At 69.7% G+C, this 222,838-nt stretch carries 215 protein-coding genes, 5 tRNA genes and 2 riboswitches (2 of these 222 cut by a window edge); of the genes, 102 read left to right on the plus strand and 118 right to left on the minus strand.

All coding sequences use genetic code 11. From position 1 onward, the window contains the following. The 5 genes from eda to ABVN73_RS24800 all read right to left on the minus strand — a co-directional run. Positions 1–300 carry the beginning of a bifunctional 4-hydroxy-2-oxoglutarate aldolase/2-dehydro-3-deoxy-phosphogluconate aldolase gene (eda, locus tag ABVN73_RS24780; RefSeq protein ID WP_353861747.1) on the minus strand. 336 nt of this gene lie to the left of the window's left edge, so the window shows 300 of its 636 coding nt (coding positions 1–300); the start codon lies at positions 298–300; its stop codon lies beyond the left edge, outside the window. Continuing rightward, positions 297–1,058: a GntR family transcriptional regulator gene (locus tag ABVN73_RS24785; protein WP_353861748.1), complete on the minus strand. Its 762-nt coding sequence runs from the start codon at positions 1,056–1,058 to the stop codon at positions 297–299. Before ABVN73_RS24785 ends, eda begins: the two co-directional genes overlap by 4 nt. 22 nt (positions 1,059–1,080) lie before the next feature. After that, complete coding sequence (locus ABVN73_RS24790; protein WP_353861749.1) at positions 1,081–2,013, minus strand: sugar kinase; 933 nt, start codon at positions 2,011–2,013, stop codon at positions 1,081–1,083. 148 nt (positions 2,014–2,161) lie between these two features. Next, the gene (locus tag ABVN73_RS24795; RefSeq protein WP_353861750.1) at positions 2,162–3,106 is read right to left on the minus strand and encodes a DMT family transporter; all 945 of its coding nucleotides are present in this window, start codon (positions 3,104–3,106) and stop codon (positions 2,162–2,164) included. Between the two features lie 166 nt (positions 3,107–3,272). Beyond that, complete coding sequence (locus tag ABVN73_RS24800; protein ID WP_353861751.1) at positions 3,273–3,749, minus strand: hypothetical protein; 477 nt, start codon at positions 3,747–3,749, stop codon at positions 3,273–3,275. Between the two features lie 379 nt (positions 3,750–4,128). On the opposite strand from ABVN73_RS24800, the gene ABVN73_RS24805 reads away from it, so the two are divergent. The 7 genes from ABVN73_RS24805 to ABVN73_RS24835 all read left to right on the plus strand — a co-directional run bounded on the left by ABVN73_RS24805 (position 4,129) and on the right by ABVN73_RS24835 (position 9,775). Next, entirely contained in the window at positions 4,129–4,929 is an 801-nt protein-coding gene (locus ABVN73_RS24805) for a response regulator transcription factor (protein WP_353861752.1), read from the plus strand. Positions 4,930–5,272: 343 nt separating this feature from the next. Continuing rightward, positions 5,273–6,517, plus strand: coding sequence for a flagellin (locus ABVN73_RS24810; RefSeq protein WP_353861753.1), 1,245 nt, complete (start codon positions 5,273–5,275; stop codon positions 6,515–6,517). A gap of 126 nt (positions 6,518–6,643) precedes the next feature. Continuing rightward, positions 6,644–7,036 (plus strand): flagellar biosynthesis regulator FlaF, encoded by a 393-nt coding sequence (gene flaF / locus ABVN73_RS24815; RefSeq protein WP_353861754.1) that lies wholly within the window; start codon positions 6,644–6,646, stop codon positions 7,034–7,036. Then, positions 7,026–7,478, plus strand: a complete 453-nt coding sequence (locus tag ABVN73_RS24820; RefSeq protein WP_353861755.1) for a flagellar biosynthesis repressor FlbT — start codon at positions 7,026–7,028, stop codon at positions 7,476–7,478. Before flaF ends, ABVN73_RS24820 begins: the two co-directional genes overlap by 11 nt. A 5-nt stretch (positions 7,479–7,483) precedes the next feature. Continuing rightward, positions 7,484–7,861: a hypothetical protein gene (locus tag ABVN73_RS24825; RefSeq protein ID WP_353861756.1), complete on the plus strand. Its 378-nt coding sequence runs from the start codon at positions 7,484–7,486 to the stop codon at positions 7,859–7,861. Then, a complete protein-coding gene (locus tag ABVN73_RS24830; protein ID WP_353861757.1) occupies positions 7,858–8,652 on the plus strand; it encodes a DUF1217 domain-containing protein in 795 nt (264 codons plus the stop codon). The genes ABVN73_RS24825 and ABVN73_RS24830 overlap by 4 nt, the downstream gene beginning before the upstream one ends. Before the next feature lie 40 nt (positions 8,653–8,692). After that, positions 8,693–9,775, plus strand: a complete 1,083-nt coding sequence (locus tag ABVN73_RS24835) for a hypothetical protein (protein ID WP_353861758.1) — start codon at positions 8,693–8,695, stop codon at positions 9,773–9,775. 76 nt (positions 9,776–9,851) lie between these two features. On the opposite strand, the gene ABVN73_RS24840 is transcribed toward ABVN73_RS24835, so the two are convergent. From ABVN73_RS24840 to ABVN73_RS24885, 10 genes are all read right to left on the minus strand, one after another. Continuing rightward, positions 9,852–10,301 (minus strand): hypothetical protein, encoded by a 450-nt coding sequence (locus tag ABVN73_RS24840; RefSeq protein WP_353861759.1) that lies wholly within the window; start codon positions 10,299–10,301, stop codon positions 9,852–9,854. A 317-nt stretch (positions 10,302–10,618) separates the two neighbouring features. Next, complete coding sequence (locus tag ABVN73_RS24845; protein WP_353861760.1) at positions 10,619–11,704, minus strand: hypothetical protein; 1,086 nt, start codon at positions 11,702–11,704, stop codon at positions 10,619–10,621. 22 nt (positions 11,705–11,726) lie between these two features. Beyond that, entirely contained in the window at positions 11,727–12,077 is a 351-nt protein-coding gene (locus tag ABVN73_RS24850) for a hypothetical protein (protein ID WP_014200165.1), read from the minus strand. Between the two features lie 61 nt (positions 12,078–12,138). Further along, positions 12,139–12,630 carry a RebB family R body protein gene (locus ABVN73_RS24855; RefSeq protein ID WP_353861761.1) on the minus strand — a complete coding sequence of 164 codons (492 nt, stop codon included), beginning with the start codon at positions 12,628–12,630 and terminating at the stop codon, positions 12,139–12,141. Continuing rightward, positions 12,627–12,860: a RebB family R body protein gene (locus ABVN73_RS24860; protein ID WP_353861762.1), complete on the minus strand. Its 234-nt coding sequence runs from the start codon at positions 12,858–12,860 to the stop codon at positions 12,627–12,629. Before ABVN73_RS24860 ends, ABVN73_RS24855 begins: the two co-directional genes overlap by 4 nt. Before the next feature lie 125 nt (positions 12,861–12,985). Then, a complete protein-coding gene (locus ABVN73_RS24865) occupies positions 12,986–13,258 on the minus strand; it encodes a RebB family R body protein (protein ID WP_353861763.1) in 273 nt (90 codons plus the stop codon). Positions 13,259–13,354: 96 nt separating this feature from the next. Next, positions 13,355–13,621 carry a RebB family R body protein gene (locus ABVN73_RS24870; RefSeq protein ID WP_014200161.1) on the minus strand — a complete coding sequence of 89 codons (267 nt, stop codon included), beginning with the start codon at positions 13,619–13,621 and terminating at the stop codon, positions 13,355–13,357. 91 nt (positions 13,622–13,712) lie between these two features. Next, on the minus strand, positions 13,713–13,982 hold the full coding sequence (locus ABVN73_RS24875; RefSeq protein ID WP_014200160.1) for a RebB family R body protein: 270 nt from the start codon (positions 13,980–13,982) through the stop codon (positions 13,713–13,715). A gap of 100 nt (positions 13,983–14,082) precedes the next feature. Next, positions 14,083–14,373 carry a RebB family R body protein gene (locus ABVN73_RS24880; protein WP_014200159.1) on the minus strand — a complete coding sequence of 97 codons (291 nt, stop codon included), beginning with the start codon at positions 14,371–14,373 and terminating at the stop codon, positions 14,083–14,085. Between the two features lie 409 nt (positions 14,374–14,782). Further along, positions 14,783–14,974: a hypothetical protein gene (locus tag ABVN73_RS24885; protein WP_353861764.1), complete on the minus strand. Its 192-nt coding sequence runs from the start codon at positions 14,972–14,974 to the stop codon at positions 14,783–14,785. Here ABVN73_RS24885 and ABVN73_RS24890 point away from each other — a divergent pair. The 3 genes from ABVN73_RS24890 to ABVN73_RS24900 all read left to right on the plus strand — a co-directional run bounded on the left by ABVN73_RS24890 (position 14,973) and on the right by ABVN73_RS24900 (position 16,882). Continuing rightward, the gene (locus tag ABVN73_RS24890) at positions 14,973–15,512 is read left to right on the plus strand and encodes a YitT family protein (protein WP_353861765.1); all 540 of its coding nucleotides are present in this window, start codon (positions 14,973–14,975) and stop codon (positions 15,510–15,512) included. The genes ABVN73_RS24885 and ABVN73_RS24890 overlap by 2 nt on opposite strands. A gap of 117 nt (positions 15,513–15,629) precedes the next feature. Continuing rightward, a complete protein-coding gene (locus ABVN73_RS24895; protein ID WP_353861766.1) occupies positions 15,630–16,004 on the plus strand; it encodes a hypothetical protein in 375 nt (124 codons plus the stop codon). Positions 16,005–16,132: 128 nt separating this feature from the next. Continuing rightward, positions 16,133–16,882 (plus strand): superoxide dismutase, encoded by a 750-nt coding sequence (locus ABVN73_RS24900; RefSeq protein ID WP_353861767.1) that lies wholly within the window; start codon positions 16,133–16,135, stop codon positions 16,880–16,882. Between the two features lie 82 nt (positions 16,883–16,964). On the opposite strand, the gene ABVN73_RS24905 is transcribed toward ABVN73_RS24900, so the two are convergent. Next, on the minus strand, positions 16,965–17,645 hold the full coding sequence (locus tag ABVN73_RS24905; protein WP_353861768.1) for an energy-coupling factor ABC transporter permease: 681 nt from the start codon (positions 17,643–17,645) through the stop codon (positions 16,965–16,967). Positions 17,646–17,817: 172 nt separating this feature from the next. Then, positions 17,818–18,057: riboswitch (cobalamin riboswitch) on the minus strand. Positions 18,058–18,202: 145 nt separating this feature from the next. On the opposite strand from ABVN73_RS24905, the gene ABVN73_RS24910 reads away from it, so the two are divergent. After that, a complete protein-coding gene (locus ABVN73_RS24910) occupies positions 18,203–20,128 on the plus strand; it encodes a hypothetical protein (RefSeq protein WP_353861769.1) in 1,926 nt (641 codons plus the stop codon). Between the two features lie 206 nt (positions 20,129–20,334). Beyond that, entirely contained in the window at positions 20,335–21,486 is a 1,152-nt protein-coding gene (locus ABVN73_RS24915) for a glutathionylspermidine synthase family protein (RefSeq protein ID WP_353861770.1), read from the plus strand. 84 nt (positions 21,487–21,570) lie between these two features. Here the strand turns inward: ABVN73_RS24915 and ABVN73_RS24920 are convergent, their stop codons facing one another. Together ABVN73_RS24920 and phaR are read right to left on the minus strand one after the other, a co-directional pair. Then, positions 21,571–21,795, minus strand: coding sequence for a hypothetical protein (locus tag ABVN73_RS24920; RefSeq protein WP_353861771.1), 225 nt, complete (start codon positions 21,793–21,795; stop codon positions 21,571–21,573). Positions 21,796–21,941: 146 nt separating this feature from the next. Further along, positions 21,942–22,604 (minus strand): polyhydroxyalkanoate synthesis repressor PhaR, encoded by a 663-nt coding sequence (gene phaR, locus ABVN73_RS24925; RefSeq protein ID WP_353861772.1) that lies wholly within the window; start codon positions 22,602–22,604, stop codon positions 21,942–21,944. A gap of 470 nt (positions 22,605–23,074) precedes the next feature. Between phaR and ABVN73_RS24930 the strand changes: the two genes are divergently transcribed. The 6 genes from ABVN73_RS24930 to ABVN73_RS24955 all read left to right on the plus strand — a co-directional run bounded on the left by ABVN73_RS24930 (position 23,075) and on the right by ABVN73_RS24955 (position 28,175). Further along, positions 23,075–24,328, plus strand: coding sequence for an alpha/beta fold hydrolase (locus ABVN73_RS24930; protein ID WP_353861773.1), 1,254 nt, complete (start codon positions 23,075–23,077; stop codon positions 24,326–24,328). 112 nt (positions 24,329–24,440) lie between these two features. Beyond that, the gene (locus ABVN73_RS24935) at positions 24,441–25,616 is read left to right on the plus strand and encodes an acetyl-CoA C-acetyltransferase (RefSeq protein ID WP_353861774.1); all 1,176 of its coding nucleotides are present in this window, start codon (positions 24,441–24,443) and stop codon (positions 25,614–25,616) included. Between the two features lie 98 nt (positions 25,617–25,714). After that, a complete protein-coding gene (gene phbB, locus ABVN73_RS24940; RefSeq protein WP_119510469.1) occupies positions 25,715–26,437 on the plus strand; it encodes an acetoacetyl-CoA reductase in 723 nt (240 codons plus the stop codon). 294 nt (positions 26,438–26,731) lie between these two features. Continuing rightward, entirely contained in the window at positions 26,732–27,202 is a 471-nt protein-coding gene (locus tag ABVN73_RS24945; protein ID WP_353861775.1) for a hypothetical protein, read from the plus strand. A 14-nt stretch (positions 27,203–27,216) separates the two neighbouring features. Beyond that, positions 27,217–27,744 carry a hypothetical protein gene (locus tag ABVN73_RS24950; protein ID WP_353861776.1) on the plus strand — a complete coding sequence of 176 codons (528 nt, stop codon included), beginning with the start codon at positions 27,217–27,219 and terminating at the stop codon, positions 27,742–27,744. A 5-nt stretch (positions 27,745–27,749) separates the two neighbouring features. After that, positions 27,750–28,175: a hypothetical protein gene (locus ABVN73_RS24955; RefSeq protein WP_353861777.1), complete on the plus strand. Its 426-nt coding sequence runs from the start codon at positions 27,750–27,752 to the stop codon at positions 28,173–28,175. A gap of 387 nt (positions 28,176–28,562) precedes the next feature. Here ABVN73_RS24955 and ABVN73_RS24960 read toward each other — a convergent pair whose 3' ends face one another. The 3 genes from ABVN73_RS24960 to ABVN73_RS24970 all read right to left on the minus strand — a co-directional run bounded on the left by ABVN73_RS24960 (position 28,563) and on the right by ABVN73_RS24970 (position 31,274). After that, on the minus strand, positions 28,563–28,964 hold the full coding sequence (locus tag ABVN73_RS24960; protein ID WP_353861778.1) for a hypothetical protein: 402 nt from the start codon (positions 28,962–28,964) through the stop codon (positions 28,563–28,565). Between the two features lie 5 nt (positions 28,965–28,969). Continuing rightward, positions 28,970–30,223 carry an MFS transporter gene (locus ABVN73_RS24965; RefSeq protein WP_353861779.1) on the minus strand — a complete coding sequence of 418 codons (1,254 nt, stop codon included), beginning with the start codon at positions 30,221–30,223 and terminating at the stop codon, positions 28,970–28,972. 115 nt (positions 30,224–30,338) lie between these two features. Continuing rightward, positions 30,339–31,274: a LysR family transcriptional regulator gene (locus ABVN73_RS24970; protein WP_353861780.1), complete on the minus strand. Its 936-nt coding sequence runs from the start codon at positions 31,272–31,274 to the stop codon at positions 30,339–30,341. Positions 31,275–31,384: 110 nt separating this feature from the next. On the opposite strand from ABVN73_RS24970, the gene ABVN73_RS24975 reads away from it, so the two are divergent. Continuing rightward, the gene (locus tag ABVN73_RS24975) at positions 31,385–31,846 is read left to right on the plus strand and encodes an NUDIX hydrolase (RefSeq protein WP_353861781.1); all 462 of its coding nucleotides are present in this window, start codon (positions 31,385–31,387) and stop codon (positions 31,844–31,846) included. Here ABVN73_RS24975 and ABVN73_RS24980 read toward each other — a convergent pair. The 3 genes from ABVN73_RS24980 to ABVN73_RS24990 form a co-directional block, all read right to left on the minus strand. Beyond that, positions 31,809–32,630: an EAL domain-containing protein gene (locus ABVN73_RS24980; RefSeq protein WP_353861782.1), complete on the minus strand. Its 822-nt coding sequence runs from the start codon at positions 32,628–32,630 to the stop codon at positions 31,809–31,811. The two genes, ABVN73_RS24975 and ABVN73_RS24980, sit on opposite strands and share 38 nt — an antisense overlap. A gap of 201 nt (positions 32,631–32,831) precedes the next feature. After that, positions 32,832–33,932 carry a redox-regulated ATPase YchF gene (gene ychF, locus ABVN73_RS24985; protein ID WP_353861783.1) on the minus strand — a complete coding sequence of 367 codons (1,101 nt, stop codon included), beginning with the start codon at positions 33,930–33,932 and terminating at the stop codon, positions 32,832–32,834. Between the two features lie 157 nt (positions 33,933–34,089). Beyond that, positions 34,090–35,967, minus strand: a complete 1,878-nt coding sequence (locus ABVN73_RS24990) for an ATP-binding protein (protein ID WP_353861915.1) — start codon at positions 35,965–35,967, stop codon at positions 34,090–34,092. Positions 35,968–36,164: 197 nt separating this feature from the next. Here ABVN73_RS24990 and ABVN73_RS24995 point away from each other — a divergent pair, with 197 nt between their 5' ends. Further along, entirely contained in the window at positions 36,165–37,184 is a 1,020-nt protein-coding gene (locus tag ABVN73_RS24995) for a chemotaxis protein CheB (RefSeq protein WP_353861784.1), read from the plus strand. Between the two features lie 46 nt (positions 37,185–37,230). Beyond that, entirely contained in the window at positions 37,231–38,229 is a 999-nt protein-coding gene (locus ABVN73_RS25000; RefSeq protein ID WP_353861785.1) for a chemotaxis protein CheB, read from the plus strand. Positions 38,230–38,246: 17 nt separating this feature from the next. On the opposite strand, the gene ABVN73_RS25005 is transcribed toward ABVN73_RS25000, so the two are convergent. The 3 genes from ABVN73_RS25005 to ABVN73_RS25015 all read right to left on the minus strand — a co-directional run bounded on the left by ABVN73_RS25005 (position 38,247) and on the right by ABVN73_RS25015 (position 44,194). Next, positions 38,247–40,523, minus strand: a complete 2,277-nt coding sequence (locus ABVN73_RS25005) for a CheR family methyltransferase (protein ID WP_353861786.1) — start codon at positions 40,521–40,523, stop codon at positions 38,247–38,249. Position 40,524: 1 nt separating this feature from the next. Then, positions 40,525–43,431, minus strand: coding sequence for a DNA polymerase I (gene polA, locus ABVN73_RS25010; RefSeq protein WP_353861787.1), 2,907 nt, complete (start codon positions 43,429–43,431; stop codon positions 40,525–40,527). Positions 43,432–43,531: 100 nt separating this feature from the next. Further along, positions 43,532–44,194, minus strand: a complete 663-nt coding sequence (locus tag ABVN73_RS25015) for a DUF6766 family protein (protein ID WP_353861788.1) — start codon at positions 44,192–44,194, stop codon at positions 43,532–43,534. A 153-nt stretch (positions 44,195–44,347) separates the two neighbouring features. Between ABVN73_RS25015 and ABVN73_RS25020 the strand changes: the two genes are divergently transcribed. Next, entirely contained in the window at positions 44,348–44,881 is a 534-nt protein-coding gene (locus ABVN73_RS25020) for a hypothetical protein (protein ID WP_353861789.1), read from the plus strand. Between the two features lie 84 nt (positions 44,882–44,965). Here ABVN73_RS25020 and ABVN73_RS25025 read toward each other — a convergent pair. The 3 genes from ABVN73_RS25025 to ABVN73_RS25035 all read right to left on the minus strand — a co-directional run bounded on the left by ABVN73_RS25025 (position 44,966) and on the right by ABVN73_RS25035 (position 47,143). Continuing rightward, positions 44,966–45,042, minus strand: a tRNA-Arg gene (locus ABVN73_RS25025). Positions 45,043–45,138: 96 nt separating this feature from the next. After that, on the minus strand, positions 45,139–46,116 hold the full coding sequence (locus ABVN73_RS25030; protein ID WP_353861790.1) for a lysophospholipase: 978 nt from the start codon (positions 46,114–46,116) through the stop codon (positions 45,139–45,141). Between the two features lie 13 nt (positions 46,117–46,129). Next, entirely contained in the window at positions 46,130–47,143 is a 1,014-nt protein-coding gene (locus tag ABVN73_RS25035) for an ABC transporter ATP-binding protein (RefSeq protein WP_353861791.1), read from the minus strand. A gap of 181 nt (positions 47,144–47,324) precedes the next feature. Between ABVN73_RS25035 and ABVN73_RS25040 the strand changes: the two genes are divergently transcribed. The 7 genes from ABVN73_RS25040 (at position 47,325) to ABVN73_RS25070 (ending at position 58,363) form a co-directional block, all read left to right on the plus strand. Continuing rightward, positions 47,325–47,507 carry a zinc-finger domain-containing protein gene (locus ABVN73_RS25040; RefSeq protein ID WP_035682430.1) on the plus strand — a complete coding sequence of 61 codons (183 nt, stop codon included), beginning with the start codon at positions 47,325–47,327 and terminating at the stop codon, positions 47,505–47,507. Between the two features lie 362 nt (positions 47,508–47,869). Beyond that, entirely contained in the window at positions 47,870–49,933 is a 2,064-nt protein-coding gene (locus ABVN73_RS25045) for an EAL domain-containing protein (RefSeq protein ID WP_353861792.1), read from the plus strand. A gap of 380 nt (positions 49,934–50,313) precedes the next feature. After that, entirely contained in the window at positions 50,314–51,003 is a 690-nt protein-coding gene (locus ABVN73_RS25050; protein WP_014200112.1) for a GntR family transcriptional regulator, read from the plus strand. A gap of 41 nt (positions 51,004–51,044) precedes the next feature. Next, positions 51,045–52,802, plus strand: coding sequence for an oxalyl-CoA decarboxylase (oxc, locus tag ABVN73_RS25055; protein ID WP_353861793.1), 1,758 nt, complete (start codon positions 51,045–51,047; stop codon positions 52,800–52,802). A 120-nt stretch (positions 52,803–52,922) separates the two neighbouring features. Then, positions 52,923–54,653, plus strand: coding sequence for an NADH-ubiquinone oxidoreductase-F iron-sulfur binding region domain-containing protein (locus ABVN73_RS25060; protein ID WP_353861794.1), 1,731 nt, complete (start codon positions 52,923–52,925; stop codon positions 54,651–54,653). A gap of 1 nt (position 54,654) precedes the next feature. Continuing rightward, complete coding sequence (gene fdhF, locus ABVN73_RS25065) at positions 54,655–57,408, plus strand: formate dehydrogenase subunit alpha (protein ID WP_353861795.1); 2,754 nt, start codon at positions 54,655–54,657, stop codon at positions 57,406–57,408. Between the two features lie 109 nt (positions 57,409–57,517). Continuing rightward, entirely contained in the window at positions 57,518–58,363 is an 846-nt protein-coding gene (locus ABVN73_RS25070) for an IclR family transcriptional regulator (protein WP_353861796.1), read from the plus strand. 443 nt (positions 58,364–58,806) lie between these two features. Here ABVN73_RS25070 and soxR read toward each other — a convergent pair whose 3' ends face one another. Further along, positions 58,807–59,268: a redox-sensitive transcriptional activator SoxR gene (soxR, locus tag ABVN73_RS25075; protein ID WP_353861797.1), complete on the minus strand. Its 462-nt coding sequence runs from the start codon at positions 59,266–59,268 to the stop codon at positions 58,807–58,809. A 97-nt stretch (positions 59,269–59,365) separates the two neighbouring features. On the opposite strand from soxR, the gene ABVN73_RS25080 reads away from it, so the two are divergent. Continuing rightward, a complete protein-coding gene (locus ABVN73_RS25080; RefSeq protein ID WP_145629578.1) occupies positions 59,366–59,626 on the plus strand; it encodes a hypothetical protein in 261 nt (86 codons plus the stop codon). 277 nt (positions 59,627–59,903) lie between these two features. On the opposite strand, the gene frc is transcribed toward ABVN73_RS25080, so the two are convergent. Together frc and ABVN73_RS25090 are read right to left on the minus strand one after the other, a co-directional pair. Beyond that, on the minus strand, positions 59,904–61,154 hold the full coding sequence (gene frc, locus ABVN73_RS25085; protein WP_353861798.1) for a formyl-CoA transferase: 1,251 nt from the start codon (positions 61,152–61,154) through the stop codon (positions 59,904–59,906). An 83-nt stretch (positions 61,155–61,237) separates the two neighbouring features. Further along, entirely contained in the window at positions 61,238–61,666 is a 429-nt protein-coding gene (locus ABVN73_RS25090) for a PAS domain S-box protein (RefSeq protein WP_353861799.1), read from the minus strand. A gap of 445 nt (positions 61,667–62,111) precedes the next feature. Between ABVN73_RS25090 and ABVN73_RS25095 the strand changes: the two genes are divergently transcribed. Then, a tRNA-Ser gene (locus ABVN73_RS25095) sits at positions 62,112–62,201 on the plus strand. A gap of 288 nt (positions 62,202–62,489) precedes the next feature. Next, positions 62,490–63,698, plus strand: a complete 1,209-nt coding sequence (locus ABVN73_RS25100; RefSeq protein ID WP_353861800.1) for an MFS transporter — start codon at positions 62,490–62,492, stop codon at positions 63,696–63,698. 1 nt (position 63,699) lies between these two features. Here ABVN73_RS25100 and ABVN73_RS25105 read toward each other — a convergent pair whose 3' ends face one another. From ABVN73_RS25105 to ABVN73_RS25115, 3 genes are all read right to left on the minus strand, one after another. Then, on the minus strand, positions 63,700–64,650 hold the full coding sequence (locus ABVN73_RS25105) for a flagellar motor protein MotB (protein ID WP_353861801.1): 951 nt from the start codon (positions 64,648–64,650) through the stop codon (positions 63,700–63,702). A gap of 9 nt (positions 64,651–64,659) precedes the next feature. Continuing rightward, positions 64,660–65,547, minus strand: coding sequence for a flagellar motor stator protein MotA (gene motA / locus ABVN73_RS25110; protein ID WP_353861802.1), 888 nt, complete (start codon positions 65,545–65,547; stop codon positions 64,660–64,662). Between the two features lie 70 nt (positions 65,548–65,617). Continuing rightward, a complete protein-coding gene (locus ABVN73_RS25115; protein WP_353861803.1) occupies positions 65,618–68,041 on the minus strand; it encodes a hypothetical protein in 2,424 nt (807 codons plus the stop codon). Positions 68,042–68,184: 143 nt separating this feature from the next. Here ABVN73_RS25115 and flgF point away from each other — a divergent pair, with 143 nt between their 5' ends. The 10 genes from flgF (at position 68,185) to ABVN73_RS25165 (ending at position 76,139) form a co-directional block, all read left to right on the plus strand. Continuing rightward, a complete protein-coding gene (flgF, locus tag ABVN73_RS25120; RefSeq protein ID WP_040138288.1) occupies positions 68,185–68,913 on the plus strand; it encodes a flagellar basal-body rod protein FlgF in 729 nt (242 codons plus the stop codon). Between the two features lie 18 nt (positions 68,914–68,931). Beyond that, positions 68,932–69,717, plus strand: coding sequence for a flagellar basal-body rod protein FlgG (gene flgG / locus ABVN73_RS25125; protein ID WP_014200150.1), 786 nt, complete (start codon positions 68,932–68,934; stop codon positions 69,715–69,717). A gap of 5 nt (positions 69,718–69,722) precedes the next feature. Next, complete coding sequence (gene flgA, locus ABVN73_RS25130; protein WP_353861804.1) at positions 69,723–70,454, plus strand: flagellar basal body P-ring formation chaperone FlgA; 732 nt, start codon at positions 69,723–69,725, stop codon at positions 70,452–70,454. A 67-nt stretch (positions 70,455–70,521) separates the two neighbouring features. Then, a complete protein-coding gene (gene flgH / locus ABVN73_RS25135) occupies positions 70,522–71,268 on the plus strand; it encodes a flagellar basal body L-ring protein FlgH (RefSeq protein ID WP_353861805.1) in 747 nt (248 codons plus the stop codon). A gap of 19 nt (positions 71,269–71,287) precedes the next feature. Beyond that, positions 71,288–71,782: a hypothetical protein gene (locus ABVN73_RS25140; protein WP_353861806.1), complete on the plus strand. Its 495-nt coding sequence runs from the start codon at positions 71,288–71,290 to the stop codon at positions 71,780–71,782. A gap of 213 nt (positions 71,783–71,995) precedes the next feature. Then, the gene (locus ABVN73_RS25145) at positions 71,996–72,172 is read left to right on the plus strand and encodes a periplasmic nitrate reductase, NapE protein (protein WP_094305783.1); all 177 of its coding nucleotides are present in this window, start codon (positions 71,996–71,998) and stop codon (positions 72,170–72,172) included. 7 nt (positions 72,173–72,179) lie between these two features. Then, positions 72,180–72,473, plus strand: a complete 294-nt coding sequence (locus ABVN73_RS25150; protein WP_188262092.1) for a chaperone NapD — start codon at positions 72,180–72,182, stop codon at positions 72,471–72,473. Between the two features lie 44 nt (positions 72,474–72,517). Further along, the gene (napA, locus tag ABVN73_RS25155) at positions 72,518–75,028 is read left to right on the plus strand and encodes a nitrate reductase catalytic subunit NapA (protein ID WP_353861807.1); all 2,511 of its coding nucleotides are present in this window, start codon (positions 72,518–72,520) and stop codon (positions 75,026–75,028) included. Positions 75,029–75,039: 11 nt separating this feature from the next. Next, on the plus strand, positions 75,040–75,522 hold the full coding sequence (locus ABVN73_RS25160; protein ID WP_035682930.1) for a nitrate reductase cytochrome c-type subunit: 483 nt from the start codon (positions 75,040–75,042) through the stop codon (positions 75,520–75,522). Further along, a complete protein-coding gene (locus ABVN73_RS25165; RefSeq protein WP_137107353.1) occupies positions 75,519–76,139 on the plus strand; it encodes a NapC/NirT family cytochrome c in 621 nt (206 codons plus the stop codon). The genes ABVN73_RS25160 and ABVN73_RS25165 overlap by 4 nt, the downstream gene beginning before the upstream one ends. A gap of 75 nt (positions 76,140–76,214) precedes the next feature. On the opposite strand, the gene ABVN73_RS25170 is transcribed toward ABVN73_RS25165, so the two are convergent. Genes ABVN73_RS25170 through ABVN73_RS25195 form a run of 6 tightly spaced genes read right to left on the minus strand, consistent with a single transcriptional unit; the run spans position 76,215 to position 81,247 of the window. After that, a complete protein-coding gene (locus ABVN73_RS25170; protein ID WP_353861808.1) occupies positions 76,215–76,865 on the minus strand; it encodes a flagellar hook assembly protein FlgD in 651 nt (216 codons plus the stop codon). A gap of 15 nt (positions 76,866–76,880) precedes the next feature. Then, entirely contained in the window at positions 76,881–78,179 is a 1,299-nt protein-coding gene (locus ABVN73_RS25175; RefSeq protein WP_353861809.1) for a flagellar hook-length control protein FliK, read from the minus strand. A gap of 47 nt (positions 78,180–78,226) precedes the next feature. Beyond that, a complete protein-coding gene (locus tag ABVN73_RS25180; RefSeq protein ID WP_353861810.1) occupies positions 78,227–78,961 on the minus strand; it encodes a flagellar motor switch protein in 735 nt (244 codons plus the stop codon). 3 nt (positions 78,962–78,964) lie between these two features. Further along, positions 78,965–79,621 (minus strand): DUF6468 domain-containing protein, encoded by a 657-nt coding sequence (locus ABVN73_RS25185; protein ID WP_353861811.1) that lies wholly within the window; start codon positions 79,619–79,621, stop codon positions 78,965–78,967. Next, positions 79,602–80,729 carry a flagellar motor switch protein FliM gene (gene fliM / locus ABVN73_RS25190; protein ID WP_353861812.1) on the minus strand — a complete coding sequence of 376 codons (1,128 nt, stop codon included), beginning with the start codon at positions 80,727–80,729 and terminating at the stop codon, positions 79,602–79,604. The genes ABVN73_RS25185 and fliM overlap by 20 nt, the downstream gene beginning before the upstream one ends. Before the next feature lie 17 nt (positions 80,730–80,746). Continuing rightward, the gene (locus ABVN73_RS25195; RefSeq protein ID WP_353861813.1) at positions 80,747–81,247 is read right to left on the minus strand and encodes a flagellar basal body-associated FliL family protein; all 501 of its coding nucleotides are present in this window, start codon (positions 81,245–81,247) and stop codon (positions 80,747–80,749) included. 187 nt (positions 81,248–81,434) lie between these two features. Here ABVN73_RS25195 and fliF point away from each other — a divergent pair, with 187 nt between their 5' ends. The 7 genes from fliF to ABVN73_RS25230 are packed head-to-tail and all read left to right on the plus strand — an operon-like array spanning position 81,435 to position 87,048. Beyond that, a complete protein-coding gene (fliF, locus tag ABVN73_RS25200; protein WP_353861814.1) occupies positions 81,435–83,138 on the plus strand; it encodes a flagellar basal-body MS-ring/collar protein FliF in 1,704 nt (567 codons plus the stop codon). Beyond that, positions 83,138–83,881, plus strand: a complete 744-nt coding sequence (locus ABVN73_RS25205; protein ID WP_353861815.1) for a FliH/SctL family protein — start codon at positions 83,138–83,140, stop codon at positions 83,879–83,881. Before fliF ends, ABVN73_RS25205 begins: the two co-directional genes overlap by 1 nt. Further along, entirely contained in the window at positions 83,869–84,210 is a 342-nt protein-coding gene (gene fliN / locus ABVN73_RS25210) for a flagellar motor switch protein FliN (protein ID WP_353861816.1), read from the plus strand. Before ABVN73_RS25205 ends, fliN begins: the two co-directional genes overlap by 13 nt. A 32-nt stretch (positions 84,211–84,242) precedes the next feature. Further along, positions 84,243–85,025, plus strand: a complete 783-nt coding sequence (gene fliP, locus ABVN73_RS25215; protein WP_353861817.1) for a flagellar type III secretion system pore protein FliP — start codon at positions 84,243–84,245, stop codon at positions 85,023–85,025. 4 nt (positions 85,026–85,029) lie between these two features. After that, complete coding sequence (locus tag ABVN73_RS25220; protein ID WP_353861818.1) at positions 85,030–85,353, plus strand: hypothetical protein; 324 nt, start codon at positions 85,030–85,032, stop codon at positions 85,351–85,353. A gap of 9 nt (positions 85,354–85,362) precedes the next feature. After that, positions 85,363–86,391: a flagellar motor switch protein FliG gene (locus ABVN73_RS25225; protein WP_353861819.1), complete on the plus strand. Its 1,029-nt coding sequence runs from the start codon at positions 85,363–85,365 to the stop codon at positions 86,389–86,391. A gap of 27 nt (positions 86,392–86,418) precedes the next feature. Continuing rightward, positions 86,419–87,048, plus strand: coding sequence for a hypothetical protein (locus ABVN73_RS25230; protein ID WP_353861820.1), 630 nt, complete (start codon positions 86,419–86,421; stop codon positions 87,046–87,048). A gap of 146 nt (positions 87,049–87,194) precedes the next feature. Here ABVN73_RS25230 and ABVN73_RS25235 read toward each other — a convergent pair whose 3' ends face one another. Further along, positions 87,195–87,974, minus strand: a complete 780-nt coding sequence (locus tag ABVN73_RS25235; protein ID WP_353861821.1) for a response regulator transcription factor — start codon at positions 87,972–87,974, stop codon at positions 87,195–87,197. Between the two features lie 352 nt (positions 87,975–88,326). Between ABVN73_RS25235 and ABVN73_RS25240 the strand changes: the two genes are divergently transcribed. Continuing rightward, the gene (locus tag ABVN73_RS25240; RefSeq protein WP_353861822.1) at positions 88,327–89,145 is read left to right on the plus strand and encodes a hypothetical protein; all 819 of its coding nucleotides are present in this window, start codon (positions 88,327–88,329) and stop codon (positions 89,143–89,145) included. A 3-nt stretch (positions 89,146–89,148) separates the two neighbouring features. Here ABVN73_RS25240 and ABVN73_RS25245 read toward each other — a convergent pair whose 3' ends face one another. The 3 genes from ABVN73_RS25245 to ABVN73_RS25255 all read right to left on the minus strand — a co-directional run bounded on the left by ABVN73_RS25245 (position 89,149) and on the right by ABVN73_RS25255 (position 91,323). Next, positions 89,149–89,382 carry a hypothetical protein gene (locus ABVN73_RS25245; RefSeq protein ID WP_353861823.1) on the minus strand — a complete coding sequence of 78 codons (234 nt, stop codon included), beginning with the start codon at positions 89,380–89,382 and terminating at the stop codon, positions 89,149–89,151. Between the two features lie 138 nt (positions 89,383–89,520). Then, on the minus strand, positions 89,521–90,204 hold the full coding sequence (locus ABVN73_RS25250) for a class I SAM-dependent methyltransferase (RefSeq protein ID WP_353861824.1): 684 nt from the start codon (positions 90,202–90,204) through the stop codon (positions 89,521–89,523). A 63-nt stretch (positions 90,205–90,267) separates the two neighbouring features. Further along, positions 90,268–91,323, minus strand: coding sequence for a hypothetical protein (locus ABVN73_RS25255; protein ID WP_353861825.1), 1,056 nt, complete (start codon positions 91,321–91,323; stop codon positions 90,268–90,270). A 196-nt stretch (positions 91,324–91,519) separates the two neighbouring features. Between ABVN73_RS25255 and ABVN73_RS25260 the strand changes: the two genes are divergently transcribed. Next, positions 91,520–92,185, plus strand: coding sequence for a MarC family protein (locus ABVN73_RS25260; protein WP_353861826.1), 666 nt, complete (start codon positions 91,520–91,522; stop codon positions 92,183–92,185). A gap of 9 nt (positions 92,186–92,194) precedes the next feature. Here the strand turns inward: ABVN73_RS25260 and ABVN73_RS25265 are convergent, their stop codons facing one another. From ABVN73_RS25265 to ABVN73_RS25275, 3 genes are all read right to left on the minus strand, one after another. Further along, entirely contained in the window at positions 92,195–93,253 is a 1,059-nt protein-coding gene (locus ABVN73_RS25265; RefSeq protein ID WP_353861827.1) for a Glu/Leu/Phe/Val dehydrogenase dimerization domain-containing protein, read from the minus strand. 387 nt (positions 93,254–93,640) lie between these two features. Further along, complete coding sequence (locus tag ABVN73_RS25270; RefSeq protein ID WP_353861828.1) at positions 93,641–94,264, minus strand: DUF2076 domain-containing protein; 624 nt, start codon at positions 94,262–94,264, stop codon at positions 93,641–93,643. Between the two features lie 314 nt (positions 94,265–94,578). After that, complete coding sequence (locus ABVN73_RS25275) at positions 94,579–95,673, minus strand: AI-2E family transporter (protein WP_353861829.1); 1,095 nt, start codon at positions 95,671–95,673, stop codon at positions 94,579–94,581. A gap of 227 nt (positions 95,674–95,900) precedes the next feature. Here ABVN73_RS25275 and ABVN73_RS25280 point away from each other — a divergent pair, with 227 nt between their 5' ends. Together ABVN73_RS25280 and ABVN73_RS25285 are read left to right on the plus strand one after the other, a co-directional pair. After that, the gene (locus ABVN73_RS25280) at positions 95,901–96,578 is read left to right on the plus strand and encodes an HAD family hydrolase (protein WP_353861830.1); all 678 of its coding nucleotides are present in this window, start codon (positions 95,901–95,903) and stop codon (positions 96,576–96,578) included. A gap of 26 nt (positions 96,579–96,604) precedes the next feature. Next, positions 96,605–97,459, plus strand: coding sequence for a lipid kinase (locus tag ABVN73_RS25285; protein ID WP_353861916.1), 855 nt, complete (start codon positions 96,605–96,607; stop codon positions 97,457–97,459). Positions 97,460–97,549: 90 nt separating this feature from the next. Here the strand turns inward: ABVN73_RS25285 and kduD (ABVN73_RS25290) are convergent, their stop codons facing one another. The 6 genes from kduD (ABVN73_RS25290) to gap all read right to left on the minus strand — a co-directional run bounded on the left by kduD (ABVN73_RS25290) (position 97,550) and on the right by gap (position 102,956). Beyond that, complete coding sequence (gene kduD / locus ABVN73_RS25290) at positions 97,550–98,314, minus strand: 2-dehydro-3-deoxy-D-gluconate 5-dehydrogenase KduD (protein ID WP_353861831.1); 765 nt, start codon at positions 98,312–98,314, stop codon at positions 97,550–97,552. Between the two features lie 45 nt (positions 98,315–98,359). Further along, positions 98,360–99,196 carry a 5-dehydro-4-deoxy-D-glucuronate isomerase gene (gene kduI / locus ABVN73_RS25295; RefSeq protein ID WP_137117881.1) on the minus strand — a complete coding sequence of 279 codons (837 nt, stop codon included), beginning with the start codon at positions 99,194–99,196 and terminating at the stop codon, positions 98,360–98,362. Positions 99,197–99,252: 56 nt separating this feature from the next. Further along, the gene (locus ABVN73_RS25300; RefSeq protein WP_353861832.1) at positions 99,253–100,005 is read right to left on the minus strand and encodes a GntR family transcriptional regulator; all 753 of its coding nucleotides are present in this window, start codon (positions 100,003–100,005) and stop codon (positions 99,253–99,255) included. A gap of 137 nt (positions 100,006–100,142) precedes the next feature. Next, positions 100,143–101,165, minus strand: coding sequence for a 2-keto-3-deoxygluconate transporter (gene kdgT, locus ABVN73_RS25305; RefSeq protein ID WP_353861833.1), 1,023 nt, complete (start codon positions 101,163–101,165; stop codon positions 100,143–100,145). 195 nt (positions 101,166–101,360) lie between these two features. Beyond that, entirely contained in the window at positions 101,361–101,732 is a 372-nt protein-coding gene (locus ABVN73_RS25310; protein ID WP_353861834.1) for a hypothetical protein, read from the minus strand. 201 nt (positions 101,733–101,933) lie between these two features. Beyond that, positions 101,934–102,956 (minus strand): type I glyceraldehyde-3-phosphate dehydrogenase, encoded by a 1,023-nt coding sequence (gap, locus tag ABVN73_RS25315; protein WP_353861835.1) that lies wholly within the window; start codon positions 102,954–102,956, stop codon positions 101,934–101,936. A gap of 313 nt (positions 102,957–103,269) precedes the next feature. Here gap and ABVN73_RS25320 point away from each other — a divergent pair, with 313 nt between their 5' ends. From ABVN73_RS25320 to ABVN73_RS25335, 4 genes are all read left to right on the plus strand, one after another. Next, complete coding sequence (locus tag ABVN73_RS25320; RefSeq protein WP_353861836.1) at positions 103,270–105,603, plus strand: mechanosensitive ion channel domain-containing protein; 2,334 nt, start codon at positions 103,270–103,272, stop codon at positions 105,601–105,603. Positions 105,604–105,740: 137 nt separating this feature from the next. Further along, positions 105,741–105,827: transfer RNA gene (locus ABVN73_RS25325), tRNA-Leu, on the plus strand. Positions 105,828–105,857: 30 nt separating this feature from the next. Further along, a tRNA-Ala gene (locus tag ABVN73_RS25330) sits at positions 105,858–105,933 on the plus strand. A 300-nt stretch (positions 105,934–106,233) separates the two neighbouring features. After that, the gene (locus ABVN73_RS25335; RefSeq protein WP_353861837.1) at positions 106,234–107,400 is read left to right on the plus strand and encodes a PQQ-dependent sugar dehydrogenase; all 1,167 of its coding nucleotides are present in this window, start codon (positions 106,234–106,236) and stop codon (positions 107,398–107,400) included. 8 nt (positions 107,401–107,408) lie between these two features. On the opposite strand, the gene ABVN73_RS25340 is transcribed toward ABVN73_RS25335, so the two are convergent. After that, positions 107,409–107,639 carry a hypothetical protein gene (locus ABVN73_RS25340; protein ID WP_353861838.1) on the minus strand — a complete coding sequence of 77 codons (231 nt, stop codon included), beginning with the start codon at positions 107,637–107,639 and terminating at the stop codon, positions 107,409–107,411. Between the two features lie 161 nt (positions 107,640–107,800). On the opposite strand from ABVN73_RS25340, the gene ABVN73_RS25345 reads away from it, so the two are divergent. Then, on the plus strand, positions 107,801–108,628 hold the full coding sequence (locus ABVN73_RS25345; protein WP_353861839.1) for an RNA methyltransferase: 828 nt from the start codon (positions 107,801–107,803) through the stop codon (positions 108,626–108,628). On the opposite strand, the gene ABVN73_RS25350 is transcribed toward ABVN73_RS25345, so the two are convergent. After that, on the minus strand, positions 108,614–109,549 hold the full coding sequence (locus tag ABVN73_RS25350; protein WP_353861840.1) for a LysR substrate-binding domain-containing protein: 936 nt from the start codon (positions 109,547–109,549) through the stop codon (positions 108,614–108,616). The genes ABVN73_RS25345 and ABVN73_RS25350 overlap by 15 nt on opposite strands. A gap of 130 nt (positions 109,550–109,679) precedes the next feature. Here ABVN73_RS25350 and ABVN73_RS25355 point away from each other — a divergent pair, with 130 nt between their 5' ends. After that, positions 109,680–111,149, plus strand: a complete 1,470-nt coding sequence (locus ABVN73_RS25355; protein ID WP_353861841.1) for a catalase — start codon at positions 109,680–109,682, stop codon at positions 111,147–111,149. 70 nt (positions 111,150–111,219) lie between these two features. Here ABVN73_RS25355 and ABVN73_RS25360 read toward each other — a convergent pair whose 3' ends face one another. After that, complete coding sequence (locus ABVN73_RS25360; protein WP_353861842.1) at positions 111,220–111,633, minus strand: helix-turn-helix domain-containing protein; 414 nt, start codon at positions 111,631–111,633, stop codon at positions 111,220–111,222. A 117-nt stretch (positions 111,634–111,750) separates the two neighbouring features. On the opposite strand from ABVN73_RS25360, the gene ABVN73_RS25365 reads away from it, so the two are divergent. Then, positions 111,751–112,599: an SDR family oxidoreductase gene (locus ABVN73_RS25365; RefSeq protein WP_353861843.1), complete on the plus strand. Its 849-nt coding sequence runs from the start codon at positions 111,751–111,753 to the stop codon at positions 112,597–112,599. Positions 112,600–112,680: 81 nt separating this feature from the next. Here ABVN73_RS25365 and ABVN73_RS25370 read toward each other — a convergent pair whose 3' ends face one another. The 3 genes from ABVN73_RS25370 to ABVN73_RS25380 are packed head-to-tail and all read right to left on the minus strand — an operon-like array spanning position 112,681 to position 117,671. Further along, positions 112,681–115,758 carry a MexW/MexI family multidrug efflux RND transporter permease subunit gene (locus ABVN73_RS25370; protein WP_353861844.1) on the minus strand — a complete coding sequence of 1,026 codons (3,078 nt, stop codon included), beginning with the start codon at positions 115,756–115,758 and terminating at the stop codon, positions 112,681–112,683. A gap of 10 nt (positions 115,759–115,768) precedes the next feature. Beyond that, positions 115,769–116,965, minus strand: a complete 1,197-nt coding sequence (locus tag ABVN73_RS25375; RefSeq protein ID WP_353861845.1) for an efflux RND transporter periplasmic adaptor subunit — start codon at positions 116,963–116,965, stop codon at positions 115,769–115,771. Further along, a complete protein-coding gene (locus tag ABVN73_RS25380; protein WP_353861846.1) occupies positions 116,955–117,671 on the minus strand; it encodes a helix-turn-helix domain-containing protein in 717 nt (238 codons plus the stop codon). The genes ABVN73_RS25375 and ABVN73_RS25380 overlap by 11 nt, the downstream gene beginning before the upstream one ends. A gap of 235 nt (positions 117,672–117,906) precedes the next feature. Between ABVN73_RS25380 and ABVN73_RS25385 the strand changes: the two genes are divergently transcribed. The 4 genes from ABVN73_RS25385 (at position 117,907) to ABVN73_RS25400 (ending at position 122,453) form a co-directional block, all read left to right on the plus strand. Further along, on the plus strand, positions 117,907–118,260 hold the full coding sequence (locus ABVN73_RS25385) for a hypothetical protein (protein WP_353861847.1): 354 nt from the start codon (positions 117,907–117,909) through the stop codon (positions 118,258–118,260). Between the two features lie 74 nt (positions 118,261–118,334). Then, entirely contained in the window at positions 118,335–119,843 is a 1,509-nt protein-coding gene (locus tag ABVN73_RS25390; RefSeq protein ID WP_353861848.1) for a multicopper oxidase domain-containing protein, read from the plus strand. 224 nt (positions 119,844–120,067) lie between these two features. Next, a complete protein-coding gene (locus ABVN73_RS25395; RefSeq protein WP_353861849.1) occupies positions 120,068–121,105 on the plus strand; it encodes a polysaccharide pyruvyl transferase family protein in 1,038 nt (345 codons plus the stop codon). Between the two features lie 73 nt (positions 121,106–121,178). Next, entirely contained in the window at positions 121,179–122,453 is a 1,275-nt protein-coding gene (locus ABVN73_RS25400; protein WP_353861850.1) for a hypothetical protein, read from the plus strand. Here the strand turns inward: ABVN73_RS25400 and ABVN73_RS25405 are convergent. The 12 genes from ABVN73_RS25405 to ABVN73_RS25460 all read right to left on the minus strand — a co-directional run bounded on the left by ABVN73_RS25405 (position 122,416) and on the right by ABVN73_RS25460 (position 132,978). After that, positions 122,416–123,084 (minus strand): ABC transporter permease, encoded by a 669-nt coding sequence (locus ABVN73_RS25405; RefSeq protein WP_353861851.1) that lies wholly within the window; start codon positions 123,082–123,084, stop codon positions 122,416–122,418. The genes ABVN73_RS25400 and ABVN73_RS25405 overlap by 38 nt on opposite strands. Before the next feature lie 155 nt (positions 123,085–123,239). Next, positions 123,240–123,995, minus strand: coding sequence for a molybdate ABC transporter substrate-binding protein (modA, locus tag ABVN73_RS25410; RefSeq protein ID WP_353861852.1), 756 nt, complete (start codon positions 123,993–123,995; stop codon positions 123,240–123,242). 164 nt (positions 123,996–124,159) lie between these two features. Further along, on the minus strand, positions 124,160–124,291 hold the full coding sequence (locus ABVN73_RS25415) for a hypothetical protein (RefSeq protein WP_353861853.1): 132 nt from the start codon (positions 124,289–124,291) through the stop codon (positions 124,160–124,162). 173 nt (positions 124,292–124,464) lie between these two features. Continuing rightward, positions 124,465–124,623 (minus strand): hypothetical protein, encoded by a 159-nt coding sequence (locus tag ABVN73_RS25420; RefSeq protein WP_353861854.1) that lies wholly within the window; start codon positions 124,621–124,623, stop codon positions 124,465–124,467. A gap of 73 nt (positions 124,624–124,696) precedes the next feature. Then, entirely contained in the window at positions 124,697–125,770 is a 1,074-nt protein-coding gene (locus tag ABVN73_RS25425; RefSeq protein ID WP_353861855.1) for an aldose epimerase family protein, read from the minus strand. A 226-nt stretch (positions 125,771–125,996) separates the two neighbouring features. Next, the gene (locus ABVN73_RS25430; RefSeq protein ID WP_353861856.1) at positions 125,997–126,797 is read right to left on the minus strand and encodes a MetQ/NlpA family ABC transporter substrate-binding protein; all 801 of its coding nucleotides are present in this window, start codon (positions 126,795–126,797) and stop codon (positions 125,997–125,999) included. 10 nt (positions 126,798–126,807) lie between these two features. Continuing rightward, positions 126,808–127,476, minus strand: a complete 669-nt coding sequence (locus tag ABVN73_RS25435; protein ID WP_353861857.1) for a methionine ABC transporter permease — start codon at positions 127,474–127,476, stop codon at positions 126,808–126,810. Continuing rightward, a complete protein-coding gene (locus ABVN73_RS25440; protein WP_353861858.1) occupies positions 127,442–128,506 on the minus strand; it encodes a methionine ABC transporter ATP-binding protein in 1,065 nt (354 codons plus the stop codon). Before ABVN73_RS25440 ends, ABVN73_RS25435 begins: the two co-directional genes overlap by 35 nt. Next, complete coding sequence (locus ABVN73_RS25445; RefSeq protein ID WP_353861859.1) at positions 128,503–130,173, minus strand: acyl-CoA synthetase; 1,671 nt, start codon at positions 130,171–130,173, stop codon at positions 128,503–128,505. Before ABVN73_RS25445 ends, ABVN73_RS25440 begins: the two co-directional genes overlap by 4 nt. 197 nt (positions 130,174–130,370) lie before the next feature. Continuing rightward, complete coding sequence (locus ABVN73_RS25450) at positions 130,371–131,150, minus strand: MetQ/NlpA family ABC transporter substrate-binding protein (protein WP_353861860.1); 780 nt, start codon at positions 131,148–131,150, stop codon at positions 130,371–130,373. Positions 131,151–131,224: 74 nt separating this feature from the next. Beyond that, a complete protein-coding gene (locus tag ABVN73_RS25455) occupies positions 131,225–131,425 on the minus strand; it encodes a hypothetical protein (protein ID WP_353861861.1) in 201 nt (66 codons plus the stop codon). Between the two features lie 413 nt (positions 131,426–131,838). Continuing rightward, a complete protein-coding gene (locus ABVN73_RS25460) occupies positions 131,839–132,978 on the minus strand; it encodes a c-type cytochrome (RefSeq protein WP_353861862.1) in 1,140 nt (379 codons plus the stop codon). 219 nt (positions 132,979–133,197) lie between these two features. Here ABVN73_RS25460 and coxB point away from each other — a divergent pair, with 219 nt between their 5' ends. From coxB to ABVN73_RS25475, 3 genes are read left to right on the plus strand one after another with little or no spacing between them, the layout of a single operon-like run. Next, positions 133,198–134,166 carry a cytochrome c oxidase subunit II gene (gene coxB / locus ABVN73_RS25465; RefSeq protein ID WP_353861863.1) on the plus strand — a complete coding sequence of 323 codons (969 nt, stop codon included), beginning with the start codon at positions 133,198–133,200 and terminating at the stop codon, positions 134,164–134,166. Next, a complete protein-coding gene (gene ctaD / locus ABVN73_RS25470) occupies positions 134,163–136,694 on the plus strand; it encodes a cytochrome c oxidase subunit I (RefSeq protein WP_353861864.1) in 2,532 nt (843 codons plus the stop codon). The genes coxB and ctaD overlap by 4 nt, the downstream gene beginning before the upstream one ends. A 23-nt stretch (positions 136,695–136,717) precedes the next feature. After that, positions 136,718–137,077 carry a hypothetical protein gene (locus tag ABVN73_RS25475; RefSeq protein WP_353861865.1) on the plus strand — a complete coding sequence of 120 codons (360 nt, stop codon included), beginning with the start codon at positions 136,718–136,720 and terminating at the stop codon, positions 137,075–137,077. 10 nt (positions 137,078–137,087) lie between these two features. Here the strand turns inward: ABVN73_RS25475 and ABVN73_RS25480 are convergent, their stop codons facing one another. Continuing rightward, entirely contained in the window at positions 137,088–137,951 is an 864-nt protein-coding gene (locus tag ABVN73_RS25480; protein ID WP_353861866.1) for a DUF2189 domain-containing protein, read from the minus strand. A 236-nt stretch (positions 137,952–138,187) separates the two neighbouring features. Between ABVN73_RS25480 and ABVN73_RS25485 the strand changes: the two genes are divergently transcribed. Both ABVN73_RS25485 and ABVN73_RS25490 read left to right on the plus strand, forming a co-directional pair. Further along, entirely contained in the window at positions 138,188–138,481 is a 294-nt protein-coding gene (locus ABVN73_RS25485) for an acylphosphatase (RefSeq protein ID WP_353861867.1), read from the plus strand. A 250-nt stretch (positions 138,482–138,731) separates the two neighbouring features. Beyond that, complete coding sequence (locus tag ABVN73_RS25490) at positions 138,732–139,178, plus strand: hypothetical protein (protein ID WP_353861868.1); 447 nt, start codon at positions 138,732–138,734, stop codon at positions 139,176–139,178. Positions 139,179–139,181: 3 nt separating this feature from the next. Here ABVN73_RS25490 and lipB read toward each other — a convergent pair whose 3' ends face one another. Further along, the gene (lipB, locus tag ABVN73_RS25495) at positions 139,182–139,922 is read right to left on the minus strand and encodes a lipoyl(octanoyl) transferase LipB (protein WP_353861869.1); all 741 of its coding nucleotides are present in this window, start codon (positions 139,920–139,922) and stop codon (positions 139,182–139,184) included. Positions 139,923–140,047: 125 nt separating this feature from the next. Between lipB and ABVN73_RS25500 the strand changes: the two genes are divergently transcribed. After that, positions 140,048–140,134, plus strand: a tRNA-Leu gene (locus ABVN73_RS25500). A gap of 107 nt (positions 140,135–140,241) precedes the next feature. Here ABVN73_RS25500 and ABVN73_RS25505 read toward each other — a convergent pair. Next, complete coding sequence (locus tag ABVN73_RS25505; RefSeq protein ID WP_353861870.1) at positions 140,242–140,544, minus strand: STAS domain-containing protein; 303 nt, start codon at positions 140,542–140,544, stop codon at positions 140,242–140,244. Positions 140,545–140,841: 297 nt separating this feature from the next. Here ABVN73_RS25505 and mgtE point away from each other — a divergent pair, with 297 nt between their 5' ends. The 7 genes from mgtE (at position 140,842) to ABVN73_RS25540 (ending at position 146,539) form a co-directional block, all read left to right on the plus strand. Further along, on the plus strand, positions 140,842–142,281 hold the full coding sequence (mgtE, locus tag ABVN73_RS25510) for a magnesium transporter (RefSeq protein ID WP_353861871.1): 1,440 nt from the start codon (positions 140,842–140,844) through the stop codon (positions 142,279–142,281). A gap of 46 nt (positions 142,282–142,327) precedes the next feature. Beyond that, positions 142,328–142,431: riboswitch (TPP riboswitch) on the plus strand. Then, a complete protein-coding gene (thiO, locus tag ABVN73_RS25515; protein WP_353861872.1) occupies positions 142,423–143,607 on the plus strand; it encodes a glycine oxidase ThiO in 1,185 nt (394 codons plus the stop codon). It overlaps the preceding riboswitch by 9 nt. After that, a complete protein-coding gene (thiS, locus tag ABVN73_RS25520; protein WP_353861873.1) occupies positions 143,604–143,813 on the plus strand; it encodes a sulfur carrier protein ThiS in 210 nt (69 codons plus the stop codon). Before thiO ends, thiS begins: the two co-directional genes overlap by 4 nt. A 217-nt stretch (positions 143,814–144,030) precedes the next feature. Beyond that, entirely contained in the window at positions 144,031–144,801 is a 771-nt protein-coding gene (locus ABVN73_RS25525; RefSeq protein WP_109072310.1) for a thiazole synthase, read from the plus strand. Between the two features lie 50 nt (positions 144,802–144,851). Further along, positions 144,852–145,295: a PaaI family thioesterase gene (locus ABVN73_RS25530; RefSeq protein ID WP_353861874.1), complete on the plus strand. Its 444-nt coding sequence runs from the start codon at positions 144,852–144,854 to the stop codon at positions 145,293–145,295. 38 nt (positions 145,296–145,333) lie between these two features. Beyond that, positions 145,334–145,807 (plus strand): hypothetical protein, encoded by a 474-nt coding sequence (locus tag ABVN73_RS25535; RefSeq protein WP_353861875.1) that lies wholly within the window; start codon positions 145,334–145,336, stop codon positions 145,805–145,807. 33 nt (positions 145,808–145,840) lie between these two features. Beyond that, positions 145,841–146,539, plus strand: coding sequence for an NnrU family protein (locus ABVN73_RS25540; RefSeq protein WP_353861876.1), 699 nt, complete (start codon positions 145,841–145,843; stop codon positions 146,537–146,539). Positions 146,540–146,576: 37 nt separating this feature from the next. Here the strand turns inward: ABVN73_RS25540 and ABVN73_RS25545 are convergent, their stop codons facing one another. Then, complete coding sequence (locus tag ABVN73_RS25545) at positions 146,577–148,682, minus strand: hypothetical protein (protein WP_353861877.1); 2,106 nt, start codon at positions 148,680–148,682, stop codon at positions 146,577–146,579. Between the two features lie 257 nt (positions 148,683–148,939). Here ABVN73_RS25545 and ABVN73_RS25550 point away from each other — a divergent pair, with 257 nt between their 5' ends. After that, positions 148,940–149,353 (plus strand): Rid family hydrolase, encoded by a 414-nt coding sequence (locus tag ABVN73_RS25550; protein WP_353861878.1) that lies wholly within the window; start codon positions 148,940–148,942, stop codon positions 149,351–149,353. An 18-nt stretch (positions 149,354–149,371) separates the two neighbouring features. On the opposite strand, the gene ABVN73_RS25555 is transcribed toward ABVN73_RS25550, so the two are convergent. Then, complete coding sequence (locus tag ABVN73_RS25555; RefSeq protein ID WP_353861879.1) at positions 149,372–149,557, minus strand: hypothetical protein; 186 nt, start codon at positions 149,555–149,557, stop codon at positions 149,372–149,374. A gap of 230 nt (positions 149,558–149,787) precedes the next feature. Between ABVN73_RS25555 and ABVN73_RS25560 the strand changes: the two genes are divergently transcribed. The 3 genes from ABVN73_RS25560 (at position 149,788) to ABVN73_RS25570 (ending at position 152,301) form a co-directional block, all read left to right on the plus strand. Next, positions 149,788–150,501, plus strand: coding sequence for a response regulator transcription factor (locus ABVN73_RS25560; RefSeq protein ID WP_094304167.1), 714 nt, complete (start codon positions 149,788–149,790; stop codon positions 150,499–150,501). 100 nt (positions 150,502–150,601) lie between these two features. Continuing rightward, the gene (locus ABVN73_RS25565) at positions 150,602–151,204 is read left to right on the plus strand and encodes a 2-hydroxychromene-2-carboxylate isomerase (RefSeq protein WP_353861880.1); all 603 of its coding nucleotides are present in this window, start codon (positions 150,602–150,604) and stop codon (positions 151,202–151,204) included. Positions 151,205–151,308: 104 nt separating this feature from the next. After that, a complete protein-coding gene (locus tag ABVN73_RS25570) occupies positions 151,309–152,301 on the plus strand; it encodes an ion channel (protein WP_353861881.1) in 993 nt (330 codons plus the stop codon). A gap of 6 nt (positions 152,302–152,307) precedes the next feature. Here ABVN73_RS25570 and ccoG (ABVN73_RS25575) read toward each other — a convergent pair whose 3' ends face one another. From ccoG (ABVN73_RS25575) to ABVN73_RS25595, 5 genes are all read right to left on the minus strand, one after another. Next, positions 152,308–153,804: a cytochrome c oxidase accessory protein CcoG gene (gene ccoG / locus ABVN73_RS25575; RefSeq protein WP_353861882.1), complete on the minus strand. Its 1,497-nt coding sequence runs from the start codon at positions 153,802–153,804 to the stop codon at positions 152,308–152,310. 188 nt (positions 153,805–153,992) lie between these two features. After that, on the minus strand, positions 153,993–155,441 hold the full coding sequence (locus tag ABVN73_RS25580) for a PLP-dependent aminotransferase family protein (protein WP_353861883.1): 1,449 nt from the start codon (positions 155,439–155,441) through the stop codon (positions 153,993–153,995). A 64-nt stretch (positions 155,442–155,505) separates the two neighbouring features. Continuing rightward, complete coding sequence (locus ABVN73_RS25585; RefSeq protein ID WP_353861884.1) at positions 155,506–156,819, minus strand: cytochrome P450; 1,314 nt, start codon at positions 156,817–156,819, stop codon at positions 155,506–155,508. Positions 156,820–157,123: 304 nt separating this feature from the next. Further along, entirely contained in the window at positions 157,124–159,931 is a 2,808-nt protein-coding gene (gene ppc / locus ABVN73_RS25590) for a phosphoenolpyruvate carboxylase (protein WP_353861885.1), read from the minus strand. A gap of 310 nt (positions 159,932–160,241) precedes the next feature. Continuing rightward, the gene (locus ABVN73_RS25595) at positions 160,242–161,114 is read right to left on the minus strand and encodes an SMP-30/gluconolactonase/LRE family protein (protein ID WP_353861886.1); all 873 of its coding nucleotides are present in this window, start codon (positions 161,112–161,114) and stop codon (positions 160,242–160,244) included. Positions 161,115–161,370: 256 nt separating this feature from the next. On the opposite strand from ABVN73_RS25595, the gene fbaA reads away from it, so the two are divergent. Continuing rightward, positions 161,371–162,450, plus strand: a complete 1,080-nt coding sequence (fbaA, locus tag ABVN73_RS25600) for a class II fructose-bisphosphate aldolase (protein ID WP_353861887.1) — start codon at positions 161,371–161,373, stop codon at positions 162,448–162,450. 44 nt (positions 162,451–162,494) lie between these two features. Here fbaA and ABVN73_RS25605 read toward each other — a convergent pair whose 3' ends face one another. From ABVN73_RS25605 to ABVN73_RS25660, 12 genes are all read right to left on the minus strand, one after another. Next, positions 162,495–163,343, minus strand: a complete 849-nt coding sequence (locus tag ABVN73_RS25605; protein ID WP_353861888.1) for a hypothetical protein — start codon at positions 163,341–163,343, stop codon at positions 162,495–162,497. A gap of 77 nt (positions 163,344–163,420) precedes the next feature. Further along, a complete protein-coding gene (locus tag ABVN73_RS25610) occupies positions 163,421–164,275 on the minus strand; it encodes a glycosyltransferase (RefSeq protein ID WP_353861889.1) in 855 nt (284 codons plus the stop codon). A gap of 280 nt (positions 164,276–164,555) precedes the next feature. Further along, the gene (gene ccoG / locus ABVN73_RS25615; protein ID WP_353861890.1) at positions 164,556–166,037 is read right to left on the minus strand and encodes a cytochrome c oxidase accessory protein CcoG; all 1,482 of its coding nucleotides are present in this window, start codon (positions 166,035–166,037) and stop codon (positions 164,556–164,558) included. Positions 166,038–166,210: 173 nt separating this feature from the next. Further along, complete coding sequence (locus ABVN73_RS25620; protein WP_353861891.1) at positions 166,211–168,727, minus strand: extracellular solute-binding protein; 2,517 nt, start codon at positions 168,725–168,727, stop codon at positions 166,211–166,213. Further along, entirely contained in the window at positions 168,714–169,388 is a 675-nt protein-coding gene (locus ABVN73_RS25625; RefSeq protein ID WP_014200002.1) for a response regulator transcription factor, read from the minus strand. Before ABVN73_RS25625 ends, ABVN73_RS25620 begins: the two co-directional genes overlap by 14 nt. Before the next feature lie 38 nt (positions 169,389–169,426). Further along, entirely contained in the window at positions 169,427–170,305 is an 879-nt protein-coding gene (locus ABVN73_RS25630) for a universal stress protein (RefSeq protein ID WP_353861892.1), read from the minus strand. 13 nt (positions 170,306–170,318) lie between these two features. Further along, positions 170,319–170,990, minus strand: a complete 672-nt coding sequence (locus ABVN73_RS25635) for a TerC family protein (protein WP_353861893.1) — start codon at positions 170,988–170,990, stop codon at positions 170,319–170,321. A 27-nt stretch (positions 170,991–171,017) separates the two neighbouring features. Further along, positions 171,018–172,550 (minus strand): tripartite tricarboxylate transporter permease, encoded by a 1,533-nt coding sequence (locus ABVN73_RS25640; RefSeq protein ID WP_353861894.1) that lies wholly within the window; start codon positions 172,548–172,550, stop codon positions 171,018–171,020. 67 nt (positions 172,551–172,617) lie between these two features. After that, on the minus strand, positions 172,618–173,106 hold the full coding sequence (locus tag ABVN73_RS25645; protein WP_353861895.1) for a tripartite tricarboxylate transporter TctB family protein: 489 nt from the start codon (positions 173,104–173,106) through the stop codon (positions 172,618–172,620). A 69-nt stretch (positions 173,107–173,175) separates the two neighbouring features. Continuing rightward, positions 173,176–174,153 (minus strand): tripartite tricarboxylate transporter substrate-binding protein, encoded by a 978-nt coding sequence (locus ABVN73_RS25650; protein ID WP_353861896.1) that lies wholly within the window; start codon positions 174,151–174,153, stop codon positions 173,176–173,178. A gap of 73 nt (positions 174,154–174,226) precedes the next feature. Next, positions 174,227–175,198, minus strand: a complete 972-nt coding sequence (locus tag ABVN73_RS25655; protein WP_353861897.1) for a tripartite tricarboxylate transporter substrate binding protein — start codon at positions 175,196–175,198, stop codon at positions 174,227–174,229. Between the two features lie 496 nt (positions 175,199–175,694). Then, on the minus strand, positions 175,695–176,447 hold the full coding sequence (locus ABVN73_RS25660; RefSeq protein WP_353861898.1) for a TSUP family transporter: 753 nt from the start codon (positions 176,445–176,447) through the stop codon (positions 175,695–175,697). Between the two features lie 124 nt (positions 176,448–176,571). Between ABVN73_RS25660 and gcvA the strand changes: the two genes are divergently transcribed. Next, positions 176,572–177,486 carry a transcriptional regulator GcvA gene (gene gcvA / locus ABVN73_RS25665; RefSeq protein ID WP_353861899.1) on the plus strand — a complete coding sequence of 305 codons (915 nt, stop codon included), beginning with the start codon at positions 176,572–176,574 and terminating at the stop codon, positions 177,484–177,486. 128 nt (positions 177,487–177,614) lie between these two features. Here gcvA and ABVN73_RS25670 read toward each other — a convergent pair whose 3' ends face one another. From ABVN73_RS25670 to ABVN73_RS25680, 3 genes are all read right to left on the minus strand, one after another. After that, positions 177,615–179,138: an altronate dehydratase family protein gene (locus ABVN73_RS25670; RefSeq protein ID WP_353861900.1), complete on the minus strand. Its 1,524-nt coding sequence runs from the start codon at positions 179,136–179,138 to the stop codon at positions 177,615–177,617. A 152-nt stretch (positions 179,139–179,290) separates the two neighbouring features. Then, positions 179,291–180,694 carry a glucuronate isomerase gene (gene uxaC / locus ABVN73_RS25675; RefSeq protein ID WP_353861901.1) on the minus strand — a complete coding sequence of 468 codons (1,404 nt, stop codon included), beginning with the start codon at positions 180,692–180,694 and terminating at the stop codon, positions 179,291–179,293. A gap of 197 nt (positions 180,695–180,891) precedes the next feature. Next, positions 180,892–181,326 carry a methylglyoxal synthase gene (locus ABVN73_RS25680; protein ID WP_014199988.1) on the minus strand — a complete coding sequence of 145 codons (435 nt, stop codon included), beginning with the start codon at positions 181,324–181,326 and terminating at the stop codon, positions 180,892–180,894. A 287-nt stretch (positions 181,327–181,613) separates the two neighbouring features. Here ABVN73_RS25680 and ABVN73_RS25685 point away from each other — a divergent pair, with 287 nt between their 5' ends. Both ABVN73_RS25685 and mgrA read left to right on the plus strand, forming a co-directional pair. After that, on the plus strand, positions 181,614–182,393 hold the full coding sequence (locus ABVN73_RS25685; RefSeq protein ID WP_353861902.1) for a GntR family transcriptional regulator: 780 nt from the start codon (positions 181,614–181,616) through the stop codon (positions 182,391–182,393). A 95-nt stretch (positions 182,394–182,488) separates the two neighbouring features. Next, complete coding sequence (gene mgrA / locus ABVN73_RS25690) at positions 182,489–183,529, plus strand: L-glyceraldehyde 3-phosphate reductase (RefSeq protein WP_353861903.1); 1,041 nt, start codon at positions 182,489–182,491, stop codon at positions 183,527–183,529. Between the two features lie 73 nt (positions 183,530–183,602). On the opposite strand, the gene ABVN73_RS25695 is transcribed toward mgrA, so the two are convergent. The 6 genes from ABVN73_RS25695 to ABVN73_RS25720 form a co-directional block, all read right to left on the minus strand. Then, positions 183,603–184,886, minus strand: a complete 1,284-nt coding sequence (locus ABVN73_RS25695) for a TRAP transporter large permease (RefSeq protein WP_040138200.1) — start codon at positions 184,884–184,886, stop codon at positions 183,603–183,605. Next, a complete protein-coding gene (locus ABVN73_RS25700; protein ID WP_353861904.1) occupies positions 184,877–185,416 on the minus strand; it encodes a TRAP transporter small permease in 540 nt (179 codons plus the stop codon). Before ABVN73_RS25700 ends, ABVN73_RS25695 begins: the two co-directional genes overlap by 10 nt. 73 nt (positions 185,417–185,489) lie before the next feature. Beyond that, positions 185,490–186,401 carry a TRAP transporter substrate-binding protein gene (locus ABVN73_RS25705; RefSeq protein ID WP_353861917.1) on the minus strand — a complete coding sequence of 304 codons (912 nt, stop codon included), beginning with the start codon at positions 186,399–186,401 and terminating at the stop codon, positions 185,490–185,492. A 189-nt stretch (positions 186,402–186,590) separates the two neighbouring features. Further along, positions 186,591–186,929, minus strand: coding sequence for a cupin domain-containing protein (locus tag ABVN73_RS25710; RefSeq protein ID WP_353861905.1), 339 nt, complete (start codon positions 186,927–186,929; stop codon positions 186,591–186,593). Positions 186,930–186,962: 33 nt separating this feature from the next. Next, positions 186,963–187,721, minus strand: coding sequence for a 2-dehydro-3-deoxy-D-gluconate 5-dehydrogenase KduD (gene kduD / locus ABVN73_RS25715; RefSeq protein WP_353861906.1), 759 nt, complete (start codon positions 187,719–187,721; stop codon positions 186,963–186,965). Further along, positions 187,718–188,542: a GntR family transcriptional regulator gene (locus ABVN73_RS25720; RefSeq protein ID WP_353861907.1), complete on the minus strand. Its 825-nt coding sequence runs from the start codon at positions 188,540–188,542 to the stop codon at positions 187,718–187,720. The genes kduD (ABVN73_RS25715) and ABVN73_RS25720 overlap by 4 nt, the downstream gene beginning before the upstream one ends. 252 nt (positions 188,543–188,794) lie before the next feature. On the opposite strand from ABVN73_RS25720, the gene ABVN73_RS25725 reads away from it, so the two are divergent. After that, the gene (locus ABVN73_RS25725) at positions 188,795–189,640 is read left to right on the plus strand and encodes a class I SAM-dependent methyltransferase (RefSeq protein ID WP_353861908.1); all 846 of its coding nucleotides are present in this window, start codon (positions 188,795–188,797) and stop codon (positions 189,638–189,640) included. 127 nt (positions 189,641–189,767) lie between these two features. Next, entirely contained in the window at positions 189,768–190,982 is a 1,215-nt protein-coding gene (locus ABVN73_RS25730) for an alpha/beta hydrolase (RefSeq protein ID WP_353861909.1), read from the plus strand. A 30-nt stretch (positions 190,983–191,012) separates the two neighbouring features. On the opposite strand, the gene ABVN73_RS25735 is transcribed toward ABVN73_RS25730, so the two are convergent. From ABVN73_RS25735 to ABVN73_RS25760, 6 genes are all read right to left on the minus strand, one after another. Next, positions 191,013–192,839 carry an IlvD/Edd family dehydratase gene (locus ABVN73_RS25735; protein WP_353861910.1) on the minus strand — a complete coding sequence of 609 codons (1,827 nt, stop codon included), beginning with the start codon at positions 192,837–192,839 and terminating at the stop codon, positions 191,013–191,015. 122 nt (positions 192,840–192,961) lie between these two features. Further along, positions 192,962–193,930 (minus strand): Gfo/Idh/MocA family oxidoreductase, encoded by a 969-nt coding sequence (locus tag ABVN73_RS25740; protein ID WP_353861911.1) that lies wholly within the window; start codon positions 193,928–193,930, stop codon positions 192,962–192,964. Positions 193,931–193,938: 8 nt separating this feature from the next. Next, positions 193,939–195,150 (minus strand): multiple monosaccharide ABC transporter permease, encoded by a 1,212-nt coding sequence (mmsB, locus tag ABVN73_RS25745; RefSeq protein WP_353861912.1) that lies wholly within the window; start codon positions 195,148–195,150, stop codon positions 193,939–193,941. Continuing rightward, complete coding sequence (mmsA, locus tag ABVN73_RS25750; RefSeq protein WP_353861913.1) at positions 195,147–196,730, minus strand: multiple monosaccharide ABC transporter ATP-binding protein; 1,584 nt, start codon at positions 196,728–196,730, stop codon at positions 195,147–195,149. Before mmsA ends, mmsB begins: the two co-directional genes overlap by 4 nt. 77 nt (positions 196,731–196,807) lie before the next feature. Further along, complete coding sequence (gene chvE, locus ABVN73_RS25755; protein ID WP_353861914.1) at positions 196,808–197,884, minus strand: multiple monosaccharide ABC transporter substrate-binding protein; 1,077 nt, start codon at positions 197,882–197,884, stop codon at positions 196,808–196,810. A gap of 115 nt (positions 197,885–197,999) precedes the next feature. Beyond that, positions 198,000–199,028, minus strand: a complete 1,029-nt coding sequence (locus ABVN73_RS25760) for a LysR family transcriptional regulator (protein ID WP_353861444.1) — start codon at positions 199,026–199,028, stop codon at positions 198,000–198,002. A 151-nt stretch (positions 199,029–199,179) separates the two neighbouring features. Here ABVN73_RS25760 and ABVN73_RS25765 point away from each other — a divergent pair, with 151 nt between their 5' ends. The 15 genes from ABVN73_RS25765 (at position 199,180) to ABVN73_RS25835 (ending at position 213,547) form a co-directional block, all read left to right on the plus strand. Continuing rightward, positions 199,180–200,079, plus strand: a complete 900-nt coding sequence (locus ABVN73_RS25765) for an SMP-30/gluconolactonase/LRE family protein (RefSeq protein WP_353861445.1) — start codon at positions 199,180–199,182, stop codon at positions 200,077–200,079. Between the two features lie 61 nt (positions 200,080–200,140). After that, the gene (locus ABVN73_RS25770) at positions 200,141–201,067 is read left to right on the plus strand and encodes a dihydrodipicolinate synthase family protein (protein WP_353861446.1); all 927 of its coding nucleotides are present in this window, start codon (positions 200,141–200,143) and stop codon (positions 201,065–201,067) included. A gap of 38 nt (positions 201,068–201,105) precedes the next feature. After that, positions 201,106–202,686, plus strand: coding sequence for an aldehyde dehydrogenase (NADP(+)) (locus ABVN73_RS25775; RefSeq protein WP_353861918.1), 1,581 nt, complete (start codon positions 201,106–201,108; stop codon positions 202,684–202,686). Positions 202,687–202,895: 209 nt separating this feature from the next. Continuing rightward, on the plus strand, positions 202,896–203,861 hold the full coding sequence (gene ytfQ / locus ABVN73_RS25780) for a galactofuranose ABC transporter, galactofuranose-binding protein YtfQ (RefSeq protein ID WP_353861447.1): 966 nt from the start codon (positions 202,896–202,898) through the stop codon (positions 203,859–203,861). A gap of 38 nt (positions 203,862–203,899) precedes the next feature. Then, positions 203,900–205,453 carry a galactofuranose ABC transporter, ATP-binding protein YtfR gene (gene ytfR / locus ABVN73_RS25785; protein WP_353861448.1) on the plus strand — a complete coding sequence of 518 codons (1,554 nt, stop codon included), beginning with the start codon at positions 203,900–203,902 and terminating at the stop codon, positions 205,451–205,453. Beyond that, on the plus strand, positions 205,450–206,502 hold the full coding sequence (locus ABVN73_RS25790) for an ABC transporter permease (RefSeq protein ID WP_353861449.1): 1,053 nt from the start codon (positions 205,450–205,452) through the stop codon (positions 206,500–206,502). The genes ytfR and ABVN73_RS25790 overlap by 4 nt, the downstream gene beginning before the upstream one ends. A 4-nt stretch (positions 206,503–206,506) precedes the next feature. Then, complete coding sequence (gene yjfF, locus ABVN73_RS25795; protein ID WP_353861450.1) at positions 206,507–207,484, plus strand: galactofuranose ABC transporter, permease protein YjfF; 978 nt, start codon at positions 206,507–206,509, stop codon at positions 207,482–207,484. 189 nt (positions 207,485–207,673) lie between these two features. Next, positions 207,674–208,810 (plus strand): PepSY-associated TM helix domain-containing protein, encoded by a 1,137-nt coding sequence (locus ABVN73_RS25800; RefSeq protein WP_353861451.1) that lies wholly within the window; start codon positions 207,674–207,676, stop codon positions 208,808–208,810. Then, positions 208,803–209,261 carry a hypothetical protein gene (locus ABVN73_RS25805; RefSeq protein ID WP_353861452.1) on the plus strand — a complete coding sequence of 153 codons (459 nt, stop codon included), beginning with the start codon at positions 208,803–208,805 and terminating at the stop codon, positions 209,259–209,261. Before ABVN73_RS25800 ends, ABVN73_RS25805 begins: the two co-directional genes overlap by 8 nt. Further along, entirely contained in the window at positions 209,258–209,575 is a 318-nt protein-coding gene (locus tag ABVN73_RS25810) for a hypothetical protein (RefSeq protein ID WP_040137686.1), read from the plus strand. The genes ABVN73_RS25805 and ABVN73_RS25810 overlap by 4 nt, the downstream gene beginning before the upstream one ends. A gap of 22 nt (positions 209,576–209,597) precedes the next feature. Beyond that, positions 209,598–210,149, plus strand: coding sequence for a DUF6162 family protein (locus ABVN73_RS25815; protein WP_353861453.1), 552 nt, complete (start codon positions 209,598–209,600; stop codon positions 210,147–210,149). Next, positions 210,146–211,075, plus strand: a complete 930-nt coding sequence (locus ABVN73_RS25820) for a zinc ABC transporter substrate-binding protein (RefSeq protein WP_353861454.1) — start codon at positions 210,146–210,148, stop codon at positions 211,073–211,075. The genes ABVN73_RS25815 and ABVN73_RS25820 overlap by 4 nt, the downstream gene beginning before the upstream one ends. Next, positions 211,072–211,800 carry a metal ABC transporter ATP-binding protein gene (locus ABVN73_RS25825; protein ID WP_353861455.1) on the plus strand — a complete coding sequence of 243 codons (729 nt, stop codon included), beginning with the start codon at positions 211,072–211,074 and terminating at the stop codon, positions 211,798–211,800. The genes ABVN73_RS25820 and ABVN73_RS25825 overlap by 4 nt, the downstream gene beginning before the upstream one ends. Then, positions 211,797–212,687, plus strand: a complete 891-nt coding sequence (locus ABVN73_RS25830; protein ID WP_353861456.1) for a metal ABC transporter permease — start codon at positions 211,797–211,799, stop codon at positions 212,685–212,687. Before ABVN73_RS25825 ends, ABVN73_RS25830 begins: the two co-directional genes overlap by 4 nt. Further along, the gene (locus tag ABVN73_RS25835; protein ID WP_353861457.1) at positions 212,684–213,547 is read left to right on the plus strand and encodes a zinc ABC transporter substrate-binding protein; all 864 of its coding nucleotides are present in this window, start codon (positions 212,684–212,686) and stop codon (positions 213,545–213,547) included. Before ABVN73_RS25830 ends, ABVN73_RS25835 begins: the two co-directional genes overlap by 4 nt. Before the next feature lie 133 nt (positions 213,548–213,680). On the opposite strand, the gene ABVN73_RS25840 is transcribed toward ABVN73_RS25835, so the two are convergent. The 8 genes from ABVN73_RS25840 to ABVN73_RS25875 form a co-directional block, all read right to left on the minus strand. Then, positions 213,681–215,633, minus strand: coding sequence for a MacB family efflux pump subunit (locus ABVN73_RS25840; protein ID WP_353861458.1), 1,953 nt, complete (start codon positions 215,631–215,633; stop codon positions 213,681–213,683). Beyond that, complete coding sequence (locus tag ABVN73_RS25845; RefSeq protein ID WP_353861459.1) at positions 215,630–216,760, minus strand: efflux RND transporter periplasmic adaptor subunit; 1,131 nt, start codon at positions 216,758–216,760, stop codon at positions 215,630–215,632. Before ABVN73_RS25845 ends, ABVN73_RS25840 begins: the two co-directional genes overlap by 4 nt. A gap of 39 nt (positions 216,761–216,799) precedes the next feature. Further along, positions 216,800–219,208, minus strand: a complete 2,409-nt coding sequence (locus tag ABVN73_RS25850; RefSeq protein ID WP_353861460.1) for a TonB-dependent siderophore receptor — start codon at positions 219,206–219,208, stop codon at positions 216,800–216,802. Positions 219,209–219,422: 214 nt separating this feature from the next. Then, positions 219,423–220,394 carry a FecR domain-containing protein gene (locus ABVN73_RS25855; RefSeq protein ID WP_353861461.1) on the minus strand — a complete coding sequence of 324 codons (972 nt, stop codon included), beginning with the start codon at positions 220,392–220,394 and terminating at the stop codon, positions 219,423–219,425. Continuing rightward, entirely contained in the window at positions 220,370–220,876 is a 507-nt protein-coding gene (locus ABVN73_RS25860; RefSeq protein WP_353861462.1) for a sigma-70 family RNA polymerase sigma factor, read from the minus strand. Before ABVN73_RS25860 ends, ABVN73_RS25855 begins: the two co-directional genes overlap by 25 nt. A gap of 228 nt (positions 220,877–221,104) precedes the next feature. After that, the gene (pth, locus tag ABVN73_RS25865) at positions 221,105–221,674 is read right to left on the minus strand and encodes an aminoacyl-tRNA hydrolase (protein ID WP_145677923.1); all 570 of its coding nucleotides are present in this window, start codon (positions 221,672–221,674) and stop codon (positions 221,105–221,107) included. Between the two features lie 90 nt (positions 221,675–221,764). Beyond that, positions 221,765–222,376: a 50S ribosomal protein L25/general stress protein Ctc gene (locus ABVN73_RS25870; RefSeq protein WP_353861463.1), complete on the minus strand. Its 612-nt coding sequence runs from the start codon at positions 222,374–222,376 to the stop codon at positions 221,765–221,767. Positions 222,377–222,557: 181 nt separating this feature from the next. After that, positions 222,558–222,838, minus strand: the final stretch of a protein-coding gene (locus ABVN73_RS25875; RefSeq protein WP_014199935.1) for a ribose-phosphate pyrophosphokinase. The gene runs 655 nt beyond the window's last position; the window shows 281 of its 936 coding nt (coding positions 656–936); its start codon lies off the right edge, out of view; its stop codon occupies positions 222,558–222,560.

Here is a 222,838-nt window from a genome sequence, read left to right on the forward strand (position 1 = left end):
CTCGGCCAGGCGGTCGGTCAGGCCGGGGCTGACGACGAAGCGGGCGCCGGCGTCGCGGGCCTGGGTGAACTGCTCCGGCCGGATCAGCGTGCCGAGGCCGACCAGGGCGCCCGGAACGCGGGCGGCGATGGCCTCCGCGCAAGCGAGCGCCGCAGGGGTGCGCAGCGTCACCTCCAGCGTGGTCAGGCCGCCGGCGACCAGCGCCTCGGCCAGAGCGACCGCGGTGTCCGGCTCGTCGAGGACGAGGACCGGGACGATGCGCGGGCCGGACAGGGAGGGTTCAAGACGCGGGTGGGTCATGTCAGGGCCTCGGCAGGAGAGAAATAGAGTGGGGTGGCGAGTCGCATGTCGTCGATGGTCAGCAGCAGGCCGTCGATGTGGTCGCCGAGCGCCTTCACCGCGCGGTCGGGGTCATGGTCCGCGATGGCGGCGACGATGGCCTCGTGCTCGGCGATGACGGCCGCCAGGCGGCCGGGATAGGGAAGGGTCATGTGGCGGCAGCGGTCGATCTGCACCTTCACCTGCTGGGTGATCGGCCAGAAACCGGGATAGCCGGCGATATCGGCGATCAGCGCGTGGAACGCCTCGTCCGCCTGATGGAAGCCGTCGGCGCAGCCCGAGGCGTCCACCTCGCGCTGGCGCTCCAGATTGGCCTGGAGGGCGGCGACCTGGCTGCGGGTGGCGCGCTCCGCCGCGAAGCGGACGGTCGCCTGCTCCAGCGTCTTGCGGATCAGGTTGGCTTCCGGCAGGGCGGCGATGGGGATGCGCGCCACGAAGGTGCCCGATTGCGGAAAGACCTCCACCAGCCCCTCGTCGGCCAGCCGCAGGACGGCCTCGCGCACCGGGGTGCGGCTGACGCCGAAGGCCTCGGCCACCAGCTTCTCCACGATCGGGTCGCCCGGCTTGCGGGCCAGCGACACGATGTCGGCCCGCAGGTCGCGGTAGATGGCCGCCGCCGCCGTGGTCCCGCGCTGCGACGCGCGGGGCGGCTTGACGGTGGCGGCAACGGTCGCGGCTGGGCCCGGGGGTTGGCCTACGGATGGTTGGCCTGGGGGCATGGAGGGTCCCTCCGTCAGCGGATCAGCCGTCCAGCACGGACGCCATGGCGTCGCGCGGGATGACGGCGCCGCGGTGCTGGATGACCACGGCGGCGATGCGGTGGGCGGAGCGTGCCGCCTCCACCGGGCCGAGGCCCTTCAGGCGGGCGCTGAGGTAACCGGCGCTGAAGCTGTCGCCCGCCGCGGTGGTGTCCACGACCTTGGCGACCTTCTCCGACGGCACGGTCTCCTCGAGGCCGGGGGCGGAGACGATGCAGCCCGGCTTCTCCAGCTTCAGCACGATCTCCGTCACCCCGGCATCGCGCACGCGGGCCATGGCGCTGCCGGCGTCGGCGTCGCCGTAGAGGCCGCGCAGGTCCTCGACGCCCGGCAGGGCGATGTCGGTGCGCCGGAGCATCGCGTCGTAGGCGCGCTGCGCCGTCTCGCGGTCGGGCCACAGGCGGGGGCGCCAGTTGGTGTCGAAGGCGACGCGGCCGCCGCGCTCGCGCAGGCGGTCGAGCATGGGGAACAGCACCTCGCGCCCGCGCTCGCCCCAGATGGCCAGGCTGATGCCGGACATGTAGAGCAGGTCGTAGCCTTCCAGGTCGGCGACCAGCGCCGGGCTGTCGGGCAGGACGAACAGGTCGCGGGCCGGCGCGGAATCGCGCCAGTAGAGGAAGCGCCGCTCGCCGCTGTCGTCCGTCTCGATCATGTAGAGGCCGGGGACGCGGTTGGGCACGCGCAGCACATGGCCGGTGCCGACGCCCTCGGCCTCCCAGGTGGCGACCATGGCGTCGCTGTTGCCGTCGTCGCCCAGCGCCGTCACGTAATCGGTTGCCACGCCCAGCCGCGCCATGTAGACGGCGGTGTTCAGGGTGTCGCCGCCGAAGCCCATGGTGAAGGTCCCGTCGGGACGGCGCACCAGTTCGATCATGCATTCGCCAAGGGCCGCAACCCGGCGCGCGGACTCACCCATCGCCATCCCCCGTCCGGCGGTCCGATCCGCCGGTTCCTGCTAAAGAGTTCGAACAACACGGGATTTCAGTCCCGCGCCTCCTTGGGTGTAAGTATACTAATATATCAATGTCGGAGGCAAGGCTTTTCGGGCCCTGGCCTTGGCCTGGTCATGCGACGTTTTGCTGCTGCTTCTTGCGCAGCCGCTCGCGGTGGGCGGTGTAGAGGCCGCTGGCGATGATGATGCCGGCGCCCAGGAAGGTCCAGTGGTCGGGCAGGGCGCCGAAGATCAGGAAGCCCAGCAGGGTGGACCAGACGATCTGCACGTAGGAGCAGGGGGCCAGCACCGACGCCTCGCCGAAGCGGTAGGCCTGCACCATCAGCCATTGCCCCATGGTCGAGACCAGGCCGATCAGGGCGCCCAACGCCATCTCCGTGCCGGTCGGCATGGCGAAGTTGAAGGGCAGCAGAACGGTCAGCACGGCAAGGCCCGTCAGGGCGGTCCAGATCAGGGTGGTGGTTGGGTGCTCCTGCCCGGTCATCTTGCGGGTGATGACCACGCCGGTCGCCCAGCTCATCGCGGACAGGATGGGGAAGATGGCCGCCGGCTGGAAGGCCGCCCCGCCCGGCCGGATGACGATCAGCACGCCGAGCAGGCCGACCAGCACCGCCGCCCAGCGGCGCGGCCCGATTTTCTCGCCCAGCACCAGGATCGACAGCACCGTGACGAAGACCGGCGAGACGTAGCTGGTCGCCGCCGCCTCCGCCAGGGGCAGATAACGCATGCCCATGATGAAGAACAGCGCCGACCCGAGCATGCCCAGAGCGCGCAGGATCTGGAGGCCGGGGCTGGCCGTCCTCATCACCGGCGGGCCGCCGCGGATCATCAGCGGCAGCAGCAGCGTCGTGAAGCCGACGTAGCGCATCCACCCGATCTCGATGGAGGGCAGCGTCTGGGACAGATACTTCGCCGTCGCGTCGGAGCAGGAGAAGAAGAAGACCGCGGCGACAACCATCAGGATCCCGCGCACGGGATCGTCGCGGCGCTCGCTCCCGCGGGACGGCACGGTCTGGGCGGCGGACACCCCTTCCGGGGGGCGGGAGCAGTCGGGCATGGCCGGAGGGCGTTTCCAGGCAGGAGGGCGGCAAGCGGACGGATGGTCCGGGTTTCGGCCCGGTTAACCGTCAGGTTACTGATATATCATGCCTGGGAACAACGGTGCGGGGCGTCATGGCAGCCATACGGCCCGGCCCCGCGAATCCACAAGACGGCCCGGCGAATCAGCCGTCGCGGCGATCCGTCGGGGCGGGGGCGCGCAGAGCCGAGGTGACGGCGGGCGCCGGGCGCAGCAGGGGCGTCGGCGGGTTGATCGGCAGATCCATCAGGCCGCGGCGGGCAGCGTTGCGTTCAAGTTCGTAATCGGGGTCGGGGAAGCGTTGCAGGAGCGTCTCGTAGGTGTCGCGCGCCGCGGCGGGACAGCCGAGGATGCGGAACGCCTCCCCCTGCCGCAGCAGGGCGCCGGCCTCCGTCCCGCGGTGATAGGAGGCGAGGCTGGCGGCCACGGCGAACCAGCGGTCGTAGGCGGTCCACAGCGCCTCCACCGTCGGCCCCTCGCATTGCCCGGCAACCACCGTCGCCTCCAACGCCTGCCGGTAGGCGGTGTCGGGCGCCGGGCTGGTCATCGCGCAGCCGCCCGCCAGCAGGAGAGCGCCCGCAAGCGCGGTTCCGGCAATCGCCTGTCGGTTGCGGGTCGGCATCGGTTCCTCTCCCCCGTTCGCATCTTCTCGCCACCAGTGAAATACAGCCGGGTTAAAGCCCGGTTCAAGACTGAGGGATGGCCTGGGTGAAGGCCTGGGGGATGGCCTGCGCGGAGGTTCGGCGTTGCGGGCAACTCGGGAGGAAAATGCTTCGAATTTCGAGGCAAAGAGCAGCCAAGAATCTACGCCTTAACGGATATTAAAAGTCATATAAAAGCAGGCCGTAACATTATCCCTTGAGGTAAGCCGGATGGTTGACTCGCGGTACAGGAAGGCTATTACCTGAGGGTGTGAGAAAATAAAGCACTCGGAATTAAGGAAAATTTTAAGTGCCTTGTCGTCCCGCCGTTTAGTTGAAACCCCTGTTGCGGAGAATCCCATGCGCGCTGTCCTGGTTGAACCGAATCCCCTGATCGCCGACGCGCTCGGCCGTCAGCTCGGCATGGGGAAGATCCGCTACGACCGCCAAAACTGGGGCGGGCTGGAGGAGCTTCTGCGCGACCAGGGGGCGGAGGGGCTGGGCTACGACGCCATCGTGCTCGGCAGCGTCGACGACCCGGCGCGCTGCGTGGCGGCCTTGCGGGCGCATCAGGTCGGGGCGGCGATCCTGTGCCTGCTCGACCGGCGCTGCGTGGCCACCACGGTGGAGCTGCTGCACGCCGGGGCCGACGACGTGCTGGTCAAGCCGGTGGTCAGCGCCGAGGTGCGGGCGCGCATCGAGGTGGCGCGGCGGCGCTCGCGCGGGTTGCTGAGCAACGCGGTGCGGGTCGGCCGGCTGACGGTCTTCCTCGACGGGCGCGACCCCGAGGTCGGCGGCGAGCGGCTGCGGCTGAGCCAGCGCGAGCACGCCATCCTCGGCGTCCTGGCCGCCCATCACCGCCGCGTCGTCTCCAAGGAGCACATCTACGACGAGGTCTACGGCCTGTCCGGCGCCGACCCGCTCGACAAGGTCATCGACGTCTACATCTGCAAGCTCCGCAAGAAGATCGCCGAGGCCACCGGCGGCGCCCGCTACATCGAGACCGTCTACGGACGAGGCTACAAGTTCGAAGCCCCGCCCGAGCATGAGGAGGCCGCTCCCGCCGCCCCGGCCGCCGGGTCCGCCGCCGCCCGCCGCTTCCCGGCCATCCCCTTCGCCGCGTCCGGCCTGCACCCCGGCTGTCTCGTCGCCGCCGAGTGACGGCGCGGTTTCAAAGTCCCCGTTCGGTTCGACATCCCCGCCCGACGCTCCGCTTCCCAGAAGATTTTGAAAGACGCCATGGCCGCGGCCCTTCGGGGCACGGGGGCTGAGCCGCCCTGTGCGGTCGCCGCATTTTTATAAAATGCGCGATTACTTTTAAAAGACGCTATCTTTGAAAGACGAATGCGCCGCCCTGAAAAGGCCGTGGTTTTTTACTCCGGTTTAAACGGCGTCGGTCACAGTCGAATGGTCGGTTGCGCGCCCATAAAACCAAGTGGGAAGGCCCGCGCAGCCCGGCCCCAGCGTCAGAAAGGCGCTCTGCATCTCGCGAATGGAGATACACATGGCCTCGATCATGACCAACACCTCGGCGATGACCGCGCTGCAGACGCTGCGCCGCGTGACCGACGATCTGGCGACCACCCAGGATCGCATCTCGACCGGTCTCAAGGTCAACAACGCCAAGGACAACGCCGCCTACTGGTCCATCGCCACGACCATGCGCGCCGACGTCGCCGGCTTCAAGGCGGTGAAGGAATCGCTGGAACTGGGTTCGGGCACGACCAACACCGCGTCGGTGGCGTCCAAGAACATCGTCGAGAACCTGCAGACGCTGAAGGCCCGCGTCATCGCCGGCCAGACCAACGGCGTCGACAAGTCGCTGATCCAGAACGACATCGACCAGCTCGTCAAGCTGGTGAAGGGCGCCGCCGCCGACGCCTCCTTCAACGGCGACAACCTGCTGCGCATCACCTACTCCAACGACGGCACGGCCAAGGACCAGAACGTCGACATCCTGGCGTCGCTGAGCCGCAGCGCCGGCACGGTCGATCCGAGCTACATCAGCTTCCAGCGCCAGGACATGCAGGTCACCTCGATCGTCGGCAAGGCCACGATCGAGCAGCAGGTGGACTCCACCAACGACCTGAAGGCCAGCGTCGGCATCGCGCTCGGCGATCCGGACGAGACCTTCATCGACGGCCAGAACCTGGGCCTGGGCAACCTGACCCTGAACGTCACCAACGAGGCGGGCACCAAGACCGCCGTGACGGTGGACCTGTCGGCCATCGACTACACCACCGACAAGGCGACGACCCAGGGCCTGATCGAGACCGCGGTCAACGCGGCCCTGACCACGGCCGGCGCCGACTTCCAGGTGGCCTTCAACGGCGACAAGCTGGAGTTCACCGATCAGGACGTGAACGCCGACGGCAACTTCACCGCCAAGGTGGACAGCCTGTGGGTCGGTTCGAAGGAAAGCGACGCCTTCGGCGGCCTGGCCGACCTGACGCAGATCGACGTGACCTCGAACGCCACCAAGTCGCTCGAGGTCATCAACGGCCTGCTCGACAAGGCCATCGGCAAGGCCGCGGTGATCGGTTCCATCGAGAACCGCGTGTCGGTGCAGAACGACTTCGTGTCGAAGCTGACCGACTCGATGAACAAGGGCATCGGCTCGCTGGTGGACGCCGACATGAACGAGGAATCGAGCCGCCTGCAGGCCCTCCAGGTCCAGCAGCAGCTCGCCACCCAGGCGCTCTCGATCGCCAACCAGGGTCCGCAGAACATTCTCTCGCTGTTCCGCTAACCCGGTTCGGCCGGCGCTCCCCTCCCGAGGGGGCGCCGGCCTCTTTCTCCTTTCCGCCCTAGCGTCCTTTTCTTCCTGCCCCAGCCCCCTTCCGGCGCCCCCGTGCGCGTTGCATAAGGTGCGACCATGAGCATCGCCGCCTACCAGCAGACGATGGCCGAGTGCGAAGACCCGCGCCGCATCGAATATCTGGTCTTCCTCCGCATCACCCTGGATCTGGAGGCCAACCGCGACGCCGGCTGGCGGTCGGCGGCGCTGAAGGACGCGCTGTGGCGCAACCTGGAACTCTGGAACACGCTGCGCGCCGACCTGCTGGAGGACGGCAACGCGCTGCCCGAGGCGCTGCGCGCCGGGCTGGTCTCGCTGTCCTTCTCGGTGGCGCGCCAGACCACCCAGGTGCTGCGCGGCGAGGCCGACGCGGGCACGCTGATCGACATCAACCGGTCGGTCATGCGCGGCCTGCAGGGCGTGGCCCGCGCGGAGGCCCCCGCTCCGATGGAGGCGTCCTATGGCGCTTAAGCTCCGCCTCAAGCCCTGCGAGCGCGTGGTCATCAACGGCTGCGTCGTGCAGAACGAGAACCGCCGCTACACCCTGACCGTCAGCAATTTCGCCCAGATCATCCGCGGCAGCGACATCATGCAGGAGGACGAGGCCGACACCCCCGTCCGCCGCGCCTATTTCGTGATCCAGAGCATGCTGCTGGACCCCCAGGCCGCGGAGCAGTACGGCAGCGTCGTCGCGGGCATGATGGCGAAGCTCTACACCGCCTTCATGCATCCCGAGATGCAGGACCGCATCATGCAGGCGATGCGCAACGTCAGCGACCGCGACTACTACAAGGCGCTGGCCTGCCTGCGGCCGGTGATGGCCTACGAGGACGGGCTGCTGAACGCGCAGCGCTCCCGGCGGGACGAGCGTGCGCCCGAAAACCGCGCGCCCGAAGCCCGTATGGAGGCGTGACCGCCATGCCCGCACCCATCCAGGGACTGACCGGCGGCGTGTCCGGCGTCAACGGCGAGCGCGGCTCCGCCAGCGCCGACCTGATCGCCGAAGCCCGCCAGCGCCAGGCCGACCGGCTGCGCGCCGCCCAGGCCGAGGCCGTCAAGGCGACGGAGGTGGTCGAGGAAGCCCGCGAACCGGCGGAATCCGACAACCGCAGCCGGCCCGATCCCATCCCGCCCTTCCGCGTCAACCTCGACCCCGGCACCGGCCGCCTGTCCACCGAGGTGCTGGACACCCACACCGGCGAGGTGATTCTGCGCATCCCGCCGTCCTACGCCGACCCGGCGGAGGACGCGGCGGAGGAGAGCGGCCGGCCGGCGGCCCCGGAGGTGAAGGCATGAGCACGCTCCAGGACTATCGCCAGATCGTCCGCAACCAGGACCGCTACGACGCGATGATCCGCTCGCGCCCCGACGTGAAGCGCAACATCGCCTATTTCGAAGCCAACATCGGCAAGATCTCCAGCGCCGAGGAGCTGCTGAAGGACGACAAGCTCTACCGCTTCGTCATGGTGGCCTTCGACCTGGAAAGCCAGACCTACGCGCGCGCCCTCATCCGCAAGGTGCTGGACCAGGGAGTGAAGGACCCGGAGGCGCTGGCCAACCGCATGAACGACGCCAAGTTCAAGGAGATGGCCACCGTCCTGTCCTTCAAGGAGACGGGCGGCGCCACGCTGAAGGAGCCGGCGATCGTCAAGGCCATCGTCGACCGCTACGTCGACGTGTCGCTGGAGGTGAAGGCGGAGGAGAGCAACCCCGCCGTCCGGCTGGCGCTCTATTTCGACCGCAAGGCGCCGCGCATCACCAACTGGTATCAGGTGATGGCCGACCGCGCGCTGCAGAAGGTGGTCTTCACCGCCCTCGACATTCCGGAGCAATCGGCGCTGGGCGACCTCGACCGGCTGGTCGACAAGCTGAAGAAGCGCTTCGACATCGCCGACTTCAAGGACCCGGCCAAGCTCGGGAAGTTCCTGGACCGGTTCTCGGCCATGTACGACCTGAAGAACGGCGGGCCCGCCGGAGCCACCGCCACTCTGCCCTACATCGGGCCGATCAACAGCCGCGGGCGCTCCTCGGTCATCGCCATCGACCCGTCCATCACCATGTCGCTGCTGAACTTCCCGCGCTTCTGAGCGGCGGCTTTCCGGCAGGGCGAATTCCGGGAGATTGGCTGTGCAGCCGAGCCGACAGGCCAGGCCGCCGGGCACCTGGCCGCACGTCGTGGCCCTGCTGCCCGGCCCGGACGACCGGGACGAGGACACGGCCCGCGACTCCCTCCACATCCTGCCGATGACCATCCTGCCGCTGGAGACTCCGGGTCTGCGCCGGGCGCGGCTGATCAAGAACGTCCGGCTCCAGACGGTGGTGGAGCTGTTCAACGACGTCCATGCCGGCAGCGGGCAGGTGATGCCCAGCCAATTGCCGCTGCATTTCGGCAACCGCTCGCCCGAGCTGGACCGCGACCTGCTGATGATCGGCCAGATCGCCCAGGCCGCCAGCTTCGACGTCTATTCCCTGCGCATCGAGCTGCGCCGCCTGAAGATCGCGGTGGACGAGCACGCCGCGCTCCGCCTGTCGCAGCGCCGGAAGGACCAGCTCACCCGCTACATGCGCGTCTTCACCCGGCCGCTGATCGAAAGCGTCTACGGCAGCGACGACGTGCAGGTGCAGAATGTCGAGGACCTGATCCGCCTGTTCGCCGAGCCCGATCTGGCGGAGGTGCGCCGCCGGCTGACCATGATGGCCGACCGGCTGGACATCGCCATGGCCGACATCCCGGCCTTCCTGGAGGAATACGGCGACATCTTCCTGTCGCTGGCCTATTTCAAGCAGTGCCTGGACGAGATCGTCCCCGACGTGCAGGCCTTCCTGGCCTGGATGGACGCGGTGCGCGGCTTCAGCGAGGTCCGCCGCGACGCCCGGCACGCCCGGATGCTCGACGAGGTGGGGCGCGACCTGACGGAGATCGCCGCCTCCATCACCGGGCGGTTCGAGAGCTTCGACAACCGATCCAAGGACTTCTGGCGCAACATCAACGCCCAGAGCTTCCGCAGCATCCGCGACCTGATCACCAACCACCACGTCACCATCGGCGGAGTGCTGTGCGGATTGGCGGTGAAGATGGCCCTGTGGAAGGCCCGTTTCTCCAGCGGCGGCGGTCCGCTCCGCCGGCTGGAGTTCATCCGCTCCGAAATCCTGCCGGGCCTGTCGCACATCCGCTCCCTGGAACGCTCGGCGCGGAGCGGGGGGCGGTAAGTGTGCCGCCGCCCCGCGCGCGCCGGGAGACCGCGCGGCGTCGCGGTCGTTCCGGGGCGGCAGGCCGGTGGCGGCCTCAGAGAGCCGGGTCGCCCTTGCTGTTCATCGCCCGGGCGATCTGGGCGCTGGCGGCGGCCATGGCCTGCTGCGCCGCCTCGCTGGCGGCGGTGACAGCCTTCTGCTGCTGCTCGCTGGCCTGCTGCATTGCCTGACCGCCGGCGCCGGCTCCGCTGGCGGCTTGGAGCGCCTGCGACATGGCCTCGTTCGCCTGGGACATCGCGCTCTGTTCGTCGGCGTGGCCGCCGGGGTGCGCGGTCAGGCCGGGAATCGCCTCCACGGCGTGGCCGGCGAGCTGGATCGCCTGCTCGACGGCGGCCAGAGCCTGCTCGGCGGCGGCGTTCACGCTTTTCACCGCTTGGTCGAGCAGCGCGCTGGCGATCTCGGCGGGCGTCTTGGTGCCCGCTTCGAACGGCGCCGTGTCGGGTGCCGCTGCGGGCGCCGTGTCGGCCGGCGGCGGTGCGCTCACCGCAGGCGGCGCAGGCGACGCCGGAGCGGCCGACGGTTCAGGGTTCGGGCTGCTGGGGGGCTGGGAAACGCCCATCCTTCGATCTCCTTCGTCCGGTTCGGTTTTGCGATGCGGGCGCCGCCGGGATCATCCGAGCCCCCGCCGCCGTCGGGATGTCCGCCGCCGCTGCGGTTGGCCTGGAGGGTGGCGAGGGCGGTCCGGAGGGCGGCGTGGAAGGCGGTGCACAGAGGGGTGCCGATGGGGACGCCCCGGTCACCGCCGGTCGCGGCGGGTCCTGTGGAGGCCAGTCCTGTGGAGGCGAGTCCTGTCGCGGCGAGTCAGGCGGCGGTGACGGTGGTGGTGACGGTGGTGGTGGCGGGGGCGGGGGGATCGGGGCGAAAGCAGCGCAGCGAGATCACCCCCACGGCCCCCATCTGGATTTCCGCCTGGTTGCCCTTACCGAAGATGGGAAACAGGCAGGACGCGCCGTCCTGGCCCATGATGCCGCGTTGCGGCGGCGTCGCCGACAGCAGGGCCTGCGCCCTGGCGAGATAGCCGGCCACCAGCACGCGCACCGCGTCGCCGGTCTCGTCCCGGAAGGCCGTGTCGCGGACGATCTGCAGGGCGCCGTCCGACAAGCGGGCGAAGCCGATCGGCCGGCCGCGCTTCTGCCAGTTGGAAACCGCCCGCGCCACCTCCGCCGGGGCGGCCAGCGGGGGGACCTGCGGGCATTCCAGGAAGCCGAACAGCTGCGGCAGGATGGTTTCCAGTGCGCCGCCGGCCCGCTTCTTCCGGTCGTCCGGCGTCGCGGTCAGGGAACCCAGCCGGTTCACGTAGATCAGGTAGAACTGGTAATAGTCCGCGAATTCCTGAACGGTGCGCGCCTGGTCCACCGCGAAGGCGGCCGCCTCCTTCTGAAGCTCGGGGTTCGCGGTTCCCTGGCTTTCCTTGCGGTAGAGCAGCTCCTGCACCGCCAGCTGCTCGTCGAAGCCCATGAACTGGAAGACCGGAGCCCCGGAGACCCCCAGCCCGGCGAGGAAGGACGCGCCGGCGGCGAAGTCGTCCTGCGTCAGGAGATTGTGGTCGGCGAGGATGCGCTTGACCTGGGCCGACACCGTGGCGCTGGTGTCTCCGGATTCGGCGTCGGCCAGCGTGCGCAGGCTGTCCACCCCCAGCGTCATCAGCTTCACCGGGCTGACCATCAGCTTCAGATTGGGCAGCAGGGCCAGCCGCGTCACGTGGAGCCCCTGCTGGACCTGCTCCACGAGCGTGCTCTCGTCCGGGAAGTCGTAGCGCGGACCGGCGTTGCTGATGGCCCAGTCGAGCCACTCCGACCCGCCATCGATGAAGGCGAGCGCAAGCCGCCCCAGGTCGGTGAGCCCGGCGCGGTTCTGGATCATCTTGTTGGCGACAGAGACGGTCATGGTGGGGACACCTGCGTAAGGGTCAGCTCGACGGGAAGCTATTCAGGACCGTGGAGGCCGCGGTACCGATGCTGGTGAAGTCGTTGGCGGCGCTGGTCATCATTCCCTGCGCCTGGGTCAGGGCGGTGACGTATTTCGGATCGCCGGTCGCCAGAAGCTGCGCCATCGCGACACCGATCGCCGTGGTGGCGATGGTCGAGACGTTGCGCAGCGTGTCCGTCGCGTCCTGCACGGCCATGGCCGTGGACTGGGCGACCGCCTGATAGGCTTTCCCCGCGCCGCTGGTGGTGACGACCTGCTGGCTCATGGTCGCCGTCTGCGTCTGGTTTATGACGTCAATGATCTGGGCATTGACCTTCGTGGGCTCCGACATGAAGGCTCCTCGCTCGTTGTGGCCTGGACGGCCGGCCGCTGGGAAATGGGCGCGGGGTCAATCACGACCCGCCACTGACGGTGCTGTTTCCGGCTCCGCCGGCAACGGTGCTGTTCCCTGTGCCACTGCTGACGGTGCTGTTCCCGGTTCCACCGGCGACGGTGCTGTTCCCGGCGCCGCTGACGGTGGCGTTCCCACCGCCGCCGCTGACCGTGGAGGGCAGGGTGGTGAGCGAGGTCGTCAGCAGCGGGGTCAGCGGCTGCAGCGGCGACGCGCTGCCTCCGGAGGTGGACGAGCCCGAGGGCGGCGGCGGGGGCGTGGTGGGGAAGGGCACGGACAGCATCTTGGCGCAGGCGGCGGTGACCGCGGCCGAATTGACCATGCCGGCGTTCTGCTGGCGGTGCACGGCGTTGTGCATCGCCATGCCGAGCGTCTCGACCATCACGGCGTCGAGCATGGCGAACGACTGCGCGGGGGACTGTCCCGTCAGAAGCGTGACGATGTCCGACGTCGAGTCGATCACCTGGGTGTTCACGGTGCCTTCGTCGCTCATGATTTTGCGGTTCCCTTGGTGATGATCAGCGTGAGGACCTGGGCGAGCGCGGCTTCGGTGATGACCTGGGCGCGCTGCTGGTTGGCGACGGCGTTCTGCATGGCCAGGCCGAGGCTGTCGGCCATGGCGACGTAGGTCATGTCCATCGCCAGGGATGGGGTCAGGCCAAGCGGCATCGCCGTGTTCGCCGCGACCGATCCGGCAAGACTGGAGGAGCCTCCGTCCGGCATTCGCACACTCCTGCCTTCAGGCTCCCGCCACTGGCTTCTGCGGACACGGGCTTATGCGCGACCGGGCGCTTCAACCTGCGGCGGAGGCCGCCCCCGGTGTCCCGAGGGCGGCCCGCCGGCTCTCCTTAGGAGAGGCCCAGGATTTGGGTGGTGGCGACGCCGGCCGTGGCCGTGTCGACCGAGTACAGGGTCGACAGGCCCTGCGTGGTGGCCGCCTGCATCACCACGTAGGACTGCTGCTGGTTGTTCGTGGCGTTGTGGGCCGCGTTCGACAACGCCTGGCTGGTGGCGACGAACAGGTTGCCCATCGCGACGGCCGGGGCGTCGCCCAGGACCTTGGTGTTGACCTGGGAGACCGAGTCCGTGATCTGGTTGTTCAGGGCGGTCGGGAAAGCCATCGTGTTTGCTCCTTACATCCGATGTTGCGTTGGTTCGAGGCCAAAGCGCCGGCGGCGGTGCGGCGGACGGCGGCGGGGGCCGCGTCCGCCGGCCGGTCAGCCGAGGAGCTTCGACGTGGCGGCGCCGGTGGTCGCGGTGTCGATGGAGTAGAGCATCGCGACGCCCGTCGTCGTGGCGGCCTGCGCCGTGACGTACATCTGCTGCTGCGCCAGGGTCGCGTTGTGGGCCGCGTTGGCCAGCGCCTGGGCGGTGGCCTGGTACAGGTTGCCCATGGCGATCGCCGGCGAGCTGCCAACGACCTGGACGTTGCTCTGGGCTACGGAATCGGTGATCTGGCTGTTGACTGCCGTCGGGAAAGCCATCTGACGTTATTCCTTGGCGAAGGGTTCGGGATGGATGGCCAGCGGCCCGTTCCGGAGGCCCGCGGGCGCCCGGTCCTGGCCGGTCGGCTCATCAGCTCCCCAGGATCGACTTGGTGGCGACGCCGGTGGAGGCGGTGTCGATCGAGTAGAGCGTGGCGACGCCCATGGTCGTGGCGGCCTGCATGGTCACGTAGGACTGCTGCTGGTTGTTGGTGGCGTTGTGGGCCGCGTTGGCCAGCGCCTGGGCCGTGGCCTGGAACAGGTTGCCCATGGCGATCGCCGGGGCGTCGCCCAGGACCTTGGTGTTGGCCTGGGTGACGGAATCGGTGATCTGGTCGTTCACGGCGGTCGGGAAAGCCATTGGTTCGTCCTTTTCGGTTGCCTGCCGCCCGCCCGCCGCCCGTCATGGACGGCGGGGTGGCGCAGGTGGTCTGGAACATCGACGGCGGCGTGGGGCCGGCTTACGAGCCGAGGCCCTTGACGCCGGTGCTGAGGATGCTCTTCGTCGCCACGCCGGTGGAGGCGGTGTCGATCGAGTAGAGCGTGGCCACGCCCTGGGTGGTGGCGGCCTGCGCGGTCACGTAGGACTGCTGCTGGGCGTTGGTGGCGTTGTGGGCCGCGTTGGCCAGCGCCTGGGCCGTGGCCTGGAACAGGTTGCCCATGGCGATCGCCGGGGCGTCGCCCAGGACCTTGGTGTTGGCCTGGGTGACGGAATCGGTGATCTGGTCGTTCACGGCGGTCGGAAATGCCATTGTCTTTCCTCACTGGTGGGGCCGGTTTCAAAGGCGGCCGCTGGTGGCGTCGATCATTCGCGCAGCCCCATGCGACCATGGGATGCGCGAGCGGCGGACGGTGCGACTGTAGCGATGCGGGGTGTCGTCCGATTGGTCTATCCGGCGAAAGACTCCGCCGCATCGCGCGAACTTTGTGCGCCTGGGTTGCGGTTTGGCGGGCGATGCGGGGAAAGCGTGTGACGCCGGCCGGACCGATTCTTGCGCGGCGGGAGCAAGGACGGTGTCGAGGCCGCGCAACGCCGCGTCCCGGCGCCGCCGACCTCGTCGCCGGGGGCCGGCTCATCCGGCGGAATCGATGGCCGGGGCCCGGGACGGCGGCACCGGCGGCGCAGCGACGCCCCGCGGATTGAGGGGGGCGTCAACAAAATCACGCCGCTCTATTCTTGATCTGGTCTTTGATGCTACTGTCAAAAGAGATCGAAGTCTGCAAGGTGCCCAGCGTGCTCAAGAAAAGTGCAGTATCCGCGACCGCCAGCACTGCCGTTGCAACAAATGAAACCAAACGGGCGTCGCACAGCGCGTTTGATAATGCGCAGGGGCAGCTGTTCGGCATCATCATGACCGCGTTCGGGATTTCCATCCTCCATGCCGCCGGATTGATCACCGGGCAGGCGGCGGGGCTGTCCTTCGTCATCGCCTACGCCACGGGGCTGGATTTCGGGCCGGTGTTCTTCGTGGTGAACCTGCCCTTCTACGCGCTGGCCCTGGCGCGCATCGGCTGGCGCTTCACCGCGAAGTCGCTTCTGGCGGTCACCAGCATTTCGGTGCTGACCACGCTGGCGCCCCACGCGATCCGCTACGACGCGCTGCACCCCTATGTGGCGGCGGTCCTGGCGGGCTTCTGCATCGGCATCGGGGTCATCGGCCTGTTCCGCCATGGCTCCAGCGGCGGCGGGGTGGGCATTCTCGCCTTCTACATCCAAGAGAAGACGGGCTTCCGCGCCGGGTGGCTCCAGGCCATGTTCGACGTCGTGATCTTCGCGATGGCGGTCTTCGTCATCGACGCGAAGGCGGTGCTGGCCTCGATGCTGGGGGCGGCGGTGCTGAACGCCTTCGTCGCCTTCAACCACCGGACGGACTGGTACGTGGCCCGCTGAGGGCCGCTTCCTTCGGCGGCGACCGGCGGGGCTAATCCGTAGGGGCCTTTGCCGCGGCGGCGTTATCGGTTGGATGATGACCTATCCGATCGAACGAACCCCCGGAGCCCTTCCGCCATGCCGACACCGCCGCAGGGAACGCCCGACCGTGGGCTAAAGCCGTTCATCCTCGCTATTCATCGCGAAGCGCTGGTCACCGCCGCGGCCAAGGGACTGACCGGCACCCTGGCGCAGGTCGCCGCCCTCCAGGACACCGCCAGCCTCGCCTCGGCCAGGGCCGGACGCCCCGTCACGGAGGAGGAGGTGATGCGCCTTCTGCTGCGCGAGCGCCGCGCCCGCGGGATCCTCGAGGCGGCGGAGACGGTCCCGGCCGCGCCGGTCCGCAAGCCGTCGGCCGCACCGTCGCGGTTCCGTCTGGGGCGTTGGCGGACCGTGGCGCTGGGCATGGCCCGCGTGTCGTCCGCCCGGGTGGCGGGAAAGGCCCGCCTGTAGAAATCGGTCGGCGTGCGGTGCGCCGGTACCGAGTGACTACGCCCATTGCCCTGTTGAGTGAGTTGGGAGGCGCACTGAGGCTGTGGCTTCCCCGCCGTTCGGCACGAAACACAACATTGGGAGGTCTCATGTCCGTTCGCCTGGATCGCCGCCAACTGCTGCTGTCCGCCGGCGCCGCCGCGCTGGTGCTGGCCGCGGCGCCGCGCTTCGTTTGGGCTCAAGCAGCAGGCCAGGCACCGGGCGGCAAGGGCTTCACGCTGCCGCCGCTGCCCTACGCGCCCGCCGCGCTGGAACCGCACATCGACGCGACGACGATGAGCGTGCACCACGACAAGCACCATCAGGCCTATGTCGACAACCTCAACAAGGCCCTCGCCAACCATGGCGATCTCCAGGCGATGCCGCTGGCCGACCTGCTGAAGCGCGTGCCGGAGCTTCCGGAGAGTATCCGCACCGCGGTGCGCAACAACGGCGGCGGGCACGCCAACCACAGCATGTTCTGGAGCATCATGGGACCGAACGCCGGCGGCGCGCCGGACGGCGAGGTCGGGGCGGCCATCGCGCGCGACTTCGGCAGCTTCGACGATTTCAAGACCCGCTTCAACACGGCGGGCGCCGGGCAGTTCGGCAGCGGCTGGGTCTTCGTCACCGCCGACCCGTCGTCGGGCAAGCTCGCCATCGCCGCCCGCCCGAACCAGGATTCGCCGGCCATGGAGGGCGTGCCCGTGCTGATGGGCAACGACGTGTGGGAGCACGCCTATTACCTGAAGTACCAGAACCGCCGCGCCGACTATCTGGCGGCCTGGTGGAACGTGGTCGACTGGGGGGCGGTGAACCGCCGCTACGCGGCGATCCGCAAGGGCGAGCTGGTGATCTGACCGGCCAGCTGACCTGAACGAAAAAGGGCGGCGGGGATGTCCCCGCCGCCCTTCACGCGAACCATACGGTCCAGGGAGCCGGTCAGACGCCCTGGTGCAGGCGGACGTTGAACAGCGGCCCCTGGCTCTGGCGGCGCAGCGCCTTGGCGACGGCCAGAACGGCGAGGTCGGCCAGCGGCTCGACGATGATGACAGTCATGTAGGCGGCGCCGAAGGAGGCGACTTCCGTCATGGTCTCGGCGGTGAAGCCGTGGCCGTAGAAGGCCCAGAAGGCCACCCAGGCGACGATGCCGCCCTGATAGGCGGTGGAGAGGGCCAGCGCCTGGGAGTACTTCAGGTCGACATAGGGGGTGGCGTCGGGGACGATCCGCTTCGCCAGCAGGCTGATGCCCCACAGCGGGACCAGCAGCGTGGTGACGTTCATGCCGTACTGCGGCAGGTCGAAGGGAGCGAAGAACAGGCCCTGGATCAGCAGGCCGGCGGCGAGGCCGATCGAGGCCGCGCCGGCGCCGAACAGCAGGAGCAGGGTCGAACCGAGGATCAGGTGAACCTCCGACACGCCCACGGGGTGGTGCGGGAACACCTCGAAGAAGGAGAAGACCAGCGCGGTGGCGATCAGGCTGCGCAGCACCAGCGGCGCGACCCCGCCGTTGTTGCGGACGTCGTCGCGCGCCAGCTTTCCGGCCATCGCGAAGCCGCCGGCGGCCGTCGCGTAGCTGAGAGCGATCTTGGCGCCGTCCACGACGCCGGGTTCGATGTGCATGCTCTATGCCCTTTCCGAGTCTGCCATGCGTTGGGAGGGGCGTCGTTGCTGGCAGGCACCGGCATCGCAACCCCCTTGGCCCCTGGATGGGCGCACCGGGGGGACGGCTTGCGGAAGACGGGCGGCCATAGGGCCGGACATCGGCAAGCGACCACCGGGGCACCCCGCCCGAGGACGAACGTTCGGTTACGGCAGGTCTCCTGGCTTGCGGGTCAAGGCGGCATCGTCCGGCCTTCCCGGCGCCCGTTCCCGCAGGCGGCGCCAGTGACACGGAAAGGACGAGGCCGCTCACCGCTCACAGTTGCGGGGGCAGCGCCGGATTTGCCGTGTCTCCCCCTGCGGGGCGGCGCACCGGCTTCCCTCTTAGCCCCGCGACCGGAGGACGCGGGGAACCATAACCGGCGCCAGGGTAGGGGCGGGGTCCCCCGCCGTCAAGAGGGGGATGGCGGCCCGTCGCGGGGAGTCGCACGGCTTCCTTGACACCGCTCCCGCGGAGGCGACAAGGTCCGGCGGACTGCGCGGCGCCGGATCAACGGGCGAAGGACGGGATTGCGGGCATGCTACCGGTTCATTTCCTGACCATCGTCCTGAACGGCGACCCCTTCATCCGCTACCACCTGGAGGTGTTCCGCCAGTTGCCCTTCCCCTGGCATTGGCACGTCGTGGAGGGGGTGGCGGAGCAGGTCCGCGATTCCTCCTGGTGCGCGCAGCGGGGCGGGCGCGTCCCGCAGGATCTCCACCGCGACGGGCGCAGCAGCGACGGCACCTCGGAGTATCTCGACCGCATCGCCGCGGAGGAGCCCGGGCGCGTGTCGGTGTACCGCAAGCCGCCGGGCGTCTTCTGGCAGGGCAAGGTGGAGATGGTGACGGCGCCGCTCGCCGCCATGACCGAGGAATGCCTGCTCTGGCAGGTCGATGCAGACGAGCTGTGGACGGCGGAGCAGATCGCCCGCGCGCGCCGGATGTTCCTCGACTCGCCGTCGCGCACGGCGGCTCTGTACCTCTGCCACTTCTTCGTCGGCCCGTCCCTGGTCCTCGACCGGCTGGACCAGTACGGCAATTACCGCGCCTACGAATGGCTGCGCAGCTGGCGGTACCGGCCGGGCGATTATTGGCACTCGCACGTCCCGCCCCGGCTGGTGCGCCCGCAGCCCGACGGGTCCGAAAACGACCTTGGCGCGGCCAACCCCTTCCTTCACGAGGAGACGGCGGCGGGCGGGCTGGTCTTCCAGCATTTCGCCTACGCGACGCGGGAGCAGGTCGCGTTCAAGGAGGTCTATTACGGCTACGATGGCGCGGTCGAGCGGTGGGAGGCCCTGCAGGCGGCGGGACGGTCGGTGGGCAACGGCGGCCTGCCGCTGCGCGATTTCTTCCCCTGGGTGACCGACGCGGCGACCGTCGCCCGCGCCGAGCACGCCCAGGTGGAGCCGCTGGCGCGCACGGATGCCGAGGGAACCTGGGGCTTCGTGCCGCCGGCGCGGGGCGCCTCCACCGCCCCGGCGGTGGCGCTGCTGCGGAACTCCGGCCCCGCCGTCCGCCGCCGCACGCTCGCCCCCGGCGAACCGCCTTTCCCGACCGATCTGATCCGCAGCGTCGGCCTGTTCCTGCTCGACGGGGTCGGCGCCGTGCTGCGGGCGTCCGGCGTCCTGCGGGAGCTGCGGCGGGCCTTGCCGCTGGCCCGGATCACCGTCTTCGCGACGCCGGACGCGGAAGCGGCGCTCGCCCTCTGCCCCTACGTCAACCAGCGGGTCACCCTGCCGCCGCTGAAGGGGCGGGCACCCGACGACGCGCTGGTGGCCGCGGTGCGCCAGGAGATCGGCGAGCGGTTCAACGGCGCCTTCGATCTGACGATCAATCCGGTCCGGGGCGAGGATGCCGGATTCGCCAACCGTCTCATGCAGGACACGGGGGCGCCGCTCCGCCTCGGTTGCAGGGTCGGCCGGCCGGTGCGCGGCTATTACGCCGACGCCTTCCTCACCCACGTCGCGACGACTCCCGCCGGTCTGCTGGGCGCGCTCGCCGCCGGGGAGCCGGACCCCACCGCGGAGGTCTGGACCTCCCCCGCCGGCGAGCGGGCCGCCGCCGCTCTTCTGGCCGAGGGCGTTCCGGCGCGCTGGCGCTGCGCGGTCGGGCTGGCCGCCGCCGCGGGCGCCGGAAACTTGCCGGAGCTGTGCCGCCGCCTCGCCGCGCGGGGCGACACCGCGCTGATCCTGGTCGGCGAGGAGGCCGCGAAGGGGGCCGCGGCGCGCATCGCCGGGGAGGCCGGAGCCGCCTGCGTCAGCGCGGTCGGGCGGCTGGGCTTCGACGGGCTGTGCGCCCTGTTGAGGCGCTGCGACCTCTTCGTCGGTTCCGGCGCCCCGGCGGAGGACATCGCCGGAGCGGCTCGGCTTCCCATGGTGGGAACCGGCCCGGCGCACGGCGATCCGACCGCCGAGGCGATGGAAAGCGCCATCGCGGGCTGGCTGGCCGACCGCGCCTATTGACGGGCGTTCCACCCGGCCTGTGAGATCCACGGGGGGAAGCGTGGAAAAACGGAGGGACGGGCGCGCAAGGCGCTTGTGTTGGCGCGTTTGCGCCGCAATGATCCGCCCCCACTAAATCCCGGACGGCCGCAAGCGGCGCGCCGCAGCGGGACAAAACCATGGATTGAATCCGGCGGCCCGGTAAGCACACGATGCGCAGAGCAGTCATGAAACCCCGTGCGGATTGGCGTCCGGGGCTCCGCAAATACCCCTACGGCGTCCGTGCCATGAGCGCCGGCGCCTTCTGGCGCGAGGATGTGCGGTACGAGTTCTCCGCCCATCAGATCGACCTGATCGAGAGCGTCGCCGACGAGCTGCACACCATGCTGCGCGAGGCGCTGCGCGCGACGGTGGACGGGCGGGCGCTGGCCCGGTTGGGGGTGCGCGGCGGCGTGGCGCGACTTCTGGAGGCGTCCTGGAACGACTATTGGGCGTCCGGCCGGCTGAACGAGCGGGCCGGGGCGCTGATCGGGCGGCTGACGCTGGCCTATGACGGGCGCGATTCGGTCAAGCTGCTGGCCTGCAACTACGACACGCCGGAGGGTCTGTTCGCCGCCTCGATCATCCAGCGCAATTGGCGCGAGGCCCTGATGGGCGACGCCAACCAGTTCAACGGCCTGCACGAGGGGCTGGTGGAGCGCTGGGAGGAGCTGGCGGCGGGCATGCCGGGCCGCGCCCTCGTCCATCTCGCCTGCGCCACCCCCGACCCCATGCGCGAGAGCGAGCTGGTCTATCTGGCGGCCACCGCGGCGGAGGCGGGGATCGCCACGCATCTTTTGCCGCTGCAAAGCCTGGGCTGGGACGGCCGGCGCTTCGTCGACGACGAGGGGCGGGCGGCCTCCTGGCTGGCCAAGATCTACCCCTGGCAGGGGCTGGCCGAGGACGCATTCCTGCAGAAGCTGCGGATGGGCGGCATGAGCATGCTGTCGCCGCTGTGGTGCTGGCCGATGTCGAACCACGGGCTGCTGGCGACGCTGTGGTCGCTCTATCCGCGCCACCCCAACCTGTGCCGCGCCGCGCTCGACCCCGAGGAGCTGGCCGGCTGCGACGCGGTGACCGAGCGCAGCCTGTTCGGGCTGGACGACGCGGCCCAGCGCATGACCGCGCACGGCCAGGCCGTCTCGGACACCGGCAGCGCCGACTATCCGGGCGGACGGGTCTGGCTGGAAACCCCGCCGATCTTCGAGGAGGACGGCGTCCACGCGCTCCTGCACTGCTGGATCATCGGGGACAAGTGCCTGGGCATGTCGGTCCGTGAATCGGCGGACCCGAGGGTCGGCTCCGACGCGGCGATGGTGCCGCACATCTTCCGCGGCTGACGCGCCGTCTCAAGGCGGAAGGCGCCCGCCCCGTCCCAACGGGGTGCGGGGACGGGCGCCTCTGTGGCGATCCGCTTGCGGAAATCAGCGCCCGCGGCCCGGGGCGAAGGGATTCGGCAAGGGCGAGCCGAACGCCGCCCGCCGAGCGTCCCGCCACGCGACGTCGTTGCCGACGCCGCTGTGGGCGGCGGACACCGACACCACCTGGCTCTGGTGGCGCAGCCAGCCGCGCAGCTTTTCCTCGAACCGGTGGGCGTCCTGGGCGTCGGCAACCTCCAGCTCCATCGTCATCTGCAGCTCGGTCTTCATGGCGTTCCTCCTCTGGACCGTTCCGTTGAACAAACAGCCGGGCGTGCCACTGGTGCCGAAAAAAACAGAAAAGGGCGGGGAACTTTCCCCGCCCTGCGCCACGGAACCAATGAAGCGATGACCTTCGAGGCGGCAGGCGCCGCCGCTCACTTCCCTTCGGGCTTCGCCGGGCGCGCCGGCTTGGCGATGCTGGCGATCTGCTTCTGCAGGTCGTCGATCTGCTTCTGAAGCTCTTCATAGGTGTGGGTGGCCGCCGCCGCGCCGTTGGGCGGAACGGCGGACGGGCCGGGGGCCGCCGGGCGGGGCGGGGCGGCGGGATGCTCGCCGGGCTGCCCGTCCTCGGCGCCGCCGAAGGGCGAGAACATGCGCATGGCCCGTTCGAACATCGCCATGTTCTGCTTGCCGACCTCCTCCAGCCGGCCGAAGGGGAACATCCCGCCCAGCGTGTTCTGGAAATAGTCGCGCATCTGCTCCTGGTTGCGCGAGAAGGACTGCATCGAATATTCGAGGTAGCGCGGCACCATCCACTGCATGTTGTCGCCATAGAATCCGATGAGCTGGCGCAGGAAGCTGATCGGCAGCAGGTTCTGGCCCTTGCTCTCCTCCTCCACGATGATCTGCGTCAGCACCGAGCGGGTAATGTCCTCCCCGGTCTTCGCGTCATAGACCACAAAGTCGAGGCCGTCCTTGACCATCTGACAGAGATGGTCGAGCGTCACGTAGCTGCTGGTCGCCGTGTTGTAGAGCCGCCGGTTGGCGTACTTCTTGATCGTGATCGTCGCGGACTTCTGGTCTTCCTTGTCGGCCATCGCTGTTTCTTTCAAGAAGGGTCGTGCGGCGGGTATGTTCCAGATATAAGGACTACTCGAAGGAATGCACCCTGTCCAGTGCTGTGCCGCAGCGCTGCGACCGCAGGTGGACGCACCCCCGATAATTCGGGATTCGCGGCATTTTCGATCGGTCCTTCGCGGCTCTGGTCAAGCGCACCGCCTCCCCCATATACTCGCGGCCATGGCCGAATCGTCCGAATCCGACACCCCGTCCCTGGAAACGCTCGCGCAACGGTACCTCGACCTGTGGCAGGAACAATGGGCGGCCTGCGCCGCCGATCCAGAGATGGCCGATGCCGCCGCCCGCCTGTTCCAGATGATGGCGCAGGGCGCCGCGGCGATGGCGCCCTTCGTCCTGGGGCCGGGCGGCTTCGCCTACGCCAGCGCGCCGGGCACGGGCTGGAATCCGACCCCGGCCTCATCCCACCCGTCGTCCGAGGGAGAGCCGCGTGACCGGGGACAACGCCACGACGCCCCCGCCGCCCAACCCCACCCAACGGCTGGGGCCGCGGCCCCTGGCGCTGCATCTGGCGACGGTGGCGGCGACGCTGCTCAGCTCCTCGGCCGCATTGCCGCACTTGAGGAACGGCTCGCTGCCATGGAAGCCGCATCTGCGGGAGCGGGCGGAGGACCTGCGCCGGCGGATCGCCGCAACCGACGCGGACGCGTTCGCCCGGGCGGTTGACCGGGAGGTCCGCCGCCAGCTCAACCTCGCCCTGACGGGGATCGAGCGCTACCGCCACCACCCCTACCGCCGCGACCTTCCCGACCCGCCCGTGCTGTGGACGGAAGGGGCGTCCCGCCTGCTCGACTACGGCGCCCTCGGCCCAGCGACCGGCGCGCCGGCGCTGTTCGTGCCGTCGCTGGTCAACCGCCATTACATCCTCGACCTGTCGGCGCGCAAAAGCCTGATGCGCTGGCTGGCCGCGCAGGGGCTGCGACCCTTCCTGATCGACTGGGGCACGCCCGGCCCGCTGGAGCGGCGCTACAGCCTGACCGACTACATCGCCGGCCGGCTGGAGCGGGCGCTGGCCGCGGTGGTGGAAGAGGTGGGCCGGCCGGTTCCGGTGGTCGGCTATTGCATGGGCGGGCTGCTCGCCACCGCGCTGGCGCAGCGCCGCCCCAAGGAGGTGGCGGCGCTCGGCCTGCTCGCCACCCCTTGGGACTTCCACGCCGAGGACGCGGGCATGGCGCGGCGCGCCGCCGCCGTCTTCCAGCCCTTCGGCCCGCTGCTCGACGCCTGGGGCGAGCTGCCGGTGGACGTTCTCCAAGGGCTGTTCGCCCAGCTCGACCCGCTGCTGGCGCTGAAGAAGTTCTCGCAGTTCGCCCGCATGGAGCCGGACAGCCGCGCCGCGCTCGCCTTCGTGTCGCTGGAGGACTGGCTGAACGACGGGGTGCCGCTGGTCGCCGGGGTGGCGCGCGACACGCTGGCCGGCTGGTACGGGCGCAACGACACGGCGCGCGGCGACTGGATGGTCGCCGGCCAGCCGGTGGAGCCGGCGCGGTTGCGCATGCCCGTCCTGGCGCTCATCCCGGAGCGCGACCGCATCGTTCCGCCCGCCTCCGCGATGGCCTTGGCAAGATCAATCGACCGCGCGCAAATGATCAGGCCGCCGCTCGGCCATATTGGCATGGTGGTCAGCGCCGGAGCCGAAACAGGCGTTTGGCGCCCCCTGGCCGAATGGCTTAGTGCGGCAGGATAACCGCAGCCAGTCAGGTGTCTTGCATTGCGGGAAATCCGCGCATAAGGTTTTTCCCACTCCGTGCGGCCCACTGACACGATAATAAAACTGACAAAATCTGAGGAGCGTCAACATGACCGAGGTTGTGATCGCCAGCGCAGCGCGTACTCCCATCGGAAGCTTCAACGGGGCGCTCAGCGCCGTGCCGGCCCATTACCTGGGTGAGGTCGCCATCCGTGAAGCGCTGAGCCGCGCCAAGACCGACGCCGCGGAGGTGAACGAGGTCATCCTGGGCCAGATCCTGACCGCCGGTCAGGGCCAGAACCCGGCCCGCCAAGCCGCCGTCAACGCCGGCATCCCGGCCTCCGCCACCGCCTTCGGCATCAACCAGCTCTGCGGCTCGGGTCTGCGCTCGGTGGCGCTCGGCTACCAGGCGATCCGCAACGGCGACGCCGACATCATGGTCGTCGGCGGCCAGGAGAGCATGAGCCAGGCCCCGCATGTCATGCATCTGCGCAACGGCGTCAAGATGGGCGCCGCCGAGATGCTCGACACCATGCTGAAGGACGGCCTGTGGGACGCCTTCAAGGGCTATCACATGGGCACGACGGCCGAGAACGTCGCCCAGAAGTGGCAGCTGACCCGCGAGGAGCAGGACGCCTTCGCCGCCGCCTCGCAGCAGAAGGCCGAGGCCGCCCAGAAGTCGGGCCGCTTCAAGGACGAGATCATCCCGGTCACCATCAAGGGCCGCAAGGGCGACATCATCGTCGCCGACGATGAGTATCCGAAGCACGGCACCACGGCGGAATCGCTGGCCAAGCTGCGCCCGGCCTTCTCCAAGGAGGGCACGGTGACCGCCGGCAACGCGTCGGGCATCAACGACGGCGCCGCCGCGCTGGTCCTGATGACCGCCGAGAACGCCGCCCGCCGCGGCCTGACCCCGCTGGCCCGCATCGTCTCCTGGGCGACCGCCGGCGTCGATCCGGCGATCATGGGCACCGGCCCGATCCCGGCCTCCCGCCTCGCCCTGGAGAAGGCCGGCTGGAAGCACGAGGACCTGGACCTGATCGAGGCGAACGAGGCCTTCGCCGCGCAGGCCCTGGCCGTCAACAAGGACCTTGGCTGGGACACTTCCAAGGTCAACGTCAACGGCGGCGCCATCGCGCTCGGCCACCCGGTCGGCGCCTCGGGCGCCCGCGTCCTGACCACCCTGCTCTATGAGATGCAGAAGCGCGACGCCAAGAAGGGCCTCGCCACCTTGTGCATCGGCGGCGGCATGGGCATCGCCCTCACCGTCGAGCGGGGCTGACGAAAAGCGGGCCGTTCCCTCCGGGGTGCGGCCCGTTTCGTATGTGCGCCTACAGAAACCGATAAAGAATCCAACACCAAGCTTTGGGGGAGGAGCCAATGGCTCGAGTTGCAGTCGTCACGGGCGGAACGCGCGGTATCGGCGAAGCCATCTCCGTCGCGTTGAAGAACGCCGGCTATGTCGTCGCCGCCAACTACGCCGGCAATGATGAGAAGGCGAAGGAATTCTCGGCCCGCACGGGCATCGCGGTCTACAAGTTCGACGTGTCGGACTTCGACGCCGTGAAGGATGGCATCGCGAAGATCACCGCCGAACTCGGGCCGGTGGACGTGGTGGTCAACAACGCGGGCATCACCCGCGACGGCGTGATCCACCGCATGACCCCGCAGCAGTGGAACGACGTCATCGCGACGAACCTCACCTCCTGCTTCAACCTCTGCCGCAACGTCATCGACGGCATGCGCGAGCGCGGCTTCGGCCGCATCGTCAACATCGGCTCGGTGAACGGGCAGGCCGGCCAGTACGGTCAGGTGAACTACGCCGCCGCCAAGTCGGGCATCCACGGCTTCACCAAGGCGCTGGCCCAGGAGGGCGCGGCCAAGGGCGTCACCGTCAACGCCATCGCGCCGGGCTACATCGACACCGACATGGTGCGCGCGGTGCCGCCCAACGTGCTGGAGAAGATCGTCGCCCGCATCCCGGTCGGCCGTCTCGGCAAGGCCGAGGAGATCGCCCGCGGCGTGCTGTTCCTGGTCGGCGACGACGCCGGCTTCATCACCGGCTCGACCCTGTCGATCAACGGCGGCCAGCACATGTACTGATCGGCCGGTGCCTTGACTCCCGGGTCTGCGGACCCGTTTGAAGCGACACGACGCCTTCGCCCCTCTCCCGCGCCCGCGGGGGAGGGGTTTTTCTTTTCCTCGCGCCCAAATTGCCGCCCGGGTCCGGTGCCGGGTGACTGGATGCGGCGATTCATTTTGAGTTGCAGCGTAAAAAATAGAGAACTCTCATAAACTATATGCATACTCTGATATGCACGCTTTAGGTGTAGACTCAAGCGACCGAAAAAATTAAAACTGAATTCGAGAAATCTTCGAGTTCATACAGGCTAAGAAATGAAAAAACAAACTGCGGGAATTGCGACCCTTCGTGTTGCCGTCTTGACGCTGGCGCTGGCTGGTTGCGCGACGGCGGAGCAGCACCGGGCGGCTGTGGCGAACAATTCAAATGATCGGGTGACGGTTGGCACGGTCCAGCGCGAAATTCGCGTTGGCATGTCTTCCGCGGACGTCGTCCAGGTTCTGGGGTCTCCGAACATGGTGACCACGGACGAGCAGCGGCGTGAAAGCTGGGTCTACGACAAAATCTCGACGGAAACGGCTTATTCCACGTCCCAGGGGGGCGTTTCCGCTTTGGTCCTTGGGGGCGTCTTGGGGCCGGCCGGACTCCTGGGGGCGGGCGTTTCGCCGGGCTACGGTGAGGCCAGCGGCGCGAAGTCGGTAACGCAGCGCACTCTGACGATCATCATAAAGTTCGACAACGCTCAGCGCGTTCGGGACTTTGCCTATCGCACGTCGAGCTTCTGAGCGGGGTCCTTGTGATGAAGAAGACGATCGCGGCAACTCTGGCTGCTGCCTTTCTGATGACCGGCTGTCAGCAGACCATTCCCAAGGAAGCCCTTCAGCTGTCCCATGAAAGCCTGCAGCAGCGGCAAATGCAAACGCGCCGCTTCGACACCAGTGAGGAAGCCAAACTGCTTCAGGCGAGCGCTGCGGTCATTCAGGACCTTGGCTTCACCATTGACGAGAGCACGGTTCCCGCCGGCCTGATCGTCGGCTCCAAAGACCGTGACGCGACCGAGGCCGGGCAGGTCGCCGGCGCGGTCGTCATGGCCGTCCTGTTCGGTGCGAACGCGATGCAGTTTGACACCAAGCAGAAAATCCGCGTCAGCCTCGTGACTCGGCCGATAGACGATCAGAAGACGGCCGTCCGGGTTACCTTCCAGCGCATTGTCTGGAACAACCACAATGTGGTGTCGAAGATCGAAGGGCTGACCGATCCGGTGATGTACCAGCAGTTCTTTGACAAACTCTCCCAATCCGTGTTCCTGACGGCCAACGAGATTTGATGATCATGAAGAAGTTTTTTGCTTTTCCGTTGATCGCCCTGGCGATGACCGTCAGCGCCTGCCAGACGGACTCGCGCAGCCAGGTCCTCGAAACCTCCAAATCGCAGGTTCAGGTTCGCTCCTATCAGACGCGGGCCTACGACACCACCGACCAGCCGAAGATGCTGCGCACCATCATCGCGACGCTTCAGGACTTGGGCTTCGTGGTGGACAAGGCGGATGCGACGCTCGGGACCGTCAGCGCCACGAAGCTGAACGGCTATCTCCTGCGGATCACGGTGACCACCCGGGCTCGCGGCACCACGCAGACGCTCGTCCGGGCCAACGCCCAGTACAACATCACGCCCGTCGAAGATCCGGCGCCCTACCAGAGCTTTTTCGACGCCCTGTCCAAGGCGATGTTCCTGGAGGGGCATCAGGTCGACGCCTGACGACTGCCGGCCGCGGCCTTCATCATGGTGGAGGCCGCCGCGCCGGGAACCCGGAAAAGCGAAACCCCCGCGCGGGGGGCGGGGGTTTCAGCGGCTGTGCCAGGACATCCGCAATGGTTGAGCCGTCTCAACGGCAATGTTCAGAAATGTGTGGCCGAACAGGTCGGCTTCCTCAAGTAAGCGCAGGTGGACTCATGATGATCACACCCTCCTGGCTACGGGAACATTTGCTGTGATGAGAAGCTGGCTTTTGGGCCAACTTGATGCGGTGTCCACCGCGTCTTCACCTCAACCAGTGTTGCTCTGAGAGATAGCCTGCTCTTCCTGGCGGGGGTTGTCAATACCCGAACTGCGGTCCCGTTGCCGCTTGATGACGGGTTTGTGACGTCACTTGAACTGGAAGCCGACCGGGCGCTTGTCGTCCAGCGAGACCACCGCGCAGCCGCCCAGCGCCGGGCCGACCGACAGCTCGCCGTAGGCGGTGACCGCCCCCTCCTCCTTCAGGCGGCCGACGAAACCGCCGCCGTCGCTGCGGGCGACCCAGGCGAAGGGAATCCAGGTCTGGCGCACCGGCTGGCCGCCGGCGCGGACCACCGCGGTGAAGGCCTCGGCGGTCGGGGTGCCCGGCGGGAAGACGGCGAGCACCGTGCCGCCATCCTCCTCGTTCAGCGCCGCCTGCTTCAGCGCCACCCCCGTCACCACCGCCCAGATGACCAGCGCCAGCGCGCCGAGCGCCAGCGCAAAGCCGTGGCCGAAACCGGGAGAGGAGGCGGGCGCTGGAGTCGTCATGACCGTCAGGCCTTGGCTTCCGCCGCCAGGGCGGGGGCGGGCTTCTCGGCGATCGGCCAGTTCACCACCGCGGCGGCCAGGGCGAGGACCACGCTGGCCCACCACACCACGTCGTAAGAGCCGATGCGCTCGTACAGCACGCCGCCCAGCCACACGCCGAGGAAGCCGCCCACCTGATGGCTGAGGAAGGCGAAACCGTAGAGCATGCCGAGATAGCGCGTGCCGAACATCAGAACGACGAGGCCGGAGGTCGGCGGCACCGTGGACAGCCAGAGCAGGCCCATCGCCGCGGCGTAGAGGATCACCGAAACCGGGGTGACCGGCAGCAGGATGAAGAGCGCCGTGCACAGGCCGCGCAGCGTATAGTTGGCGCAGAGCAGCAGGCGCTTGCTCATCTTGCCGCCCAGCACGCCCGACATGTAGGAGCCGACCACGTTGAACAGCCCGATCAGCGCCATCGCCCAGGAGGCGAGGCCGGGGCTGATCCCGGCGGCGGTCAGATAGGGCGGCAGGTGCGTGGTGATGAAGGCGAGCTGGAAGCCGCAGACGAAGAAGCCGGTGACCAGCAGGACGTAGCTGCGGTGCTTGAAGGCCTGCCGGATCGTCGCGGCGAAACCGATGTCGGCCCCGGTGACGGCCTGCGCGCTCTTCGACCCGCCCGCCCCGGCGAAGGAGGAGGCAAGGACGGGGATCATCAGCATCGAGGCGCCGAACAGGATCAGCGCCGTCTGCCAGCCGTAGGCGGCGATGAAGGCCTGGCCGGTGGGAGCGAACAGGAACTGGCCCATCGAGCCGGCGGCGGTGGCGACACCCATCGACCAGCTCCGCTTCTCCGGCGGGACGATGCGGCTGAAGCCGGCGATGACGATGCCGAAGGACGCCCCGGCCAGACCCAGGCCGATCAGCAGGCCGGAGCTGAGATGCAGCATCAGCGGCGTGTCGGCGTAGGGCATCAGCGCCAGCCCCAGCGCGTAGAGGACGCCGCTGATCCCCAGCACCAGCGCCGGGCCGTAGCGGTCGCACAGCGCCCCGGCGAAGGGGGTGCCGATGCCCCAGACCAGATTCTGGATGGCGATCGACAGGGCGAAGACGTCGCGGCCCCAGCCGTGCGCCTCCGACAGGGGGGCGGTGAACAGGCCCATGCTGGACCGCGGGCCGAACGCCAGCATGGCGATCAGGCAGCCGCAGGCGATGACGAATCCCGGCGTCCGCCAGGAGCGGGGCGAAGGCGCCCCGCCCGCCCGGTTGCTGGTGTCCAAGTGATCCTCCCTCAGCGCGGGCTGTGGCCGGTGCGGCAACGCTGGCCCGCGTCTCATCAGGGTCACACGATAAGCGTGCGCCGGGCGTGCGGCAAATTCACAATGGGAAAGAAGGTTATTCGGCCGCGGAATGGCAGGGCAGGGGCAGAGGCCCCTCCGCCGCCGGGGGCAGCAGGTCCAGCAAACTGTCCTCCAGCGCGTCGAAGACGGGGCCGATGCGCCCGGTGAAGCGGCCGCGCAGCAGCCACACCGCGACGGTCAGCGCGAAGTCCGGAGTCTCCAGCGCCCGCAGCTGCGCGGCCTGGGCCGTCGGCGCGATCAGCCGCAGCGGCGCCAGGCCGAACCCGACGCCGCGGGCGACCAGCGACAGCAGCAGCGACTGGTCGAACCCCTCCACCGTGACGTTCAGCGCCGGCCCGTGCTGCGCCATCGCGCGGCTCATGGCGGTCCGGTACTGGCAACCGTCGGGCTGGAGCACCCAGCCCACCGCGTTCATCGCCGGCAGGGTCCACTCCCGCCGCCCGGCCAGCTCGGCCGACGCGACGATGCGCACCGGCTCGCGGGAGATGCAGACGGCGTCCAGGTCATCCGGGGGCGTCTGGGCGTCGTGGGTCAGCACCAGCGCGCCGTCCAGCGTGCCGTTGCGCACCTGCTCGACCAGCGGCGTGCTCCAGTCCGAATGCAGGCGGATGGTCAGGCCGGGAAAGGCGGTGCGCAGCCGGTCCAGCGGATGATGCGCGGCGATGGCGCTCAGCACATGGGCCACCCCCAGCCGCAGCAGCCCCCGCGGTTGGGCGGCCCCGGCGAAGGCGTCCGACAGCTCGTCCGTCGCTTTCAGCACCCGGTGCGCGTGGGCCAGCGCCATCTCGCCGTCGCGGGTCAGGGCCAGCGGCTTGGTCTGGCGGTCGAACAGCGGCACGCCAAGCTCCGCCTCCAGCCGCTGGATCAGGCGCGAGACGGCGGACTGGGTCAGCCCCAGCCGATGCGCGGCCTCCTGCACCGATTGGGCCTCGGCCACGGCGACGAAGGTGCGGATCTCGTTGAGCTTCATGGCGGTGTCCGGGGCTCGGTGTCCTGGGTGCGGGTCGCTCGGCCTCTTGGCCACTGGTATCCGACTGTCCCCCTGGGTTAGCGTCGGGTCAAGCGCAACGAGGAGCAGACATGTCCACCACACCTCCCACCGACCGTTCCGGCCGCGAATATCCCGACCGTCCCTGGGTGGGGGTGGGCGCCGTGGTGTGGCGCGGCGACCGGGTGCTGCTGATCCGCCGGGGCCGTCCGCCGCGGATGGGGCAGTGGAGCCTGCCCGGCGGCGCCCAGTCGGTGGGCGAGACCGTGTTCGAGACGGCGGTGCGCGAGGTGCTGGAGGAAACCGGCCTGCACGTCGTGCCGACCGAGGTGGTCACGGTGGTGGACGCCATGACGCTCGACGACGCCGGGGCCGTCCACTACCACTACACCATCGTGGAGGTGGCCGCGGAGTGCCCGGAGGGCGAGGCGGTCTGCGCCGACGACGCCCTGGAGGCGCGCTGGGCCACCATCGACGAGGCCGCGGCGCTGACCGAATGGGACGAGACGGAGCGGGTCATCCGCCTGTCGGCGTCGCGGCGAGCCGCCGGATGAAGTCGGGGACCTGCGCCGTGTCCAGGGGCTTGGCCAGCAGATAGCCCTGGATGCGGTCGCAGCGGTAGGCGCGCAGGTAGAGAAGCTCCTCGTTGGTCTCCACCCCTTCGGCGATCGCCTGCATCCCCAGCGCGTGGGCGAGGTCGATGATGGCGCGCACGATGGCGGCGGCGTCGCGGTCCTTGACCATCGCCTGGGTGAAATGCTTGTCGATCTTCAGCGCCTCCACCGGCACGCGGCGCAGCAGGGCGAGCGAGGAATAGCCCGTCCCGAAATCGTCCAGCACCAGCCGGACCCCGGCGCCGCGCAGCTGCGTCAGCACCTCGCGCGAGGACTCGCCGTGCTCGAACAGGGCGGTTTCGGTGAGCTCCAGCTTCAGGTTGGCGGCGGGCAGGCCGGTTTCGGCGAGGATGCCCAGCACCGTGCGGGCGAAGCCGGGGTCCTGCAGCTGCCGCGCCGACATGTTCACCGCCACCGGCACGTCGGCGATGCCGTCCTGCATCCAGCCCGCCGCGGTCCCGCAGGCGCGGCGCACCGTCCATTCGCCCAGGATGTGGATGGCGTCGCTGGTCTCCGCCATGGGGATGAAGACGTCGGGCGGAATCACCGTGCCGTCGTCCAGCCGCCAGCGCGACAGCGCCTCGAACCCGGTCAGCCGTCCGCTCTGGGTGTCGGCCTGCGGCTGGAAGGCGAGGCGCAGCTCGCCGTGCCGGATGGCGTCGCGCACGCGGTCGGAGAAGGAGCCGGCGCCCGGCGCGATGGTCGCGTTCTGGTTCACCGCCATGTCCCCTCCGGTCCAGCCCTCGGTTGTCGCCCATTCCAGTGGGCTTAACAGCCGACGCGAGGCTTGTTAACCATATCTCAGGGGTATTTAAGCGGTTTTTCCAGTTTTACGAAAGGGTTAACGGATTTCCCAGTGGTGATAAGATTGGGGGGCGTTAACCCCTTCTCCCTCAGAGAGGGGAAGGGGTTAACGGAATTCCAATCAGACGTTGAAGCGGAAATGGAAGATGTCGCCGTCGTTGACGACGTATTCCTTGCCTTCCTGGCGCATTTTCCCGTTGTCCTTGGCGCCCTGCTCGCCGCCCAGCGTGACGTAGCTGTCGAAGTCGATGGTCTCGGCCCGGATGAAGCCGCGCTCGAAATCGGTGTGGATGACGCCCGCCGCTTCCGGGGCCTTGGCGCCGCGGCGCACGGTCCAGGCGCGGGCCTCCTTCGGGCCGACGGTGAAGAAGGTGATGAGGTCGAGCAGCTGGAAGCCGGCGCGGATCAGCTTGTTGAGGCCGGTCTCCTCCAGCCCGAGGGATTCCAGGAACTCCTGCTTCTCGGCGGCGTCGGAGAGCTGGGCGACCTCCGCCTCGATGGCGGCGGAGATGACGACCATGCCGGCGTTCTCGGCCTTGGCCTTCTCGGCGACCTTGGCGGTCAGGCTGTTGCCGCTGGCCGCCGAGGCCTCCTCGACGTTGCAGACGTAGAGGACGGGCTTGGCGGTCAGCAGCATGAACTGCTTGAAGACCGGCTTCTCCTCCTCGCTGACCTCGACGACGCGGGCCGGCTTGCCGTCCTGGAGGACCTTCAGGGCGCGCTCCATCAGGTCGGCCTTGATCTTGGAGTCCTTGTCGCCGCCTTTGGCCTTCTTCTGGAGGCTGGTGAGCTGGCGCTCCAGGCTCTCCATGTCGGCGAGCATCAGCTCCGTCTCGACCACCTCGGCGTCGCGCAGGGGATCGACGTTGCCTTCCACATGGGTGACGTCGTCGTCCTCGAAGCAGCGCAGGACGTGGACGATGGCGTCCACCTCGCGGATGTTGGCGAGGAACTGGTTGCCCAGCCCTTCACCCTTCGAGGCGCCGCGGATCAGGCCGGCGATGTCGACGAATTCCAGCTGGGTCGGGATGATCTTCTGCGACTTGGCGATGGCCGCCAGCTTGTCCAGCCGCGGGTCGGGCACGCCGACGCGGCCGACGTTCGGCTCCTTGGTGCAGAAGGGGAAGTTCGCCGCCTCGGCCGCCTGGGTGGCGGTCAGCGCGTTGAACAGGGTCGACTTGCCGACGTTCGGCAGGCCGACGATGCCGCAATTGAAGCCCATGGGGGTGCTCGCCGTCGGAAATCTCGGAAATTGGGGCGCTTTATCCTACGTGGAGCCGCAAAGCGCAAACGGGAAGTGGGGGTGGCCTGGGTTGTGCGCCGCGTCCGGCGCGCCGGATCCACCGCGGCGCGGTCCGACGCCGCGCCGCCGCTCGACGTCAGGACGGCAGCACCTCGCCCAGCGCCCCGGCGAGATCCGCGGGCAGCACCGGCTTGTGGAGCAGGCGGCAGCCGAGCGACATGGCTTCGCGCAACCGCTCCGGGGCGGTGTCGCCGGTGATGATGATTCCCGGCACCGGCCAGCGCTGGCGCACCAGCTCGACCACCGAGCGTCCGGAGTCGCCGCCCGGCAGGCGGTAATCGGTCAGCACCACATGGGGGCGCCGCAGGCTGGGCAGCGTCGCGGCCAGTTCCCCGGCCGAAGACACGGCGACCACCCGCAGGCCCCAGCGCTTCAGCATCATGGTCATGCTGCGGCGGACCTGCTCGTCGTCCTCCACCAGCAGCACCGTGCGCCCTTTCATCCGCGGCTCCCGATTGGCGACCGGCGCCGCCACGGGCCCGGGCTCCGGCTTGCGGGCGTAGGGCACCGTCACCGAGAAGACGGAGCCCGCCCCCACCCATGAGCGCAGCCTCACCTCCACCCCCAGCAGGCGGGCGATGCGCGACACGATGGACAGGCCCAGCCCGAAGCCCTGGGTGGCGTTGCGCTCCGGGTTGTTGAGCTGGCGGAACTCCTCGAAGATGGCCTCGCGGGCGTCCTCGGGGATGCCCGGCCCGTTGTCCCAGACCTGGAACTCCACCCCGTCCGCACGGCGGCGGCAGCCGATCAGCACCCGTCCGTCCCCGTCCGTCCCCTTGGGGTGGCCATGCGCGATGGCGTTGGACAGCAGGTTGCGCAGCAGCCGTTCCAGAAGATGCGGATCCGTGCACACGGCCAGACGGCTGGGCCGGCAGCGCAACTCGATGGACGAGGCCTCGGCCACGCCGCGGAACTCCTCGGCCAGGCGGGTCATCAGGGCCGTGGGCGCGAAGTCGGTGATCGACACCTCGATGACGCCGGCCTCCAGGCGGGACAGGTCGAGAAGGCCGCTGAGCATGCCGTTCAGGCTGTCGATGGACGCCTTCAGCCGGCTCAGCGATTCCTGGGCGACCGGGTCCTTGCCGACCGACCCGAGCAGGACATGGGCGTAGAGGGCCGCCGCCTGGATGGGCTGGCGCAGGTCGTGGCTGGCCGCGGCGAGGAACTTGGTCTTGGCCCGGTTGGCCGCCTCCGCCGCCTCCTTCGCGTGTTTGAGCTGCTCCTGGGTCCGTTTCCGTTCGGTCACGTCGCGGAAGATCACGGCGATCCGGCGCTGCTCGGGGGCGCCGACCTTGAAGACGTAGAAGCTGAGCCATTTTTCGAGCGGCCCGGCGTACAGCTCCGTCCGGGTCGGCTCCCCGTCGCGCGCCGCGCGGCCGAACACCTCGTACCAGTGGTCTTCGAAGGACGGGCTGATCTCGCGCAGCCGCCGCCCGACGAAATCCTCACCGGTCATGCGCCGGGCCGCGGGATTCATTTCCAGATGGAGGACGTCCACCGGCCGGTCGCCGTCGAACAGGACGTCGGCGAGGAGGAACCCCTCGTCCATCGCCTCGAACAGGGTGCGGAACCGCCGCTCGCTCTCGGTGAGCTGGGCGGTGCGCTCCTCGACCCGCTGCTCCAGGGCGGCGTTGGCCTGTTCCAACTCCTCGGTGAGGACCTGAAGCTCCTCGTAGGAGGTCTGGAGTTCCTCCGACAGATGGGTCTCGTCCCGGCGGAGGAGGCTCATGCGGCGGTCGGACTCGGCCAGCGCGTCGATCAGCTCCGCGCGGCGGGATTCGGAGAGGGAAAGCCGGTCGCGCAGCGCGGCGATCTCCTGCCGCTGCGCGTTCATCTCCTCTTCCATCTGGACCCGGTCGGCCGCCAGAAGGCGTGCTTCCTCCTGCGCGTCCTCCACCGTCACCAGGGCCTGTTCCAGGTTCCGGTCCAGATCCGCAATGCGCTGAAGCAACACCTCGCGCTCCGAATCGCGCGTGTCACCCTCTGCGCGGACGGATGCCGACTTCCCCACGCTTCCCCCTCCCGCCGGGAACGAATGATTGCACAGCACGCTCAACAGTGCGCGCGTTGAAAAGTGATAGGACAAAAGTGGGAATCTATCGGCCGCAGGGATGTTGTCGTCATGCATGCAAAAACTGTTGTTCCCGAATCATGGACAAGAGGAACATTCTGGCCATCGGTGCCTCCGCCGGTGGCGTCACGGCCCTGCAGCGGCTGTTCGCGGCGATGCCGGGCGACGTGACCGCCACGGTGTTCGTCGTGCAGCACGTCGGCATGACGCACAGCGTGCTGCCCACGTTGCTGTCGCGCGCCGGCTGGCTGCCGGCCTTCCACCCGGAGGACGGCGAACCGGTGCGTTCCGGCTGGATCCACGTGGCCCCGCCCGACCATCACCTGCTCGTCAAGGACGGCTGCGCGCTGGTGCGCCGCGGCGCGCGGGAGAACCGCTGCCGCCCGGCCATCGACCCGCTCTTCCGGTCGGTGGCGGTCGCCTACGGCGTGCGGACGGTGGGTCTGATCCTGACCGGGACGCTGGACGACGGGACCGCCGGGCTGCGCGCCGTGAAGCGCTGCGGCGGTCTGGCGATGGTGCAGGACCCCGAGGATGCGGAATGGCCCGACATGCCGCGCAACGCCATGCGGCATGTCGCGGTGGACGCCTGCGCCCCGCTGTCCGATCTTCCCGCGTTGCTGGCCTGCCGGCTCTCCGATCCGCCCGGCCCTCCGGTGCCGGTCCCCGCCGACATCGCGGTCGAGGCGCGCATCCCGGAGAACGAGTTCGACGCGATGCCGGGCCTCACCGCCTCCGTCGGCAAGCCGAGCACGCTGACGTGCCCCGATTGCGGCGGCAATCTGGTGGAGATCGAGGACGGCCCGCTGCTGCGCTTCCGCTGCAAGGTCGGCCACGCCTACGGCCCCGCGACGCTGGCGGAGTCGCATCGGGAGGCGATCGAGAAGGCCATCTGGGTGGCCCTGCGCACCCATGAGGACCGCGCCATCATGTTCCGGCGCCTGGCCGAGCGGGCCCGCGAGCATGGGCACCCCGCCGTCGAGGCCAACTGGACGCGGTCGGCGCAGGAGGCGGAACGGACCGTGGCGATGCTGAAGGAGGCGCTGTCGAAACAGGGGCGGGAATTGGCGGGCAGCATGGCCGACGAAGGAGAGGATTGATGGAACGAACTCCAGCCGATGCGGGACGGGCAAAGGCTGGAACCCTGTGACGGACGGCGTCCTGATCGTCATCGGCGCGTCGGCCGGCGGTCTGGAGCCGTTGGAGGCGCTCGTGGCGGGCTTGCCGGCCGGATTGCGCGCGGCGGTCTGCGTCGTCCTGCACATCGGCGACCGGCCCAGCGCCGCGCCGTCCATCCTCGACCGGGCCGGGCCACTTCCGGCCCGTCACGCCATCGACCGGGAGCCGATCCGCTCCGGTCACATCTATGTGGCGCCGCCACGGTGCCATCTGACGGTGGATCCCTCCCGCCACCTGCGCCTGTCGCGCGGCCCCCGCGAGAACGGCACCCGGCCCGCCGCCGACCCGCTGTTCCGCTCAGCCGCCCGGGCCTATGGCTCCAAGGTCATCGGGGTGGTGCTGTCGGGGGGATTGAACGACGGCACGGCGGGCCTCGCCGAGATCAGGCGGCGCGGCGGCATCGCCGTGGTGCAGGACCCGGCGGACGCGCGGCAAGCCGGCATGCCGCGCAGCGCGCTCGACCATGTCGCCGTCGATCATTGTCTGCCGGCGGCCGGCATGGGCGCGCTGCTCGCCCGGCTGGTTGCGGAACGCGATGCGGACGCCGCGGGGCCTGCGGTATCCGGGGAGATGCCGATGGAAAGCACGTACGACCTGAAAATGCCGGCAAACCTGACCTGTCCCGAATGTGGCGGGGCGCTTCGGGAAAGCCAGGCGGAGACTCTGCCCTGCTTCACCTGCCACATCGGCCATCGCTACGGCGCGGACAGCATGGAGGAGGCGCAGCTTCGTATGGTGGAACAGGCGTTCGAGGTGGCGCTGCGCGCCTTGAACGAACGCGCCGCCCTGTGCCTGCGCCTTGCCGAAACGGCGGAGGCGCGGGGGCAGAGCCTGTCGGCCCGACGGTGGGACGAGGCGGGGCGTGAGGCGCGCGGGCGCGCGGAGGTGCTGATCCGCTTCCTGGGGGAGGAATGGATCCGCCCATCCCTATCCCCCGGAAGCGGTGGCGGGTCCGACCGCTTCTGACCGCTTGCGGCCTTTGCTTACCCCACCTCCGCCTTTTCGCCGCCCTCCGCGCCGAGGTGCTGGCGTTCGGTGGTGTCGTGCACGATGGCGAGAAGGACCGGCGGCTGTTCCCCGCCGAAATGCTGAAGGCAGACCTCGACCGGGTAGGGGCCGCGGTGGCTGCCCTCCATCACCGTTTCGAAAACCACCTCCTGCTTGTCGCCCGAGAGGAGGGGCGCGACGAGAGCCCGGAACCGCTCCGCCGACACCCTGGGCATCAGGTCGTGGACGGCCAGCTGCTTCAGATGGTCCAGCTTGTAGCCCAGCTTCGTCTCGGCCCCGCGGTTGACCAGCAGGAAATGGAAGCTGGACGGGTCGAGGAAATAGACCTCGTTCAGGGACTCGCCGATGACGCGCCCGAGATAGCCGGTGAAGGCCTCGCTCCGGGTCTGTTCGGTCACGTCCTCGATGATCAGGACGACGCCGCGGGCGTCCCGCGCCTCGTACAGCAGGGGGGAGAGCCGGACCCGGCAGGTCACCGTGCGGCCGCGCCGGTCCACGGCGGTCAGCGTGACGGGGGGCTGCGGCGCCTCGCTGTGCAGGACGTTCTCCAGGTCGGTGCGGAGCCGCAGCACCGGCAGGCCGATGTCGAGGTCGAGGAAACACTCGCCCTGCACCTCCTCGGCGCGCAGGCCCCACATGTTCTCGCCCCAGCGGTTCCAGGAGCGCACGCACAGATTCTGGTCCAGGACGATGATGCCCACGTCCATGCTGCGCAGGATCGATTCCGAGTAGCGCCGGAACTCCCCCGACTCCTCGCCCTGGCGGCGCAGCTCCTCGTTGGCGACCTCCAGCTCCTCGTTCGCGGAGCGCAGCTCCTCGTTCATGGTCTCCAGTTCCTCGTTGGTGGACTGGAGTTCCTCGTTGGTGGTTTCCAACTCCTCGTTGGTGGACTGCAGCTCCTCGTTGGTCGTCTCCAGCTCCTCGTTGGAGCTTTGCAGCTCCTCGATCGTCGTCTCCAGGCTCTCCTGCGCCGCCTCAAGCTCCTGCTGGACCTGGAAATGCCGGCTGGTGTCGGTGAAGCCGAGCAGCGTGGCGAAGGGCTTGCCGTCGCGCCCGTAGAGCAGGGAGATTTCGATGCTCAGGCGCATCGGCTCGCCCGGCGGGCGGGCGAACTCCTGATGCTCGATGCGCACCACGCGCCCGGTCTTCTGCACCTCCTCAATGCGCGAGCGCAGCTCCGCCGGGCGGTAGGAGATCGACAGGTCCTGGAACGGGCGGCCGATGTCGATCTCGCCCACGTCGAGCAGGCGCCGGGCCATGGTGTTGGCGAAGACGAGGATGCCGTCGCCGTTGACCGACAGGTAGGCGGTGGCGCTGCTGTCCACGATGCCTTCCATCAGGCGGCTCTGGAAGCTCTGCCGGTGATTGTTGCTCTCCGGCGTGATGGTCAGGCTGCCGCCCAGGCTGCGCCGCCATTCCTGCGGCACCTTGCGGAAGATGCGGCTCTTCAGGTTGACCGGCTCGAACATCTTGGAGCGGGCGAGCTGGGTCTCGGCCTTGCCCAGGAACAGGACGCCGTCGCCCGTCAGCGCGTAGTGCAGCCGCGGCAGGACGATGTTCTGGGTCTCGCTCTCCAGATAGATCAGAAGGTTGCGGCAGACCAGCAGGTCGATGCGCGAGATCGGGGCGTCGGTCACCAGATTGTGCCGGCCGAAGATCACGCATTTGCGCAGTTCGCGCTGGAAGACGTAGTGGTTGTTGGTGCGCTCGAAATACCGGTCGAGGTACGGCGGCGGCACGCTTTCCACGTCGCGCGGGGAGTAGATGGCGTGCCGGGCGGTGTTCAGCGCCGCCTCGTCCAGGTCGGTGGCGTAGATCTTCACCCGGTTGATGAAGGCGTCCTTGCCCAGCGCCTCGGCGAACAGCATGGCGAGGGAATAGGGCTCCTCCCCCGACGCGCAACCGGCGCTCCAGATGCGGATGGGGTCGCGGTCGGAACGCTGCGCCAGGATCTGCGGGACGACCTCCTTCCGCAGCACGTCCCAAGACTCGGTGTCGCGGAAGAAGGAGGTCACGTTGATCAGCACGGTGTTCAGAAGATGGATGAATTCCTGCGGGTCGGCTTCCAGCAGGCCGTGGTAGGCGGCGAAATCATCGCAGCCGGCCTCCTCCATCCGGCGGCGAATGCGCCGCTGCAGGCTGGTGCGCTTGTAGCCGCGGAAATCGAGGCCGCGGCTTTCCTGGATATAGCGGATCAGCGCCTCGAATTCGGGATCGACGGGTTCCTTGGCGCTGGCTTCCTTGCCGGACATCTCAGTGTGCCTCGTCCCAATTGCCGCCGATGCCGGCCTCCGCCACCAGCGGCACGCCGAGCGTGGCGGCGCCCTCCATGACCGAGCGCACCAGGGCGGCGGCGCGTTCGGCCTGGTCCTCCGGCGCCTCGAACAGCAGTTCGTCGTGCACCTGGAGCAGCATGCGCACGTCGTCGAATCCGGCCTCCTTGAGGGCGCCGGGCACGCGGGCCATGGCGCGCTTCATGATGTCGGCGGCGGTGCCCTGGATCGGCGCGTTGATCGCCTGCCGTTCCGCGAAGGCGCGGCGGGCGGCGTTCTTGTCGTGGATGCCGGGGATGTAACAGCGCCGCCCGAACAGAGTCACCACATGGCCGTTCTGGCGGGCGAAGGCCTTGGTCGCCTCCATCCACACCTTCAGCTCGTGGAAGCGCTCGAAATAGGCCTTGATGAAGGCGTTGGCCTCGCCCGGCGCGATGCCGAGCTGGCGGCCCAGCCCGAAGCCGGATATGCCGTAGATGATGCCGAAGTTGATCGCCTTGGCCTTGCGCCGGATTTCCGAGGTCATCTGGTCCAGCGGCACGCCGAAGACCTGGCTGGCGGTGGCGGCGTGAATGTCGATGCCGTCCTGGAAGGCCTGTTTCAGCGCGGCGATGTCGGCCATCTCCGCGACCAGCCGCAGCTCGATCTGCGAATAGTCCACCGAGATCAGCCGGTGCCCCGGCGCCGCGACGAAGGCGCGGCGGATCTTGCGCCCCTCCTCGGTGCGGACCGGGATGTTCTGCAGGTTCGGGTCGGTCGAGGACAGGCGGCCGGTGTTGGTCGCCGCCATGGCGAAGGCAGTGTGCACCCGCTCCGACCCCTCGACGATCTGGGCCTGGAGCGCGTCGGTGTAGGTGTTCTTCAGCTTGGCGAGCTGCCGCCAGTCGAGCACGCGCTGGGCGATGACGTGGCCCTGCTCCGCCAGCTCCTCCAGCACGCTGGAATCGGTGGAGTAGGCGCCGGTCTTGCCCTTCTTGCCGGTGCCGAGCTTCATCTCGTCGAACAGGATCTCGCCGAGCTGCTTGGGCGAGCCGATGTTGAAGCTGCGCCCGGCGTGCCCGTGCACCTCCTTCTCGATCTCCGCCATGCGGACGGCGAGGTCCTGCGAGAGCCGGGCCAGCGCCGCGCGGTCCACGCGGATGCCGCAGGACTCCATGTCGGCGATCACCGGGACCAGCGGGCGTTCCAGCGTCTCGTAGACGGTGACCATCCGCTCGTCGACCAGCCGCGGCTTCAGCGTCCGCCACAGCCGCAGCGTGATGTCGGCGTCCTCCGCGGCGTAGGCCAGCGCCTTGTCCAGCGGCACGCGGTCGAAGGTGATCTGGTTCTTCCCGGTGCCGCAGACCTCCTTGTAGGGGATGGTCGTGTGGCCGAGATGCAGCTCCGCCAGCTCATCCATGCCATGGCCGTGGGCGCCGCCCTCCAGCACGTAGGAGATCAGCATGCTGTCGTCGACCGGCGACACGCGCACGCCGTGGCGGGCGAACAGCTGGTGGTCGAACTTGAAATTGTGCCCGATCTTGAGGATCGCCGGGTCCTCCAGCACCTCCTTCAGGGCCTTCAGCGCGTCCTCCGCCGGGATCTGCTTCGGCGCTTCCGGCGTCTCGAAGGACAGCTCCCCGCTGGCCGCGGCGTTGGGGGCCCGATGCGCCAGGGGGATGTAGCAGGCCAGCCCCGGCTCCGTCGCCAGCGAGATGCCGACCAGCGTCGCCGTGGCGGGCGTCAGCGAGTCGGTCTCGGTGTCCACGGCCAGGATGCCGGTGGTCCGGGCGCGCTCCAGCCAGACGGCCAGCGCGTCGAGGTCCTGCACCAGCGCGTAGCGCTGCTCGACGTCGGTCGGCGGGGCGGGGCGGCTGCGCGGCGCGCCGGCCTCCGCCTCCAGGGCGGGGGAGAAAGCGGCGGCCTTGGCCGGAGCCGCCGACGGCGTGGCGGAGGGAACCGCGCCGTCGGCGATGGTGCCGTCCTTGCGCATCTCCGCCTCGACGCGGCTGACGATGGTGCGGAAGCCCTGGGCGCGCAGGAAGTCGATCAGCTTCTGGTGGTCGGGCTCGCGGACGCGCAGCTCCTCCAGCGGCTTCGGCGGCGGGGCGTGGTCGTCCAGCATGACGAGGCGGCGGGAGATGCGCGCCTGCTCCGCGAAGTCGATCAGCTTCTGGCGGCGGGCCGGCTGCTTGATCTCGCCGGCGCGGGCCAGCAGCGATTCCAGGTCGCCGTATTCGGTGATGAGCTGGGCGGCGGTCTTCACGCCGATGCCCGGCACGCCCGGCACGTTGTCCACGCTGTCGCCGGCGAGCGCCTGCACGTCCACCACCTTGTCGGGGGCGACGCCGAACTTCTCGAACACCTCGTCGGGGCCGATGGGCTTGTTCTTCAGCGGGTCGAGCATCCGCACGCCGGGGCGGACGAGCTGCATCATGTCCTTGTCGGACGACACGATGGTGACCTCGCGCCCGGCCTCGTTGGCCAGCCGCGCGTAGGTGGCGATCAGGTCGTCGGCCTCGTAGCCCTCCAGCTCCAGGCAGGGCAGGCAGAAGGCCTCCGTCGCCTCGCGGATCAGGGCGAACTGGGGCTTCAGCTCCTCCGGCGGCTCGGGGCGGTGGGCCTTGTATTCGGGATAGAACTCGTTGCGGAAGTTCAGCCGCTTCGAATCGAAGACCACCGCCACGGCGGACGCCTTGAGGTCGGCCAGCAGCTTCAGCAGCATGTTGGAGAAGCCCAGCACGGCGTTGACCGGCGTGCCGTCCGGACGGTTCAGCATCGGCAGGGCGTGGAAGGCCCGGAAGATGAAGCCCGACCCGTCCACCAGATACAGGCCGCTGCCGTCCCCGGCGGGTGCGGGGGCGTCGGTGACGGTCTGGAGCGTGTCGGTGGTCTTTTCGTCGGACATGATGCGGCCTCTTCCCTTCGGGGCGATACCATGGCCGAAGGCGGCCCGAGAGTCGAGCGTGCCCGACGCCGCCGAAGGCCGGCCGCGGAGGGCCGGACGCTCAATCGCCGGTTTCGCTGTTCGGGGCGGCAACCGGCTTGGACTCGGGGGAGCCGCGCTCGCGCAGGTAGATGCCGAGCACGACCAGCACGCCCATGGACAGGAACTCGCTCTGCCAGTTCTGGAAGCTCTCGTACCAGAATTCCGGATCGGCCAGGGTTTCGCCCATGGTCTTGGCGGGCTGATGGTGCCACGCCGCCTCTTCGTTCGAGCGCCGCGTGCTGCCCGCCAGATGCAGGACGAAGGACATCACGAACAGGCCCACCAAGGCGATGCTGAGCGAATGGGAATAGAGACGAAGCAGCAGCCCGCCCCGGTGCACCGGCCACGGCGCGTCGGGGTCGCCGCGCCGCCGCTCGGGCGCCTCGTCCTCCGGGTTGGCCTCTCCCGGCTTCTTGGATTCCGAGGAGCCCTTCTGGACCAGGATGGCGGTCAGCAGCACATAGACCGACATCTGGAGGAACTCGCTCTCCCAGTTCTCGAAGGTCGCCGACAGGAAATGGCCGGTGGTCAGATAGTCGAGGAGGCCGACCGGCGGCTGGGCGTGGAGGCGCAGCTCCTCCGCCAGGGCCCGCCATCCGGCCATCACCTGCCCGATGATCGAGACGAGGAACAGCCCGAACAAGGCGACCGACAACCCGTTGTCCCGCAGGAAGCGACGCATGTGCTGCACCGTGATTCTGATGCCACGCCCTGGTCCGTCAACGCTTGGCCGGGCAAGAGGTTTCCCCGGCGCCCCCGAAGCCGCGCCAGGAACCTTGAACGGCGGGGTCCTGTTGACGGGAGGCGCCTCACAACAACCTTTGGTCACCTTCCCATGAACCACTCTGTCGCCGGAGCCATCGCCGGTTTGGCCGGCACCGTCGCCATGACGGCGGCCATGCGCGCGATGTTCCGCGCCCTGCCGGAGAAGGACCGCTACCCCTTGCCGCCGCGCCTGATCACGGACCGCGTCGTGGGCCCGACCGGCGTGATGGACGCGATGGACGAACCGGAGCGCCGCGACCTGACGCTCGCCCTGCATTACGGCTACGGCGCCGCCGCCGGAGCGCTGTATCCGGCGGTCGCGCGCCGGATCGACGGGCCAGCGGTGGCGACGGGGATCGGCTACGGCCTCGCCGTCTGGGGCGCCAGCTATCTGGGGTGGATTCCGGCGATGCGCATCCTGACCCCGGCGACCCGCCATCCGCGCGCCCGCAACGGCCTGATGCTGGCCGCCCATGTGGTGTGGGGAGGGGTGACGGGGGTCACGGCCGCGTATCTGCTGGGAATGGGCAACCGGAGCCGGTCCGGTGCGGAGCCGATGGCGGGCACTCGCGAGCATGACTCTGCTGTTCGGGAGCTGGCGTAGCGTTCCCACAGCGATACGGGGATGCAAGCGGGGGCCCGAACAAAAAAGGCCTAGCCCGCATTGCGGCTAAGCCTTTGAAATCGCTGGCGGACCCGAATGGATTCGAACCATCGGCCTCTGCCTTCGGAGGGCAGCGCTCTATCCAGCTGAGCTACGGGTCCATCATCAGCGGAGGCGCACCATAGCGAAAAGCCTCGCCCAGTGCAAACACTCCTTTCGACATTTTTTCACAGCCCCGCCGGAGCCTCCATCCGCGCCTATTTCGCGGCCAGGAGGCTGCGGTTGCGGTCGGCGCCGCTGGCCAGGGGCTGCTTGGGGTTCTCGATCCAGGCGGCGATGTCGTTGACCACCACCTGACCCTTCAGGTCGCGCAGCAGCATGTGCCAGCCGTCGGGATAGACCGCCACCACATGCCGCCCGCCGGCCTCGAAATCCTCGACCGCGCGGTTGACCGGGGTCTTCGGCAGCACCTCCTCGTGGGCGCCATAGAGCACCAGGGACGGCACCTTCAGATGCCCGCAGGCGGCAAGGGCCGAACCCATCAGGTCGGTCAGCCCCTCCAGCGCATCGACGCGCGAGCCCTTGATGACCAGCGGGTCGCGGCCCAGCGCGCGCAGCATCTCGATGTTGTCGGACGCCTGGATCTTCAGATCCTTCGGCGGGTGCACCACCATCCCAGGAACGGTGTTGTAGCTGAGCCAGAGCAGGGCCCGCGGGAAGAACCCCATCGCGTCGCGGCCCCAGACGGCGGGGGCGACCAGGATCGTGCCGTTCACGTTGGGCGGAGTCGGGCCGGTCATCGCCGTCAGCACCACGGCGCCGCCCATGCTCTCGCCCATCAGATACACCGGCAGGCCGGGGTGGCGGGCGTGGATCTGGGACACCGCCGTCTTCAGGTCGGCCACCAGCGTGTCGGTGCCCGGCCAGATGCCGGTGTTCCGCGTGGCGCCGAAGCCGCGCTGGTCGTAGGCGTAGACCGCGATCCCCCGCGTGGCGAGGCTGCGCCCGGCCCCGTCGAAGGCGTTGGAGTAGTCGTTGTAGCCGTGCAGGGCCAGAACCACCGCGCGCGGGGGCCCGTCCTGGGGCAGCCAGCGGCGCAGCGGCAGTTCGAAGCCGTCGGCGGCGATCAGGGCGTTGTCGGTCAGGGCCGGCTGGGTCACGGGAAGACCCATCGGCTGATAGGCCGCGGTGCAGCCCGACAGCAGAAGGCCGATCCCGACGATCAGTTTCGCCATCCGGCCGGCCGCCCTACGCCGCATCGTGCGCGATCTCCTTGCGGGCGTGGGCGCCGCCGGTCAGCTGCAGGAAGATGTCCTCCAGGTCCGATTCCTCGGTGCTGAGATCGACCACCCCCAGCCCGGCCGCGGCCAGCGCGGCGAGGATGCCGTCCACCCGCTGGCGGCTCGGCTGGTAGCGGACGATCAGGCGCCGCGGCTCGGCCAGTTCGGCGGTGAAGGCGGACAGCTCCGCCGGAACGGCGTCCAGGTCGCGGTCGACCAGAACGGTCAGCGCCTTGGCGTCCACCCGGCGGAGCAGGGTGGCCGTCGGCTCGCAGGCCACCACCGTGCCATGGTTGATGATGGCGATGGAGTCGCACAACTCCTGCGCCTCTTCCAGATAATGGGTGGTCAGCAGCACCGTCGAGCCCTCGCGGTTCAGCTTGCGCACATGCTCCCACAACTGGATGCGCAGCTCCACGTCCACGCCGGCGGTCGGCTCGTCCAGCACCAGGACGGGCGGGGTGTGCACCATCGCCTTCGCCACCATCAGCCGCCGCTTCATGCCGCCCGACAGCGAGCGGGCGTAGGCGTCGGCCTTGTCGCGCAAGCCCACCGCCTCCAGCAGCTCCTCGGTCCGGCGCTCGGCCTTGGGCACGCCGTAGAGGCCGGCCTGAAGCTCCAGCATTTCCCGCGGGGTGAAAAAAGGGTCCATGTTCAGTTCCTGGGGGACCACGCCGATCGACGCCCGCGCCTGGCGCGGATGGGCGTCGATGTCGGTTCCCCAGATCGACACCGTGCCGCCGGTCTTGTTGACCAGCCCGGCCATGATGTTGATGAGCGTGGACTTGCCCGCCCCGTTCGGCCCCAGCAGCCCGAACACCGCCCCGCGCGGAATCGCCAGGTCGATGCCCTTAAGGGCTTGTTTCGGGCCGGCCTTTCCCGAGGCCTGGTAGGTCTTGGTGAGGCCGCGCACCTCCACGGCGTAGGCGGGGACGGGGTGGGCGGGCAGGGCGGCGGCGTTCAGCGGGGCGTGCGCAACCATGGAATCGAAACGGGCCTTTCCGGTCGTGCCCCGAGTCCGAATCCCCGGGGGCGATCACTGTCCAATCACTTGATCCGTCCGGCGCGTTGGGTATGATCCGACCCCGCGCGCGTGCCTCATTCGGTGGGCATCTTAACGATGGCGTTAACGCGCGCGTGTGTCAAAGTGGAGGATGTCTGCCATGCAGCCAATTGAAACGATCGAAGTCGAGACCCTGACCGTCGGGTGCGACGGTGGCGGCGGTGCGCTCGGCCACCCGCTGGTCTATCTGACGCTGAGCGCCGAGGGGAAGGTCGAATGCCCCTACTGCTCGCGCCACTTCGTCCTGAAGGAAGGCGCGAAGACGGGCACGCACGGGCACTGATCCCGGCGGCGCGTCTTACAGGGCGGAAATCCCGCGCGCAGCAAGGGCCGGAGCGATCCGGCCCTTTTCGTTTGCCGGTAGCCCGAATCATGGCCCAAACATGGTCCGGGCCGATGATCGCGGTCGATTCTGTGGCCTTTCCGCCACCCGGCGCTGCGGCGATGCAACGTCCGGGAGGGATGGGTCATAGGCCCCTTTTATTGCAATTGTGAAAAATATAGAACGAACCGCCTTGACGCGCGCCGCGATCCGCCTTCTACTTTTTTGCAGCGCAAAAGAGGCGCCCATCGCAATTGCCCGCTCAGGTCCTCCGCATGCTTTTTCCTGAGGCCAACGCTCTCGCGCCAGATGAGGCCCGATCCATGAGCCAAGAGACGGAAGAGCAATACAGAAGTATTTTCGAGAACGCGGTCGAAGGTATTTACCAGACCACGGTGGACGGGCGTTATCTGCGGGTCAACCCGGCGCTGGCGCGGATCTACGGCTACCGGTCGCCGGCCGATCTGATCGACAACCTGACGGACATCGCCGGCCAGCTCTACGTCGACCCCGGCAAGCGCGAGGCCTTCGCCCGCCTGATGGCCGAGCGCGACGTGGTGCAGAGCTTCGAGGCGCGGGTCTTCCGCAACGACGGCTCGATCATCTGGATTTCCGAGAACGCGCGCTGCGTGCGCGATCCGCAGGGCCGCATCCGCTATTACGAAGGCACCGTCCAGGACATCACCGAGCGCAAGCAGCACGAGGAGAAGATCCGTCTGCTCGCCACCGTCTTCGACAGCGTGGCCGACGGCATCCTGATCGTGGACCCCGATCTGTCCGTGCAGGCGGTCAACCCGGCCTACGAGGTGATGACCGACTTCCAGCGGGAGGAGCTTCTCCACCGCCCGCTGGTGATTTTCGCCCCCGGCTCGCACGAGCGCGCCTTCATCGACGACATCTGGCGCGCCGCCCGCACCGAGGGGCGCTGGCAGGGAGAGGTCACCAGCTTCCGCCATTCCGGCGACGCCTTCGCGGCCTCGCTGTCGGTCACGGCGGTGCGCGCGCCGGGCGGGGCGCTGGAGCATTACGTGCTGACGCTCGCCGACATCAGCCAGCGCAAGTACCAGGAACACCAGATCCGCTACCAGGCCAGCTTCGACCGGCTGACCGACCTGCCGAACCGCTGGCTGGTCTGCGAACGGCTGGAGGAGGCCATCGCGCGCGCCCAGCGCATGCGCACCAAGGTCGCCGTGGCCTTCCTCGACCTCAACCGCTTCAAGCAGGTCAACGACACGCTGGGTCACCACGCCGGCGACGACCTGCTGAAGCTGGTGGCCAAGCGGCTGCGCAACTGCACCCGCGTGTCCGACACGGTGGGCCGGCTGGGCGGCGACGAGTTCCTGATCGTGGCGCCCGACGCGGTGGACCGCGCCGCCGGCGCCCGGTTGGTCGAGAAGGTGCTCTATTCGATGGGCGAGCCCTTCGCCGTCCACAACCAGGAACTCTTCTGCGGCGCCTCGATCGGCGTCGCCTTCTTCCCCGACGACGGCGAAACGGCGGACCAGCTCCTGCGCAACGCCGACCTCGCCATGTACCACGCCAAGCGCAACCCGGAATGCAAGTTCGTCTTCTACGAGGCGGGCATGCGCGAGCGCACCGGCTTCACGCTGGGGCTGGAAAGCGACCTGCGCCGGGCCGCCGCGACCGGCGAGGAGTTCGAGCTGCATTTCCAGCCCAAGGTGGACATGCCGCACCGCGGCTATCACCGGGTGATCGGGGCGGAGGCGCTGATCCGCTGGCGCCATCCGGTCCGCGGCCTCGTCAGCCCGGCGGAGTTCATCCCGCTGGCCGAGGAGACCGGCCTGATCTGGGAGATCGGCGCCTGGACGCTGCGGGAGGCCTGCGGCCGGCTGGCCGGCTGGCTGGCCGCGGGGCTGGACATCGCGTCGGTGTCGGTCAATCTGTCGCCACGCCAGTTCCAGGACGCGCGTCTGGTGACTTTCGTCCGCGACGTGGTGGAGCGCAGCGGCGTGCCGCCCGAACGGTTGGAGCTGGAGCTGACCGAGGGCGCCATGATCGGCGACATCGAGAAGGCGGTGACCATCCTGCACGGTCTGAAGGGGATCGGCATCCGCCTGTCCATCGACGATTTCGGGACCGGCTATTCCTCCCTGGCCTATCTGAAACGCTTCCCGATCAACACGCTGAAGATCGACCGCAGCTTCGTCCGCGACATCGTGCAGTCCTCGACCGACCCGGCCATCGTCAACACCATCGTGAACCTCGCCGACAGCCTGGGCTTCGACACCATCGCCGAAGGGGTGGAGACGGAGGAACAGGCGGACATGCTGCGCCGCCAGCGCTGCACGCGCATCCAGGGCTTCCTGATCAGCCGCCCGCTGGACGTGGATGCCTTCGAGCGCTTCCTGCTGGAGAACGCCGGGTAACCGGGTCCCGCGATCGCGCCTTCATCTTCGGAGCCTCCCCCTGGAGAGATCCCCGGTCGACCGATCGCTGTCCAACAGCGACGGCGGCAGCGACGGCGGCGGGGCGGCCGCGTCATCGACGCGCCGGCGGTGGGGGCATTTGCCTCCAAACACTCCAAAACGCGCCGCAACTCCGACGCGACATTCCCCCCAATTCCAAGTGCGCTCGTGAAACAGTTCGCTGAGCGAACATAATCGCTTGCGGGCTAGTGGTATCTGGTATACCGTATCACCAATCCAAGCCGCTTCCCTTCTCCGGGGCAACGAAACCGCGGCCCAAACCCCTTCAGCCGGGGGCCCTCCCACGCGAGGGGAAAGAAGAGTCAGGGACGGGAACAGCCATGCAGACGATGAGTTTCTCGGTCGCACCCCTCGATCAGGGGATGAGCTTCAAGGCCAAGGCCTACCAGGCGTTGCGCCAGGCCATCACCCAGATGGACATCTACGGCGGGCCGAGCGAGATCCGCCTCGACGAGCGCCAGCTCTGCGAGGCGCTGGGCGTCAGCCGCACCCCGGTGCGCGAGGCGATGGCGCTGCTGGAGCAGGAGGGCTTCATCCGCTCCATGCCCCGGCGCGGCATCTTCGTGGTGCGCAAGACCAAGGCGGAGATCATCGAGATGATCACCGTCTGCGCGGCTCTGGAGGGCATGGCCGCCCGCCTCTTCGTCGAGCGCGCCGACGAGCGCGGCATGGCCGACCTGCACGAGACCTTCGACCGCTTCGCCGAAGGCGAGCTGGCCGATCACGTGCTGGAGTATTCCGACGCCAACGTCGCCTTCCACCAGTCGATCATCCAGGCCTCGGGCTGCACGCTCATCGCCGACCTGACCGACCGCTTCTTCATCCACATGCGGGCCATCCGCCGCGTCACCATGCGCCGCGGCGGCCGGGCCGAGACGTCCATCGTCGAGCACCGCGACATCATCGACGCCCTGACCCGGCGCGACGCCGACCTGGCCGAGCGGCGGGTGCGCGAGCACACGCTGGGGCTGGCCCGCCATGTCGAACAGCACTGCGATTTTCTCGATTGACCGATCGTGATCCGAATAAGAGTCGGGGAGGAGTAACCCTTATGTCAGCCGTCACAGTCCTCAACAACCAAGCCACGGCCGCCACCGATGCGGAACCGGCGCTGACGGATGGTTTCCAGCTCGTCATCGATGCCCTCAAGCTCAACGGCATCGAGAACCTCTACGTCGTGCCGGGCATCCCGATTTCCGACCTGCTGCGCATGGCCCAGGGCGAGGGGCTGCGGGTCATCTCCTTCCGCCACGAGCAGAACGCCGGCAACGCCGCGGCGATCGCCGGCTTTCTGACCAAGAAGCCGGGCGTGTGCATGACCGTCTCGGCGCCGGGCTTCCTCAACGGCCTGACCGCGCTGGCCAACGCCACCACCAACTGCTTCCCGATGATCCTGATCTCCGGTTCCTCGGAGCGCGAGATCGTCGACCTCCAGCAGGGCGACTACGAGGAGATGGACCAGCTGGCCATCGCCAAGCCGCTGTGCAAGGCGGCCTTCCGCGTGCTGCACGCCCAGGACATCGGCATCGCGGTGGCCCGGGCCATCCGCGCCGCGGTGTCGGGCCGTCCGGGCGGCGTCTACCTCGACCTGCCGGCCAAGCTGTTCTCGCAGGTGATGGACGCCGCCGAGGGTGCCCGCTCGCTGGTCAAGGTGGTCGACGCCGCGCCGGCGCAGCTGCCCTCGCCGGACTCGGTGGCGCGCGCGCTGGAGGTGCTGAAGGGCGCCAAGCGGCCGCTGATCATCCTCGGCAAGGGGGCGGCCTACGCCCAGGCCGACGAGGCGGTGCGCGAGCTGGTCGAGAAGAGCGGCATCCCGTTCCTGCCGATGAGCATGGCCAAGGGTCTGCTGCCCGACACCCACCCGCAGTCGGCGGGCGCGGCGCGCTCGATGGTTCTGAAGGACGCCGACGTGGTGGTGCTGGTGGGGGCGCGGCTGAACTGGCTGCTGTCGCACGGCAAGGGCAAGACGTGGGGCGAGCCGGGGTCGAAGACCTTCATCCAGATCGACATCGAGCCGCGCGAGATGGACAGCAACGTGGCGATCGTGGCGCCACTGGTCGGCGACATCGGGTCGTGCGTGTCGGCGCTGACGGCGGGCATGGCCAAGGGCTGGACGCCGCCGGCGGCGGAATGGACCGGGGCGGTTGCGGCGCGCAAGGAGGCGAACATCGCCAAGATGGCGCCCAAGCTGATGAGCAACGCCTCGCCGATGAACTTCCACGGCGCGCTGGGCGCTCTGCGCCGGGTGGTGCAGGAGCGGCCGGACGCGCTGCTGGTGAACGAGGGGGCCAACACGCTGGACTTGGCGCGCGGGATCATCGACATGCACCAGCCGCGCAAGCGCCTGGACGTCGGGACCTGGGGCGTGATGGGCATCGGGATGGGCTTCGCGGTGGCGGCGGCTGTGGAGTCGGGCAAGCCGGTGCTGGCGGTGGAGGGCGACAGCGCCTTCGGCTTCTCGGGCATGGAGGTGGAGACGATCTGCCGCTACAACCTGCCGGTGTGCATCGTGGTGTTCAACAACAACGGCATCTACAAGGGGACGGACGTGAACCCGACGGGCGGGTCGGACCCGTCGCCGATGGTCTTCGTGCCGGACTCGCGCTACGACAAGATGATGGAGGCCTTCGGCGGCGCTGGCGTCAACGTGACGACGCCGGACGAGCTGTACCGGGCGGTCAGCGCGGCGATGGACAGCGGCCGGCCGACGCTGATCAACGCGGTGATCGACCCCAACGCCGGGTCGGAGAGCGGCAACATCGGCAGCCTCAACCCCACCAGCGCCGTCCGCAAGGGGCCCAAGCAGTAACGCCTTCCTATATCTAAAAAATAAAGCCCCCCGGGCAAAACCGGGGGGCGGTTCCAGAACGACTGCACGACATCCCAACGTTACGAAGAATCAAGCCTGAGACGAGAGGGGAGGGCGGACATGGACACGGCCATCGTCGCCAAAGACGACACAAAAAGGCGCGCCATCCATCCCGGTTCGGGGCGCCGGAACACCCGGCCCCAGCCGAAGGGCCGGCAGGTCGATCCGGCGGCACTGGCGGAGGTGCAGGGGCTTCTCGGTGACCGGTCCCGGCAGCGGGATCTGTTGATCGAGCATCTGCACCTGTTGCAGGACACCTATCACGGGCTGCACGCCCGCCATCTCGCGGCGCTCGCCCACGAGATGCGGCTGGCCCTGGTGGAGGTGTACGAGGTGGCGTCCTTCTACGCCCACTTCGACATCGTGATGGACGGCGAGGAAGCCCCTCCGCCCGTGACCGTCCGGGTCTGCGACAGCCTGTCCTGCTGCATGGCCGGCGGCGAAAAGCTGCTCGACGAGTTGAAGGCCGCCGACATGGGTCCGGGCGTCCGGGTGGTGCGCGCGCCCTGCATGGGCGCCTGCCACAACGCCCCGGCGGTGGCCATCGGCCACGCCCTGCACGAGAACGCCACGGTCGAGAGCGTGGTGACCGCCGTGAAGAACGGCGAGACGCACCCGCAGCTCCCCACCTACATCAGCCTGGAGCAGTACAAGGCGGAGGGCGGCTACCGCCTGCTGGCCGAGTGCCTCGCCGGCAACGTCCCGGTGGACGACATCCTCGGCAAGCTGGAGGGCGCCAACCTGCGCGGCCTCGGCGGCGCCGGCTTCCCGACCGGCCGCAAGTGGCGCTTCGTCCGCCACGAGCCCGGCCCCCGCCTGATGGCGGTGAACGGGGACGAGGGCGAGCCGGGCACCTTCAAGGACCGCTTCTACCTCGAGAACGATCCGCACCGCTTCCTGGAAGGGATGCTGATCGGCGCCTGGGTGGTCGAGGCGACCGACGTCTACATCTACCTGCGCGACGAGTACCCGCACATCCGCGAGCTGCTGGAGCATGAGATCGCCGCTGTGGAGAAGGCGGGCCTCGCCGGGCACACCCGCATCCATCTGCGGCGCGGCGCCGGGGCCTACATCTGCGGCGAGGAGTCCGCGATGCTGGAGAGCATCGAGGGCAAGCGCGGCCTGCCGCGGCACAAGCCGCCCTTCCCGTCGGTGGTCGGCCTGTTCGGCCGCCCGACCCTCATCAACAACGTCGAGACGTTGTTCTGGATCAGGGACATCCTTGAGAAGGGCGCCGACTGGTGGGGCGGCCACGGGCGCAACGGCCGCAAGGGCCTGCGCAGCTACTCCGTCTCCGGTCACGTCAAGGACCCGGGCGTGAAGCTGGCCCCCGCTGGCCTCACCATCCGCGAGCTGATCGACGAGTATTGCGGCGGCATGGCCGACGGCCACACGCTCAAGGGCTATCTGCCCGGCGGCGCGTCGGGCGGCATCCTGCCCGCCAGCATGGACGACATCCCGCTGGACTTCGGCACGCTGGAGCAGCACGGCTGCTTCATCGGCTCCGCCGCGGTGGTCGTGCTGTCGGACAAGGACGACATGCGCAAGGTCGTGCGCAACCTGCTGGACTTCTTCGAGGACGAGAGCTGCGGCCAGTGCACGCCCTGCCGCGTCGGAACGGAGAAGGCGGTGGCGCTCATCAAGCAGCCGGTGTGGGACGAGCCGCTTCTGACGGAACTCGCACGGCTGATGGGCACGGCGTCGATCTGCGGCCTGGGTCAGGCCGCGATGAACCCACTCAAGAGTGCGCTGAAGCACTTCCGCGACGATCTGCGCGGGGAGGTCCAGTGATATGAGCGACCGCATCCTGTTCCACCTCGACGACGAACTCGTCGAAGCCCACCCCGGCGAGACCATCTGGCAGGTCGCCAACCGCCTGGGCACCGAGATCCCGCATCTCTGCTACGCCGACGAGCCGGGCTACCGCGCGGACGGCAACTGCCGGGCCTGCATGGTCGAGATCGACGGCGAGCGCGCCATGTCGGCCTCCTGCGTGCGCCACCCGACCCCGGGCATGCGCGTCCGCTCGGCCAGCGAGAACGCCAAGTTCGCCCGCAAGATGGTCATCGAGATGCTGGTCGCCGACCAGCCGAAGCGGGAGGAGGCCCACGACCCGGACAGCAAGTTCTGGCGCTGGGCCGACCGTCTGGAGGTCTCGGACAGCCGCTTTCCCAGCCGGGAGTGCGCGCCGAAGCCCGACTTCAGCCACCCGGCCATGGCGGTGCAGCTCGACGCCTGCATCCAGTGCAACCTGTGCGTCCGCGCCTGCCGCGAGGTCCAGGTCAACGACGTGATCGGCATGGCGCTGCGCGGCCACAAGGAGACGATCGTCTTCGACTTCGCCGACCCGATGGGTGACAGCACCTGCGTCGCCTGCGGCGAGTGCGTCCAGGCCTGCCCGACCGGCGCGCTGATGCCGAAGACCCAGGTGGACCTGAACAGCGGCGTCTTCGCCGCCGCCCCGGACCGCCAGGTGGACAGCGTCTGCCCGTATTGCGGCGTCGGCTGCCAGCTGACCTACAACATCAAGGACGAGAAGCTGCTGTCGGTGACGGGCCGCGACGGTCCCGCCAACAAGAACCGGCTGTGCGTCAAGGGCCGCTTCGGCTTCGATTACATCCACCACCCGCACCGCCTGACCAAGCCGCTGATCCGCAAAGAGGGCGTGTCCAAGCACGACGTGGACATCGACCCGCTCAACCCGCTGACCCACTTCCGCGAGGCGAGCTGGGAGGAGGCCCTGGAGGTCGCCACCGCCGGCCTGCGCAAGATCCGCGACGAGCGGGGCGGCTCGGCGCTCGCCGGCTTCGGTTCGGCCAAGGGCTCCAACGAGGAGGCCTATCTGTTCCAGAAGCTGGTGCGCGTCGGCTTCGGCACCAACAACGTCGACCATTGCACCCGCCTGTGCCACGCCTCCTCGGTGGCGGCGCTCATCGAGGGCATCGGGTCGGGCGCGGTGACCGCTCCCTTCATGGCGGCCAAGGACGCCGAGGTGATCGTCGTCATCGGCTCCAACCCGACGGAGAACCACCCGGTCGCCGCGACCTTCTTCAAGAACGCGGCCAAGCGCGGCGCCAAGCTGGTCATCATGGACCCGCGCGGCCAGGTGCTGAAGCGCCACGCCAGCCACATGCTGCAGTTCAAGCCGGGCCGCGACGTGCCGATGCTGAACGCCATGCTGAACGTCATCATCAGCGAGGGGCTGTACGACGCTCAGTATGTGGCCGAGCACACCCAGGACTTCGAGGAGCTGCGCGCCCACATCGCCAGCTTCACCCCGGAGGCCATGGAGCCGGTCTGCGGCATCCCGGCGGAGCAGCTCCGCGAGGTCGCCCGCCTCTACGCCACCTCCAAGGGCTCGATCATCTTCTGGGGCATGGGCGTGTCGCAGCACACCCACGGCACCGACAACGTGCGCTGCCTGATCGCCCTGTCGCTGGTCACCGGCCAGATCGGGCGCCCCGGCACCGGCCTGCACCCGCTGCGCGGCCAGAACAACGTCCAGGGCGCCTCCGACGCCGGCCTGATCCCGATGATGTTCCCGGACTACCGTCCGGTGGACGATCCCGAGGTGCACGCCTTCTACGAGGATTTCTGGGACACCAAGCTCGACTCCAAGCGCGGCCTGACCGTCGTGGAGATCATGGACGCGATCCACGCCGGCTCGCTGAACGGCATGTACGTGATGGGCGAGAACCCGGCCATGTCCGACCCGGACGTGGAGCACGCCCGCGACGCGCTCGCCAAGCTCGACCATCTGGTGGTGCAGGACCTGTTCCTGACCGAGACGGCCAAATACGCCGACGTGGTTCTGCCCGCCTCGGCCTGGCCGGAGAAGACCGGCACGGTGACCAACACCAACCGCCAGGTCCAGCTCGGCCGCCAGGCCCTGCCGCCGCCGGGCGAGGCCCGGCAGGATCTGTGGATCGTCAACGCCATGGCCCGCGGCCTGGGTCTGGACTGGAACTACGAGCATCCGCGCGACGTGTTCCGGGAGATGAAGGGGGCGATGCCGTCGCTCGACAACATCACCTGGGAGCGGCTGGAGCGCGAGCGCTCGGTGACCTACCCCAGCCTGTCCGCGGACGATCCGGGCCAGGAGATCGTGTTCGGCGACGGCTTCCCCACGGCCACCGGCCGCGGGCGTCTGGTCCCCGCCGACGTGATCCCGCCGGCCGAGGAGCCGGACGCCGAGTTCCCGATGGTCCTGACCACCGGGCGCCAGCTCGAGCATTGGCACACCGGGTCGATGACCCGGCGCGCCCAGGTCCTCGACGATCTGGAGCCGGAGGCGGTGGCCTACATGAGCCCGGCGGACCTGCGGCGGATGGGCGCCAAGGGCGGCGACCGCATGAAGGTCACCACCCGGCGCGGCACCATCGAGCTGAAGGCGCGGTCGGACTACAACGTCCCGTCCGGGCTGGTGTTCGTGCCCTTCTGCTACGCCGAGGCGGCGGCCAACGTGCTGACCAACCCGAAGCTGGACCCCTTCGGGAAGATCCCGGAGTTCAAGTTCGCCGCGGCCCGGATCGAGCCGGCGGCATAGCCAACCGGCGGCCCCCGCTCCCCGCGAGGTGAGAACCGGGGGCCGCCACACCCGAGGACGACAACGGCGCGATGCAACAGCGCCGGACGATTTCGAGAGGGATGGGACGATGAAGACGCAAGCGCTGATGATGGCACCCCCGGCCCCGCGGGCCGAAGGCCGCGCGGAAACCGTGGACCGTGCGGCGAAGGGCAATCTCGTTCAGTCGCTGTCGCGGGCGCTGAGCATCATGACCATCCTCGGCCAGTCGGACAGCCCGATGAGCCTGACGGCGGTGGCCGAGGCGGCGCATCTCTCGCCCTCCACGGCGCACCGTCTGCTGACCACCCTGCAGGAGGAGCGCTACGTGCGCTTCGACCAGGGCAAGCGCGGCTGGGCGGTCGGGGTGCAGGCCTACATGACCGGCACCGGGTTCCTGAAGACGCGCAGCCTGCTCGACGTCGCCCGCCCGCGCATGCGCCGGCTGATGGAGGAGACCAGCGAGGTCGTCAATCTGGCCGTCGAGGAGAACGGCGAGGCCATCTATCTGCACCGCGTCGGCGGTCCGCGCGTCGCCCAGGCGGCGCTGCCCGTCACCGACCGCACGTTGCTGCATTGTTCCGCCGTGGGCAAGGCGCTGCTCGCCGGCATGCCCGACACGCGGGTGCAGAGCATCGTGACCCAGCGCGGCATGCGCCAGTTCACCCGGACCACCGTGTCGTCGATCCCGGCGCTGCACCGGGAGCTGGTCCTGACGCGCGACCGCGGCTATGCCGTGGACCAGGAGGAGCGGGTCAGCGGCCTGCACTGCGTCGCCGCGGCGATCTACGACGAGCAGGCCCGCGTCATCGGCGCCCTGTCGCTGTCCAGCACCAACCGGCGCCTGGACGATGCCCGCGTCGTGGCCTTCGGCGAGATGGTCAAGCGCACCGCCGCGGCGGTGACCGCCGAGATCGGCGGGCGCTTTCCCACCTGATCCCTGGGCCTGATGTGTGGGCCTGATCCCCTGGCCCAACCCCTACGGAATTCGAATTCGCGCCGGCCGGGAGGCGCGATCCGCCCCGATCCGCAAATCCCTCGGATTGGGTCGAGGCGGCTGTTACCCCGGTTTTCCTTCCTGTCACGTAGTGCTGCCCTGAAGAAACTGACCGCGCCCGCAACGGCGCGGTCTTTTTTTTGCCAAAAACTTTGTTTCCGCAATGTGGAAACCAGAGATTCCCTTGTTGCGTCGTGATGAAGACTCAGGCATCATTCTTCTTACACAGGGTTCATCACCCTTTGTATCGGGCGGGTTGTTGCTCCGCATTTTATGCGAGCCTCTCGGATACTGGCCGTGCTGGAAACAGCACGGCCTTTTTGTTACCGAGAGGGCGCCGGGTCGGAGGGGCTATGCTGCGGTGCGGCAAAACAGCGCGCAGGTCACCGCGGATCGAGCAGACGCGGTCCGGAGCCGTCCTCCGACAACTCGTCCCAGGGGTTGCGCAGCGGGCATTCGCCGAGCGACAGGCAGCCGCAGCCGATGCAGTCCTCCAGCCCGTCGCGCAGCCTGGTGAGCACGGCGATGCGCTCGTCCAGGTCCGCTTTCCAGGCCGCGGACAAGCGTTTCCAGTCCTCTGCGGTGGGCGTGCGGCCGTCCGGCAGGGTCTTCAGCGCCTGCGCGATGGTGGCCAGCGGAACGCCCAGGCGCTGGGCGACCTTGATGACGGCGATGCGCCGGAGCACGTCGCGGGGGAAGCGGCGCTGGTTGCCGCTGCTCCGCCAGCTCGCGATCAGCCCCTTTGATTCGTAGAAGTGGATGGTGGACACTGCCACACCGGAGCGTTCCGCGACCTCGCCCACGGAAAGGTCCTTGTCGATGTCGGCGGGATCGAGAATCGCCATCGCCGGGCCTCCCCTGGGGTTCGGAACCTCCTGACCTCAAGTGAAGTTGAGGTCATATCGAGAGAGAGTCAACAGCGCGCCGCATCGAGGGTAGCCGATGATTTCACCAACCTCCGTCGATTGGACTTCGCTCAACACCCTGCGCGCCACGCCGGGGCCGGAGGTGACGGCTCTGCCGGCCTCGTTCCTGTCGATCACCAAGGCCGCGAATTTGAAGCCGGCCATCGTCCGCCCGGTGCTGGACGGGCTGCTGCGCCAAGGCTTCGTGCGCGAGTACGAGACCCAGTACGGCAAGGCCTACGCCCGCACGCCGGAGGGCAACCAGCGCATCCGCGAAGTGCGGGAGTGGCTGCGGTAAGTCTCCCCGTTCCCTTGCAGAGAGGCCGGCCCGAAGGGACGGTATGGGCCGCGACGGCGGCCCCGCAGGCTGATGCCCGAGAAGGCAAGCGGCCGGATGGCCGCGCCGGCCGTGGGCGAACGCACATCCTGGTGTCGCCTTGGACGGGCGGATCGCCTTCGGCGCCTCCTCGTCCCAGCCTTTCCCTCCGAAGGGCGGAAGAGGGCACAAAGAAAGGACGGCGCCCCTTTCGGAGCGCCGTCTTCGCGAGGTGTGCCGTTAGACTGTCGGGAAGCGATCAGACAACCTTGTTGGCGTGCATCTCGGCGATCTGCTCCTTGCTGTAGCCGAGGCTGGCCAGGATCTCGTCCGAATGCTCGCCGAGCAGCGGCGACCCGGTGACCTCGACCGACATGTCGGAGAACTTGATCGGGCTGCCGACCGTCAGGTACTTGCCGCGCTTCTTGTGGTCGACCTCGACGATCGTGCCGCTCTTGCGGAGCGACGGGCAATCGGCGATTTCCTTCATGGTCAGCACCGGCGCGCAGGGAATGTCGAACTTGCGCAGGATGTCGACCGCCTCGTACTTGGTCTTGTCGGCCAGCCAGCCCTCGATGAAGGCGAAGATGTCGAAGATCTTGTCCTGGCGGGCTTCCGCGGTGTTGTAGGCCGGATCGTCGATCCACTCCGGCTTGCCGAGAGCCTTACAGATCGGCGCCCAGGCGTGGCCCTGGATGGTGAAGTAGATGTAAGCGTTCGGATCGGTCTCCGCGCCCTTGCACTTCAGGACCCAGCCCGGCTGGCCGCCACCGCCGGCGTTGCCGCCGCGCGGAACCACGTCGGAGAACTCGCCGTGCGGGTACTGCGGGTACTCCTCCAGGTAGCCGACGCGGTCGAGGCGCTGCTGGTCGCGCAGCTTGACGCGGCAGAGGTTGATGACCGAGTCCTGCATCGACACGGCGACCTTCTGGCCCTTGCCGGTCTTCGAACGGCCCATGAGGGCGGTCAGGATGCCGATGGCGAGGTGCATGCCGGTGTTGCTGTCGCCCAGAGCGGCGGCGCTGACGGTCGGCGGGCCGTCCCAGAAGCCGGTGGTCGACGCGGCACCGCCGGCGCACTGGGCGACGTTCTCGTAGACCTTCAGGTCCTCGTAATGGTGGCCGTCGCTGAAGCCCTTCACCGAGGCGACGATCATGCCCGGGTTCAGCTCGTTGATGCGCTCCCAGGTGAAGCCCATGCGGTCGAGGGCGCCCGGAGCGAAGTTCTCCACGAGGACGTCGGATTCCTTGATCAGCTTCTCAAGGACTTCCTTGCCAGCCTGAGTCTTGGTGTCCAGCGTCAGCGAGCGCTTGTTGCTGTTCAGCATCGTGAAGTAGAGCGCGTCGGCGTCGGGAATGTCACGGAGCTGGTTGCGGGTGACGTCACCGGAACCCGGCCGCTCCACCTTGATGACGTCCGCGCCGTACCAGGCGAGGAGCTGCGTGCAGGCGGGGCCGGCCTGAACGTGGGTGAAGTCGATGATCTTGATCCCTTCGAGCGGCTTGCTCATGGCTCGTTTACTCCCTCTCACTTATTGCGATGCCGTTGTTGAGCACTGGACAACACGGACAAACTGGCGGGATGGGTTGCGGGTTACTGGCTTGCGGATTCCAATTCCGACAGGCGGCGGCGGAGCTTGCGCTCCTCGGCCCAGCGGCTGCTCTCGTCGCGGATGATGGCGACGATTCCGGTCACCGTGCCGTCCGGCACGGTCAGCAGTGCGACCGTGAAGGCGATGGACAGGGCGTGCCCGTCCTTGTGCAGGGCCGGGACGCGCAGCACCTCGCTGCCGTAGCGCGTCTGGCCCGTGCGCATGGTGTTGGCATAGCCGTCCCAATGGCGCTGGCGCTGGCGTTCCGGGATGATGATGTCGAGCGACTGCCCCAGCGCTTCGCCCTCCGCGAAGCCGAACATGCGTTCGGCCGCCGGATTCCACAGAGTAATGGCGCCTTGCGCGTCAGACACGACGATCGCGTCCCCGGCGGCCATGACTAGCTGTGCGAAATCGACTGTTGCGCTCATGAAGCACTCGCTCCGATACCGGACCCGAAACCTTCCGGCACCGTCGTGTCTTCTTCAAAACACGCCCGCACCGTTGGTTTTGCACTCCGTTTCCGAAGTGCGATGGGATGTGAGATACCGTATACCAGATGCGAAATGCCTGGCAAGCTCTTTTGTGCGTTGGGCGAACTAATCGCGCTTCGGACCTTTCCGGCGAACGCCGGAGATCGGTATCCCGGCCCGCGGGAACGCGTCAGCCCGTGACGGGTCCTGCCGTCCGGCATCGTGGGACCATGACCCCCATGGCGGCGATCAAAAGCGAGTTGACCGGAGAACCGCGCCGGGGCATCTTCGCGCCGTCCGTTGAACCCCAACGCCTGAAAGCGCTTGGGGGCCGGTGGCGAGTTTGGGGAACAATCGGCCCCGAGCCCACACAGCGCAGCGGAAAGCGCTGAACGCGCTGATCGGATGGGTGGCCGAGTGGTTTAAGGCTCCAGTCTTGAAAACTGGCGTGGGGGCAACCCCACCGTGGGTTCGAATCCCACCCCATCCGCCATGTCAGCTCAGGTTTCCTGAGGTCGGTCCGTTCGCACGCCTGTCCCTCGCGCCGTTGCTGCGATGGCAGCCATCAAATCAATCCGAAGCGCGGCGCGAAGCCCGTAAATGTGCCCAAGCCAACGCGGCCTGTTGCATTTCTCCGCGGGACCGATACCCTGTGCGCATCGCCAGCCACGCTGGCCGTAAGCGTTCAACGTCAACCAACGCACTCAACGATCCTCGCTGATCGGAGTGCGTTCGCGTTGCCGAACCACGGCCATCGGCGGGGACCAGTGTGGAGAACACCATGGGTCCCCAAGCGAGACTGGCGGCGGCGCGTGATCCGGCGCAAGGCCGCCTGATCGTCCTCACCGCCGTTCTGTTCGTCTCCTACCTCTGTGTCGCCCTGTCCCTTCCCGTGGTGCCGCTGTTCGTTGCCAGGGGCCTGGGGATGGACAATGTCTGGGCCGGGCTGGGCGTGGGAAGTGCGTTCCTCGCCACCATCCTCAGCCGCGGTGTCGCCGGCACCGTCTCCGACCGCCAAGGTGCCAAGCGCGCGGTCGGTCGGGGGCTGGCCTTCTATGTGGTCGGCGGGTTGGTCTCGATGGCCGCCGGCTTCCTATCGTTTTCGCCATGGGCGGCCTTTTCCGTGCTGGTGGCGGGCCGCCTGCTCATCGGCGTCGGCGAAAGCCTCGTTGGGGTCGGGGTGATCGCCTGGGGAATCGGCATCGTCGGGCCGCAGCGCTCGGGCCGCGCGCTGGCGCTGATCGGGGCGGCGCTCTACGGCGCTTTCGCGGCGGGCGGACCGCTGGGGCTGGCCCTGTTCGACCGCTTCGGCTTTTCCGGCGTCATGGCGGTCAGCGCGCTGCTGCCCGCTGTCGGGCTTCTGGCGATCCGGCGCATGGAGGGCATCCCGACCCATCCCGACGCCGACCGCCCGCCCTTCCGCCGCGTGCTGGGGCGGATCTGGCGGCAGGGCGCCATCGTCAGCCTCCAGGGCATCGGCTTCGCCGCCATCGGCGCCTTCTTCCCGCTGCACTTCGTCCACGAGGGCTGGCCCCACGCCGGGCTCGGCCTGACCGCTTTCGGCCTCGGCTTCGTGCTCGTCCGCTTCGCGCTGGGCCATCTGCCGGACCGCTTCGGCGGCCTGCGCGTGGCGATGGGGTCGCTGGCGGTGGAGGCGGTCGGGCAGGCGCTGCTGGGGAGCGCGGGCGACCCCGTCACGGCGCTGGCCGGCGCCTTCCTGACCGGGCTCGGCTGCTCGCTGATCTTTCCCGCCATGGGCCGGGAGGTCGTCCATCTCGTGGAGCCGCAACTCCGCGGCACCGCGCTCGGCGCCTTCGCGGCGTTCCAGGACGTCGCCTACGGCCTGACCGGACCGCTGGCCGGGCTGCTCGCCGACCGGGTGGGCTACGGCGGCGTCTTCCTGCTGGGAAGCGCCGCCGCCGCGCTGGGCGTCCTGACCACCATCCAGCTCCTCCGCGCGCGGCCGGTGGCGACGACCAGCCCGACCTGAGCTATTCCCCCGCCGCGGCCTTCAGGAGGGTGATGCTGATCCGCCGGTTCTGCGGGGCCAGCGGGTTGGCGGCGTCGAGATGGTCGAGGTCGGCGCGCCCCTCGACCCGGACGATCCGGCGGGCCGGCACGCCGGCGGCGATCAGCTCGCGGCGGGCGGCGTTGGCGCGGTCGCTGGACAGTTCCCAGTTGCCGTACTTCGCCCCGTCCGCATAGCCCAGCGCGTCGGTGTGGCCGGTGATGCTGAGGCGGTTGGGCGACGACGCGACGGCGCCGGCGACCAGCCGCATCAGCCGGCGCCCCTGCTCGTTCATCTGGGCGGAGCCGACGTTGTACATCGACACCTTCGCCTGATCGGTGAGCTGCACGCGCAGGCCGACGGACGTCTGCTCGATGACGACGCTGCCGGCGAGCGCCCCCAGCTCCGGCATCGTCTCCAGCGCCGTGCGCAGGTCGCGCTCGGCCTTCTCCAACCCCTGCTGCTCGCTCAGCGCCGCGGTCTGGCGGTCGAGCAGGGCCTCCAGCTCCGCCCGCGCGTCGCGGTCCGTCTGGCTCCGGCCGCCCGGCGGGTTGGGCATGGGGTCCTTGCGCCCGGCGGGCTCGCGGTCGCTCTCGCCCAGCGAGGCGACCACCGGCGGAGCGGCGACCGGCACGCTGTGCTCCCCCGGCGCGTTGGGCGTGGACAACGCCCCCGTCTTGTCCACCGCCCGCCCGGCGAGCATGCCGTCGGCGCCCGAATTGGACTGCGACAGGGCAACCGGGTTGAAGTAGTCGGCGATGCCCTTGCGCTGCTCCACCGTGGTGATGTTCATCAGCCACATGATCAGGAAGAAGGTCATCATCGCCGTCACGAAGTCGGCGTAGGCCAGCTTCCAGGCGCTGTTGTGCTCCTCCTCCTCCTCGCCGTAGCGGCGCTTGATGATGATCGTCGGCTCGATGCGCTTGCGGGCCATGGCGGGGCCTCAGGCGGGCTGGCTCGCCTCGCGGGCCTTCGCCTGCGAGGAGAGGGTGGTGGCGACCTCGACCTCGGCGAGGCTCGGCTGCGTGTCGGCGAACAGCACCTTGCGGGCGAACTCCGCGCAGACCTGCGGGGGGCTGCCGCGCAGATAGGCGCCCAGCCCCGCGCGCACGCAGATGAACAGGGTCAGCTCCGCCTCGCGGCGATGGCGGGCGGCGGCGGCGATCGGACCGACCAGACCGTAGGACAGCAGCACGCCCAGGAAGGTGCCGGTCAGCGCCCCGCCGATCATGTGGCCCAGCACCTCCGGCGGCTCGCTGATCGCGCTCATGGCGTTGATGACGCCCAGCACGGCGGCGACGATCCCCAGCGCCGGCAGCGCGTCGGCCAGATTCTGCAGCGCCTTCGGCACCTGGTTCAGCTCGCGCCCGATGGTCTCAATCTCCTCGTTCATCAGGGCCTCCAGGTCGTGCGGGTTGTCCTGTCCCAGCGCGATCAGGCGCATGTAGTCGCACAGGAAGGTGACGCAGCGCGGCTGGCGGAAGACCGAGGGGTACTGGGCGAAGATCGGGCTGTCGTCCGGCTTGTCGATGTCGCTCTCGATGTTCGACACGCCCTTGGACTTGGCCTGCCGCAGCAGGGCGTAGAGCAGCGAGATCAGGTCCAGATACTCGTCCTTGCTGGTGTGACGGCCGCGAGCCACCGCGCCGATGGTGCGCATGGTGGCGCGCAGCACCGCCATGGAGTTGGCGATGACGTAGCCGCCGATGCCGGCGCCGACGATGATGACGATCTCCACGGGCTGCCACAGCACGCCCATCCGCCCGCCCATGGCGGCGAAGCCGCCGAGCACGCTCAGGAAGACCGCGACGATTCCGAACAGCAAACGCATGATGTGTGTCCTCCGGCTCGGCCGAAAAGAGGGATCGGGCTCAGGGAGCCGTCGTGTGGGGCGGGGGCCGTCAGGGTGCTTTCCACCGGCGCAGCACGCCGGCCAGAGCGTCGGCGGCGGCGAGCTGGCCGCCGACGGTGGCGCTGGACAGCGGCTTGCCCGCCGGGTCGGGCGGGACGGCCAGGGCGTCGAGCAGACCGGCCCAGCGGGTCCCGGCCAGCGCCTTGCCGTGGCGCTCCGCGGTGGCGGTGACCGCCGCGTCGTCGCCCGCCCGGAAGGCGGCCAGCGCGTGGAAGGCGACGTCGTCCGGCAGGGGCGCGCCGGGTCCGTCCAGCAGCTCGGCGTAGGCGGCGCGGGCCGCCGGCCATTCGCCGGCCCGGAACAGGCTGTCCGCCCGGATGCGCGCCGCCTCGGGGCCGGTCAGGCCGCGCAGCGCGTCGAAGGCGCGCATGGCCTCGCCCTCCGCCGCGAAGGCCTCGGCGCGCAGAAGAGCGCGGCGCCTGGCGGTCTCAGGGGCGGTCGCCTGGGCGTCCGCCGCCGGCCCGGCGGTGTGGTCGAGCACGGCCAGCGCCTCCGTGCCGCGCCCGGCGTCGAGCAGCACGCGGGCCAGCTCCAGCCCGATGTCCGCGCGTTGGGCGCCGCGCGCGGTCTCGGCGAGGCCGTGGAGCAGGCGCGCGGCCTCCAGCGTGAAGCCGCCGCGGGCCAGCAGCCGGGCGAGCCGGCGCTGCTGCGTGCCGGTGTCGTCGTCGGTCAGCATGACCGTACGTCCGTAGCGCACCTGCAGGGACAGCGCGTCGAGCGCGCTGCCCGGGGTCGTCTCCAGATGGCCGATCACCGCGTCGAGAAGCCCGCGCCCGGTGGTCAGCGCCGCCCGCCCGCGCGCCGTCGCGCCGAAGCGGCGGCCGAGCAGGCCGAAGATGTCGAGCGCCGCGTCGATCCGCCCGGCGCGGGTGTAGGCGGCCCCCAGGGCGGCCAGCGCGTCCGTCTCGACGTCGCCGCCGCGCCAGGCGTAGCGCAGGCTTTCCAGCTCCGCGATGGCGCCCGGATCGTCCAGTGCGCCGCTGGCCAGCCGCAGCTCGATGGAGCGCACTTGCGCCCGGTGGCCGTAGAGGTTGGGCAGGGCGGCGGCGCGCTTGTAGTGGGCCAGCGCCTCCGCGGTCTCGTTGTGCAACTCCGCCAAGCGGCCGCGGAAGAAGTCCAGCCGCCCGTCGGTGGAGCCGATGCCGTCCAGCGTGATCATCTCCAGCACGATCAGGTTCAGCGACGGGCCGTCCGCCGCCTCGCCCGCCGATTCGGCGAGCAGGGTGAGCAGGCGTCCGCGCAGGTCGGCGGGGTAGGACAGCAACCGCTTCAGCGCGATGGGCAGGCTCGACTTGGCGGCGGTCCAGCGGCTGGGGGCCAGGGTGGCGCTGCGCCAGACATGGTGGTCGGCGGCGGCGGGGCTGGGCTGGGCGCGGACGAACTGGCTGTCGTCGGGATCGGCGGTGCCGTCCAGCGCGCGGAAGGCGTCGCGCAGCAGGCGCAGCTCGTAGCGCTGGTCCGGCCCCGGCGTCAGGCTCTCCGCGGCGTCCAACGCGGCGCGGCCCTCCTCCGGCAGGGCGCGGGCCAGCGTGAAGCGGGCCATGGCGAGCAGCGCGTCCACCCGCGCGCGGCCCTGGCTCTCGGCGATGCGCTGCTCCAGATGCTGCTTGCGCGCGGGGTAGTCGTCGCCGGCCCAGGCGTCCAGGTCGAAGGCGCGGATCGGCGGGGCGGCCTGGACGGCCGGGGCAGGGGCCGGAGGCAGGGGTGACGGCGGCACGGCGGCCACCGTCTTGGCGGGCTCCGACTTCGGCGGGGCAGGCGGCGGGGCAGGGGGCGGGGCCTTGGCAACTGGTTGCGGCGCGGCCGGCGGCGGTCCCTGCACCACGGGCGGCGGCTGTACGACCGGCTGGGCCTGGGCGCTGGCGACCGGACTCAGCCGCTCGGCAAGGCTGACCGGCGCTGCCGGTGCGGGCGCCGGTTCGGGAGCCGGCGGCGGCGCGATCATCGGAAAGACCGACGCGCCGGGCGCCTCGGCCAGCAGGGTGGTGTCGGCCGGCGCCGAAGCGGGAGCGCCGGGCTTGCGCGCCGGGCGGGGAGGGTCGGTGACGTCGATGAAGGTGATCCGCCGCTCGCGGCGCACGGTGACGCGGGCGCCGCAGGGCCAGTCCATGGTCAGGCTGCGCCCGCCCTCCGCCGTCTGGAAGCCGGTCAGCCGCCGCGAATAGGTACCGTTCAGCGCCTCCAGCGGCCAGGGGACCGCCTGCGGAAAGGCGACGCGTCCGCCGCAGCTCCCGACATCCACCGCCGGGGCGCCTTGCGCGTTGACCAGCGCCAGACGCGAGAAGTCGGCGTGGTCGCCCGTCTGCACGGTGATCGGTGCTGACGCCTCCTCCGCCGTGGCGGGAGGTGCCGTCAGGGCGGTGGTGACCGACAGAAGGGCCAGGGAGATGGACAGGGTCCGGCAGGGATGCATCGCGACTGCCCCAAATTTTATCTAAATCGGAATCAAATCCCCCAAGACACCGTTCAGTTCCCGTCGCGGCGCCTCAGGTTGAAACCCGGCTTTAAACTGCATCACCTAGGTTAAGGCGGCGTTCAAACCGAAGGTGTCCGGCGATGGAGAATCCCCTTTACATTGGATTGTCGCGGCAAGTGGCGTTGCGTCGGCAGCTCGATGTCGTGGCGAACAACATCGCCAACATGAACACTGCGGGATTCCGCGGTGAACGCATGCTGTTCGAAGCGGCGATGGAGCGCGGCGGCATGAAGCCGTCCGACAAGATCGCCTTCACCATCGACCGCGCCACCTACACCGACTTCACCGCCGGCAGCCTGAAGCCGACCGACAACCCCTACGACGTGGCGCTGGACGGCGACGGCTGGCTCCAGGTGCAGACGCCGGACGGCCCGCGCTACACCCGCGACGGGCGGATGCGCCGCGACGTGGACGGGCAGCTCGTGAACGCCGGCGGCTTCCCCTATCTGGACGACAACCAGCAGCCCATCGTCATCCCGGCCGACCGCAGCCGGATGGAGATCGGCACCGACGGGCTGGTCTCCGCCGACAATGAGATGATCGCCCGGCTGCGCGTCGTCCGCTTCGAGAGCCCGCAGGCGTTGGCCCAGACCGGGGACGTGCTGTTCGACGCCGTGGACGCCCAGCCGCTGCCGGCCCCCGACACGCGGATCGTCCAGGGCAAGGTGGAGCAATCCAACGTCCAGTCCATCGCCGAGATGTCGCGGATGATGGAGCTGACGCGCGACTACCAGTCGGTCACCCGCATGATGGACGACGGGCAGGACCTGCTGCGCTCCGCCATCAACCGCCTCGGCAAATCCGCTTAAAACCAGGAGATTGCGTCCATGCGCGTGCTCAGCATCGCTTCGACCGGCATGATGGCCCAGCAGTTGAACGTCGAGGTCATCTCCAACAACATCGCCAACATCAACACCACCGCCTTCAAGCGCGGGCGCGCCGAGTTCCAGGACCTGATGTACCAGTCGGAACGGCGCCAGGGCAGCCAGTCCACCGACGCCGGCACCATCATCCCGACCGGCATCGAGGTCGGGCTCGGCGTGCGTCCGGGGGCGGTCAACCGCATCAACACGACCGGCAACCTGACCTCCACCGGGAACGAGCTGGACCTCGCCATCGAGGGGCGCGGCTACTTCAACATCCGCATGCCGGCGGGCGAGACCGCCTACACCCGCGCCGGCGGCTTCAAGCTGTCGCCGGAGGGGACCATCGTGACCAGCGACGGCCACCCGGTGCTGCCGGAGGTCACCGTGCCGCAGGGCACGCGGGAAATCGCCGTGAACAGTTCCGGCGAGGTGCAGGCCTTTGTCGACGGGCAGACCCGCCCGCGCGTGCTGGGCCAGCTGGTGATGACCGTGTTCGTCAACGAATCCGGGCTGGAGGCGATGGGCGACAACCTCTTCCGCGCCACCCCCGCCTCGGGCGAGCCGCAGGACGGCACCGGCGGGCAGGCGGGCTTCGGCACCATCCGGCAGAAGTATCTGGAATCCTCCAACGTCAACGTCGTCCAGGAGATCACCGAACTCATCTCCGCCCAGCGCGCCTACGAGATGAATGCGAAGGTGGTCGAGGCCGGCGACCAGATGGCCTCCACGCTGTCGAACATGCGGTGACCGCCATGCGGCGTACCGTTCGTCATCTGGCCGGAGTCGCGGTCGCGCTGCATCTGCTCGGCGCGCCCGCCCAGGCGGCGTACCTGTCCGGCGGCGAGGGGGCGGTGGAGGCGCTGCTGGCGCAGGAGCTGGCGGCCTCCCTCGGCCCGGCGGTGCCGCCGGACGCGCGGGTCTCGGTGGTGCTGACGGTGCCCTTCTCCGGCCCGGTGGAGGCGGTGCGCGACCTGTCCTACGACCCGCGCGGCGGTCTGGTCCGCGCGCTGGTGAGCAGCGACGGGCGCGTCCTGGAGATCAAGGCCAAGGCCGACATCATGGTCGAGGTGCCGGTGCCGACGCGCCGCATCCTGCCCGGCGAGGTGATCGCCGACAGCGACCTGACCACCATCCCGATGCCGCTGGAGCGGCTGAACGGCGCCGTCGTCACCTCCCGCGACGCCCTGGCCGGGCTGGCCAGCCGCCGCCAGCTCTCGGCCGGGCGACTGATCCAGACCTCCGCGGTCGGCGCCCCGCTGGTGGTCCAGCGCAACAAGCCGGTCAGCCTCGTCTACGAGGACGGGCCGCTGCAGCTGATGGCGCGCGGCCGCGCCCTGCAGGACGGCGGGGTGGGGGAGCTGGTCCGCGTGATGAACGTCGCCAGCAACATCGTCGTCACCGGCACCATCACCGGCCCGCAGACCGTCACCGTCAGCGGTCCTCCGGACGCCATGCCGCCCAACGCGGCTTCCGCGAAATTCTGAGTCCAGTCACCCGGGTCCAGTCACCCGGGTCCAGTCTCCCGAGTCCAAATCAAGGACATCAACCGCCATGCGCACGCTTCCGCCCCGCCGCGTCCTGCTTCCCTTCCTCGCCCTGACGGTGGCGCTCGCCGGCTGCGGGCGGCTGGCCGACGTGGGACAGGCGCCGCGCCTGTCGGAGATCTCGAACCCCGCCATGGCGCCGGAGGCGCGCGTCATCTCCATGCCGATGCCGCGCCCCAACACCAACGAGCAGGTGCCGAGTTCGCTGTGGCGTACCGGGTCCCGCGACTTCTTCCGCGATCCGCGGGCCAAACAGGTGGGCGACCTGCTGACCGTCATCATCAACATCGCCGATCAGGCGCAGCTGCAGAACCAGACGCAGCGCCAGCGCTCCAGCGCCGAATCGGCGGGCGTGCCGAACTTCTTCGGGCTGGAGTCGCGGCTGCCCGCCGTGCTGCCCGACGCGGTGAACCCGTCCAGCCTCGTCGACATGGACAGCTCCTCCTCCTCCTCCGGCACCGGGACGATCCAGCGCAACGAGCGCATCGCCATGCGCGCCGCGGCCGTGGTGACCGAGGTGCTGCCCAACGGCAACTTCGTGATCGCCGGCCGGCAGGAGGTGCGGGTGAACTACGAGCTGCGCGAGATGCGAATCGCCGGGGTCATCCGGCCCGAGGACATCACGAACGTGAACACCATCGACTACGACAAGATCGCCGAGGCGCGGATCACCTACGGCGGGCGCGGCCAGATCACCGACGTCCAGCAGCCGCGCTACGGCCAGCAGGTCTTCGACATCATCATGCCCTTCTGAGCCGCGGGGAGACGCGACCATGGCGGACCGTCCCGGACCCAGCCGATATTCGGTCTTCGTGCTCTGCGCCGCGCTGGCGGCGGCGGTCGGCTACGGCCTCGGGCGCCTGCAGCTGACGCTCGGCGCCGAGGAGAAGGCCGTGGAGCAGACGGCCGGCGCCGGGCCGGAACTGCCCACCGACGGCCCGGGCCCCTTCTATGTTGAGGTCGGGCAATTGATGGTCCCGGTGCTGGTGGAGGGCCGCACCAACGCCTTCATCCTGACCCAGATCACCCTCCAGACCGGCAGCACCGATCAGGCCAACCTGCTGCGCCGCCATCTGCCCCACGCGCGCAACGCCCTGCTGCAGGCCCTGTTCGGCATGGCGGGGGCGGGCGCCTTCGACGGTCCGTCGGTCGATCCCGCCGCCGTCGCCAAATCCCTGAAGCAGGCCGCCGTCGAACAGCTCGGCCCCGATCTCGTGCGCGGCGTGCTGATCGACCGCCTGATGCGCCAGGAGAACACCCGGCTGTAGCCCACCCAATCCCGGTTCGTTGCCGCAAAACCCCTCCCCCCGCGCCCGGCGGGGGAGGGTTTTGCGTTGACGTGCGGCAAAACGTCCGGAACGACGAAGGTACCGGTACTTAGGGACTGAGTCGGTGCCGGCACTTGACCTCGGTCAAGCCACTCATGATGCGAAAGGATGAAGCTCCGCGGCGATACCGTTCGATCAATCCATGGGATCGCCATGAACGCGCCGCCCGCCCGCACCGCCGACACCGCCGCTCCGACCCGCCGCTTCGAGGGGCTGGTCTTCTTCGCTCTCTCCATCCTGATCTGGCCGTTCCTGGCGATCGGGCTGGTCGGGGCCTACGGATTCTCCGTCTGGATGTACCAGATCCTGTCCCACTCCGGCGGGATGTGAGGCGGCCATGCCCGAACTGCACATTTCCAGCCTTGTCATCCAGCACGCGCCGGACCGCACCGCCGCCCTGAAGGAGGTCGTCCGCGGGCTCGCCGGCGCCGACTGGCACGCGTCGGAGAACGGCAAGGCCATCGTCACGCTGGAAACCGCGACGGAAGCCGAGGTCCTGGACCGCATCGCCGACATCAACGCCATGGCGGGCGTCCACACCACCACGCTGGTCTATCACCACTACGAGGACGCCGAGCGCTGCGCGGAGCCGATGCCCGCCGACACCGCCCTCGTCCCCCACGCCCATTGACGTCCGTCCAAGAAAAGACGACCCGCCCCAGGAGGCACCCCCCTATGTCCCTGACCCGCCGTGATTATCTGAAGGTCCAAGCCGCCGTGACCGCGGCGGCGGCGGCCGGTGTGAGCCTGCCGTCCGTCATCCAGCCCGCCGAGGCCGGCACCCTGACGGCCGGCGCCGACGCCAAGCTCACCTGGTCGAAGGCCCCCTGCCGCTTCTGCGGCACCGGCTGCGGCGTCATGGTCGGCGTGAAGGAGGGGCGCATCGTCGCCACCCACGGCGACGTGAAGGCCGAGGTCAACCGCGGCCTGAACTGCGTGAAGGGCTATTTCCTGTCCAAGATCATGTACGGCGAGGACCGGCTGACCCAGCCGCTGCTGCGCATGAAGGACGGGCAGTTCCACAAGGAAGGCGAATTCACCCCGATCACCTGGGACCAGGCCTTCGACATCATGGCCACCAAGTGGAAGGAGACCCTGAAGAAGAAGGGTCCGACCGCGGTGGGCATGTTCGGCTCCGGCCAGTGGACGATCATGGAAGGCTACGCCGCCTCCAAGTTCATGAAAGCGGGCCTGCGCTCCAACAACCTCGACCCCAACGCCCGCCACTGCATGGCGTCGGCGGTGGTCGGCTTCATGCGCACCTTCGGCATGGACGAGCCGATGGGCTGCTACGACGACATGGAGCAGGCCGACGCCTTCGTGCTGTGGGGCTCCAACATGGCGGAGATGCACCCCATCCTGTGGACCCGCGTCACCGACCGCCGGCTGACCCATGAGGGCTGCAAGGTCGCCGTCCTGTCCACCTACGAGCACCGCAGCTTCGACCTCGCCGACATCGGTCTGGTCTTCACGCCGCAGTCCGATCTGGCGATCCTCAACTACATCGCCAACCACATCATCAAGACGGGCCGGGTGAACCAGGAGTTCATCGCCAAGCACGTCAACTTCAAGCGCGGCCGCGACGACATCGGCTACGGCCTGCGGCCCGAGCATCCGTTGGAGCAGAAGGCGAAGAACGTCGCCAAGGCCAACGAGTCCGACCCGATCTCCTTCGAGGAGTTCGCGAAGTTCGTCGAGCCCTACACGCTGGAGAAGGCGCACGAGCTGTCGGGCGTGCCGAAGAACCGGCTGGAGGCGCTGGCCGAGCTGTACGCCGACCCGAAGGTGAAGGTCATGTCCTTCTGGACCATGGGCTTCAACCAGCACACCCGCGGCGTCTGGGCCAACAACCTCGTCTACAACATCCATCTGCTGACCGGGAAGATCAGCCAGCCGGGCTGCGGTCCCTTCTCGCTGACCGGCCAGCCCTCGGCCTGCGGCACGGCGCGCGAGGTCGGCACCTTCTCGCACCGCCTGCCCGCCGACATGGTGGTCACCAACCCGGAGCACCGCAAGCACGCCGAGGAGATCTGGAAGCTGCCGGAAGGCACGATCCCGGACAAGGTCGGCTACCACGCCGTCCAGCAGGACCGCATGCTGAAGGACGGCAAGCTCAACGCCTACTGGGTCCAGTGCAACAACAACATGCAGACGGCGCCGAACACGGCGAACGAGACCTACCTGGGCTACCGCAACCCGGAAAACTTCATCGTCGTGTCGGACGCCTACCCGACGGTGACGGCGCTCGCCGCCGATCTGATCCTGCCGACCGCCATGTGGGTGGAGAAGGAAGGCGGCTACGGCAACGCCGAACGCCGCACCCAGGTCTGGCACCAGCTCGTCGGCGCCCCCGGCGAGGCGCGCTCCGACCTCTGGCAGGTCGTCGAGTTCTCCAAGCGCTTCAAGATCGAGGAGGTGTGGCCGGAGGAGCTGATCGCCAAGAAGCCCGAGGTGCGCGGCAAGACCCTGTACGACGTGCTGTTCTGCAACGGTCAGGTCAACGCCTTCCCGCTGAGCGACTGCGATCCCGCCTATGAGAACCGCGAGTCGCAGGCCTTCGGCTTCTATCTCCAGAAGGGCCTGTTCGAGGAATACGCCACCTTCGGGCGCGGCCATGGCCACGACCTTGCCCCGTACGACATGTACCACCAGGAGCGCGGGCTGCGCTGGCCGGTGGTGAACGGCAAGGAGACGAAGTGGCGCTACCGCGAGGGCTTCGACCCCTACGTTCCGGCGGGCGAGGGCGTGCGCTTCTACGGCAACAAGGACGGCAAGGCCAACATCTTCGCGCTGCCCTATGAGCCGGCGGCGGAATCGCCGGACAAGGATTACCCGTTCTGGCTCTGCACCGGCCGCGTGGTCGAGCATTGGCACTCCGGCTCCATGACGCTGCGCGTCCCGGAGCTGCGCAAGGCCTTCCCCAACGCCGTCGTCTTCATCCATCCCGACGACGCCAAGGACCTCAACCTGCGGCGCGGGCAGGAGGTGCGCATCGCCTCCCGCCGCGGCGAGGTGCGGGTGCGGGTCGAGACGCGGGGGCGCAACAAGCCGCCGCGGGGCCTCGTCTTCGTGCCCTTCTTCGACCACACGGTGCTCATCAACAAGGTGACGCTGGACGCCACCGACCCGCTGAGCAAGCAGACCGACTTCAAGAAATGCGCGGTCAAGATCATTCCTGTCGCGTGAGGAGCCCGTCCATGAAGACCCGCATCACCTTTGCCGCCCTCGCGCTGGCCGCGGCCATGCCGCTCCTGGTGTCCGGCGTGTTCGCCGCGGACGGGGCCGCCCCCGCGAAGGTTCCCTCCGGCCCGCACCCGATCACCCAGGAGATCCCCGCCGACCCGATGGCGAAGGAGATCACCGACGATCACAAGCGGGCGCGGAACTACGCCGACCAGCCGCCGCTGATCCCGCACGCGATCCGCGACTACCAGATCGACCTGAACATCAACAAGTGCATGACCTGCCATGACCGCAAGAACACCGAGGGCTCGCAGGCCCCGATGATCTCGGTCACCCACTTCCAGGACCGCGACGGCCAGACGCTGGGCGCGGTCAGCCCGCGGCGCTACTTCTGCACCCAGTGCCACGTGCCGCAGACCGACGCGCAGCCGATCACCGGCAACCGCTTCCGCGACATCGACAGCATCCTGGCCGGTGGAAAGGAAGGCGCCAAATGAAGGGCCTTCTGAGCCTTGCCGGGCGCTTCTGGCGCGTCTTCTCGCGGCCCAGCGTGCATTTCAGCCTGGGCTTCCTGACGCTGGGCGGCTTCCTGGCCGGCGTGATGTTCTGGGGCGGCTTCAACACCGCCCTGGAGGTCACCAACAAGGAGGCCTTCTGCATCTCCTGCCACGAGATGAAGAACAACCCCTACGAGGAGCTGAAGCAGACCATCCACTTCACCAACCGCTCCGGCGTGCGCGCCACCTGCCCGGACTGTCACGTCCCGCACGACTGGACGCACAAGATCGGCCGCAAGATGCAGGCGTCGAAGGAGGTCTGGGGCAAGATCTTCGGCACCATCGACACCCGCGAGAAGTTCCTCGACAAGCGGCTGGAGCTGGCCACCCACGAATGGGACCGGCTGAAATCCAACAACTCCCTGGAATGCCGCAACTGCCACAGCGCGGAATCCATGGACATCACCCGCCAGAACCCGCGGGCGGCCAAGATGCACGAGACCTACCTGTTCACGGGTGAGCGGACCTGCATCGACTGCCACAAGGGCATCGCCCACCGGCTTCCCGACATGAAGGGCGTCGAGCCCGGCTGGAACGGCACCGTCTCGGCCAAGTGACGCGGCGCCTCACAACGCAAAACCCCTTCTTCCGGTCGCGGAAGAAGGGGTTTTTTCGTTTGCTGAAGACGGGTTTTACGACGCGGACAGGATGTCCGTGCCCTTCACGACGGCGCCGCCCTTCAGGACGAATTCCGTCTCGCCGTTGACGCTGCGCACTTCCTTCACCGTATCGGTCGTCACGGTGGCGGTGGTCAGCGACGCGCCGGCCTTGTCCTTCGCCGTCACGCGCACGAGGTAGGTGCCGTCCGCGGCGGTGGCGCCGTCGCTGCGCTTGCCGTCCCAGGTGAAGGTCTGGCGGCCGGTCTTCGGGCTGCCGGGCGCGCTGTAAATCACCTGCCCGGCGTCGTTCACCACCTCGATCTTCACCGACGCGGCGGCCCCGTCGATGGCGTAGGCCATTTCCGCCTTGCCCTCCGACAGGCTGATGCGGTCTGACGCGGCTTCCACCTTGCGGCCCAGATAGGCCATGTCCAACCGCATGCCGCTGTTCTTCAGCGTGTCCAGAACCTGCCCCAGCGTCTCGTTCGTCCGTACGCCCTGCTCCACGGTGGAGAGCTGGGCGAGCTGAGTCATGAACTGGGTGGCGTCCATGGGCGACAGCGGGTCCTGGTTGCGCAGCTGCGCGGTCAGCAGCTTGAGGAACGCCTCGTAATCCACCGTCTGCTTCTTCGCGGCGGCGGAGGGGGGTGTGGTGGCCGTGTTGGTGGCCGCGGTCGTGGTCATGGCGGGTCCTTGCGGCTAGACGGAGATGTCGACGAGGCCGTCGATGGGGCGGGCGGCGCGTTCGGGCGGCAGGGCGCTGGAGGAATCGGCGAGGCGGACCGCCCGTCCGGGGCCGTCCTGGCGTCCGCCCGCCCCGTCGCCCTGGCCGGAGGAGGCGAAGCCGCGCGGCTCGCCGTCGCCGCGCAGCGAGAAGTTCAGGGTGCCGCCGTCCAGCTCGAACCCGGTGTCGGACAGGGCGCGCTCCAGGTGATGGATGTCCCGGCGCAGCAGGGCCAGCGTCTCCGGGCTTTCGGCCTGGACGTGCAGGGCGACGCGGGCCCCGCTCAGTTCGGCGACGACGCGGACCGGGCCAAGCTCCTCCGGCTTCAGGTCGATGTGGAACTCGCCGCCGCCCGCCTCGACGACGCGCACCAGCTGGCCAGCCACCTGGGCGGCGGGCAGCCGCGCCGCGGCGCTCTCCCCGGGATGCGCCGCGTAGTGGGCCGCCGCGTGGGCCGCCGGCGGGGCGAGGGTGGAGGGCAGCGGCGGCGCCCCGGCGGGGTCCGCCGGGGAGGACAGCGCCGGCAAGGCTTCCGGTCCGGCCGGGTTGCCGCGGCCTTGCCCCTGGCCCGGATTCTGGCCGGTGCCGCCGTTGGCCGCGGCGTTGCCGCCCGCCTGGGCCGTCGCCGACTGAAGCTGGGGGGATGGGGCCGGCGTGGCGTCGGTCTTGCCGGGCGTCGCGGAGTCCTTGGCCTGGAACAGCGGGGCCGGGTCCGGTTTCGCGTCGGAAGTCGGCAGGGGAACGGGCGGGGTGACGGGTGCCGCAGGGTCGGTCGTGGCCTGCGGTGGCGCCCCATCCGGCCCGGCGTCCGGAACCACCGCGGCGGTGGTCGCAATGGGCAGCGGCGCGGCCGGCGGCGTCGGAGCGGGCTGAGCCGGAACCGGCGGCTGGGGCGCCGCGGCGGTTTCCGCCGGGACAGCCGGGACGGGTGGCGCCGGGGGCAGACCGCCAGGCGACGGCACGGACTCCGGCAAGGCCCCGTTCGCCGCGACGCCGGGCGCGGTGGCGGGCGGCGGAGTGGTCAGCAGCGGCAGGAGCGCCGCGAGGGCGGCGTCGGCCCCGGTCGGTGCGCCGCCGGTCTGGTTGGAGGAATCCGCTTGCTCCCCGTCCGCCTCGGCGCCGCCGCGTTCCGCCGCGTCGTCCAGCAGGTCGGCGAAGGGCGTGCTGGATGCCTCGTGCTCGCCCGGTGCGCCGGAGGACGGCGCCGCCGTCGCCTCCGCGGAACGGGCGGGGCGGGGCGGCGGGGCGGCAATGACGTCGGGAAGACTGGGCATGATGCCTCTTTTTGGGAGAACCGCGTGTCTGGCAGCCGGGGCCGGGTTCAGTTCGTCGGCGTCTGCGTCAGGCGGACGGGCAGCGCGGCGGGCGGCGGCGGGCGGTCGCCGGGCAGGGCGCGGCGCTGCAGGACGAGGCGGGTGACTTCGCGCGCCTTGCCGTCCTCCAGCTCCGCGATGATCGGGGCGGAGCGGCGTTCGGCCATGCGGTCCAGCACATCGATGATGATGTCGGTTTCCAGGTCGTTGAAGATGCGCGCGGCGTCGCGTGGCTTCATCGTCTCGTAGATCGTCACCATGCGCTTCAGGTCCTCCTGCTGGAGGTTGGAGCGCTGCTGCATCAGCGCCTCCACGTCGCGCTTGATGGCGCTCAGCTTCTGGATCTGGGCGGTGGCGCGGGTCTCGGCGGCGGCCAGCACGGCTTCCGCCTCGCCGAGATGGCGGGTGCGGGCGGTCACGTCGGCCTTCTGCTCCGCGATGGCGGCGCGCAGGGCCGGGTCGGTGCAGCTCGCCGCCGGCAGGGCGGCGTCCGCGGGCGGGGCCGCCGGGGTCGCCGGCAAGGCCGCCATCGCGGGCGACACCATCGCGCTGCCCGGCTCGGGCGGGGTGTCCGGAGACGCTTCCGCGCCGCCCTTCAGATCCTTGGCCCAGGGGCGCTCATGCTTGCCGAACTCGCGGTCGAACTGCTGGGCGACCACCGGCAACCCTTCCATCAGCGAGCCGAGCTTGAGCGGCAGCACCATCAGGATCGCCACCAGCGTGATGGGAAGTACGCGCAGCATGGCTCAGCGCTCCGGTCCGATGGCCCGCAGCCGGGCGTAGAAGGCGTTGGCGGCCTGCTGCCGCGCGCCGCCGGTGTCCACGGCGGATTCGGTGGCAGACTCGGCTGCGGTCTCCGCGGCAAACGGCGGTTCCTCCGCCGGGCGTGCGGCTCCGGCCAACGCGGCGACGCGCATCGGACGGAAGCCGTCCTCGTCCTCCGCCGCGTCGGTGTCCGGCGCAGGCGCAGGCGCAGGCGCGGCGTTCGCGGGCGCGGACACCGCTTCCGCAGCGGCGGCGGGCGGCGGGACCGGGCGGGGCCGCGGGCGCGGCGCCGGACCCTCCTCCAGCCGGCGGACCAGGGCGCGGGCCTCCTGCACGGACGCCTCGATGCGCTTGGACGTCCGCTCGCAGGAGCCGAGCACCAGCGCCGCCTCCTCGGTCACGCCCTTGGCGCGGTCGAGCCCGTCGGACAGCTTTGCGGACGCCTCCGTCGCCGCGGCGACCAGCCGCTGCACCGAGGCCTCCGTCTCGTCGATGGTCTTGGAGAAGGTGCCGATCAGCGCGCCGATCTCGGCCTGGCTGGAGCGCATCACCTTCAGCCGCTTGTTGACGATCACCAGGAACACCGTGGCGGTGACGAGCATGACCGCCAGGACGGCGTCAATGAGGAATGAGACCATCGATCAGCTCCTGCTTGGTCTCCAGGTCGGTGTCGATCTTGACGGAGATGTTGCCGTTGCGCTGGCCCATGTGGCCGGCGAAGAGGGGGGTGGTCTTGCTTTGCAGCACCACCGGCGCGTCGGGGTCGATGCGCAGTTTCAGCGAGGTGCCCTTTTCCCAGTTCAACACCTCGCCCAGCGACACCTGGGTCTGCTGCAGCACCGCGACGAGGTCCAGCTTGGCGCGCATCAGCTCGGCCTTCAGGTGGCTTTCCCACACCGTGTCGTGGCCGAACTTCTCACCCATGAAGGTCTGCACCAGCTTGCCGCGAACCGGCTCCAGCGTGGCGTATGGGATGACCACCTCGGCGTGACCGACGCGGCGCTCCACCTCCACGGCGATGCGCACGCGGATGACCGCGTTGGTGGCGCGGGTGATGGTGGCGAATTGCGGGTTCGTCTCCAGCCGGTCGAAGGTGAAGTCGATGGGCGTGATCGGGTCGAAGGACTGGCTGAGGTCCTGGAGGATGACCCGGATGAGCCGCTCGGTGATCTTGCGCTCGATGGAGGTGTAGGTGCGCCCGTCGATGCGCCGGGCGCGGCTGCGCCGGCCGCCCAGCAGCACGTCCATCATGCAGTAGATCAGCGCGCTGTCGACCGACACGACGATGTGGTTGTCCCACTGCTCCGCCCGGGCGACGCCGACCAGGGCCGGAAGCTCGATGGTGTCGAGGAACTCGTTGTAGCGCAGCCAGTCGATGCGCAGCAGGCTCGCCTCCACGCTGGTCGAGGAGAACTGGCGCAGCGAGGTGTTGAGCAGCCGGACCATGCGGTCGAAGACCACGTCCAGCATCGGCAGCCGGTCCTTGTTGACCGTCGTCGTGCTGATCAGCCGTTCGATGGCGCGGGCCTGCCCGGCGGCCTCCGCCTGCGGGCCGACCGCGAAGTTCAGCAGGCGGTCGATCTCCTCCTGGCTCAGCTCCTTGGTATCGGCCATCAGGGCGGCGGCCTCGGACCCGCCGGCGCCGGCGTCCAGGCCCCAATCGAGGTCGTCGCCGGAACCGCCGTCATGGTCGCCGCCATGATCGTCGATTGCGCCGCCGTCGTCCGTGTCGATGGGAGTGCTCATCCGTTCCTCTGGGTCGGCTATTGGGTGAGAAGGCTGCGCAGCAGGACGTCGGACACCGTGTCCGGGCCGAGGATCAGGTTGAAGCGGCGGCGCAGCTCCTCGCGCAGCCGCAGCAGGCCGGCGGAACCGCGCAGGTCGTGCTGGTCGAGGTTGCGCAGGAACTCCTGCTGGGCGTTGACGAGATGGGGCATCGCCTGCTCCACCCGGCCGCGGTCCTTGGGCGCCAGCGCCAGCGTCACCCCGATCTTCATGAAGCGCGACGGCGTGTCGGGGCGCAGGTTCACCAGCAGCTCCGGCAGGTCGAGCGTCGCCTGGGCCGGCTCGGCGATGGGCGTGACCTCGAACAGCCGCGCCACCCCGTCCGGCCCCACGGCCATCCAGTAGCCGCCGAACCCCGCCGCGGCGACGCCGCACAGGGCGGCCGCGCCCAGCGCCAGCCGGGCCAGCGGCAGCACGATGACGTACATCCGCTGCCGGCCCGGCGTTCCCGTCCTTGCCTTTCCAGCATCTGTATTCATCGCGGCCGGCACCTCCAAAATACCGAAAATTTGAGAGACTATTTTAAACGATCAAGTTTTAGCGACTTCCTTCCGGTCGATCTTCGCGGCTTTTACTCCGCTTAAAAGTCATCCCGGTAGGTTGTGAAGGCTCACGGGGTGAACATTACGGTCCCCGCTTTTCGGAAACTTTAAAGGTGCGGGTGTCGTGACGGGACTGATCGACAATCTGCGGACGCTTGGGCGCACGCGCCTTCTGGTGCTGGCCGGCACGGGCGTCGGCATCGTCCTGGCGGTCGCCACCATGGCGGTTCTGCTGTCGCGGCCGCACATGACGCCGCTCTACACCGGGCTGGAACCGGCGGAGGCCGGGCGCATCGTCAAGGCGGTGGAGGCCATGGGCGTGCCGGTGTCCGCCGCCTTCGACGGCACCGCCGTCCAGGTGCCGGAGGCCGAGGTGCCGCGGCTGCGCATGCTGCTGGCCGAGAAGGGTCTGCCGTCGCGCGGCGGCATCGGCTACGAGCTGTTCGACACCGACAAGCCGCTGGGCATCACCAGCTTCATGCAGCGGATGAACCGACTGCGCGCCATGGAAGGCGAACTGGCCCGCACCATCGAGACGCTGTCCGGCATCGAGGCGGCGCGCGTCCACATCGTGCTGCCCGACCGCGAGGAGTTCTCGCGCGCCGCCCCCACCCCGACCGCCTCCATCGTGGTGCGCATGCGCGGCCGGGCGCCGCTGGAGCGGCGGCAGGCGCTGTCCATCCGCCACCTCGTCTCCGCCGCCGTGCCCAACCTGAAGCCGAGCGCCGTCACCGTGCTCGACGCCTCCGGCGAGGTGCTGCTGACCGAGGAGGACGGCGACGCCCGGTCGTCCGCGAAGGTGGACGGGCTGCGCGCCGGCCATGAGACGCGCATCTCGCGCGCCATCGAGCAGATGCTGGTGGCCCGGCTGGGTCCGGGGAATGTTCGCGTCCAGGTTGCTGTCGACGTCGAAACCAAGCGCGAGGTCGTGCGCAGCCAGAGCTTCGACCCGAACAGCCAGGTCGTCCGCTCCACCCAGACGGTGCAGGAGCAGGACCGCAGCCTGGACAGCACGGGCGAGCCGCCGGTCACCGCCGAGCAGAACCTGCCGCAGCGCGAGGTTCGCGCCCAGGCCCAGAACAACCGCTCCTCCTCCGACTCCAAGCGCCAGGAGGAGACGGTCAATTATGAGATTTCCAACATCGCCCGCGAAACGGTGATCGAACCGGGCGACATCCGCCGGGTCAGCGTCGCCGTGCTGGTCAACGGCACCTGGGCGACGGCGCAGGACGGCACCCGCAGCTACGAGGCCCGCTCGCCCGAGGAGCTGCAACGCATCACCGAGCTGGTGCGCTCCGCCATGGGCTTCAGCGAGGCGCGCGGCGACCGGGTGACCGTCGACAACCTGGAGTTCGTCAACCTCGCCCCCGAGCTGGGCGCCCGCGAGCCGATGGCGGAGATCGTCGACACGCTCAGCCGCAACGTGATGACGCTGATCCAATGGGTGATCCTGCTGGTGCTCTGCGGGCTGCTGATCGTGCTGGGGCTGCGCCCGCTGATCCGCCGCGTCTTCCCGGCGCCGGAGCCGGCGGCGGCGGCGGAGACGCCCGCGCCGGCGCTGGCCGCCGGGGCGGCGATGCCGCAGCTCACCGGTCCGGCCATCGGCGGCGATCCCGCCATGCCGGCGGCCCAGCTCACCGACGCGGGCGAACCGTCAACCGCGGCCCTCCCGGGCATCGAGGAGACGATGGACCAGCTCATTGAGCTGCGCACGGTGGAAGGCCGGGTGCGCGCCTCCTCGATCCGCCGGCTCGGCGACATCGTGGACCAGTACCCGGATGAGGCGATCGACATCCTGCGCTCCTGGCTCTACGAGGAGGCGGTCTGATGGGGTACCCGCGCTACCGCTTCGACCTCCGCTTCGACAGCACGGCCCAGGCGGCGGCCCAGGCGGCGGCTGAGTTCGGGGCCGACCCCGAACCGGAGCCCACCGACCCGCTCGACGACATCGTCCATTCCGAACGCCACCTCCAGGCCGCTGTCTACGGCGCCGAGGTCCGCGCCTTCGCCGAGGGCGTGGAGCAGGGCCGGCGCGAGGGGGCGGCGGAGGCCGCGGCCCGCACCGAAGCCGCTCTGGCGCAGGCGCTCTCCCACCTCGGCGAACAGCTGGCCGCGCTGGACGACCGCTTCGCCGACGCCCTGCGCGGGGTGGAGGCGCAAGGGTCGGCGGTGATGCTGGCGCTCGTCCGCCGCCTCGCCCCGGCCTTGCTGGAGCGGATCGGCGCGGCGGAGACCGACCGGCTCGCCGCGGACGCCCTGCGTCTGGCCGGCGGGTCGCCGCGGCTGCGGCTGCGCGTCCATCCCGCTCTGGCGGACCCCGTCCGCGCCAAACTGGCCGACCCGGACTCCGCCCCGGGGGCCGCCGGCTTCAAGGGCGCGCTGGAGGTCGTCGCCGACCCGTCGCTGCCGCCCGGCGGGCTCGACGCCGCCTGGGAGTCCGGCGGCCTGCGCTACGACCCGGCGGCGGTGGAGCGCGCCGTCGCCGGCCTGTGCGACCGCGCGCTGGCCGCCCTGTCCACCGAACATGACCTCTCCACCGACACGGAAAGCACCGCATCATGGCCCCACTGAACCTCGACGTCCTGGAAGACGACGCCAAGCCCGCCGAGAAGGACACCGTCGGCATCCCCGCCGCGGCGATCGCCGGCGGCTCGATGAACGCCATCTACAACGTCCCGGTGGACGTGCAGGTGGTGCTGGGCCGCACCAGCATGCTGGTGGCGCAGCTCCTGAAGCTCGGCCGCGGCGCCGTGGTGGAGCTGGAGCGCAAGGTGGACGAGCCGGTGGAGGTTCTGGTGAACCACCGTCTGGTCGCCCGCGGCGAGGTGGTGATCGTCGAGGACCAGCGGCTCGGCGTTACGCTGACCGAGATCGTGCGCACCGATCTGGCCATTGATTGACACCCCCGGCACCGCACCCACGGACCCCCTCCATGATCCGACGCCTGCTTCCGCCCATCCTCGCCCTGGCGTTCGCCGCGCTGCTTCCCGCGGCGGCCTGGGCGCAGTCGGGCGGGCTGGACCTGTCCTCCATCGGCAGCGCGCTCGGCAGCGCCACGGGGGAGAGCGGGTCGCTGTCCGGGCGCGTCATCCAGGGCATCGTCCTGCTGACGGTGCTCAGCGTCGCGCCGGGCCTGCTGGTCATGGCGACCTCCTTCACCCGGATCATCGTCGTGCTGTCGCTGCTGCGCTCCGCGCTGGGGCTTCAGCAGTCGCCGCCGAACATGGTGCTGATCAGCCTCGCCATGTTCCTGACCTTCCACATCATGGGACCGGTCTTCGACGCGGCGTGGCAGGACGGGCTGCGCCCCATGCTGAACGAGCAGGTGACCCAGGAGCAGGGGCTGGAGCGGATGGTCGAGCCGTTCCGCAACTTCATGGCCTCCCAGGTGCGGGACAAGGACCTGTCGGCCTTCGCCGGCTTCTCCGGCAAGCCGGAGGCGGAGCAGCCCAAGACGGCGGCCACCGCCGACCTGCGCGTTCTGGTCCCGGCCTTCCTGCTGTCGGAGCTGCGCCGCGCCTTCGAGATCGGCTTCCTGATCTTCCTGCCCTTCCTGGTGATCGACATGGTGGTGGCGGCGGTGCTGATGGCGATGGGCATGATGATGCTGCCGCCGGTGATGATCGCGCTGCCCTTCAAGATCATCTTCTTCGTGCTGACCGACGGCTGGTTCCTGATCGCCAACAGCCTGATCCGCTCCTATGGGGGAACCTGACGCGATGACCGAGCCCCGGCTGCTGCCCGCCGTACCCTCCGCCGCCCTGTCGGCGCCGCCCGCCGCACCCCCCGCCGGGGCGTCGGGAATGGCCGACAGCGTGACCGCCTTCGCCAGGCGGCGGGGCGTCACGGTGGACGACGAGACGGCCGTCGTCACCCTTCTGAACGCGCTCGACCCCAACCCGCTGGTGCCGCACCGCATGGTGCTGGTCGCCGGCAGCGTCCTGGCGAACGCCTTCCGTCACGACCGTCTGCAGGGCGACCGCCCCGTGGAGCGGGATGACGAGTCCGACCACTCCACCCTGACCGCCGACCGCTTCTTCTGAGGTGCCAGCATGGGCATGCCGATCAAGATCCGAGACAATTTCAAGAGCCTGAGCGGGTCGGAGAGGACCGCGGTGATCTTCCTGGCGCTGGGCGAGGAGCGCGGCTCCCGCCTGATGGAGAAGCTGGACGACGACGAGATCCGCATGGTCAGCCGCGCCATGGCCAGCCTGGGCAACGTCACCTCCAACCTCGTCGAGGCGCTGCTGCGCAGCTTCACGGAGCGCTTCGCCAACACCGGCTCCGTCGTCGGTTCCTACGACAGCACGGAGCGCATGCTCTCCCGCTTCCTGCCCGACGACCGCGTGTCGGAGATCATGGGCGAGATCCGCGGCCCGGCGGGCCGCACCATGTGGGAGAAGATGTCCAACGTGAACGAGGGCGTGCTCGCCACCTATCTGGCCGGCGAATACCCGCAGACGGCGGCGGTCATCCTGTCCCGCATGCGCAGCGACCACGCCGCCAAGGTGCTGCCGCTGCTCGCCCCGGCGCTGCGGCTGGAGGTGATCGAGCGGATGATCCAGATCGAATCCGTGCAGCGCGAGGTGCTGCTGGACATCGAATCCATCCTGCACAACGAGTTCATGGCGAACTACGCCCGCACCCACGGCGCCGACACGCACGAGCGGATGGCCGACATCTTCAACCGCATCGACCGCGACACCATGGCGGAGATCTTCACCGACCTGGACGCGGTGATGCCGGATTCGACCCACCGCATCCGCCAGCTCATGTTCACCTTCGAGGACCTGCTGCGGCTCGACCGGGTGTCGCTGCAGGCGGTGATCCGGCGCTGCGACACCGGCCAGCTCGCCATCGCGCTCAAGGGGGCGGAGGCGCTGCAGCGCGACCATTTCCTGTCCGTCCTGTCGGAACGCGCCCGCATGATACTCCAGGACGAGATCGAGAACATGGGGCCGGTGCGCATGCGCGACGTCAACGAGGCGCAGGCGGAGATCGTGCAGGTCGCCAAGGCGATGGCCGACGACGGTGCGATCGTCCTTCCGCAAACGGACGAGTCGGACGCCGTCGTCTATTGATGGCCGTCCACGGAGATGGGTGTGCTCATGCCGGACGCGGTCGCCGAGGTCGGCCATCTGCTGGCGGTGGTCGAGGCGCTTGACCCGAGAGCGGCTCAGGAGCTGCGCGGCGGGTTGCCGCGCTGCGATTCCACCTTCGGCCTGGGGCTGGCCTTCTTCCTGGCGGCGACCGCCAACGGCGCGCGGGCGTGGCTGGGGCCGAAGCGCTGCCGGCTGCTGGAGCAGCTCGACGGCGGCGCGCTGCTGGACGATCTCGACCTGGCGCTGGCGCCGCGCCACCGCCGCACCGCCGACGGGCGGGAGTGGCGGGTGATGAGCATTCCGGTGATGGACGGCACGGCGGCGGGCGGCTGCCGCGGCCTGCTCTGCGCCATTTCCGACGGGGCGGACCTTCAGACGGGAAGCGCGCTGGTCCTGCAGATGCGGCTGCCGGCGCTGGGAGCGGTGCAACTCGTCGCGGCGGGGGAGGGGCGGCGCTTCGACGTGACGCTGCAGACCGGCGGCGGCCTGTCCGCCGCCGCGCTGGCCGACATGCAGGACGGCTTTGCCGGAGCCATGGGGGACGCGGGCCTCGGCGGCGACCTGACGGTGGGGCCGGTGGCCGGGGCGTGGCTGGACCTGGAGGAGGAGGCGCTCAGCGCGGACTGGTCGGGGTGAGGGGAGAGGTGGTCGCGCCGGGTGCCCACCCTTCCCATGCTGCGCATGGGCCCCTTCCCTCCCCCGCTTCGCAGGAGAGGGAGGTTCAATCCCCTCCCCTGCGAAGCGGGGGAGGGTTAGGGAGGGGGCTCAACGCGACAACGTCTTCACCCCGCCAGCCGCGCCTCGCCAGCCCCGCGCCCGAACCCCACATAGCCCGGCAGCACGCGGCGCGCCGGCAGGGCCGGGGCAGGGTCCTCATGCTCGGGCGGGGCTTCGAACTTGTAGCCTCGTCCGTAGACGGTCTCGATGTAGCGGGCGCCGCCGGTGGCCTCGGCGATCTTCTTGCGGAGCTTGCAGATGTAGACGTCGATGACCTTGTCGAGCGGGTCGGCGCCGGACAGGCCGTAGACCTCGTCGTAGATGTGCTCCTTGGAGACGACGCGGCGGTGATGGGCGGCCAGGACGCCGAGGATGGCGTGCTCGCGCTGGCTCAGCCGCAGCCGCTCGCCGCCGACCTCGGGGTCGCGCCCGTCGAGGAAGACCGTCAGCCGGCCGACCCGCACCGCGTTGCTCAGCAACCCGCGCGAGCGCCGCCGCGCCACCTCGATGCGCGCCCGCACCTCGGCGCTGACCACCGGCTTGACCAGCACGTCGTCGGCCCCGGCGTGCAGCAGCTCCACCGTGGTGGCCACGCAGCGCCGGTCGAGCAGGCACAGGATCGCCGCCCCGACCTGATGCGCCCGCAAGGCCGCCACGCAGCGCGCCGGGTCGTCGACGCTGCCGAGCACGATGGCGTCGTAGCCCAGCCCCTCCGCCCCCTGGTCGCGCAGAAGCTCCTCCAGCCCGCCCCAGTCCTGGCGGTCGTAGCGGATCTTCCCCATGCCGAGCTGACGGCCGAGCGCGTCGGCGATCAGGGGATTCGGTTCAACCAGGACAGCGCGCATGGGGTTCTCCGCAGCATCGGATCGGGCAGGGCGAATGATATGCTTTTTAGGAAAAGTCTTTTTCGCGCCTGCAAACATCATTCAAAAAACCAATCGAAATCCATACTGTCAATCATTGGTATTAATACCTTGGCGGAGGCCGGGAGTCGGCTTTAAAGCGGTTTTAAAACCCGTTAACGGGAACGATTTCGGGAAATTTGCCGGCGAATTCCATGCAAATGCGAGACGAATTCTCGGCGGATTGGCCGTAGTGCGATTCGCCGCTCCGGGTCTGCGGAAAAAAGGTTCCTGTGCGCAGGGCGCGGGACGCGCTACTGTGGCGGTGCAGGCCCGACTGTCAGGATAAGCCGCGATGACCGAGATGATGCCGCTCTCCAACGCTGAGGATACGCCGCCTCCGCCCGCGGCACCGGCCAAGCGCGCCGCCCGTCCACGCGCGGCGAAGGCGCCTTCGGAGGAAACGACGCAACTCCTGCGTGTCTATGGCGATCAGGTCGCCACGCTGGGCGAACAGATCGCCAAGGCGGAGGCCGCAGCGGACAGCGAACGGGCGGAGCGGCTGCGGGTGATCGCCGAGCACGCCTCCGAACGCGAGCGCTGGCGCGAGGCCATCGGCGAGGTGGAGCGGGCGCGCTCCGGGGAGATCGGGACCCTCCAGGGTGACCGCGAGGCGGAACGCGAGCGCGTCAACCAGCTCGTCGAGACGCTGATTGCCGAGACCTCGGCGAGCGAGCAGGGCATGGCCCGCGCGCTTCAGGACGCGGAGGACCGGCTGTCCGCGGTGAACGCGGAGATCGCCGCCCTGCGCCTGTCCCACGCGGTGGCGCTGGACCGGCTGCAGGCCGACCGGGAGGCGGAACGCAAGCGCATCGGCGACCTCGTGGAACGGCTGATCGCCGACACGGAGGCGCGGGAGCGCGGCTTCCGTCAGCGCATCGAGGCGGCGGAGCGCCGCAGCGAGGAGGCGCAGGCGGCCCTGGAGGAGGAGCGCCGGACCAGCGCGGAGCTGGGGAAGCGGCTGGAGCGGCTGACCGGCACGCTGGATGGCCTGCGCCGCGACCGCGAGGCGGAGGTCGCGGCCTACGAGGCGATGCGCGACCAGTGCCGCGTCCTGGTGACCGAACTGGCGCGGCGGCAGAGTCCCTGGTGGCGCCGCCTGTTCCGGCGCTGAGCGTTATTCGTCCTTGTCGTCGTCGCCGCCGCGGAAGGGCGCGGTCGCCACATGGGCCGTGGCCGACACCACGTCGCCGGCGACGCTGACCGCGGACCCGGCGACGCTGGCCGCCGTGTCCACCGTGGCGACCACCACGCTGCAGCCGCTCAGAAGCAAGGCCGCCGGGAGGATCAGGGCGGCGGCGGAAAAGCCGGATCCGGAAAGGCCGGAACGGGACAAGGCTGGGCGTGGCATGGTCTTCGACCTTCGGGAGGGTGATGCCGTTCCACTATGCCCCGGACGCGCGGCGGCGCGCCTGTGACCAAACGGCGGCGCTCATGCTGGCACGCCGCCCGATCGATGCCAAGTGGTCCAACGCCAAGCGGCCCGTGCTTAAGTCCGCTTCCTGAAGACCATGCGCCGCATCGGCTGGTCGAAGGCGGTCATCCCCTCCGCGTCGGTCCGCCCGTTGGCGGCGAAGCGGCGGCGGACTTCGGCCTCCACCGGAGGCAGGCGCTCGCGCCGCACCGGGTCGACGGCGGTGACGTGGGTCAGGTAATGATCGGCGTCGCGGTAGCGCACCACCGTGCCGTAGACCGTTTCGTCCATCGCCTCCAGCGGCGGGGGCGGGCTCTTCAGCGTGTCGTAGGCGGCGGCGCGCACCTCCGTCTCGTCCTCGATGGGCAGGATGACCTCGAAATAGGCGCCCTCGGCGATCGGTTCGACCACCACCAGCGTGCCGCCGGGCTTCAGAACCCGCGCCGCCTCGGTCATCGCGTCGGCCATCACCGCCAGCGGCAGATGGTGGAAGCTGTTGGAGTAGACGATGGCGTCCACCGACGCGTCCTCCAGGGGCAGCGCCTCCCCCTTGCCGACGCGGTAGTCGGCGCCGGCCACCGGCTCCGCCTTGCGGGCGCGGGCGAGCTGGCCCTCGCTGATCTCGATGCCGATGGCCCGGGCGCCGAGCCCCGCGAAATGGCGGGTCAGCGCCCCGTCGCCGCAGCCGACATCCACCACGGTCCGGTCCCGCGGGTCCAGAACCTCGGCCAGGGCGTCCTTCAGGGTCATCGTCGTCATGGTGCGTTTCCGTTTTTCTTGATGGGTGGCGAATGTTGGGGGCGTTGCGGCCCCGGTGGTGGGTCAGGGCGCGGCGTTCAGCGTCCGCCGGAAATAATCGAGGACCTCGTCGTTCAGCCGCGCGTGGAAGGCGGCGCGGTCGAAGCCCGGCGGGTCCTGCACGGCGGCGCCGAAGCGGGCGGCGGCGCTGGCCGGGACCGGTGTCAGGAAGGCGTAGTGGCCGGCGCCGGGAACAAGGTCGTATTCGGGCGGCCGGGGCAGCAGGCCGCGCACCCGCGCCACCTGGAGGGCGCCGCTCTCGTCGCCCTTCTCCGCCTCGTACAGCCGGACCGGGACGGTGACGCGGGACAGCGCGCCGTCCGCGAACAGGGCGCCGATCGGGTCCATCAGCAGCAGCGAGCGGATGCGCGGATCGGTGGCGGCCTCCAGCCGCTTCGGCGAGGCGGCTACGGTGGTCTTCGTGCCGGCCGGGCAGAGGGTCCGGTCGTCCGGATGGGCGGCGCAGATCGGGGCGAGCCGCCCGGGATCGGCGACCCCGCCCGCCGCCGCCAGCGCCGCATGGCCACCGGCCGCGTAGCCGAGCACGCCGATGCGCTGCCGGTCCACCCGGAAGCCCATGGGCGAGGAGTCGAGCACGGCGTCCAGCGCCGCGCGGAGCTGCAACGGCAATTCCGGCCACAGCGGCACGGTGCCGATCCGGTCTCCTCGGCCTGATCCGGGGCCCGACGCGGCCTCGGCGCCCGGCTCCATGCCGCCGAGATGGGTCACGATGGCGGTCATCATCCCGCGGCGGGCCATGAAGAGGGCGACGCTGACCATCGCCAGCCCGTTGCGCGACGGTCCCTGGGTCATCAACACCAGCGGCACGGAATCCAGCGCCGGCCCGCCTTCCGGAGCGACGTTCAGGTGGTAGGGCCCCCGGCGGAGCGGCTGGACGTGATCCCGCGTCGGGTAGAGCAGCAGGATCGGCACCATCTGGCCCGTGCCCGGATCGGCGTAGGCGATCTGCGACACCGCGGCCCGGAACTGGGCCGGTGTCTCCGCCCGCGCGGGCAGGGCCGCCGGAAGCAGCCCGGTCAGCAGAAATGCCAGAACCCACCGCCGTGTTCGCCGACCCATCGCAACTCCTCCGGCATCACGTCACGAGGCCTTCCCCGCGGGGGGAGTGTGGCCGTCTTGCCGGGCGATCGGCAAGAGCGTCGTGTCCTCCCTGAACAATGGGGTCCGCAAATCATGGCGCCTTGCCAAGGACCGGATCGCCCTGTACCACGGCGTTTCGCCCCGCCAACCGCCAAGGCACAGGTCGGCCCATCCCATGTTCGACAGCTTCCTTCTCGCCTTCACGGCGCTGTTCTCCATCGTCAATCCCATCGCCATGGCGTTGATCTTCAGCCAGGTGACGGCGGAGCGCAGCCCGAGGGAGCGGGTGCAGCTCGCCACGCTGGTCGCCGTCTATTCGGCCATCGTGATGCTGACCGCCCTGTGGGCGGGGTCCTATGTGCTGAACTTCTTCGGCATTTCGCTGGCGGCGCTGCGGATCGCCGGCGGCTTCGTCGTGGCCGAGCGCGCCTGGGCGTTGCTGAGCGCTCCGGAGGCGCACGAGGCCCGCAAGCAGGAGCAGGCCGCCCCGGCGGAGGAGGTGGGGGACTCCCATGTCGGGGAGTCGGCCTTCTTCCCCCTGACCATCCCCTTCACCACCGGTCCCGGGACCATCTCCGTCGCCATCGCGCTCGGCGCCACCCGCCCGGCGGATGCCGCCGGCCTCACGCCCTTCTTCATCGGCGTGTCGGCGGCGGCGCTGGCCATCGCGCTGCTGATCTGGCTGTCCTACCGCTCCGCCGACCGGCTGGTGGCGCTGCTCGGCCAAACCCGCGCCCGCGTGCTGACCCGGCTGTTCGCCTTCCTGCTGTTCTGCGTCGGCGTCCAGATCCTGCTGACCGGCCTCCTGGACGCCTTTCCCGTGCTGGCCTCGGGGCGCTGACCGGCCCGGTCAGCGCGCCCGCCCCACACGCTGCCGGGCCATGCGGTCGGCGACGGCGGCGGTCGGCTTGCGCTCCATGTCGGCGCGGGCGAAGATTTCCGCCAGCGTGTCGGCGATCCGCTCGATGTGGGTCATCACGCGGCCGTGGTCGTAGCCGGCGCGCTCGTGATAGACGTCGATCACCCCGCCGGCGTTGATGACGTAGTCGGGGGCGTAGAGGATGCCGCGGTCGGCCAGCGCCTGCCCGTGCCGGGCCTCGGCGAGCTGGTTGTTGGCCGCCCCGGCGATCACCGGGCAGGTCAGCCGCGGGATCGTCCCGTCGTTCAGGACGGCGCCCAGCGCGCAGGGGGCGAAGACGTCCACCTCCAGATCGAAGATGGCGTCGGCGGACACCGGCGTGGCGCCGACGCGGTCGGCCACGCGGCGGGCCTGCGCCTCGTCGATGTCGGCGACCCACAGCCGCGCCCCGGCCTCGGCCAGATAGTGGGCGAGATGCCCGCCGACGCTGCCCACGCCCTGGATGGCGACGGTCAGCCCCTCCAGGTCGGTGCGGTGCAGGCGGTGGCGCACCGCCGCCTGAAGCCCGACGAAGACGCCGTAGGCGGTGGAGGGCGAGGGGTCGCCGCTGCGCGTGCCGCCGCTCGCGGTCGCCTTCTCGACCACGCCGGAGACGTGGGCGGTCTCCAGCGCCATGGTCTTGATGTCGGGAACCCCGGTGCCGGAATCCTCGGCGACGATGTAGCGTCCGCCCAGCCGTTCGACATGGCGCCCCATGGCGCGCAGCAGCGCCTCGCTCTTGTCGGTGCGCGGGTTGCCGATGATAACCGACTTGCCACCGCCCAGCGGCAGGCCGGCGAGGGCCGACTTGTAGGTCATGCCGCGCGACAGGCGCAGCGCGTCGCGCAGGGCCTCCTCGTCGCTGGCATAGGGCCACATGCGGCAGCCGCCCAGCGCCGGGCCGAGCGCGGTGTCGTGGACGGCGACGATGGCGCGCAGGCCGGACGCGGCGTCGGCGCAGAAGATCACCTGCTCGTGGTCGTCGAACTCGGGATGGTCGAACAGCGGCACGGTTTCCTCCAAAATCTTTTTCTTTTTGAAAGGCGGAAATCACCGTGACGCAAAGCCCGGGCGTTGCGCGCGGAAGAGTTCCGCGCGCCGTGCGATGGTACGGCGTGTCCGCTTTTCCTTGTCCTGTGCTTCACCCCTGCATGATCGGGCGGGTGGGCGACGGGACGTTCTCTTGAAGGAAACTAGATGCGCGTGAAATTGCTGGCAAGGCGGACGGTTGGCCGGCCTGCAAAAAGCAAGGAGATGAGCGCCGGAGCGGTGCGGCGTCGGAAAAGTGTCGCGGACGGGACCGCGAACGATAATTTCCGGTCCGCTCTCAGGAGAGGGGGAAGGCCGGGGACCGGCCGGGCGAGGGGGAGGAGGCCGCCCGCCCGGTCCCCGCGGGGATCAGAACTCCTCGTCCCCGCCGAAGCCGCCCCACGAATCCTCTTCGCTGGGGATCTCCTCGGCCACCTGATCGACGGCGCCCTGGGCCTCCTGGGCGATGGCCTCGCCGCCGCCGGAGAAGGCGCTGGACAGCGCGCTGCCGATCAGCATGCCGCCGGCCACGCCCATGGCGGTCTGCATGGCGCCGGCCATGAAGCCGCCGCCGGCGCGCTGCGGCTGCTGGGCGTAGGCCGCCACGCGCGGATCGCCGTAGGCCGGGGCGGCGCCGGGCGCCTGACCCCAGGGCGAGCCGCCGGGGCGCTGCTGCGGGGCCGGGGCGGGCTTGGCGGCGCCGCCACCGAACAGGCCGCCGAAGATTCCGCCGCCGCCGGCCGCCGCGGCCGGGCGCTCCTGAAGCTGGCGCTCCAGCTCCTGGTTCTGGTTCTGCGAGGCGGCCAGCGCCTGCTCCAGCATGACGATGGCCTGCGCCATCAGGTAGGGCGCGCCCGGCTGGCGGGCGATGGTGTCGCGGATGTGGGCTTCGGCCTGCGGGTCGCGCGGGCCGGACTGGGCCTCGGCCTGACGCAGCTTGGCGAAGAGGTCGTCAATGATCTGGCGTTCGGTCTGGTCCATGGCGGTGCTCATGCTCTCGGTGGTTTGAGGGATGGTCCGGGCGTGCCCCGGCGCGTCGTCCGTCGGGCGGGCGGCGGCGTCCGGAGGGGGCCGGGAGGAGGTGGGGAGTGTGGGAGAGGTCTGGGGATCGCGGGTCCATGGGAGCATTCAGTCCCTCCAAGTGCGGTCACGCCCGTCGGCGCAAGAGCAGGTGAAGAGATCCGACATCGCGACCACGTCTAAGTCGCCAGAGGGGCCCGGATCACAGGTCCCGGAGACGTGGGGAGGGCCGGGAACCCTGTCAAGAGAGGGGGGCGCCAGAAAAATTACGGGAAAACAGCGCTGCGTTACTCGGGCCGGGTGCGCGCCTCGAAGCGGCGGCGGTCGCTCTTGTCGCTGAGCACGAAGGCGAAGGGGCGCAGCGCGTCGATGTGGCTGAGCGTGATGGCGATCAGGACGGTCATCGGCACCGCCAGGACGGTTCCGGCGGCCCCCCACAGCCAGCTCCACAGCAGCAGCGAGCTGACGATCACCAGGGGCGAGATGGCGAGCTGCTTCCCCTCCAGCCGCGGTCCGATGAAATTGCCCATCACCTGCTCGATCACCAGCAGCCCGCCGGCGACCATCAGGGCGGTGGACGAGCCGCTCTGGGCCAGCGCCATCAGCACGGGCAGCGCCCCCGCCGTCACCGAGCCGATCACCGGGATGTAGTTCAGCAGGAAGGCCAGGAAGCCCCACAGGAACAGGAAGTCGATCCCGAACAGCGACAGCCAGCCGATGTAGAGGGCCCCGGTGATCAGGCCCAGTGTCGTGCTGACCAGCAGGAAGCGGCGGAACTGCTGGGCGATGGCGGTGACCGCGGTGACGGTGGTGGCGCAGCGCTCCGGCCCCAGCGTCTTGACGATCTTCTCCCGCCAGACCGGCGCCTCGACCAGCATCAGCAGGGCGAGGAACAGCACGATGACCACCGTCGAGACGGCCTCCCGCGCTGCTGTGAGCACCGACGCGACGAGGCCGGACAGCGCCTCCGCCCCGCCGCCTCCGGCGTCGGAGCCGCCACCCGGATCGCCGAGGAATTGCTCGCGCAGCCCGTCGATCCAACCGCTGGCCTGCCCCCAGAGCCGTTGCAACTCCTCGGCGTGGCGCGGCACCTCGCCGGCCACGCGCTGGCCGACGAACCACAGTCCCCCGGCGAAGACGGCCAGAACCAGCAGCACCGTCAGCATGGCGGCGAGCGGGCCGAGCAGGGCCAGCCGCGGCGGCACCCGGTCGCGCACCCAGCGCCCGACCGGCGCCACGGCGACCGCCACGAAGAAGGCCCCGGCCAGCGGGATGAGGACGGGTGACGCGGCGCTCACGACCCACAGGACGGCGACGGCGGCCAGCAGGCCGAGCAGCCAGAGGCCGAGGGTCATCCGGTCGATGGACCAGCCGCGCTCCATGTCCGCGTCCTCCCGCTGTGCCAAGACCGTCCGCTCCCCGCCGTTGCGCCGCGCTGCCTGAGGGGCAGCATGAGCTTGACGCGAAACCGGCCGTGAAGTTCCGCAACGCCCCGGTTCCGGCGGGAGCGCAGAATTGCCACCGGGGGGACGTTGCGGCGCAGCGGGGCTGCCACCAACTCACTGAGGCCGGCTCCGCCGGAGGGGGCTCAGCCTTGGGGGCACACGCCATGGACCGCATCAACACGGCTTTCCTGTTCGACCTCGACGGCACGCTGATCGACAGCGTGTACCAGCATGTGCTGGCCTGGCAGGAGGCGCTGGACCACGAGGGGATCGAGCTGTCGGTCTGGCGCATCCACCGCAAGATCGGCATGAGCGGCGGCCTGTTCGCCAACATGCTGCTGCGCGAGACCGGCCTCGCCATCAGCCCGGAGCTTCTGGAGCGGCTGCGCCGCCGCCACGCCGAGGCGTTCCGCGGGCTGGCCGGGCGCGTCCGCCCGCTGCCCGGCGCGCAGGAGCTGCTTTCCCACCTGACGGCGGCGGGCATCCCCTGGGCCATCGCCACCAGCGGGCGGATCGAGACGGCGCGCTCCGGGCTGGAGGCTCTGGGCGTCGATCCGGACGTGGTGCCGGTGGTGACGCGCGATCAGGTGAAGTACGCCAAGCCCGACCCCGACCTGTTCCTGGCCGCGGCGGAGCGGCTCGGCGTCGCCATCGAGACGGCCATCGTGGTCGGCGACAGCGTGTGGGACATCCTGGCCGCGCGGCGCGCCCGCGCGCTGAGCATCGGGCTGCTGTCCGGCGGCTACGGGCAGGACGAGCTGGAGCGGGCCGGCGCCTTCCGCGTCTATGAGGACCCGGCCAGCCTGCTGGAGCATCTGGACGAGGTGGGGGGGCGACGCTGAGCGCCCGCCAGCGCCGCGCGCTGCTGATCGTCAACGGGAAGGCCCGCCAGGGGCAGCGCGCGCTCGACGACATCCGGGAGGAGGCCGCGGCGGCGGGCGTCGCCCTGATCCGCGCCGCGTGCCGCGAGCGCGAGGACATCGCGGAGGCGATCCGCGCCCATGCCGGCTCCGTGGACATGGTGATCATCGGCGGCGGCGACGGCACGCTGAACGCCGCGGCCCCGGCGCTGGCCGACACCGGCCTGCCGCTCGCCATCCTGCCGATGGGCACGGCGAACGATCTGGCGCGCACGCTGGGCATTCCGCTGGACCTGCGGGCGGCGGCGCGGCTGGCCGTCAGCGGCCCGGTGCGCCGGATCGACCTCGGCGAGGTCAACGGCGTGGCCTTCTTCAACGTCGCCAGCATCGGCCTCAGCGTCGAGCTGGCCCGCGCGCTGACGCGCGAGATGAAGCGGCGCTGGGGCGTGTTCGGCTACGCCGTGGCGGCCTTCCGCGTGGCGCGGCGCATGGCGCCCTTCCGCGCCGAGATCCGCATCAACGGGACGCGGCACCGCGTGAAGTCGGTGCAGATCGGCGTCGGCAACGGGCGCCATTACGGCGGCGGCATGACCGTGCAGGAGAACGCCGCCCCCGACGACGGGCAGCTGGACGTCTACAGCATCGACCTGCGCGGCTGGTGGGAGTGGCCCCTGCTGTACCCGGATTTCCGCCGCGGGCGGCATGGGCACTGGAAGAACGTCCACGCCTGGTACGGGCAGGAGGTGGAGATCACCACCCGCCACCGCCGCCCGGTCAACACCGACGGCGACATCACCACCCACACCCCGGCGCGCTTCCGCGTGCGGCCGGGCGCCGTCGCGGTGATCGCACCGCCGCGGTGAAGAAAGGGAGGCTCCTCCCGGATGGCCGCAAAAAAAGCCGGGCGCCCCTGCGGACGCCCGGCCATCGTCACCGAACCGGCAACCCCCGCCTCAGCGGGCGAGCCAGCCGCCGTCCACCGGCAGGATCGTGCCGTGGACATAGTCCGACGCGTCGGAGGCCAGGAACACCGCCGGGCCGCCCATGTCGGCGGGGACGCTCCAGCGGCCCGCCGGGATGCGGCCGAGGATCTCGGCGCTGCGCTGCTCGTCGGCGCGGATCGCCGCCGTGTTGTTGGTGGCGACGTAGCCCGGCGCGATGGCGTTCACGTTGATGCCCTTGCCCGCCCATTCGTTGGCGAGCAGGCGGGTGATGCCGGCCACGCCGCTCTTGGAGGCGGTGTAGGAGGGCACCCGGATGCCGCCCTGGAAGGACAGCATGGACGCGATGTTGATGATCTTGCCCTTCCGCCCGTTGCCCAGCGCGTAGCGCCCGAAGGCCTGGCAGAGGAAGAAGACCGTCTTGATGTTGATGTTCATCACGAGGTCCCAGTCGGCCTCGGTGAAGTCCACGGCGTCGGCGCGGCGAATCATGCCGGCGTTGTTGACCAGGATGTCGAGCCCGCCGAGCGTGCCCACCGCCTCCTCCACCAGACCCTGCACCGGGGCGATGCTGGTCAGGTCGGCGGTCATGGCGTGGAAGCGGCGGCCGGTGGCCTCCACGAGAGCCTTGGTCTCGTCGAGGGGGATGACGTCGACGGCGGCGATGTCGGCGCCGGCCTGGGCCAGCGCCAGGGCGATGCCCTGGCCGATGCCGGTGTGGGCGCCGGTCACCAGGGCGACCTTGCCGGTGAGATCGAAGGGATGTGCCTGAGCCATTGTCCTGCTCCTTATTCTTGGGCTCTTATTCTTGGCGTGCGGGGATCAGCGCAGGTCTTCCATGGGGATGAAGTCCATGTCGGTGAAGTCCTGGTTGTCGCCGGCCATGGCCCAGATGAAGGTGTAGTTGCGGGTGCCGACGCCGGAGTGGATCGACCAGCTCGGCGAGATCACCGCCTGCTCGTTGGCGACGACGATGTGGCGCGTCTCGGTGGGCTCGCCCATGAAGTGGAAGACGCGGGCCGGCTCCGGCAGGTCGAAGTAGAAATAGACCTCGCAGCGCCGGTCGTGCGTGTGGCACGGCATGGTGTTCCACATGTTGTTCGGCTTCAGCACGGTCATGCCGAGCACGAGCTGCGCGGTGCGGCAGACGTCCGGGTGGATCATCTGGTAGATGGTGCGCTCGTTCGACTGGGCCGGGTCGCCCATGTGCACGGCCTTGGCCTGCGCGATGGAGATCTTCATCGTCTCGAAGCGGGCGTGGGCCGGGGCGCTGTTCAGGTAGAACTTCGCCGGGTTGGCCGGGTCCAGGCTCTCGAAACGGACGTCCAGGCTGCCCATGGTGATGTAGAGGCAGTCGCGCGGGGCCAGCTCGAACACCGCGCCGTCCACCGTGATGCGGCCCGGACCGCCGACGTTGACGGCGCCCAGCTCGCGCCGGTCGAGGAAGTTGGCCGAGCCGATGGCCTTGGCCGATTCCAGCTTCAGCGGGCCGGACACCGGCATGGCGCCGCCGACCACGAAGCGGTCGATGTGGCTGTAGGTCAGGACGATGTCGTCCGCCTCGAAGATGGACGGGACGAGGAAATGGTCGCGCAGCTTGGTGGTGTCGTAGTTGCGGACGTCATCCTGGTGGGACGCGTGGCGGACGGTGATCTTCATGGCGGTATCCTCGTTTGTGTTTTTCGGGGCCGGTGGGCGGCCAATTCAGGGCCAAATCAGGGACCAGTGAAGAAGAACGGGTTCGCCCCCTGGGCCTGGGGAATGGAGGTCAGCAGGCCGTCGAGGTGGACGGCCATGCGGTCGGCGGCCAGGGCCGGGTCGGCGTCGGCGATGGCGTCCACGATCGCCGCATGCTCGGCCAGTACGTTGGTCAGGCGCCCCGGCTCGGGCAGGGTCAGGCGGCGGTAGCGATCCACCTGCACCTTCACCTGCTGCGCCATGCTCCACAGGCCGGGATAGCCGGCGATCTCGGCGATCAGGGCGTGGAAGCGCTCGTCGGCCTCGTGGAAGGCGTCGAGGTCGCCGTCCTCCACCGTCTCCTGCTGGAACAGCAGGTTGGCGCGCAGGCCGGCGATCTGGCTGCCGGTGGCGCGCTGCGCCGCGTAGCGGACGGCGGTGCCCTCCAGCGAGGTGCGGATGACGATGGCCTCCGGCAGGGCGTTCACCGGGATGCGGGCGACGAAGGTGCCGACCTGCGGGAAAATCTCGATCAGCCCCTCGTCGGCCAGCCGTTGCAACGCCTCGCGCACCGGGGTGCGGCTGACGCCGAAGGCTTCGGCGATGTGCTTCTCGACGATGGGCTCTCCCGGATTGCGGCGCATCTCCACGATCTCGGCGCGCAGCGACCGGTGGATCGCCGCCATGGTGGAGGCGCCGCGCGCCGGCCCGCGGGAGGGCTTCACCGCGCTCCGCTGGGCGGCGGGACGGTCGTTGCTGGCGTCGGGCGTCGGGGTGGTCGGCATGTCCATGGCTGCACCTGTGTCGCCGGCTCGGCCGGTCCTAAGGGGGCATATTAGTATATCAGTGCTGTGGCGCAAGCCGGAAATCGCGGGGTCCGCAATCTCCGGCTTTCGTCCGGGGTGGGACGGCACCCCGCCGGTCGCCGCTACTCGGCGGGGGCGGGCTGGGCCGGCAGGGCCTGGGCTTCGGCGTTCTTTTGGGCGGCCAGATAGCGCGGCGAGAGGACGCCGAACCGGCGGGCCCACCAGGCGGTCAGGATCGGGGTGAGCAGCGAGGTGACTACGACGCTGGTGGCGACCAGGGCGGTGGCGGCCGGGGCGCTCGGGGCGAAGCTCGGCTCGATGGAGGCGATGATCGGCGGGACCGTCACGGCCGCACCGGCGGTGGAGGCGGCGCCGATGCCGGCGGTTCCGTTGCCCTTGGCGAGCAGGATGTCGGCGAGGACCAGCGTAAAGCCGGTGATGGCGATGACCGAGAGGCCGAGGACGATGCCAAGCAGGCCGGTGTTCAGGATGACCGCGAAGTTCAGGTTGTTGCCGAGCGCGAAGGCGAAGAAGGGCACCATCACCGGCACGGCCTGTCCGAAGAATTTGCGGAACTCCTGGTCCAGGTTGCCGAGCGCGAAGCCGATCAGGAAGGGCAGCAGGGCGCCGACCATGGTCTGCCAGGGGAAGGCGGCCAGACCGGCCAGACCCAGCGTCGCCATCGTCATGAAGGGGCCGGATTCCAGGCACATCAGGCAGAAGGCGCCGGATTCCTCCTTGGTGCCGTACTGCTGCATCAAAGCCATGTACATGCCGCCGTTGGTGTCGTTCATGGCGGCGATGATCGCCAGCACCGACAGGCCGGTGAAGAAGCCCGAGCTGACGCCTTCGTGCGGGATGAACCAGGAGGCGACGATGCCCATGGTGGCGGCGGTGAGGATCTTCACGGAGACGAGCACGCCGCTCTTGCGCAGGACCAGCGGGGTGGCCTTCAGGCTGATGCTGGCGCCGATGCAGAAGAACCAGACGGAGAGGATCGGCAGGGTGCCGGTGATCAGGCCGTTGGTGAAGGACCCGAAGAACTTGCCGGTGTTCGGCGCGAAGGTGTTCAGGCAGGCGCCGAGGAACAGGGGCAGGATCATCATGCCGCCGGGAATGCGGTCGATCCGGGATTTGATGTTCATAGTCGGTACTCCTGGGGCGGTCCGACTGGGCCGTCGATGGAAAGTCCGGGGTGGTGGCTGCCGGTTGCGGCGAAGGAAGGGGAAGCGTTCCGCGCATTCCCAGCGGGGGCGGCGCCGGTCCGGTGGCCGTCTGGCCTGTCCGTGGAGCGCGCCGTCGACGTGGTGGATACTAGTATATCAGCGCTGCGAGGCAAGTCAGGAGAACTGCGTACCCCGTCGGATGACACTCTGTCGCACGTCCTGCGGCGGTGGTTCGGCGGTGCCGCTCCCGTGCGCCGGGAAACCTGGCTCCGTGTTGGAAAGTGCAAGCGTGGCAACGGCTTGCAGCGCTTCATGGACGCGGTGATAGGCGGCTTCGATGCGCTGGACGGACTGTTCGTTACCGTCCAGCCGGGCGGCTTCCCGGAACAGGGCGAGGGCGGTGCGGCCGAACGCTTCGAAGCGCGCGTGCAGGCCGTGGTCGTCCAGGGCGAAGACCGGCGTGGTCAGGAAGGCCCGCCGCAGGGCGTCGGCGTCGCACTCCAGGGCGGCGATGCGCACGGTCGGCGGGTCGGAGGTCCGGGGCATGCCGCGGCTCCTTCAGAGGGAGTTTTCAAAAGGCGGGTTTTGAAAACTGGTGTTTTAGTTTTTGGGGGTTGGGAGGCGTATTGCCCCCATCCCGGCCCTCCCCCGCTATCGCAGGGGAGGGAGAATTTCTGCGAAGCGGCGGCAGTCCCCTCCCCTGCGTTAGCGGGGGAGGGTTAGGGAGGGGGCAAGGCGGCTTCGCCCTTACTTGGCGTTGGCCATGGCGACGGCGGTGTCGCTCATGCGGTTGGAGAAGCCCCACTCGTTGTCGTACCAGGTCATGATGCGGACGAAGGTGCCGTCGATGACCTTGGTCTCGTTCAGCGCGAAGATCGAGCTGTGCGGGTCGTGGTTGAAGTCGGTGGAGACGAGGTCCTCGGTGTAGGCGCCCAGGATGCCCTTGAGCGGGCCGTTGGCGGCCTCGGAGATCGCCTTGGTGATCTCCTCCACCGAGGTGGCGCGCTTGGCGGTGAACTTGAAGTCGACCACCGAGACGTTCGGGGTGGGCACGCGCATGGCGGTGCCGTCCAGCTTGCCCTTCAGCTCGGGCAGCACCTTGCCCACCGCCTTGGCCGCCCCGGTCGAGGTCGGGATCATGTTCAGCGCCGCGGCGCGGGCGCGGTGCAGGTCCTTGTGGTTGGTGTCGACGATGCGCTGATCCCCCGTGTAGGAGTGGATCGTCGTCATGAAGCCCTTCTCGATGCCGATCAGGTTGTTCAGCACGAAGGCCACCGGGGCCAGGCAGTTCGTCGTGCACGAGGCGTTCGACACGATGCGGTGCTTGGCCTTGAGCTGGTCGTGGTTGACGCCGTAGACCACCGTGATGTCCTCGTCGGTGGCCGGAGCGGAGATCAGCACCTTCTCCGCACCCGCTTCCAGATGCTTGGTGGCGTCGGCGCGCTTGGTGAAGATGCCCGAGCATTCCATGGCGATCTGGATGCCCAGATCCTTCCACGGCAGCTTGGCCGGGTCACGCTCCTGCACGACCTTGATCGAGTGGCCGTTGACGATCAGCTCGCCGCCTCCGCCTTCGTTGGTGCGGGTCTCGATGGTGCCGGGGAAACGGCCATGGACGCTGTCGTACTTCAGCAGGTGGGCGTTGGCCTTGAGGTCGGCCAGGTCGTTGATCGCCACGACCTCCACGTCGTTGCGGCCGCTCTCGTAGATGGCCCGCAGAACCAGACGGCCGATACGGCCAAAACCGTTGATCGCTACCTTCACGGACATGCTGTTCTCCGCTGGTGTTCGCGGCCCCGGATGGGATCGGGGGCGGCGCCGGCCAGGGCCGGTGGGAAAGGGGGGCGCCGGATCGGGCGGCCCGCCGCGCCAGGGCGCGGGCGCTTCCGGGCTTCGTTGAGATATATACTAGTATATTAGATTGATGCGCAAGAGCGGAGGGCGGTGTGGCCGGTTCTCCGGACAAAATGTCGCGCTTGCTGCGTTGCAAGACAAACCGTGCCCGGCGCTGTTGGCCTGGGTTGGACCCGTGAACCGGACCGCTCCAAAGGTCTTTCCCGACAACCGGAACCGCCAGAGGACGATGACTTCCGACGACCGTGCCCCACGGCTTTCCGCCGCCCGCTTCCGCGCCCTGCGCGGCCTTCTCGCCCTTCTTTTCCTGCTGACCGCCGCGCTTGGCGCGATCGTGACCCCGGCCTCGGCGCAGATCCCGACGCCCACCCCGCCGGCCCAGGCCGAAACGGCCCCCAACCCGGAGGAGATCGCCCGCCTGCGCCAGACGCTGGAGGACCCGGACCGCCGGGCCGCCCTGCTCGGACAACTCCGCGCCCTGGAGCAGGCCGAGGCCGCCGCCGCGCCGGCGGAGCCGGAGGGGATCGGCACCCGCCTGCTCACCCTGCTGTCGAACCGGCTCGACGGGCTGGGGCAGGAGGCCGCGCTGGCCGGCGACGCCCTGCTCAACGCGCCGCAGGGTCTGCACTGGCTGGAGCGGCAGGTGTCCGACCCGGCGCAGCGCGCCGCCTGGGGCTGGCTGGTCGCCGAACTGGTGCTGGTGGTGGTGGTCGGGCAGGGCGCCCGGCTGATCGCCATCCGCACGCTGCGGCGTCCGCGCGCCATGCTGGCGGCCCGGCCCATCCATTCCACGCTCGCCAAGGTGCCGCTGCTGCTGGTGCGGTCGCTGTTTGACCTGGCGCCCATCGTCGCCTTCGCCGCCGCCGGATTCGGCGTGCTGGCGCTGTTCGACCCGCCACCGGTGGTGCGGGTCCTGGGCGTCACCTTCCTCAACGCCAGCATCTTCGTGCAGATCGTGCTTCTGGTGGTCCGGGCGCTGCTGGCTCCGGCCTCGCCCAACCTGCGGCTGGTCCCGATGAGCGACGGCTCGGCCCTGCGGCTGCTGCGCTGGTGCCGGACCATCGCCATCACCACGCTCTACGGCATGTTCCTGGCCGAGGCGGCGCGGCGGCTCGGCCTGCCGGCGCAGAGCTACAGCGCGCTGGTGACCCTGGTTGGCCTGCTGGTCGCCGTCATGCTGGCGGTGCTGGTGCTGCAAAGCCGGGAGGCGGTGGCCGCACGCCTGCGCGGCGGCATCGCGGCGGCGCAGCCGCTGTCCGACGTGGTGTCGCCGGTTCCGCCCGGACGGCGGGCCGCCGGGGCGGGGCGGATGCTGCGCGCCGCCGGCCGCCGCGTGGCCGACGTCTGGCACGCCGTCGCCATCCTCTACATCATCGTCCTGTTCGGCATCTGGGCACTGGAGATCAGCGGCGGGCTCCTGTTCGTGGTCCAGGCGACGGCCGTGACCCTGGTGGTCGCCGGGGTCGCGCGGCTGATCGGGCGGGGAATCACCCGCGCCGCCGCGGCGATCCTGGAGCGCATGGACCGCCGGCGGGGACATTCCGCCTGGGCGGCGGGGCGGTTGCGCCGCTACATCGGCCCCGTCGCGCGGCTGCTGCACGCCGCGGTGGCCGTGCTGGGCGGGCTGGTCGTCCTGAACGCCTGGGGACTGGACGTCTGGGGCTGGCTGCAGACGGCCATCGGCCTGCGCATCGTGGCGTCGGGCCTGTCGCTCCTGCTGGTGGGCGCCATCGCGCTCGGGGTGTGGGAGGTGACGAACGGTCTGATCGAGCGCCATCTGGCGACGACGGACCGCAACGGGCGGGCCGTCCAGCGCAGCGCGCGGGTGCGCACGCTGCTGCCGCTGCTGCGCAGCGCGCTGCTGGTGGTGCTGCTGACGCTGGTCACGCTGATCACCCTGTCGGAGCTGGGACTGAACATCGGGCCGCTGCTGGCCGGCGCCGGCGTGGTCGGCCTTGCCGTCGGCTTCGGCGCGCAGACCCTGGTCAAGGACGTCATCACCGGCCTGTTCATCCTGTTCGAAGACACCATCTCGGTCGGCGACGTCGTCAATGTCGGCGGCAAGGGCGGCCTGGTGGAGGGGATGAACATCCGCACCATCCGCCTGCGCGACTTCGACGGGACGGTGCACACCATTCCCTTCAGCGCGGTCACCAGCGTGTCGAACATGACGAAGGACTTCAGCTACTACGTGTTCGACGTGGCGATTCCCTATCACGAGAACGCGGACCGCGTGGTCTCGGTGCTGCACGGCATCGGCGACGAGTTGCGCAAGGACCCGCGTTTCGCGCCGCTGATCCTGGAACCGCTGGAGGTGCTGGGCGTCGATTCCTTCCAGGAATCCGCGGCGGTGATCAAGGCGCGGATCAAGACGCTGCCCATCCAGCAATGGAACGTCGGCCGGGAGTTCAACGGGCGCATGAAAGCGCGCTTCATCGAGTTGGGAATCGACTTCCCGCTGCCGCAGCGCACGCTGCACATCGCCCGCGGCGCCGCCGAGGCGCTGGCCGGGATGGGGGCCGCCGATGCCGGCCGGATGCGCCACGCCGGGGCGGCGGAGTAGGGATGCGGCGCTCCCTCCTGCGGTCTTGCAAAAAAGTGACGGGGCCATGTCGATTTCGCTTGAGCCCCGTCGGCGGCACGGCTATATCAGCGCTCCCGCGTCACCCCAAGAGACGCGGGATGCGAAGAGCAGACGATGCGCTTGTGGCGGAATTGGTAGACGCGCTAGGTTCAGGTCCTAGTGGCTGAAAGGCCGTGGGGGTTCGAGTCCCTCCAAGCGCACCAACACTTCTTGTGTTGGTCTGAGATTATAGTGGGGCCATAGCTCAGCTGGGAGAGCGCTACAATGGCATTGTAGAGGTCAGGAGTTCGATCCTCCTTGGCTCCACCATCATAAAGCCAGCAACCCCGACGGGTTGCTGGCTTTTCCCATTTCCGGCCCTCCTTTTGTCGGGCCAACGCCGCCGAAGCTTCAAGGAACGCTCCGCCTTCCGTCACCGGGTTCGAGGATGGCTGCGCTCCCGACGGGCCCGGTCCTGGACCGCTGGCGTTTCCGGACGTCGGATCATGGTCCGGCGGGGCAGGGGATCGAAGGATCGGGGGAATGAGGGTGACATGGGGCGGGGCGTCTTGTTCGTGGCGGTGGCGCCCCCACCTACCCATCGACAGCGACGATGCGGGAGGACGAGGAATGCGCATGGGCCGAACCGCCGCCCTGATGACCGCCACCACCCTTGCGGCTTGCCTGAGCGTCACCGACGCGAGCGCCGTGGACAAGGTGTTTAAAACCGAAAAGGCCATGGTGTCGGTGAAGACCGTCGCCAGCGGCCTCAGCCACCCCTGGGGCTTGGCCTTCCTGCCCGACGGGCGGATGCTGGTGACCGAGAAGGACGGGCGGTTGCGCATCGTGGCGTCGGATGGGAGCGTCTCCCCTCCGGTGAAGGGCGTGCCGAAGGTCGACGACCGTGGGCAGGGCGGCCTGCTCGATGTGGCGCTGGACCCGGACTTCGCGCAGAACCGCCTCGTCTATCTCAGCTTCTCCGAGCCCGGGACGGAGGACGGCACCAACTCCACCGCGGTGGCGCGCGGCGCGCTGAACGCCGACGGCACCGCCCTGACCGACGTCCGGGTGATCTTCTCGCAGAAGCCCAAGGTGGAAAGCCGGATGCATTACGGCTCCCGGCTGGTCTTCGACCGCCAGGGCCATCTGTATGTGACTCTGGGCGAACGCTCGCTGGAGCAGTTCCGGACGCAGGCGCAGGACCTCGACTCGCATCTGGGCAAGGTGGTGCGGATCAACCGCGACGGCTCCGTGCCCGCCGACAATCCCTTCGTGAACCGGTCCGGCGCGCTGCCGGAGATCTGGTCCTACGGCCACCGCAACATCCAGGGCGCCGCCCTGAACCCGCAGACCGGGGCGCTGTGGATCAACGAGCACGGTCCGCGCGGCGGCGACGAGGTCAATGTGCCGGAGCCGGGGAAGAATTACGGCTGGCCGGTGGTGTCCTACGGCGTGAACTACAACGGAACGCCGATCGGAACGGGCAAGTCGAGCGCGCCCGGCATGGAGGAGCCGGTCTACCAGTGGACTCCGGTCATCGGCTCCTCCGGCATGACCTTCTACACGGCGGACACGGTGCCGGGCTGGAAGGGCAGCCTGTTCAACGGCGGGCTGGCCACCAAGGAGGTCGTCCGGCTCGAACTCGACGGCAACAAGGTCAAGCACGAGGAGCGCATGTTCCGCGACCTGGGCAAGCGCATCCGGCAGGTCAGCCAGGGGCCGGACGGGGCGCTGTACCTGCTGACCGACGAGAACCGGGGCGAGATCCTGCGGGTGAGCCCGGCGGGCAAGCCGTAGGCGCCGCTTCAGAGGCCGCTGCGGCGCCGGTGGGGCTTCCTCAGGCGCTCGGCGGCCATCAGTTCGCTGCGGCTGACGCCGATGTCCCTCAGGAGATGCTCGTCGAAGCGGCCGGGGGCGCCCATGGCCCGGTTCCGGGTCCGGCGCTCCCTCAGTGTGCGGCAGATGCCCAGCAGGGCGGCGGCGAGCGATTTCGGCAGGGTCGCGCCGAAGGCGCGGACGACGGACAGGGTCGGCATGGGCGATTCCTCCGTTCGGGCGGGGACTGCCGCCCCGCGTTGCCGGTCCTGTCTATCGGGCTTTGGCCGGTGGGGAAGTGGCGCCCTTCACAACGGCATCACGCTTTCCGGACTTCCGGCCAAGCGCCGGGGACGCTACACAGGCGCCCATGCCATCCATCATGCCCCCTGCCGTCATCCCCATCGATGACCCGGACGACCCGCGGATCGCCGCCTACCGCGACGTGAAGGAGCGTGACCTCGTGGGGCAGGAGGGGCGGTTCATCGCCGAGGGGGCGGTGGTGCTGCGGACGCTGTTGACCGCCTCGCGCCACGAGACCCTGTCGTTGCTGATCGCCGAGAAACGGATCGCCGGGCTGGCGCCGGTGCTCGACTCGCTGCCGGCGGGAGTGCCGGTCTACAGCGCCCGCCAGGAGGTGCTGGACGCCATCGCCGGCTTCCCGCTGCACCGCGGCATCCTCGGGCTGGGGCGGGCGGCGGCGATGCCGGAACCGGACGCGCTGCTCGCTGCGCTGGGGCCGCGGGCCACCGTTCTGCTGCTCTGCGGGATCGGCAACCACGACAATGTGGGCGGCATCTTCCGCAACGCGGCGGCTTTCGGGGTGGACGCGGTGCTGCTCGATTCCGGCTGCTGCGACCCGCTCTACCGCAAGGCGATCCGCGTGTCGGTCGGCGCGGCGCTGCGGGTGCCCTTCGTCCGAATTCCAGCGGGAACCGACCCGGTCGCCCTGCTGGAGCGGCACGGCTTCGCCGCCATCTCGCTGAGCCCGGCGGGGGCGGTGACCCTGGCCGGCCTGCGCCGTCCGGAGCGGGCGGCTCTGCTCCTGGGGTCGGAGGGGCCGGGGCTGCCGGCCTCCGTCCTGGCGCGGACGCGGACCGTGCGCATTCCCATGGCGCCGGATTTCGATTCCCTGAACGTCGCGACGACCAGCGGGATCGTCCTGCACCACCTCGCCTTCATGGCGGACCCGGACTCAGGCGTCGGCTGAGCCCTCGATCCGGCGCAGGCCGGGCGGGGTGGCGTCTCGCAGGCTGCGGGCGAGCGCGCGGAAGCCGGCGGCGCGCGGGTCGCTGGCCCGCCAGACCAGACCGATGACCCGGCCCGGCGGATCGCCCTGGAAGGCGCGGTAGGCGACCAACCCGCCCACCGTCGCCGCCTCCCCATCCCCCGTGGCGAGCCGCGGCATCAGCGTGTAGCCGGTGCCGCTGGCGACCATGTGGCGCAGCGTCTCCAGCCCGGTGGCGTGGCGCATGCCGCGGGTGGTGGCGCCGCAGGCGGCCAGGGCCTGATCGCGAAGGCAGTGCCCTTCCTCCAGCAGCACCAGCTCGCCGGGGTCGAGGTCGGCCAGGGCGATGGAGGGCAGGCTTTCCAGCCGGTGGCCGGAGGGGTGGGCGAGCACGAAGGGTTCGAAGAACAGAGCGTCGCAGGTCAGCCCGTCGCCGTCGACGGGCAGGGCGAGCAGGACCGCGTCGAGCCGCCCCTCCCGCAACTCCTCCAGAAGCCCGTCGGTGCGCCCCTCCGACAGGACGAGCTGGACGTCGGGCAGGTGCCGGCGCATCGCCGGCAGGACATGGGGGAACAGGTACGGCCCCAGCGTCTGGATCGCCGCGATGGAGAGCGGACCGTGCAAGGCTCCTTCCGTTCCACGGGCGAGCGCCAGCAGGCGGCGTGCCTCCTCAAGAACGACGCGGGCCTGCCGGATCACCACCTCCCCCTGCGGGGTGGGCAGCACGCGGCGGCTCGTCCGCTCGAACAAGGGGATGCCGAGAAGGTCCTCGAGCTTGCGGATCTGCGCGCTCAGCGACGGCTGGCTGACCGAGCAGCGTTCCGCCGCCTTGCCGAAATGCCGCTGCTCGGCCACCGCCACCACATATTCCAGATCGCGAAGGGACAGGCCGGCGAGATTCATAGGTTCAGGCTATCGAAGCATTTGTAACGATGTCTTGGATATATCAACGACGCGGCGGGATAACCAGGGGGCAAGACGGACACCCTGATCGATGAGAACGGGGGCCGATAAGAAACGCAAGGAGCGAGCCATGAGCACCCTGACCACCGCGGCCGGCATCCCCGTCGCCGACAACCAGAATTCGCTGACCGCCGGCCCGCGCGGTCCGGTGCTGATGCAGGACTTCCACCTGATCGAGAAGCTCGCCCACTTCAACCGTGAGCGCATTCCGGAGCGGGTGGTCCACGCCAAGGGGGCGGGCGCCTACGGCGTCTTCCGGGTGACCCGCGACGTGACTCCCTACACCGCGGCCAGGTTCCTGTCGGCGGTGGGCAAGGAGACGGAGGTGTTCCTGCGCTTCTCCACCGTCGGCGGCGAGAAGGGCTCCGCCGACGCCGAACGCGACCCGCGCGGCTTCGCCGTCAAGTTCTACACCGAGGACGGCAATTACGATCTGGTCGGCAACAACACGCCGGTTTTCTTCATCCGCGACCCGCTGAAATTCCCGGACTTCATCCACACCCAGAAGCGCAACCCGGCGACCAACCTGAAGGACCCGACCGCGGTCTGGGACTTCTTCTCGCTGTCGCCGGAGACGATGCACCAGTTGACGATCCTGTTCAGCGACCGCGGCACGCCGCGCGGCTACCGCCACATGGACGGATTCTCCAGCCACACCTTCTCGTGGATCAACGCGGCGGGCGAGCGCTTCTGGGTCAAGTACCACTTCAAAACCCGCCAGGGCATCCAGAACTTCACGGCGGATCAGGCCGTGCGCATGGCTGGCGTCGATCCCGACCACGCCACCCGCGACCTGTTCGCCGCCATCCGCGACGGCGATTTTCCGGCCTGGACCGTCTCGGTGCAGATCATGCCGGAGGTCGAGGCTGACGCCTGCCGCATCAACCCGTTCGACCTGACCAAGGTGTGGCCGCACGCCGATTACCCGTTGGTCGAGGTCGGCGAACTGGTGCTGAACCGCAACCCGGAGAATTTCTTCGCCGAGGTCGAGCAGGCCGCCTTCAGCCCGGCCAACGTGGTGCCCGGCATCGGTTTCAGCCCGGACAAGATGCTGCAGGGCCGGCTGTTCGCCTACGCCGACGCGCACCGCTACCGGCTGGGCGCGAACCATCAGGCGCTGCCCGTCAACCGCCCGCACGCCGCGGAGGTCCGCCATTACCAGCGCGACGGGGCCATGCGCTTCGACGGCAACGGCGGCGGCAGCCCGAACTACGAGCCGAACAGCTTCGGCGGGCCGGTGCAGAACCGCGCAGTGGCCGAGCCGCCGCTGCGTATCTCCGGCGACGCCGCCCGCTACGACCACCGCGAGGGCAACGACGACTACGCCCAGGCCGGCGCGCTGTTCCGCCTGATCGGGGCGGAGGCCCAGGAGCGGCTGATGGACAACATCGCGAACTCGCTGGGGCAGGCGCCGGGCTTCATCCAACGGCGTCAGGTGAGCCACTTCTTCGCGGCGGACCCGGCCTATGGCGCGGGCATCGCGAAGCGGCTGGGGCTGACGGCGGCCGCGCCGACCGAAGAGGCGGCCGTGGCCGGCTGAGGCCGACTCCCCAACACTCGGCACCGCCGGACGCACCCCCGCGCGTCCGGCGGCTTTGTTCCGGGACGGGTCAGTCGGCGGCGGCGTTCTGCCGCTCCGCCCAGCCCTCGGCGATCCGTGGCAGGTTGAATTCGATCCAGTCGGCGAGGAGGCGCACCTTCTCAGCGGCCTCCCGCCCCAGCGGCGTCAGGCTGTAGTCGACATGGGGCGGCACCACGTCGTGGGCGGTGCGCTTGACCAGACCGTCGCCCTCCAGCCATTGCAGCGTCTGGGCCAGCATCCGTTCGCTGACCCCGCCGATGGTGCGGCGGAGTTCGCTGAAGCGCAGCGTTCCGCTTTCCAGGGCGATCAGAACCAGCACGCCCCAGCGGCTGGTGACGTGTTTCAGCACCTCCCGCGATGGGCAGGCCGCGGCCATCAGGTCGCCGCGCTGCATCCGCTCCGACAGCGGCAGCGGAACATAATCGTCGTCCGGATCCGGCATGGCCATCCTTCTCCCGCCAGGAATTTTCACACTTACATTTATGTACGTACTTACGAAAAGTAAGCAAGTGATTTAGGTAGGTGGGCATCACCCAACCGCAAACGGGAGACCCACCCCATGACCATCGCCGTCACCGGTGCCACCGGCCAGCTCGGCCGCCTCGTCATCGCCCGCCTGAAGGAGACGGTTCCGGCCTCCGGCATCGTCGCCCTGGCGCGCTCCCCCGCCAAGGCCGCCGACCTGGGGGTCGAGGTCCGTGAGGCCGACTACGGCGACCCCAACGCGCTCGCCCGCGCGCTGGCCGGCGTCGACACCCTGCTGCTGATCTCGTCGAACGAGATCGGGCAGCGGGCGGCGCAGCACCGCAACGTCGTCAGCGCCGCGAAGGCGGCGGGCGTCGGCCGGATCGTCTACACCAGCCTGCTCCACGCCGACCGCTCGCCGCTGAGCCTCGCCGGGGAGCACCGGGAGACGGAGGTGGAGATCCAGGCGTCGGGCATCCCCTTCACGATTCTGCGCAACGGCTGGTACACGGAGAACCACACCGGCTCGGTCGGCGCGGCGCTGGCCGGGGGCGCCTTCATCGGCAGCGCCGGCGACGGGCGGATTTCCTCGGCCACGCGCGCCGACTACGCCGACGCGGCGGTGGTGGTTCTGACCGGCACCGGGCACGAGGGCAGGATCTACGAGCTGGCCGGCGACGAGGCGGTGACGCTGGCCGAGCTGGCCGCGGAAATCTCCCGCCAGTCCGGCAAGGACATCCCCTACCGGAACCTGCCGGAGGCGGACTACGCCGCCATTCTCGCCGGCTTCGGCCTTCCCGAAGCCTTCGCGAAGGGCATCGCCTCCTGGGACGCCGATGCGTCGAAGGGCGCGCTATTCGACGACGGGCGCCAGCTGTCGGCGCTGATCGGCCGTCCGACCACACCGCTGTCCGCCGCCGTGGCCGCGGCCCTGCCCCGGTAAGGGCGGGCCGGCAAAGAAAAAACCCCCCTCGCCCATGCAGAGCGAGGGGGGCTTTTTTGACAGGCTACGGTCGGACGGCGGTTACTGCGAGGCCGCCGCGATCTCCCGCGCGCGGCGGGAGACCGACGCCGCGTAGTGGTCCTTGGCCAGCACGGTGTAGACCGCCGGCAGGACGAACAGCGTGAACAGCGTGCCGATCAGCATGCCCGACACGATCACCAGACCGATGGAGAAGCGGCTGGCCGCCCCGGCGCCGGCGGCGGTCAGCAGCGGCAGGAGGCCCACCACCATCGCCGCCGTGGTCATCAGGATCGGGCGCAGGCGGACGCGGGCCGCGTGCTCGATGGCGGTGCGGCGGTCCACCCGCTCGTTGATCTGCATCTCACGGGCGAACTCCACCATCAGGATGCCGTGCTTGCTGATCAGGCCGATCAGCGTCACCAAGCCCACCTGCGTGTAGATGTTCATGGTGGACAGGCCGAAGAACAGCGGAAGCAGCGCCCCGCAGATCGACATCGGCACCGAGATCAGGATCACCAGCGGGTCACGCAGCGATTCGAACTGCGCCGCCAGCACCAGATAGATGACCACCAGCGCGAAGACGAAGGTGACCATGAGCTGGTTGCCCTCGGTCACGTACTGGCGCGATTCCGACAGGTAGGAGTGGCCGAAGCCGGCGGGCAGGACCTCGCGGGCCTGCCGCTCCAGGAACTCCACGGCCTGGCCCATCGTCACGCCCGGCATCGGCACCGCGGAGAAGGTCGCGGAGGGAAGCTGGTTGTACTTGGTCAGGGCGTTCGGCTCCGTCGCCATCTCGATGGAGACGACGGTGGACAGCGGGATCTGCGCGCCGTTGCCCGCCGTGACGTAGTAGCGGGTCAGCGTCTCCGGCGTCAGGCGCTTGTCGCGCGGCACCTGCGGGATGACCTCGTAGGAGCGGCCGTTCAGGTTGAAGCGGTTGACGTAGTTGCCGCCGACCAGCACCGCCAGCGTGTCGCCGATCGACTGCATGGACAGGCCGAGGTCCGCCGCCTTCGACCGGTCGACGTGCAGCCGGACGACCGGGCTGTTGAACTGCAGGTCGCTGTCGGTGACGATGAACATGCCGCTTTCCATGGCGGCGGTCTTGATGCGCTCCATGGCGTTGAAGATGGTCTGGTAGTCGCCAGGGCTGTTGATGACCATCTGCACCGGCAGGCCGCCGGTGGAGCCGGGCAGGGCCGGCGGCGACACCAGGAACACCTGCGTGCCGGACACCTTGCCGAGATCGGCCTGGACCAGCGGCTGCAGTTCCTTGGCGCTGCGGGTGCGCTCGTCCCACGGCTTCAGGATCATGCCGGCGAAGCCCTGGGTCAGGGTCGGCATGCCGTTCAGCACGAAGCGGGTGTCGGTCTCCGGATAGTGGGTGAACACCTCGTCCATCTGGCGGCCATAGGCGTCCATGTAGTCGAGGTTGGCGTATTGCGGTCCCTTGGTGATGCCGAACAGGATGCCCTGGTCCTCCTCCGGCGCCAGCTCCGACATGGTGTTGGCGAAGAGGAAGCCGACGCTCAGCAGGACGCCGAAGCCGAACAGCAGGGTCGCCGCCCGGTAGTCCAGCGCGCCGGTCAGCCGCCGCCCGTACCAGCCCGACAGCTTGTCGAAGGTCCGGTCGACGAAGCGCGCGAAGCGGCCCTCGTTCATGTCGCGGGTCAGCAGGAGCGAGCACATCATCGGCGACAGCGTCAGCGCCACCACGCCGGAGATGATCACCGCCCCCGCCAGCGTGAAGGCGAACTCGCGGAACAGCGCGCCGGTCAGGCCGCCGAGGAAGCCGATGGGGGCGTAGACCGCGGCCAGCGTGATGGTCATCGAGATGATCGGCCCGATGATCTCCCGCGCGCCGACCAGCGCGGATTCGACGGGCGACTTTCCCTCCTCCAGGTGGCGGTGGACGTTCTCCACCACCACGATGGCGTCGTCCACCACGAGGCCGATGGCCAGCACCATGGCGAGCAGCGTCAGCAGGTTCAGGCTGAAGCCCATCGCCAGCATGATCGTCGCCGCACCCACGATGGACAGCGGGATGGTCACGATGGGGATCAGCACCGACCGGAAGGAGCCCAGGAACAGGAAGATCACCACGATGACGATGCCGACCGCCTCCAGCAGCGTCTTCTGCACCTCGTCGATGGAGGCCTGGATGAAGCGGGTGGAGTCGTAGACGATCTCCATCTTCAGCGACGGCGGCAGGTTGCGCTCAAGCTCCGGCACCAGCTTGCGGATGTCCTCCACGATGGTCAGCGGGTTGCCGGTCGGCGTGGAGTTGACGCCGATGAAGATGGCCTGCTGGCCGTTCATCGACACGCTGGCGTTGGAGCTTTGCGCGCCCAGTTCGATCTCGGCGATGTCCTTCATGCGGACCAGCGCGCCGTCCTTGGACTTCACCACCATCTGACGGAACTGCTCGACGTCGGTCAGGCCGGTGTTGGTGGTGATGTTGGAGACGACGAAGACGCCCTTCGCCTGTCCGGGGGCGGACTGGTAGTTGTTGGCCTGGATCGCCGCCCGCACGTCGGCGGCGGCGATGTTGCGCGCGGCCATCCGGTCGGGATCGAGCCAGACGCGCATGGCGAAGGTCTGGCCGCCCAGGATCTGCGCCTCGGCGACGCCGGACACGGTGGACAGCAGCGGCTGCACGACGCGCGTCAGATAGTCGGAGATGGCCGCCCCGGACAGCTCCGGGCTGGCGAAGCCCATGTAGAGGATGGAGGTCGTCTCGCCCGTGGACTTCAGGATCACGGGGTCGTTGGCCTCGCGCGGAAGCTGGTATTTGACCTGCTGCACCTTCGACATCACGTCGGTCATCGCGACGTTGGGGTTGAAGTTCAGCCGGATGTAGGCGGTGACGAGGCTCACCCCCTGGGTGGAGGAGGAGGTGATGTAGTCGATGCCTTCCGCCGTCGCCACCGCCTGCTCGATGGGCGTCGTGATGAAGCCCTGCATCAGGTCGGGAGAGGCGCCGGGGTAGGAGGTGGTGATGGTGATGACGGTGTTCTGCAGCTCCGGATACTGCCGGATCGGCAGGTCCGTCAGCGAGCGGACGCCGACCAGCAGGATCAGCAGGCTGACCACCAGCGCCAGGACCGGCCGCCGGATGAAGATGTCGGTGAATGACATGGCCGGGTCCTCAGTTGCGCGGGACGGTCTGCGGCGGCACCAGCGCGCTCGCTTCCGTCGGCACCACGGCGGCGCCGTTGTTCAGCTTGAGCTGGCCGGAGGACACCACCCGGTCGCCGGGCTTCACCCCGTCGAGGATCTCCACCTTGCCGTCGAAGCGGTCACCGGTCTTGACCGGCACGCGCTTGGCGACATGGCCGTCCTTGCCCTCGGCGTCCTTCTGGGCGGCGACGACGAAGACGCTGTCGCCGTAGACGGTGTAGTCCACCGCGGTCTCCGGAATGACGATGCGGTTGGCGGCCGGCGGCTGGACGACGCGGATGTTGGCGAACATGCCGGGCAGCAGCTTGCGCTCCGGGTTCTGCAGCGTCGCCCGCACCTTGATGGCGCGGGTGTCCGGGCTGACCTGCGGCTCGATGGTCGAGATCACCGCGTCGAAGGTGGCGCCGGGCGCGGCGTCGGCGGAGACCAGGACCGGCTGGCCGACGCGGATCTGGCTCAGCGCCTGCTCGGGCAGGGTGAAGTCGACGAACAGGTTGGTGAGGTCGGTCAGCGTGACGACGGGGCCGCCGGCGCTGACATACTCGCCGACATTCACCTGCCGGATGCCCAGTTCGCCGTCGAAGGGCGCGCGGATCAGCTTCTGGGCGATCAGCGCCTCGGTCTTCTTGATGTTGGCGTTGGCCTCGTCGAGCTGGGCCTGGTTCTGGTCCACGGTGACCTGCGGGCCGGCCTGGTTGCGCAGCAGGTTGCGGGCGCGCTGCAGGTTGTTCTCGGCCAGCTTCGCCTGGGCGCGGTAGGCCAGCAGGTCGGCCTGGTCCGGAGCGTCGTTGAGCTGCACCAGCGGCGCGCCGGCCTTCACGCTGGCGCCCGATTCGAAGAAGATCTGGGTCACGCGCCCGACCACCTCCGGCGCCACGGTGACCTGCCGGCTGGCGGTCAGGGTGCCGATGGCGGTGGTGTATTTGGGAACGGACTGCGCCGTCGCCTCGGCGACCGAGACGGGGGTCGGCGGCGGCTTGTTGCCGGCGAAGAAGTCGGCGATGGCCTTGTTCCGGAAGTTGTTGAAGGCGTACAGGCCGCCGAACAGCACGGCCAGGATGATGGCCATGATGATGATGCGGAACGCCAGCCGCCCGCGGGTGACCGGACGGCGTGCGGTGGTCCGCTCCGGCGCGTGAGCGGAATGTTCGATGTCACTCGTCACGATCAGCCTCTCTCGAACAGGTCGGTTCTGGTTCTGTTGATTGGGTGCAATGCAATGATGGCGTGTAAAGGGCGACCGCCTCCTCCCGCAGGCCGAGGCCGCGCAGGATGAAGGCGACCGCGTCGCGGATGGTGCGCCGCGGCTCGGTCAGGGACGGGACGAGCGGCGTCGGCGGGAGGTGAATGGTCGCCAGGGTCGAGCCCAGCATTTCCGCCAGCCAGAAGGCGTTTTCCGTCACCGGGGCCGAGGGGACGAGGTCCCCGGCGTCGCTGGCGGCGCGCAGCGAGGCCACGAAGGGCGGCGCGATGTGCTCCGACATCCAGCGGCGCACCATGTGGGCGAACTCCCCATCCTCCAGCAGGCTCATGAAATAGAGCCGGTAGCGGGGGAGCATGGTGTCGCGGTCGCTGGGCAGTTCGCTGACGTAGCAGCTCACCATCGCCTGGACATAGGCGGCGAGCGTCTCCGTGCTGGGCGGCATCGCCAGCAGCTTCGCCAGATCCTCGTCCCCGTCCACGCAGGAGCGGAAGATCGCCTCGTACAGGGCGGCCTTGCTGGGGAAGTGTTTGAAGATCAGCGCTTCCGACACGCCGGCGGCCTGTGCGATCTCCTTCGTGGTGGTGGCGGCGAAACCCTTGCGCGCAAACAGCGGAAGGGCCGCGTCGATGATCGCCGCGCGCCGGGCCGAGTTGTCCAGCCGTCCCATGATTAACCTTATGGCATAAGTGAGTACTAACTCACTTTGTTCGGGCTGGAGATACCACGGCGCGTCCGGGCTGTCCAGGGCGGTCATCGGAGCGGTGACCGGGGCGCGAATGAGCGCTTGACCTTCCTGCCGCTGGAAGGTGGACACTGTGCGGTGTGGTTCGATGCAGGAACGGGAAACGGCGATGGCGCGGGGTGGATGCCCCCTTGTCGGATTGGCGGTGATCAGGCGGCTGGTGGCGGGACTGCTCCTGCTGGCCGCGCTGGCGCTGTTCGCGCCGTCCCCCGGCCAGGCGCACATCCATGACGGTGCCCACGGCCAGGGCCATGCCGCATCCTCGGCGCCGACGCCGGCCGCTGAGGCTTGGGTGGGCGACGCCGACCACGCGCCGCCGGCGGGCGACGCCTGCGCGGGGAAGAACGGACTGTCCTGCGGTGGCGCCTGCCCGATGATGCTGTCGGGCATCGCCACCACGGCGGTTTTCCCCACGCCGCCGCTCCGCGCGTCCGCGCCCTTCCGGCCGACCGGCCTGTTGCCGGAGGGAATCGGCCCGCCGCCGGCCCTCAGGCCACCGCGCATGGCCGTTTGACCGGACTCCATGCCCGGGGTGCGCCTCCGCCGCGCGCCATGGGCCGGCATTTCCCGACAACGGACCATCGCATCATGACGATTCTTCAGACCCGCCGCCGCTTCCTGGCGTCCGCGGCATCGGTCGCCGCTCTGGGCGGCCTGTCCACCCTCCTTCCCGCCGTGACTCCTGGGGCCGCGCGCCCCGCATGGGCCGCGGCTCCCCTCCGCCTCGCCGTCGAGCGGCGCGTGCTGGAGGTGATGGGCAAGCCCGCCTCGGTCTTCGGCATCCGCCAGCCGGACGGCACCGCCGGCTTGGTCCTCGATCCGGGGCAGCGCTTCCTGGTCGATCTGGCGAACCGGGCGGGGGAGGACACCGTCATCCATTGGCACGGCATGACCCCGCCCTACGCCCAGGACGGTGTGGCCGACGCGAACCGGCCGCTGATCCGCGACGGCGCCAGCCAAGGCTACGATTTCGAACCGCGGCCCGGCACGCACTGGATGCATTCGCACCATGGCCTCCAGGAACAGCGACTGATGGCGGCCCCCTTGATCGTCCGCACCGCCGAGGACCGGCGGGCGGACGCGCAGGAGGTCACCGTGCTGCTGCACGATTTCACCTTCAAGGACCCCGCCGAGGTGCTCGCCGGGCTGATTGGTGGTGGCATGAATCACGGTGGCGGGCATGGAATCGGCCACGGCGGCCATGGCAGCGGGCATGGCGGGGCCATGCCGATGATGGACCACTCGAATATGAAGGGGATGGGCGGCATGACCATGGCCGCCATGGACCTCAACGACGTGGAGTACGACGCCTACCTCGCCAACGACCGCACGCTCGACGACCCGGAGGTGGTGCGGGTGGAGCGCGGCGGGCGGGTCCGGCTGCGGCTGATCAACGGGGCGACCTCCACGGCCTTCCACATTGACCTCGGCGCCCTCGACGGGACGGTGGTCGCGGCGGACGGCAACCCGGTCCAGCCGGTGACCGGGCGGCGCTTCGGCATGGTCATGGGCCAGCGGCTGGACATCCTCGTCCAGCTGCCCGCCGGGGGCGGCGCCTTCCCCATCCTGGCGCAGCGCGAGGGGGAGCGCCAGCGCACCGGCATCATCCTCGCCACGCCCGGCGCCGCGGTGGGCAGGACCGCCGGCCTCGCCGCCGCCGCCGCCGGGCCGGTGGACCTGTCGCTGGAGCGGCGCTTGACGGCGCTCGACCCCCTGTCGCAACGCCCCGTGGAGGCGGCCTTCACCATCCGGCTGTCCGGCGGCATGGCCCCCTATGTCTGGACCATCGACGACCGTCCCTTCGGCGAACACCGGCCGCTGACCGTCCGCAAGGGGCAGCGGGTGAGCGTCACCATGGTCAACGAGAGTCCGATGGCCCACCCGATGCATCTGCACGGCCAGCACTTCCAGGTGACCGCGCTGAACGGGACGGCGCTGGCCGGGGCGGTACGCGACACGGTGCTGGTGCCGATGAACGGTTCCGCCACCATCGCCTTCGACGCCGACAATCCGGGGCGCTGGCCGTTGCACTGCCACAACCTTTTGCACATGGCGACGGGGATGATGACCGAATTGGTGTGCGAACAAACCATATGAATACGAATATTCCGGCGCGGCCCGACCGCGCCGGAACGGGTACCGCAAAAGCTCCGCGCCGGTTCGGACGGATGAAACCGGCGCATTCAGGCGCATTCCTTTGGGAGCGAACTTTCACGCATCACTCCCATTCACATTGGACCGGGACGTGTCACTTCTCTTCCATCTCCGGGGGCGGCAACCAATGTTCCGGGACCAATCTTCTGCGGGGGCGGCCATTGGCCATGGATACGTGGTGTTATGACGGCGGTGCCGGGGGGCGCGCGGCCGCCGGATCTGGTGGTGGGTCCGCCGGCGGTGCCGCCGGTGCGGCGGACCTCTGGCTGGACCCGGACCTTGCGGCCCTGGAGGCGCTGTCGCTGCGGGTGCGGGACCTGGTGCTTCCGCATCTGGGCAGTGGACCGGCCGTCTATGCGGACATCCCGGTCCACCTGAACGTCGGGGACCTGCTGATCAACCAGGGGGCGGAGGCGCTGTTCGCCGACGGTGGCGTGGAGATCCGCGAGCGGGTGACGCTGGGCAACGCCCGGCGCCTGCTGCGCCGCCAGCGCGACGGGCAGGCGGCGATCCTACTGCACGGCGGGGGCAATTTCGGCGACCTCTACCCCCATCACGAGACGTTCCGGCAGAAGGTGCTGGAGAGCTTTCCGTCCAGCCGCATCGTGCTGCTGCCGCAGACCGTCTACTACCGCGACCACGACCGGCTGCGCCACGACATGAAGCGCTGGGCGGCCCACCGCGATCTGGTCTTCATGGCGCGCGACGCGCCGTCGCTCGATCTGGTGCGGCCCTTTCTGGGGGAGCGGGCGATCCAGGTGCCCGACCTCGCCCATTACCTGACGCGCTATCCGACGCGGCTGACCCCGGTCCGCCCGGCCCACGACACGACCCTGCTCGTGATGGCCCGGCGCGACCAGGAATGCGCGGGGCGCCATTGGCTGCGCCAGGACTCGCCGGTCTTCGATTGGGAGGACCTGTGCGGGCCGGAGGATTTCGCCGGCTTCGCCCTGGCCGCCCGGCTGATCCGGCTGGACGACGCGGTGCCGCTGCCCGCCGATCCGCTGCGCGGCTGGTATCCCATCCGCGACCGGCTGGTCCGCAAGGCCGTGGCCCATTTCGGCGCGGCCAACGCCGTGGTCACCAACCGCCTGCACGGGATGCTGCTGGCCCTGATGATGGGACTGCCGGTGCAGGTGCGCGACAACTCCTACGGCAAGCTGACCAACTACATCGACAGCTGGCTCGCCGATTGGAAACGCTGAGGGCTCCGGGAACGTTTGCGCTCCGCATCCGTCTGTCATCCCGGAACACGGGCTGAAGAGGGCGTCGGCGGGCATGGCGGGCAAGGGGCTGCACATCGGAGTCGAGGAGGTGGCGAGCGGCGGTCTGGTCCGCCGCACCGTCCTGCTGTCCGAGGATGGGGCCCGCCGCCGGCAGCGCGTGGTCTACGAATTCGAGGACGCGGCCGGGACCGCGGCGGACCGGCCGATGGACGGGACGGTGATGGCCGTCCTGTTCCACGCCATGCAGCGGGGGCTCCCCGTCCATGTGCACGGGCCGCTGACCCGCACGGCGCTGCACAACATCGACACGCTCCAGGGGGTGTGGCGGCGCTGGCGTCCGGACCGCTACCGGACGGTGGAGATCATCCCGGAGACGGTGGTCGACCGCACCGCGCCCAAGCCGGGGCGCCGGGCCATCGCCGCCTACTCCGGCGGGCTGGACAGCACCTTCACCATCCTGCGCCACCGGCTGCTCCTGCCGCCGGAGCGCCGCCACCATGTCGGCGCGCTGCTGATGGTGCACGGCTTCGACGTGGAGCTGGACCGGCCCGAGGATTTCGAGCGGCTGGTCGAGCGCACCCGGCCCTTCCGCGAGCTGGTCGGGTTGGACCTGCGCGTGGTGCGGACCAACAGCAAGGAGCTTCATCTCCAGAACTGGCAGGATTCCCACGCGGCGGAGCTGGCGGCTTGCCTGCACCTCTACGGCGCGGAATTCGAGTTCGGGCTGATCGGCAGCACCAAGCCCTACGACGCGCTGGTCATCCCCTATGGCACCACGCCCGTCGCCGACCATCTGCTGTCCGGCGACGGCTTCGCCATCGTCCATGACGGGGCCGCCTATTCCCGCACGGAGAAGGCCGCGGCGGTCGCCGCCCATCCGGAGGCGGTGCGCTCCCTGCGCGTCTGCTGGGAGGGGGCGGAGCAGTTCCGGAACTGCGGCGTGTGCGAGAAATGCGTGCGCACCCGGATGAACTTCGCCGCCGCCGGTGTGCTTGCCCCGGACTGCTTCGACGGGCCGCTGGACCCGACCCGCATCGCCGGCATCCCCGTGCGCAACGAGCCGCAGGCGGCGGAGCTGCGCTCCATCCTGGACTACGCCCGCCAGCACGCGGTGGAGGGGGAGTGGCTGGAGCGGCTGAGGGAGCGGGTGCGCGCCATCCAGCCGGACTTTGGGGAACCCGAACCCGGCCGCCCCCAACCCCGTTCTCTCCGGGCGATGAAGAGCGCCTCCGCCTCGCTGCGGCAGGCGACGGTGGCGCTGCTCGACGCGATGGAGTTGAAGCAGCCGCTCAAGCGGGTCCGCAACCGTCTGCGGACCCGCGGCTGAGCCGGCCCTTTCGCACTCGGTTGTCCCGCCGCGCGCCGAGCCGCCGCAGCGCCACCAGCATCAGCAGCGCCGCCGCCAGCAGCAGGACGGCGCAGGCCACGGCAATGCCCGTCTCCCCGGTGGCGATGTTGAGGAAAACGGCCATGGGCAGCGTCTCGGTCTTCATGCGGGTGGCTCCGGCGACCATTAGCGTGGCACCGAACTCGCCCAGCGCCCGCGCCCAGGCCAGCACGGCCCCCGCCGCGATGCCCCTGGAGGCCAGCGGCAGCTCCACCCGCCAGAACACCGCCCAGGGGGCGGCGCCCAGCGACTGCGCCGCGACGGCGTAGCTCCGGTCGACGGATCGGAAGGCCGCCGTGGCGGTGCGCACCACCACGGCGGTGGACACGAAGGCCAAGGCCAGCACCACGCCGGCTGGGGAAAAGAGCAGTTCCATCCCCAGCGCGGGAAACGGCCCGTTCCGCCCGAGCAGGAACAGCAGCCCCAGCCCGGCGACCAGCGGCGGCATGACCAGCGGCACGTCGAGCAGCGTGTCGAGCAGGAGCTTTCCCGGAAAGCGCCGCCGCGCCATCAGGTAGGCCGCGGGCAGGCCGAGACCCAGCGCGATCCCCAGCGCGGCGGCGGAGGTCAAAGCCGACAGCCACAGCGCGAACAGGGTCTCCGCCGCGGCGAGGGCGGTCCACAGATCGCCTGGGGCAGGCGGGCCAGCAGGGCGCCCAGCACGCCCGCGATCGTCAGCGCGACGACGGCGAGCGGCAGGGCGAGCAGGGCGGCGAAGCCCATCCGTCACATCTTCGGGGCGGGCGGGAAGCCGAAGCGCCGGAAGGTGGCGAGGCCGGCGTCCGAGGCCAGGAAATCGGCGAAGCGCTTGGCGGCGTCCGGCGCGGCGCTGGTCTTCAGCACGGCGACGGGGGCGTATTCGGCCTCGTACCAGTCCGATGGGATGGCGATGACGGACAGCTTGCCGGGGTTCTGCGCGGCCTCCGACACGCCGATGATCGCGGCGTCCACGTTGCCGTCCAGCACATAGAGGGCGAGCTGCTTCACGGTCGCGGCGCGGACGGTGACGTTGCGGCGGATCGCCTCGCCCTGGCCGGACCTGTCCAGGATGTCTTCCGCCGTGCGGCCCAGCGCCATCGCCTGCGGGTCGCCCAGCCCGACGCGGACGCCCGGCTTGGCGAGGTCGGCAAAACTGCGGATCGCCTCGGCCTTGCCCGGCGCCACCGCCAAAACCGGGCCGTGCACCACCAGCACCTTGAGGTCGGCGACGGCGTCCAGCTCCTTCAGCTTGTCGGTGTAGAAGGTCGTGCCGGGGATGAACAGGTCGCCGGTCCTCGTCTCGGCGAAGCGGGCGAGCAACTGGCCAGACCCGCCATATTCGGCCGTCACGGTGATCCCGGTCGCCTTGCGGAAGTCCTCGATCAGCGCGTCCACCGGCGGGCGGAGGCCGGCACCGACATAGGCGTGGAGATCCTGGGCCGCCGCCGCGGTGGTCTGGAGGGCCAGCAGCCCGAAGGCGAGGACGAGGGCTTTCAAACGCATGGACACGGTTCCTTTGGTTCGTTGCCGAATGGTGGCTCGCCCGACGCTGTATCGGTTCGGATACTGCGCTGGATGGACGCTGTCAACAAGCCGTTGTACGCTAAGGTATATAGCGGTTGCGGGCATGGGACGTTCCCCTCTCCCCAGAGGGGAGAGGGTTGAAATCAACTCACCAACGCTTCCAAGGCGCCGCGCATGCCGCGCTCCTCGATCATCGCCAGATGGGCGGCGGAGCGATGGGCCAGACCGGGGATGCGGGTCAAGTCCTCGCCCCACAGGGCGGCGTTGGACAGCACGGCGTCACCAGCGCCGCCGGGTCGTCGCCATGGGTGGCTCAGGCGCCGGACAGCGCCGTCAGAACCGCGGCGTCGTCGCGGATGAGGTCGGGACCGGCGTCACGGCTGCCGCTGCACGTGCCGTTCGCCTCCGGCGTGCCCTTGTAGTCGAACCGAGTTCAGCGAAATAGCGATCAGCTCGTGCCGGATGAAGGGTTGCCGAAGCGCTCCATGATGGTGCGGGCGTAGTCCTGGCGCTCGGCCTCCGGCAAGGGCACGATCCCGCCGAACATCACCGTGTTGAGGTAAGCGGACAGGGTGGCGTCGTCCATCATGCCCTTCACCGTGTCCACCCCCCGCCACGAAGGCGGCGAGCGAATCACGGGAGAGAAGGGGCATGACGGAGAATCCTATGGGAATCGGAAGTCAGGCGATGCCGAAGCGGTAGACGATGCGGCCCGCATACCACTGGCCGGGGGCCAGCGCGGTGGAGGGGAAGGACGGGATGTTGACGGCGTTGGGAAAGTGCGACGGCTCCAGGCAGAAGGCGCTGTGCCGGGTGTAGAGCGTGCCGCCCTTGCCCAAGTCGCGCGGCGTCTGGCCGTCGAGGAAATTGCCGGTGTAGACCTGCACGCCGGGTTCGGTGGAGAGAACCTCCAGCACCCGGCCGCTGCCCGGATGGACGACGCGGGCGTGCAGCCCCAGCGCGCCCTCCGGCTTGTCCACCGCGTAATGCAGATCGTAGCCCTTGCCGAGCGCCAGCATCGGGTGGTCGGCGCCGATCCGCGCGCCGAAGGCGGTGGGGCTGCGGAAGTCGAGGGGTGTGCCGGTCACGTTTACGAGTTCCCCGGTGGGGACGGCGGTGGCGTCGAGCGCCAGATAGCGGCCGCCGTTGACCGTCGCCACATGGTCGAGGATGGAGGACCCGGCGTCGCCCGACAGGTTGAAGAAGCTGTGGTCGGTGAAGTTCGCCACGGTCGCCTTGTCCGCCGCCACGGCGGTCCAGGCGATGGTCAGGGCGTTGTCCTCGTCCAACGCATAGACCAGCCGGACGGGCAGGGTGCCGGGGAAGCCCTCCTCCCCGTCCTGGAGGACGTGGGTCAACTCCAGGCTCGTTTCGTCCAGTTGACGCGCGTTGAAGGTGCGGAAGCGCGAGCCGCGCTGGCCGCCGTGCAGCGTGTTGGGCGGCGCGTTGACGGCGGTGCGGTGCTCCACCCCGTCCAGCGTGAAGCGTCCGCCGCCAATGCGCCCGCAATAGCGCCCGATGAAGGAGCCCATGGAGGGCTGGCCGGCCATCGTCTGCTCCAGCGTCTCATAGCCCTGCACCACGTCGCCGAGGGCGCCGTCGTGGTCGGGTGCCAGGATCTGGACGATCTTGCAGCCGTAATTGGTGATGCGGACGACCATGCCCCGGTGATTCCGCAGGGTGAACAGGTCGGTCGGCGTGCCGTCGATGGTGGCGCGGAAATCCTCGCGCCGGAGGTCGGCATAAGGCGTCATGGCGTGGGTGCCCCTTGGACCGGAGGAAGGCCGGAAGGATATCGGATATATTAATATATTAGTTGTCGGGGCGGAAGGGGCAACCGGGAGCCATGGCCGGAGCGGGCGTTTTTGCCGCAGGCGGAGTCTTCGGGCTCGATGAGGAGCATTTTGAATGAGAAAGCCCCGGCCCATCGACCGGGCCGGGGCTTCCCCGAGACGCACAAAAGCCTGTCCTGCCCGGCAATTACCAGGCCGGGACCACCGCGCCCTTGAAGCGGTCGAGGATGAACTGCTTCACCTCGTCGCTCTGGTACACCTTCACCAGAGTGGCGACCCACGGCTTGTCCTGGTCGGCCTTGCGGACGGCGATGACGTTGGCGTAGGGGCTCTCGCTGGCCTCGCGGGCGATGGCGTCCTTGTTCGGGTCCAGGCCGGATTCCATGGCGAAGTTGGTGTTGATGACCGCCACGGTCACGTCGTCCAGCGAGCGCGGAAGCTGGGCGGCGTCCAGCTCCAGGATCTGCAGCTTCTTCGGGTTCTCGGCGATGTCGAGCGGCGAGGCTTTCAGGCCGGCGCTCTCTTTCACCTTCAGCAGCCCCTTGGCCTGGAGCAGCAGCAGGGCGCGGCCGCCGTTGGTCGGGTCGTTGGGGATGGAGACCTTGGCGCCGTCGGGCAGCTCGTCCAGGCTCTTCACCTTCTTCGAGTAGACGCCCATCGGGAAGATCACCGTCTTGGCGACGCTGACCAGCTCGTAGCCGCGGTCCTTCACCTGGTTGTCCAGGTAGGGCTGGTGCTGGAAGGAGTTGGCGTTCAGGTCGCCCTGGGCCAGCGCCTGGTTCGGGATGACGTAGTCGGAGAACTCCAGAACCGTCAGGTCGAGGCCTTCCTTGGCGGCCAGCGGCTTGACCTTCTCCAGGATCTGGCCGTGCGGGCCGGGGGTGACGCCGATCTTCAGGGCTTCGGCGGACGCGCCGACGGCGGTCGCCAGGGTCGCGATGCCGGCCACCAGACCAAAGGCCGCGCCGAGCACACGGTTACGGAACATCTCCAACTCCTCAGGACTTCAGGTTGCGTTTGTTGACGCGGCGGGCGATCCAGTCGCCCGTCGATTGAACGATCTGCACCAGAACGATCAGCACGATCACCACGGCCAGCATGACCTCCGGCAGGAAGCGCTGGTAGCCGTAGCGGATGCCGAGGTCGCCCAGCCCCCCGCCGCCGACCGCACCCACCATGGCCGAATAGCCGATCAGGCTGACCACCGACAGGGTGAGGCCCAGCGCGATGGCCGGCATCGCCTCCGGCAGCAGGACCTTGCGGATGATCTGGAAGGGCGTGGCGCCCATGGACTGCGCCGCCTCGATCAGGCCGCGGTCCACCTCGCGCACGGCGCCCTCGACGATGCGGGCGATGAAGGGCACGGCGGCGACCGTCAGCGGCACGATGGCCGCGGCGGTGCCGATGGAGGTGCCGGCGATCAGCCGGGTGAAGGGGATGATCGCCACCACCAGGATGATGAAGGGGGTGGAGCGCGTCATGTTCACCAGCACGCCGACGATCCGGTTGAAGGCGAGATTCTGCAGAAGCTCGCCCCGGCCGGTGACGGCCAGGAGCACGCCCAGCGGAAGGCCCAGCGCCGTGCCCAGAAGGCCCGACACCGCCACCATGTAGAGCGTGTCGAGAAGCGCCTTAAACAGCAGCGCGTAGATTTCCGGGGATAGCATGACCGAGCACCTCGACACCGAGCTTGTTGACGTTCAGGAGGCTGATGGCCGCCTCGATGGACTGCGGGTTGCCGATGGCCTCCACCACCAGCGTTCCGAAGGGCGCGCCCTGGATCTCGTCGATCTGGCCGTGCCAGATGTTCAGGTCCAGGTTCAGCTTGCGGCTGATCGCGCTGATCACCGGGGAGGTCGCGCGCTCGCCGGTGAAGGTGATGCGCAGCACCATGTTCGACCCCGGAACCGGCGTCGCCGACAGGCGGGCGCGCAAGGAGTCCGGGATGCCGCGGTTGATCACCGGGTCGACGAAGGTCTTCGTCGTCTCGTGCCTGGGGTGCGCGAAGATGTCGAAGACCGGCCCCTGCTCGATGATCCGCCCGTTCTCCATCACCGCCACCTTGTGGCAGATCTCCTTGATGACGGCGATCTCGTGGGTGATCAGGACGATGGTCAGCCCCAGCCGCTTGTTGATGTCGGCCAGCAGGTGGAGGATCTGGGTCGTCGTCTCCGGGTCCAGCGCGGAGGTCGCCTCGTCCGACAGCAGCACCTTGGGCTTGCTGGCCAGCGCGCGGGCGATGCCGACGCGCTGCTTCTGCCCGCCCGACAGTTCCGCCGGGTAGCGGTCGCGCTTGTCGGTGAGGCCGACGAGGTCGAGCAGCGGCTCCACCGTCTCGCGGATCTGCGCCTTCGCCACCCCGGCCAGCTCCAGCGGCAGGGCGACGTTGTCGAACACCGTGCGCGAGGACAGCAGGTTGAAGTGCTGGAAGATCATGCCGATGCTGTGCCGGGCCTCGCGCAGTTCGCGCGGCGACAGGGCGGTGACGTCCACCCCGTCGACCAGAACGCGGCCGGAGGTCGGCTTCTCCAGCAGGTTCACGGTGCGCAGCAGCGTGGATTTGCCGGCGCCCGAGCGGCCGATGATGCCGTAGATCTCGCCGCGCCCGATGGTCAGGTCGATGTCGGCGAGCGCCTGGACCGGCTGGCCGGTGCCGCGGGACGGATAGGTTTTCTGAAGCTGTTCGAAGGTTATCATACGCTCTTGGCCTCCCGACGTGCGCCCAGACCGCGGGCCGCGTCGCGCAGGACGGTCTTCTGGATTTTACCGGTCGATGTCTTCGGCAGGTCGCTGAACACGACGGTGCGCGGCACCTTGTAGTGCGCAATGCGGTCGCGGCACCATTGAATTATGTCGGACTCAGAGGGGCGCGCCGCGCCGGGCTTCACCGTCACGAAGGCGCAGGGGCTCTCCCCCCAACGGTCGTCGGGGCGGGCGACCACGGCGGCCTCCAGAACGGCGGGATGCCGGTACAACGCTTCCTCCACCTCCAGGGACGAGATGTTCTCGCCGCCGGATATGATGATGTCCTTGCTGCGGTCCTTCACCTCGATATAGCCGTCGGGGTGCAGCACGCCCAGATCCCCGGTGCGGAACCAGCCGTCCTTCAGCGCCTCCCTCGTCGCCGCCGGGTTCTTCAGATAGCCCTTCATCACCGTGTTGCCGCGCAGCGCGATCTCGCCGATGGTCTGGGCGTCGGCGGGAACCGGCCGGCCGCTCTCGCGGTCGAGCACGGTGGCGTCCTCCACCGCGACATGGTTCACCCCCTGCCGCGCGAACTGCAGCGCCAGCCCGTCGGCGTCAAGAGCCCCCCAGCCGTCCTGCGGGGCGCAGACGGTGGCCGGGCCGTAGCATTCGGTCAGCCCGTACATGTGCACCACCTCGAAGCCCAGCGCCGCCATGCCGGCAAGGACCGCGGAGGGCGGGGCGGCGCCGCCGGTTCCCACGACGACAGGGCGGGGGGCTGGCCGCCGCACCGACGCCGGGGCGTGGATCAGCATGTTCAGCACGATCGGCGCGCCGCACAGATGGGTGACGCCCAACTCGGCGATGGCGTCGAAGATCGCCGCCGGCTCCACCCGGCGCAGGCAGACATGGGTGCCGCCCGCGGCGGTGACGGCCCAGCTGTAGGTCCAGCCGTTGCAGTGGAACATCGGCAGCGTCCACAGGAAGACACTGTCGGGACGGACGTTCAGGGTGAAGGCGTTGCCCAGCGCGTTCAGATAGGCGCCGCGGTGGTGGTAGACGACGCCCTTGGGGTTGCCGGTGGTGCCGCTGGTGTAGTTGAGCGCGATGGCCTGCCATTCGTCGTCCGGCCCGCGCCAGGGGGCCGGGTCGGCGGCGGCGAGGAAGTCCTCATACTCCACGGCACCCAGCGACGGGGCGTCGGGCACCTGCTCGTCGGCGATCTCCACCAGCGTGACGGGGCGCTCCGTCCGGGCGAGCGCCGCCTTGGCGACCGGAGACAGCTCGCGGTCTACGATCAGGAGCTTCGTTTCGCTGTGGTCCAGGATGAAGGCGATGGCCGCGGCGTCCAGCCGCGTGTTCAGCGCGTTCAGCACCGCGCCGGCCAGCGGCACCGCGTAATGGGCCTCCAGCAGCGCCGGGACGTTGGGCGCCAGCACCGACACCGTGTCGCCGCGCCCCACCCCGGCCCGCTGCAGCGCCCCGGCGAAGCGCCGCACCCGGTCGTGGAACTGCGCGTAGGTGATGGTCCGGCGGCCGTGGACGATAGCCGGCTTGTCCGGATAGACCTTCGCCGCGCGCTTCAGGAAGCTGAGGGGGCTGAGCGGGACGTGGTTCGCAGGGTCGGGGGCGAGACCGCGGTCGAAGATCGAGGCGGTGCGGCTGAACGGGCCGGTCATGACGGAGCTTCCTGAAAAGTCGAAATTTTTGCCCGTTGACACCCCTCTCCCGCCCCGGGAGAGGGAATGGTCACGCGCGTCAGCGTGGGAAGGGTGAGGGTGCCGGCAGGATCAGCGCCTTGATCCTTGCCGGTACCCTCACCCGGCCCTTCGGGCCACCCTCTCCCGGGGCGGGAGAGGGGATGGAGGAACGGCGATCACCAGGTCGGGATGATGGTGCCGTTGAAGCGCGTGTTGATGAAGTCCCGCACCTCGGCGGAGCGGTACAGCTCGATGAAGCGCTTGATCGCCGGATCCTCGGCGCGGTCCTTGCGGACGGCCCAGACGAGGTGCCATTTCGACTGGTCGTCCTCCAGAACCAGGGCGGTCTTCGGGCTCAGCCCGGCCAGGACCGCGTAGTTCAGCGTGATGACCGAGGCGTCCACGTCGTCCAGCGAGCGCGGAAGCTGGGCGGCGTCCAGCTCCACCAGCTTGATCTTCTTCGGGTTGGACGCGATGTCGGCGATGGAGGTGGTGAGGCCCGCCCCGTCCTTCAGCCCGATCACCCCGGCCTTGGCCAGCAGGAACAGGGCGCGGGCGCCGTTGGTCGGGTCGTTGGGGATGGAGACGCTGGCCCCCTCCTTCAGGTCGGCCAGCGATTGGACCTTCTTCGCGTAGATGCCCATGGGCACGACGATGCTCTTGGCGACCGGCACGATCTCGTAGCCGCGCTGCTTGATCTGGTTGTCGAGGAAGGGCTGGTGCTGGAAGTTGTTGGCGTCGATGTCGCCGGACTGGAGCGCGGCGTTGGGCATGTTCCAATCGGTGAACTCGATCACCTCCGCCTTCAGCCCCTCCTTGGCGGCGATCTTCGCCGTGTATTCCAGGATCTCGCCATAGGGGCCGGCAGACACGCCGAGCTTCAGGGCCGCGGCGCCGGCGCCGGTGGAGACTGTGAGAAGGGCGGCGGCGGCAATGGACGTCAGAAAGGCTTTCACGGAACGGGTCCTTTATGGGCGGTGTGGAATGGCTTGGTCGGGCGATGGGTGCGTTGTGAAATACAGGCGCGCGATCAGTGCCGCCGCACGCCGGAGCGCCGGGCCGCCAGCTGTTTGGCGGCGCGCTCGGCCTGTCCGACGTTGCGGAAGGTCTTGCGGTCGAGGTCCTTGAAGGACCAGTCGGACACGAAGAAGGTGAAGCCGCCCTGGCCGGCGACGACGATGCCGGCGGACCGGCCCTGAACCTCGATGGCGTAGGCGTTGGAGGTGCTCATGACGGTGTTCTCCCTCGGCCCGCGGCGCTGCGGCGCGCGGGTTTCAAACGGATCGGATGCTGGACGGGACGGCTTGGCGCGCTGAGGTCAGCGGCGACACATGGCGTTGCGCATTCGGCAACACAGGCCCGTCACGGTGCCGGTCCGATCGGTTGGGGAGGGGAGGGTCATCATGGTCATTCCGGTCACTCCTTCCAGAGTTCCACGACCGGTATCGTGGCGCTTTAGCGTTTGGTGACGCGGCGCAAGCTGGCGATCAAATTGCCGCGGGGCACCCCCCTTGGGTGTCCGGGTTTTTATCTACAATGCGAGTGGGCATTCGGTCAAGAAGGAAAGTGAATTGATTCTGTGAAAATACCAATATCACATACATAGAATGTACAATAACCGCTGCAGACATGGACGGCCGGGGTTCAGCGCCGGCCGTCCTCGCTGGCCGTCTCCCGTGGACGGCTCTGCGCGTAGTGCAGCGACAGCGCGTGGATCTGCTCCTCGGTGAGGTTGCGCGCCGCGGCGCCCATGATCCTGGACAGCGGCGTGTCGCCGTGAGCGTCCCTTTGCCAGAGGCGGAGCTGGTCGGCGATGTAGCTCGCGTGCTGCCCGTCGAGGCGGGGATAGCGCGGGTCGCGGTCCTCGCCGTGGCAGCCGGAGCAGGCCGGCACCCCGGTGTCGCGGTCGCCGGACTCGGCCAGCCGGGCGCCCAGCGCCAGCAGGGCCGGATCGGCGTCGGCGGGCGGGGGCGGGTAGGGCGCCGTCTGACCCGCATAATGGTCGGCGAGGCTGCGGAGAATCGACTCGTCCAGTCCGGCGGCCACCGGCTGCATGATGCCGCTGTGCCGTCCGCCATCGGCGTAGGCCTTCAGCGTGTGGAAGAGATACTCGGCGTTCTGGCCGGACAGGCGGGGGAAGGCGGCGGCGCTGTCTCCGGGGCCGCCCCCGGCGCCGTCATAGCCATGGCAGCGGGCGCAATTGTCCAGCACCTCGCGGGTGGAACCGTCCAGCATCGCCAGATCGCCCAGCGCCGAGCGGTCGCCGTCCGGCGCCGTCTCCCCGAAGGCGAGGCGCCGGTATTCCTCGGCGCTCATGCCGTCCAGCCGGCGCAGGAAGGCGGCCACCGCCCAGGGCTCGTCGTCGCGCGCCTGCGCCGGCCAGGCGGGCATACCCGCGTATTTGATGCCGTTGTAGGTGATCCAGTAGAGCTGCTTGTCCGTCCAGTCCCCGGCATGGCCCGGCAGGAAGGGCGGGGCGGGCAGCATGTGGCGCGAGATCGGGTTGCGACCGACGTCCGGCGCGCCGTGGCAGGGTGCGCAGCCGTCCTCGTAATGGCCGGCTCCGCGCCGGATCAGCGCCGGGTCGTCGAGGTTGGGCGGCTCGCCGACGAAGGCGGCGTGCGTCTCGATGGAGCTGCGCATCGCCATGCCGAAGAACCAAGTGACCGGCGGCCAGTGCTCCTTGCTGGCGGCGATGTTGTAGAGCCCCGACCAGGCGAACAGGAAGCCCCCCACCGCTTGGGCGCCCAGAACCAGCCCGATGATCGTCAGAACTCTGCGCATGGAGGGGAGGCTCCGCCGGTTGTGAGTGTCCGTCCCCGAGTGAATGCTCCCCCGCCGACCGAAGTTCCGGCGGAACCTGTGGCCTTGCCGTGAGTTTAGCCGTGCAACGACGATGCCCGCCGCCGCGGGCCAACGCCGCGAGGGGGGTGCATGGACCGCAGGTCTGGCCGCAGCGAGGCACGCAGACGGAACTGGCGGGGAGCGGCCCTGGCCGGCGGAATGGGGCTCTTGGCGGCCTGCGAGCGGGGGCCGCAGTCCGCGCTGCATCCCGCCGGGCGCAACGCCGAGGCCATCCTGGACCTGACGCTGATTCTGGTCGCCGGGGGCGGGGTCATCTTCCTTTTCGTCATGGCGCTGGCGGGGTACGCCGTCATCGCCCGGCCGGAACGCTTCCCCGGAAGCCGCGCCTGGATCATCGGCGGCGGCCTCGTCTTCCCCATCGTCACGCTGACCGCGCTTCAGGTCTACGAGTTCGCCGTGGCCCGGCAGCTGTCGGACACCGGCGGTGTGGAGCCGCTGCGCGTCGAAGTCACCGGCTACATGTGGTGGTGGGAGGTCCGCTATCCCGACGTGACGGTGGGGGGCGCCGGGGAGGGGGGTGAGGTCCTGCGCACCGCCAACCGCCTCGTCATTCCCGCCGGGCGCCCGGTGGAGGTGGTGGTGACCGCGGCGGACGTTATCCACAGCTTCTGGGTGCCCAGCCTGGGCGGCAAGATGGACATGATTCCCGGCCACGAGAACCGGCTGATCCTGGTCGGGGAGCGGCCCGGCACCTACCGCGGCCAGTGCGCCGAATATTGCGGCGCCCAGCACGCGCTGATGGCCTTCGACGTGGTGGTGGAGCCTCCCGACCGCTTCGAGGAGTGGCTGGCCACCGAGCGCCGCCCCGCCGCCGAGCCCGGCGGGCCGCAGCAGGCGGCGGGGCGCAACGCCTTCCTGCGCGCCGGCTGCGGGTCCTGCCACACGGTGCGCGGGACGCCGGCCAACGGGGCGGCGGGGCCGGACCTGACCCATGTCGGCGGGCGCGGCGCGCTGGCCGCCGGAACTCTGCCCAACACGCCCGAGGCGCTGGCCGGCTGGATCGCCGGGGCGCAACACATCAAGCCGGAGAACCGCATGCCGTCCTTCCCGATCCTGGGCGGCGACGATCTGCACGCCATCGCCGTCTGGCTGGAGAGCCTGAAATGACCCCACCGCTCGACGATGCCGCCCTGCCCAACCGCCTGCCGCGCCCGAAAGAGGAGCTGGAGGCGCTGAAGCGCGCCTGGAAACCGACCTCCGGCCTCGGTCTGCTGAAGGAGGTGAACAACAACATCATCGGGGTGATGTACATCGGCACGGCGCTGCTGTTCTTCGTCATCTCGGGCACGCTGGCGCTGGTCATGCGGACGCAGCTCGCCGTGCCGGAAAACGACGTGCTGGGGCACAGCCTCTACAACCAGTTCTTCACCGTGCACGGCACGGGCATGATGTTCCTGTTCGCCGTGCCGATCGTCGAAGCCATCGGTGTCTTCCTGCTGCCCTCCATGCTGGCGGCGCGCGACCTGCCCTTTCCGCGCCTGTCGGCCTTCGCCTTCTGGGCCTATCTGTTCGGCGGTCTGGCCTTCTTCTGCTCGCTGATCTTCGAGGTGGCGCCGGACGGCGGCTGGTTCATGTACCCGCCGCTGACCAGCATGAAGTTCTCGCCCGGCATCAACGCCGATTTCTGGCTGCTCGGGATCGGCTTCATCGAGATCTCGGCCATCGCCGGGGCCATCGAGATCATCGTCGGCATCCTGCGCACCCGGCCGCCCGGCATGACGCTGGACAAGATCCCGGTCTATTGCTGGTCGATGCTGGTCATGGCCGGCATGATCGTCTTCGCCTTCCCGGCGGTGATCATCGCGACCGCGCTGCTGGAGATCGAGCGCGCCTTCGACTGGCCCTTCTTCATCGCGGAGCGGGGCGGCGACCCGCTGCTCTGGCAGCACCTGTTCTGGTTCTTCGGCCATCCGGAGGTCTACATCATCTTCCTGCCGGCGGCGGGGCTGGTGTCGATGATGGTGCCGGCGCTGGCGCAGCGGCCGCTGGTCGGCCACGACTGGGTGGTGGTGGCGCTGGTCGGCACCGGCTTCTTCAGCTTCGGCCTGTGGGTGCACCACATGTTCGCCACCGGCATCCCACCGCTGAGCCTGAGCTTCTTCTCCGCCGCCAGCATGGCCGTGTCGGTGCCCGCCGGCATCCAGGTCTTCGCCTGGATCGCCACGCTGGGCAAGGGGCGGCTGCAATGGACGGTGGCGACGTGGTTCCTGCTGGGCTTCCTGTTCATCTTCGTGGCCGGCGGCCTGACCGGCGTGATGGTGGCGGTCATCCCCTTCGACTGGCAGGCCCATGACAGCTACTTCGTGGTGGCGCACCTGCATTATGTGCTGATCGGCGGCATGGTCTTCCCGGTCTTCGCCGGACTGTATCACTGGTGGCCGACGCTGAAGGGCACCATGCTGTCGGAGCGGCTGGGGCGCTGGGCCTTCTGGATGATGTTCATCGGCTTCAACGTCGCCTTCTTCCCCATGCACGTCAGCGGCCTGATGGGCATGCCGCGCCGCGTCTACACCTACCCGGGGGATCTCGGCTGGAACGTCCTGAACATGGTCTCGACCGTCGGGGCCTTCGTGATGGCCTTCGGCGTCCTGCTGGTGCTGATCGACATGGCGCGCGACGCCTTCGGCCGGGGGCGCCCGGCGCCGGAGAATCCGTGGAAGGCGGGAACGCTGGAGTGGATTCCGAACGACGACTACGCGACGCGCAGCATCCCGCACGTTCGCTCGCTCTACCCGCTGTGGGACAACCCCAACCTGTCGCGCGAGGTGCAGGAGGGCGCCCATTACCTGCCCGGCGCCCCGACCCGCCGGCGGGAGACCATCGTGACCAGCCCGATCGAGGCGCGGCCCCAGTATCTGATGCCGATGCCCGGCCCGCACTGGAGCCATTTCCTCGCCGGGCTGTTCACCGCCGCCCACTTCATCTGTCTGGCCGTGCAGCTCTACTGGGTGTCGCTGGTGCCGGGGGTGCTGGCCATCGCCTCGGTCTTCTGGTGGGTGTGGAGCCTGGACAAGGGGGCCGACCACCCGCCGCAGGACGTCGGCGGCGGCTGGCGGGTGCCGGTCTATCTCCAGGGATCTGAGAACCATTCCTGGTGGGGGACGGCGGTCCTGCTGCTGGTCGACGGGACGGCCTTCGCCTGCCTGTGCTTCACCTACGTCTTCCTGTGGACGGTCAGCCCGGACGTCTGGCCGGCGGGCACCGACGCCCTGCCGGGGCTGGGATGGCTGTTCGGCGAGGCGGGGCTCTGGATCGTGGCGGCGGGGACGATGCTGCTGGCGAGCCGCGCCGTGGCCGGCAACCGTCCCTGGGCGATGCGGGGACTGCTGCTCGCCGGTCTCCTGCTGATGCTGGCCGCCGCGGTGGCCGAGCCCTACAACCGCATCGGCAGCGGCCTCGTGGCGTCGGAAAGCGCCTATGGCGCCATCGTCTACATGCTGGCCTCCTGGCAGGTCTTCCACGTCGTGATCCTGGTCCTGATGACCGGCTTCACGCTGGCGCGCTCCGTCGCCGGGCGGCTGCACGCGCAGCGCCGCGTCACCTTCGACAACGTGATGCTGGTGTGGCTCTACACCTGCGGTCAGGGGATCGTGTCCCTTCTGCTGGTGCATCTGTTCCCGCGTCTGGCGGTGTGAGGCCGGAATTTGTGAGGTAAAGCATGGAGAAAACGGCGTTCACCGCGACGTTCACCGGGATGGTGTCGGCCTTCCTGATCTGGGCGGCCCATTTCGCGGCGGTCTACGGCATCAACGGCCTGATCTGCGCCCGCGAATGGGACGGGGTGGAACTGTACGGCCACCCCGTCGCGGTGGTGCTGGTCCTCGGCGCCACGGCGGTCGCCCTGCTTCTGGCCGCAGGCGTGCTGGCGGCGGCGCTGTGGGGCGCCGCTCCGGGCCGGCGGACCAGCGAGGACCCGCGCCGCTTCATCCGCCTGTTCACCGCGCTCGCCGCCGCGGGGGCGCTGGTCGCCATCCTGTGGAACGGGCTTCCCGCCCTGCAGGTGCCGGCCTGCGGCTAGCCCGGCCGCCTCACTCCGGAATCAGGCGGCGGTAAAGGTGCCATGTGGCGTGGCCGAGCACCGGCATGACGATCACCAGCCCGACGAAGGCGGGCAGCGAGCCGAGCAGCAGCCCGCCCGCCACGATCAGGCCCCACAGCGCCATGGGTTCGGGATTCCTCAGCGTGGCGCGGACGGAGGTGCGGATGGCCGTCGCCACGCCGACCCGGCGGTCCATGAGGAGCGGGAAGCTGACCACGCTGATCGCCAGCGCCAGGACGGCGAACAGGAAGCCGACCCCGACCCCCAGCACGATCATGCTCCAGCCGGCGCGGGTGGTGAACAGGGCGTGGGTGAAGGCGCTCCAGCCCTCCGGCGCCAGCGGGGCGAGGGTCGCCATGTAGATGAGCTGTGCGGCCACCAGCCACAGCAGGAACACCGCCGTCAGGATCGCCCCCATCGCCAGGATCGCCCCGAAGGCCGGGGAGCGCGCCACCGCGAAGGCGTCCGCCCAGGACACTCGGTCGCCCCGCTCGCGCCGGCGGCTCATCTCGTAGAGGCCGACCGCGGCGAAGGGGCCGATCAGCACGAAGCCGGAGGCCAGCGGGAACAGCAGGTGCAGCGCGTTCCCGTCGAGCAGCAGTTCGGCCAGCAGCAGCCCGACCAGCGGGTAGATCAGCGCGATGAAGAGGACGTCGGTGCGGCAGGCCATGAAGTCATGGAGCCCTTTCCTCAGCGCGTCGCGCAGGTCATCGCTGCGGATGCGCCGCACCGTGGGCTCCAGGGCCGTCCGTTCCCGCGCCGGCGGGGCGATGGCGTGGCCCGCCTCGGCCAAGCCGTGGGACCAGGATTTGAAATGGGCCGCTCCCCATTCCGCAGGGTTTCGGATGGTCATGTCCGTTCCTCCCGAACCGTTCGTTCAGGGGGTGCGAGCCCGCCCGTGCCCGGTCGCGGCCTTCGCTGTCGCGGCCCGGCGGTCACAGGAGGTCCCGCGCCCCGCCATGCAGGGATGATACGCCGACGAATGGTTGGGGGCACTGTTCATTGGGGGAGGGGAGGGAGCCGGGTTTTCCGGAGCCGGCGCCTGTCCTATTGTCCTTCGCCTCATGGGAAACGACACCGGGGATGGGAATGGCGGAAAAGGAAGACCGCAAGGCCGTGCTGGCCCGCATTCATGGCAAGGTGCAGGGCGTGTGGTACCGCGGCTGGACCGTGGACGCTGCGAACCGGCTGGGGCTGGCCGGCTGGGTGCGCAACCGCGGCGACGGCACGGTGGAGGCGCTGTTCGCCGGCCCGGCGGACGCCGTGGACCGGATGCTGGAGGCCTGCCGCCGCGGCCCCTCCGCCGCCATTGTCAGCGACATCGCCGTGGAGCCGGTCCGCGACCCCGGCCCGGGCGTCTTCGAGCAGCGTCCGACGCAGTGACGCGGGTGGGATGGCCGGGCGTGATGGTTAGCGTTCTGTTAGCCATGCGGGGGCTAGGCTGACCGGTGTGGATGAGGGGCGGATCGCCTTGCCCCCACCCCGGCCCTCCCCCGCTGCGCAGGGGAGGGAGGATGGTCCCCTCCCCTGCGAAGCGGGGGAGGGTTAGGGAGGGGGCACTCGGGTCGGGATGGGCGGCAAAAGGCCAAAATCAGCGCTCCGGCTCCTGCGCGGCACGCTTCTGTCGCTCGGCTTGCTGACGACCGGAGCCGCCTGGGCCAAGGGACCGCTCGACCGGACGGAGCCGGGGCACATGCCGCCGGTGCCGCCCGGCGGCTACGACCTGCCGCTGGCGCCACCGGTGGTCCAGTACCCCTTGCCGCCGCAATGGGTGACGATCCGCTCCACCCAGGACTGGCGGCACGCCGGCACCTTCGAGAAGGAACTGAGCAAGTCCTGCGCCGCCCGCCAGTTCCGGGAGCAGATGCCCATGCGCTACCGCGCCATCTTCAAGGGCGAGGTCCTGGGGGTCGCCTTCGGCCATGGCCTGAACCTGCACGACCCGAAGAAGCAGGCGAACCGCAAGCTGATCTATCTGTTCCGCAACGGCGACAGCACCGGCTGCACCATCGTGTCGATCACCAACGAGGATCTGCGCGTCCTCAACGACGGGCAGCCCGCCGGGGGACCGAAGCGGTAGCCGTCATTCCCCGTCCGGCCCGCCGCCGAAGACCTCCGCGAAGCTGGCGATCAGCGCGGCGTCCACATCCTCCATGGTGACGAGATGGCCGAGCGCCACGATGGAGGTCACCCCATGCTCGCTGATGCCGCAGGGGACGATGCCGGCGAAGTGGGACAGGTCCGGCTCGACGTTCAGCGCGACGCCGTGGAAGCTGACCCAGCGGCGCACCCGCACGCCGATCGCGGCGATCTTGTCCTCCTGGCCGGGGGTGCCGCCATAGGGTCCCTTGTCCACCCAGATGCCGACGCGGCCCTCCCGCCGTTCGCCGCGGATGTTGAAGGCGGCCAGCGTGCGGATCAGCCACTCCTCCAGATCCTGGACGAAAGCGCGGATGTCGGCGCCGCGGGTCTTGAGGTCCAGCATCACATAGGCCACGCGCTGGCCCGGCCCGTGGTAGGTGAATTGCCCGCCGCGCCCGGCCTGATAGACGGGGAAGCGGCCCGGCTCCAGCAGATCCTCCTCCCGCGCGCTGGTGCCGGCGGTGTAGAGGGGCGGATGCTCCAGCAGCCAGACCAGTTCCGGCGCGGTGCCGGCGCGGATGGCCTCGACGCGCGCCTCCATCTCGGCCAGCGCGTCGGGGTAGGGGACGGGCGTGTCGCTGATGCGCCATTCCACCGCCCTGGCCGGGGCGGGAGCGGCGGCGGGAACGGCATCGCCGATGGCGTCGGGGGCGGGCGGAACGGGGGCGGTGAGGTCGGTCATGCCGACGTTATGAACTTTCTTTGCAGAAAACGCGAGACGCCGCTTGATCGGCTGTCGGGGATCTGCTATTCCCCCGCTCCACCCGATGACGGGAGCAACCCCATCGTCGGTTCTACCAGCCTTGTGCGGTCGTGGCGGAATTGGTAGACGCGCAGCGTTGAGGTCGCTGTGGCAGAGATGCCGTGGAAGTTCGAGTCTTCTCGACCGCACCATCCCCCCTGAACCGGGGGATCAGGCAAACAAACGAAAAGCCCGCCGGTCCATCGGACCACAGCGGGCTTTTTCGTTTTAGGGCCAAGGCAAGCAGCCCGGTCCCTCCTCAGCGGAACTCCACATACTGGTCGAGCGCCACGCGCCGCATCGTCTGCACGATGTAGGGTTGCGCGTTGTGCACCGTCACCAGCCCCTTCGCGTCGCGGCAGCGGTTGGCGAGGACGAACAGCATGCCGATCGCCGCGGAGTCGAGGAAGGTCAGATAGCGCAGGTCCAGCCGCACGTCGGGCCGCGCGCCGATGTCCCAGTCCGCCAGCAGGTCGTGGAACTTGCGGCTGTCGTCGTAGGTGAAGCGCCCCGACAGCATGATCCCCTCCTGACCGTCGACGTCGGTGTAGGCGTACTCCATCGTCACATCCGCTGGCCGGTGGTGTCGGTTCTTCTCGGGCTGCGCGAGGTCAAAAGCCCCGCGCGCATTATGGGTGCACGAATTGTGAAGCCCACGCAAGCAATTGCGCGAGCGGCCGGAGGTCCCGAGCCAGTCTGCCGGGCTGGACAAAAGGGCGGCACACCTATATTCGGTGGTCGCCCCGGCGGGAATCCGCGAGGGCTCCCCACCAACCCGCAAACGCCGGTGCGCCATGGTCGGCCGATCGCAGGACCATGCCGTCACGCCGCATTGCCATCGTGAAGGGAGGGTGCCGCCATGCACACCGACCGCCAGGAACCGGATCGTATCCAGGACGATGTGCCGCACCCGGCCGAACGCCCCGACCCGCCCCGCGAGGACGGCGAGGAGGAGCGCGCCTATGGTGTGGAGCCGGAATTCGTCGAGGAGGTCGTCGAACGGCTGCACGCCGGCCGGCGCGACGAGCTGCGGGCCGAGCTGGACAGGCTTCATCCCGCCGACATCGCCGATCTGATCGAGCAGCTCGGCCACGACGACCGCGAGGCGCTGATCGGCGTCCTGCGTCCCGACTTCGACGGCGAGGTGCTGAGCTACCTCAACCACGATCTGCGCGAAGAGATCGTCGAGCTGTTCGAGCCGAAGGAGCTGGCCGCCGCCGTCGCGGAACTGGACACCGACGACGCCGTCGACGTCATCGAGGACCTGGACGAGGAGACCCGGCGCGAGGTTCTGGAGAATCTGCCGGCCGCCGACCGCGCGCTGGTCCAGGAGAACCTGACCTACGACGAATACACCGCCGGCCGCCTGATGCAGCGCGATCTGGTGGCGGTGCCGCAGTTCTGGACGGTCGGAAAGACCATCGATTATGTCCGCGCCGCCAACGACGAGCTGCCGGAGGATTTCTACGACATCTTCGTCGTCGACCCGATGCACCGGGTGGTCGGGGCGGTGCCGCTGTCGCGTCTGCTGCGCCAGAAGCGGTCGGTCCGCATCGCCGATCTGGTGACGGGGGAGGTGGACACCATTCCCGCCACCATGGACCAGGAGGAGGTGGCGAACCTGTTCCGCCAATACGCCCTGGTCTCCGCCCCGGTGGTGGATGCCGGCGGGCGGCTGATCGGCGTCATCACCGTCGACGACGTGGTCCACATCATCGACGAGGAGGCCGAGGACGACATCGGCAAGCTGGGCGGCGTCGGCGATACCTCGATCTACCGCTCGGTGCTGGAAACCTCGCGCTCGCGCATTTCCTGGCTGGGGCTGAACCTGTTCACGGCCTTCGCGGCGGCGGGCGTCATCTCGCTGTTCGAGGCGACCATCGAGCAGATCGTGGCGCTGGCCGTGCTGATGCCGATCACCGCCTCGATGGGCGGCAACGCCGGGACCCAGACGCTGACCGTGGCGGTGCGCGCCCTGGCGACGCGCGAGCTGTCGTCCTCCAACGCGCCCCGCGTGGTGGGGAAGGAGGTCCTGGTCGGGCTGCTCAACGGCGCCGTCTTCGCCACGCTGGTGGGGGCCATCGCCGCGACCTGGTTCGAGCCGATGATCGGCCTCGTGATCGGCTGCGCCATGGTCATCAACCTGTTCGTCGCCGGGCTGTGCGGGGTGCTGATTCCCATCGGGCTGGATCGGATGGGCGTCGATCCGGCGGTGGCCAGTTCGGTCTTCCTGACCACCATGACCGACGTCATCGGGTTTTTGTCCTTCCTGGGGCTGGCGTCGCTTTTGTTGCTGTGACCAACGAAAAGGGGCTTGCCAAAGGCGGCTCTCTTCCGGATGATCCGGGCATTGGCTGGGGTGCCGTGCGGGATGAGCCCGCGCGGCTGAGATCACACCCATCGAACCTGTCTGGATAATGCCAGCGAAGGGAGCCGCCGCATGGTATCCGCGCCCTCATTTCATTCCCATTCCGCACGTTCCGATTGTGCCAAGCCCACCGTCGCCGTCATCGGCGCCGGGGTGATCGGCCTGTCCATCGCCTGGAAGCTGGCCGTCGCCGGTTGCCGGGTCGAGGTCTTCGACCGCGGCGCGGCCGGCCGGGGCGCCAGCCACGCCGCGGGCGGCATGCTCGCCGCCTGCGTGGAGACCGAGCCCGGCGAAGAGAGCCTTCTGCCGCTGACCCGCGCCTCGCAGGATCTGTGGCCCGCCTTCGCGGCGGAGCTGGAGGCCGCCTCCGGCATGGCGGCGGACCTGCGCACCGAAGGCACCATGGTCATCGCGCTGAACGCCGACGACGCGGCGAAGGTGCGCTTCCTGCATGATTTCCAGACCAAGCTCGGCTTGCCCGTGGAATGGCTGAGCGGAGCGGAGGTGCGGCGGCGCGAGCCCTATCTCCAGCCCGGCGTGGCCGGGGCGCTGTTCTGCGCCGGCGATCATCAGGTGGACAACCGCAAGGTCGCCGCCGCCCTGCACGCCGCCGCCCTGCGGGCCGGCGCCGTGGTGCACGAGCACGCCGAGGTCAGCCGCATCGAGATCCGCGGCGGCCGCGCCGTCGGCGTCCAGGTCGGGGACCGGCTTTTCGAAGCCGACCGGGTGGTGCTTGCGGCCGGGGCGTGGTCGGGCTGGATCGACGGAATGCCCCCGGCGGTTCGTCCGCCGGTGCGCCCGGTGAAGGGGCAGATGCTCTGCCTGCGCATGGACGCCCGGCTGCCGCTGCTGCGTCATGTGGTGTGGACGCCGGGCACCTACCTGATCCCGCGGCTGGATGGGCGGCTGCTGGTCGGTGCCACGACGGAGGAACGCGGCTTCGACGACCGGCTGACCGCCGGGGGCCAGTTTGCCCTGCTGGAGGGGGCGTGGCGCGCCCTGCCGGGCATCGCCGAACTGCCCATCGAGGAAAGCTGGGCCGGCTTCCGCCCCGGCACCCGCGACGACGCCCCGATCCTCGGCCTCTCGGAGGTGGAGGGGCTGGTCTACGCCACCGGTCACCACCGCAACGGCATCCTGCTGACCCCGGTCACCGCGGAGTCGATCGCGCGGCTGATCCTGACCGGGGAGGCCGATCCGGTGATCCGCCCCTTCGCGCTCGACCGCTTCGCCCAGCCCAAGGGAGCCGCGGCATGAGCGCGCGCATCCGCGTGAACGGGCGGGAGGAGGACCTCGCCGCCCCCACCGTCGCCGCCCTGCTGGCCGCGCGGGGAATCGCCGCGGGCACGCGCGGGGTCGCCGTCGCCCTGAACGGCGCTGTCCTGCCGTCCCGCCGCTGGGAGGAGACTCCCCTGTCCGCGGGCGACGCCCTGGAGATCATCCGTCCCGTCCAAGGCGGCTGACCTTCTCGCCCGCTGCGCCTCTTGATCGTTATTCCCACAGGCGGCGCCCAATCCCTCTCCCGTCCCGGGAGAGGGTGCCCGCGCAGCGGGCGGGTGAGGGTCGTGCAAGGATCAAGGCGCTGATACTCGGCGGTACCCTCACCCTTCCCACGCTTCGCGTGGGTCCCTTCCCTCTCCCGGGGCGGGAGAGGGCATATCAATCATCAAGGAAACACCCATGAACGACACGCTCACCATAGCGGGCCGTGAGTTCCGCTCGCGCCTGTTTCTCGGCACCGCCGGCTACCCGAACCAGCAGGTCATGCTCGACGCGCTTGAGGCCAGCGGCAGCGAGCTGGTCACCCTCGCCATCCGCCGCATCAGCCTGGACGGCTATTCGGAAAGCCTCGTCGACGTCATCGGCGACCGCGCCGGGCTTCTGCCCAACACCGCCGGCTGCCTGACCGCCAAGGAGGCGGTGCTGACCGCGCAGCTCGCCCGCGAGGCGCTGGGCGTGGACTGGATCAAGCTGGAGGTCATCGGCGACCGCGAGCTGCTCTATCCCGACGTCGAGGAACTGCTGCGCGCGACGGAGGAGCTGGTGGCCGACGGCTTCACCGTTCTGCCCTACTGCAACGACGATCCGGTGACCTGCCGCAAGCTCGCCGACCTGGGCGCGGCGGCGGTGATGCCGCTGGGCGCCTTCATCGGCTCCGGCCTGGGCATCCGCAACCCGCACGCCATCGAGACGATCTGCGCGCGCAGCCCGGTGCCGGTGGTGCTGGACGCCGGGATCGGCACGGCGTCGGACGCCGCCCTGGCGATGGAACTGGGCTGCGCCGCCGTCCTGCTGAACACCGCGGTGTCGAAGGCGCGCGATCCGGTGCGCATGGCGGCGGCGATGCGCGACGCGGTGGCGGCGGGGCGGTCGGCCCGTCTGGCCGGGCGCATGCCGAAACGCGCCTTCGCGGAGGCGTCGAGCCCGCAGCTCGGCTTGATCGGAACGTAAGGCTGGCGCAGGGTAGGAGCCGCCCGAACACAATCAGAGAGACCCGAGACGTGCCCAAGACCTTCGAACCGCGCGATCCGGACTGGGAGGCGCGCTGCCGCGCCGGCTTCGAGCGCCAGCCGATCTGCAAGACGCTGGGGATCGAGCTGACGCGGCTGGAGCCCGGCTTCTGCGAGATGCGCCTGCCGTTCCGCGCCGACCTGACGCAGCAGCACGGCTTCTTCCACGCGGGCATGGTCAGCACGCTGGCCGACAACGCCGGTGGCTACGCCGGCTACACGCTGATGCCGGCGGGCAGCGAGGTCCTGGCGGTGGAGTTCAAGGTCAATCTGATGTCGCCGGCCAAGGGCGAGGTGATGATCGCCCGCGCCCGCGTGTTGAAGCCGGGCCGCACCCTGACCGTCACCAGCGTCGAGATCTCGATGCTCGACGGCGGGGTGGAGAAGGACTGCGCCATCATGCAGCAAACCCTGTTCTGCCAAGGCCCCGCCTGACCCGTCCCACCCCCTTTCATCCGCTCCAGGAGGTTCGCATGCCGCTGTCGCGTCTTTTCGGTGCCGCGTTGATCGCGGGCGCCGCCACCGTCGCCCTGGCCCAGCCGGCCTTCGCCCAGAAGAAGGAGCCGCCGGCCTGCGGCGCCGTGTCCTTCCGCCCCATCGCCCCCGGTGCGCCGGATGGCGAAACCGACGCCGGCCTCTACAAGTCCCGATTCGGCAAGATCGAGGTGAAGGCCGAGGTCAAGGGCGGGCAGGCCACCAACTACTACATGGTGCTGAACGGCAAGCGCATCGACGCGACCGCCAACCCGCCCAAGGCCGCCGATTCCTGCCTGACGTCCAAGAGCGTCAAGCTCCCCTACCAGAAGCAGGCGGCGGGCGCCTGCACCGGCAACCGCTTCCGCGTGGTGATCGACCGCTCCGGCAAGCAGCCGGTGGCCCTGTTCTTCGGCCTGCACGGCGACGACTGGGCCTATTGCAGCGGCACGACGCTGGAAAAGGGCGCCTGACGAGACCTGTAGGACGCGACCGGGAGACCGCGCATGACCGGCACCATCGCCCATCTGTCCGCCGCGGGGCTGTTCCTGCTGCTGACGCATTTCGGCATTTCCAGCACGCCGCTGCGCGCGGCGCTGGTCGGACGGCTGGGCGAGAAGCCCTATCTCGGCCTCTATTCGCTGATCTCGGCGCTGGCCTTCTGGTGGCTGGTGGCGGCCTACAACGCGGCGCCCACCGTGCCCGTGTGGCCGCCCGCCGGCGGGCTGGCCTGGGTGCCGGTCCTGCTGGTGCCGGTCGCCCTGGTCCTGCTCGTCGCCGGGCTCACCACCCCGAACCCGACCTCGGTCGGACAGGAGAAGCTGCTGACCGGAGACCGGGAGCCGGTCCGCGGCATCCTGCGGGTGACGCGGAACCCGTTCCTCTGGGGCGTCGGGCTGTGGGCGGTCGCCCACATGGTGCCGAACGGCGATCTCGCCTCGCTGATCCTGTTCGGCACGCTCGCCCTGCTGGCGCTGGGCGGCAGCGTCCTGATCGACGCGAAGCTGGCGCGGCGGCTGGGGGCGGAGTGGGACCGCTACGCCGCCCGCACCTCCAACCTGCCCTTCGCGGCGATCCTGGCCGGGCGCCAGAGCCTCGTCTGGCGGGAGATCGGCTGGTGGCGCCCGGCGGTGGCTCTGCTGCTTTACGGCGGGCTGCTGCACCTGCACCGGATGCTGTTCGGCGTGTCGCCGCTGCCCTGGTGAGGGTCCGTCACCCCGCCGGTTCCGAGACCGACTCCGCTCAGAAGGTCATGCCGCGCACCTGATCGCGCAGCGTGTTGCGGGCGGTGTCGGCCTCCTTGCGGGCAGTGGCCAGCTCGCGGGACAGCCCGTCCAGGCGGGTTTCCTGCTCGCCCATCTTGGCGATGGTCCGCTTGAACAGGTCGCTGTCGCGCGGCAGCGTGGCGAGGTTCTGGCGCAGCCGCTCCTGCTCCTTGCCGATCTCCGCCTGTTCGCGCTCCAGGTCGGCGACACGGCGCTCCTTGTCGGCGACGGCGCCGCGCAGCGCCGCGACCTTGCCCAGGGCCTCGCGCGCCGCGGCCGGCAGCTCGGTGGAGGAGGCGTAGGCCCGCACCTGCTCCGGCGACATCTCCGAGATGCCGAAGCGTTCGATCCGCGGCCGCTCCAGCGCCACCGACAGGGTCACCGTCTGGCCGGCGGGCACCGCCACAGGCAGGCGGTAGGCGTCGGCCGTCAGGTCGGGAGCGGCCCCGCCGGTGGGCTGCACCAGCTCCCAGCCGGAACGCCGCGGGTGCTCGACGATGACGGTGCGGTCCTCGCCCGCCGCGCCGGCGATCCGGTAGGTGGTGGTCTGGCGGTCGGTCACGGTCAGCTGCAGCACCCCGTCGGCCAGGGTGGCGCGGGACAGGGTGCGGCTCGGCTGCTCGGAGCGATCCACCGTCACCGCCTGATCCACCGCGAAGCTGAGGATCCGGCTTTCACCCGCCGGCAGGGTGGCGAGCCGCGCGTCGCCCACATAGGCAGCGGCCCCGTTCAGCCGTTCATAGAGCGTCAGCACGCCCGGCGGCAGGCCGGTCTCGCCCGAGTCGCCGTTGCTGAGGCGCAGCGCGGCCAGCGGGTGGCGCGGCTGGGTGTTGGGCTGGTAGAGCGACAGCCGCTCCGCCGGGATGGCGCGGGCGGTGATCGGCATCATCATCGTGCCGCCGTTGGCCAGGGTCACCGGCTGCGGGTAGCGGAACAGCACCTGCGCCGTCGCCTCCGTGCTCTCGGCGGGGGTGGTCTCCGCCGCGCGCTGGGGCATTGCCCCGGCGAAGGGCGCGCTCATGGCCGGTGCCGGGGCCGGCGGCGGCGGGGCGGCCATGGCGGTGGGAGCGCCGGACTCGGTGGCGGCGCGCGAGCGGACGGCCGAATCCTGCGCCTTTGCCATCACGTCGGCGGCCACGGCCCCTTCGTCGGGGGGCGGCAGGACGCGGCCGAGAACCTCCACCGGCACTTCCGGGCGGTTCACGAAATAGGCGGAGTAGAGCGCCTGACGGAAGGTGACCGGGTTGCCGGAGGCCACCGACAGCTCAACCCCCTTCCAATCGTCGCCGCTGAGATTTTCCAGCACGGCCCAGCCCTGCAGGTCGCCGGTGCCGCCCTCGCTGCCCTTCGCCGATTCGGGCAGGGTCAGGCGGTAGGTCGCCTTCCACAGCGGGGCGGCGACCACATAGGCGACGCGCACGGTCCGCTCGGCGCCCGCGTCCGCCTGCGGGGCGGTGGTGCGGATGGTCAGGCGCCGCCGCTCCTTGCCCGCCGCACCGGCGACGGCGGCCAGCGCCGAGTCGAGCTGCGCCTGCACCCGCGGATCGGCGAAGCGCAGGGAATCGGTCTCCTCCAGGACGAGCTGGCGCAGGCCCTCCGCGGTCATCAGGCTGACGCGGTTGCGGGTGACGGTGCCGCCGCCGTTGGGAAGCTGGGTGTATTCCTCCGTCACCGAGAGCAGCCGGCCCGACACCGCGCGGGAGCCGCTGGTCTGCACCTCCGCCCCCTTCATGGCGTTCAGCAGGGCGGTGGGGGAGGCGAGATCCTCCGGCGTGAAGGGCAGCTCGCGGAAGGCGGTCTCCAGCGGTTCCTGGCCCGGCAGGTCCACCGTGCCGATGCCGCCGCGGTCGTCGTAGACAACGATGCTCTTCAGGACGTCGTCCACCTGGTCGCGGCGCACCTCCAGGGTCAGCGCCGCGTCGCCGGAGACGCGCGCCTCATGCTCGAAATAGCCGACGCCGCCGGTGGACAGCAGCACCCGCTTCAGCGCCAGCGCTCCCGGCGGCTGCTCCGCCGCCAGGGCGGGCGCGGCCAGCAGCGGCACGGCGAGGGTGAAGAGGGCGGCTTTCGTGATCCCGGACATGCGGGTTTCTCCCGTTATGGACGATTGGGCGTTCTTGGCCCGGCCGACTGGACCTGACAGGCGGGCCTCGGCTTCCTGGCCCGGCTTACGCTTCGATTTGGGAAAGAATTGGGCAGGCGGAAAGGCACAAACCGCGCCGACATGCCGCGGGACCGCCGCCGGTCAGGCTTTGTGCGGCTTCGGCGCTCTGTGACATAAAGGTGCCAAGACGGCTTTGCTGACTGTAAAGGCCGCGAACAATAAGGGATGGAAGCGCCATGGACGATGGCAGGAGCGGAGCCGGGGGTCTGGCCGATGGGGCGCCCGATGGGCGGCCGGACGTCGGCGCGCGGGCTCCGGTGACGATTGGAGCGGGGGCTGCGGAGCGGCGGTGGGTGTTCGTGTCCGGAACCTCCGGCGTCGATGCGGAGCGCCGGACGATGGCCGTCGATGTGGAGGAGCAGGCCCGCCAGACCTTGCGCAACATCCGCAGGACCCTGCGGCGATCGGATGCGGATTTGTCGGATGTGGTGCGGATGCGGGTCTATCTGGCGGATTCCGCCGACTTTCCCCGGATTCAGCCGATCCTGGCGGAGGAGTTCCGCGACCGCCCGCCCATCGGCACGACCATGGTCTGCCCGCTGGCCGACCCGCGCGCGCGGATCGAGATCGAGGTCACCGCGCGCTGCTGAAAGGCGCCCGTTTCCGGCTCACGGCTCTCCGACCGGCGTGCGCGCCGATTCGATGTGGCGGCGGGCTTCGCTCAGAAGCGCGCGGTGCTGGGCCAGCGCTTCGCGGATCGGCAGGCGGTGGTTGTAGACGCGCACCTCGTTCAGCAGGCGGTCGGCGCGGTCGAGATGGGCCATCCGTTCGAGGCATTGGTCGAGCACGAGCATCTTAATTCCCCTTCGGTGCGGGCTTTTGTCTTCCGCCTCGCGGCTGAGAGGAATAAACCAACCCGTGATGACCGCGTGATTTCAGGAAACCGGCTTTTTCGTTTCGATCGCACGGTAAGATGTTTCAGCCGATTCACCCGTCGGTCGTGCGGCGAGTGCCTGTTACGGGCTTGTAACCGATTGCGTGCACCCATGGCGGTGAGCTATGAAGAGAGCGGGAGGTAACGGCCATGCATATTCTCGCGGTCGATGATGACGAGCCGGTGCGCGAACTTCTGGAGTCCTATCTGGCTTCGGAAGGCTACCGCGTGACCACCGCACCGGACACGGCCGCGGCGAAGAAGGCGTTGGAGAGCGATCCTGTCGATCTGGTGGTCTGCGACCTGCGGCTTCCGGACGGCGACGGGCTGGGGCTGGTCCGCCAGATCCGCACCGAGTCGCACATCCCCGTCATCATCCTGTCGTCGAAGGACCAGGACGTGGACCGCATCGTCGGGCTGGAGCTGGGCGCCGACGACTATCTGACCAAGCCGTTCAACCCGCGCGAGCTGCTGGCCCGTATCAAGGCCGTTCTGCGCCGCGTCTCCGGCGAGGGGCGTCCGCCGCGCAGCCCCGACGATCTGCGCGCCGTCGTGCAGTTCGCCAATTGGGAGCTGGACCTGACCGCCCAGCGCCTGCGAAGCCAGGACGGGCGCGAGGTGGAGCTGACCAAGGCGGAGTTCGGCCTGCTGGCCGCCTTCGTGAAGCGCCCGCAGCGCGTGCTGACCCGGGACCAGCTGCTGGACCTGACCCGCGCCGACGGGGCGGAGGTGTTCGACCGCTCCATCGACGTGCTGATCCTGCGGCTGCGCCGCAAGATCGAGGCGAATCCGAAGGAGCCGCGGATCATCAAGACCGAGCGCGGCGCCGGCTACGTCTTCGACGCCAAGGTTAAGACGGTCTGACCCTCCGGCGGGTCGTGTGGGTATCGGCCGGTCGGCGGCTGGACGGAACCTTCGGAGCGCGCTAGCCTTTCCGGAAAAGCAGAACCGGGAGGATGCGCGGATGGCCGAACCCATCGATTTCTATTTCGACTTCGCCTCGCCCTACGGCTATTTCGCCAGCCGCCGCATCGAGGAGCTGGCTGCGGCGCATGGCCGCACCGTCACCTGGCGCCCGATCCTGCTCGGCGCCATTTTCAAGGTGACGGGCATGAAGCCGAACCTGCAGCAGCCGTTGCGCGGCGAGTATCTGGTCCATGACGTGGGCCGGATCGCCCGGCTGACCAACGCGCCCTTCACCTACCCCGACTCGGCCCCCGCCAACAGCGTCGCCGCGTCGCGCGCCTTCTACTGGCTGACCGACGAGCATCCCGAGCAGGCGAAGCTGCTGGCCCGCACCCTCTACCACGCCCACTGGGGGGAGGGGCGCGACATCGGCCCCGCCGAGACGGTGGTGGAAATCGCCGGCACGCTCGGCCACGACCGGGCGGCGGTGGCCGCGGCCCTCCAGGACCAGACCGTCAAGGACCGTTTGCGCGCCGAGAACGACGCGGCGGTGGACCGCGGCGTCTTCGGCTCCCCCTTCGTCATCGTTGACGACGAGCCCTTCTGGGGCTGGGACCGGCTGGACATGGTGGACCGCTGGCTGTCCACCGGCGGCTGGTAGGTCCGCCGTAAAGCAGAGCCCGTTGGGGGAGGGCGGTTGAAAGTCCTGCCATCGGAACCGGCCATGGCGCTATAAGGTGGGCACCACCGACAACCGGTTCGCGCATGGACCAGATCCTCCCCGACCGCCGCTCCAGCAAGGCCGCCGGTCCCGCCCATACGTCCCGGCCGCGCGCCCGCCGGTCCTGGCTGACCGGAGCGGTGCTGACCGCCCTGATGCAGGGGATGATCGCCCTGTCCATCCGCTCGGTGTCGGGCGATCTGGCCTTCGCCCTGCTGGGGTCGGTCGGCCTCGTCGTCGGGGCCTTCCACTATCTGTTTCCGGGAAGCCAGTTCTTCAGCCTGGCGCTGGCGAACTTCATCGGCGTCTACGCCTGCGTCTTCGTCTTCTTCCTGGAAAGCAACTTCCACAGCATCCCGTCGCACATCCAGGCCGCGGCCTTCGCGATCCCGCTGATCGCCTTCCTGGGGGGCGCGTGGTGGCGGGCCGACACGATCCGCAGCATCGTGATGTCGCGGCGCCTGCGCGACGGCGGGCATTTCGACCGCATCTTTCTGTGGATGGCCCCGGTCTGGGGCATCGGCGCGCTGACCTTCCTGCTGCCGGGGCGGGAGGTGTCGCCGGAGACGCTGACGGCGATCTTCCTGCTGTCGATGAGCGCCATCGGAGTCGTCGTCGCCCTCGTCGCCCGCGACATCGCCGTCTTCCTGCTCGACGCCGGGCTGCTGTTCGAGGGCTTCTTCCAGCAGGCGGCCCGGCTGGTGCTGCCGGCCTTCGCCTTCCTGACCTTCTATTCGCTGTGCATCATCATGTTCGGCGCCTTCTACACCATCCTCGACCGCTTCATGGTGGAGCCGAACTTCATCATCGACGGCGTGCGCCGCGACCTGACCTTTCCGGAGGGGCTGTATTTCTCGCTGGTGACCTTCGCCACGGTCGGCTACGGCGACATCCACCCGGTGACGGGGGCAGTGCGGCTGATCTGCGGAATCGAGATCGTGATGGGCGTCCTGCTTCTGCTGTTCGGCTTCAGCGCCATCATCGGCCACGCGCCGCCCCGGGACCGCCGCGACCGCGATCGCGACGGTCCCCTCTGAACCGCATCACGGAGCCAGGAACACCGTCTCGGCCTGATGGACCACCCCGTCCGACAGGCGGGTCAAGGTGAGGGTCAGCGGCATGGAGCCGGCCACCACGGCGCCCGCCGGGGCGCGGACATGGACGCGGTGGGTCTGGACGGTGTCGGGCTCGGCGCCCAGCACCGGTGCCGCGCCGTCGGCAGCGCCGCCGACCGCCGTCACGGTGGCGCCGCGGGGACCCGAGACGGTCAGGCGGTAGCCCTGCGGGGCGCGGGTCATGTTGGAGATCTTGACCGTGTAGCTGTTCTGGATCGCGCCGTCGGACAGGGTGACGTAGAGCGGCGCCCGGTCGCGCAGGACGGAGACGTCCACCGTCGGCTCCAGCAGCACGCCGAGCGTCATCATCCCGCCGACCACCAGCATCACCAGCGAATAGATGATGGTGCGCGGCCGGACCAGCCGGTAGGGCTCCGGCTTGCGGGCCACCGCCTTGGCCTCCTGGGCGGCCTGGGTGTCGTAGCGGATCAACCCGCCGGGGCGCCCGATGCGGCTCATCACGTCGTCGCAGGCGTCGATGCACAGGCCGCAGCTGATGCAGTCCATCTGCAGGCCGTCGCGGATGTCGATGCCGGTCGGGCAGACCTGGACGCAGGCCTTGCAGTCAATGCAGTCGCCGAACCCTTCGGCCGAGCGCTCCGCCCAGCTCTGCTCCTTGCGCAGCGGCGCGCGGCCGTCGCCGCGCCAGTCCTGATAGGTGACGGTGAGGCTTTCATCGTCCAGCAGGGCAGCCTGGATGCGCGGCCAGGGGCAGACATAGACGCACATCTGCTCCCGCATGAAGCCGGCCATGGCGTAGGTGCAGGCGGTCATGAACAGGATCCAGCCGGTCGCCACCGGCCCCGGCTGGAAACGCAGCAGGTCCGCGACGTAACCCGGCGCGTCCACGAAGTAGAAGAGGGCCGAGGCCCCGGTCGCCAGGGCGATGAGCAGCCAGACCGCGTGCTTGGCCGTCTTCTTGGCCAGCCATCCGGCGTCGCGCGGCCCCTTGTCCAGGCGGATGCGGGCGCCGCGGTCGCCCTCGATCCACTCCTCCACCTTCACGTACAGGTCGGTCCACACCGTCTGCGGGCAGGTGTAGCCGCACCAGACGCGTCCGGCGAGCGCGGTCGCCAGGAACAGGCCGACCGCCGCCAGGATCATCGCGCCCGTCAGGTAGTAGATGTGCTGCGGCCAGAGTTCGAGGGCGAACAGGTAGAAGCGCTGGCTGTCCAGATCGAACAGGATCGCCTGGTTCGGCAGGCCCGCGCCGCGGTCCCAGCGCAGCCAGGGCAGCAGCATGAACAGCGCCAGCAGGCCCACCATCAGCGCCGACTTGATGCGGCGGAACCGGCCGCGCGCCGCCTTCGGGTAGATCTTCTGGTGGGGTGCGTAGAACGGGGCCGGGGCGGAGGAACCCGAAGTGGACGGGGCCGGAGCGGAGGGCGGCGGGGGAGGGCTGGACGAGCGGGCGAGATTCTGCATGGCGTGCCTCTGCGCAAACATCCGCACCACCCGAACGGTGGTCTGCGGCGTGGCGCCGACTGTATGCCTTCAATCGCCGACTCCGCAAGCGCGATTGACTGCATTCAATGGAGGCTGTGTATGGAAAATCCTGATTCTTCGCGGGTCGATCCCAGCAATGCGACACTCTGAAGCAGGCTTTGCCGGCTTCAGATGATGACGCCCGCGGTGGCGGGGGGCAGGACCAGGGCGTCGGCCAGGATCTCCAGGGCGCGGCGGGTCTCGTCGCGGTCCAGCGGGGCGCCCAGGCAGAAGCGCAGCGCCGCCGGCACGTCCGGGGTGGTGGCGAACGCCTCCGCGGCCACCGCGGAGATGCCCCGGCTGCGCAGATGGGCGGTGAACTCCCCGCCGGTCCAACCGTCTGGCAGGGTGAGCCAGAGATGGAAGGCCTCCCGCTTGGTGACGATCCGCTCCGCCGGCAGGAGCGATTCGGCGAGCGCCCGGCGGGCCATGGCCTCCGCCCGGATGGCGTCGCGCACGGCCTCGGCGGTGCCATCGGCGATCCACAGCCGGGCGATGGCGGCGGACAGCGGGGCGGCGATCAGCGTGGTCGCCCGTTGCGCCACCGCCACCCGGCGGGCCTGCCGGGCGTCGGGCGCCGCCACATAGGCGATGCGCAGCGCCGGGGACACGCATTTGGCAAGCCCGGCGACGTGGTAGGTCAGCTCCGGCGCGAAGGCGGCCAGCGGTGGCGGCGCCGTTTCCGGCAGCGGGCCGTAGATGTCGTCCTCGATGATCGGAACGGCGTGGTCGCGCAGCGCCGCGGCGACCGCCCGCCGTCGCTCCTCCGGCATGGTCGCGGTGGTCGGGTTGTGGAAGGTCGGGATGCAGTAGAGCGCCTTGGGCCGGTGCTCGGCGAGCGCGGCGCGCAGCGCGTCGGGATCGATGCCGTCCGCGTCCATCGGGACTCCGACCACGCGCAGCCCGAGCTGGGCGGCGGCGGCGCGGAAGCCGGGATAGGTCAGCGCCTCCGCGCAGACCGTGTCGCCGGGACGGGCCAGGGCGGAGAGCAGGGCGAGCAGGGCGGCCTGGGTGCCCGGCGCCACCAGCACCCGCTCCGCCGTCAGGCCGGGCAGGCGGTGGCGCAGCCAATGGACCGCCGCCTCGCGGTCGTCCGGGCTGTCGGCCCCGTCCGGGTAGCGCAGCAGGTCCGGCAACCCCAGAGCCGCGGTGGCCGCGGCGATTCCGCGGTTCATGCGGGCGGTCAGGGCGGCGGACTCCTCCGGCTGCGGCGGCTGGTTCATCGCCATGCTGACGGCCAGCGGCACCGTCGCAACGGTGGTGTGCGGCTCCGCGGCGAAGGGTGGGAGGGCATGGCCCGTCTTGCGCACGAAGGTTCCCTGTCCGACCCGTGCGTCGACCAGCCCGCGGTGGCGCGCCTCCCCATAGGCGCGGCTGACGGTGGTGAAGTCGATGCCCAGCCGGTCGGCCAGGATCCGCTGTGGCGGCAACCGGTCGCCGGGCCTCAGCCGCCCCGTCCCGATGTCCGCCGCGATGGCGTCCGCGATGGCGATGTAGACGGGCCGGCTGCGGTCCTCCAGCGAGGGTGCCCAGTCGATGGGTTGGGAAGCGGTTTGGGGGGCGGGAAGCGGCGGCATGGCGATCCTTGCAGGGAGGCGGGGGGCTCCCTTCCAGACATAAGACCCGCGATTGTATGGATTGTCAATGTGCGTGTCGGGACCACGCGACCGGCGGGTCCAGCACCGCGTCGGCTTTGCGGCGCGGCGCGACATCCGTGATGACGAAGCGGCTGCGGGGCATCGCGGGCATGCGCGACAGGTCGAGAGCCAGATCCTGGGCCGGCACGCCGTAGCGCATCTCGCGGGTCAGCAGGCGCACCGTCGTCTTCACGACCTCGATGGTGATCCACTCCCCGGCGCAGCGGTGGCCGCGCAGGTGGCCGCCGCCGCCTTGCGGGATGAGGGTGAAGGCGCCGGGCTCCCGCCCGCGGAAGCGCTCGGGATGGAACCGCTCGGGATCGCTCCAGATCCGCGGGTCGTGGCAGGTGCCGTACAAATCCAGAAGCACCCAGGTCCCTTCCGCGAAGCGGTGGCCGCGCCAGTCGAAGGGCGTGCGCACGCGCCCGGCGACCAGCGGGAAGAAGGGGTAGAAGCGCCGGACCTCCTGGACGAAACGCTCCAACTCCTCCGGGCTGGCGTCCTGGAGCGCTGTCCGCTGTTCAGGGTGCTCGTGCAGGGCCAGGGCGGCGAAGACCACATAGTGGGCGATGGCCACCACCGGGCGGAGGATGTTGATCAGCTCGACCGCCGCCGTCGTCGTGTCCAGAAGATTCCCGTCCGGACCGCGGTGGGTCGCGATGACGTGCAGGGCACGGCTTTGCGCGTCGCCCTCCGTCAGCGCCAGCCGTCCGGCGCGGACGTCCTCGATCAGGCCGCGCGCCCAGCGTTCGGTGCGGGTGCGCAGCAGCAGGCCGCGCCAGTTGCGCGGGCCGACCGCGCCGGCCCCGTCGATCATCGCCGCGAACTCCGCGGTGCGGGGGCCGGCCTCCCCCTCCGTCAGGGGCACCCCGGCCCAGCGGCAGACGGCCCGGCAGAGGATCGCCCGCACGGCGTCGAGAAGGACGGCCCGCCCCGCCGTCTCCCATCCCGGCAGGGCGGCGCGCCATTCCGTGGCGACCTCCCCGCACAGGCGGCGTATGGCCTCCGGCTCCATCAGCGCCATCAGCATCCGCTTGCGCCAGCGGTGCGCCTCGCCGTCCAGCGTCTGGGCGGCTCCGCGGTCCTGCAGAAGCATCAGGGTGGTGATGGGCATGGCGCCCTTCCGGGTAAAGCGGTCCGGCTCGTAGAACATGCGGGCCGCGTCCTCCCCCATCACGCAGACGGCCTTGCGGAGCATGAGGCGCGTTTCGAAGACGTCGGAGCCGTGGCGCTCGCAGCGGTTCATCACGAAGCGGTAGCCTTCCGACAGCAGGGCCAGCGTGCTGTCCGGGCTGGTGTCGCGCGGAAACGGATGCATGGGAACCTCCTTTCCCTCACCGGGACAACAGGCTCCACAGCCAAAGCGTGCGCAGAAAAAAGGCCACCGGGGTGGTCCCCGATGGCCTTCGAGTCTAGGGAGGAAACGTCCAGGGCATCGCCCGGCCGCCGCAGCGGCGGCCGGCAACGCTTGAACACCAGAGAAGCATACTAATATATTAATATGAAAGCAAGCGGGAAATCGGGGGTGGCAACCCGTTTTCGGGGCCGCTCCACGGTTTCGCCGCCCCCGCGTCCGGCCCGCCGAGGCGACGGGACGGATGCGGGGGCACGGCCACCCGGGTTCAGCCGCTGTTGCGCAGGCCAGCGGCAACGCCGTTGATCGACATTAGGATGCCGCGCCGCACCCGCTCGTCGCTGCTGCCGGCGCGGTGGCGCCGCAGAAGCTCGACCTGCACATGGTTCAGCGGGTCCATGTAGGGGAAGCGGTTGCGGATCGACCGCGCCAGCAGCGGGTTCTCGCCCAGCAGCTCGTCATGGCCGGCGATGGCCAGCAGATGGCGGCGGGTGCGCTGCCACTCCTCGCGGATGCGGCCGAAGATGCGCTCGCGCAGCTCGACGTCCTCGACCAGTTCGGCGTAGCGCGAGGCGATGGCGAGGTCGCTCTTGGCCAGCACCATGTCCATGTTGGACAGCAGCGACTTGAAGAACGGCCAGGCGCGGTTCATGCGCTGGAGCAGGGCGAGCCCGTCCGGCTCCTCCTTCAGCCAGGCCTCCACGGCGCTGCCGAAGCCGTACCAGCCCGGCAGCATCAGGCGGCACTGCGCCCAGGAGAAGACCCAGGGAATGGCGCGCAGATCCTCGATGCGGTCCGACTTGGTGCGCGAGGCCGGGCGGCTGCCGATGTTCAGCGTGGCGATTTCCGAGATCGGCGTGGCCGTGCGGAAATACTGGGTGAAGCCCGGCGTCTCGTAGACCAGCCCGCGGTAGGCGCCGAAGGCCAGCTCCGACAGCCGTTCCATCGCCGCGTAGAAGGACTCCGCCGGCTCGACGCGGTTCTCCAGGTCGAGCAGGGTGGCTTCCAGAGTCGCCGCGGTCAGGACCTCCAGGTTGCGCTGCCCGACCTCGGGGCGGCCGTACTTCGAGGCGATGACCTCGCCCTGCTCGGTGATGCGGATCTGGCCGGACACCGCGCCGGTCGGCTGGGCCAGGATGGCCTGATAGCTGGGGCCGCCGCCGCGGCCGACCGAGCCGCCGCGGCCGTGGAACAGCCGCATGCGCACGCCGTGCCGGTCGAACAGCTTGGCCAGCTCGATCTCCGCCTTGTACAGCTCCCAGCCGGAGGTCAGGAAGCCGCCGTCCTTGTTGCTGTCCGAATAGCCGAGCATCACCTCCTGCTCGTCCCCGCGCGAGGTGACCAGGGCGCGGTAGGCGGGCAGGGTGAACAGCCGCTCCATCGTCGCCGGGGCCTGCCGGAGATCCTCGATCGTCTCGAACAGCGGGACGATGTTGAGGCCGAGCGCCGGGGCGCCCCCCGCTCCCGGGCGCAGCAGGCCGGATTCCTTGAGGAGCAGCGCCACCTCCAGCAGATCGGACGCGCCGTCCGTCTTGGAGATGATGCTGTTCGGCAGGGCGGCGGCGCCGTAGGTCTCGCGCAGCTGGCGGGCGGCGAAGAAGATCGCCAGTTCGCCCGCCGTCTCCTCCGAATAGGCGTGGTAGGGCGAATGGAGCGGGCGCGGGCTCTGGATTTCCTCGGCCAGCAGGGCGATGCGCTCGTCCTCCGACAGGGCGGTGTAATCGGCGCAGCGCCCGGCGACGGCCAGCAGCTCCGCCACCGTGCGCTGGTGCACGTCGGAGTTCTGGCGCAGGTCGATGGGCGCCAGATGGAAGCCGAAGGTCTTCACCGCGATGATCAGGCGGCGCAGCCGGCCGGCGGCCAGACGCCCCGCCCCGTGGGCCTTCAGCGAGGCGGCGAGCACCTCCAGGTCGGCCAGCAGCTCGGCGCTGGTGGCGTAGGGATCGCCCTTGCCGACCGCGTTGCGCAGCGCCTCATGCTGGTCGAGCGTGCGCAAGGTGGCCGCCAGACGGGCGTAGATGCCGGTCAGGGCGCGGCGGAACGGCTCGTCGGCGCGGTGCGGCGAATGGTCGGGGGAGCGCTTGGCCAGTTCCTCCAGCTCCGGCGAGGTGCCGAGCAGCAGCTCGGACAGCGGCAGCTCGCCGCCCAGCTCGTGGATCTCGGTCAGATAGTGGTCGAGCGCGGCGGTCGATTGCAGGCGCATCGCCTCGCGCAGGATCGGGGCGGTGACGAAGGGGTTGCCGTCGCGGTCGCCGCCGATCCAGGAACCGATGCGGAAATAAGGCGGCAGCGACCAGTCCCGGTCGGGGAAGCGCTTGGCCAGCAGATCCTCGAAGCGGCAGAACAGCTTCGGCAGCTCGGCGAAGAAGGTGTCGGTGTAGTAGGAGATGCCGTTCTTCACCTCGTCGATCACGGCGAGGCGCTGCGGGCGCAGCATGCGGGTGCGCCACAGCGTGAGAATGGCCTCCTGGAGCGCGTCCATGTTGGCCTCCGCCTCCTCCGGCGTCAGGCGGGAGCGGTCGCGCGTGTCCAGCAGGGAGGCCACCTTGTGCTCCAGCGCCAGGATGCTCTTGCGCTGGACCTCGGTCGGGTGGGCGGTCAGCACCGGGCTGACCTGGGCGATCTCCAGCATGCCGGCCAGCCGGTCCGGCCCGACGCCGGCGGCCTCCAGCCGCTCCAGCGCGTAGGGCAGGGTGCCCTCCCGCGCCGGCGAGCCGGCGATGGCGTGGTCGCGGGTGCGCCGGATGTGGTGCTGGTCCTCGGCGATGTTGGCGAGGTGCAGGAAGTAGGAGAAGGCGCGCACCACCGACATCATCGTGTCGCGCGGCAGGCCGTTCAGGATCTCGGCCATCTCGCGGCGGGCGGAATCGTCGTCGTCGCGGTTGAAGCGGACCGACGCCTGGCGCACGCTCTCGATGACGCCGTAGACGCCGTCGCCCTCCTGCTCGCGCACCGTGTCGCCGAGCAGGCGGCCGAGCAGGCGGATGTCCTCGCGCAGCGGGAAATCCTTGTCGTCGGTGCCGGTTTCGGTGTCGCTGACCGGAGCGGTGGAATGAAGGGCGGCGTCGGTGGTCATCGTGGGTCGCTCCGGCTGTGCGAAGGTGGAACCGTCGAAAGGATCGGCGTGCAACTGTAAAGCAGTTTGCTGCACCCGCTAAAGCCCTTTTTCCCTTGTGGGAGAATGGCTTCGGCACGGTTGCGGACCCCGCCGCCCGGGTGGCGCCGGTTGCGCTGCGGTGTCCGCACAGATCTATCACTTGGCGGAAGGGCCCGCCACGGCGGCGCGCGATCCTTCCGCCATGCGGTGACGGCTGCTGTTCAGCTCAAGAGTTATACTAGTATATCAAATCCGCTGGCAAGACCGGCGGACGGGACCCATGCCCTGGTCAGGGCGCGCCGAATTGACCCGGCGGCAGGCCGACGACGCCGGGCGTGCAGGCGAACAGCCCGCCGGCCAGCGGCTCCCCGTCCGGCGCGTCCTGGGCGGCGGTGGTGATGAAGAGCTGGTCCAGCCCCGGCCCGCCGAAGGCGCAGGAGGTGACGTTGGACACCGGCAGCCGCACCACCCGGTCCAGCGTCCCGTCCGGCCGGAAGCGGCTGACCCGCCCGCCGCTCCAGTGGGCGACCCAGAGATGGCCCTCGGCGTCGCAGGTCATGCCGTCGGGATAGCCGTCCTCCTCGCCGAAGCGGATGTGGACGCGCTTGCCGGACAGGGCGCCGTCCGCGGCCAGGGCGAAGGCGTAGATGGTCCGGGACGGGCTGTCGGTGTGGTAGAGCGTCCGCCCGTCCGGGGACAAGGCGGGGCCGTTGCTGACCGTGTAGCCCGTGTCCACCCGTTCCACGGAGCCGTCCGGCCCGACGCGGTGGAGGGCGCCGGAGGCCTCCCGCTCCGCGTCGTCCATGCTGCCCACCCACAGGCGGCCCGCCGCGTCGGCCATGGCGTCGTTCAGCCGGTTGCCGGGACGGTCCTCCTCCAGCCGCAGCAGTTCGGCCCCCACCGAGAGCCGGTCGCCGTCGAGCGTCAGGCCGACCAGCCGGCGCGAGCGCAGCCCGGCGATGAAGCCGGCGCCGCCCGCCCGCTCGACCAGCCAGCAGGCGGCCTCCTCCAGCGGCCAGGCGCGGCCCCGGCCATCGGCGGGGGTGTAGCGCAGCAGGCGCGACCCCCGGATGTCCACGGCGAACAGGGCGTTGCGCGCCGGCGACCAGACCGGCCCCTCGCCAAGCTGCGCGTCCGTCTTCCAGACACAGTGAGCGTCCATGGTCCCGGTCTCCTTCTTCAGATCTCGTTCTTCAGATCTCGACGGCGATGGCGCCTGGCGGCTGTCGCGGGTCCTTTCGTCACAGGCCCGGAGTGGCTTTCGCGGCAAGTCTTTTGCAGCGTTCCGGCGCGGGAAGTGGCAAAAAGAGCGCGTGGCGTTCGCCGGTCCCATGCCCATATGGGGCTTGGCCGAACGATCGAACCGACGTTTGAACCAACGTCTCAAGGCAGTATTTTTCCGAGGGAGGAATTCACCCATGTCTGCCCCGACCCGACTGAAGCCCGGCGTCGTGACCGGAGAGGACTACCGCGCGCTGATCGCCGCCTGCCAGGACGGCGGTTACGCTCTGCCGGCGGTCAACGTGGTCGGCACCAACGGGATCAACGCCGTCCTCGAGGCGGCGGCGAAGAACCGCTCCGACGTGATCGTGCAGCTGTCCAACGGCGGCGCCCGCTTCTACGCCGGCGAGGGCATGAAGGACGCGCTCCAGGCGCGCATCCTCGGCGCCGTGTCGGCGGCCCAGCACGTCCATCTTCTGGCCGAGCAGTACGGCGTCTGCGTCGTCCTGCACACGGACCACGCGAACAAGGGTCTGATTCCCTGGGTCGAGGGCATGATCGGCCATGGCGAGGAGCATTTCCGCCGCACCGGCCGGCCGCTGTTCAGCTCGCACATGCTCGACCTGTCTGAGGAGTCGCTGGACTTGAACCTGTCGGAATGCGCCCGCATCCTCAAGCGCCTCGCCCCGCTGGGCATGAGCCTGGAGATCGAGTTGGGCGTGACCGGCGGCGAGGAGGACGGCATCGGGTCGGAGGATCTGGACGCCGCCAACAACGCCCACCTCTACACCCAGCCGGAGGACGTGCTGCGCGCCTACGAGGAGCTGTCGCCCATCGGCCATTTCTCGGTCGCGGCCTCCTTCGGCAACGTGCACGGCGTCTACGCCCCGGGCAACGTCAAGCTGCGCCCGGAAATCCTCGGCGCCTCGCAGGCCCTGGTGTCGGAGCGTCACGGCGGCGGTGCCAAGCCGCTGGCCCTGGTGTTCCACGGCGGTTCGGGGTCGGAGAAGGAGAAGATCGCCCAGGCGGTCGGCTTCGGCGTGTTCAAGATGAACATCGACACCGACACCCAGTTCGCCTTCGCCGAGTCCATCGGCGGCTTCGTGCTGGAGAATCAGGCGGCCTTCCGCCATCAGATCGACCCGCAGTCGGGCAAGCCGCTGAAGAAGCTGTACGACCCGCGCAAGTGGCTGCGCCTGGGCGAGCAGGGCATGGTCCGCCGCCTCGACGAGGCCTTCGCCGATCTGGGCGCCGCCGGCAAGTCGCTGGCCGGCTGATCCGTCGGGGATCGGGGGTGGGGGGCCGGCATGGCCGCTCACCCCTACACCGACGGCGGCACCGCGATCACCGGTTCCGGCGGCGTTGCAACCATCGCCGGAGCCGGGGCCGGGGTCGAGGTCAGGACCGGCGCCGGAGGCGCTGCGAAATCCACGGCCAGCTGCTCCACCGTCATCGATCCGGCGCCCGCCGCCACCTCCGCGCCGAACTGGAAACCCAGAATCCAGTCCGTCTCGTTGACGATGCCGCGTCCCTGAAGCTCGTCCAGCAGCCCGTCCAGGTCCAGCGTCCCGGCCAGCCGGTCGTCGCCGTATTGCAGGACCGTGTATTCCCAGTCGATCGGGTTGCCGTCCACCCCGCCGCTGAACACCGGCTTGTTCCACAGCGTGGCCTTCCCCTGCGCGTCGCCCAGCGTCGCGACCGGCTCACCGGCGGGGGTGAAGTAACCGCTGTGCAGCCACACCATGACCTCGTCGGTCACCCCTTCGATCCCCTTCTTCGGGTCGTCGCCGATCCACAGGCTGACGGCGACGTTGTAGAGGTCCGGCGCACCGGTCAGTCCGACCTTGTAAGTCACGTCGAAGTTCGGCAGGTCGGCGATCCGCGCCGGCAGGACCTTGCTGGTGGATGGCGCGTCGTTCCACGGGTTGACCCCGTGCGTCAGCTCGGGGTAGGCCCGCACCGGGTAATTCTCGTAGGTCAGGGCCCGCCGGCTGTCGTAGGGCCAGTTCCAGCTGATCACCGTCCCGTTGGGAAAGGTCGCCTCGTCGATGGCGATGGACTGGGTGAAGTCCTTGCCGTTGCGGTAGCCGCCCGGATTCCAGACGTTGCTGCTGGCTGCCCAGCCGCCCACCTCCAGGCGGTCGGCGCTTCCCGTCAGCTTGGTGGTCATGATGGGTCCCCGCTCCGTGGTTTCCGGTCCGGCGTCGGGGCTTCAACAAGGGCGGAGGGCGATGATCGCGGCAGCGCTCACCGCCCCACGGACAGCTGGCGGTCGATGTCACGGGCGAGGCGATCCATCGGGCTCTCCGGCTCGATGACGTCGTGCCACTTGTTGTGCCAGTGGAAGCAGAAGGCGCCGGGGAAGAAGCTGTCGAGATCGAAGGCGACCGGCGACGCCCTCAGGAAATCCCTGAAGTGCAGCACGGGATTGTCGATCCATCCGGCGTCGAACCAGGGGCACGGCAGCACCAGAATGTCCATCGGCGTGTCGTACACCAGACCGGCCTGTTGGAAACCCCAGCCGCGCCCCCGTTTCCGGATGAACTCGATGTTGCCCCTCATCGCCTCCGACCGGGGCGTGGGGGAGATGTAGAGCGCGCCGTTGGGATAGCTCTGCTGTTCCCAGCGGTAGGCCAGGATCTTGCCGGGAAACTGGTTCAGGAGTGGCGTGACGCTCCTCAGGAACAGGCAGTCGAGGTCGAACCACACACCGCCGTATTTGTAGAGCAGGATGTAGCGGACGATGTCGGAGTAGAAGGACGCGTCGAGCGACCGCCCGAAATCATTCCCCTCGAGAAAGGTCCCGCGGCATTCGTCGCGCTCGGAAAAGGCGCGGATCTCGGCGTATTGTCCGATGTCGTCCCGATGCGCGTTCTCGACGCCGTTCCGCGTCCACAGGATGATTTTGTTCGCGCGGCCACGGACATTGAACAGGTAGCAGCTTTTGATCGAGATGAGGTGCTTCTCGTTCAGCGCGCCGTCCCAGTAGGCGTGGAAGGTGAGCGGCTCCGCCGGAGGCGTCTCGTCCTTGATGAGCTTGGCGACTTCGAGCGCCAGAAGTTCGTGGGCGAAATCCTCCGGCGCGAATTTCAGCACTTCCATCCATGGCCCCTTCACGACGCCGGTCTTGGGACATTCTTCCGTCGCGTGCGGTTATGCAACAGGTCCGGCGCGGCCGGCAACCTCCTCCCGGACGGCGGCGGGCGTCCGGGAGGAGGTTGCCGGCCTCTCCTGCGCAGGCCGTCACTTGCCCTTGCGGGTCAGCAGGAAGGCGAAGACGCCGATGGTCACGACGAACACGCTGACGGCGCCGACCAGGGCGATGTAGGTGGTGGTGTCGAAATGCATGGCGCGATCTCCTTGGTGGCCGGGAATGACGGGATCAGGGACCGAGGAAGACGGTCTCGTGCTGGACGGTCAGCCCGTCCGGCTGGCGGGTGACGACGAAGGCCGTGGGGGTCGATGGCTGGCGCAGCGCCTCCTTCGGCACGCGGACCAGCACGCGGTGGGTCGCCACGCTGTCGGGATCGGCCTGGATCAGGACGGAGCCGTCCGCCGCCGCGTCTTCGCCGCCGGCCACCGACAGGGCGGCGCCGGGAAGCCCGCTGACGGACAGGCGGTAGCTCTGGGCCGCACGCGTCATGTTCAGGACCTTGACCGTGTAGGCGTTCTGGATCTCGCCGTTGGACAGGGTGACGAACAGCGGCGCGCGGTCGCGCAGGATGTTCACGTCCACCTTCGGCTTCAGCACCAGCCCGGCGGCCATCATCCCGCCGACGACGACCAGCAGCAGCGTGTAGATGATGGTGCGCGGGCGGACCGGCTTGAACGCCGGCTTGGCGCCGTTGGCCCGCGCGATCTGGGCGTTCAGGGAATCGAAGCGGACCAGATCGCCGGGCCGCCCGATCCTCGCCATCACGTCGTTGCAGGCGTCCACGCACAGGCCGCAGCCGATGCAGGCGAGCTGGGGGCCGTTGCGGATGTCCACCCCGGTCGGGCAGACATGGACGCAGGCCCCGCAGTCGATGCAGTCGCCCAGCCCCTTCGCCTTGCGCTCCTCCCAGCTTTGCGAGCGCTTCAGATGGCCGCGGCCCTCGCCCCGCCAGTCCTCATAGGTGACGGTCAGGCTCTCCTCGTCCTGCATCGCCGCCTGGAAGCGCGGCCAGGGGCACATGTAGATGCACACCTGCTCGCGCGCGTGGCCGGCCAGCAGATAGGTGGTCGCGGTGAACAGCCCGACGAACAGCAGCACGGTCGAGGACGCCTCGAACCGCAGCATCTCCAGCGCCAGGGTCGGGGCGTCGTTGAAATAGAAGACCCAGGCCCCGCCGGTCAGCAGCGCGATGAGCAGCCACGCGGCGTGCTTGGCCGCCTTCTTGCCCAGCTTGGCCGGCGACCAGGGGGCGTGGTCGAGGCGGATGCGGTCGCCGCGGTCGCCCTCGATCCGGCGCTCCACCCACAGGAACAGGTCGCTCCACACCGTCTGCGGGCAGGCGTAGCCGCACCAGACGCGCCCGGCGAGCGCGGTCGCCAGGAACAGGCCGATGGCCCCCAGGATCAGCGCGCCGGTCAGGTAATAGACCTGCTGCGGCCACAGCTCGATGAAGAAGACGTACAGGCGGCGGCCCGGCATATCCACCAGCACCGCTTGGTCCGGCGCGTTGGGGCCGCGGTCCCAGCGGATCCAGGGGGTGATGTAATAGAGGCTCAGCAGACAGATCAGCGTCAGCCATTTCAGCCGGCGGAAGGCGCCGGCGACCGACTTCGGATAGATCTTGTTGTGCCTGGCGTAAAGGCTGCTCTTGCGCGCGGGTTCCGCGGGGCGGGTGGCGGTTTGCGGCTCGGTGGTGGAAACGCTCATCATGCTCGTCCGTGGTTCGGCCCGCGGACATGGGTGCGGAGGGGGCAGAGCAGGGGCGGGCCGTCCCCCCAGGCTAGGGAGAGGGCGCGGCGCCGCCTTTGCGAATCCGCAAACGGATGGGGGTGGGGCGTCGATTTTCGCCGGAGGATGCGGTGGAGTGCGGGGCCTTTCCCGGCTCAGGGCAGCAGGATCGCCGACTGCCATTGCTGGAGGAAGCGCTCCCGCTTCAGCCGGTCGAGGAAGACCAGCAGGGCCGGGCTGAGGGCGATGGGGTGCAGCGGCGCCGCCGTGCTGGAGCGCAGGCCCGACGCCGACGCCTCCCGCTTGATGCCGGAGGAGATGGCGTAGAGGGCGGAGCGGTCGGCCACCACCTCCTGCCCGCGCGGCGACAGCAGATAGTCGATGAACGCCCCGGCGAGCTGCGGGCGGGGCGCCGTCCGGGGGATCACCGCGACGCGGGAGATGACCAGCGTGTAGTCCTCCGGCACCACGATGCCGATGGGCGCCCCCGCCGCTGCCCGCGCCCGCGCGTAGGAACCGAGGACGTTGTAGGCGATCAGCACCTCGCCCCGCTCCACCATGTCGAGGATCTCGCCGGAGCAGCAGGCCAGCCGCGCCTGGGCGTTGCCCATCACCGCGACGAGCTGCCAGTACTGGCCGAACAGCAGGGCATCGTGGGAGGCCAGCAGATAGCCGATGCCGCTGGTGGCGGTGTCGTAGGTGGCGACCCGCCGGCTGAAGCGTGCCGGGTCGTCACGCAGCAGCCGGATCAGCGCGGGGCGCGTGCGCGGCGCCTGGGCGTCGGGCAGCAGGTCGCGGTTGTAGGCGATCACCGCCGGTTCGAAGGTGAAGCCGAACGCCTCGTCCCGCCAGTTCGCCCAGTCCGGCAGCGCGTCCGTCAGGGCGGAGCGGTGAGGCTGGGTGTAGCCGTCATTGACCAGCTTCACCTGCAGGTCGGAGGCGGAACTGATGAGCAGGTCGGGAGTCTCCGCCGCGGCTCCCTTCGCTGGAACGGTCACCGCCTCGGCGTAGAGGTCGGCGGTGTCCATGTCCTTGTACTCGACGGTGACGTCGGGGTGGAGCTGCTGGAAGTCGAGGACCAGCGGCTCGATGGCCTGCCGGTCGGTGGCGGAATGGATGCGCAGCCGCTCCCGCTCGCCGCCGGGGGCGGGGTAGGTGAGCAGTTGCGCCGCCTGCGCCCAGGGCGCCCAGAGCAGGGCGGCGAGGAGCAGCAACGGCAGCAGGGCCCGCGCGGCCCCCGCTCCTGCCGCGGCGGTGCCGCCGTCCGCCGTCGGGAAGTCGATGCGCGCGATCAGTCCGCCGCCGGGGCGGTCGAGCAGGGACAAATCCGCTCCGTGCGCCTCCACCACCGAGGTGACGATGGCGAGGCCCAGCCCGCTGCCCGCCACCCCGGCGGCGGAGCTGCCGCGCCCGAACCGCTCCAGCACGCGGCGCTTCTCGGCGTCCGGCACGCCGGGGCCGCGGTCGGCGATCTCCACGCGCAGGCCCCGCCCGTCCGGCCGCTGGGTCAGGGTCAGGTCGATGGGGCCGGACGGGCCGGCGTACTTCACCGCGTTGTCGAGCAGGTTGGTCAGCGCCTCGCGCAGGCTGATGGCGTCGCCGGGGACGGTGGCCGTCTCCGCCGCGCGGTCGATGTCCAGGCGGATCGCCGTGTCGCCGGCCACCGCGCGGGCGCGCTGGAACACCTGCTCCAGCAGGGCGCCGAGGTCGACGTCCTCGGGCTTCAGCGCCTCGCTGCGGTGGATCACCATGGCGTGGTTGAGGAGCTGGCTGGTCAGCTGGCTGGCCTCCACCGCGTTGCGGTGCACGCGCTGGGCGATGCGGTGGAGCGCGTCGGGATCGTCCTCGTCGATGGCGAGTTCGGCCTGCAGGCGCAGGCTGGCCAGCGGCGTGCGGATCTGGTGGGCGGCGTCGGCCAGGAAGGTCTGCATGGTGTCGAGGTTGGATTGGAGCCGGGCCATGAGCTGGTTGATCGCCTGGACGAGCTGGGAGACCTCCTGCGGCGGCGGCATGGCGATGGGGGAGAAATCGTGGGGCTGCCGCTCGCGGATCATCCGCTCCAGCGAGCCCAGCGGGGCCAGCGCCTGCCGCACGCCGAACCAGATCAGCCCGCCCGCCGCGACGACGGTGAAGGCGATGGGCAGGAAGGCGTTCGCCAGGATGTCGCGGGCCAGAGCCCCGCGCTCCTCCCGCGTCTGGGCGACGGCGATGGTGACCCAGCCGCCAAGCTCCGGCTGCGTGGCGAAGCGCTTCAGGACGGCGACGCGCACCGGCATGCCGCGGAAGGTGGCGTTCTCGAACCGGGTGGCGGAATCGCCGCCCGCCGCGCCGGCGACCCCGGCCTTGGCGGGGGCCACCGGCAGGTCGTGGTAGCCGGTGACCAGCTCGCCGTCCGGGGCGGTGATCCGGTAGAACACGCGGTCGCGCCGCGCCTGGGCCAGGATGCCAAGCGAGGAGTAGGGCAGGTCGACGGAGAAGCGCCCGTCCTCCACCCGCACCGTGTCGGAGATCGACAGCGCCGACGCCATCAGCAGCCGGTCGAAGGCGGCGTCGGCGGCGCGCTGGGCGTAGGCGCTGATGAACAGGAACAGCCCGGCGGTCAGGACGGCCAGAACGCCGAGCAGCCGGATGAACAGCCGTCGCCGCAGCGAGAATCCCTCAGCCTTCGGCACACACTTCCGCCACATACCCCAGCCCCCGAACCGTCCGGATCTCCACCGACGCGCCCTCCAGCTTGCGCCGGAGGCGGGAGACATACAACTCGATGGCGTTCAGCGCGGTGGGCTGGTCGAGGCTGAACAGCCGGTCCATCAGGTCCTCCTTGGACAGGACGGTGTTCAGGTTGCTGAGGAACAGCTCCAGCAACCGGAACTCGCGGCCGCCGAGATCGACGGGGCGACCGTCGACCAGCACCTTCTTGGCCGCGGCGTCGAAGACCAGATTGCCGAACTGCGTGCGCGAGGAGGCGAGCCCGTGCGAGCGGCGCAGCAGGGCGCGGCAGCGGGCTTCCAGTTCCCGCAGGTCGAAGGGCTTCACGATGAAGTCGTCGGCGCCGAGGTCGAGCAGGTCGACCCGGACATTCACCTGGGAGCGGGCGGTCATCACCAGCACCGGCGTGGCGTCGCGGCGCTGGCGCAGGCGGTTCAGCAGCGTCTGCCCGTCCACCCCCGGCAGCATGATGTCGAGCAGGACGAGCTGGTACGCCTCCTGGCGCAGCAGCTCCTCCGCCTCGTCCCCGGTCGGCGCCCAGTCGACGGCGTAGCCCAGCTTGCGCAGCCGGTGGACGATGGCGTCGGCCAGATCCTCGGTGTCCTCGACGACAAGTATGCGCATGGTCCGCCTCCCGGTGCCGGGGCACCGTAATGCACAAATCAGTGCGCCATGAAGATGGGAATGGCGGGCGGTTCGCGCAGCACGTCGAGCGTCACGCCGCCCCACACCCGTTCGCGGACCCGGCTGTGGCCATAGGCGCCCATCACCAGCAGGTCGCAGCCGGCTTCGGCCGCCGTCTCCTGCAAGGCCCGCCCGACCGCCCGGCCGGACGCCGCGACCCGGCGGATCGACGCCGCCACGCCGTGCAGCGCCAGAAAGGCCGACAGGCGGTCGGGGTCGGACGCGCGTCCGGGGTCGGCGACGTCGGCCGACAGGATGACCGCCTTGCCGGCGCGCTGCAGGAGCGGCAGCGCCGCCGCGACCGCTCGCGCGGCGGCCGCCCCGCCGTCCCAGGCCACGGCCACCGCGGAGCCGACCGACGCCGGTTCGCCCGCCGGCGCCAGCAGCAGCGGACGGCCGGAGCCGAACAGGCTGGCCTCGATGGCCGGTCCCATGGCGTTGGTCCCGTCGGAGGTCTGGGCGATCACCACCAGATCGGCGAGCCGGGCCTCCTCCGCCAGCGTCTCGGCCAGAGGGCCGGTCGCCTGCTGCCAGGAGGCGGTCGGACCCTCCGCGCCCGCGACGCCGCCGGTCAGGCTGTCCGCCTCGGCGGCGGCGAAGCGGCCGCGGAACTCCTCGAACAGCTCCCGGGCGGTATCGACCACCCGCGCCTGATCCTCCTGCCCGATGCGGATGAGCTGCTCGACCAGCGCCTTGGGGATCGCGGCGCTTTCCACGGAGGTGCGGATCTCGACCTGCGGCATGACGCTCAACCCCTCCACATGGGCGCGGAAGCGGTCGGCGAGCAGAAAGGCCGTGGCGATGGCGCGGCGGTCCAGCGGCCGCCCGGTCAGGGGAACGAGAACCTTCTTGATCATCGGATTCGCTCCGTCACGATAGCCAGGAGGTGTGCATGAGGACTTCGTTGCTGCCGCGCCAGATCATGTCGAGCGCCACATAGGTGATGATGGCGAGACCGACCCAGCCGACCCAGCGGTGCTTGTGCAGGACATGCGCGATCATGTTGGCCGCAGCCCCCATCAGCACGACGGACAGCAGCAGGCCGATGACCAGGATGGTGGGGTGGTCCTTGGCTGCACCGGCCACCGCCAGCACGTTGTCGAGCGACATCGACACGTCCGCCACCACGATCTGCCAGATGGCGGCCCCCACCGTGACGCCCCCGACCGCCGCCCCGGCGGCGGCGTTTCCCGACACGCCGACCGGCGTGTCGGGGGCGTCCATCGCCTCGTCGGGCGCCACCTCGTCCGTCCCGTGGGAGCGCAGCTCGCGAAACATCTTCCAGCAGACCCACAGCAGCAGCACGCCGCCCGCGAGCGTCAGCCCGATGATGGCGAGGAGCTGGGTGGTGATCAGCGCGAAGAAGATGCGCAGGATGATGGCGGCGCCGATGCCCCAGAAGATCACCTTGCGGCGCTGGGCCAGCGGCACCGCGGCGGCCGCCATGCCGACGACGATGGCGTTGTCGCCGGCCAGCACGAGGTCGATGGCGACCACCTGTCCGAGGGCGGCGAGCTGCGACCAGAGATCCACGCTTTCCATGAAAATGTCCTTCGAGGGATGGCGGTCTTAGGTCGCGGGATGGCTGCCGGACGGCGAGGCGCTGCCGCTCTTGCCCGCCCCGTTGCCGCGGTAGCGCAGGACCATCGGACCGATCACCAGCAGGGCGGCGATGATCAGCAGGGCCGCCGAGATCGGGTGGGTCAGGAAGACCGAGGGGTCGCCCTGGCTGATCGCCAGCGCGCGGCGGAACTGCTGTTCGGCCAGCGGCCCCAGGATCAGACCGACCACGCAGGGCGCCACCGGCACGTTCAGCACGCGCATGCCGAAGCCGAGCAGCCCGATCACCCACAGGATGACCAGATCGATGACGTTGTTGTTCAGCGTGTAGGCGCCGAGCGACGAGAAGACCAGGATGCCGGCGTACAGCCAGGGCCGCGGGATCAGCAGCAGCTTCACCCAGAAGCCAACCAGCGGCAGGTTCAGCACCAGCAGGAGCACGTTGCCGATGTAGAGGCTGGCGATCATGCCCCAGACCAGCTCGGGGTTGTTGTCGAACAGCGTCGGGCCGGGCTGCAGGCCGTATTGCTGGAAGGCGGCGAGCATGATGGCGGCGGTCGCCGAGGTCGGCAGGCCGAGCGAGAGCAGCGGCGCCAGCACGCCGGCGGCCGACGCGTTGTTGGCGGCCTCCGGGCCGGCGACGGCCTCGATGGCGCCCTTGCCGAACTCCTCCGGCTTCTTCGCCAGACGCTTCTCCACCAGATAGGACAGGAAGGTCGGGATCTCGCTGCCGCCGGCCGGCAGGGTGCCGATGGGGAATCCCAGCAGGGTGCCGCGCAGCCACGGCTTCCAGGAGCGCGCCCAATCCTCGCGGCTCATCCATTTGGAGCCCTTGAGCGCGTAGATCTCCTCCGTCTCGAAGCGATGGCGGGAGGCGACGTAGAGCGTCTCGCCCACCGCGAACAGGCCGACCGCGACGACCACCGTGTCGATGCCGTCGAGCAGCTCCGGAACGCCGAAGGCCAGCCGCGCCTGACCGGTCTGCATGTCGATGCCGACCAGACCCAGCGCCAGCCCGAGGAACAGGCTCGCCAGACCGCGGGCCAGCGAGCTGCCCAGCACCGCGGTGACGGTGGTCAGCGCCAGAACCATCAGCGCGAAATACTCGGCCGGGCCGAACAGCAGGGCCATCTTGACCATCAGCGGGGCGACGAAGGTCAGCGCCGCGGTGGCGATGGTGCCGGCGATGAAGGAGCCGATGGCGGCGGTCGCCAGCGCCTGGGCGCCGCGGCCCTGGCGGGCCATGGCGTGGCCGTCGATGGCGGTGACGATGCTGCCGGACTCGCCCGGCGCGTTCAGGAGGATGGAGGTCGTCGAGCCGCCGTACATCGCGCCGTAATAGATGCCGGCGAACATGATGAAGGCGGAGGTCGGCTCCAGCCCGTAGGTGACCGGCAGCAGCAGCGCCACGGTCAGCGCCGGGCCGATGCCGGGCAGCACGCCGACCGCGGTGCCCACCGTCACGCCGATCGCCGACCACAGCAGGTTGTAGGGCGTCAGCGCCACGAGGAAGCCGTGGCCCAGGGCGGCAAGGGTGTCCATTGTGCAGTTTCCTTCCCGAAGCGGGGGACCCGAGGCGGGGTCCCGAGGCTGGGCTTGTCCGGCGTCCTTACTCGGCGTCGGGGGACGTGAGCCGTTCGACGATGCTGCCCTCGGGCAGGTTCAGGCCGAGCCCGTAATTGAAGGCCACGAAGGTGAAGGCGGCGAGGGCCAGCCCGATGGCGAGATTGACCATAAGCCGCCGGCCGCCGAAGGCGCGGGAGACCGCGGCGAACAGGATGGTGGTGGAGGGAATCCAGCCCAGCGTGTCGAGCAGCAGGAACTGGACGGCCAGCCCCGCCGCGACCAGCGCCACCGCCCAGAGGTCCAGCTCCAGCCCCTCGGCGTGGGCGACGGCCCCGGCGAAGGCCTCGCGCAGCAGCGACAGGCCAACCAAAACGAGGCCGCCCGAGATCAGGTAGGGGAACAGGGCGGGGCCGACCACCGCCCGGCCGACGCTCGGGGTCAGCATGGTCTCGACCGCGATCAGGCCCCCAAGGGCGATCAGCCCGCCGCCCAGCACCGCCTCTCCGGCGCGCATGCTCCGACCGGTGGTCATCGCTTCATCCTCCCAGACTGTTTTTTGCGGACCGGTGGGCGCGGCGACCGCGCCCACCTGCTTCGGTCCTCACTTCACGAGGCCGATGTCCTTCAGCGTGCCTTCGATCTGCGCGCGCTCCTGCTTCAGGAAGGAGGCGAACTCGGCGGAGGGCTGGTAGAGGTCGATCCAGCCGCGCTGCTTCACGGCCTGCTTCCACTCGTCGCTGGCGACGGCCTTGGCGACGGCCTCCTGAAGTTCCTTCAACTCGGCCGGCTTGGCGGAGGACTGGGCGAAGACGCCGCGCCAGTTCACGAACTCCAGATCGACGCCCTGCTCCTTGAGGGTCGGCGTGTCGGAGCCCGGCAGGCGCTGCGGGGCGGAGACGGCGATGGCGCGCAGCTTGCCCGCCTGGAACTGCGGGGCGAACTCGCTGTAGCCGCCCATGCCGAGCGTCACATGGCCGCCGAGCGCCGAGGCCAGCAGCTCGCCGCCGCCCGCGGTGGCGACGTAGTTCACCTTGTTGGGATCGACGCCGACCGCCTTGGCGATCAGCCCGGCCAGGATCTGGTCGCTGCCGCCCGCCGAGCCGCCGCCCCAGGACACCGAGCCGGGGTCCGCCTTGAACTTCTTGATCAGGTCGTCGAAGGTCTTGATGGGCGAATCCGGCGGGACGACGATGGCGGTGTACTCGCCCGTCAGCCGGGCCAGCGGGGTCACCTGATCGAGCGTTACCGCCGATTTGTTGGTGACGATGGCGCCCAGCATGATCTGGCCGCCGACCAGGATCGTCGGCGTGCGCTTCTTGGCGGTGACGAACTGGGCGAGGCCGACCGTGCCGCCGGCGCCGGGGATGTTCACGACCTGGATGCCCGACGCCAGCTTCTGGTCCTGCAGAACCTGCTGGAGGGTGCGGGCGTGCTGGTCCCAGCCGCCGCCGGGGCTGGCCGGGGCGATGATCTCCAGCCCCTTGATCTCGGCCAGCGACGGGGTGGCGGCGAGGGCGGCCGTGGCGAGGACGGCGGCGGTCAGGACGCCCTTCACGGCGCCCGGCATGCGGATGGTCATGACGCTTCGCTCCATGGCTTTGTTTTTGGGGTATGTTTGTTTTGAAAACCGGTGGCCCGCCGCCGGCTGTCGGTCACTTGACGAGGCCCAGCTCGGTCAGCACGCCTTCGATCCGGGTGCGCTCGTCCTTCACGAAGGCGGCGAAGCGGTCGGGCGGCAGGTAGAGGTCGATCCAGCCACGCTCCTCGGCGATGCGCTTCCACTCGTCGGTGCGGACCATGGCGCCGACCGCGTCGTCCAGGACCTGCTTCTCCGACGCCTTCAGGTTGCCCGGCGCCATCACGGCGCGCCAGTTCACCAGCTCGACGTCCACGCCCTGCTCCTTGAAGGTCGGGACGTCGATGCCGGGAAGGCGCTGCGGGGAGGAGATCGCCAGCGCGCGCAGCTTTCCGGCCTGGAGCTGCGAGGCCATCTCGTTGTAGCCGCCGGTCGCCACGGTGATGTGGCCGCCCAGCACCGAGGCCATCATCTCGCCGCCGGCGCCGGCGGCGATGTAGTTCATCTTGGACACGTCGCCGCCGATCGCCTTGACCAGCAGGCCGTAGAGGATGTGGTCGGGGCTGCCGACGGCGAAACCGCCCCAGGAGACGGAGCCGGGATCGGCCTTGAACTTCTTCACGAGGTCGTCGAGCGTCTTCAGGGGCGAGTCCGCGGCAACGACGATGGGCTGGTACTCGCCGGTCAGGCGGGCCAGCGGGGTCACCTGATCGAGCGACACCGGCGACTTGTTGATCAGGATCGCCCCGATCATGCCGAGGCCGGAGATCATCAGGCCGGGGTTGCGCTTCTTGGCGGTGACGAACTGGCTGAGGCCGATGGTGCCGCCCGCCCCCGGAATGTTGACCACCTGGACGCTGGAGGCCAGCTTGTGGTCCTGCAGGACCTGCTGCATGGCGCGCGCGTGCTGGTCATAGCCGCCGCCGGCGTTGGCGGGGGCGATGATCTCCAGATTCTTGATCTCCGCCGACGCGGGAGCGGCGAACAGGGCGGCAGCGGCCAGCACGGCCGCCGCCAGCATCCCCTTGGCGGGGTTGCCGAGGCTCATGGTGTTTCCTCCGAATGGACTTTTTTGTTTTTTAGAACGGCGCTTGGTGCGCCTTACGGTGCCTTGGCGGCGGGGTGCTGCGGGCGCGCCTCGTAGAGGAGGACGGAGCCGCCGGCCCCCGCGCCGCAGGCGGCGCCATAAAAAAGCGGGGTTCGCTGGTCCGCCGATGCGGTCTTCGCCGTGGGTTCCGCCGGCTTTCGGGCTGCGGATTCGGTCGCCATGGTGGAGGTTCCGGAAACGGTGGTTGGTTGTTCCAACTGTTTAACAGGCGAACCTGTCATGAACCTGTCAGCCACCACCCGGGCACGCAAAATTTCGGCGCTCCACCCGGAAGAGGCGGAGACCGGTTCGCGGCGGTTTTTCCCCGCCGGGGTGATGGGGAGGTGAGCGCCTTGCCCCCTCCCTAACCCTCCCCCGCTATCGCAGGGGAGGGGACGAAATCTCCCTCCCCTGCGAAGCGGGGGAGGGCCGGGGTGGGGGCAAACGCCCCCGGAACCTACCCCACCACCAGCAGGAACAGCCCCTGGCCGAGATAAACGGTGCCGGTCAGGGCGACCAGACGCTGGCTCCAGCTGCGGAACTGAGCGTCGCTCATGGCGTCGAGCACGCGGCGCGACAGGTTCGTCCCCAGAACGGCCATGCCGATGCAGGTGAGCGTCACCGTGATGTCCAGCGCCTCCGTCTCCGACGCCGCGACGAGGGAGCCGAAATAGACCGTCTTGAACAGGTGGCCGAAGACCTGCATCGTCGCCTTGGTCGCGACGACGCTCTGCCGCGACAGGCTGGATTTCACGAAAAAGACGTCGAGCAGCGGCCCCGAGATGCCGGCGATCAGCTGCACCCCCATGCACAGCAGGCCGGCCAGCGTGCTGTGGCCGCGCCGCGACACGTTGGGCGACCAGTGCGCCGGAACCGCCATCGCCATGAAGGGCGACAGCCCCAGCACGATCAGCGCCTCCGCCTTGCCGGGCACGTAGCGGATCAGGGTGAAGACGCCGACCGCCACCGCCCCGCCCAACAGGAACCGGGCCACGATCCCCCATTGCACATGCCGCCGCCACAGCCACGCCCGCCAGCCGTTGGCGGTCATCTGCGTGATCCCGTGCAGCAGCATGGCCGATGACACCGGCAGCAGCACCAGCAGCAGCCCCATCAGCACCATGCCGCCGGCCATGCCGAACAGCCCCGACAGGAACGAGGTCACCAGCGCCGCAAGGCCGAGTCCGAGTGTCAGGGGAACCGTCAGCATCCCGCTCATCCGAAAGTTCTTTTTGGCTGTGGTCGGCATGATGCTCCCGGCACGCTTGCGCCGCAAACGGGATTGTCTGATGCTGACCCCCAGGAAATGTTGGGGTGAATGGGGAGGGGGTCGGATGCGGCGCCTGCCATCGCTGAACGCCTTGCGGGCGTTCGAGGCCGCGGCCCGGCACGGCAGCTTCACCGGGGCTGCGGGCGAACTGAACGTCTCGCAGGCCGCGGTGAGCCGCATGGTCCGCCTGCTGGAGGAGCGGATGGGCTTCCCGCTGTTCGAGCGGCGGGCCAACGCGCTGGAGCTGACCGACCGTGGGCGGGCGCTGCAACCCGGCCTGACCGGCGCCTTCGACGCGATCGCCGACAGCGTGGAGCGGGTCGCCGCAATGCGCGACGGCCCGGTGTTGACGCTGGGGGTGGGCGCCACCTTCGCGGTGCGCTGGCTGATCCCGCGCCTGTCAGCCTTCCACGAGAGCCACCCCGACGTGGAGGTGCGCATCGCCACCGGCGGCGCCGGCGCGCCGATCCGCGAGGACTGGACCTGCGCCCTGCTGCTGGGCGACGGGCATTGGCCGGGCTACGAGGTGGAGGAGCTGTTCACCGCCGACATGCTGCCGGTCTGCGCGCCCGCCCTGGCGCGGAGCCTGCGCCGTCCGGAGGATCTGCTGTCGGCGACGCTGCTCTCGGTGTCGCACTGGGCGGACGACTGGCCGCACTGGTTCGCCTCGGCGGGGCTGGCGCCGCCGGCCGTGAAGGGGTTGTCCTTGGGCAGCTACGCCATGACCCTGCAGGCGGCGGCGGACGGGGTGGGGGTGGCGCTGGGCGCGCGGCTCTACATCGCCGACGATCTGGCGGCGGGCCGGCTGGTCACGCCCTTCGCGCTGGCCGTGCCGATGGGGCGGGCGTGGTATCTGGTCTCGCGGCCGGCGCGGCACCGGGAGCCGGGCTTCACCGCCTTCCGGGACTGGCTGCGCGCCGCGGTCGGATCGCCGGACCCCGAAAAGAAAAGACCGCCGGAGATGGCCCCGGCGGTCTGAAGTCGCACTTTGGAGAAACGTCACTCGGCGGAACCACGCGCGTGGCGCGGCCTGCCGACTGGGTTTCAAAGGATAACCGAACGAAAACACTTATACTAGTATATCACTAAGAGCGCAAGCCCTTTCGCTCACATGACGGCGCCCATCTGCCAGGGCGTGAACTCGTCGGAGCCGAAGCCCAGCTCCTCGCTCTTGGTCTTCCGGCCCGACGCGGTGTCGAGGATGAGCTGGAAGATCGCCCGCCCGACCTCCTCGATGGTGGCGTCGCCGGTGGCGATGGGGCCGCAGTCGATGTCCATGTCGTCGGGCATCCTGCGGTAGAGCGGCGTGTTGGTGGCGAGCTTCAGCGACGGCGTCGGCTTGCAGCCGAAGACGGAGCCGCGGCCCGTGGTGAAGCACAGCACGTTGGCGCCGCCCGCCACCTGGCCCGTGGCCGACACCGGGTCGTAGCCCGGCGTGTCCATGAAGACGAGGCCCGGCCCGGTGATCGGCTCGGCGTAGCGCACCACCTCGACGAGGTTGGTCGTGCCGGCCTTGGCGACCGCGCCCAGCGACTTCTCCAGGATGGTGGTCAGGCCGCCCTTCTTGTTGCCGGGCGACGGGTTGTTGTTCATCTCGCCGCCGGTGCGGCTGGTGTAGTCCTCCCACCAGCGGATGCGTTCGACCAGCGTCTCGCCGACCGCCGGGCTGACGGCGCGGCGGGTCAGCAGATGCTCGGCGCCGTAGACCTCCGGCGTCTCGCTCAGCACCGCGGTGCCGCCGTTGCGGATCAGCAGGTCCACGGCGTGGCCGAGCGCCGGGTTGGCGGTGATGCCGGAATAGCCGTCCGACCCGCCGCATTGCAGCGCCAGGATCAGGTGGCTGGCCGGCACGGTCTCGCGCGTCACGTCGTTGACGCGGGGCAGCAGGGCGCGGATGCGCTCCACGCTCGCCCGCACGGTGGCGGCGGTGCCGCCGCTGTCCTGGATGGCCAGCGTCTGCAGCGTGTCGCCGACGGTCAGCCCCTCGACCTCCACCAGCTTGTCGATCTGGTTCACCTCGCAGCCGAGGCCGAGCACGAGCACGGCGGCGAAGTTCGGGTGGCGGGCGTAGCCGGCGATGGTCCGGCGCAGCGCGTCGATGGCGTCGCCCTGGGAACCCATGCCGCAGCCGTAGGAATGGGTCAGCGCGACCACCCCGTCGATGTTGGGGTAGGCGGCCAGCGCGTCGCCGCGGAACTGGTCGGCGATCATCCGCGCGGCGGTGGCCGAGCAGTTCACCGTGGTCAGGATGCCGATGTAGTTGCGGGTCGCCACGCGCCCGTCCGGACGGACGATGCCCTGGAAGGTGGCGCGCTCCGCCTCCGGCATGAGGTCGGTGGGGTGGACGTCGGCGCCGAAGGCGTAGTCGCGCTCGAAGCTGTCGCCCACGCCGATGTTGTGGACGTGGACATGGTCGCCCGGCGCGATGGGCGCGGTCGCGAAGCCGATGACCTGGTTGTACTTGCGCACCGGCTCGCCGAGCGCGATGGCCTGCACCGCGACCTTGTGGCCGGAGGGGATCGTGGTCCGGGCGACGACCTCGGTGTCGGGCAGGCGGGTGCCCTCCGGCAGGTCGGCGCCGGCAACGACGACGTTGTCCGCGGGGTGCAGGCGGATGGTCAGCGATGCCATCGGGATTCCTTTCACTCCCTAATGTTCCCTCTCCCCCTGGGGAGAGGGTCAGGGTGAGGGGGATGCGCGTGGCGGGACGTCCGGCACAAGCGCAACCCCCTGACCCGGCGCCGTTGGCGCCACCCTCTCCCCAAGGGGAGAGAGGTTTCACGTCAGAGCTTGTAGGCCTTCTTCGCCAGCGTGTAGGCGAGATCCACCGCCAGCTCCGCGGCCTCGTCCTCCTCCAGGCGGTGCTCGGCGACGAGGCGGGCCAGGAAGGCGCAGTCCACGCGGCGGGCCACGTCGTGGCGGGCCGGGATGGAGCAGAAGGCGCGCGTGTCGTCGTTGAAGCCGACCGTGTTGTAGAAGCCGGCCGTCTCCGTGATCATCTCGCGGTAGCGGCGCATGCCCTCGGGGCTGTCGTGGAACCACCAGGCCGGGCCGACGCGCAGCGCCGGGTAGTGGCCGGCCAGCGGCGCCAGCTCGCGGGCGTAGCTGGTCTCGTCCAGCGTGAACAGGATGATGGTCAGGTCGCGCTCGTTGCCGACGCGGTCGAGCAGCGGCTTCAGCGCCCGCACATACTCGGTGCCGGTCGGGATGTCGGCGCCCTTGTCGCGGCCGAAGCGCTCGAAGACGCCCGGGTTGTGGTTGCGGAAGCTGCCGGGATGGATCTGCATGACCAGCCCGTCGTCCAGGCTCATCTTGGCCATCTCGGTCAACATCTGGCCGCGGAAGATCTCCGCCTCGGCCGCCGTGATGGTGCCGCGCAGCGCCTTCTCGAACAGCCGCTCGGCGTCGGCGTCCGACAGGTCGGCGGTGGTCGCCGTGGCGTGTCCATGGTCGGTCGAGGTGGCGCCGCCGACCTCCTTGAAATACTGGCGGCGGTTGCGCAGGGCGGCGAGATAGCCGGCCCAGGTCGAGGTGTTCTCACCGGACAGCGCGCCCAGTGTCTCGACGTTGGCCTGGAAGCCCTCGAACTCCGGATCGACGACCGGGTCCGGGCGGAAGGCGGTGATGACGCGGCCCTTCCAGCCGCTCTCGCGGATGGCCCGGTGATGCTCCAGCGTGTCGAGCGGCGACTCGGTGGTCGCCAGCAGCTCGATGTTGAAGCGCTCGAACAGGGCGCGCGGCAGGAATTCCGGCTTCTGCAGGCAGGCGTCGATCTGGTCGAAGATTCGGTCGGCGCTGGCCCCGCTCAGCCGCTCCGTCACGCCGAACACCGTCTCGAAGGCGTGGTCGAGCCACATGCGCGTCGGGGTGCCGCGGAACAGGTGCCAGTTCTGCGCCAGCTGGCGCCAGATCTTGCGGGGATCGCTCTCCACCGCCCCGCCGTCCCTGCGCGGCACGCCCAGGCTTTCCAGCGTCACGCCCTGGCTGTAGAGCATGCGGAAGGCGTAATGGTCGGGCACCACGAACAGCGCCGCCGGGTTCGGGAACGCCTCGTTCTTGGCGAACCAGGACGGGTCCGTGTGGCCGTGCGGGCTGATGATCGGCAGGTGGCCCACCTCCGCGTACAGCCGGCGCGCGATGTCGCGCTGCGTGGGATCGCTGGGGAAGAGGCGGTCGGGGTGGAGCATCGTTCATCTCCGGAAAGAGGGATGCCGGACGGGAGTCCGGTGCCCATTTGAATGGGTGGTTCGGGTATGGCGCGCGGTGCCGCGCCGGTCATGTCCCGCACATCGGAATATATTAATATATCAGTTCCGAATGCAAGGACTTTGTGCGTCCCGCCCACAATTCTGTCGCCGGAACGCGCAATTCAAGAGGGTGCCCCTCAGAGGCGGCGCGAATCGTGGGCGGCGAAGTCCACGGCCCGCGGGCGGTAGCCGCTGGTGAAGAGGGGGGAGGAGATCACCATGTCGGCGGTCGCCTCGTTGCAGGCCATCGGGATGTTGTAGAGCGTGGCGAGGCGGGTCAGCGCCTTCACGTCCACGTCGTGGGGCTGGGCGGTCATCGGGTCGACGAAGAAGACCAGCAGGTCGATCCGGCCTTCCGCGATCATCGCGCCGATCTGCTGGTCGCCGCCCAGCGGACCGCTTTTCAGCGAGGTGATGTCCAACTGGGGATGGGCCTCCCGGACCAGCCGGCCGGTGGTGCCGGTGGACCAGAAGACGTTCCCCTCCAGCGCGTGGATGTTGGCGCCGAGCCAGCCGATCAGGTCGGGCTTGCGGGCGTCGTGGGCGACGAGGGCGATGCGTTTGCGGTCCACGGTGAACGTCCTTGCGCTGTGCGCTCCGTGGTGGAGCTTTCATCAATATACTAGTATACTTTTGGATGGCGCAACGCGCTTCCCGATGGGACAAACCGGCGCGGAACCGGGACGCCGCGCGGGGCCAAGGCGTTTGACCCACCCCGCCGGGTATTAGTATATTGCAATGAAGGGCCGACCGTCCGCGGCGTCAACCAGCGGGTTCGACGCCGGCATTCCGGAGCGCCGGCGCCCTTGAACAGTCCTGGCAGGAGCGGGTGTTGAAAAAGGCGGCGCAGACATCGACGGTGGATTCATCGACGGCGGTTTCGGAACAGGCGGCGGGCGTCAAGGCGCGGACCCGGCGCCGCACGGCGGCGGCGGTCGCCCGCCCGGCCCAGCGCGGCACCACCGTGGCCGCGACGATCTACCGCGACCTGCGCAACGAGATCGTCTCGCTCCGCCGCAAGCCGGGCGAGCCGGTCGCGGAGAAGGTGATCGCCCAGGATTACGGCGTCAGCCGCACCCCGGTGCGCGAGGCCGTGCTGCGTCTGGCGGACGAGGGGCTGATCGAGATCTTCCCACAGTCGGGCACCTTCGTGTCCCGCATCCCGCTGGGCGCCCTGCCGGAAGCCATCGCCATCCGCAAGGCGCTGGAGGAGGCGACCGTCCGCTACGCCGCCAAGCGGGCCACCCGCAGCCAGATCGCCAAGCTGCGCGCCAACCTGGAACTCCAGCGCGAGATGGAGGCCGCCCAGAATTTCGAAGGCTTCCACCAAGCCGACGAGACCTTCCACGCGCTGCTGGCCGAGACCGCCGGCTATCCCGGCTTCTGGAGCCTGACGCAGCAGGTGAAGGTGCAGGTGGACCGCTACCGGCTGCTGACCCTGCCGGTGCTGGGCCGCGTGCCGGACGTGATCGCCGAGCATTCGGTCATCATCGAGGCCATCGCCAACAACGACCCGGAGGCGGCGGCCAAGGCCATCGACCTGCATCTGGACTATCTGCAGGTCACCATCGCCGACGCGCAGAAGGCCAACCCGCTCTATTTCACCGCCCCCTCGGAGGACGCGGCCGAGCCGGTCTGAAGGCTGCCTTGCGCTCTTGGCTTTGGACTGCGGCCGATTTCTAATATATCAGTCACAGTCCTCCCGACACCGCGCAAGACAGCCAGGAGACCGCGATGCAATCGTACTACCGCGCCGATCCGGCCCGCTACACGGGCATGACCTACCGCCGCAGCGGGCGGAGCGGGCTCGACCTGCCGGCCATTTCGCTGGGGCTGTGGCAGAATTTCGGCGGCACCGACGTGTTCGAGACCGGGCGCGCCGTGCTGCGCCGGGCCTTCGACCGTGGCGTCACCCATTTCGACCTCGCCAACAACTACGGCCCGCCGCCGGGTTCGGCGGAGGAGAATTTCGGGCGCGTCCTGGCGACCGACTTCAAGGCCCACCGCGACGAGCTGATCGTCTCCACCAAGGCCGGCTACGACATGTGGCCCGGCCCCTACGGAAGCTGGGGCTCGCGCAAGTACCTGACGGCCAGCCTGGACCAGAGCCTCAAGCGCATGGGGCTCGACTATGTGGACATCTTCTACTCGCACCGCGTCGATCCGCGCACCCCGCTGGAGGAGACGATGGGGGCGCTCGACCACGCCGTGCGGCAGGGCAAGGCGCTCTATGTCGGCATCTCCTCCTACTCGCCGGAGATGACCCGGCGGGCGGCGGCGATCCTCAAGGACCTCGGCACGCCCTGCCTGATCCACCAGCCCTCCTACTCGATGCTGAACCGCTGGATCGAGGGCGGGCTGCTCGACGCGCTGGAGGAGACCGGGATCGGCTGCATCGCCTTCTCGCCGCTGGCCCAGGGCATGCTGACCACCAAGTATCTGAACGGCCAGCCCACCGACGCCCGCGCCGCCAAGGGCGGCACGCTGAAGGCGCATTTCCTGTCGCCGGAGAATCTGGAGCGCGTGCGCGCCCTGGACGCCATCGCCACGCGGCGCGGCCAGACGCTGGCCCAGATGGCCATCGCCTGGGTGCTGCGCGACCCGCGGGTGACCTCCGCCCTGATCGGCGCCCGCAACGTCGAGCAGCTCGACAACTCGCTCGACGCGCTGAAGAACACCGCCTTCACGCCGGAGGAACTGGCCGAGATCGACCGCCACGCCGTCGATGGCGGGCTGAACCTGTGGCAGAACTCGTCGAACGCCGAAGCCGGCTGATCCGCCGAAAGCCGACATGAAAAGGGCCGCGCCGGGGATGCCGGCGCGGCCCTTTTTCGTGACCCTGCGTGCCTCAGCGCATCAAGAGATGGGGAAGCCAGAGGGAGAAGGCCGGGACATAGGTGACGAGGAGGAGGGTGACGAAGAGGGCACCGTAGAAGGGGAGGATGGAGCGCATAACCTGGCCGACCGAGATCTCGCCGATGGCGCAGCCGATGAACTGGGTGGTGCCGACCGGCGGGGTGTTGAGACCGAGCGCGCAGTTGATCAGCATGACGATGCCGAACTGCACCGGGTCCATGCCGTACTGCATGGCGATGGGCAGGAAGATCGGCGTGCAGATCAGGATCGTGCTCGCCATGTCCATGAAGGTGCCGAGCAGGAACAGGATGATGTTGATCAGCAGGAAGATGACCAGCGGGTTGGTCGAGATGCCGGCCATCAGCTCGCCGGTGATCTCGGCCACCTGATACAGCCCCATGATGTACTGGAACATCGTCGAGACGCCGATCAGCAGCAGGACCACGCCGGTCGTCTTGACCGTCTTGGCGGCGGCCGCCAGGAAATGGTCCCAGGTCAGCGTGCGGTAGACGAAGGTGGTGAGCAGCAGCGCGTAGATCACCGCGATGGAGGCGGACTCGGTGGCGGTGAAGACGCCCGACGTGATGCCGGCCAGGATGATCACGACGATGAGCAGGCCGGGGGCGGCGGCGGCGAAGGAGCGGCCCAGGATCGACCAGCCCGGGAAGGTGCCGGGGGGATAGCCGCGCTTGACCGCGACGTAGTAGGCCGCACCCAGGTTGCAGACCATCAGCAGCAGGGCCGGGACGATGCCCGCGGCGATCAGCGCGCCGATGGAGGCTTTGCCGCCGGCGGCCAGGGCGTAGATGATCATGTTGTGGCTGGTCGGCATCAGCGCGCCGACCAGGGCGGCGTGGGTGGTGACGTTGACGGCGTAGTCGGCGTGGTAGCCCTCGCGCTTCATCATCGGGATCATCACCGCACCCATGGCCGAGACGTCGGCGACGGGGGAGCCGGCGACGCCGCCGAAGAGGGTGCAGGCGACGACGTTGGACATGCCCAGGCCGCCGCGGATGTGGCCGACCATGTTCTTGGCGGTGGCGACGATCTTGTCGGCGACGCCGCCGTGGAGCATCAGTTCGCCGGAGAAGACGAAGAAGGGGATGGCGAGGAAGGAGAAGACGTTCATGCCGGACATCATCTGCTGGAAGATGACGGCGACGGGGAGGCCCTCGTAGAGGATGGTGCACAGCGCCGACAGGCCGATGGCGAAGGCGACCGGGATGCCCAAGACGAGGAAGCCGAAGAAGGTGACGGCGAGAATGGTCAGTTCCATGACGGCGCGACCTCCTCGCCGCGGATGATGGCGACGATGTGCTCGATGGAGAAGAGCACGATCAGGACGCCGGAGAGCACGAGCGGGATGTAGCGGACGGCTTCGGAGACGTGCAGGTTGGGGATGTAGTAGGGGGCGACGGAGGTGCCGAGGAGCCAGCCGTTGTAGGCCATGCAGGCGCCAAAGACGCCGACGAGGGCGTAGATGACGATCTCGACCTTGCGGCGGATGGCGTCGGGCAGCATGACGAGGAAGGATTCCAGGCCGATGTGGCCGGCGTCGCGCACCCCGACGGCGGCGCCGATGAGGGTGACGTAGAGGACCAGCACGATGGCCAGGCTCTCCGCCCAGGTCGGCGAGTTGTTCAGCACGTAGCGGCCGAAGACCTGATAGAACACCACACCGACGATGGCCATCAGGCCGACCATCGCCACGCACATCCCCGACCGCGCCAGCCGCGCGTTCACCCGCGTCAGCAGGCCCGCGCTCTGCGGGGGGCTGTGATCCATTGCTTGCAGCTCGACATCCATGCCGCCGGCTCCCCTCGAATGACGCGGCGCCGCCCTTCGGTCTGCCGAAGGGAAGCGCCGCGTTCGACTGTTCTTACTTCGTGTCCTGGATGCGCTTCACGAGGCCGTCCAGCTTCGGCGTGCTCGCGAACTGCTTGTAGACGGGAGCCATCGCGTCGATGAACTCCTGCTTGTTCGTGACCTCGACGATCTGGGCGCCGGCCTTCAGGACCACGTCCTTGGACTTCTGCTCACGCTCGTCCCACAGCTTGCGCATGTAGGGGACGGAGTCCTTGGCGGCCTTGCGGATGGCGGCCTGGTCGTCCTTGGACAGGCGGTCCCACGACACCTTGGAGAAGACCAGCACTTCCGGCGCCATCGCGTGCTCGGTCAGGGTGAAGTACTTGGCCGCCTCGAAGTGGCGCGAGGACTCATAGGACGGGTAGTTGTTCTCCGCCGCGTCGACGATGCCGGTCTTCAGCGCGGTGTAGACCTCGCCGAAGGGCATCGGCGTGGCGTTGGCGCCCAGCGCCTGGATCATGGCGACGAACAGGTCGGACTGCTGGACGCGGATCTTGGCGCCCTTCATGTCGGCCAGCGTCTTGTAGGGCTTGGCGGCCGAATACATGCTGCGCGAGCCGCTGTCGTAGAAGGCCAGGCCGATCATGCCCTGGCTTTCCATGGCGGCCAGGATCTCGTCGCCGATCGGGCCGTCCAGGACGGCGCGCATGTGCTCGGTGGAGCGGAAGATGAAGGGCAGGGCCGTCACCATCGTCTCCGGCACCACGTTGTTCAGCGGAGCGACGTTGATGCGCATCATGTCGAGCCCGCCGATCTTCAGCTGCTCGATGGTGTCCTTCTCGGTGCCGAGCGCGCCGTTCGGGTAGACCTTCACGCCGAGCTTGCCGCCGGTCCGCTCCTTGAGGAGCTTGTCGACGTACTTCACGGCCTCGACGGTCGGGTAGTCGGCCGGGTGGATGTCCGCGGAGCGGAAATCGCGGGCCATGACCGGGGTGGCGAGCAGGGTGCAGGCCGCGCAGGCGGCGAGAAGGGCGGCGCGGATACCGCGGGTCGAAAGATGCATAGCGTGTCCTCCTGGCGATTGTTCGGCAGCTTCAGGCTGGTTCTTTGGTTTGGACGGTCGGGTCCGGGAGCCGCCCGGCGCGTGTTCCCGCGCGCCGGTCAGCAGGTGATGTCATCCGGCGAGGAAGTCCTCGCGCGGGGGGGTGAAGATGTCGAGCAGAACGCCCGGCTCCAGCGCCACGACGCCGTGCAGGGCATTGGACGGCACCATGTAGCCGTCGCCGGTGCCGAGCCGCCGGGTGACGCCTTCGATGGTCACGTCGAAGGAGCCCTTCTCGACCACGGCGCACTGGACGTGCGGGTGACGGTGCTGCGGCCCGATGGCCCCAGTCTCGAACTCCACGCGCACCATCATCATGGCGTCGTTGTGGCCGAGGATCTTGCGGCGCACCCCGGCGCCCAGGTCCTGCCACGCCACCGCCTCGTCGATCACGAAAACGTCCGTGCTCATCCTCGTCTTCCCTTTACTAGTGCCGGCCACCCGTCAGCGGGCGAGCCAGCCGCCGTCCACCGGCAGGATCGTGCCGTGGACGTAATCGGACGCATCGGAGGCCAGGAACACCGCGGGTCCGCCCATGTCGGCGGGCTCGCTCCAGCGTCCGGCGGGGATGCGGGCCAGAATTTCGGCGTTGCGGCGCTCGTCGGCGCGCAGCGCGCTGGTGACGCTGGTCGCGACGTAGCCCGGCGCGATGGCGTTCACGTTGATGCCCTTGCCGGCCCATTCGTTGGCGAGCAGCCGGGTGATCCCGGCGATGCCGCTCTTCGACGCCGCGTAGGAGGGCACGCGGATGCCGCCCTGGAAGGACAGCATGGAGGCGATGTTGATGATCTTGCCCTTCCGCCCGTTGCCCAGCGCGTAGCGCCCGAAGGCCTGGCATAGGAAGAAGACCGACTTCAGGTTCACGTCCAGAACGGCGTCCCAGTCGGCCTCGGTGAAGTCCAGCGGGTCGTCGCGGCGGATCAGCCCGGCGTTGTTGACCAGGATGTCCAGCCCGCCGAGCGTGCCCACGGCCTCCTCCATCACCGTGGGAATCGGGGCGATGCTGGACAGGTCGGCGGGGATCGCGGCGAAGCGGCGGCCCAGCCCCTCGACCAGGGCGCGCGTCTCGTCCGGCGGGGTGCGCCCGGCCACGGCGATGTCGGCGCCGGCCCGCGCCAGGGCGACCGCGATGGCCTGCCCGATGCCGCCGTTGCCCCCGGTGACCAGGGCGGTCCTGCCGGTGAGGTCGAAGGAGTTGGTCATGACGGGGTGCTTTCTGTCTTCGTCTTCGACGGGGTGTCCGGCTGCGCGCCGGAGAAGAAGAAGGGGTTGGCCCCCTGGGTGTTCGGAACGGACTCCAGAAGCGCGCCGAGATGGATCGTCATCAGCCGCTCCGCCTCGGCCGGGTCGCGCGCCGCGATGGCGTCCACGATGCCGGTGTGCTCGGCCAGCACATGCGGGATGCGGCCCGGCTCCGGCAGGGTCAGGCGGCGGTAGCGGTCCACCTGCATCTTCACCTGCTGCGCCATGTTCCACAGGCCGGGGAAGCCGGCGATCTCGGAAATCAGGCTGTGGAACGCCTCGTCGGCTTCGTGGAAGCCGTCGAGATCGCCCGCCGCCATGGTCTCTTGCTGAAGCAGGATGTTGGCCCGCAGCGCTGCGATCTGGCTGCGCGCGGCACGGGCGGCGGCGTAGCGGACCGCGGTGCATTCCAGCGAGGTGCGGATCACCACCGCTTCGGGCAGGGCGTTCACCGGGATGCGGGCGACGAAGGTGCCGGACTGCGGGAAGATCTCGACCAGCCCGTCGTCGGCCAGCCGCAGCAGGGCCTCGCGCACCGGGGTGCGGCTGACGCCGAAGGACTCCGCGACGTGCTTCTCCACGATGGGCTCTCCCGGCTTGCGCCGCATGGCCACGATGTCCCCGCGCAGCGACCGGTAGATCTCCGCGGTGGCCGTCGCGCGGGCGGACAGGCGCGGTTCCTTGGCGGTTCCCACGACGGCTTTGGGCGCTTTCCCGGGCGCGGTCCCCGAAGCGGTTCCGGGCGGTTGGGCGTCCAGGGCGGGCCTGGAGGTCGAAGCCATTGCGGTCCTCCCATATGCCGGCCCGTGCCCCATCCGGGGCCGTTCCGTGCTGTTCCTTGAGGGAGAGCATATTAATATATCAGCGCTCCGCGCAAGCCGATTTTGAGGAAGGGACGAACATTTTTTCGGGGGGAGGGGAAACGTCGATGCCGGAGAGTTCCGCCAGCGCGGGCGGCCTCCGAGCGGTCCGGTGTTGCGGCGGGAGCCGGTGTGTGGTTGCGTGGCGCTCGCCCGGAGATTGCGAGGATATCCATGCCGCATGAGATGCACGAGGCCAATCGCAGGTCTTGGAACGCAGCAACCGTTGCGCACAACAGCCACAAAGGCGATCAGGCCGATTTCTTTCGGAAGGGCGGCAGCACGCTTTACGACGAAGAGTTGACTCTGCTTGGTGACATTGCGGGCATGGATCTCCTGCACCTTCAGTGCAACGCCGGGCAGGACAGTTTGAGTCTCGCGACTCTTGGCGCCAGGGTGACCGGCGTCGACATCTCCGACGAGGCCATCGGTTTCGCCTCCCGGCTTTCCGATGAAAGCGGCATTCCCGCCCGCTTCGAGCGCGAGGATCTGTTCGAATGGTTCGAGCGGGCGGCCGGAGACGGGCGGACGTTCGATCGCGTCTTCGCCTCCTATGGAACCATCTGCTGGCTGTCGAACATCGACACGTGGGCGCGGGGCATCTCTTCGGTGCTCAGGCCGGGGGGACGATTCGTCCTTGTGGAATTCCATCCCTACGCCATGGTTTTCAATGAGCAATGGCAGCCGCACTACGATTACTTCCGGTCCGAGCCCATCAGGGAGTCCGGGGTGGGCGATTACGTGGCGGAGTCGGGCGACGGCTTGGCTCTTGAAGGGTATCAGGCCGGAGTTGAGAACTTCGTCAATCCGCACCCTTGCTTTGAGTTCTACTGGGGGATCGGCGACGTGGTGTCGGCGCTCATCCGTGCCGGACTGACTCTCGACCGGTTGGTCGAGTATCCTTACTCGAACGGCTGGCGCGGCTTCGAGGGCATGCGTGCGCTTGACGGCAAGCGCTGGAGGCCGCCGGAGACGATGCCCAGCATCCCTCTCATGTATGGTGTCGCTGCAAGCAAGTGACCGAGGCGGCCGCCGCGTCCGATGGGGCGTCCCACCTTCTGCGCGGTGGCGGGCCGGCCCCGGCGCGGCGACAATTGGGGGTTGCCGGGGCTTCCTGACCCGGCCGGCGGGACCGGGGAGGACAGCCGTGACCACCCTCTTTCACGACCCCCTGCACGAGGATTTCGGCACCTGGCCCGTCGCCTACATCCCCTATGGCGGGGCCGAGTTCGGCGAGATCAAGGCGGTCGCCGAGGCCATCGGCGACGGTGACGACGGCGCCTATTACGACGCCTGGACCGCGGCGGGCGACCGGCTGGCGCACGAGGCCGCTCTGGCCAAGGGCCGCAGGGCGACCGCCCGCGCCCTCTACCTGCGGGCGAGCGCCTTTTACAACGCCTCCTTCCACCCGCTCTACGGCGCGCCCGTCGATTCTCGGCTGATCGCCGCCTTCCGCAAGGGGACGGCGGCGCTCGACAAGGGACTCTCGCTCGGGCCGCGCCCGGCCATTCCGCTGGCCATTCCGTTCGGCGCGATGGCGCTGCCCGGCCGCTTCATCCCGGCGGAGGGCTTCGAGACCCGGGTCCGCCCGCTGATCGTCTTCACCAACGGCTATGACGCCACCATCACCGACCTGTATTTCGCGTCGGCGGTGGCGGCCTCGCGGCGCGGCTATCACAGCTTGCTGTTCGACGGTCCCGGCCAGGGGGCGATGCTCTACGAGCACAACGTGCCGCTGCGGCCGGACTGGGAGACGGTGATCGCGGCGGTGATCGATTTCGCCGAAACCCTGCCGCTCGTCGATGCGTCGCGCATCGCCCTCAGCGGCTGGAGCCTCGGCGGGCATCTCGCCCCGCGCGGCGCGTCGGGCGAGCCGCGCATCGCGGCGCTGATCGCCGATCCCGGCACCTGGAGCATCGCCGACGGCTTCCGCGACATCGTGGTTCACAGGCTCGGCGTCGCACCGGAGGCGGCGGCCGACCTCGGCGCCCTGGACCAAACCGTCATCGACCGCATGGACGCCTTCATCCGCGGCCACCGCCAGCTCAACTGGAAGGTCGTGCAGCGCGGCTTCTGGGTGCATGGCGTCAGTGATCTGCGTTCCTACCTCGCTGCCGCGGAGTTGTTCACCATGCGGGGGCGGGCGCAGCTCATCGCCTGCCCCACCCTGGTCACCCAGGCGGAGAACGACGCGCTGTCGGCCGGCGCGGGCGCCTTCTTCGACGCGCTCACTGGCCCGAAGACGCTGATGCGCTTCACCGCCGCCGAAGGCGCCGACGGGCACTGCGAGATGGGCAACCGCTCCCTCCTGAACCTCCGCGTCCTCGACTGGCTGGATGACCAATTCAAGGGTGGGAACTGACGCGCCTCCGGCCCTCCTTCCGTGCCCAGGTCAGTGATTGTCGCGCGGGATGCCCATGGTCTGGGCGACGCGCTGGTACTTGACGGCGGGCTTCAGCACCATGCCCTCGTCGAGCTGGTCGACGATGCCGCGCTGGATCTCCTGCCAGGGCGTCTGCGACGGCGGGATCGGGTAGCCGCCCGCGGCCTCCAGCGCGGCGCGGCGGTCGGCCAGCTCGCCCTCGGAAATCAGGATGTCGGCGCTGCCGCGGCGCAGGTCGATGCGCACCCGGTCGCCGCTGCGCAGCAGGGCCAGCCCGCCGCCCGCCGCCGCCTCCGGGGACGCGTTGAGGATGGAGGGCGACCCCGAGGTGCCGGACTGGCGGCCGTCGCCGATGCAGGGAAGGGAGTGGACGCCCTGTTTGATCAGCGTGGCGGGGGGCCGCATGTTGACCACCTCCGCCGCTCCCGGATAGCCGATGGGGCCGGTGCCGCGGATGACCAGGATGGTGTAGGCGTCGATGCCCAGGCCGGGGTCGTCGATGCGGTGATGGTAGTCCTCCGGTCCATCGAAGACGACGACCTTGCCCTCGAACGCCTCCGGGTCCTGCGGGTTGGACAGGTAGCGTTCGCGGAACTCGTCGGAGATGACGCTGGTCTTCATGATGGCGGCGCCGAACAGGTTGCCGCGCAGCACCACGAAGCCGGCGCTGGGCATCAGCGGCTCGTCGATGGGATGGATCACCCGCGTGTCGAGGATCGGCTGCCGGCGGCAGTTCTCGCCGATGGTCCGGCCGTTGACGGTGGGCGCTGCCTCGCGGATCAGCCCCTTGCCCATGAGCTGGGCGACGACTGCGGGCACGCCGCCGGCGCGGTGGAAATCCTCGCCCAGATACTCGCCGGCCGGCTGGAGGTTGACCAGCAGCGGCACGTCGTGCCCGTGGGTCTGCCAATCCTCCACGGTCAGCGGCACGCCGATGTGCTTGGCGATGGCGTTGATGTGGATCGGCGCGTTGGTCGAACCGCCGATGGCGGAGTTGACGACGATGGCGTTGAGGAAGGCGTCGCGCGTCAGGATGTCGGACGGCTTGAGGTCCTCGCGAACCATCTCGACGATGCGCTTGCCGGTCTCGTAGGCGGCCTGCTGGCGCTCGCGGTAGGGGGCGGGGATGGCGGCGGAGCCGGGAAGCTGCATGCCCAGCACCTCGGCCAGCGAGTTCATCGTGGAGGCCGTGCCCATCGTGTAGCAGTAGCCGGTCGAGGGGGCCGAGGACGCCACCAGTTCGATGAAGCCCTGATAGTCGATCTCGCCGGCCGCCATCATCTGGCGCGCCTTCCACACGATGGTGCCCGAGCCGGTGCGCTCACCGCGGAACCAGCCGTTCAGCATCGGGCCGACCGACAGGGCGATGGCCGGGATGTTCACGGTGGCCGCCGCCATCAGGCAGGCGGGGGTGGTCTTGTCGCAGCCGATGGTCAGCACCACCCCGTCGAGCGGGTAGCCGTACAGCACCTCCACGAGGCCGAGATAGGCGAGGTTGCGGTCGAGCGAGGCGGTCGGACGCTTGCCGGTTTCCTGGATCGGATGGACGGGGAACTCGATGGCGATGCCGCCGGCGGTGCGGATGCCTTCGCGCAGGCGTTCGGCCAGGACCAGATGGTGCCGGTTGCAGGGGCTGAGGTCGGAGCCGGTCTGGGCGATGCCGATGATCGGCGCGCCCGATTGCAACTCCTCCCGCGTCAGCCCGAAATTCAGGTAACGCTCTAGATAGAGCGCGGTCATGTCGGGGTTGTCGGGGTTGTCGAACCACGCGCGCGACCGCAGCCGCCGGCCGGAGCCGATGTCCGGATGCTGGGAGGAGGGTTTCGTATCGGGCATGTCGGCACCAATTCGGGTTGGGGGCGCGGACCGGGGGACGGCCGGCGCCGGGGTCGTGCGGAGCCTCGTTCGGGCGTCGTTGGGAGTCGGCCGGGCGGTGCGCCCGGCGCTTTACCAGTGGCCTACCAGTGGAAGGCGTCGGTGGTGCGCCAGCGCCCGATCAGACAGGCGTCGGCGACCAGCTGCAGCGGACGGGCGTCGACGTCGCCGGCCGCGTCCGCGATGAGATGGTGGAAGCGGCGGTAGATGCCCTCGTACTCGGCGTCGGGCTCGGCCAGCACGGGCACGCCGTCCACGCTCAGCCGCGTGCCGCCGTGGGTCAGGTCGAGCCTCCCTTCCTCCGTCTCGATGGCGATGGTCCAGGTCTGCTCGCCCTCCTGGAGGAAGTCGAAGGCGGCCGTCACCGTTCCGACGGCGGAGCCCGCAACGCCCTCCATCCTCAGGGTGGCGGCGATGGGCGTGTCGCGGTTGGCGGGGACCCGCAGCTCGGCGTCGCGGACGACGACGGGGGCCGGCAGGATCTCGGACAGGATCGACAGGGCGTTGATGCCCGGATCGAAGACGCCGAAGCCGCCGGCGGCGAAGATCCAGTCCTGGCCGGGATGCCAGCGCCGCACGTCCTCCTTCCAGGTGATGGCGACGTGGCGGACGGAGGCGCCGTCCAGCCGCCGCCGCGTCTCCTCCACCGCCGCGTTGAAGCGGGAATGCCAGGCGGCGAACAGCGTGCGCTTGACCTCCTTCGCCGCGTCGAGCAGCAGGCGCAGCTCGGTCAGGGTGGCGGCCGGCGGCTTATCGATCAGCGCGTGCTTGCCGGCGCGCAGCGCCTCCACCGTCAGGGCGTGGCGGACGGCGGGCGGCGTGCAGATCGCCACGGCGTCGAGGCCGGGCAGGGCGGCCAGCATCTCCGCTTGGCTGCGGAAGACCGGCACGTCGCCGAGCCCGGTTTCCTCCGGGGTGGCGCCGTGCGGGCTGACCACCGCGGCGAGCCGGAACAGGCCGGTGGCGGCGATGGCTGGAACATGCTGGTCGCGGGCGATCTTGCCGAAGCCGACGATGCCGAGCGTACGAGGGGCGGGGGTGGAACGGGTCATGACGGCCCTCACGCCTTGTTCTTGTTGTAGACGTCGATCGTGACGGCGGCGAGCAGCACCATGCCCTTGATGACCTGCTGCCAGTCGATGCCGATCCCCAGGATCGACATGCCGTTGTTCATCACGCCCATGATGAAGGCGCCGATCACCGCCCCGGTCACCCGGCCCACGCCGCCCGACGCCGAGGCGCCGCCGATGAAGCAGGCGGCGATCACGTCCAGCTCGAACGAGACGCCGGCCTTCGGCGTGGCGGTGTTCAGCCTTGCGGCGAAGATCAGCCCGGCCAGCGCCGCCAGCACCCCCATGTTGACGAAGGTGTAGAAGCTGAGCCGCCGGGTGTCGATGCCGGACAGCCTGGCGGCCTTCTCGTTGCCGCCCAGGGCGTAGACGCGCCGGCCGACCGTGGTGTTGCGGGTGACGAAGCTGTAGAGCGCGATCAGCACGCTCATGATGATCAGCACGTTGGGCAGGCCGCGGTAGGAGGCCATCAACTGCCCGACATAGAGCAGCACGGCGGCCAGCGCGACGTTCTTCGCCACGAACAGCGGCAGCGGCTCCTGCTCGATGGCGACGCTCTGCCGGCGCAGGCGCGCCATGGTGTTCATCGCCACCAGCGCGGCGGCGACCGCCCCGCAGAGCAGCAGGCTGGTCAGGTGGAACTTGCCAAGGTTGAAGGCGTCGAGCGCCAGGAAATCCGGGATGAAGCCGGAGCTGAGACGCTGGAACTCCACCGGGAAGGGACCGACCGACTGGCCGGCCAGCAGGATCAGGCACAGGCCGCGGAAGACCAGCATGCCGGCCAGCGTCACGATGAAGGAGGGGATGCGCAGATAGGCGACCCAGAAGCCCTGCACCGCCCCGATCGCCGCCCCGGCCAGCAGGCACAGCAGCGTCGTGGTGACGAAGTCCAGGTGGAGCCGCACCATCAGCGTCGCCGCCAGCGCGCCGATGAGGGCCACGACCGAGCCCACCGACAGGTCGATGTGCCCGGCGACGATCACCAGCAGCATGCCCAGCGCCATGATGACGATGTAGCTGTTCTGCAGCACGAGGTTGGTCAGGTTCAGCGGCTGCAGCAGCGTGCCGTCGGTCATGTACTGGAAGAACAGGACGATCGCGACCAGCGACAGCAGCATGCCGTACTCGCGCATGTGCGCCTTCACGAACCGTCCCATGGACACCCGCGGGCCGCGCGCCGGAAGGTTGAGTTCGGCACTCATGGCAGAGCCTCCCCGGACATCAGCGTCTCGCCGGAGCGCATGATCGCCCGCATGATGTTCTCCTGGCTGGCCTCCGCCGCCGGCATCTCGGCGACCATTTCGCCGGCGTTCATCACGTAGATGCGGTCGGCGACGCCCAGCAGCTCCGGCATCTCCGAGGAGATCAGGACGACGCCCCGGCCCTCGGCGACCAGCTGGTTGATGATGGTGTAGATCTCGTACTTGGCGCCGACGTCGATGCCGCGGGTCGGCTCGTCGAGGATCAGCACCTGCGGGTCGGCGAACAGCCACTTGCTGAGCACGACCTTCTGCTGGTTGCCGCCCGACAGGTTGACCGTCTCCTGGAACACGCCAGCGCAGCGGATGCGCAGCCGGCGCCGGAACTGCTCCGCCACCTGGATCTCGCGCTCATGGTCGATGACCCAGCGTTTCGCCACCCCTTTGAGGTTCGCCAGCGTGACGTTGTGGCGGATGTCGTTGTCGAGCACGAGGCCGAGATGCTTGCGGTCCTCCGTCGCGTAGGCGAGGCCGTTCGCCATGGCCCGGCTGATGGTGGAGACGTCGATCTCCCGCCCGCCGAGGAAGGCCTGCCCGCGGATGTTGCGGCCGTAGGAGCGGCCGAACAGGCTCATCGCGAACTCGGTGCGGCCGGCGCCCATCAGCCCGGCGATGCCCACCACCTCGCCGCGGCGGACGGTCAGGTTGACGTCGCGGACGACGCGCCGGCCGGGATGGGCCGGGTGGTCGGCGCTCCAGCCCTTGACCTCGAACAGCACCTCGCCGGGCACGGTGGTCCGCCGGGGGTAGCGGTCCGACAGGGCGCGCCCGACCATGCCGCGGATGATGCGGTCCTGGCTGACCGCGGCCTCGCGGCAGTCCAGCGTCTCCACCGTCGTGCCGTCGCGCAGGATGGTCACCCGGTCGGCGACCTTGGCGATCTCGTTCAGCTTGTGCGAGATGAGGATGGAGGCGATGCCGCGCGCCTTGAATTGCAGCAGCAGCTCCAGCAGGGCGTCGCTGTCGCTCTCGTTCAGGCTGGCGGTCGGCTCGTCCAGGATCAGCAGCTTGACCTCCTTGGACAGCGCCTTGGCGATCTCCACGAGCTGCTGCTTGCCGACGCCGATGTCGGTAATCAGGGTCTCCGGCGGGTCGTGCAACCCGACCAGCCGCAGCAGCTCCCGCGCCCGCAGGGTGGCGGAGTCCCAGTCGATCACCCCCCGTTTCGCCTGCTCGTTGCCGAGGAAGAGGTTCTCGGTGATCGACAGCAGCGGAACCAGGGCGAGTTCCTGGTGGATGATGATGATGCCCAGCCGCTCGCTGTCGGCGATGCCGCGGAAGGCCTGGGGCTGGCCGCGGAAGCGGATCTCGCCGTCGAAGCTGCCCTGCGGGTAGACCCCGCTCAGCACCTTCATCAGCGTCGATTTGCCGGCGCCGTTCTCGCCGATCAGCGCGTGGATCTCGCCCTCGCGGACCGACAGGTTGACGTTGTCGAGTGCCTTCACGCCGGGAAAGGTCTTGGTGATGCCGTTCATTTCGAGGATCGGCATCGCCAGACTGGACCGCTCCAGGATGGAGTCCATGAACACCTCCGATCGCCCGGTCGAACCTCAGGCCGGTGGCGGGGCGCGCCGCGTGGCGTCCGCCCCGCGTCGCCGCCTCACTTGAACTGCGCTTCGGTGTAGTAGCCGCTGCCGACCAGCGTGCTCTTCCAGTTCGACGCGTCCACGCTGACCGGCTTCAGCAGATAGGCCGGGACGACCTTCTTGCCGTTGTCGTAGGTCTTGGTGTCGTTGACCGGCGGCGTGCCGCCGCCCAGCACCGCGTCGACCATCTCCACCGTGATCCGGGCCAGTTCGCGGGTGTCCTTGAAGACGGTGGCGCGCTGCTCGCCGGCTAGGATCGACTTGATCGAGGGCACCTCGGCGTCCTGGCCGGTCACCACCGGCATCGGCTGCGACGGCGAGCCGTAGCCGACCCCCTTCAGCGAGGAGATGATGCCGATGCTGATCCCGTCGTAGGGCGACAGCACGGCGTCGACGCGGCGGTTGCCGTAGAAGGCGCTCAGCAGGTTGTCCATGCGGGCCTGGGCGGTGGCGCCGTCCCAGCGCAGGGTGGACACCTTGTCCATGCCCACCTGGCCGCTGCCCACCTTCAGCTTGCCGCTGTCAATGTGGGGCTGCAGCACCGACATGGCGCCGTTGTAGAAGAAATAGGCGTTGTTGTCGTCGGGGGAGCCGCCGAACAGCTCGATGTTGAAGGGACCCTTGCCGTCCTTCAGGCCCAGCGCGTCGACGATGTAGCTGCCCTGGAGCACGCCGACCTGGAAATTGTCGAAGGTCGCATAATAGTCGACGTTCTCCGTCCCGCGGATCAGCCGGTCGTAGGCGATGACCTTGACCCCGCGGTCCTTGGCCTGCTGAAGCACGTCGGTCAGCGTCGTGCCGTCGATGGCGGCGATCACCAGAACCTTGCTGTTCTTGGCGACCATTGTCTCGATCTGGGCGAGCTGGTTGGGGATGTCGTCCTCGGCGTATTGCAGGTCGGTCTTGTAGCCCTTGGCCTGGAACTGCTTGACCATGTTGTTGCCGTCGTCGATCCAGCGGGCGGAGGACTTGGTGGGCATCGCGATGCCGACGGTGGGCTTGTCCTGCGCCAGAGTCGGCGCGGCCGCAGCGGTCAGGGCCAGCACGCCGACGGCCATCCCGGCCAGTGTGGTCGTGAACGAAGAAGACATGGGCCGAATTCCTCCCCCTTCTGCGGCACCGGGTTGGCCACACCCGCGGCTCTTGAACGGGTGTCGGGTGGCGCAATGTTTGTAAGGCTAGCAATCGGCCGAAAAACCATAACTGTCAAATACGATTATTGGCGGAATCCATACACATTTCGATATCACTTGAGGCGCCGGGCTGCGGCGTCTCCAGCGCGCGGCGCATCTTCGCGTCGGACGCCGCCCGCAAGGCGGCCAGGGCGGTGCGGGCGCCCGGCGACAGCGGGCGGTCCTTCAGCCAGAAAATGCCGTAGGGCTCGACGCTGAAGCGCTTGTGGAAGGGCACGATGGTGCAGCTGCCGGTGGGCGAGAACACCTGGGCGAGGGCGCGGGCGAAGACGGTGACCGAATCGTTCTCGGCCACCATCGCCAGGGAGATGACCGGCGAGGCGCTTTCGATCACCTTGCGCGGCGGCGGCACCCCCTCGGCGCGGAACAGCGTCTCGACCCGGCTGCGCAGCAGGCTGCCCAAGGGTTGGAGAATCCAGGTGGCGTCCACCAGATCGGCGGCGGTCAGCGGGCGGCCGAGCCGCAGCAGCGGGTGGCCGTCGCGGCAGACGAAGCACAGCTCCTCGCTGCTGATCTCCTGATAGTCGAAGCACGCGGCGTCGACGTGGTCGGGCAGGCGGCCGATGGCGAAATCCATCACGCCCTGCCGGACCCGCTCGGCCAGCACGTCGCTGGTCTCCACCGCCACGGCGATCTTCAGGTCGGGATGGTCGCGGGTCAGCGTGGTGATCACCGGCACCACCAGCTCCACCGCCGGGGCCATCACCGTGCCGATGGAGACGCTGCCGCTGTGGCCGGCCAGCAGGTCGTTCAACTCCTCCCCCGCCTCCTGCAGGCCGCTGAGGATCGCCCGCGCGTGGCGGATCATCAGGCTGCCGTACCAGTTCGGCTCGACGCCGCGGCCATGGCGCTCGAACAGGGTGACGCCCAGGGAGTCTTCCAGGTCGCCCAGCAGCTTCGAGGCGGCGGGCTGCGACATGGTCAGGCTGGCGGCGGCCCGGTGCAGGTTGCGGTGCTCGTCCAGCGCCACGAAGAGTTGGAGGTGGCGCAGCTTCAGCCGGGCCTTGAGGAACCAGTTGGCCGGGAAACGGTGCGGGGTCACGGGCGGGGGCCTCCGGTCTGGCGATGACGCCGGCATACGAAATCTCGTATCGCCGGTGCCGATATTCGTATTGGACGATTATCAGAACGCTCCCTATTGTTGGCGTGGTCAACAAAATTCAGAACGGGACCGCGGGGGGAGGCGAAACGGCATGCCGCAGGAGGTTCGTTGCGTCTGGCCCGCCCGGGCGCTCCTGGGCGAAGGCCCGCTGTGGTCGCCGGGGCAGGGCGCCGTCTTCTTCGTCGACATCCACGGATCGCGGATCCTGCGCCACGGGCTCGACGACGGGTCCCGGACGGACTGGGCGCTGGAGGACGCGGCCTGCTGGCTGGTGGAGTGCGCCGACGGCGACGGCTTCATCGCCGGGCTGCGCTCGCGCCGGGTGGTCCGCCTGCGGCTGGAGCCGGGCCGCGCGGTGATCGCCGGGGAACTGGCGCGGATCGACCCCGACCGGCCGGGCAACCGGCTGAACGACGCCAAGGCCGACGCGCAGGGGCGCCTGTGGATCGGCAGCATGGACGACGGAGAGGAGACGCCGTCCGGCGCCTTCCACCGGCTCGACCCCGATGGCTCGATCGCGCCTGTGGACGAGGGCTACACCGTCGCCAACGGCCCGGCCCTGTCCCCGGACGGGCGGACGCTCTACCACACCGACAGCGCGGCGCGGACAATCCACGCCTTCGATGTCGACGACGCGGGGCGGCTGTCCGGCAAGCGCGTCCACATCCGATTCGCCGAGGCCGACGGCTATCCCGACGGCATGACCTGCGACGCCGAGGGCGGACTGTGGGTCGCCCATTGGGACGGCGGGCGGGTCAGCCGCTTCCGGCCCGACGGCGCGCTGGACCGGACGATCGCGCTGCCGGTGTCGCGGGTCACCTCCTGTGTCTTCGCCGGTCCCGCCCTCGACCGGCTGTTCGTGACCACCGCGGCGTACGGCATCGGCCGCGACGGCCGCCCCGACGAACCGCTGGCCGGCGCGCTGTTCGAGTGCGATCCCGGCGGCGTGCGAGGCCTGCCGCCCGGCCGCTTCGGGCGACCGCCGGGCTGACCGGCTCCTCCGCACACTGAACCCACAGGCAAACCGACCCGTCAGAAGGACCCCAACGGCCATGGCCTCCAGCGCCCGCCCCTACCGGGGAGTGTTCCCCGTCGTTCCCACCATCTTCACCGAGACGGGGGACCTCGACCTCGCCGGGCAGACGCGCTGCGTCGATTTCATGATCGACGCCGGGTCCGACGGCCTGTGCATCCTCGCCAATTTCTCCGAGCAGTTCGTGCTGACCGACGCCGAGCGCGACGTGCTGATGGAAACCATCCTCGGCCACGTCGCCGGCCGGGTGCCGGTGATCGTCACCACCACCCATTTCAGCACCGCCGCCTGCGCCGCGCGCAGCCGCCGCGCCCAGGAGTTGGGGGCGGGCATGGTGATGGTCATGCCGCCCTACCACGGCGCCACGATCCGCGTCCCGGAGGCGGGCATCGTCGCCTTCTTCCAGCGGGTGTCCGACGTCATCGACATCCCGATCATGATCCAGGACGCCCCGGTCAGCGGCACCGCGCTGTCGGCGGAGCTGCTGGCCCGCATGGCGCGGGAGATCGCCAACGTCGCCTACTTCAAGGTCGAGGTGCCGCAGGCCGCCGCCAAGCTGCGCCGGCTGATCGAGCTGGGCGGCGACGCCGTCGAGGGGCCGTGGGACGGCGAGGAGGCGATCACCCTGCTGGCCGACCTCGACGCCGGGGCGACCGGCGCCATGACCGGCGGCGGCTATCCCGACGGCATCCGCCAGATCGTCGATCCCTTCCTGGCCGGCGACCGCGAGGCGGCGGTGGCGGCCTACGGGCGCTGGCTGCCGCTGATCAACCATGAGAACCGCCAGTGCGGCCTTGCCACCGCCAAGATCCTGATGAAGGAGGGCGGCATCATCGCCTGCGACGCCGTGCGCCACCCGCTGGCGGACCCGCACCCGGCCAGCCGCGCCGGCCTGCTCGACGCCGCCCGCCGCCTCGACCCGCTGGTCCTGCGCTGGGCGCGCTGACGACGGCGCCAACCCCTCGCCCAACCGGGAGCCCCATGATGACCATCACCGGCGAGATGCTGATCGGCGCCCACGGCCACCGCGGCTCCGACGGCGCCTTCCGCGCGGTCGATCCCGCCACCGGCGCGGAGCTGGAGCCGGTCTTCGGCGGCGGGGGGGCGGCGGAGGTCGAGCGCGCCTGCGCGCTGGCCTGGGCCGCCTTCGACGCCTTCCGTGAGACTGGGCTGGAGGCGCGGGCCGCCTTCCTGGAGACCATCGCGGCGAACATCCTCGACCTCGGCGACGCGCTGATCGTCCGCGCCATGGCCGAGAGCGGCCTGCCGCGCGCGCGGCTGGAGGGGGAACGGGCGCGCACCGTCGGGCAGTTCCGCCTGTTCGCCCAGACCGTGCGCGAGGGCGGCTGGCTGGAGGCCCGCATCGACCCGGCCCAGCCGGAGCGCAAGCCGTTGCCGCGCCCCGACGTCCGGCAGCGCCACATCCCGCTCGGCCCGGTCGCGGTGTTCGGCGCGTCGAATTTTCCGCTGGCCTTCTCGGTGGCCGGGGGCGACACCGCGTCGGCTCTTGCCGCCGGCTGCCCGGTGGTGGTCAAGGGCCATTCCGCCCATCCCGGCACGTCGGAGCTGGTCGGCCGGGCCATCCGGGCGGCGGTGGCCACCTGCGGGCTGCCCGAGGGCGTCTTCTCGCTGCTGTTCGGCGTCGGCAATCCCATCGGAGCGGCCCTGGTGACCGACCCGCGCATCAAGGCGGTGGGCTTCACCGGCTCGCGCGGCGGCGGCCTTGCCCTGATGGTGGCGGCGGCCCGCCGGCCGGAGCCGATCCCGGTCTATGCGGAGATGAGCAGCATCAACCCGGTCTTCCTGATGCCGGCGGCGCTGGCCGCGCGGGCGGAGGCGCTGGGCAAGGGCTTCGTGGCGTCCCTGACCATGGGCGCCGGCCAGTTCTGCACCAACCCCGGCATCCTGCTGGGCGTCGACGGGCCGGACCTCGACCGCTTCCTGGCTGTGGCGGTGGAGGCGCTGGGTGGCAGCGCGGCCTCGACCATGCTGACCCCGGCCATCCACGCCGCCTATGATTCGGGGGTGGCGCGTCTGTCCGGAAGCGCCGCCGTGGCGATGCTCGCCCGCGGCTTGGCGTGCAGCGGTCCCAACCAGGCGCAAGCCGCCTTGTTCGGCACCACCGCCGACGCCTTCCTCGCCGAGCCGGACCTGCAGGACGAGGTGTTCGGGGCGGCGTCCCTGCTGATCCGCTGCCCGGACGGCACGGCGATGCGAACCGTCGCCGAGCGGCTGGAGGGCCAGCTCACCGCGACCGTGCAGATGGAGTCGGCGGACGGCGACGCCGTGGCGGCGCTGCTGCCGACGCTGGAGCGCAAGGCGGGCCGCATCCTGGCCAACGGTTGGCCGACCGGGGTGGAGGTCTGCCACGCCATGGTGCATGGCGGCCCCTTCCCGGCGACCTCGGACAGCCGGACCACCTCGGTTGGGACCTTGGCGATCCGGCGCTTCCTGCGCCCGGTCTGCTACCAGGACATCCCCGCCGCCCTGCTGCCGAAGGCGCTGCGCGACGGCAACCCGCTCGGCCTGTGGCGGCGGATCGACGGCGTGCCCGGCCAAGCCTGAGAAAAGGACGGGCGTGAGGGAAGGACCGGCAACGCTCTGCCCGCATCGGGCGATCATGCCGGTTTCGGTATCGCTTCGGTCGAGAATCATATTGGACAGATATGGTTTTCGACGCCTAATGTTGGTGCAACGAACAGATGCGAGCGGGCACAGGCGGGTCGCCGGGGTTGCCCGGATCGATGACAAGACACCCAGGGGAGTGAAACGGTATGTCCAGGACATGGCTGATCTCCGCCGCTGCCGCCGCGGCCTTGTTGATCGGGCTCGGCGGAGCACAGGCCGCCGACAAGAAGCTGGTGGTCGGCTTCTCGCAGATCGGCTCGGAATCGGGCTGGCGCGCCGCCGAGACCAAGACCGCCAAGGCGGAGGCCGAGAAGCGCGGGATCGACCTGAAGATTTCCGACGCCCAGCAGAAGCAGGAGAACCAGATCAAGGCCGTGCGCTCCTTCGTCGCCCAGGGCGTGGACGCCATCTTCATCGCCCCCGTGGTGGCGACCGGCTGGGATTCGGTGCTGAAGGAGGCGAAGGAGGCGAAGATCCCCGTCGTCCTGCTCGACCGCCAGATCGAGACCAAGGACCCCGGCCTCTACATGACCGCCGTCACCTCCGACACGGTGCTGGAGGGGCGGGTGGCCGGCGAGTGGCTGGCCAAGCAGACCGGGGGCACCTGCAACGTGGTCGAACTCCAGGGCACCGTCGGCTCCTCCCCCGCCATCAACCGCAAGAAGGGCTTCGACGAGGTCGTCGCCAAGAACCCCGGCATGAAGATCGTCCGCACCCAGTCCGGCGACTTCACCCGCGCCAAGGGCAAGGAGGTGATGGAGAGCTTCATCAAGGCGGAGAACGGCGGCAAGGGCATCTGCGCGGTCTACGCCCACAACGACGACATGGCGGTCGGCGCCATCCAGGCGATCAAGGAGGCCGGCTTGAAGCCGGGCAAGGACATCCTGGTCGTGTCCATCGACGGCGTGCCCGACATCTTCAAGGCGATGGCGGAGGGCGAGGCGAACGCGACCGTGGAGCTGACGCCGAACATGGCCGGCCCGGCCTTCGACGCGCTGATCGCCTTCAAGAAGGACGGCAAGGCGCCGCCGAAATGGATCCAGACGGAATCGGCGCTGTTCACCCCCGACACCGCCAAGGCCGAGTACGAACGCCGCAAGGACGCCTACTGACCCGGCCCGTCCCACGGCACCGCCGGCGAGGACCCCGCATGACGGATCCCACCCCCACCGCGTCCCCGCCGCTCCTGGCGATCCGCGGCCTGTCCAAGGCCTTCCTGGGCGTCCAGGCGCTGGACGGCGTGGATTTCACCGTGCGCCATGGCGAGATCCACGCCCTCCTCGGCGAGAACGGCGCCGGCAAGTCGACTCTGATCAAGACGCTGACCGGCGTCTACCAGCGCGACGCCGGCACCGTGACGCTGGAGGGGCGGGCCATCGCCCCCCGCGGCGTGGAGGAGGCGCAGCGCCTGCACATCGGCACCGTCTATCAGGAGGTGAATCTGCTGCCGAACCTGTCGGTGGCGGAGAACCTGTTCCTCGGCCGGCAGCCGATGCGGTTCGGTCTGGTCGACCGCGGTGCCATGCGGCGGCGGGCGCGGGCGGTGCTGATCCCCTACGGCCTGTCCCTCGACGTGACGGCGCCGCTCGGCCGCTTCTCGGTGGCGACCCAGCAGATCGTCGCCATCGCCCGCGCGGTGGACATGTCGGCCAAGGTGCTGATCCTCGACGAGCCGACCGCCAGCCTCGACGCGCAGGAGGTGGCGGTCCTCTTCAAGGTGATGCGCACCCTGCGGTCGCGCGGCATCGGCATCGTCTTCGTCACCCATTTCCTCGACCAGGTCTACGCGCTGTGCGACCGCATCACCGTGCTGCGCAACGGCCGTCTGGTGGGGGAGCGGCGCACCGCGGAGCTGCCGCGCCTCGACCTCGTCGCCATGATGCTGGGGCGGGAGCTGGAGGAGGCGGCCCACCGCATCGCCCCGCCGCCGGACGACGGCGCGGAGGAGACGCGGCCGCCGCTGGTCCGCTTCCGCGGCTACGGCAAGGCGCGCAGCGTCGAGCCTTTCGATCTCGACCTCCGCCCCGGCGAGGTGGTGGGACTCGCCGGGCTGCTCGGCTCCGGCCGGACGGAGACGGCGCGTCTGGTCTTCGGCATCGACTGCGCCGACCGCGGCGAGGCGGCGGTGGACGGCCGGACGGTGCGGCTGCGCGGGCCGCGCGACGCCATCCGGCTCGGCTTCGGCTTCTGCCCGGAGGACCGCAAGAAGGAGGGCATCGTCGGCGCGCTGTCGGTGCGCGAGAACATCATCCTGGCGCTCCAGGCCCGGCAGGGCTGGCTGCGGCCGATCCCGCGCCGCCGCCAGGAGGAGATCGCCGACCGCTTCATCCGTCTGCTGGACATCCGCACGCCGCACGCCGAGCAGCCGATCCAGCTCCTCTCCGGCGGCAACCAGCAGAAGGCGCTGCTCGCCCGCTGGCTGGCGACCGAGCCGCGCCTGCTGATCCTCGACGAGCCGACGCGCGGCATCGACGTGGGCGCCCACGCCGAGATCATCCGCCTGATCGAGCGGCTGTGCGCCGACGGCATGGCCCTGCTGGTCGTCTCGTCCGAGCTTGAGGAGATCGTCGCCTACAGCCGCCGCGTCGTCGTGCTGCGCGACCGCCGCCATGTCGCGGAACTGAGGGGAGGGGAGGTCGCCGTGGACCGCATCGTCGCCGCCATCGCGTCGGAGCCGGCCCCGTCCGGGGAGCCGCGCCCATGACGCGGCCGGCCCCCGGCCCGTCGCGCAACCTGCCGCAATACGGCGCGCTGGCCGCCGTTCTGCTGGCCAACTGGCTGCTCTTTCCTGACTTCTTTTCCATCCGGCTGCAGGACGGCCGGCTGTTCGGCAGCCTGATCGACGTGCTGAACCGCGGCGCCCCGGTGGCGCTGCTCGCCATCGGCATGACCATGGTCATCGCCACCCGCGGCGTCGACCTGTCGGTCGGCGCGGTGATGGCGATCTCCGGCGCGGTCGCCGCCACCCTGACCCAGGCGGGCTGGGGCTTGGCCCCGGTGCTGGCGGCGTCGCTGGCGGCCGGCCTGCTCTGCGGCCTGTGGAACGGCCTGCTGGTGGCGGTCCTGCGCATCCAGCCGATCATCGCCACCCTGATCCTGATGGTCGCGGGCCGCGGCATCGCCCAGCTCGTCACCGAGGGGCAGATCGTCACCTTCACCAGCCCCGGCCTCGCCTTCATCGGCAGCGGGTCCTTCCTGACCGTGCCGATGCCGGTGGTCATCACCGCCGTCCTGCTGGGGGTGACCGCGCTGCTGGTCCGCACCAGCGCGCTGGGGCTGATGATCGAGGCGGTCGGCGTCAACCGGCTGTCCAGCGCCGGGGCGGGGGTGAACACGCCGGTCGTGCTGATCGCCGTCTATGTCTGGTGCGGCCTGTGCGCCGCGGTCGCCGGTCTGGTGGTCGCCGCCGACATCCGCGGCGCCGACGCCAACAACGCCGGCCTGTGGCTGGAGCTGGACGCCATCCTGGCGGTGGTGGTCGGCGGCACCTCGCTGCTCGGCGGCCGGTTCGGGCTGCTGTTGTCGGTGGTGGGCGCGCTGATCCTCCAGGCGATGAACACCGGCATCCTGCTGAGCGGCTTCAAGCCGGAGTTCAACCTGATCGTCAAGGCGGGCGTCCTGATGGTGGTCCTGCTGCTGCAGTCGCCGACCATGACGCTGTTCCTGCCGCGCTCCGCCGGCCCCCGGCCGGTCCGGGCGCCAACCCCGCCGCGGGCCAAGCCCGAGAGCCAAAGCCCGAGCGCGGGAGCGTGACGCCATGATCCACCGCTTTCTTCCCCTGCTGGTGACCAGCGCCGTCCTGGTGGTCGGCTTCCTGCTCTGCGCCGCGCAGTTCCCCGCCTTCGCCTCGCTGCGGGTCGTCGGCAACCTGCTGACCGACAATGCCTTCCTCGGCATCACGGCGGTCGGCATGACCTTCGTGATCCTGTCGGGCGGCATCGACCTGTCGGTGGGGGCGGTGATCGGCTTCACCACGGTTTTGCTGGCCGTGCTGATCGAGCAGGGCGGCTGGCACCCCGTCTCCGCCTTCGCCGTGGCGCTGGCGGTGGCCGGCGGCTTCGGCGCGGCGATGGGGGCGGTGATCCACGTCTTCCAGATGCCGCCCTTCATCGTCACGCTGGCCGGGATGTTCGTCGCCCGCGGCCTGGGCTTCGTGCTGAGCACCGATTCCATTCCGATCAACCACCCGCTCTACGCCGAACTGGGCGACATGGCGCTGCGTTTCGACGGCGGGGGCAAGCTGACCCTGCCGGCGCTGCTGATGCTGGGGGTGGTCGCCGCCGCGGTGGTCTGCGCCCATTGGACGCGCTTCGGCGCCAACCTCTACGCGCTGGGCGGCAACCGCCAGTCGGCGGAGCTGATGGGCGTGCCGGTGGGCCGCACCACGGTGGCGGTCTACGCCCTGTCGGGGCTGCTGGCCGGATTGGCGGGGATCGTCTTCTCGCTCTACACCGGGGCCGGCTATTCGCTGGCGGCGACCGGGGTGGAGCTGGACACCATCACCGCGGTGGTGATCGGCGGCACCCAGCTGACCGGCGGCTACGGCTACGTGGTCGGCACCTTCATCGGCGTGCTGATCCAGGGACTGATCCAGACCTACATCACCTTCGACGGCAGCCTGAGCAGTTGGTGGACGAAGATCGCCATCGGCGTCCTGCTGTTCGTCTTCATCCTTCTGCAGAAGGGCCTGTTGGCCGTCTGGACCGGCCGCGGCGGCGCCCCGGCGGAGGCGTGACCCCTCCTCCGGTGTCGTGACCGTGGCGCCCATCGTTTCATGCGTCGGAGCGGCATCGCGCTGATGCCCCCCGCTCTCCGTTCCTTGCCGCAAACGAAAATGAGAATTCTTCGCATTTGACCGTGAGGCGACGGGCCGGTCCGGTCGTCTGGAGAGTCGGAGCGGTGGTTCCTTGCGGAAGAGGACGAGATGAGCGTTGGCAAGTCGCGCACGCGGCTGTGGTTCCTGTGGCACTCCTGGCTGGCCATGCCCCTGTGGGCCTTCCTGTTCTTCGTCTGCCTGACCGGGACCGTCGCCGTGGTCAGCACGGAGATCATGTGGCTGGTCAACCCCGCCATGAGGGCGTCGGGCGCCGGGGAGCCGCTGCCGGCCAGCGCGCTGATCGCCGCCGCCGAGGCCGCGGCGCCGGGCGGACGGGTGAGTTCGCTGAGCTGGGGCGGCTCCCACATGGCGGTCGGCGCCCGCATGGCGATGCCCGACGGAACCTCCACCACCGCCTGGGTGAATCCGGTCAGCGGGGCGGTGCAGGGGCTGTCCACCGGCAACTCGTTCCAGAGCTTCTTCCGCGCGCTGCACGGCTGGCTCATGACCTTCCCGGTGGGCTGGTACCTCGTGACCCTGCTGGCCATTCCGCTCCTCGGGTCGCTGGTCACCGGGCTGGTGGTCTACAAGCGCTTCTGGAAATCCTTCTACCAGCCGCGCATCCGCTGGCGGCAGGCGCCGCGCGTGATGTGGGGCGACCTGCACCGCGTCGCCGGCACATGGTCGATCTGGTTCATCGCGGTCATCTCGGTCACCAGCCTGTGGTTCCTGATCTACATGATGCTGTTCCATCTCGGGATGGGGCTGGGCGGCGGGAAGGCGCCGGTGCTGCTGGCGCGCGACCAGATCCCGGTGAGCGCGACCGCGCCGAGGCCGGACGTCGACGCCATCATGGCCAGCGCCAGGGCGGCCCTGCCGGACATGCGGCTGCGCTACCTGTGGCTGCCCGGCACCGCCTACGACCCGGCGACGGTGGCGGGGTCCAGCGGGCAGGTGCCGCTGCTGCCCGACTATGTCCGGGTGAATCCCTTCACCGCCGAGGTGATCCTCATCGAGGGCGGGATGGAGGCGGCCTCGGGCATCGAGCTGACCCGCACCATCATGCGCGCCCTGCACACCGGCGATTTCGGCGGCCTGCCGATCAAGCTGGTGTGGTTCGCCTTCGGCCTGCTGATGACCACGCTGGTCTTCAGCGGCATGCTGATCTGGATGAAGCGCACCGCCCGCGCCACGGCCGAGGCGGTGCGGGGACTGCGCTTGGCGGAGGGCTCGTCCAATGCGTAGGTACTGGCGGCGCGGCAAGTTCCATCTCAGCGCCCTGATGATGCTGGTGCCGCTGCCCTTCCTTCCCGACTATTTCAGCCCGAAACCGATCTTCGTGCCGCCCGAGATCCGGCGGGGCGTCGCCGTCGGCCCCTTTCCGGTCACGCTGGCGACCTACGACGAGGCGCCCGCCCGCATGCCGACGGGGGAGCGGATGAAGGAGTACCGCATCCACATCCGTCCCGCCGACATCGACCATGTGCGCGGCGTCTTCCTGCGCGTCGGCAAGCCGCGCAGCCTGCGCACCGCGGGCGCGCTCGCCTTCGGCAACCCCTATGAGCGGGAGGCCGACGTGACCGTTCCGGACGAGCTGGCCGGCACGGAGGAGCTGTGGGTAACGGTCGAGGATTGGAACGGCGGGGTGCATCAGGCGTCCCTGCCGCTGGGCGAGATTTTCGGAGGAAAGCGATGAAGACCCACCGCCTGTTCGCCCTGGCGGGCCTGTTCGCCCTGTGCGCCGCCGGTGCGGCGGAGGCCCATTACCCGATCTGCGAATGCCGGATGGTCGAGGGCGACACGGTGCAGTGCACCGGCGGCTTCTCCGATGGCTCGAAGGCGCCCGGCGTGGTGCTGGACGTCATCGCCTACGACGAGCAGGTGCTGGTCAAGGGCAAGCTGGGGCCGGACTCCACGCTGTCCTTCCCGCGCCCCGCGCAGGACTTCTACGTCCTGTTCGACGCCGGGCCCGGCCACACGGTCGAGATCGAGCACACGGCGATCAAGTAGCGCCCTCAGCGAAGCCGGAACCATGCATCACCAGATCGTCCGCCGCGCCGGGGCCGAGCGCGAGACCCTGTGGGTCCTGCTGGCCGCCGGCGTCATTCTCGCGTCCGCCGCCCTGGCGGTCGGGCTGCGCGCCGCCCCGGACGCGGACGCCCCGCTGGCCGCCCACCTCATCGACTCCCGCACCGGCCTGACCGCCGCCGAGCAGGGCCTCTACGCCGACCTGAAGGCGGCGGGAGAGGAGATCGCCGCCCTGCGGAGGGCGGGAGGACGGGCGCCGACGCCGGAGGAGCTGGCCGCCGAGGCCCTGCCGCCCTTCGCCGCCGACCCCAGCGCGGCGGCGCGCGGCGGGCACAGCTGGACCCTGGCCGGGACCGGCGATGGGGTCGCCTACGCCGGCGTTTCCGCTGCGCCGGAGCTGGCCGGGTCCCTGGTCCTGCGGCTGGACGGCCATGGCGCGGACATCTGGCTGAAGCGCGCCGCCGAAGCCCCGCCCGCCCCGCCGGAGGACGCGGCCCTGACCGCCGCCGGCTGGAAGCGGATCGTCTCCACCTTCACCGCCGGGGTGACCCGATGAGCATCCTTCTTAACCGCCGCCTGATCCTGGCCGGCGCCCTGGGCGCCGCGACCGCCGCGGCCGTGCCCGTTCGCGCCGTCGCGGCTCCCGCCGGGCGCCGCCGCTTCGGCGTCACCCTGCACCCTTACTATTCCTACGTCGCCAACATCGTCGGCGATGCGGCCGAGGTGGTGCCGATCATCCCGGCCGGCTTCAACCCGCACGCCTACGAGCCGCGCCCGGAGGACATCCAGCGCATCGGCGGGCTGGACGCCATCGTGCTGAACGGCATCGGCCACGACGATTTCGCCGGGCGGATGATCGCCGCCTCGGCGAAGCCGTCGCTGCCGGTGGTCGAATCCAACGCCGACGTGCCGCTGCTGCCCGCCGCGGGAACGGCGGCGCGGGCGGCCGGGAAGGTGGTCAACCCGCACAGCTTCCTGTCGATCACCAATTCGATCCTCCAGGTCGCGACCATCGCACGCGAGCTGGGGCGGCTCGACCCGGACAACGCCGCCGCCTATGCCGCCAACGCCCGCGCCTATGCTCGCCGCCTGCGCCAGCTGCGGGCCGACGCGCTGGCGAAACTGGCGAGGGCGGGCAATGCCAGCCTGCGCGTCGCCACCATCCACGGCGCCTACGATTACCTGCTGCGCGAGTTCGGGCTGGAGGTTTCCGCCGTCGTCGAGCCCGCCCACGGCATCGAGCCCAGCCCGGCCCAGCTTGCCGAGACCATCGCGACGATGCGCAAGCTGGACGTGCAGGTGATCTTCTCGGAGCTGAACTTCCCCAGCGCCTATGTGGAGACGATCCGGCGCGAGACCGGCATCCGGCTCTACGCCTTCTCCCACATCTCGCACGGCGACTACGCGCCGGACCTGTTCGAGCGCGAGATGGCCCGGAACCTCGACACGCTGGTGCTGGCGATGGCCGAGGCGGCGCCGTGACGGGTCCCGCCATCCTGTTCGATCAAGTGGACCTGACGCTGGGCCGCACGGTGATCCTCGACGGCGTGTCGCTGCGCGTCGCGGCGGGCACCGTCCACGCGCTGGTCGGTCCCAACGGCGGCGGCAAGTCGTCGCTGATCCGCGCCCTGCTCGGTCAGGCGCCGCACCGCGGGACCATTCGGCTCGACTGGCCGGGCGACGGGCCGGGCACCGTCGCATACGTGCCGCAATCGGTCGAGTTCGACCGCGGGCTTCCGCTGACGGTGGAGGATTTCCTGGCCGTGCTGTGCCAGCGCCGACCCGCCTTCCTCGGGCCGGACCGCCGCATGAACTACGGCGCGGCGCTGGACCGCGTCGGCATGGCCGGCAAGGCCCGCCGCCGCTTCGGCGCCCTGTCCGGTGGCGAGCGGCAGCGCGTCCTGCTCGCCCAGGCGCTGATCCCGGCGCCGGACCTGATCGTTCTGGACGAGCCGATGACCGCGCTCGACGAGGCCGGGATCGCCATCTTCGAAACGCTGCTGGCCGAGCTGTCCGCCACCGGGACCACCGTCCTCTGGGTCGAGCACGATCTGGCCCAGGTGCGCCGGCTGGCGGGGCGGGTGACCGGCCTGAACCGGCGGGTGCTGTTCGACGGCGCCCCGCCGGAGATGCTGTCGCCGGAGCGGGTGTTCGACCTGTTCTCCGCCGTTCCGCGCCGCGCGGCGGCCGAAAGGATCGCGTCATGAGCTTCGAGGCGTTGCGCGCCCTGGTCCAGGGCTGGGCCGGGGCCGGGCTGCTGCCCGCCGGTCTGACCCACGGCTTTCTCGTCAACGCGCTGCTGTCCGGGCTGGTGATCGGCCCGGTGCTCGGCGGGCTCGGCACGCTGGTGGTGACCAAGCGGCTGGCCTTCTTCTCCGAGGCGGTCGGCCACGCCGCGCTGACCGGTGTCGCCATCGGCATCCTGGTGGGGGAGCCCTACACCGGCCCCTACGCCAGCCTGTTCGGCTACTGCCTGCTGTTCGCGCTGCTGGTCAACTACACGCGCAACCGCAGCAACCTGACCGCCGACACGCTGATCGGCGTCTTCCTGTCGGTGTCGCTGGCGCTGGGCGCCAGCCTGCTGCTGATCCTGGCCAGCCGGGTCAACATCCACATCCTGGAGAACGTGCTGTTCGGCTCGGTCCTGACGGTGGACGACCGCGACCTGACCGTGCTGCTGGTGGTGGCCGTCGGGGTGACCGCGCTGATGCTGCCGCTGTTCAACCGGCTGCTGCTGGCGAGCTTCAACCCGGCGCTGGCGCGGGTGCGCGGCGTGCCGGTGAAGGGGCTGGACTATCTGTTCATCGTGCTGGTGACCGTGGTCACCGTCGCGTCGGTCAAGATCATCGGCGCCATCCTGGTGGGGGCGCTGCTGGTCATTCCCGCCGCCGCGGCGCGGGTCGTCGCCTCGTCGCTGCGCGGCTTCTTCCTGCTGTCGGTCGCCTTTGCCAGTGTGGCGGCGGTGGCCGGAATCCTGCTGCCCGTGCAACTCGCCCTGCCGGTGCCGTCGGGCGGCGCCATCATCCTGGCGGCGGGGCTGCTGTTCCTGGGCGCGCTGCTGGCGCGTCTGTTCATGAAGGGGGAAGAGGGATGAAGCGCGTCACGCTCGCGGCGCTCCTGCTGCTGTCCACGGTGGCGGGCGCCTCCGCCGAGACGGTGCTGGCCGGTCACCCGGTCACCGCCGGGCTGGCCCAGGCGCTGACGAAGGGCACGCCGGTGGTGGTGGAGGCGGTGGTGCCGCCGGCCATCCCCATGGGGCGCCAGCACGCCTTCCTGAGCGGGCGCGGCGAAGCGAAGCTCGCGGAGGCCGCCCGCAAGGCGGACGCGGTGCTGACCCTGCGCTCCGCCTGGGTCGAGGACCCGCTCTACCCGCTGGCGCGGCGGGCCAACATCCGCCTCGTCGAGATCGACGCCGCCCGGCCGGTGGACGGCGCCCTGCCGGGGATCGCGGTCAGCGGCGGCGCGGCCTTCCCCTGGCTGGGCATCGCCAACGCCGGGCGGATGGCCGACATCCTCGCCGCCGACCTGCGGCGCCTCTATCCCGCTTCCAAGGACGCCATCGATGCGAATCTCGCCGCGCTGAAGCGTGGCTTGCTGACGGTGTCGTCCCGGTCGGCGCAAGCCTTCGCCGCGTTGCCGGACCCGTCGGTGGCGGCGCTGTCCGACCGCTTCGCCACGCTGGCCGCCGATCTCGGGCTCGACCTGCGCCGGGTCTGGACCCGCGACGACCGCGACTGGACGCCGGAGCGTCTGGCCGAGCTGACCGCCACCCTGAAGGCCGAGGCGATTCCCGTGGTGCTGCACCACCGTCCGCCGGCGCCGGAGATCGCCCGGGCGGTGGCGGACGGTGGCGCCCGGCTGATCGTGCTGGACAGTCTGGAGAGCGGTCCGCCGGCGGCGATGGACACGGCGCTGGAGCATATGGCGGAGCAGGTGGAGGCGGGGCTGCGGTGAGAGACCTCTTGCCCCCTCCCTAACCCTCCCCCGCTGGCGCGGGGGAGGGGACTTTTTTCTCCCTCCCCTGCGAAGCGGGGGAGGGCCGGGGTGGGGCAACGCCGACATCTTTACATCCTTAAAAACCTCCCGATCACTCGCTCGCCAGCGCCGCCACCGGGTCGAGCCGCGCGGCGCGGCGGGCGGGGATCAGGCCGAAGACCATGCCGGTCAGTACGGCGGAGGCCACCGCCCCGGCGATCGCGGTCGCGGTGAAGACCACCGGCATCGCCAGCAGCCCGATCACCGCGCCGCCGGCCAGCCCCAGCGCCACCCCGGCCAGCCCGCCCAACCCCGCCACCAGCGCCGCCTCCATCAGGAACTGCCGCTCGATGTCGGCGGCGCGGGCGCCGACGGCCATGCGGATGCCGATCTCGCGGGTGCGCTCGGTCACGCTGACCAGCATGATGTTCATGACCCCGATGCCGCCGACCAGCAGCGTGATGACCGCGGCGCAGCCGAGCAGCAGCGTCATGGTGTCCTGGGTCTCCGCCGCCGCCTGGATGCGCGCTGTCCCGTCGTGGATCTGGAAATCCTCCTGGCCGTGACGCCCGGCGATCAGGGCGTGGATGGCGTCGCGGGTCTGCGCGATCCGCCCCACGTCGTGCACCGAGACGAGGATCAACTCCAGGTCCGGCTTGCCGATCAGCCGTTGCACGCCGGTGGACAGCGGCACGAACACCCAGTCGTCGGTGCTCTGGTTGCCGGTCAGGTCGCCCTTCTGCGCCATCACGCCGGTGACCAGGAAGGGAATGTTGTTCACCAGCACATGCTTGCCCAGCGGCGACTCCTCGCGCGGAAACAGCCGTTCGGCGACGCGGTGGCCGAGAACCGCCACCGCCGCCCCGGACCGCTCGTCGGCACGGGTGAAGAAGGCGCCTTGGGCGACCGGCCAGCGGTGGGTCAGCGGCAGCGACGCCGAGGTCGCCAGCCCTTCAGTGCGGTGGTCGATGTTGCCGTGGCGGGCCATCACCGGCGCGGCGAGGAAGGGCATCACGCTCTCGACGTTGGGCAAGTCCAGGATGGCCTCGCCGTCCGCCTCGGTCAGCGGCGTGGCCGGCAGGCGGGGGTCGCCGCTGCCCGCCACCACATAGACCAGATTGACCCCCAGCGCGCCGACCCGCGCCATAACCGCCTGCTTGGCGCCCTCGCCGATGGCGAGCAGGGCGATCACGGACGCCACGCCGATGACGATGCCGAGCAGGGTCAGCGCCGTGCGGAAGCCGTTGGCGCCCAGCGACCGCAAGGCCGCCGACAGGGCTTCCCCGGCGTCGGTCCACAAGGAGGCGCCGGCGTCCGGCCCCGTCGCCGGGGCGGGGGAGGGGGCCGCCGGCGACGGGGCCGCCAGTGATGGGGGCGGGCGGCCGCTGTCGGCGACGATGCGGCCGTCGCGCATCTCGATCACCCGGCCGGCGGCCTCCGCCACCTTGCGGTCGTGGGTGATGAGGATCACCGTGCGGCCGGCGGTGGACAGCTCGCGCAGCAGCGCCACCACCTCCGCCCCGCTGGCGCTGTCCAAAGCACCGGTCGGCTCGTCGGCCAGGATCACCGGGGCGTCGTTCATCAGCGCCCGCGCGATCGACACGCGCTGTTGCTGGCCGCCCGAAAGCTGGTTGGGGCGGTGATGGCGCCGCTCCTCCAGCCCCAGGCGGCCGAGCAACGCGACGGCGCGGTCTTCGCGCAGCGCGGCGGGCAGGCCCGCGTAGCGGCCCGGCATCGCGACATTCTCCTGCGCCGTCGTGCCGGGGATCAGATGGTAGTGCTGGAAGACGAAGCCGAAGCCGTCCCGCCGCAGCGCCGCCCGCTCGTCGCCCTCCAGAGCCGTCACGTCGCGTCCATCGACGCGGTAGCGTCCGGAGGTCGGGCGGTCGAGCCCGCCGAGGATGTTCATCAGCGTCGATTTGCCGGAGCCGGAGCTGCCGACGATGGCGACGAACTCCCCGGCCTCGACGGTCAGGGAGACGCCGCGCAGCACCTCGACCGCCAGGCCGCCGCCGCTGATGTAGGTCTTGCGGATGTCCTCCAGGATGAGAAGCGGGCCGCTCACAGCCGGAACCCGATCCTGGGCGGGCGGCCGTCGTCGGCTTTCCAGCCCACCACGATCCGCTCGCCTTCGGCCAACCCTTCCAGGATCTGGGCGTTGAAGCGGTCGCGCACCCCGACGCGGACGTCGCGCGTCTCGATGGCGCCGCCGCTGCCGATCAGCGAAACGCGATGCCGTCCCGCCGCCTCGTCGGCGGGGGTCAGGGCGGCGACCGGAACGGTGACGGCGTCCTTGGCCGCGGCGACCACGAAGAAGACCTGGGCGGTCATGTCCGGACGCAGTTCCCCCCGGTCGTTGGCGATCTCGAACAGCGCGGTGTAGAGCACGACGCTGTTGGCCGCCCCGCCGCCCCCGGACGCGGACGAGCCGCCGTTCCCCAAGGCGGGCGGCTTCGGCGGGGCGGGCAAAATCTCCTGCAGGCGCGCGGTCCAGCGCCGTCCGGGATGGCCGAGCGTGGTGAAGTAGAGGGGCATGCCGTCCGTCAGCCGGGTCACGTCGGCTTCCGACACCTGGGTCCACACGGTCATGGCCGACAGGTCGGCGATCCGCATCAGCACCGGCGCCTCGTAGGCGGAGTTGATGGTCTGGCCCTGGCGGGCGTCCACCGCGATCAGCGTGCCGCCCATCGGCGCGTAGATGCGGGTGTAGCCGAGCTGCGCCTCGTCGGCCTGGAGGGTCGAGTCCGTCTGGCGGATCTGCGCCTGGGTGGCCTCGACCTGGGCGGCGGCGATGCGCGCCTCCATGCGGGCCTGGTCGAAGGCCTCGCCGCGCCCCGACCCGCTGCGCCGCAGCGCCGTCTGACGGGCGAGTTGGGCCTCGGCGAAGTCGGCGCGCGCCCGCTGCTCGGCCAGCAGGGCGGTCAGGCGGGCGCGCTCGGCCCGCCCGGCCTCGACCTTGGCCTGTTGCAGGGCGGGGTCGATCTCGGCCAGCAGATCGCCCTCGCGGACCATCTGCCCGACCGTCACGTGCAGCCGCGTCAACTGCCCGGACACCTGGGCGCCCACGTCGACGTAGGCGCGCGGCTGGATCTTGCCGAGCGCCGACACCGTGTCCTCGACCGTGCCGCGGCCGACCACCGCCACCTCCGCCGAGGCGGCGGGATCGGCCGGGCGCAGCAGGGCGGCGGACACGGCGCCGGGAACCGGAGGCCATCGCCCGCCGCGCTGTCATCACCATGTCGCCCGCAGGGACAGCAGGACGTTGCGCGGCTGGCCGTAGTAGCCGTAGTTCTGGACGCTGCTCAGGTACTTCTTGTCGAACAGGTTGTTGAGGTTCAGCGTGGCCGAGACCTTGTCGGTGATCTGATAGCGCGTCATCAGATCGACCACCGCGTAGCCGTCGCGGTCGTAGCGCCGGTCGCCGGTGCCGGTGTAGACGTCGCCTTCCCACTTGACGTTGCCGCCCACCGTCACGCGCTCCCAGGCGCCCGGCAGGCGGTAGGTGGTGAACAGCTTGAAGGTGTCGCGCGGCACATAGGTCATCATCCGCTGGCCGTCGGCGTTCTTGATCGAGGTGTGGCTGTAACCGCCGCCGACCTGCCAGCCGGTCATCACCTCGCCGGCGACTTCCAGCTCGAAGCCCTTGCTTTCCGCGCCCTTCACCGCCCGGTAGGCCTGCGTGCCGTCCGGAGCGAAGCGGCCGGGATCGGCCTCGCCCAGATTGTCCTGCTGGATCAGGAACACGGCGGCGCTGGCGTTCAGGGCACCGCCGAAGAACTCGGCCTTCACGCCGGCCTCGTAGGCGTTGCCGTCCAGCGGGTCGAGGGACCGGCCGCTGACGTCCTTGTAGTTCTGCGGTTTGAAGATGCTGGTGTAGCTGGCGTAGACCGACCAGATGTCGGTCAGGTCGAGCACGACGCCGGCGTAGGGCGTGAACACCCCGTTCTCCGACCGCTTGCTGTAGCTTCCCGCCCCCGCGTTCGGGCTGCTCTTCTCGATCTGCTCCCACCGGCTGATGCGGCTGCCGAGGATGACCGACAGGGCGTCGGTCGGGCGCAGGCGGGTGGCGGCGTAGGCGGCCACCTGCCGCTCGTCGGTCTGCGACCGGCCGGTCGGGTTGAGCGTCGGCTGGGCGATGCTGCCGTTCCAGGTGAAGTAGTTGGGGATCGAGGGATCGTAGCCGGGAGTGGTCCAGAGCGGGTAGTCGAGCCCCTCGCGCTTGGCGTAATAGCCGCTGATGCCGGCCATCAGGTCGTGCCGCCACCCGAACAGGTCGAAGCCGCCGTTCAGGTCGGCGCTGACCGAGGTCTGCTCCAGGTCGGAGTTCCAGCGGCCCTGCCAGATGCCCATGCCGGTGCCGTCCCGGTTCAGGCTGCCGCGCGTGCCGAAGCCGAGCAGACTGTCATATTCGCGGTTGTTGCGCTCCACGTTCAGCGTCGCCGTCCAGCCGTCCCCGAAGCGGTGCTTCAGCTCGCTGAAGACGGTCAGGTTGTCGTGCATGTGGTACGCCCAGCGGGCGCCGCTGTTGTAGGAGCGGGGAAGGTTCGTCCTCGTCCCGTCGCTGTAGAACAGCGGGAAGCCGGAATTGGAGGCGTCGTCGGAGCGGTGCTTCTGGTACTCGACGCCGACCGTCCAGGTGGTGTCCTCGGTGACGTCGGCCTCCAGGATGCCGTAGAGCACCTTCTTGCGCGCGTGCAGGCGGTCGATGAAGCTGTCGTTGTCCTGATAGGCGCCGACGACACGCCCGCGCAGGCGGCCGTTCTCGGTCAGCGGACCCGACAGGTCGGCCTCGCCGCGGTAGCGGTTCCAGGAGCCGATCTGGCCCTCGGCGTAGGCCTGGAGGGTCGGGGTCGGGCGCTTGCGGACCAGATTGACCGAGGCCGACGGTTCGCCGACGCCGTTCAGCAGGCCGGTCGCGCCGCGCACCACCTCGATCCGGTCGAACACCGCCGTGTCCGAGATGGAATCGTCGAACCCGTACACGGTCGAGCGCGGGATTCCGTTCACCTGATAATTCGTCACCGGGAAGCCGCGGGCGAAGACATCGTCTCCGTCGCTGCCCAGCGGGGCGCGCTGCATCCGCGACACGCCGACCGTCTGGTCGAGCACGTCGCGGATCTCGTTCAGCCCCTGGTCATCCATGCGCTGGCGGGTCATCACGCTGACCGACTGCGGCGTCTCGCGCGGCGTCAGGGCCAGCTTGGTGGCGCTGTCGGTCGAGCCGGTGGTGTAGGAGCCCGTTCCCTCGCTGCGGCCGGGGTCGCCGGACAGCCCGCCCTGGACGGTCACCGGCTCCAGGACCGCGGCATCCCCGGCCTGGGCCGGCAGCTTCTCCAGCGTCACCGTGTCGGGATCGACGAAGCGCGCGATCAGGCCGGTGCCGGCCAGCAGGCGGAACAGCGCGTCCTGCGGCGCCAGAGTGCCCGTCACCCCCGGCGAGGACACGCCCTGCGCGATGTCGGAGGGGTAGAGGACCTGGAAGCCGGTGGCCTGCCCGTAGGCGGCGAGCACCCCCGGCAGCGGCCCGGCGGCGATGGCGAAGCTGACGGTCCGGCCCTGTTGGGCCACCTGCACCGGCGCCTCCTGGGTGAGTAGGGGCGCCGCCATGGCGCCGTGCAGCGAGGTCGACGCCAGCAGCATGCCCAACAACGCCGGAGTCCAACCGCCCCGCAGCCTGGTTTCCCACACTGTGTTCACTCGCGCCGTCTGCCCCCGCAGCCGGCGTCCCCCGCCATCGATCATCACTAAGACCCCGCCTTTTTGCGAATGAGTTGCATTTTCGTCTATGCAAGCCACGACGATGACGGTCGGGGGTCTCCTCACCTTGATTTGGAAAAAATTCGCTGCGAACCGGCTAGACGGACCGGATGATGACCAGGCCGGGAACGGGGCGCAGCGTGCGCAAGGGAAGCGTGCGGAGAATGGCGTTCAGGGCCGCATCCGGCCGGCTGATGTCCACGCTGCCGTCGAAGCGCAGGCCGGCGAGCGGGCGGTCCCACAGCACGATGCGGGCGGGGTGGTAGCGGTTGAGGTCCGCGATCACCGCGTCGAGCGTCTGTCCCTGGAAGACCAGCCGGCCGTGCCGCCACGCGTTCTCCACCGCCACGCCCTGGCTCAGCAGCGGGCCGGGACCATCGGGGCTGTAGGACCGGCTTTGCCCGGCGGCGATGGGAAGGGGGGGCTCCATCCCGGTGGTCAGGCTGGCCGTTCCGGACTCCACCGCCACCACCACGGAATCCAGGCAGCGGTGCACCACGAAGCTGGCGTCGGCGGTGGCGATCCGTCCCTCGGCGCAGGTGACGACGAAGGGGCGCCCCGGGTCGGGAGCGGTCACGAAATGCGCCCGCCCCCCGGTCAGACGGACGCGCCGTTCGCCGGCGGTGAACGCAATGGACAGCGCGCTGTCGGCGTCCAGGGTCAGGACCGAGCCGTCGTCCAGCGTCACCGTCCGCCGTTCGCCGATCCCGGTCGTCAGGCCGTCCGGCCAGCCGGTCAGGACGACCGCGCCGCCCAGCGCCGCGGCGCAGGCCGCCGCACCGCCGAGGGCGCCGACGGCCAGGAAACGGCGGCGCGTCGGCGCGGCGCGGCGTTCCCTGCGCGGATCGGGCACCCGGTCCAGATCGTCCCACAGCCCGGCGAGCCGGTCGTATTCGCGGCGGTGGGCCGGGTCCTGCGCCAGCCAGGCGTGAAAGGCGCGGCGGTCCGCCGCGTCGGCATCGCCCGACTCCATGCGCACGAACCACGCCAGGGCCGCGTCCCGCGGAGTCTCCCGAAAGTCCGGTTGGTCGCGCTCGCGCTCCATCAGAGCGCCAGCCGGTCGCGGCAATGGGCCAGGGCCTTCATGACATGCTTCTCCACCATGCTGCGCGAGATGCCAAGGCGCGCGGCGATGTCGGCATGGCTCAGCCCATCGAACTTGTGAAGCAGAAACACCTCACGGCAGCGTGGGGGCAGTTCGGCCAGCGCGTGGCTCAGCCGTTCCAGCCGCTGCTTGTGCTCCAGCGCCGCCTCGGCGTCCGGCTCGTCCAGAGGCTGGTCGAGCCCGAGCTCCGCCGGGGCGAAGCGGCGCCCCCGGCGGGTTTCCGCGCGAATCCGGTCCAGCGCGATGTTGTCGGCCATGCGGTACAGGTAGGAGCGCGGGTTGTCGATCTCCGGCAGCGCGGTCAGGCTGCGCAGGCGCAGGTAAGTGTCCTGCACGACGTCCTCGGCGAGGCACAGCGACCCCAGGCGCCGGGCCAGATGGCCCGTCATCTCCTCGTAATGGTCGAGCAGCAAACCCAGCAGGGAAGACCGGTCTCGTTCAGCCATGACCTCGGCAACACCCGTTCCCAGACCCGTGGAAGCCACTCCTAACCATGAATGCGAATCATTCGCAATCGGTAGATCGGCTGGAGAAAAAATCTTTGTCGGGAGGGGGTGAGGGGGTGGCCGGCGGCGGACGTCCTGTCGTCGGGAGGGTGTGTGACCGGACCGGACAAAGCCCGTTCGGCCGGCGGAAGCTCCGCCGCCCATGGTCCGGAGCGGGCGGCGACCGCCTCAGGGGGCCGTCGCCAGGGTGACCTTGTTCATGAAATTCTCGGGCTGCCCCTTCACCACCAGCGGGAAGGCGTCGGCGACGGCATCGATCAGCGGGTCGAGCCAGCTCTGCTCGGCCTTGGCGAAGTCGTGGAGCACATAGCCGCTGACCCGGTCCTTGTCGCCGGGATGGCCGATGCCCAGGCGGATGCGCCAGTACTCCTTGCCGAGATGCGCGTCGATGGAGCGCAGGCCGTTGTGCCCGCCGTGGCCGCCGCCCTTCTTGACGCGGAGCTTGCCGGGCGGCAGGTCCAGCTCGTCATGGATGACGACGACGTCCTCGGGCTTCATCTTGAAGAACTGGACGGCCGCGGTGACCGACTGGCCGGACAGGTTCATGAAGGTCAGCGGCTCCAGCGCGATCACCTTCTCGCCGCCGATCGTGCCCTCGGCGGTCTGGCCCTGGAAGCGCTTGCGCCAGGGGCCGAAGCCGTGGCGGCGGGCGATCTCCTCCACCGCCATGAAGCCGATGTTGTGCCGGTTGCGCGCGTATTCGGCGCCAGGGTTGCCCAATCCCACCAGCAGCAGCATGGCGCAGTCTCCTCATCTCGGAACGGCATAAGCCGGAAACGAAACAGGGGGCCGAAGCCCCCTGTCGCAAACCCCGAAGGCGGCTTCCGATCAGGAAGCGGCGGCCTCGGTGCCCTCGGCCTCTTCGGACTTCAGGCCCGACGGGGCGACGATCGTGGCGATCGTGAAGTCGCGGTCGGTGATCGTCGAGGTCACACCCTCCGGCAGCTTCACCGAGGAGATGTGGATCGAATCGCCGACGTCGTAGCCCTCGCAGGAGATCGTGATCTGCTCCGGGATGTTGCCGGCGGAGACGGTCACGTCCAGCTCGTGGCGGACGATGTTGAGCACGCCGCCGCGCTTCAGGCCCGGCGACTTCTCCTGGTCGACGAACTCGACCGGAACCTGCACGGTGGTGCGGGTGTCGGTGGAGACGCGCAGGAAGTCGACGTGCAGCGGGACGTCGGTGACCGGATGGAACTGCACGTCGCGCGGCAGGACCCGGTGGGTGGCGCCATCGACCGTGATGTCGAACAGGTGCGTGAAGAAGCCCGCCTGGTTCAGAATGCGGTTGAACGCAAACTTCTCCAGCGAAATCATGATGGGGGCCTGCTTGCCACCGTAGATCACGGCCGGGATACGGCCATCACGACGGGTCTGGCGGGCGGTCCCCTTGCCGGCCCGGTCGCGCGCTTCGGCGCTGAGCGGAACGATCTGCGTCATCGGAAGAACTCCTTGAACGGAAAAAAGCGCCAGCCTCCAGGGGTGCTGACGCGTGGGCGCGGTGATTAAGCCATACGGGGCACGGCGTCAAGGACAGAGTCCGGAAATCCCCGGATGGCGCCCATGAAAAAAGCCCTTCCCCCGCGAAGGGGAAGGGCTTTTCGCGTGCGGTCGGGCGCCGTTACGAGAACAGGCTCGACACCGAACGCTCCTCGCTGATGCGGGTGATCGCGTCGGCGAGCAGCGGGGCGATGGTGAGCTGGCGGATGTTGCGGGACACGCGCACGGCCTCGGTCGCCTGGATGCTGTCGGTGGTGACGAGCTGCTCCAGCGGCGACACGGCCACGCGGGCCACCGCACCGCCGGACAGCACGCCGTGGGTGCAGTAGGCGTGGACCGACTTCGCGCCAGCGTCCATCAGGGCGACCGCGGCGTTGCACAGCGTGCCGCCCGAATCCACGA

This window comes from Azospirillum formosense, from assembly GCF_040500525.1.
In the GTDB taxonomy this organism is placed as follows: domain Bacteria; phylum Pseudomonadota; class Alphaproteobacteria; order Azospirillales; family Azospirillaceae; genus Azospirillum; species Azospirillum formosense_A.

Bases quoted from the DNA above. Each gene is read 5' to 3' on its own strand.
- ABVN73_RS25045 (WP_353861792.1), top strand. From the start codon at position 47,870: ATGAGCCAAGAGACGGAAGAGCAATACAGAAGTATTTTCGAGAACGCG.
- ABVN73_RS25380 (WP_353861846.1), bottom strand. From the start codon at position 117,671: ATGGGACGGCTGGACAACTCGGCCCGGCGCGCGGCGATCATCGACGCG.
- ABVN73_RS24995 (WP_353861784.1), top strand. From the start codon at position 36,165: ATGGACAAGAGGAACATTCTGGCCATCGGTGCCTCCGCCGGTGGCGTC.
- soxR (WP_353861797.1), bottom strand. From the start codon at position 59,268: ATGGCGATTCTCGATCCCGCCGACATCGACAAGGACCTTTCCGTGGGC.
- ABVN73_RS25830 (WP_353861456.1), top strand. From the start codon at position 211,797: ATGAGCTTCGAGGCGTTGCGCGCCCTGGTCCAGGGCTGGGCCGGGGCC.
- ABVN73_RS25820 (WP_353861454.1), top strand. From the start codon at position 210,146: ATGAGCATCCTTCTTAACCGCCGCCTGATCCTGGCCGGCGCCCTGGGC.
- ABVN73_RS25240 (WP_353861822.1), top strand. From the start codon at position 88,327: ATGACCGAGATGATGCCGCTCTCCAACGCTGAGGATACGCCGCCTCCG.
- ABVN73_RS24935 (WP_353861774.1), top strand. From the start codon at position 24,441: ATGACCGAGGTTGTGATCGCCAGCGCAGCGCGTACTCCCATCGGAAGC.
- ABVN73_RS24900 (WP_353861767.1), top strand. From the start codon at position 16,133: ATGTCCGTTCGCCTGGATCGCCGCCAACTGCTGCTGTCCGCCGGCGCC.
- ABVN73_RS25705 (WP_353861917.1), bottom strand. From the start codon at position 186,401: ATGGCCCGCGATTTCCGCTCCGCGGACATCCACCCGGCCGACTACCCG.
- ABVN73_RS25035 (WP_353861791.1), bottom strand. From the start codon at position 47,143: ATGGTTGCGCACGCCCCGCTGAACGCCGCCGCCCTGCCCGCCCACCCC.
- lipB (WP_353861869.1), bottom strand. From the start codon at position 139,922: ATGACCGACCTCACCGCCCCCGTTCCGCCCGCCCCCGACGCCATCGGC.
- ABVN73_RS24830 (WP_353861757.1), top strand. From the start codon at position 7,858: ATGAGCACGCTCCAGGACTATCGCCAGATCGTCCGCAACCAGGACCGC.
- ABVN73_RS25570 (WP_353861881.1), top strand. From the start codon at position 151,309: ATGGACCAGATCCTCCCCGACCGCCGCTCCAGCAAGGCCGCCGGTCCC.
- ABVN73_RS25585 (WP_353861884.1), bottom strand. From the start codon at position 156,819: ATGCATCCGTTTCCGCGCGACACCAGCCCGGACAGCACGCTGGCCCTG.
- oxc (WP_353861793.1), top strand. From the start codon at position 51,045: ATGTCAGCCGTCACAGTCCTCAACAACCAAGCCACGGCCGCCACCGAT.
- ABVN73_RS25525 (WP_109072310.1), top strand. From the start codon at position 144,031: ATGAACGACACGCTCACCATAGCGGGCCGTGAGTTCCGCTCGCGCCTG.
- ABVN73_RS25100 (WP_353861800.1), top strand. From the start codon at position 62,490: ATGGGTCCCCAAGCGAGACTGGCGGCGGCGCGTGATCCGGCGCAAGGC.
- napA (WP_353861807.1), top strand. From the start codon at position 72,518: ATGTCCCTGACCCGCCGTGATTATCTGAAGGTCCAAGCCGCCGTGACC.
- ABVN73_RS25695 (WP_040138200.1), bottom strand. From the start codon at position 184,886: ATGGAACTGACCATTCTCGCCGTCACCTTCTTCGGCTTCCTCGTCTTG.
- ABVN73_RS25335 (WP_353861837.1), top strand. From the start codon at position 106,234: ATGCGCATGGGCCGAACCGCCGCCCTGATGACCGCCACCACCCTTGCG.
- ABVN73_RS25250 (WP_353861824.1), bottom strand. From the start codon at position 90,204: ATGACGACGATGACCCTGAAGGACGCCCTGGCCGAGGTTCTGGACCCG.
- ABVN73_RS25735 (WP_353861910.1), bottom strand. From the start codon at position 192,839: ATGCCCGATACGAAACCCTCCTCCCAGCATCCGGACATCGGCTCCGGC.
- ABVN73_RS25645 (WP_353861895.1), bottom strand. From the start codon at position 173,106: ATGACCACCGGTCGGAGCATGCGCGCCGGAGAGGCGGTGCTGGGCGGC.
- fliN (WP_353861816.1), top strand. From the start codon at position 83,869: ATGGCCCCACTGAACCTCGACGTCCTGGAAGACGACGCCAAGCCCGCC.
- ABVN73_RS24795 (WP_353861750.1), bottom strand. From the start codon at position 3,106: ATGCCCGACTGCTCCCGCCCCCCGGAAGGGGTGTCCGCCGCCCAGACC.
- ABVN73_RS25505 (WP_353861870.1), bottom strand. From the start codon at position 140,544: ATGGAGTACGCCTACACCGACGTCGACGGTCAGGAGGGGATCATGCTG.
- ABVN73_RS25850 (WP_353861460.1), bottom strand. From the start codon at position 219,208: ATGCTGCTGGCGTCGACCTCGCTGCACGGCGCCATGGCGGCGCCCCTA.
- ccoG (WP_353861882.1), bottom strand. From the start codon at position 153,804: ATGCAGAATCTCGCCCGCTCGTCCAGCCCTCCCCCGCCGCCCTCCGCT.
- ABVN73_RS24980 (WP_353861782.1), bottom strand. From the start codon at position 32,630: ATGGCGGTGAACCAGAACGCGACCATCGCGCCGGGCGCCGGCTCCTTC.
- ABVN73_RS24895 (WP_353861766.1), top strand. From the start codon at position 15,630: ATGCCGACACCGCCGCAGGGAACGCCCGACCGTGGGCTAAAGCCGTTC.
- ABVN73_RS24865 (WP_353861763.1), bottom strand. From the start codon at position 13,258: ATGGCTTTCCCGACCGCCCTGAACAACCAGATCACGGACTCGGTCTCC.
- mgrA (WP_353861903.1), top strand. From the start codon at position 182,489: ATGCAATCGTACTACCGCGCCGATCCGGCCCGCTACACGGGCATGACC.
- ABVN73_RS24905 (WP_353861768.1), bottom strand. From the start codon at position 17,645: ATGCACATCGAACCCGGCGTCGTGGACGGCGCCAAGATCGCTCTCAGC.
- ABVN73_RS25770 (WP_353861446.1), top strand. From the start codon at position 200,141: ATGGCCTCCAGCGCCCGCCCCTACCGGGGAGTGTTCCCCGTCGTTCCC.
- ABVN73_RS25660 (WP_353861898.1), bottom strand. From the start codon at position 176,447: ATGCTGACGGTTCCCCTGACACTCGGACTCGGCCTTGCGGCGCTGGTG.
- ABVN73_RS25835 (WP_353861457.1), top strand. From the start codon at position 212,684: ATGAAGCGCGTCACGCTCGCGGCGCTCCTGCTGCTGTCCACGGTGGCG.
- ABVN73_RS25550 (WP_353861878.1), top strand. From the start codon at position 148,940: ATGGACGATGGCAGGAGCGGAGCCGGGGGTCTGGCCGATGGGGCGCCC.
- ABVN73_RS25815 (WP_353861453.1), top strand. From the start codon at position 209,598: ATGCATCACCAGATCGTCCGCCGCGCCGGGGCCGAGCGCGAGACCCTG.
- ABVN73_RS25030 (WP_353861790.1), bottom strand. From the start codon at position 46,116: ATGGCGAAACTGATCGTCGGGATCGGCCTTCTGCTGTCGGGCTGCACC.
- ABVN73_RS25005 (WP_353861786.1), bottom strand. From the start codon at position 40,523: ATGTCCGGCAAGGAAGCCAGCGCCAAGGAACCCGTCGATCCCGAATTC.
- kduD (WP_353861831.1), bottom strand. From the start codon at position 98,314: ATGGCTCAGGCACATCCCTTCGATCTCACCGGCAAGGTCGCCCTGGTG.
- fbaA (WP_353861887.1), top strand. From the start codon at position 161,371: ATGTCTGCCCCGACCCGACTGAAGCCCGGCGTCGTGACCGGAGAGGAC.
- ABVN73_RS24870 (WP_014200161.1), bottom strand. From the start codon at position 13,621: ATGGCTTTCCCGACGGCAGTCAACAGCCAGATCACCGATTCCGTAGCC.
- ABVN73_RS24955 (WP_353861777.1), top strand. From the start codon at position 27,750: ATGAAGAAGTTTTTTGCTTTTCCGTTGATCGCCCTGGCGATGACCGTC.
- ABVN73_RS25580 (WP_353861883.1), bottom strand. From the start codon at position 155,441: ATGCCGCCGCTTCCCGCCCCCCAAACCGCTTCCCAACCCATCGACTGG.
- ABVN73_RS25310 (WP_353861834.1), bottom strand. From the start codon at position 101,732: ATGCCCCGGACCTCCGACCCGCCGACCGTGCGCATCGCCGCCCTGGAG.
- ABVN73_RS25475 (WP_353861865.1), top strand. From the start codon at position 136,718: ATGGAGAAAACGGCGTTCACCGCGACGTTCACCGGGATGGTGTCGGCC.
- ABVN73_RS25270 (WP_353861828.1), bottom strand. From the start codon at position 94,264: ATGAGCACCGCCATGGACCAGACCGAACGCCAGATCATTGACGACCTC.
- ABVN73_RS24785 (WP_353861748.1), bottom strand. From the start codon at position 1,058: ATGCCCCCAGGCCAACCATCCGTAGGCCAACCCCCGGGCCCAGCCGCG.
- ABVN73_RS25180 (WP_353861810.1), bottom strand. From the start codon at position 78,961: ATGCTGCGCGTACTTCCCATCACGCTGGTGGCGATCCTGATGGTGCTG.
- modA (WP_353861852.1), bottom strand. From the start codon at position 123,995: ATGCGTTTGAAAGCCCTCGTCCTCGCCTTCGGGCTGCTGGCCCTCCAG.
- ABVN73_RS25800 (WP_353861451.1), top strand. From the start codon at position 207,674: ATGAGCGTTGGCAAGTCGCGCACGCGGCTGTGGTTCCTGTGGCACTCC.
- ABVN73_RS24875 (WP_014200160.1), bottom strand. From the start codon at position 13,982: ATGGCTTTCCCGACCGCCGTGAACGACCAGATCACCGATTCCGTCACC.
- ABVN73_RS25790 (WP_353861449.1), top strand. From the start codon at position 205,450: ATGACGCGGCCGGCCCCCGGCCCGTCGCGCAACCTGCCGCAATACGGC.
- ABVN73_RS25080 (WP_145629578.1), top strand. From the start codon at position 59,366: ATGATTTCACCAACCTCCGTCGATTGGACTTCGCTCAACACCCTGCGC.
- ABVN73_RS25160 (WP_035682930.1), top strand. From the start codon at position 75,040: ATGAAGACCCGCATCACCTTTGCCGCCCTCGCGCTGGCCGCGGCCATG.
- frc (WP_353861798.1), bottom strand. From the start codon at position 61,154: ATGAGCAAGCCGCTCGAAGGGATCAAGATCATCGACTTCACCCACGTT.
- ABVN73_RS25610 (WP_353861889.1), bottom strand. From the start codon at position 164,275: ATGGAAGTGCTGAAATTCGCGCCGGAGGATTTCGCCCACGAACTTCTG.
- ccoG (WP_353861890.1), bottom strand. From the start codon at position 166,037: ATGATGAGCGTTTCCACCACCGAGCCGCAAACCGCCACCCGCCCCGCG.
- kduI (WP_137117881.1), bottom strand. From the start codon at position 99,196: ATGAAGATCACCGTCCGCCACGCGTCCCACCAGGATGACGTCCGCAAC.
- ABVN73_RS25360 (WP_353861842.1), bottom strand. From the start codon at position 111,633: ATGCCGGATCCGGACGACGATTATGTTCCGCTGCCGCTGTCGGAGCGG.
- ABVN73_RS25670 (WP_353861900.1), bottom strand. From the start codon at position 179,138: ATGGCATCGCTGACCATCCGCCTGCACCCCGCGGACAACGTCGTCGTT.
- ABVN73_RS25020 (WP_353861789.1), top strand. From the start codon at position 44,348: ATGAACCACTCTGTCGCCGGAGCCATCGCCGGTTTGGCCGGCACCGTC.
- ABVN73_RS25175 (WP_353861809.1), bottom strand. From the start codon at position 78,179: ATGCCCAGTCTTCCCGACGTCATTGCCGCCCCGCCGCCCCGCCCCGCC.
- ABVN73_RS25115 (WP_353861803.1), bottom strand. From the start codon at position 68,041: ATGCATCCCTGCCGGACCCTGTCCATCTCCCTGGCCCTTCTGTCGGTC.
- ABVN73_RS24920 (WP_353861771.1), bottom strand. From the start codon at position 21,795: ATGAAGACCGAGCTGCAGATGACGATGGAGCTGGAGGTTGCCGACGCC.
- ABVN73_RS24960 (WP_353861778.1), bottom strand. From the start codon at position 28,964: ATGACGACTCCAGCGCCCGCCTCCTCTCCCGGTTTCGGCCACGGCTTT.
- gcvA (WP_353861899.1), top strand. From the start codon at position 176,572: ATGCGGCGCCTGCCATCGCTGAACGCCTTGCGGGCGTTCGAGGCCGCG.
- phaR (WP_353861772.1), bottom strand. From the start codon at position 22,604: ATGGCCGACAAGGAAGACCAGAAGTCCGCGACGATCACGATCAAGAAG.
- ABVN73_RS25565 (WP_353861880.1), top strand. From the start codon at position 150,602: ATGGCCGAACCCATCGATTTCTATTTCGACTTCGCCTCGCCCTACGGC.
- ABVN73_RS25445 (WP_353861859.1), bottom strand. From the start codon at position 130,173: ATGACCGGCCCGTTCAGCCGCACCGCCTCGATCTTCGACCGCGGTCTC.
- ABVN73_RS25810 (WP_040137686.1), top strand. From the start codon at position 209,258: ATGAAGACCCACCGCCTGTTCGCCCTGGCGGGCCTGTTCGCCCTGTGC.
- ABVN73_RS25455 (WP_353861861.1), bottom strand. From the start codon at position 131,425: ATGAGCACCTCCAACGCCTACGCCATCGAGGTTCAGGGCCGGTCCGCC.
- ABVN73_RS25395 (WP_353861849.1), top strand. From the start codon at position 120,068: ATGGATACGTGGTGTTATGACGGCGGTGCCGGGGGGCGCGCGGCCGCC.
- ABVN73_RS24950 (WP_353861776.1), top strand. From the start codon at position 27,217: ATGAAGAAGACGATCGCGGCAACTCTGGCTGCTGCCTTTCTGATGACC.
- ABVN73_RS25150 (WP_188262092.1), top strand. From the start codon at position 72,180: ATGCCCGAACTGCACATTTCCAGCCTTGTCATCCAGCACGCGCCGGAC.
- ABVN73_RS25255 (WP_353861825.1), bottom strand. From the start codon at position 91,323: ATGGGTCGGCGAACACGGCGGTGGGTTCTGGCATTTCTGCTGACCGGG.
- ABVN73_RS25390 (WP_353861848.1), top strand. From the start codon at position 118,335: ATGACGATTCTTCAGACCCGCCGCCGCTTCCTGGCGTCCGCGGCATCG.
- ABVN73_RS25700 (WP_353861904.1), bottom strand. From the start codon at position 185,416: ATGGATGTCGAGCTGCAAGCAATGGATCACAGCCCCCCGCAGAGCGCG.
- ABVN73_RS25725 (WP_353861908.1), top strand. From the start codon at position 188,795: ATGCCGCATGAGATGCACGAGGCCAATCGCAGGTCTTGGAACGCAGCA.
- flgG (WP_014200150.1), top strand. From the start codon at position 68,932: ATGCGCGTGCTCAGCATCGCTTCGACCGGCATGATGGCCCAGCAGTTG.
- ppc (WP_353861885.1), bottom strand. From the start codon at position 159,931: ATGACCACCGACGCCGCCCTTCATTCCACCGCTCCGGTCAGCGACACC.
- yjfF (WP_353861450.1), top strand. From the start codon at position 206,507: ATGATCCACCGCTTTCTTCCCCTGCTGGTGACCAGCGCCGTCCTGGTG.
- ABVN73_RS24845 (WP_353861760.1), bottom strand. From the start codon at position 11,704: ATGACCGTCTCTGTCGCCAACAAGATGATCCAGAACCGCGCCGGGCTC.
- ytfQ (WP_353861447.1), top strand. From the start codon at position 202,896: ATGTCCAGGACATGGCTGATCTCCGCCGCTGCCGCCGCGGCCTTGTTG.
- ABVN73_RS25710 (WP_353861905.1), bottom strand. From the start codon at position 186,929: ATGAGCACGGACGTTTTCGTGATCGACGAGGCGGTGGCGTGGCAGGAC.
- ABVN73_RS25440 (WP_353861858.1), bottom strand. From the start codon at position 128,506: ATGATAACCTTCGAACAGCTTCAGAAAACCTATCCGTCCCGCGGCACC.
- ABVN73_RS24825 (WP_353861756.1), top strand. From the start codon at position 7,484: ATGCCCGCACCCATCCAGGGACTGACCGGCGGCGTGTCCGGCGTCAAC.
- mmsB (WP_353861912.1), bottom strand. From the start codon at position 195,150: ATGAGTGCCGAACTCAACCTTCCGGCGCGCGGCCCGCGGGTGTCCATG.
- ABVN73_RS25275 (WP_353861829.1), bottom strand. From the start codon at position 95,673: ATGGAGCGCGGCTGGTCCATCGACCGGATGACCCTCGGCCTCTGGCTG.
- ABVN73_RS25355 (WP_353861841.1), top strand. From the start codon at position 109,680: ATGAGCACCCTGACCACCGCGGCCGGCATCCCCGTCGCCGACAACCAG.
- phbB (WP_119510469.1), top strand. From the start codon at position 25,715: ATGGCTCGAGTTGCAGTCGTCACGGGCGGAACGCGCGGTATCGGCGAA.
- ABVN73_RS25165 (WP_137107353.1), top strand. From the start codon at position 75,519: ATGAAGGGCCTTCTGAGCCTTGCCGGGCGCTTCTGGCGCGTCTTCTCG.
- ABVN73_RS25430 (WP_353861856.1), bottom strand. From the start codon at position 126,797: ATGTTCCGTAACCGTGTGCTCGGCGCGGCCTTTGGTCTGGTGGCCGGC.
- ABVN73_RS25765 (WP_353861445.1), top strand. From the start codon at position 199,180: ATGCCGCAGGAGGTTCGTTGCGTCTGGCCCGCCCGGGCGCTCCTGGGC.
- ABVN73_RS25775 (WP_353861918.1), top strand. From the start codon at position 201,106: ATGACCATCACCGGCGAGATGCTGATCGGCGCCCACGGCCACCGCGGC.
- ABVN73_RS25545 (WP_353861877.1), bottom strand. From the start codon at position 148,682: ATGTCCGGGATCACGAAAGCCGCCCTCTTCACCCTCGCCGTGCCGCTG.
- fliP (WP_353861817.1), top strand. From the start codon at position 84,243: ATGATCCGACGCCTGCTTCCGCCCATCCTCGCCCTGGCGTTCGCCGCG.
- flgF (WP_040138288.1), top strand. From the start codon at position 68,185: ATGGAGAATCCCCTTTACATTGGATTGTCGCGGCAAGTGGCGTTGCGT.
- ABVN73_RS25630 (WP_353861892.1), bottom strand. From the start codon at position 170,305: ATGATCAAGAAGGTTCTCGTTCCCCTGACCGGGCGGCCGCTGGACCGC.
- ABVN73_RS25185 (WP_353861811.1), bottom strand. From the start codon at position 79,621: ATGGTCTCATTCCTCATTGACGCCGTCCTGGCGGTCATGCTCGTCACC.
- ABVN73_RS24820 (WP_353861755.1), top strand. From the start codon at position 7,026: ATGGCGCTTAAGCTCCGCCTCAAGCCCTGCGAGCGCGTGGTCATCAAC.
- ABVN73_RS25195 (WP_353861813.1), bottom strand. From the start codon at position 81,247: ATGAATACAGATGCTGGAAAGGCAAGGACGGGAACGCCGGGCCGGCAG.
- ABVN73_RS24850 (WP_014200165.1), bottom strand. From the start codon at position 12,077: ATGTCGGAGCCCACGAAGGTCAATGCCCAGATCATTGACGTCATAAAC.
- pth (WP_145677923.1), bottom strand. From the start codon at position 221,674: ATGCTGCTGCTGGTGGGATTGGGCAACCCTGGCGCCGAATACGCGCGC.
- ABVN73_RS25050 (WP_014200112.1), top strand. From the start codon at position 50,314: ATGCAGACGATGAGTTTCTCGGTCGCACCCCTCGATCAGGGGATGAGC.
- ABVN73_RS25400 (WP_353861850.1), top strand. From the start codon at position 121,179: ATGGCGGGCAAGGGGCTGCACATCGGAGTCGAGGAGGTGGCGAGCGGC.
- ABVN73_RS25425 (WP_353861855.1), bottom strand. From the start codon at position 125,770: ATGACGCCTTATGCCGACCTCCGGCGCGAGGATTTCCGCGCCACCATC.
- ctaD (WP_353861864.1), top strand. From the start codon at position 134,163: ATGACCCCACCGCTCGACGATGCCGCCCTGCCCAACCGCCTGCCGCGC.
- ABVN73_RS25245 (WP_353861823.1), bottom strand. From the start codon at position 89,382: ATGCCACGCCCAGCCTTGTCCCGTTCCGGCCTTTCCGGATCCGGCTTT.
- ABVN73_RS24880 (WP_014200159.1), bottom strand. From the start codon at position 14,373: ATGGCATTTCCGACCGCCGTGAACGACCAGATCACCGATTCCGTCACC.
- flgA (WP_353861804.1), top strand. From the start codon at position 69,723: ATGCGGCGTACCGTTCGTCATCTGGCCGGAGTCGCGGTCGCGCTGCAT.
- ABVN73_RS25105 (WP_353861801.1), bottom strand. From the start codon at position 64,650: ATGGCCCGCAAGCGCATCGAGCCGACGATCATCATCAAGCGCCGCTAC.
- ABVN73_RS25070 (WP_353861796.1), top strand. From the start codon at position 57,518: ATGAAGACGCAAGCGCTGATGATGGCACCCCCGGCCCCGCGGGCCGAA.
- polA (WP_353861787.1), bottom strand. From the start codon at position 43,431: ATGTCCGACGAAAAGACCACCGACACGCTCCAGACCGTCACCGACGCC.
- ABVN73_RS25340 (WP_353861838.1), bottom strand. From the start codon at position 107,639: ATGCCGACCCTGTCCGTCGTCCGCGCCTTCGGCGCGACCCTGCCGAAA.
- flgH (WP_353861805.1), top strand. From the start codon at position 70,522: ATGCGCACGCTTCCGCCCCGCCGCGTCCTGCTTCCCTTCCTCGCCCTG.
- ABVN73_RS25870 (WP_353861463.1), bottom strand. From the start codon at position 222,376: ATGACGCAGATCGTTCCGCTCAGCGCCGAAGCGCGCGACCGGGCCGGC.
- mgtE (WP_353861871.1), top strand. From the start codon at position 140,842: ATGCACACCGACCGCCAGGAACCGGATCGTATCCAGGACGATGTGCCG.
- ABVN73_RS25555 (WP_353861879.1), bottom strand. From the start codon at position 149,557: ATGCTCGTGCTCGACCAATGCCTCGAACGGATGGCCCATCTCGACCGC.
- ABVN73_RS24890 (WP_353861765.1), top strand. From the start codon at position 14,973: ATGACCGCGTTCGGGATTTCCATCCTCCATGCCGCCGGATTGATCACC.
- thiO (WP_353861872.1), top strand. From the start codon at position 142,423: ATGGTATCCGCGCCCTCATTTCATTCCCATTCCGCACGTTCCGATTGT.
- ABVN73_RS25460 (WP_353861862.1), bottom strand. From the start codon at position 132,978: ATGCGCAGAGTTCTGACGATCATCGGGCTGGTTCTGGGCGCCCAAGCG.
- ABVN73_RS25485 (WP_353861867.1), top strand. From the start codon at position 138,188: ATGGCGGAAAAGGAAGACCGCAAGGCCGTGCTGGCCCGCATTCATGGC.
- ABVN73_RS25635 (WP_353861893.1), bottom strand. From the start codon at position 170,990: ATGGAAAGCGTGGATCTCTGGTCGCAGCTCGCCGCCCTCGGACAGGTG.
- ABVN73_RS25535 (WP_353861875.1), top strand. From the start codon at position 145,334: ATGCCGCTGTCGCGTCTTTTCGGTGCCGCGTTGATCGCGGGCGCCGCC.
- uxaC (WP_353861901.1), bottom strand. From the start codon at position 180,694: ATGCTCCACCCCGACCGCCTCTTCCCCAGCGATCCCACGCAGCGCGAC.
- ABVN73_RS25040 (WP_035682430.1), top strand. From the start codon at position 47,325: ATGCAGCCAATTGAAACGATCGAAGTCGAGACCCTGACCGTCGGGTGC.
- ABVN73_RS24915 (WP_353861770.1), top strand. From the start codon at position 20,335: ATGAAACCCCGTGCGGATTGGCGTCCGGGGCTCCGCAAATACCCCTAC.
- ABVN73_RS25435 (WP_353861857.1), bottom strand. From the start codon at position 127,476: ATGCTATCCCCGGAAATCTACGCGCTGCTGTTTAAGGCGCTTCTCGAC.
- ABVN73_RS25060 (WP_353861794.1), top strand. From the start codon at position 52,923: ATGGACACGGCCATCGTCGCCAAAGACGACACAAAAAGGCGCGCCATC.
- ABVN73_RS24855 (WP_353861761.1), bottom strand. From the start codon at position 12,630: ATGAGCGACGAAGGCACCGTGAACACCCAGGTGATCGACTCGACGTCG.
- motA (WP_353861802.1), bottom strand. From the start codon at position 65,547: ATGCGTTTGCTGTTCGGAATCGTCGCGGTCTTCCTGAGCGTGCTCGGC.
- ABVN73_RS25370 (WP_353861844.1), bottom strand. From the start codon at position 115,758: ATGTCATTCACCGACATCTTCATCCGGCGGCCGGTCCTGGCGCTGGTG.
- ABVN73_RS25300 (WP_353861832.1), bottom strand. From the start codon at position 100,005: ATGGACATGCCGACCACCCCGACGCCCGACGCCAGCAACGACCGTCCC.
- ABVN73_RS24975 (WP_353861781.1), top strand. From the start codon at position 31,385: ATGTCCACCACACCTCCCACCGACCGTTCCGGCCGCGAATATCCCGAC.
- ABVN73_RS25015 (WP_353861788.1), bottom strand. From the start codon at position 44,194: ATGCGTCGCTTCCTGCGGGACAACGGGTTGTCGGTCGCCTTGTTCGGG.
- ABVN73_RS25480 (WP_353861866.1), bottom strand. From the start codon at position 137,951: ATGACCATCCGAAACCCTGCGGAATGGGGAGCGGCCCATTTCAAATCC.
- ABVN73_RS25860 (WP_353861462.1), bottom strand. From the start codon at position 220,876: ATGGCTGAACGAGACCGGTCTTCCCTGCTGGGTTTGCTGCTCGACCAT.
- ABVN73_RS25220 (WP_353861818.1), top strand. From the start codon at position 85,030: ATGACCGAGCCCCGGCTGCTGCCCGCCGTACCCTCCGCCGCCCTGTCG.
- ABVN73_RS25595 (WP_353861886.1), bottom strand. From the start codon at position 161,114: ATGGACGCTCACTGTGTCTGGAAGACGGACGCGCAGCTTGGCGAGGGG.
- ABVN73_RS25640 (WP_353861894.1), bottom strand. From the start codon at position 172,550: ATGGACACCCTTGCCGCCCTGGGCCACGGCTTCCTCGTGGCGCTGACG.
- ABVN73_RS25365 (WP_353861843.1), top strand. From the start codon at position 111,751: ATGACCATCGCCGTCACCGGTGCCACCGGCCAGCTCGGCCGCCTCGTC.
- ABVN73_RS25540 (WP_353861876.1), top strand. From the start codon at position 145,841: ATGACCGGCACCATCGCCCATCTGTCCGCCGCGGGGCTGTTCCTGCTG.
- ABVN73_RS24805 (WP_353861752.1), top strand. From the start codon at position 4,129: ATGCGCGCTGTCCTGGTTGAACCGAATCCCCTGATCGCCGACGCGCTC.
- kduD (WP_353861906.1), bottom strand. From the start codon at position 187,721: ATGACCAACTCCTTCGACCTCACCGGCAGGACCGCCCTGGTCACCGGG.
- ABVN73_RS25320 (WP_353861836.1), top strand. From the start codon at position 103,270: ATGACTTCCGACGACCGTGCCCCACGGCTTTCCGCCGCCCGCTTCCGC.
- ABVN73_RS25090 (WP_353861799.1), bottom strand. From the start codon at position 61,666: ATGAGCGCAACAGTCGATTTCGCACAGCTAGTCATGGCCGCCGGGGAC.
- ABVN73_RS24945 (WP_353861775.1), top strand. From the start codon at position 26,732: ATGAAAAAACAAACTGCGGGAATTGCGACCCTTCGTGTTGCCGTCTTG.
- mmsA (WP_353861913.1), bottom strand. From the start codon at position 196,730: ATGGACTCCATCCTGGAGCGGTCCAGTCTGGCGATGCCGATCCTCGAA.
- ABVN73_RS25350 (WP_353861840.1), bottom strand. From the start codon at position 109,549: ATGAATCTCGCCGGCCTGTCCCTTCGCGATCTGGAATATGTGGTGGCG.
- ABVN73_RS24790 (WP_353861749.1), bottom strand. From the start codon at position 2,013: ATGGGTGAGTCCGCGCGCCGGGTTGCGGCCCTTGGCGAATGCATGATC.
- ABVN73_RS25345 (WP_353861839.1), top strand. From the start codon at position 107,801: ATGCCCCCTGCCGTCATCCCCATCGATGACCCGGACGACCCGCGGATC.
- ABVN73_RS25720 (WP_353861907.1), bottom strand. From the start codon at position 188,542: ATGGCTTCGACCTCCAGGCCCGCCCTGGACGCCCAACCGCCCGGAACC.
- chvE (WP_353861914.1), bottom strand. From the start codon at position 197,884: ATGTCTTCTTCGTTCACGACCACACTGGCCGGGATGGCCGTCGGCGTG.
- ABVN73_RS25650 (WP_353861896.1), bottom strand. From the start codon at position 174,153: ATGACCATCCGCATGCCGGGCGCCGTGAAGGGCGTCCTGACCGCCGCC.
- ABVN73_RS25805 (WP_353861452.1), top strand. From the start codon at position 208,803: ATGCGTAGGTACTGGCGGCGCGGCAAGTTCCATCTCAGCGCCCTGATG.
- ABVN73_RS24885 (WP_353861764.1), bottom strand. From the start codon at position 14,974: ATGATGATGCCGAACAGCTGCCCCTGCGCATTATCAAACGCGCTGTGC.
- ABVN73_RS24860 (WP_353861762.1), bottom strand. From the start codon at position 12,860: ATGCCGGACGGAGGCTCCTCCAGTCTTGCCGGATCGGTCGCGGCGAAC.
- coxB (WP_353861863.1), top strand. From the start codon at position 133,198: ATGGGGCTCTTGGCGGCCTGCGAGCGGGGGCCGCAGTCCGCGCTGCAT.
- ABVN73_RS24800 (WP_353861751.1), bottom strand. From the start codon at position 3,749: ATGCCGACCCGCAACCGACAGGCGATTGCCGGAACCGCGCTTGCGGGC.
- kdgT (WP_353861833.1), bottom strand. From the start codon at position 101,165: ATGAACATCAAATCCCGGATCGACCGCATTCCCGGCGGCATGATGATC.
- fdhF (WP_353861795.1), top strand. From the start codon at position 54,655: ATGAGCGACCGCATCCTGTTCCACCTCGACGACGAACTCGTCGAAGCC.
- thiS (WP_353861873.1), top strand. From the start codon at position 143,604: ATGAGCGCGCGCATCCGCGTGAACGGGCGGGAGGAGGACCTCGCCGCC.
- ytfR (WP_353861448.1), top strand. From the start codon at position 203,900: ATGACGGATCCCACCCCCACCGCGTCCCCGCCGCTCCTGGCGATCCGC.
- ABVN73_RS24910 (WP_353861769.1), top strand. From the start codon at position 18,203: ATGCTACCGGTTCATTTCCTGACCATCGTCCTGAACGGCGACCCCTTC.
- ABVN73_RS25170 (WP_353861808.1), bottom strand. From the start codon at position 76,865: ATGACCACGACCGCGGCCACCAACACGGCCACCACACCCCCCTCCGCC.
- ABVN73_RS25655 (WP_353861897.1), bottom strand. From the start codon at position 175,198: ATGAGCCTCGGCAACCCCGCCAAGGGGATGCTGGCGGCGGCCGTGCTG.
- ABVN73_RS25225 (WP_353861819.1), top strand. From the start codon at position 85,363: ATGGGCATGCCGATCAAGATCCGAGACAATTTCAAGAGCCTGAGCGGG.
- ABVN73_RS25740 (WP_353861911.1), bottom strand. From the start codon at position 193,930: ATGACCCGTTCCACCCCCGCCCCTCGTACGCTCGGCATCGTCGGCTTC.
- ABVN73_RS25260 (WP_353861826.1), top strand. From the start codon at position 91,520: ATGTTCGACAGCTTCCTTCTCGCCTTCACGGCGCTGTTCTCCATCGTC.
- ABVN73_RS25145 (WP_094305783.1), top strand. From the start codon at position 71,996: ATGAACGCGCCGCCCGCCCGCACCGCCGACACCGCCGCTCCGACCCGC.
- fliM (WP_353861812.1), bottom strand. From the start codon at position 80,729: ATGAGCACTCCCATCGACACGGACGACGGCGGCGCAATCGACGATCAT.
- ABVN73_RS24970 (WP_353861780.1), bottom strand. From the start codon at position 31,274: ATGAAGCTCAACGAGATCCGCACCTTCGTCGCCGTGGCCGAGGCCCAA.
- ABVN73_RS25605 (WP_353861888.1), bottom strand. From the start codon at position 163,343: ATGACCACCAAGCTGACGGGAAGCGCCGACCGCCTGGAGGTGGGCGGC.
- ABVN73_RS25280 (WP_353861830.1), top strand. From the start codon at position 95,901: ATGGACCGCATCAACACGGCTTTCCTGTTCGACCTCGACGGCACGCTG.
- flaF (WP_353861754.1), top strand. From the start codon at position 6,644: ATGAGCATCGCCGCCTACCAGCAGACGATGGCCGAGTGCGAAGACCCG.
- ABVN73_RS25625 (WP_014200002.1), bottom strand. From the start codon at position 169,388: ATGCGCATACTTGTCGTCGAGGACACCGAGGATCTGGCCGACGCCATC.
- ABVN73_RS25235 (WP_353861821.1), bottom strand. From the start codon at position 87,974: ATGCGCGCTGTCCTGGTTGAACCGAATCCCCTGATCGCCGACGCGCTC.
- ABVN73_RS25205 (WP_353861815.1), top strand. From the start codon at position 83,138: ATGGGGTACCCGCGCTACCGCTTCGACCTCCGCTTCGACAGCACGGCC.
- ABVN73_RS25230 (WP_353861820.1), top strand. From the start codon at position 86,419: ATGCCGGACGCGGTCGCCGAGGTCGGCCATCTGCTGGCGGTGGTCGAG.
- ABVN73_RS24810 (WP_353861753.1), top strand. From the start codon at position 5,273: ATGGCCTCGATCATGACCAACACCTCGGCGATGACCGCGCTGCAGACG.
- ychF (WP_353861783.1), bottom strand. From the start codon at position 33,932: ATGGGCTTCAATTGCGGCATCGTCGGCCTGCCGAACGTCGGCAAGTCG.
- gap (WP_353861835.1), bottom strand. From the start codon at position 102,956: ATGTCCGTGAAGGTAGCGATCAACGGTTTTGGCCGTATCGGCCGTCTG.
- ABVN73_RS25560 (WP_094304167.1), top strand. From the start codon at position 149,788: ATGCATATTCTCGCGGTCGATGATGACGAGCCGGTGCGCGAACTTCTG.
- ABVN73_RS25140 (WP_353861806.1), top strand. From the start codon at position 71,288: ATGGCGGACCGTCCCGGACCCAGCCGATATTCGGTCTTCGTGCTCTGC.